At 72.4% G+C, this 176,555-nt stretch carries 117 protein-coding genes and 2 pseudogenes; 67 read left to right on the top strand and 52 right to left on the bottom strand.

The annotated features are described in order from the left end of the window. From ABT147_RS02605 to ABT147_RS02585, 5 genes are all read left to right on the top strand, one after another. Positions 1 to 2,544, top strand: a 2,544-nt coding sequence (locus ABT147_RS02605; RefSeq protein WP_351401909.1) for an SDR family NAD(P)-dependent oxidoreductase, incomplete at its 5' end; no start/stop codon positions are given. 9 nt (positions 2,545 to 2,553) lie between these two features. Next, complete coding sequence (locus ABT147_RS02600; protein ID WP_351401907.1) at positions 2,554 to 12,372, top strand: type I polyketide synthase; 9,819 nt, start codon at positions 2,554 to 2,556, stop codon at positions 12,370 to 12,372. A gap of 245 nt (positions 12,373 to 12,617) precedes the next feature. After that, positions 12,618 to 13,820, top strand: coding sequence for a cytochrome P450 (locus tag ABT147_RS02595; protein WP_351401905.1), 1,203 nt, complete (start codon positions 12,618 to 12,620; stop codon positions 13,818 to 13,820). Positions 13,821 to 13,964: 144 nt separating this feature from the next. Next, a complete protein-coding gene (locus ABT147_RS02590; RefSeq protein ID WP_351401903.1) occupies positions 13,965 to 23,129 on the top strand; it encodes a type I polyketide synthase in 9,165 nt (3,054 codons plus the stop codon). 110 nt (positions 23,130 to 23,239) lie between these two features. Beyond that, entirely contained in the window at positions 23,240 to 34,195 is a 10,956-nt protein-coding gene (locus ABT147_RS02585; protein ID WP_351401900.1) for an SDR family NAD(P)-dependent oxidoreductase, read from the top strand. A 128-nt stretch (positions 34,196 to 34,323) separates the two neighbouring features. Here ABT147_RS02585 and ABT147_RS02580 read toward each other — a convergent pair whose 3' ends face one another. Genes ABT147_RS02580 through ABT147_RS02570 form a run of 3 tightly spaced genes read right to left on the bottom strand, consistent with a single transcriptional unit; the run spans position 34,324 to position 37,840 of the window. Continuing rightward, complete coding sequence (locus ABT147_RS02580) at positions 34,324 to 35,340, bottom strand: Gfo/Idh/MocA family protein (RefSeq protein WP_351401898.1); 1,017 nt, start codon at positions 35,338 to 35,340, stop codon at positions 34,324 to 34,326. Then, positions 35,337 to 36,662, bottom strand: coding sequence for an NDP-hexose 2,3-dehydratase family protein (locus ABT147_RS02575; protein WP_351401896.1), 1,326 nt, complete (start codon positions 36,660 to 36,662; stop codon positions 35,337 to 35,339). The genes ABT147_RS02580 and ABT147_RS02575 overlap by 4 nt, the downstream gene beginning before the upstream one ends. Beyond that, positions 36,656 to 37,840: a cytochrome P450 gene (locus ABT147_RS02570; protein ID WP_351401894.1), complete on the bottom strand. Its 1,185-nt coding sequence runs from the start codon at positions 37,838 to 37,840 to the stop codon at positions 36,656 to 36,658. The genes ABT147_RS02575 and ABT147_RS02570 overlap by 7 nt, the downstream gene beginning before the upstream one ends. A 301-nt stretch (positions 37,841 to 38,141) precedes the next feature. On the opposite strand from ABT147_RS02570, the gene rfbA reads away from it, so the two are divergent. The 6 genes from rfbA to rfbH are packed head-to-tail and all read left to right on the top strand — an operon-like array spanning position 38,142 to position 43,967. Beyond that, positions 38,142 to 39,050: a glucose-1-phosphate thymidylyltransferase RfbA gene (rfbA, locus tag ABT147_RS02565; RefSeq protein ID WP_351401892.1), complete on the top strand. Its 909-nt coding sequence runs from the start codon at positions 38,142 to 38,144 to the stop codon at positions 39,048 to 39,050. Next, the gene (gene rfbB / locus ABT147_RS02560) at positions 39,047 to 40,015 is read left to right on the top strand and encodes a dTDP-glucose 4,6-dehydratase (protein ID WP_351401890.1); all 969 of its coding nucleotides are present in this window, start codon (positions 39,047 to 39,049) and stop codon (positions 40,013 to 40,015) included. The genes rfbA and rfbB overlap by 4 nt, the downstream gene beginning before the upstream one ends. A 2-nt stretch (positions 40,016 to 40,017) precedes the next feature. After that, the gene (locus tag ABT147_RS02555; RefSeq protein WP_351401887.1) at positions 40,018 to 40,635 is read left to right on the top strand and encodes a dTDP-4-dehydrorhamnose 3,5-epimerase family protein; all 618 of its coding nucleotides are present in this window, start codon (positions 40,018 to 40,020) and stop codon (positions 40,633 to 40,635) included. A 49-nt stretch (positions 40,636 to 40,684) separates the two neighbouring features. After that, complete coding sequence (locus ABT147_RS02550; RefSeq protein WP_351401886.1) at positions 40,685 to 41,440, top strand: class I SAM-dependent methyltransferase; 756 nt, start codon at positions 40,685 to 40,687, stop codon at positions 41,438 to 41,440. Further along, complete coding sequence (locus ABT147_RS02545; RefSeq protein WP_351401884.1) at positions 41,437 to 42,591, top strand: DegT/DnrJ/EryC1/StrS family aminotransferase; 1,155 nt, start codon at positions 41,437 to 41,439, stop codon at positions 42,589 to 42,591. Before ABT147_RS02550 ends, ABT147_RS02545 begins: the two co-directional genes overlap by 4 nt. A gap of 56 nt (positions 42,592 to 42,647) precedes the next feature. After that, positions 42,648 to 43,967, top strand: a complete 1,320-nt coding sequence (gene rfbH, locus ABT147_RS02540; protein WP_351401974.1) for a lipopolysaccharide biosynthesis protein RfbH — start codon at positions 42,648 to 42,650, stop codon at positions 43,965 to 43,967. A gap of 117 nt (positions 43,968 to 44,084) precedes the next feature. Here the strand turns inward: rfbH and ABT147_RS02535 are convergent, their stop codons facing one another. Continuing rightward, positions 44,085 to 45,329, bottom strand: a complete 1,245-nt coding sequence (locus ABT147_RS02535) for an activator-dependent family glycosyltransferase (protein ID WP_351401882.1) — start codon at positions 45,327 to 45,329, stop codon at positions 44,085 to 44,087. A gap of 268 nt (positions 45,330 to 45,597) precedes the next feature. Between ABT147_RS02535 and ABT147_RS02530 the strand changes: the two genes are divergently transcribed. After that, complete coding sequence (locus tag ABT147_RS02530) at positions 45,598 to 46,674, top strand: enoyl-CoA hydratase/isomerase family protein (protein WP_351401879.1); 1,077 nt, start codon at positions 45,598 to 45,600, stop codon at positions 46,672 to 46,674. Positions 46,675 to 46,802: 128 nt separating this feature from the next. Further along, positions 46,803 to 47,291 (top strand): GNAT family N-acetyltransferase, encoded by a 489-nt coding sequence (locus tag ABT147_RS02525; protein WP_351401972.1) that lies wholly within the window; start codon positions 46,803 to 46,805, stop codon positions 47,289 to 47,291. A 27-nt stretch (positions 47,292 to 47,318) separates the two neighbouring features. On the opposite strand, the gene hemC is transcribed toward ABT147_RS02525, so the two are convergent. From hemC to ABT147_RS02505, 4 genes are all read right to left on the bottom strand, one after another. Continuing rightward, positions 47,319 to 48,251 (bottom strand): hydroxymethylbilane synthase, encoded by a 933-nt coding sequence (gene hemC / locus ABT147_RS02520; protein WP_351401877.1) that lies wholly within the window; start codon positions 48,249 to 48,251, stop codon positions 47,319 to 47,321. A gap of 130 nt (positions 48,252 to 48,381) precedes the next feature. Continuing rightward, positions 48,382 to 50,712, bottom strand: coding sequence for a bifunctional serine/threonine-protein kinase/ABC transporter substrate-binding protein (locus ABT147_RS02515; protein ID WP_351401875.1), 2,331 nt, complete (start codon positions 50,710 to 50,712; stop codon positions 48,382 to 48,384). Further along, complete coding sequence (locus ABT147_RS02510; protein ID WP_351401872.1) at positions 50,712 to 53,030, bottom strand: bifunctional serine/threonine-protein kinase/ABC transporter substrate-binding protein; 2,319 nt, start codon at positions 53,028 to 53,030, stop codon at positions 50,712 to 50,714. The genes ABT147_RS02515 and ABT147_RS02510 overlap by 1 nt, the downstream gene beginning before the upstream one ends. Further along, positions 53,030 to 53,902: a hypothetical protein gene (locus ABT147_RS02505; RefSeq protein ID WP_351401870.1), complete on the bottom strand. Its 873-nt coding sequence runs from the start codon at positions 53,900 to 53,902 to the stop codon at positions 53,030 to 53,032. The genes ABT147_RS02510 and ABT147_RS02505 overlap by 1 nt, the downstream gene beginning before the upstream one ends. Positions 53,903 to 54,044: 142 nt before the next feature. On the opposite strand from ABT147_RS02505, the gene ABT147_RS02500 reads away from it, so the two are divergent. From ABT147_RS02500 to ABT147_RS02490, 3 genes are read left to right on the top strand one after another with little or no spacing between them, the layout of a single operon-like run. Further along, positions 54,045 to 55,622 (top strand): phytoene desaturase family protein, encoded by a 1,578-nt coding sequence (locus ABT147_RS02500; RefSeq protein ID WP_351401868.1) that lies wholly within the window; start codon positions 54,045 to 54,047, stop codon positions 55,620 to 55,622. Further along, the gene (locus ABT147_RS02495; RefSeq protein WP_351401866.1) at positions 55,619 to 56,545 is read left to right on the top strand and encodes a fatty acid desaturase family protein; all 927 of its coding nucleotides are present in this window, start codon (positions 55,619 to 55,621) and stop codon (positions 56,543 to 56,545) included. The genes ABT147_RS02500 and ABT147_RS02495 overlap by 4 nt, the downstream gene beginning before the upstream one ends. Beyond that, complete coding sequence (locus ABT147_RS02490; RefSeq protein ID WP_351401864.1) at positions 56,538 to 57,152, top strand: TetR/AcrR family transcriptional regulator; 615 nt, start codon at positions 56,538 to 56,540, stop codon at positions 57,150 to 57,152. Before ABT147_RS02495 ends, ABT147_RS02490 begins: the two co-directional genes overlap by 8 nt. 43 nt (positions 57,153 to 57,195) lie before the next feature. On the opposite strand, the gene ABT147_RS02485 is transcribed toward ABT147_RS02490, so the two are convergent. Continuing rightward, a complete protein-coding gene (locus tag ABT147_RS02485) occupies positions 57,196 to 57,576 on the bottom strand; it encodes a winged helix-turn-helix transcriptional regulator (protein ID WP_351401862.1) in 381 nt (126 codons plus the stop codon). An 82-nt stretch (positions 57,577 to 57,658) separates the two neighbouring features. Between ABT147_RS02485 and ABT147_RS02480 the strand changes: the two genes are divergently transcribed. Both ABT147_RS02480 and ABT147_RS02475 read left to right on the top strand, forming a co-directional pair. Further along, positions 57,659 to 58,567 carry an NAD(P)-dependent oxidoreductase gene (locus ABT147_RS02480; protein WP_351401860.1) on the top strand — a complete coding sequence of 303 codons (909 nt, stop codon included), beginning with the start codon at positions 57,659 to 57,661 and terminating at the stop codon, positions 58,565 to 58,567. A 231-nt stretch (positions 58,568 to 58,798) separates the two neighbouring features. Next, positions 58,799 to 59,779 (top strand): TerC family protein, encoded by a 981-nt coding sequence (locus ABT147_RS02475; protein WP_351401858.1) that lies wholly within the window; start codon positions 58,799 to 58,801, stop codon positions 59,777 to 59,779. A gap of 305 nt (positions 59,780 to 60,084) precedes the next feature. Here ABT147_RS02475 and ABT147_RS02470 read toward each other — a convergent pair whose 3' ends face one another. Both ABT147_RS02470 and ABT147_RS02465 read right to left on the bottom strand, forming a co-directional pair. After that, positions 60,085 to 61,449, bottom strand: a complete 1,365-nt coding sequence (locus ABT147_RS02470) for an MFS transporter (protein ID WP_351401856.1) — start codon at positions 61,447 to 61,449, stop codon at positions 60,085 to 60,087. Positions 61,450 to 61,576: 127 nt separating this feature from the next. Then, positions 61,577 to 63,721, bottom strand: coding sequence for a SpoIIE family protein phosphatase (locus ABT147_RS02465; RefSeq protein WP_351401854.1), 2,145 nt, complete (start codon positions 63,719 to 63,721; stop codon positions 61,577 to 61,579). A 352-nt stretch (positions 63,722 to 64,073) separates the two neighbouring features. Here ABT147_RS02465 and ABT147_RS02460 point away from each other — a divergent pair, with 352 nt between their 5' ends. The 3 genes from ABT147_RS02460 to ABT147_RS02450 are packed head-to-tail and all read left to right on the top strand — an operon-like array spanning position 64,074 to position 69,322. Beyond that, on the top strand, positions 64,074 to 64,943 hold the full coding sequence (locus ABT147_RS02460; protein ID WP_351401852.1) for a hypothetical protein: 870 nt from the start codon (positions 64,074 to 64,076) through the stop codon (positions 64,941 to 64,943). Continuing rightward, positions 64,940 to 67,147 (top strand): bifunctional serine/threonine-protein kinase/ABC transporter substrate-binding protein, encoded by a 2,208-nt coding sequence (locus ABT147_RS02455; protein WP_351401850.1) that lies wholly within the window; start codon positions 64,940 to 64,942, stop codon positions 67,145 to 67,147. The genes ABT147_RS02460 and ABT147_RS02455 overlap by 4 nt, the downstream gene beginning before the upstream one ends. A gap of 54 nt (positions 67,148 to 67,201) precedes the next feature. After that, positions 67,202 to 69,322, top strand: a complete 2,121-nt coding sequence (locus tag ABT147_RS02450; RefSeq protein ID WP_351401848.1) for a protein kinase domain-containing protein — start codon at positions 67,202 to 67,204, stop codon at positions 69,320 to 69,322. 59 nt (positions 69,323 to 69,381) lie between these two features. Here ABT147_RS02450 and ABT147_RS02445 read toward each other — a convergent pair whose 3' ends face one another. The 4 genes from ABT147_RS02445 to ABT147_RS02430 all read right to left on the bottom strand — a co-directional run bounded on the left by ABT147_RS02445 (position 69,382) and on the right by ABT147_RS02430 (position 72,925). Then, on the bottom strand, positions 69,382 to 69,723 hold the full coding sequence (locus ABT147_RS02445) for a VOC family protein (RefSeq protein ID WP_351401846.1): 342 nt from the start codon (positions 69,721 to 69,723) through the stop codon (positions 69,382 to 69,384). Between the two features lie 26 nt (positions 69,724 to 69,749). Beyond that, complete coding sequence (locus tag ABT147_RS02440) at positions 69,750 to 71,744, bottom strand: GDSL-type esterase/lipase family protein (RefSeq protein ID WP_351401844.1); 1,995 nt, start codon at positions 71,742 to 71,744, stop codon at positions 69,750 to 69,752. A gap of 142 nt (positions 71,745 to 71,886) precedes the next feature. Then, complete coding sequence (locus ABT147_RS02435) at positions 71,887 to 72,366, bottom strand: iron chaperone (RefSeq protein WP_351401842.1); 480 nt, start codon at positions 72,364 to 72,366, stop codon at positions 71,887 to 71,889. A gap of 97 nt (positions 72,367 to 72,463) precedes the next feature. Continuing rightward, entirely contained in the window at positions 72,464 to 72,925 is a 462-nt protein-coding gene (locus tag ABT147_RS02430; protein ID WP_351401840.1) for a pyridoxamine 5'-phosphate oxidase family protein, read from the bottom strand. Positions 72,926 to 73,124: 199 nt separating this feature from the next. On the opposite strand from ABT147_RS02430, the gene ABT147_RS02425 reads away from it, so the two are divergent. Beyond that, complete coding sequence (locus ABT147_RS02425; RefSeq protein WP_351401838.1) at positions 73,125 to 76,199, top strand: ATP-binding protein; 3,075 nt, start codon at positions 73,125 to 73,127, stop codon at positions 76,197 to 76,199. A gap of 84 nt (positions 76,200 to 76,283) precedes the next feature. Here the strand turns inward: ABT147_RS02425 and ABT147_RS02420 are convergent, their stop codons facing one another. The 5 genes from ABT147_RS02420 to ABT147_RS02400 all read right to left on the bottom strand — a co-directional run bounded on the left by ABT147_RS02420 (position 76,284) and on the right by ABT147_RS02400 (position 81,307). Further along, on the bottom strand, positions 76,284 to 77,657 hold the full coding sequence (locus ABT147_RS02420; RefSeq protein WP_351401836.1) for a DEAD/DEAH box helicase: 1,374 nt from the start codon (positions 77,655 to 77,657) through the stop codon (positions 76,284 to 76,286). Between the two features lie 174 nt (positions 77,658 to 77,831). Then, complete coding sequence (locus tag ABT147_RS02415; RefSeq protein ID WP_351401834.1) at positions 77,832 to 78,752, bottom strand: phosphatase domain-containing protein; 921 nt, start codon at positions 78,750 to 78,752, stop codon at positions 77,832 to 77,834. Positions 78,753 to 78,754: 2 nt separating this feature from the next. Beyond that, positions 78,755 to 79,963 carry an RNA ligase gene (locus ABT147_RS02410; protein ID WP_351401831.1) on the bottom strand — a complete coding sequence of 403 codons (1,209 nt, stop codon included), beginning with the start codon at positions 79,961 to 79,963 and terminating at the stop codon, positions 78,755 to 78,757. A 79-nt stretch (positions 79,964 to 80,042) separates the two neighbouring features. After that, positions 80,043 to 81,173 (bottom strand): serine hydrolase domain-containing protein, encoded by a 1,131-nt coding sequence (locus tag ABT147_RS02405; protein ID WP_351401829.1) that lies wholly within the window; start codon positions 81,171 to 81,173, stop codon positions 80,043 to 80,045. Beyond that, a complete protein-coding gene (locus ABT147_RS02400) occupies positions 81,173 to 81,307 on the bottom strand; it encodes a hypothetical protein (protein ID WP_351401828.1) in 135 nt (44 codons plus the stop codon). The genes ABT147_RS02405 and ABT147_RS02400 overlap by 1 nt, the downstream gene beginning before the upstream one ends. Before the next feature lie 332 nt (positions 81,308 to 81,639). Here ABT147_RS02400 and ABT147_RS02395 point away from each other — a divergent pair, with 332 nt between their 5' ends. From ABT147_RS02395 to ABT147_RS02370, 6 genes are all read left to right on the top strand, one after another. After that, a complete protein-coding gene (locus ABT147_RS02395; protein ID WP_351401826.1) occupies positions 81,640 to 82,425 on the top strand; it encodes an alpha/beta fold hydrolase in 786 nt (261 codons plus the stop codon). Between the two features lie 29 nt (positions 82,426 to 82,454). Continuing rightward, positions 82,455 to 82,871 (top strand): hypothetical protein, encoded by a 417-nt coding sequence (locus ABT147_RS02390; protein WP_351401823.1) that lies wholly within the window; start codon positions 82,455 to 82,457, stop codon positions 82,869 to 82,871. Between the two features lie 184 nt (positions 82,872 to 83,055). After that, positions 83,056 to 83,841 carry a carbonic anhydrase family protein gene (locus tag ABT147_RS02385; RefSeq protein ID WP_351401821.1) on the top strand — a complete coding sequence of 262 codons (786 nt, stop codon included), beginning with the start codon at positions 83,056 to 83,058 and terminating at the stop codon, positions 83,839 to 83,841. Between the two features lie 451 nt (positions 83,842 to 84,292). Next, on the top strand, positions 84,293 to 85,378 hold the full coding sequence (locus ABT147_RS02380) for a sugar ABC transporter substrate-binding protein (RefSeq protein ID WP_351401819.1): 1,086 nt from the start codon (positions 84,293 to 84,295) through the stop codon (positions 85,376 to 85,378). A 147-nt stretch (positions 85,379 to 85,525) separates the two neighbouring features. Beyond that, a complete protein-coding gene (locus ABT147_RS02375) occupies positions 85,526 to 86,590 on the top strand; it encodes an ABC transporter permease (RefSeq protein ID WP_351401818.1) in 1,065 nt (354 codons plus the stop codon). Between the two features lie 2 nt (positions 86,591 to 86,592). Then, a complete protein-coding gene (locus tag ABT147_RS02370; RefSeq protein ID WP_351401815.1) occupies positions 86,593 to 87,384 on the top strand; it encodes an ATP-binding cassette domain-containing protein in 792 nt (263 codons plus the stop codon). 197 nt (positions 87,385 to 87,581) lie between these two features. On the opposite strand, the pseudogene ABT147_RS02365 reads toward ABT147_RS02370, so the two are convergent. The 5 genes and pseudogenes from ABT147_RS02365 to ABT147_RS02345 form a co-directional block, all read right to left on the bottom strand. Further along, positions 87,582 to 87,846 (bottom strand): annotated as a pseudogene (locus ABT147_RS02365) (hypothetical protein); the annotation flags it as partial. A gap of 205 nt (positions 87,847 to 88,051) precedes the next feature. Next, positions 88,052 to 88,714, bottom strand: a complete 663-nt coding sequence (locus tag ABT147_RS02360) for a lysophospholipid acyltransferase family protein (protein ID WP_351401813.1) — start codon at positions 88,712 to 88,714, stop codon at positions 88,052 to 88,054. A 273-nt stretch (positions 88,715 to 88,987) separates the two neighbouring features. Continuing rightward, positions 88,988 to 89,713, bottom strand: a complete 726-nt coding sequence (locus ABT147_RS02355; protein WP_351401811.1) for a hypothetical protein — start codon at positions 89,711 to 89,713, stop codon at positions 88,988 to 88,990. 115 nt (positions 89,714 to 89,828) lie between these two features. Continuing rightward, positions 89,829 to 91,007 (bottom strand): DNA gyrase subunit B, encoded by a 1,179-nt coding sequence (locus tag ABT147_RS02350; RefSeq protein WP_351401809.1) that lies wholly within the window; start codon positions 91,005 to 91,007, stop codon positions 89,829 to 89,831. Between the two features lie 208 nt (positions 91,008 to 91,215). After that, on the bottom strand, positions 91,216 to 92,337 hold the full coding sequence (locus tag ABT147_RS02345) for an alkene reductase (protein WP_351401806.1): 1,122 nt from the start codon (positions 92,335 to 92,337) through the stop codon (positions 91,216 to 91,218). Between the two features lie 61 nt (positions 92,338 to 92,398). On the opposite strand from ABT147_RS02345, the gene ABT147_RS02340 reads away from it, so the two are divergent. From ABT147_RS02340 to ABT147_RS02310, 5 genes and pseudogenes are all read left to right on the top strand, one after another. Then, positions 92,399 to 92,803, top strand: coding sequence for a MerR family transcriptional regulator (locus ABT147_RS02340; protein WP_351401804.1), 405 nt, complete (start codon positions 92,399 to 92,401; stop codon positions 92,801 to 92,803). A 55-nt stretch (positions 92,804 to 92,858) separates the two neighbouring features. After that, complete coding sequence (tap, locus tag ABT147_RS02325) at positions 92,859 to 95,426, top strand: telomere-associated protein Tap (RefSeq protein ID WP_502983015.1); 2,568 nt, start codon at positions 92,859 to 92,861, stop codon at positions 95,424 to 95,426. A gap of 3 nt (positions 95,427 to 95,429) precedes the next feature. After that, positions 95,430 to 95,984, top strand: coding sequence for a telomere-protecting terminal protein Tpg (gene tpg, locus ABT147_RS02320; protein WP_351401802.1), 555 nt, complete (start codon positions 95,430 to 95,432; stop codon positions 95,982 to 95,984). A gap of 16 nt (positions 95,985 to 96,000) precedes the next feature. Next, positions 96,001 to 96,090 (top strand): annotated as a pseudogene (locus ABT147_RS47280) (helix-turn-helix domain-containing protein); the annotation flags it as partial. A gap of 53 nt (positions 96,091 to 96,143) precedes the next feature. Continuing rightward, entirely contained in the window at positions 96,144 to 96,647 is a 504-nt protein-coding gene (locus ABT147_RS02310; protein ID WP_351401797.1) for an HAD domain-containing protein, read from the top strand. Here the strand turns inward: ABT147_RS02310 and ABT147_RS02305 are convergent. The 7 genes from ABT147_RS02305 to ABT147_RS02275 all read right to left on the bottom strand — a co-directional run bounded on the left by ABT147_RS02305 (position 96,623) and on the right by ABT147_RS02275 (position 106,887). Then, positions 96,623 to 98,782, bottom strand: a complete 2,160-nt coding sequence (locus ABT147_RS02305; RefSeq protein ID WP_351401795.1) for a beta-galactosidase — start codon at positions 98,780 to 98,782, stop codon at positions 96,623 to 96,625. The two genes, ABT147_RS02310 and ABT147_RS02305, sit on opposite strands and share 25 nt — an antisense overlap. Positions 98,783 to 98,839: 57 nt before the next feature. Next, a complete protein-coding gene (locus ABT147_RS02300) occupies positions 98,840 to 99,658 on the bottom strand; it encodes a carbohydrate ABC transporter permease (RefSeq protein ID WP_351401968.1) in 819 nt (272 codons plus the stop codon). Between the two features lie 41 nt (positions 99,659 to 99,699). Next, a complete protein-coding gene (locus ABT147_RS02295) occupies positions 99,700 to 100,578 on the bottom strand; it encodes a carbohydrate ABC transporter permease (protein ID WP_351401793.1) in 879 nt (292 codons plus the stop codon). A 1-nt stretch (position 100,579) separates the two neighbouring features. After that, positions 100,580 to 101,983 (bottom strand): ABC transporter substrate-binding protein, encoded by a 1,404-nt coding sequence (locus ABT147_RS02290; protein WP_351401790.1) that lies wholly within the window; start codon positions 101,981 to 101,983, stop codon positions 100,580 to 100,582. Positions 101,984 to 102,350: 367 nt separating this feature from the next. After that, a complete protein-coding gene (locus ABT147_RS02285) occupies positions 102,351 to 103,496 on the bottom strand; it encodes a LacI family DNA-binding transcriptional regulator (RefSeq protein WP_351401788.1) in 1,146 nt (381 codons plus the stop codon). 172 nt (positions 103,497 to 103,668) lie between these two features. Next, on the bottom strand, positions 103,669 to 105,336 hold the full coding sequence (locus ABT147_RS02280; RefSeq protein WP_351401787.1) for an amidohydrolase: 1,668 nt from the start codon (positions 105,334 to 105,336) through the stop codon (positions 103,669 to 103,671). Between the two features lie 72 nt (positions 105,337 to 105,408). Beyond that, entirely contained in the window at positions 105,409 to 106,887 is a 1,479-nt protein-coding gene (locus ABT147_RS02275) for an APC family permease (protein ID WP_351401785.1), read from the bottom strand. Positions 106,888 to 107,048: 161 nt separating this feature from the next. On the opposite strand from ABT147_RS02275, the gene ABT147_RS02270 reads away from it, so the two are divergent. Further along, positions 107,049 to 107,741, top strand: a complete 693-nt coding sequence (locus tag ABT147_RS02270; RefSeq protein WP_351401783.1) for a TetR/AcrR family transcriptional regulator — start codon at positions 107,049 to 107,051, stop codon at positions 107,739 to 107,741. Positions 107,742 to 107,757: 16 nt separating this feature from the next. Here ABT147_RS02270 and ABT147_RS02265 read toward each other — a convergent pair whose 3' ends face one another. After that, complete coding sequence (locus tag ABT147_RS02265) at positions 107,758 to 108,153, bottom strand: ArsR/SmtB family transcription factor (RefSeq protein ID WP_351401781.1); 396 nt, start codon at positions 108,151 to 108,153, stop codon at positions 107,758 to 107,760. Between the two features lie 141 nt (positions 108,154 to 108,294). On the opposite strand from ABT147_RS02265, the gene ABT147_RS02260 reads away from it, so the two are divergent. Then, the gene (locus tag ABT147_RS02260; RefSeq protein ID WP_351401965.1) at positions 108,295 to 109,659 is read left to right on the top strand and encodes an FAD-dependent oxidoreductase; all 1,365 of its coding nucleotides are present in this window, start codon (positions 108,295 to 108,297) and stop codon (positions 109,657 to 109,659) included. 156 nt (positions 109,660 to 109,815) lie between these two features. On the opposite strand, the gene ABT147_RS02255 is transcribed toward ABT147_RS02260, so the two are convergent. Next, entirely contained in the window at positions 109,816 to 110,865 is a 1,050-nt protein-coding gene (locus ABT147_RS02255) for a LacI family DNA-binding transcriptional regulator (RefSeq protein WP_502983014.1), read from the bottom strand. Positions 110,866 to 111,085: 220 nt separating this feature from the next. On the opposite strand from ABT147_RS02255, the gene ABT147_RS02250 reads away from it, so the two are divergent. Then, positions 111,086 to 114,448 (top strand): alpha-L-rhamnosidase-related protein, encoded by a 3,363-nt coding sequence (locus ABT147_RS02250; protein ID WP_351401776.1) that lies wholly within the window; start codon positions 111,086 to 111,088, stop codon positions 114,446 to 114,448. 57 nt (positions 114,449 to 114,505) lie between these two features. On the opposite strand, the gene ABT147_RS02245 is transcribed toward ABT147_RS02250, so the two are convergent. Continuing rightward, the gene (locus ABT147_RS02245; protein ID WP_351401774.1) at positions 114,506 to 116,461 is read right to left on the bottom strand and encodes an APC family permease; all 1,956 of its coding nucleotides are present in this window, start codon (positions 116,459 to 116,461) and stop codon (positions 114,506 to 114,508) included. A gap of 374 nt (positions 116,462 to 116,835) precedes the next feature. On the opposite strand from ABT147_RS02245, the gene kdpF reads away from it, so the two are divergent. Genes kdpF through ABT147_RS02225 form a run of 4 tightly spaced genes read left to right on the top strand, consistent with a single transcriptional unit; the run spans position 116,836 to position 121,428 of the window. Next, positions 116,836 to 116,925, top strand: a complete 90-nt coding sequence (gene kdpF / locus ABT147_RS02240; RefSeq protein WP_037770757.1) for a K(+)-transporting ATPase subunit F — start codon at positions 116,836 to 116,838, stop codon at positions 116,923 to 116,925. A gap of 32 nt (positions 116,926 to 116,957) precedes the next feature. Beyond that, the gene (gene kdpA / locus ABT147_RS02235; protein ID WP_351401963.1) at positions 116,958 to 118,622 is read left to right on the top strand and encodes a potassium-transporting ATPase subunit KdpA; all 1,665 of its coding nucleotides are present in this window, start codon (positions 116,958 to 116,960) and stop codon (positions 118,620 to 118,622) included. Beyond that, positions 118,619 to 120,751, top strand: a complete 2,133-nt coding sequence (gene kdpB / locus ABT147_RS02230) for a potassium-transporting ATPase subunit KdpB (RefSeq protein WP_351401772.1) — start codon at positions 118,619 to 118,621, stop codon at positions 120,749 to 120,751. Before kdpA ends, kdpB begins: the two co-directional genes overlap by 4 nt. 5 nt (positions 120,752 to 120,756) lie before the next feature. Next, positions 120,757 to 121,428, top strand: coding sequence for a potassium-transporting ATPase subunit C (locus ABT147_RS02225; protein ID WP_351401770.1), 672 nt, complete (start codon positions 120,757 to 120,759; stop codon positions 121,426 to 121,428). Between the two features lie 85 nt (positions 121,429 to 121,513). Here the strand turns inward: ABT147_RS02225 and ABT147_RS02220 are convergent, their stop codons facing one another. After that, positions 121,514 to 122,245 carry a MerR family transcriptional regulator gene (locus ABT147_RS02220; protein WP_351401768.1) on the bottom strand — a complete coding sequence of 244 codons (732 nt, stop codon included), beginning with the start codon at positions 122,243 to 122,245 and terminating at the stop codon, positions 121,514 to 121,516. Between the two features lie 54 nt (positions 122,246 to 122,299). Here ABT147_RS02220 and ABT147_RS02215 point away from each other — a divergent pair, with 54 nt between their 5' ends. The 7 genes from ABT147_RS02215 to ABT147_RS02185 all read left to right on the top strand — a co-directional run bounded on the left by ABT147_RS02215 (position 122,300) and on the right by ABT147_RS02185 (position 128,347). Continuing rightward, entirely contained in the window at positions 122,300 to 122,605 is a 306-nt protein-coding gene (locus tag ABT147_RS02215; RefSeq protein WP_351401766.1) for a hypothetical protein, read from the top strand. A gap of 82 nt (positions 122,606 to 122,687) precedes the next feature. After that, positions 122,688 to 123,230, top strand: coding sequence for an RNA polymerase sigma factor (locus ABT147_RS02210; protein WP_351401961.1), 543 nt, complete (start codon positions 122,688 to 122,690; stop codon positions 123,228 to 123,230). Then, positions 123,227 to 124,048 carry a cupin domain-containing protein gene (locus ABT147_RS02205; RefSeq protein WP_351401764.1) on the top strand — a complete coding sequence of 274 codons (822 nt, stop codon included), beginning with the start codon at positions 123,227 to 123,229 and terminating at the stop codon, positions 124,046 to 124,048. Before ABT147_RS02210 ends, ABT147_RS02205 begins: the two co-directional genes overlap by 4 nt. Before the next feature lie 61 nt (positions 124,049 to 124,109). Further along, a complete protein-coding gene (locus ABT147_RS02200; RefSeq protein WP_351401762.1) occupies positions 124,110 to 124,994 on the top strand; it encodes an ABC transporter ATP-binding protein in 885 nt (294 codons plus the stop codon). Further along, positions 124,991 to 126,526, top strand: coding sequence for an ABC transporter permease (locus tag ABT147_RS02195; RefSeq protein ID WP_351401760.1), 1,536 nt, complete (start codon positions 124,991 to 124,993; stop codon positions 126,524 to 126,526). Before ABT147_RS02200 ends, ABT147_RS02195 begins: the two co-directional genes overlap by 4 nt. Continuing rightward, positions 126,523 to 127,233: an ABC transporter gene (locus tag ABT147_RS02190; protein ID WP_351401757.1), complete on the top strand. Its 711-nt coding sequence runs from the start codon at positions 126,523 to 126,525 to the stop codon at positions 127,231 to 127,233. Before ABT147_RS02195 ends, ABT147_RS02190 begins: the two co-directional genes overlap by 4 nt. Before the next feature lie 154 nt (positions 127,234 to 127,387). Continuing rightward, positions 127,388 to 128,347 (top strand): DUF6924 domain-containing protein, encoded by a 960-nt coding sequence (locus ABT147_RS02185; protein ID WP_351401755.1) that lies wholly within the window; start codon positions 127,388 to 127,390, stop codon positions 128,345 to 128,347. 52 nt (positions 128,348 to 128,399) lie between these two features. On the opposite strand, the gene ABT147_RS02180 is transcribed toward ABT147_RS02185, so the two are convergent. Both ABT147_RS02180 and ABT147_RS02175 read right to left on the bottom strand, forming a co-directional pair. Beyond that, on the bottom strand, positions 128,400 to 130,046 hold the full coding sequence (locus tag ABT147_RS02180) for a SpoIIE family protein phosphatase (protein ID WP_502983017.1): 1,647 nt from the start codon (positions 130,044 to 130,046) through the stop codon (positions 128,400 to 128,402). 227 nt (positions 130,047 to 130,273) lie between these two features. Continuing rightward, on the bottom strand, positions 130,274 to 130,918 hold the full coding sequence (locus tag ABT147_RS02175; protein WP_351401959.1) for a class I SAM-dependent DNA methyltransferase: 645 nt from the start codon (positions 130,916 to 130,918) through the stop codon (positions 130,274 to 130,276). 246 nt (positions 130,919 to 131,164) lie between these two features. On the opposite strand from ABT147_RS02175, the gene ABT147_RS02170 reads away from it, so the two are divergent. Continuing rightward, positions 131,165 to 131,479 (top strand): hypothetical protein, encoded by a 315-nt coding sequence (locus ABT147_RS02170; protein WP_351401751.1) that lies wholly within the window; start codon positions 131,165 to 131,167, stop codon positions 131,477 to 131,479. Here ABT147_RS02170 and ABT147_RS02165 read toward each other — a convergent pair whose 3' ends face one another. From ABT147_RS02165 to ABT147_RS02150, 4 genes are all read right to left on the bottom strand, one after another. Beyond that, positions 131,480 to 132,760: an alginate lyase family protein gene (locus ABT147_RS02165; RefSeq protein WP_351401749.1), complete on the bottom strand. Its 1,281-nt coding sequence runs from the start codon at positions 132,758 to 132,760 to the stop codon at positions 131,480 to 131,482. 49 nt (positions 132,761 to 132,809) lie between these two features. After that, positions 132,810 to 134,501: a glycosyl hydrolase family 28-related protein gene (locus ABT147_RS02160; protein ID WP_351401746.1), complete on the bottom strand. Its 1,692-nt coding sequence runs from the start codon at positions 134,499 to 134,501 to the stop codon at positions 132,810 to 132,812. 194 nt (positions 134,502 to 134,695) lie between these two features. After that, positions 134,696 to 137,047, bottom strand: a complete 2,352-nt coding sequence (locus ABT147_RS02155) for a glycosyl hydrolase family 95 catalytic domain-containing protein (protein ID WP_351401744.1) — start codon at positions 137,045 to 137,047, stop codon at positions 134,696 to 134,698. A gap of 141 nt (positions 137,048 to 137,188) precedes the next feature. After that, the gene (locus ABT147_RS02150; RefSeq protein WP_351401742.1) at positions 137,189 to 138,118 is read right to left on the bottom strand and encodes a PfkB family carbohydrate kinase; all 930 of its coding nucleotides are present in this window, start codon (positions 138,116 to 138,118) and stop codon (positions 137,189 to 137,191) included. Positions 138,119 to 138,446: 328 nt separating this feature from the next. On the opposite strand from ABT147_RS02150, the gene ABT147_RS02145 reads away from it, so the two are divergent. From ABT147_RS02145 to ABT147_RS02120, 6 genes are all read left to right on the top strand, one after another. Beyond that, positions 138,447 to 140,849, top strand: a complete 2,403-nt coding sequence (locus ABT147_RS02145) for a SpoIIE family protein phosphatase (RefSeq protein ID WP_351401741.1) — start codon at positions 138,447 to 138,449, stop codon at positions 140,847 to 140,849. A gap of 135 nt (positions 140,850 to 140,984) precedes the next feature. Next, complete coding sequence (locus ABT147_RS02140) at positions 140,985 to 142,070, top strand: S-(hydroxymethyl)mycothiol dehydrogenase (protein WP_351401739.1); 1,086 nt, start codon at positions 140,985 to 140,987, stop codon at positions 142,068 to 142,070. Continuing rightward, a complete protein-coding gene (locus ABT147_RS02135; protein WP_351401737.1) occupies positions 142,070 to 142,699 on the top strand; it encodes an MBL fold metallo-hydrolase in 630 nt (209 codons plus the stop codon). The genes ABT147_RS02140 and ABT147_RS02135 overlap by 1 nt, the downstream gene beginning before the upstream one ends. 197 nt (positions 142,700 to 142,896) lie before the next feature. Further along, positions 142,897 to 143,259, top strand: a complete 363-nt coding sequence (locus ABT147_RS02130; protein ID WP_351401735.1) for a bifunctional 3-phenylpropionate/cinnamic acid dioxygenase ferredoxin subunit — start codon at positions 142,897 to 142,899, stop codon at positions 143,257 to 143,259. Continuing rightward, positions 143,256 to 144,416 (top strand): NAD(P)/FAD-dependent oxidoreductase, encoded by a 1,161-nt coding sequence (locus ABT147_RS02125; protein WP_351401733.1) that lies wholly within the window; start codon positions 143,256 to 143,258, stop codon positions 144,414 to 144,416. The genes ABT147_RS02130 and ABT147_RS02125 overlap by 4 nt, the downstream gene beginning before the upstream one ends. Before the next feature lie 128 nt (positions 144,417 to 144,544). Beyond that, positions 144,545 to 145,675, top strand: a complete 1,131-nt coding sequence (locus tag ABT147_RS02120; protein ID WP_351401731.1) for an aromatic ring-hydroxylating oxygenase subunit alpha — start codon at positions 144,545 to 144,547, stop codon at positions 145,673 to 145,675. A 9-nt stretch (positions 145,676 to 145,684) separates the two neighbouring features. Here the strand turns inward: ABT147_RS02120 and ABT147_RS02115 are convergent, their stop codons facing one another. After that, positions 145,685 to 146,431 (bottom strand): IclR family transcriptional regulator, encoded by a 747-nt coding sequence (locus ABT147_RS02115; protein ID WP_351401957.1) that lies wholly within the window; start codon positions 146,429 to 146,431, stop codon positions 145,685 to 145,687. 200 nt (positions 146,432 to 146,631) lie between these two features. On the opposite strand from ABT147_RS02115, the gene betA reads away from it, so the two are divergent. Together betA and ABT147_RS02105 are read left to right on the top strand one after the other, a co-directional pair. Then, the gene (gene betA / locus ABT147_RS02110; RefSeq protein ID WP_351401729.1) at positions 146,632 to 148,305 is read left to right on the top strand and encodes a choline dehydrogenase; all 1,674 of its coding nucleotides are present in this window, start codon (positions 146,632 to 146,634) and stop codon (positions 148,303 to 148,305) included. A gap of 3 nt (positions 148,306 to 148,308) precedes the next feature. Then, positions 148,309 to 149,145 (top strand): methylenetetrahydrofolate reductase, encoded by an 837-nt coding sequence (locus ABT147_RS02105; RefSeq protein ID WP_351401726.1) that lies wholly within the window; start codon positions 148,309 to 148,311, stop codon positions 149,143 to 149,145. Between the two features lie 93 nt (positions 149,146 to 149,238). On the opposite strand, the gene purU is transcribed toward ABT147_RS02105, so the two are convergent. After that, a complete protein-coding gene (purU, locus tag ABT147_RS02100; protein ID WP_351401724.1) occupies positions 149,239 to 150,120 on the bottom strand; it encodes a formyltetrahydrofolate deformylase in 882 nt (293 codons plus the stop codon). A gap of 218 nt (positions 150,121 to 150,338) precedes the next feature. Here purU and ABT147_RS02095 point away from each other — a divergent pair, with 218 nt between their 5' ends. The 9 genes from ABT147_RS02095 (at position 150,339) to ABT147_RS02055 (ending at position 164,879) form a co-directional block, all read left to right on the top strand. Then, positions 150,339 to 151,808 (top strand): aldehyde dehydrogenase family protein, encoded by a 1,470-nt coding sequence (locus ABT147_RS02095; protein ID WP_351401722.1) that lies wholly within the window; start codon positions 150,339 to 150,341, stop codon positions 151,806 to 151,808. Positions 151,809 to 151,828: 20 nt separating this feature from the next. Continuing rightward, the gene (locus tag ABT147_RS02090) at positions 151,829 to 152,917 is read left to right on the top strand and encodes a quaternary amine ABC transporter ATP-binding protein (RefSeq protein WP_351401720.1); all 1,089 of its coding nucleotides are present in this window, start codon (positions 151,829 to 151,831) and stop codon (positions 152,915 to 152,917) included. Continuing rightward, positions 152,917 to 154,956, top strand: coding sequence for an ABC transporter permease (locus tag ABT147_RS02085; protein ID WP_351401718.1), 2,040 nt, complete (start codon positions 152,917 to 152,919; stop codon positions 154,954 to 154,956). The genes ABT147_RS02090 and ABT147_RS02085 overlap by 1 nt, the downstream gene beginning before the upstream one ends. A 12-nt stretch (positions 154,957 to 154,968) precedes the next feature. Continuing rightward, positions 154,969 to 155,946, top strand: coding sequence for an ABC transporter substrate-binding protein (locus ABT147_RS02080; RefSeq protein ID WP_351401716.1), 978 nt, complete (start codon positions 154,969 to 154,971; stop codon positions 155,944 to 155,946). A 368-nt stretch (positions 155,947 to 156,314) separates the two neighbouring features. Then, positions 156,315 to 158,753, top strand: coding sequence for a GcvT family protein (locus tag ABT147_RS02075; RefSeq protein ID WP_351401714.1), 2,439 nt, complete (start codon positions 156,315 to 156,317; stop codon positions 158,751 to 158,753). Between the two features lie 81 nt (positions 158,754 to 158,834). Then, positions 158,835 to 159,695: a bifunctional methylenetetrahydrofolate dehydrogenase/methenyltetrahydrofolate cyclohydrolase gene (locus tag ABT147_RS02070; protein WP_351401712.1), complete on the top strand. Its 861-nt coding sequence runs from the start codon at positions 158,835 to 158,837 to the stop codon at positions 159,693 to 159,695. Positions 159,696 to 159,726: 31 nt separating this feature from the next. Next, positions 159,727 to 160,959 (top strand): sarcosine oxidase subunit beta family protein, encoded by a 1,233-nt coding sequence (locus ABT147_RS02065; protein WP_351401710.1) that lies wholly within the window; start codon positions 159,727 to 159,729, stop codon positions 160,957 to 160,959. A gap of 28 nt (positions 160,960 to 160,987) precedes the next feature. Then, positions 160,988 to 164,284, top strand: coding sequence for a sarcosine oxidase subunit alpha family protein (locus ABT147_RS02060; RefSeq protein ID WP_351401708.1), 3,297 nt, complete (start codon positions 160,988 to 160,990; stop codon positions 164,282 to 164,284). Further along, positions 164,277 to 164,879, top strand: coding sequence for a sarcosine oxidase subunit gamma (locus ABT147_RS02055; protein ID WP_351401706.1), 603 nt, complete (start codon positions 164,277 to 164,279; stop codon positions 164,877 to 164,879). Before ABT147_RS02060 ends, ABT147_RS02055 begins: the two co-directional genes overlap by 8 nt. Positions 164,880 to 164,927: 48 nt before the next feature. On the opposite strand, the gene ABT147_RS02050 is transcribed toward ABT147_RS02055, so the two are convergent. The 4 genes from ABT147_RS02050 to ABT147_RS02035 form a co-directional block, all read right to left on the bottom strand. Further along, complete coding sequence (locus tag ABT147_RS02050; RefSeq protein ID WP_351401703.1) at positions 164,928 to 165,899, bottom strand: ABC transporter substrate-binding protein; 972 nt, start codon at positions 165,897 to 165,899, stop codon at positions 164,928 to 164,930. 44 nt (positions 165,900 to 165,943) lie between these two features. Then, complete coding sequence (locus ABT147_RS02045; protein ID WP_351401955.1) at positions 165,944 to 166,747, bottom strand: formylglycine-generating enzyme family protein; 804 nt, start codon at positions 166,745 to 166,747, stop codon at positions 165,944 to 165,946. An 86-nt stretch (positions 166,748 to 166,833) separates the two neighbouring features. Continuing rightward, complete coding sequence (locus ABT147_RS02040; RefSeq protein ID WP_351401701.1) at positions 166,834 to 169,203, bottom strand: arylsulfatase; 2,370 nt, start codon at positions 169,201 to 169,203, stop codon at positions 166,834 to 166,836. A 139-nt stretch (positions 169,204 to 169,342) separates the two neighbouring features. After that, a complete protein-coding gene (locus ABT147_RS02035) occupies positions 169,343 to 170,215 on the bottom strand; it encodes a LysR family transcriptional regulator (protein WP_351401699.1) in 873 nt (290 codons plus the stop codon). Between the two features lie 463 nt (positions 170,216 to 170,678). Between ABT147_RS02035 and ABT147_RS02030 the strand changes: the two genes are divergently transcribed. Further along, entirely contained in the window at positions 170,679 to 172,202 is a 1,524-nt protein-coding gene (locus tag ABT147_RS02030) for an ABC transporter substrate-binding protein (protein ID WP_351401697.1), read from the top strand. A 6-nt stretch (positions 172,203 to 172,208) separates the two neighbouring features. Further along, a complete protein-coding gene (locus ABT147_RS02025; RefSeq protein ID WP_351401695.1) occupies positions 172,209 to 173,999 on the top strand; it encodes an ABC transporter permease subunit in 1,791 nt (596 codons plus the stop codon). Between the two features lie 334 nt (positions 174,000 to 174,333). On the opposite strand, the gene ABT147_RS02020 is transcribed toward ABT147_RS02025, so the two are convergent. The 4 genes from ABT147_RS02020 to ABT147_RS02005 form a co-directional block, all read right to left on the bottom strand. Further along, positions 174,334 to 175,149, bottom strand: coding sequence for an SAM-dependent methyltransferase (locus tag ABT147_RS02020; protein WP_351401693.1), 816 nt, complete (start codon positions 175,147 to 175,149; stop codon positions 174,334 to 174,336). Positions 175,150 to 175,282: 133 nt separating this feature from the next. Then, a complete protein-coding gene (locus tag ABT147_RS02015; RefSeq protein WP_351401691.1) occupies positions 175,283 to 175,573 on the bottom strand; it encodes a hypothetical protein in 291 nt (96 codons plus the stop codon). A gap of 57 nt (positions 175,574 to 175,630) precedes the next feature. Continuing rightward, positions 175,631 to 176,296 (bottom strand): response regulator, encoded by a 666-nt coding sequence (locus tag ABT147_RS02010; RefSeq protein WP_351401953.1) that lies wholly within the window; start codon positions 176,294 to 176,296, stop codon positions 175,631 to 175,633. Continuing rightward, complete coding sequence (locus ABT147_RS02005; RefSeq protein ID WP_351401689.1) at positions 176,293 to 176,457, bottom strand: hypothetical protein; 165 nt, start codon at positions 176,455 to 176,457, stop codon at positions 176,293 to 176,295. Before ABT147_RS02005 ends, ABT147_RS02010 begins: the two co-directional genes overlap by 4 nt. Positions 176,458 to 176,555: the final 98 nt, after the last annotated feature.

The raw sequence follows: 176,555 nt of genomic DNA, 5'->3' as shown, positions 1-176,555 counted from the left end.
CGGCGGGTCAAGCGGCTGGCGGTCAGCCACGCTTTCCACTCCGCTCTGATGGAACCGATGCTGGACGATTTCGCCGAGGCGCTGGCGGGCGTGACGTTCCACGAGCCGTCCGTCCCCGTCGTGTCGAACGTGACCGGTGAGGTGGCGGGGGAGGAGTTGTCGACCCCCGGCTACTGGGTCCGGCACGTCCGCGCGACCGTCCGTTTCGCCGATGGTGTCCGTGCCCTCCGGGCGCAGGACGCGACCACGGTCCTGGAGGTCGGCCCCGACGGTTCCCTCGTCTCCCTGATCCAGGAGACCGCGCCGGAGGCTTCCGCGGTCGCCGCCCTGCGCAAGGGCCGGGGCGAGGTGCGCTCCCTCGTCACCACGCTCGGGCGGCTGCACGTACGGTCGGCCGGCGTGGACTGGCCCGCTTTCCTGGCCGGGACCGGGGCGCGCCGGGTGGACCTGCCGACGTACGCCTTCCAGCGCGCTGCCTACTGGCTGGAGACGACCCGGCAGGGCGCGGAGGACCACGCCGCCGCCGCGGAAGCCGACGCGGCTGAGGTGCAGGCGGCGGCGGGCAGCCTCTTCACCACGAACTGGCAGCCCGTGGACGGCGTCGCTCCGCCCGAGGAGGCGCGCTGGGCGGTTCTCGGGCAGCCGGACGGGCGGGCCGGGACCCTGGCCAAGGCCCTGGCGCTGCGTCCCGGGAACTCGGCCGATGTACACGCCCGCCTGGAGCCCGTGGGGGAGGCGGCGCAGTTCGTCGTACTCGCCCTCGACGCCGCGCCCGGCACCGACGGAGAGGGTGGCGAGCCCGAAGCCGTACGCCATTCCATGCACGACACGCTCGCCCGTGTTCAGGACCTGCTCGCCCAGGAGCGGTCGGCGGAGTCCCCTGTGGTGATCGTGACGGGCGGGGCGACGACCGGCGACCCGGCGGGGGCGGCGGTGTGGGGGCTGTTGCTGTCGCTGCAGGCCGAGTTCCCCGACCGGTTCGTTCTCGTCGATCTGGCCGACGACGGCACGGACGCGCCCGCCCTGGCGTCCGCCGTGGCCACCGCACTGGCCCGGGGTGAGTCCCAAGTCGCCGTCAGGGAAGGCGCGTTGCGGGTGCCCCGGCTCGTCCGCGCCGAGGCTGCGCCCGCCGGTCCGCCGACGACGCGCGAGCACGGCACCGTGCTCGTCACCGGCGGTACCGGTGAGCTGGGCGGGCTCGTCGCCCGGCACTTGGTCGCCGTCCATGGCGTACGCGACCTGCTGCTCGTCGGCAGGCGCGGGGGCGACGCCCCGGGTGCGGACGTGCTGGCAGCCGAGCTCGAACGGGCCGGTGCCCGGGCTGTGTTCGCCGCCTGCGACGTGTCCGACCGGGAGGCGCTCGCCTCGGTCCTCGCCTCGATTCCGGCGGACCGGCCGCTGACGGGGGTGGTGCACACCGCCGGAGTCGTCGACGACGGGGTGATCACGGCGCTCACCCCGGAACGCGTGGACACCGTCCTCGGGCCCAAGGCCGACGCCGCCCACCACCTCCACGCGCTGACCCGCGACGCGGACCTGTCGCACTTCGTGCTCTTCTCCTCCGCCGTCGGCACCCTCGGCGGCGCCGGACAGGCCAACTACGCCGCCGCCAACGCCTACTTGGACGCCCTGGCCCGCAGTCGCCGGGCGCGGGGGCTGCCCGCTACCTCGCTGGCCTGGGGGCTGTGGGGCACCGGCGGTGGCATGGGCGGTCGGCTCGCCGAGGTGGACCTGCGGCGGCTCGCGCGGGCGGGTGTGCTGCCGCTCGACGCGGAGCGGGGGCTCGCCCTGTTCGACCGGGCGTGGGCGGGCGACGAGGCCGTCCTCGTGCCGATGCGGACCGACCCTGCCGTCCTGCGCGACCGCGCCGCCGCCGGCACACTGCCCCCGGCCCTGCGCGACCTGGTCCCGCGGACCCTGACGGGCGACAGGGCGGCGACTCAAGCGAACCGGCAGCCCCAGGCCCTTGGCGCCGGGCCCCCGGACAACGCGTCCGCCTCCGCCGCCGACCACGCCGCGCGGCTGGCCGCGCTGCCCGCCGCCGAGCGCGCCCGCACACTGCTCGACCTGGTCAGGGCGCGGGCGGCGGCCGTGCTCGACTATCCGTCGCCCGACAGCCTCGACCCGCGCCGGTCGTTCCGCGAGGCCGGGTTCGACTCGCTGACGGCGGTGGAGCTGCGCAACAGCCTCGCCGCCGCCACGGGGCTGCCGCTGCCCGCCGCCCTCGTCTTCGACCACCCCAGCCCCGCTGCCCTGGCCGAACAGCTGGACCGGCGCCTCCTCGACCACGCCGGCCCGGCGGCCCCCGGGCACCGGCCCGCGCTCCCCGCCCTCCTCGACCAACTGGAAGCGGCAATCGCGGAGTTGGCCTTCGACGACCCCGAACGGCCGCGCGCCGCCGCCCGGTTGCGGACCCTGGCCGCCGTGGGCGCGGGCGAGGGCACCGGGGACGAGGGCGGTGGCGCCGACGTGGACACACGGCTCGCCACGGCCTCGGACGACGAGTTGCTGGACTTCATCCGCACGGAACTCGGCAAGGAGTGAACGGTTCACATGGCTGATGACAAGGAACTCCGCGACTATCTCAAGCAGGTCGCCGCGGAACTGCACCGGACGCGCAAGCGCCTGGGCGAACTGGAGTCGGCGGCCCGCGAACCGATCGCCGTCGTCGGCATGGCCTGCCGCTACCCGGGAGGCGTACGGTCACCGGAGGACCTGTGGCGGCTCGTCGCCGAGGGCCGCGACGCCATCGGTCCCTTCCCCGCCGACCGGGGCTGGGACCTGGGCGCCCTCTACGACCCCGACCCGTCGAAGGAGGGCACCTGCTACGTCCGGGAGGGCGGCTTCCTCGACGACATCGCCTCCTTCGACGCCGCGTTCTTCGGGATCTCCCCGCGCGAGGCGCACTCCGTGGACCCGCAGCAGCGGCTGCTCCTGGAATCCTCCTGGGAGGCGCTGGAGCGCGCCGGCATCGACACCCGGACGCTCAAGGGCAGCCGCACCGGTGTGTTCGCCGGCGTCTCCCAGCAGGACTACGCCACGCTCCTGACCACCACCGAGGGCCGTATCGACGGCCACGGGTCCACCGGGGTCTCCAACAGCGTGCTGTCCGGCCGGATCTCGTACGTCCTCGGCCTGGAGGGCCCCGCCCTCACCGTGGACACCGCCTGCTCGTCCTCCCTGGTCGCGCTGCATCTGGCCGTACGGGCGCTGCGGGCCGGCGAATGCGATCTGGCGCTGGCCGGCGGGGTCACCGTGATGGCCACGCCCGATGTGCACGTGATGCTCTCCCGGCAGGGCTCGCTCGCCCCCGACGGGCGCTGCAAGGCGTTCGGCGCGGGGGCCGACGGCGCCGGATGGAGCGAGGGCGCCGGTGTCGTCGTGGTGGAGCGGCTGTCGGACGCCCTGCGCAACGGCCACCCGGTGCTGGCAGTAGTCCGGGGCACGGCGGTGAACCAGGACGGCGCCTCCAACGGTCTGAGCGCCCCCAACGGGCCCTCCCAGCAGCGGGTCGTCCGGGACGCCCTCGCCGACGCCGGGCTCACCGCCGCCGACGTCGACGCCGTCGAGGCGCACGGCACCGGCACCCGGCTCGGCGACCCCATCGAGGCCGACGCGCTGCTCGCCACGTACGGCGCCGCCCGCCCCGACGGACGGCCGCTGTGGCTCGGCTCCCTGAAGTCCAACATCGGGCACACCCAGGCCGCCGCGGGCGTCGGCGGCATCATCAAGATGGTGCTCGCACTGCGGGAACGCGTGCTGCCGAAGACCCTGCACGCCGACGACCCGACCCCGTTCGTCGACTGGTCCTCCGGCACCGTACGCCTGCTCGACGAGCCCCGCCCCTGGCCGGACGGCGGCACCCCCGGCCGCGCCGCCGTCTCCTCCTTCGGGGTCAGCGGCACCAACGCCCACGTCATCCTCGAACAGGCCCCCGCCTCCGCCGCCGCAACCACCGAAGAACACCCGGCCCCGGACACCGTCCCCGCCGTCCCCCTCCCCGCCGTCCTCTCCGCCCACGGCACCGCCGCGCTCCGCGCCCAGGCCCGCCGACTCGCCGACCACCTCACCGACACCGGCCCCGACGCCAACCCCGATACGAATTGCGCAACGAACCCCGACACCGGCGCAGGCCGCTCCGAGTCCGAGCCCGAGTCCGAGCCCGCGCTCGCCGACGTCGCGTACTCCCTCGCCACCACCCGTACCCCCCTCGACCGGCGGGCCGCCGTGCTCGCCGCCGACCGCGACACCCTCCTCGCGGGCCTCACCGCGCTCGCCGAGGGCCGACCGCACGACACCCTCGCCGAGGGGACCGCCGTCACCGGCAGGACCGCGTTCGTACTGCCGGGGCAGGGCTCTCAGTGGCTCGGCATGGCCCGTGAACTCCTCGACACCGAGCCGGTGTTCGCCGAGAGCGCCCGTGAGTGCGCGGAAGCCGTGGGGCAACTCGTCGACTGGAACGTCCTCGACGTCCTGCGCGGCGAACCCGGTGACATCGACCCGGACCGTATCGACGTCGTCCAGCCCGTCCTGTTCACCGTGATGGTGTCGCTGGCGCGGACCTGGCGGGCGTACGGCGTCGAACCGGACGCGGTGACCGGCCACTCGCAGGGCGAGATCGCCGCCGCGCACATCGCCGGGGGCCTCACGCTCGAAGACGCGGTCCGGGTGGTCGTGCTGCGCAGCCGCGCCCTGCGCACCCTGACCGTGCGCGGCGGCATGGCCTCCGTACTGCTGCCCGAGGACCAGGTCCGGTCCCGGCTCGCCCCCTGGGCCGACCGGCTGTGGATCGCGGCCGTCAACGGCCCCGCCTCCGTCGCGCTCACCGGCGACCCCGACGCCTGCGACGCGTTCGTCGCCGCCTGCGCCGCCGACGGTGTGCAGGCCCGGCGGATCCCCGGCGCCGGCAGCCCCGGTCACTCGCCGCACGTCGAGGCGTTGCGGGAGCGGTTGACGGCCGACCTCGCGGTCCTGGAACCGCGCGGCGGCGAGGTGCCGTTCTATTCCACCGTCACCGGCGGCCCGTTCGACACCGCCGGGCTCGACGCCGCCTACTGGTGCCGCAACATGCGCGAACCCGTCCGCTTCGAACCGGCCGTCCGGGCCCTGCTCGCCGACGGCCACCGTCTGTTCGTGGAGCCCAGCCCGCACCCCGTCCTCGTCAGCTCCGTCCAGCAGTGCGCCGAGGCCGACGACCACGAGATCACCGCCACCGGCACCCTGCGCCGGGGCGACGGCGGCCCCGGCCGGCTGCGCACCGCCCTCGCCCAGGCCTGGACGGGCGGCGCCCCCGTCGAGTGGCCGCGCGTCTTCGCCGGCACCGGCGGCCACCGCGTCGACCTGCCCACCTACGCCTTCCAGCGCACCCGGCACTGGCCCGACGGCCCCCGCCGGGGCGCCGACGTCTCCTCGGCCGGTCTCGGCCCGCTGCGCCACCCCCTGCTGGGCGCGCTGGTGCGGCTCGCCGACGACGACGGTGCCGTCCTCACCGGGCGGATCTCCCCGCACGACCACCCCTGGCTCGCCGGCTACCGCATCGGCGACCGCGCGGTCCTGCCGGGCACGGCCTTCGTCGAACTCGCCGTCCTCGCCGGCGACCAGGTCGGCAGCGGCCGGATCGAGGAACTCACCCTGCACACCCCGCTGTCACTGCCCCCGGACGGCGCCGTCGGCCTCCAGATCAGGATCGGCGCCGACCGGCAGGGCCGCCGCACCCTCGCCGTCCACGCCTCCCCGGCCGACCCCGGCACGGACGGACCCTGGACCCTGCACGCCTCCGGCACCCTCGTCCCCGAAACCGGCCCCGCCGACAGCGCGGGCAACACCCCTGCCCCCGCCGCCCCCGCCCCGGCCCCGGAGTTGACGGCATGGCCACCGGCCGACGGCACGCCCGTACCGGTCGAGGGACTGTACGAGCGGCTCGCCGCCGACGGCTTCGACTACGGCCCCGAGCGCCGCCTGCTCAGCGCGCTGTGGCGCACCGACGACACGGTGTACGCGGAGGTGGCGCTGCCCGCCGGACAGCACACCGAGGCCACCCGCTTCGGCCTGCACCCCGCCCTCGCCGAAGCCGCGCTGCACGCCCTGTACGCGCTCGGGGACGACCAGGAGGTCGCCGTCCCGTTCTCCTGGTCCGGCGTCGAACTCCACGCCACCGGCGCCGCCCGGCTGCGGATCCGGCTGACCCGCACCGGCGAACGCACCGTCGCGCTGCTGCTCGCCGACGCCACCGGCGCCCCGGTGGCCGTCGCCGACTCCCTGCTGCTGCGCCCCGCCGACCCGGCCGGCCTGCTCGCGGCGCCGGCCGCCGAACGCCTCGACCGTGTCGACCCCGCCTCCGTGCCCGCCGCCCCCGCCCCTTCGACCCGACCCGCCCGCCCCCGCCGCGCGGTCGCCGCCGACACCTCCGCCGACGCCGACCCAGACTCGCTGCGGGCCCGGCTGACCCCGCTCACCGAGACCGAACGCACCCGCGTCCTGCTGCGGCTCGTCCGTGACACCGCCGCCGCGGCCCTCGGCCACCCGGACGCCGACACCGTCCAGGCGGGCCGGCCCTTCAAGGAACTCGGCTTCGACTCCCTCACCGCCGTCGACTTCCGCAACCGGCTCGCCACCGCCACCGGACTGCGGCTGCCCGTCTCCGTCGTCTTCGACCACCCCTCGCCCCGCCGCATGGTGCGGGCCCTGTACGCGGAACTGTTCGAGGACGCACCGACCGCCGCCCCGGCCACCACGGCAGCGACAGGGGCCACCGCCGACCGCCGACGCGCCGCCGCCGACGAACCCCTCGCGATCGTCGGCATGGCCTGCCGCTTCCCCGGCGGCGTCACCAGCCCCGACGAGCTGTGGCAGCTGCTCGCCGAAGGCCGCGACGGCATCACCGGGTTCCCCCGCGACCGCGGCTGGCGGATCCAGGACTCCGCGCGCGGCGGCTTCCTCGACGACGTCGCCGGCTTCGACCCCGGCTTCTTCGGGATCACCCCGCGCGAGGCCCTCACCATGGACCCGCAGCAGCGGCTGCTCCTGGAGACCTCCTGGGAGGCGATCGAACACGCGGGCATCGACCCGACGACCCTGCGCGGCACCCGCACCGGTGTGTACGTCGGCGCCGCCGGGCTCGGCTACTCGCTGCTCTTCCCGCCCGGCTCGGAGCAGTTGGCCGGGTACACCGTCACCGGCACCGCCACGAGCGTGATCTCCGGCCGGGTCTCGTACGTCCTCGGCCTTGAGGGCCCGGCCGTCACCGTCGACACCGCCTGCTCCTCCTCCCTGGTGGCCCTGCACTCCGCCGTCCAGGCGCTGCGCGGCGGCCAGTGCGACCTGGCGCTGGCCGGCGGTGTCTGCGTCATGCCCGACGCGTCACTCTTCGCCGATTTCGAACGCCAGGGCGGACTGGCGGCGGACGGCCGATGCAAGGCGTTCGCGGCGGCGGCCGACGGCACCGGCTGGTCGGAGGGCGTGGGCCTGCTGCTCGTGGAACGGCTCTCCGACGCCCGCCGCCACGGGCACCCCGTCCTGGCCGTCGTGCGCGGCACGGCGGTCAACCAGGACGGCGCGTCCAACGGCCTCACCGCCCCCAACGGACTGGCCCAGCAACGGGTGATCCGCGACGCGCTGGCCGACGCCGGCTGCCTGCCGTCGGACGTCGACGCCGTGGAGGCGCACGGCACCGGCACCCGGCTCGGCGACCCGATCGAGGCGCACGCGCTGCTCGCCACCTACGGCCAGGACCGTGAACGGCCCCTGTATCTCGGCTCGTTGAAGTCCAACATCGGGCACACCATGTCGGCGGCGGGTGTCGGCGGCATCATCAAGACGGTCCTGGCGATGCGGCACGGCACGCTGCCCAGGACGCTCCACGTCGACGAGCCGTCGCCGCGGATCGACTGGTCGACGGGGTCGGTGGAGGTGCTCGCGGAGTCCCGGCCGTGGCCCGAGACGGGCCGTCCACGCCGGGCGGGTGTCTCGTCGTTCGGCATCAGCGGCACCAACGCCCACGTCGTCCTCGAACAGGCGCCTGCCGAGGACGCCGTCGGGACACCGGTCACCATCTCTTCCCGCCCCTGGCCGCTCCTGGTCACCGCACACGACGAGAACGCGCTGCGCGACCAGGCGGCCCGCCTGCTCGACCGCCTGGAGACCGCCCCGGACCTGGACGTCGCCGACCTCGCCCGTTCGCTCGCCACCACCCGCGCCGCCCTGGACCACCGGGCCGCCGCCGTCGTACGCGACCGTGCCGGGGCGGGAGCCGCCCTCGCCGCCCTCGCCGCCGGCGAACTGCCGCCCGGCCTGCTGCGCGACACCGCCCGCGAGGGCACGCTGGCGGTGCTGTTCACCGGACAGGGCGCCCAGCGGTTCGGCATGGGCCGGGAGCTGTACGCCGACCACCCGGTGTTCGCCGAGACCTTCGACGCCGTCTGCGTGCACCTCGACCCCCAACTGCCGCGCCCCCTCGCCGAGATCGTGCTCGGCACCGGGACGGAGGACCCCGACCCGGAGGCCGTGCACCGCACCGAGTACACCCAGCCCGCGCTGTTCGCCTTCGAGACCGCCCTGTACCGGCTGCTGGAGAGCTGGGGGGTGCGCGCCGACTATCTGCTCGGGCACTCCGTCGGGGAGATCGCCGCCGCCCACATCGCCGGCGTACTGACCCTGCCCGACGCCTGCCGACTCATCGCCGCCCGGGGCCGGTTGATGCAACAACTCCCGCCAGGCGGTGCCATGTTGGCCGTCGCGGTTGACGAGAAGCAGGCCGCCGAGACGCTGGCGGACCACCCGGACGTCGTCGTGGCCGCCGTCAACGCCCCCGGCTCCGTCGTGCTCTCCGGCCCGGCCGAAGCGCTCGGCACCCTCCGCGACCACTTCACCGAACAGGACATACGGGCACGGTTCCTGACAGTAAGTCACGCCTTCCACTCACCCCTCATGGAGCCGATGCTCGACGACTTCGCCCAGGTCGTCGCCGAACTCGACCTCCACCCGCCCCGGATCCCCGTCGTCTCCGACGTCACCGGAGAACTCCTCACACCCGAGCAGGCCTGCTCGCCCGACTACTGGGTCCGGCACGTACGGGAGACGGTCCGCTTCGCCGACGGGGTGCGCACCCTGGTCGCCGAGGGCGTCACCGTCCTGCTGGAGGCCGGCCCCGACGGCGTCCTGACCGGCTCGGCGCACACCTGCCTGGACGCGGAAGCCGACCCCGACGCCGCCCCCGACCCCGACGCCGGTTTCGACCGTACGGTGTGCGTGGCCGCGCAGCGCAAGGACGCCCCGGAAGGGGAGAGCCTGCTCACCGCCGTCGCCCGCGCCCATCTGGCGGGCGCACCCGTCGACTGGACCGCCGTCTTCGCCGGCTCCGGCGCCCGCCGCGTCGACCTGCCCACCTACCCCTTCCAGCGCTCCCGCTACTGGCCCGAACCCCGCCCGGCAGGCACCACCGGCGACCTCACCGCGCTCGGCCTGCGCCCCACCGGGCACCCCCTGGTCGGCGCCCGCGTCACCTCGGCCGCCGACGGCACCACCCTGTTCACCGGCGAACTGTCCACGGCCGCCCACCCCTGGCTCACCGACCACGCCGTCCTCGACACCGCCCTCTTCCCCGGCACCGGATTCGTCGAACTCGCCCTGTGGGCGGGCCGCCGGCTCGACTGCCACCACCTCGACGAACTCACCCTGGCCGCACCCCTGTTGATCCCGGCCGACGCACCCGTGCAGCTCCAGGTCACCGTCGGCCCGCCCGACGACACCGGCCGGCGCGCCCTGACCGTCCACTCCCGCACGGAGCCCGAAGGCACCGGGCCCGACGGCATCGGGGCCGACGGCACCGCGCAGGACGACACAACCTGGACCCCGGACACCTGGACCGCCCACGCCGAAGGCACCCTGGCCCCGCAGGCACCCGGCTCACCCACCACCCCGCCCCTCACCGCCTGGCCCCCGCAGGACGCCGAACCCGTCGAACTGGCCACCTTCTACGACGACTTGGTCGACTACGGCTTCACCTACGGCCCGGCCTTCCGCGGCCTGACCGCGGCCTGGCGGCGCGGTGACGAGGTGTTCGCGGAGGTGCGGCTGCCCGAGGCGGCCGGGGGCGGCTTCGCCGTACACCCCGCCCTCCTCGACGCCGCCATGCACTCCCTCGCCTTCCGCCCCGCCGCGCCCGAGAGCGGCGGCCCCCTGCTGCCGTTCGCCTGGCGGGGAGTCACCGGCCACGCGCAGGGGGCGACCGCGCTGCGCGTACACGTCCGCGACGAGGCCGGGGACCGGGTGTCCGTGGAACTCACCGACCCCTCCGGGCGCCCCGTGGCCTCCGTCGCCGCCCTGCACATGCGGACCGCGTCCACCGAGGGCCTGGACACCACCCGCATCCGCCCCGAATGGCTGCTGCGCACCGAGTGGACCGCCCTCGACGCCGCCCCGGACGGGCGGCCGCCGCGCCGGTTCGCTGTCCTCGGCGACACCACGGCGTACGCGCACGCCGAACCGCTGCTGCGGACCGCCGGGGCCGTCGAGCACCACGCCGACCTGGACGCCCTGCGCGCCGGTGGCGACCCGCCCGACGTGGTCGTCGTACCGCTGCCGCCCGCCGCACCGACCTCGGCCGCCGCCCGCGACGCCGTGCACGCAGCCCTCACCCTGCTGCAGCGATGGACCGCCGACACCACCATGGCGGGCACCCAGCTTGTCCTGTGCACCTCCGGCGCCGTCCGCGCCTCGGACCACGAGACCGTGACCGCCCCGGCCGCCGCCGCCGTCTGGGGCCTGGCCCGCTCCGCCCAACTGGAGAACCCGGGCAGCGTCCTGCTCATCGACCACCTCCCCGACGCCACCACACCCCTGCCCCTGGCCGTCGCCCAGGCCCTGGCCGCCGGGGAACCCCAACTCGCCCTGCGCGCCGCCGAGATACGCGTCCCACGCCTGGGCCGCCTCAGCCCCGCCGGGCAGGCGACCGGCACGCCGGCGACCGGCACCCCCGCCGCCGACAGCCGCTCCACCCCTGAGCCCGCCCCGCCCCCAGCCCCCGTCTGGCCCACCACCGGCACCGTCTTCATCACCGGTGCCACCGGCACCCTGGGCCGCCTCGTGGCCCGGCATCTGGTCACCCGGCACGGGGTCCGGGATCTGTTGCTGGCCGCACGGCGGGGCGGTGACGCGCCCGGGATGGAGGAGTTGCTCGCCGAACTCGCCGGGCTCGGCGCCACGGTCCGGGCCGAGGCCTGTGACATCACCGACCGTGCCGCGCTGGCCGCGCTGCTGGAGACCGTCCCGGAGCTGAAGGCCGTCGTGCACACCGCCGGGACCGTCGACGACGCCACGCTCACCGCTCTCACCCCCGCCCAGGTCGACGCGGTGCTGCCGGTCAAGACGGCGGCCGTGGAGCATCTGCACGAGCTGACCGCCGACCGGGACCTGGACGCCTTCGTGGTGTTCTCCTCGCTGGCCGGCACGATGGGCGGCGCAGGACAGGCCAACTACGCGGCGGCCAACGCCTTCGCGGACGCCCTGTGCGTGCGCCGGGCCGCCGCCGGACTCCCCGCGCTGTCGCTCGCCTGGGGCCCCTGGCAGCGCGGCGAGGGCATGACGGCCGGTGTCGCCGACAGCGATCTGAAGCGCATCGCCCGCGTCGGGCTGCGCCAGCTCGACCCCCGTGAGGGCATGGCCCTGTTCGACGCGGCCCTCACCACCGGCGCGAGCGTCGCCGTCCCCGTACGCCTGGACACCTCGGCCCTCGACCCCGGCTCGCCCACGACACCCGTCCTGCTGCGCTCCCTGGCCGCCGGAACCCGCGCGGGCGGCGGAGGACCGGCCGGACCGGCGACGGCGGTGTCGGGCCTGCGGGAGCGGCTGCTGCCGCTGTCCGAGGCGGACCGCACCGCCGCCCTGGTGGAGCTGGTGCGGGCCGAGGCCGCGACCGCCGCCGGACTGCCCTCGGCGGACACCGTGCCCTCCGGCAAGCCCTTCCAGAGCCTGGGCTTCGACTCCCTCATGGCCGTGGACCTGCGCAACCGGCTCTCCGCCCTCACCGGCCTACGGCTGCCCGCCACCCTGGTCTTCGACCACCCCACCCCGAAGGACCTGGCCGAACTCCTCCACACCGGACTCGACCTGACCCCCGCTCAGGCCCCCGACCCGGCCCTGCTCGCCCTGGAGTCCCTGGAGACCTCCCTGCGCACCCCCGCCGACGACCCCGCCCGCCGCGCCTCCCTGGCCCTGCGTCTGCGTGTGCTCCTCACCAAACTCGAAGAGACCCCGGGCGGTACCCCCGGACCCACCGTCGACACCCCCCTCGACGACGACGCCGACAGCGACCTCAGCGCGGCGAGCACCGAGGAACTCCTCAGCCTCATCGGGGACGAGTTCGGCATCCGCTGACCCCCGGGACCGCCGCCACCCCTTCCCCGGGGCCCGCCGGGTTAGGGGGCGGCCACCCCGATTCTGGGGCTCCCAGGCCCGGCACGGCGCCGTAGCGTCACGATCACCGGCACCCCCACGTTCGAGACCGTTGCCCACGTTCCACACCGGCACCCCCATGTCCCACAGCGGCACCCCCACGTTCGACTCCGGCGCCCCCCGTTCGGCACAGCCACCTCGCGCTCGCTCACCCCCCAAGGAGACCGATGCCCCTCGACATCGAAACCCCGCTGCCCTACCAACGCGACGCCGTCTGCCCGTTCGACCCGGGCCCGCGGCTGCGCGAGGTGCAGGAGAAGGACCCGGTGCACAAGTGGCGCCTGCCGAACGGCCAGGACATCTGGATCGTCACCCGCTACGACGACGTACGGCAGATGTTCACCGACCCCCGCCTCAGCAGTGCCCTCACCCCGCTGACGCTCATGCTCCCCGGTATCGACGACGACCAACTGGAGGTGTCCCCGGGCAGCTTCGTCAACATGGACCCGCCGGAGCACACCCGGCTGCGCCGCACCGTCGCCTCCAGCTTCACCGCCCGCCGCATGCGCGAGCTCACCCCGCGCCTGGAGCGGATCGCCGAGAACTGCCTCGACGCCATGGAACACATGGGCCCGCCCGCCGACTTCATGACCGCGTTCGCGTTCCCCTTCCCGCTCTTCGCGATCTGCGAGCTGCTCGGCCTCAGCGACGAGGAGCGCGCCGAGTACGTCGCGCTCACCGCCAAGGCGGCGGCCGGTCTCGCCGCCACCGCCGAGGAGGTCAAGGACCTCGTCGGCGCCGCCCACCGCTTCATGCTGGACATCGTCACCGCCCAGCGCGCCGCCCCCAACGACGGCATGATCGGCATGCTGGTCCGCGAGCACGGCGACGAACTCGACGACGAGGAGATCGTCGGCATCAGCAACATGTTCCTGTCCGCCGGCTTCGACACCACCGCCAACACCCTCGGCCTCGGCCTCCTCGCCCTGTTCGAGAACCCCGCCCAACTCGCCCTGCTGCGCGACGACCCGGCCGTCCTCGACTCCGCCGTCGAGGAACTCATGCGCTACCTCAGCGTCATCTCCGCCACCAGCGGCCGCACCGCCACCGAGGACCTGGAGATCGGCGGCGTCACCATCAAGGCGGGCGAGTACGTCGTACCGGCCCTGGCCGTCGCCAACCGAGACCCGGCCCACTACACCGACCCCGACCGCCTCGACCTCACCCGCACCCCGGCCCAGCAGGTCGGCTTCGGCCACGGCATCCACCGCTGCACCGGCGCCACCATGACCCTGCTGGAGCTGAAGATCGCTTTCCCCGCCGTACTGCGCCGCTTCCCGGAGCTGCGCCTGGCGATCCCGCGCGAGGAACTCGCCTACCGCGGCTACAACATGGTGCACGGCGCCCTGAGCATCCCCGTCGTCTGGTGAGCCCCGCCCCCTGCACCCCCTAGGTGTCCCCGCACCTAGGTGTCCCCGCACCTCTAGGGGGACGGGCCCGGCCCCTTCCCGGGGCACCCCCGAACCGGCCCATAGCGTCCACCACCAGCGGCAGAACGAGTGGGAGCCCGAGGCATGAACACATCTCTCGACGAGGTCATCGACGCGCTGCGCGCCTCCCTCCTGGAGAACGAGAGGCTGCGCCGGCACAACCACCGGCTCACCTCCGCCGCCACGGAGCCCCTGGCGATCGTCGGCATCGGCTGCCGCTTCCCCGACGGCGTGAACCATCCGGATGATCTGTGGCGGCTGGTCGTCGAGGGCCGCGACGCCATGACTGGCCCGCCCACCGACCGGGGCTGGGAACACCACCCCACCTACGACCCCCGCCACCAGGGCGCGTTCCTCACCGCGGCCGGCGACTTCGACGCCGCCTTCTTCCGGATCTCGCCGCGCGAGGCCCTGGCGATGGACCCACAGCAGAGGCTGCTGCTGGAGGTCTCCTGGGAGGCCGTCGAACGCGCGGGCATCGACCCGCTGTCCCTGCGCTCGACCCGCACCGGCGTCTTCGTCGGCGGCGCGACCCAGGAGTACGGTCTCCTCCTCGGCGACTCCCCGGAGAACACCGACGGCTACGCCCTCACCGGCCTGCCCGCCAGCATCATGTCCGGCCGTATCGCGTATCTGCTCGGGCTCGAAGGCCCCGCCCTGACCGTCGACACCGCCTGCTCCTCCTCCCTCGTCGGCCTCCACCTGGCCGGTCAGTCCCTGCGCGCGGGCGAGTGCGACCTCGCGCTCGTCGGCGGTGTCCTCGTCATGACGACCCCCACCATCTACGGCGAGTTCGACAGCCAGGGCGGATCGGCCTCCGACGGCCGCTGCAAGGCGTTCGCGGACACGGCCGACGGCACCGGCTGGGGCGAGGGCGCGGGCGTCCTGGTCGTGGAGCGGCTGTCCGACGCCCGCCGCAACGGCCACCCCGTCCTGGCGGTCGTCCGGGGCTCGGCGGTGAACCAGGACGGCGCGTCCAACGGCCTTACGGCACCGAACGGTCCGTCCCAACAGCGCGTGATCCGGGACGCGTTGGCGAGCGCCGGCCTGTCGCCCGCCGACGTGGACGCCGTTGAGGCCCACGGCACTGGCACCCGGCTCGGCGACCCCATCGAGGCCCAGGCCCTGCTGGCGACCTACGGACAAGGACGCCCGGCGGACCGGCCGTTGTGGGTCGGCTCCGTGAAGTCGAACATCGGCCACACCCAGTTCGCCGCCGGAGTCGCCGGAGTCATCAAGACGGTGATGGCGATACGTCACGGGGTCCTGCCGCGCACCCTCCACGTGGACGAGCCGACCCGGCAGGTCGACTGGTCGGCGGGCGCGGTGCGGGTGCTGACGGAACAGCGGGAGTGGCCGGCCACGGACCGCCCGCGCCGGGCGGGGGTGTCGTCCTTCGGGATCAGCGGCACCAACGCTCACGTGATCATCGAACAGGCGGAAGGGGAGCCGGGAGATGGCACGGGCGGGGAGGAGCCTGGGACCGACGGAACCGGCCGGGTGGAACCGGGGTCCGACCGGGCCGGCCGGGAGCTGGGCCCGCCGCTGCCCGCCCTGCCCGTACTGCTGAGCGCCCAGAGCCAGGCCGCCCTGCGCGACCAGGCCGTACGCCTCCTCGCCCACCTCGACCGCGACCCCGCCCCACGGCTCCCCGACCTCGCCCACTCCCTGGCCACCACCCGTGGCCTCATGGAGCACCGCGCCGCCGTCACCGCCACCGGGATGCCCGCGCTGGCCGAGGGACTGCGCGCGCTCGTCGCGGGCGAGGACGCGCCCGGACTCGTACGGGGCGCCGCGTCGGACGGCGGGCTCGCGGTGGTGTTCTCCGGCCAGGGGTCCCAACGGGCCGGTATGGGACGGGGGTTGTACGAGACGTTCCCGGTGTTCGCCGCCGCGTTCGACGAGGTGTGCGGGGCCTTCGACGGGTTGTTGCCGGGGTCGTTGAAGGACGTCGTCCTCGACGGTCCGGCTGAGGTGCTGGAGTCCACCGGATGGGCCCAGCCCGCGTTGTTCGCGCTGGAAGTGGCGCAGTTCCGACTGACCGAGTCATGGGGAGTGAAGCCGGATGTGGTGCTCGGGCATTCTTTGGGCGAGATGGTCGCGGCTCATGTGGCAGGGATGTGGTCGCTTGCTGACGCGTGCCGGGTGGTCGCGGCGCGCGGGAGACTGATGGGGGCACTCCCGCCGGGCGGCGCGATGTGGGCCGTGCGGGCGGACGAGTCGGAGATTCCCCGCGACAGCGAAGTATCGGTGGCGGCCGTGAACGGCCCCTCGTCGCTCGTGCTGTCGGGCGCGGAGGAATCCGTGCGCGAGGTCGCCGACCGGTTCGCGGCCGAGGGGCGGCGGGTGAAGCGGCTCGCCGTCAGCCACGCCTTCCACTCCGCGCTGATGGAACCCATGCTGGACGACTTCGCCGAGGCCCTGGCCGACGTCCGCTTCGCCGAACCGGTGCTCCCGATCGTGTCCAACGTGACCGGCGAGATCGCGGGCGAGGAACTGCGCACCCCGGAGTACTGGGTGCGGCATGTGCGGGCGACCGTACGGTTCGCCGACGGGGTACGCGCGCTGCGGGCGCAGGGCGTGGGTACGGTGCTGGAGCTGGGCCCGGACGGCTCGCTGGTCTCCTCGGTGCGGGAGACCGAGCCGGAGCTGGTGGCTCTCGCGGCCCTGCGCCGGGACCGGGACGACGCGGTGACCCTGCTGTCCGCGCTGGCGGAGGCCCATGTGCACGGGGCGGCCGTGGACTGGGGGACGGTGTTCGCGGGCACGGGCGCACGCCGGGTGGGCCTGCCTACGTACGCCTTCCAGCACCGCCGCTACTGGCCCGACACCCGTGTGGCCGCGGGCCGGGGCCGCGTGGTGGACGACTGGCGCTACCGGGTCGTGTGGCGGCGCCGTGAACTGACCGACGCCCTTACCCTGACCGGCCGTTGGCTGGTGGTGGACGCGGGGGACGCCGTAGGGGAGCGGGTGGCGCGGGCCCTGCGGGCGGCCGGCGCCGAGGCGGAGGTCGCGCCCCGCGCCGTGGCCGGTGACTTCGCGGGGGTCGTGGCCCTGCCCGGCACGGTCGAGGACGCCGTGGCGCTGGTGCGGGAGCTGCGGTCCGCCGGGACGAGGGTGCCGCTGTGGTGGCTGACGGTGGACGCGGCCGGGGTCACGCCCGACGACACCGTACGGCCCGAGGCGGCGCGGCTGTGGGGCCTGGGCCAGGTCGTGAGCCTGGAGGAACCCACGTGGTGGGGCGGCCTCGTCGACCTGCCCGCCGTATGGGACGACGACACGGGCACGCTGCTCACGGCCGTCCTCGCGGACGCGGCGCAAGGGGAGGACCAGCTCGCCGTACGCGGACCGGAGGTGTTCGCCCGGCGCCTGGTGAGGGCACCGCTGGCCGCGTCGGCGAGGCCGGCCCGGGAGTGGAAGCCCCGGGGCACGGTCCTGGTCACCGGCGGTACGGGCGGCGTCGGCGCGCATGTCGCCCGGTGGCTGGCCCGGGAGGGCGCCGAGCGGCTGCTGCTGACCAGCCGTCGCGGCCCCGCAGCACCGGGCGCCGAGGCGCTCGCGACGGAACTGCGGTCCCTGGGCACGGAAGTGACCCTGGCCGCCTGCGACACGGCCGACCGCGACGCCCTGGCCTCGGTCCTGGCGGCCATACCGGCGGAGACCCCGCTGACCGCCGTCGTCCACGCCGCCGGCATCGTGCGCTACACCAAGGTGCGCGACCTGACCCCCGAGGAGATCGACGAGGTCGTCTCCGGCAAGGCGACCGGGGCCCGCCACCTCGACGAACTCACCGCCGGCCTGGACCTGGACGCCTTCGTCCTCTTCTCCTCGGGCGCCGCCTCCTGGGGCGGCGGCTCCCAGGGCGCCTACGCGGCCGCCAACGCCCATCTCGACGGCCTCGCCCAGGCCCGCCGCGCCCGAGGGCTGCCCGCCACCTCCCTGGCCTGGGGCACCTGGCGCTCCGACGGCATGGCGGCCGACCTGGACGAGGAGTCCCTGGCCCGGATGGGGCTGGCCCTCATGGACCCCGCGCTCGCGCTGTCCGTCATGAGGGAGGCGGTCGAACACGGTGAGACCTGCCTGACCGTCACCGACACGGAATGGTCCCGCTTCGCACCCATGTACGCGGGCGCCCGCCGCCGCCCCCTGATCGAGGACATCCCGGAGGCCGCCCGCGCCCTGCGGAACGACCCGGACACCCCCGACGACAGTGAGGGGACAGCGCACCCGGCCGGGGCGGGCGACGCTCTCCGGCGCCGGATCGACGCCCTCACCGAAGGCGAACGCCGGTCCGCACTGCTGGAGTTGGTGTGTTCGCGCGCCGCGTCCGTGCTGGGCCACTCCGACGCGACGGAGGTCGCCGCCCACCGCCCCTTCAAGGACCTCGGCTTCGACTCCCTGACCGCGACCGAACTCCGCAACCGCCTCGACGCGGCCACCGGCCTCCGGCTCCCCGCCACGCTCGTCTTCGACCACCCCACCCCCACCGCCCTCGCCGGGCACCTGGACCGCGAACTGCGCGGCGGCACCGACCCCGCCGCCGCCCGGACCATCGTCGTACGGCGGGCGGAGCACGACGAACCCCTGGCGATCGTCGGCATGGCCTGCCGCCTCCCCGGCGGGGTCACGGGCCCCGAGGACCTGTGGCGGCTCGTCACCGAGGGCCGCGACGAGATCACCGCCGTGCCCGACGACCGGGGCTGGGACGCCTGGGGAGCCTCGGGAAGCCAACAGGGCGGCTTCCTCACGGACATCGGAGGCTTCGACGCCGAGTTCTTCGGCATCTCACCGCGCGAGGCCCTGGCCATGGACCCGCAGCAGCGGCTCCTCCTTGAGGTGTCCTGGGAGGCGATCGAACGGTCCGGCATCGACCCGTCGTCACTGCGCGGCACCCGTACGGGCGTCTTCGTCGGCGGCTCACCCACCGGCTACGGCACCCTCCTCGGCGACGCGCCCGACGCTGGCGGCTATCTGCTCACCGGCAACAGCGGCAGCGTGATGTCCGGCCGGATCGCCTACGCCCTCGGCCTGGAGGGCCCGGCCCTCACCGTGGACACCGCCTGCTCCTCCTCCCTGGTCTCCCTGCACCTGGCGGGACAGGCCCTGCGCGGCGGCGAGTGCGACCTCGCCCTCACCGGCGGCGTCGCCGTCATGCCCACACCGGGCGCCTTCGACGAGTTCGCCCGGCAGGGCGGCCTGGCGTCGGACGGCCGCTGCAAGGCCTTCGCCGATGCCGCCGACGGCACCGGCTGGTCCGAGGGCGTCGCCTTCCTCGTCGTGGAACGCCTGTCGGACGCGCGCCGCAACGGTCACCCCGTGCTCGCCACGGTGCGCGGCTCGGCCGCGAACCAGGACGGCGCCTCCAACGGCCTCAGCGCCCCCAACGGCCCGGCCCAACAGCGCGTGATCCGCGCCGCCCTGGCCGACGCGGGACTCACCCCGTCCGAAGTGGACGCGGTCGAGGCCCACGGGACCGGGACCCGGCTGGGCGACCCGATCGAGGCGCAGGCCCTCCTCGCGACCTACGGCCAGAACCGTGAACGTCCCCTGTATCTAGGGTCGTTGAAGTCCAACATCGGGCACACCCAGGCGGTGTCCGGGGCGGCCGGTGTGATCAAGACGGTGCTGGCGCTGCGCCACGGGGTGCTGCCGAGGACCTTGCATGTGGACGAGCCGTCCAAGGAGGTCGACTGGTCGGCGGGCGCGGTGGAGTTGCTGACGGAACAGCGGGCGTGGCCGGAGACCGGGAGTCCACGACGGGCCGGCGTGTCCTCGTTCGGGATCAGCGGCACGAACGTGCACGTGGTCCTGGAGCAGGCGCCGGAGGCTGGCTTGACCACCGGGGCCGTGCCCGAGCTCGTGCCCGAGTCCTGGTCCGGTGGCCCTGTCCCCTGGGCGCTCTCCGGTCATACGGAGGCCGCGCTTCGCGCCCAAGCGACCCATCTGGCTGCTTATGTGACGCGACATCAGGAACTGCCCAGCGGCTCCGTCGCCCACTCACTGGCCCTGTCCCGGGCCGCTCTGGAGCATCGGGCGGTGGTGGTCGGTACCGGCCGTGAGGAGTTGCTGCGGGGTGTGGCCGCCGTCGCGGACGGACGGCCGGACGCGGCAGTGGTGCGGGGGCGTGCGGGTGGCGGCGGAGGTCCGGGGCCGGTGTTCGTGTTCCCGGGGCAGGGGTCGCAGTGGGCGGGTATGGCGGTGGAACTGCTGGGGTCCTCGCCGGTGTTCGCGGCGCGGATGGCCGAGTGTGAGCGGGCGTTGTCGTCGTTCGTGGACTGGTCGCTGACCGAAGTCCTGGCCACTGGCGGCGAGTTGACCCAAGTCGACGTGGTGCAGCCGGTGTTGTGGGCGGTGATGGTGTCGCTCGCGGAGGTGTGGCGCTCGTACGGCGTGGAGCCAGCGGCCGTAGTGGGCCACTCCCAGGGCGAGATCGCCGCAGCGGTCGTAGCGGGAGCGCTGTCGCTGGAGGACGGCGCCTGTGTGGTGGCCCTGCGTTCGCAGGCGATCCTCGCCCTGTCCGGCCGGGGCGGCATGGCCTCCGTGCAACTGCCGGTCGACGACGTGCGCGAGCTGTCGGCGCTGGTCGATGGTCGTGTGGAGGTGGCGGCGGTCAATGGTCCGTCGTCGGTGGTCGTGGCCGGTACTCCGGACGGGCTGGACGAGGTCATCGCCGACGCGGAGGCGCGCGGTGCCCGGGCCCGGCGCGTGGAGGTGGACTACGCCTCGCACTCCGCACAGGTCGAGCAACTCCGGGAGCGGATCCCGGAGTTGCTCGCGGACATCGGCCCTGTCACCGCCTCGGTCCCCTTCCACTCGACGGTCACCGCCCAACGGTTCGACACCACCGGCCTGGACGCGGAGTACTGGTACCGCAATCTCCGGTCCACCGTCCGCCTCGAAGACACGGTGACAGGGCTGGTCGAGGCCGGGCACCAGGTCTTCATCGAGGTCAGCCCCCATCCGGTGCTGGTCGGCGCGGTGCAGGCGACGGCGGAGGCGGCCGGGCGTGACGTCGCCGCCACGGGGACGCTGCGTCGCGGCGAGGGCGGCCCACAGCGGTTGCTGCTCTCGCTGGGGGAGGCGTACGCGCAGGGGGTGCCGGTCGACTGGCGGGCCTGCTTCAACGGGGCCGGGACCGGGACCGCGACCGGGACGGAGGGCGAGAGCCAGGGCGCGGGCGAGAACGGGCCCGAGACCGAACCCCGCCCCCGGCCCACCCCCGTGGACCTTCCCACCTACGCCTTCCAGCACAAGCGCTACTGGCCCGAGACCCTGTCGGCCGGCGGCGCCGTCGGCCGGGCCGTCGACGACTGGCGCTACCGGGTCGTCTGGCGCCGAGGCACCCTCGCCGAGGACACACGGCTGTCCGGACGGTGGCTGCTCCTCACCCCCGAGATGCCCGCCCCCGGCGGGCCGGACGACAGGGTCGCGGCGGCGCTGCGGGCGGCCGGAGCCGAGGTGACGGTCGCCACCGGCGCCGCCTCGGAGGCCGTCGCGGGCGACTACGCGGGCGTACTCGCGTCCCCCCGCTCCCTCGCCGACGCCGTGTCCCTGCTGCGCGACCTGCGCGCCGCCGGCGTGGGGGCGCCGCTGTGGTGGCTGACGGAGGGCGCGGCCATGGTCGCCGCGGGCGATGCCGTACGCCCGGAGGCGGCGCAGCTGTGGGGGCTCGGGCAGGTGGTGGGCCTGGAGCACCCCGACCGGTGGGGCGGGCTGATCGACCTGCCGACCCGCTGGACCGAGGACACCGGCAGGCGGTTGGCCGCCGTGCTGGCCGTGGCCGACGACGAGGCCGGGGCCGAGGACCAGGTCGCCGTACGGGAGTCCGGCGTGCACGTACGGCGGCTGGTGCGGGCCCTGGCGCCGGGGCGTGAACCCGCACACGCCTGGACGCCACGCGGGACCGTCCTGGTCACCGGCGGTGCGGGTGGTATCGGCGCCCATGTCGCCCGTTGGCTGGCCGCCGAGGGCGCCGCGCATCTGGTGCTGACGAGCCGTCGTGGCGGGCGGGCGCCGGGCGCCGCCGACCTGGGCCGCGAACTGGAGGCGCTGGGTGCACAGGTGACGTTCGCGGCGTGCGACGTCGCGGACCGCGACGCCCTGGCAGCCGTCCTGGCGGACATCCCGGAGGGGGAGCCGCTCACGGCGGTCGTGCACGCCGCCGGTGTGGCGACCTTCTCCGACGTCCTCGCCATCGAGCCGGACGAGCTCGTGGCGGGCATGTCGGCGAAGGTGGAGGGCGCCCGTCACCTCGACGAACTCACCGCCGGACTGGACCTGGACGCGTTCGTGCTCTTCTCGTCCGGCGCGGCCGTGTGGGGGAGCGCCGGCAACGGTACGTACGCGGCGGCCAACGCCTACCTCGACGGCCTCGCCCACGAGCGCCGGGCACGCGGCCTGACCGCCACCTCGCTGGCCTGGGGCGCCTGGGCGGGCGGTGGCATGCTCCAGGACTCGCAGGCCGTCGCCGGACAACTGGAGCGGATGGGCCTGCGGCAGATGCAGCCCGAGCTGGCGATCGGTGTCATGCGCGAGGCGGTCGGGCACGGCGAGACGACCCTCACCGTGAGCGACATGGACTGGGAACGGTTCGCCCCCGTCTACGCCCTGGCGCGCCGCCGCCCCCTGATCGAGGAGATCCCGGAGGCCGCCCGCGCCCTGCGCGGCCAGGACCCGGCCGGCGACGAGGGGACGGCCGACGCGAACGCCGCCGCCCGGCTGCGCGAGAGCCTCACCGGGCTCACCGACCTCGAACGGCAGGACACCCTGGTGGACCTGGTCCGCGAGCACGCCGCCGCCGTACTCGGCCACGCCTCACCGGACGCCCTCACCCCGGACCGCCCGTTCAAGGACCTCGGCTTCGACTCCCTGACCGCGACCGAACTGCGCAACCGCCTCAACGCGGCCACCGGCCTGCGGCTCCCCGCCACCCTCGTCTTCGACCACCCCACCCCCACCGCCCTCGCCGCCCTCCTGCGCGAGGAACTCCTCGGCGGCACACCGGACGGGCCCATGGACGCCCTGCGCGTCCAGCAGGAACTCGACCGTATGGAACAGGCCCTCCTCCCGGCGGTGTCCGCCCCCGACCTGGACCCCGGTGCCCGCGCCGACATAGCGCGACGGCTGCGCGACCTGGCCGCCCTGCTGAGCGCCGGCCCGGACGCGGCGACGCACACGGCGGACGCCCTGGAGTCCGCCACCGACGACGAGATCTTCGACCTCATCGACCGCGACCTGGGCGTCGGCTGACACCCCATCGCAGCCCCGCCCCAGCCCCCCCCCCGCAGCCCCCGCCGCCACCCGTCGGGCGTGGCCCGCGTCCCCGGCGCCCGCCCCACCACACCGATCTGGAGTCGACCATGACCGAGGACAAGCTCCGCACCTATCTGCGGCGGGTCACGGCGGAGTTGCAGCAGACCCGCGACCGGCTGCGCGAGTCCCAGGACAAGTGGCGCGAACCTCTCGCCGTCATCGGCATGGCCTGCCGACTGCCCGGCGGCGCCGACTCGCCGGAGAAACTGTGGCGGCTCGTCACCGACGGAGTGGACGCCGTCGACGGCCTCCCCACCGACCGGGGCTGGGACCTGGACGACCTGTACGACCCCGACCCCGACAAACCGGGCAAGACCTACACGCGCGACGGGGCGTTCCTCTACGACGCGGGCGACTTCGACCCGGCTCTCTTCGGGATCTCCCCGCGCGAGGCGCTGGCGATGGACCCCCAGCAACGGCTGCTCCTGGAGACCTCCTGGGAGGCCGTCGAACGCGCCCGCATAGACCCGCTGTCGCTGCGCGGCAGCCGCACCGGCGTCTTCGTCGGCGGCCTGCCCACCGGCTACGGCGCCCTGCTCATGGACTCCGCCGAGGACCAGGGGTACGCCCTGACCGGCGGCTCCGGCAGCGTGATGTCCGGCCGCGTCTCGTATGCCCTCGGGCTGCAGGGCCCGGCGGTCACCGTCGACACCGCCTGCTCCTCCTCCCTGGTCGCCCTGCACCTCGCGGCCCAGTCGCTGCGCCAGGGCGACTGCTCCCTCGCCCTGGCCGCCGGCGTCGGCATCCTCGCGACCCCGGCGGGCTTCGTCATCTTCGCCCGGCAGCGCGGCCTCTCCGCCGACGGCCGCTGCAAGGCCTTCGCGAACGCCGCCGACGGCATCGGCTGGGGCGAGGGAGCCGCAGTGGTCCTCCTCGAACGCCTCTCCGACGCCCGGCGCAACGGCCATCCCGTCCTGGCCGTGCTGCGGGGCTCGGCCGCCAACCAGGACGGCGCCTCCAACGGGCTGAGCGCCCCCAACGGCCCGGCCCAACAGCGCGTGATCCGGCAGGCGTTGACGAGCGCCGGGCTGTCGCCGTCCGACGTGGACGCGGTGGAGGCCCACGGCACGGGCACCCGGCTCGGCGACCCGATCGAGGCACAGGCACTGCTCGCCGCCTACGGTCAGAACCGTGAACGCCCGCTCTACGTGGGGTCGTTGAAGTCGAACATCGGGCACACCCAGGCGGTGTCCGGCGCGGCCGGTGTGATCAAGACCGTGATGGCCCTGCGCCACGGGATGCTGCCGAAGACCTTGCATGTGGACGAGCCGACCAAGGAGGTCGACTGGTCGGCCGGCGCGGTGGAGCTGCTGACGGAGGCCCGGGAGTGGCCGGAGGCGGGGCGCCCACGGCGGGCCGGCGTGTCGTCGTTCGGGATCAGCGGCACGAACGTGCACGTGGTCCTGGAACAGGCCCCGGACCCCGACACCGCCGACGGCCCCGAGCCCGACGGCAGTGAGGTCGGGCGGGTCGGCGGCGGGACCAGGCCGGACGGCAAGGAGACCGAGAAGGAGCCCGACCGGAAGGGCGAGTCGGCCCCTGCTCCCGCCTCCGCCCCCGGCCCCGTCCCCTGGACGCTCTCCGCCGCCACCGCCCCCGCCCTGCGTGCCCAGGCCCGCCGCCTCCTGGACCACCTCGCCGAGCACCCGGACGCCACCGCCGCCGACATCGGCCACTCCCTCGCCACCACCCGCGCCGCCCTCACCCACCGGGCCGTCGTCCTCGCCGACACCCGCGACGACCTCGCGGCCCACCTCCGGGCCCTGACCGAGGGCGACGACGCACCGGGCCTGGTGACGGGCGAGGGCGGCAAGGCCAAGACGGTGTTCGTGTTCCCGGGCCAGGGCTCGCAGTGGGCGGGCATGGCGGTGGAACTGCTGGAGTCCTCACCGGTGTTCGCGGCGCGGATGGCCGAGTGCGAGGAGGCCTTGTCGTCGTACGTCGACTGGTCGCTGACCGAAGTCCTCACCAGCGGCGGCGAGTTGACTCAAGTGGACGTGGTGCAGCCGGTGTTGTGGGCGGTGATGGTGTCGCTTGCGGAGGTGTGGCGCTCGTACGGCGTCGAGCCCGCGGCCGTGGTCGGCCACTCCCAGGGCGAGATCGCCGCAGCCGTCGTAGCGGGAGCACTGTCGCTCGAAGACGGCGCCCGCGTCGTGGCACTCCGCTCGCAGGCCATCCTCGCCCTCTCCGGCCGGGGCGGCATGGTCTCCGTGCAACTCCCCGCCGACGAGGTACGCGACGCACTCGCGCGCTGGGACGGCCGGATCGATCTCGCGGCGGTGAACGGCCCGGCCTCCGTGGTGGTCGCCGGAGACACCGGCGCGCTGGACGAACTGCTGGCCTGGGCGGGGGAGAACGGGGTGCGGGCCCGCCGTATCGCCGTGGACTACGCCTCGCACTCCGCCCATGTGGACGAGATCCGGGAGGAGTTGGCGGAGCTGCTGGGCCCGGTGGCGCCGACCACGTCCCAGGTGGCGTTCTACTCGTGTGTCACCGGCGGCCGGCTCGACACGGCAGGGCTGGACGGCGCGTACTGGTTCCGGAATCTGCGCCGGCCGGTGCGGTTCGAGGAGACCACCCGGGCGCTGCTGGAGCAGGGGCACAGCCTCTTCGTGGAGGTGAGCCCGCACGCCGTGCTGACGGGCGCGGTGCAGGACACAGCGGAGGCGGCCGAACGCCAGGTGGCCGTCACCGGCACGCTCCGTCGCGGCGAGGGCGGCCCGCACCGCATGCTGCTGTCGCTGGGCGAGGCGTACGTACGCGGGGCCCCGGTCGACTGGCGGCCGTGCTTCGCCGGAACCGGTGCCCGGACGGTCGACCTGCCCACGTACGCCTTCCAGCACCAGCGCTACTGGACCGAACTGCCCGCCCCCACCGGCACCACGGCCGGCCGGATCGTCGACACCTGGCGCTACCGGGTGGCCTGGCGGCGCATCAACCCGGCCGCCGCCGCCCCGCTGTCGGGCCGATGGCTGCTGGTCGGCGGGGGCGGTGACGCGGCAGAGGTGGCCGAGGCGCTGCGGACCGCCGCTGCCGAGGTCGAGGTCGAGACCGCCGAAGCTCCCCACCCCCACATCGACGGCGAATACACGGCCGTCGTCTCCCTCCTGGACTCCGCCGCCGACGCCCTCGCCCTCGTACGCCACTTGGACGCCGCCGGCGTACGGTCGCCGCTGTGGTGGCTGACGCGCGGCGGTGCCGCCGTGGCCACGAGCGATGCCGTACGCGGGGACGCGGCGCAGTTGTGGGGGCTCGGGCAGGTGGTGGGCCTGGAGCACCCGGAGCGGTGGGGCGGGCTGATCGACCTGCCGGCGACGTGGAGCGAGAGCACCCCCGCCCTGCTGGCCGCCCTGCTGTCGGGGTCGGCCGGGGACGAGAACCAGCTCGCCGTCCGTGGATCCGCCGTCTACGCGCGGCGGCTGGTACGCGCCCCGCTCACCGACCGGGGCCCCGTCCGGCCCTGGAAGCCGCGCGGCACGGTGCTCGTCACGGGCGGCACCGGCGGGATCGCCGCCCATCTCGCCCGCCGCCTGGCGGCCGAGGGCGCGGAGCATCTGCTGCTCCTCAGCCGTCGCGGCCCGGCGGCCCCCGGAACCGACGTGCTCGCGGAGGAACTGCGGTCCCTGGGCGCGGAGGTGACGTTCGCGGCCTGCGACGTGGCCGACCGCGATGCCCTGGCGGCGGTCCTGGCCGAGGTGCCGGAGCGGTGGCCGCTCACCGCAGTCCTGCACACCGCCAGTTCCACCAGCTACGGTCCGGTGCTCGACGTCGGGCCGCAGGAGTTCGCGGACGGTACGGCGGCCAAGGCGCGGGGAGCACGGAACCTGGACGACCTCACCGCCGGCCTCGACCTGGACGCGTTCGTGCTCTTCTCCTCCGGCGCGGCCGTGTGGGGGAGCGCCGGCAACGCCACGTACGCGGCGGCCAACGCCTACCTCGACGGGCTCGCCCACGAGCGCCGGGCACGCGGCCTGACCGCCACCTCGCTGGCCTGGGGCGGCTGGGCCGACGGCGGCATGCTGGCGGGCTTCCCCGCGCTCGCCGACCAGCTGGAGCGCATGGGAGTCCGGCAGATGCGGCCGGAGTCGGCCATCGACGTCCTGTGGGAGGCGGTCGAACAGGGCGAGACCACGCTGACGGTCAGCGACATGGACTGGGACCGCTTCGCCCCCGTCTACGCGCTCGCGCGCCGCCGCCCCCTGATCGAGGCGATCCCGGAGGCCGCCCGCGCCCTGCGCGGCGACCACCCCGACACCGACCGCACGGGCGGCGACGACGGCACCGCCGCCGGACGGCTGCGCGGCACCCTCACCGCCCTCAGCGAGCCCGAACAGCGCGCCACTCTGCTGGAGTTGGTGCGCTCACGCGCGGCGGCGGTACTGGGCCACTCCGAGGTGACGGAGGTGGCAGCCCACCGCCCGTTCAAGGACCTCGGCTTCGACTCGCTCACGGCCACCGAACTCCGCAACCGCCTCAACGCGGCCACCGGACTGCGGCTCCCCGCGACCCTCGTCTTCGACCACCCCACCCCCACCGCCCTCGCCGCCCTCCTGCGCGAGGAACTCCTCGGCGCCACCGGGGCGACGGCCGCCCCGCCGCCGCCCGTGCGGCAGGCACCGGTCGACGATCCGCTGGCCGTCGTCGGCATGGCGTGCCGTTACCCCGGCGGCGTCCGTGGCCCCGAGGACCTGTGGCGGCTCGTCACCGAAGGCCGCGACGAGATGGCGGACTTCCCGACCGACCGGGGCTGGGAGGCGCTGTCCCTGTACGACCCCGGACGGCAGACCGCCCTCGCCGGACAGGGCGCCTTCCTCTACGAGGCGGGCGACTTCGACGCCGAGTTCTTCGGGATCTCCCCGCGCGAGGCGCTCTCCATGGACCCGCAGCAGCGACTGCTCCTGGAGACCTCCTGGGAGGCGATCGAGCACACCGGCATCGACCCGCTCTCCCTGCGCGGCAGCCGGACCGGCGTGTTCGTCGGCGGCACACCCCAGGAGTACGGCGCCCTGCTGATGAACTCGCCCTCCCTGGCCGGCGGTTACGCGCTGACCAGTTCGTCCGGCAGCGTCATGTCGGGCCGTGTCTCCTATGTCCTCGGTCTTGAGGGCCCGGCGGTCACCGTCGACACCGCCTGCTCGTCCTCCCTGGTCGCGCTGCACCTCGCGGGCCAGGCGCTGCGGGCGGGGGAGTGCGACCTCGCGCTCGCGGGCGGCGTCACCGTGATGGCCACACCGGGGGCCTTCGCCGAGTTCGCGAACCAGGGCGGCCTCGCCTCCGACGGCCGCTGCAAGGCCTTCGCGGACGCCGCCGACGGCACCGGCTGGGGCGAGGGCGTCGGCATCGTCGTACTCGAACGCCTCTCCGACGCGCGACGCAACGGGCACCGCGTCCTGGGCCTCGTACGCGGCTCGGCGGTGAACCAGGACGGCGCCTCCAACGGCCTCACCGCCCCCAACGGCCCCTCCCAGCAGCGCGTGATCCAGGCGGCCCTGGCGGGCGCGGGCCTCGCCCCCTCCGAGGTCGACGCCGTCGAGGCCCACGGCACCGGCACCAGGCTCGGCGACCCCATCGAGGCCCAGGCACTGCTGGCGGCCTACGGCCGGGACCGGGACACCGACCGGCCCCTGTGGCTGGGCTCCGTCAAGTCGAACATCGGGCACACCCAGTACGCCGCGGGCGTCGCCGGGGTCATCAAGACACTCCTGGCCCTGCGGGAGGGCGTCCTGCCCCGCACCCTGCACGTCGACGAACCCACCCGCCAGGTCGACTGGTCCGCCGGCACGGTACGCCTCCTCACCGACAACCGGCCCTGGCCGGAGACCGGCCGCCCCCGCCGCGCGGCCGTGTCGTCCTTCGGCATCAGCGGCACCAACGCCCATCTGATCCTCGAACAGGCCCCGGAGGACACGCCCTCGGAGGTGGACGAGCAGGGCCCGCCCTCCGACCAGGCCACCTCCGCCGAGGCCGCAGCCGACCTGACCACCGACCAGGCGACCTCAACCGAGGCCGCCGCCGACGAGCGTGCGGCGACCCCGCACGAGCGTGCGACGCCTCCGCCCGTCGTCCCCTGGCTCCTCTCCGGCCACACCGAAACCGCCCTGCGCGACCAGGCCGCACGCCTCCTCGCCGACCTGCGCGACCGGCCCGGCGTCGCCCCCCTGGACATCGCCGCCTCGCTGGCCACCACCCGCAGCGCCCTCACCCACCGCGCGGCCGTCGTCGCCGGCACCCTGCCCGAGCTGCTCACCGGCCTTCGGTCGCTCGCCGAGGACACGCCGTCGGCCGCCGACGTCGTCCGGGGCGTCGTACGGGAGAGCCCGCTCGCGCTGGTCTTCCCCGGCCAGGGCTCCCAACGGCCCGGTATGGGCCGCGACCTGTACGAGCGGCACCCCGTGTTCGCGGCGGCCTTCGACGAGGTCTGCGCCGCGTTCGACCCGCTGCTCAGCCGCCCGCTGCGTGACGTCGTGTTCGCCACGGACCCGGAGCGGGCGGCGGACCTGGACCGGACCGAGTTCACACAGCCCGCCCTGTTCGCCGTGGAGACGGCGCTGTACCGGCTGCTGGAGAGCTGGGGCGTCCGCCCCGACGCGCTGATCGGCCACTCCGTCGGCGAACTCGTCGCCGCCCACCTCGCGGGAGTCTGGTCACTGCCCGACGCGTGCCGGGTGGTCGCCGCCCGCAGCCGGCTGATGCAGGCGCTGCCGGCCGGCGGCACCATGCTCGCGGTCGAGGCCGACGAGACCGAGGTCGTGGCGGTGCTCGCCGCCCACACGGACCGCAGTGTCGGTATCGCCGCCGTCAACGGCCCCACGTCGGTGGTCGTCTCCGGCCCCGAGAACGCCGTCCTGGACGCCGCGGCGGAGTTCGTCGGGCGCGGCTACCGCACCAGGATGCTCGCGGTCAGCCACGCGTTCCACTCCGCGCTCATGGAGCCCATGCTCGCGGACTTCGCCGCCGTCCTGGCACAGGTCGACTTCCACGACCCCGTCCTGCCCGTCATCTCCAATGTGACCGGCGCCCCGGCCGCCGCCCGTGATCTGCGCGCCCCCGGCTACTGGGTGCGCCACGTCCGGGACACCGTCCGGTTCGCGGGCGGTGTGCGCTCCCTGCTGGACCGGGGGGTGCGCACCTTCCTGGAGGTGGGCCCCGGCGGCGCCCTGACCGCGATGGCCGCCGGGACCGCCGCCGACCACACACGCGACACCGTGACCTGCCTGGCCGCCCTGCGCGGCGGCGACCGGGGCGAGGCCGACGCGCTCGTCACCGCCCTCACCGGGCTCGCCGTCCAGGGCACGGCCGTCGACTGGCGGGCGTACTTCGCGGGCGGCGACGCCCGCATCGTCCCGCTGCCCACCTACGCCTTCCAGCACCACCGGTACTGGCTGCGCGTCCTCGGGGCCGGTGCGGGCGGCGGCCGGGAGGCGTCGTCGGTGGGCCTGACCACGGCGGGCCATCCCCTGCTCGGCGCCGTCACCACGCTGCCCGGCACCGGCGGGCTGCTCCTCACCGGCCGGCTCGACGTCACCGACCACCCCTGGCTGGCCGAACACGCGCTGGGCGGCACACCGGTCCTGCCGGGCACCGCGCTCGTGGACCTGGCCCTGCACGCCGGCGGCCACGCGGGCTGCGACCGGCTCGACGAACTCGTCATCCACGCGCCCCTGCCCCTGCCGGACCCGGGCGGCGTCGCCCTCCACCTGTCCGTCGACGCCGAGGACACCGACGGACGACGGCCGTTCACGATCCACGCCCGGCCCGACGAGGCCCCCGGGGGCCCCTGGACCCACCACGCCACCGGCGTGCTCTCCCCGGCCCCGCCCACCACCGCGGCCCCCGACACCGCCCCCTGGCCGCCGCCCGGCGCACGGCTCGTCCCGCTGGACGACTTCTACGCCACGACCGCCGAAGCGGGCCTCGACTACGGCCCCACCTTCCAGGGCCTGGCCGAACTCTGGCAGACGGACGGCGGACTCCACGCCAGGGTCGCCCTGCCCGACGACCCCGAGCAGGACGCGGCCCCCGCCGAGAGCGGCGACGGCCACGCCCTCCACCCCGCGCTCCTCGACGCCGCCCTCCAGCCCCTCGCCCTCGGCATCCTGGGCACCGGCCGACCCGACGGTACGGCCGTCCCCGCAGGCCTGCCCTTCGCCTGGTCGGGCGTCCGGCTGCACGCGACCGGCGCGGCCGAACTCCACGTCCGGCTGACGCCCACGGGCGACGGCGCGGTCTCCGTACGGGCCACCACGCCCGACGGCCTGCCCGTCCTGGACATCGACACCCTCACCCTGCGCGCCCCCTCGCCCGTCCGTGCCGACACGCCGCGCACCGAGCCCCTGTACCGGCTGGAGTGGCCGACCGTGCCGCTCACCACCGCCGCCGCCACCGCCACCGTGAACGCCACCACCCTCGCGCCGGTTCCGGTCGGCTGGGGCATGCTCGGCCTCGACCCACGCGAACTGCGCCCCCGGCTGGCCCGCGCCATCGGCCAGGACGTCGTCCCGTACCTGGACCGGGGCGCCCTCACCGAGACGATCGACACCGGCGTTCCCGCTCCCGCCGCCGTGGTCGCCTTCTGCGACCCGCACGGTCACGACGACGCGGGCGCCGACGCCCACGCGGCCACCCGGCAGACCCTCGACCGCCTGCGCCCGTGGCTCGCCGACGCACGGCTGACCGACACCCGGCTGGTCCTCGTCACCCACGGCGCCGTCACGACCGGCCCGGACGACGCAGGACCACGGCCCGCCTCCGCCGCCGTCTGGGGCCTCGCCCGGGCCGCCCAGGCCGAACACCCGGGCCGCGTCGTCCTCGTCGACCTCGACGACCCCGACAACCCCGACGACGCGGACGCCTCCCTGGCCGCCCTGCCGCGCGCCCTGGCCACGGGCGAGCCACAACTCGCCCTGCGCCACGGCACGGCCCACGTACCCCGGCTCACGCCCCTGCCGCCCACCGAACCGGCGACCCACCGAGAACCCCCGAGCTCCTCCAGCTCCTCCAACCCCTCCAGTCCCTTCACGCCCGACGGCACCGTCCTCGTCACCGGCGCCACCGGGGCCCTGGGCAAGGTGCTGGCCCGTCACCTCGTGACCCGGCACGGCGTACGTCATCTGCTGCTGGCCGGCCGGCGCGGACCGGCGGCGCCCGGCGCGGACGAGACCGCCGCCGAACTCACCGAGGCCGGTGCCCGGGTCACCTTCGCCGCCTGCGATGTCGCCGACCGCGAGGCCCTGGTCCGGCTGCTGGCCGGCATCCCCGCCGAGCACCCTCTCACCGGTGTCGTCCACCTCGCCGGTGTCGTCGACGACGGCCTGGTCGGCGACCTGACCGCCGAACGGCTCGACGCGGTGCTGCGCCCCAAGGCGGACGCGGCCTGGCATCTGCACGAGCTGACGGCGGACCTCGGGCTCACCGCCTTCGTCCTGTTCTCGTCCGCCGCCGGCGTGCTCGGCAGCCCCGGCCAGGCCAACTACGCCGCCGCCAACGCCTTCCTCGACGCCCTGGCCCAGCACCGCCGCACGCTCGGCCTGCCCGGGCAGTCCCTCGCGTGGGGCCCCTGGCAGGGCACCGGCGGCATGGCCGACACGCTCGACGCCGCCGCCCGGGCCCGGCTGGAGGGCAGCGGACTACGGCCCTTCACCGCCGACTCCGGGCTGGCCGCACTCGACCGCGCCCTGGCGACACCGGACGACGCCCTGCTCGTACCGCTCCGCCTCACCCCCGGCGCCGCCGCCTACCCCGCCGACCGGATCCCGGCCGTCCTGCGCGCCCTCGTGCGCGGCACCGCCCCCCGCCGGACCGTCACCCGCCGCACCGACCGGACCGGCGCCACCGCCCTGGCCTCCCTCGACCCGGCCGCGCGCGAGGACGCGCTGCTGGACCTGGTGTGCGCGGAGGCCGCACGGGTCCTCGGCCACGCGGCCACGGACGGCTTCACCGCCGACCGGGCCTTCGGCGAGCTGGGCTTCGACTCGCTCACCTCCGTCGAACTCCGCAACCGGCTCGGCACCGCCACCGGCCTACGGCTCCAGCCCACCCTGGTCTTCGACCACCCCACCCCAGGGGACCTCGCCGCCGCCCTGAACCGGCAGTTCACTGCCCCGCCGACGGAACCCGCACACGCCGAGGCCCGATCCGCCCCGGACGACCCGACCGCGGCCGTCGCGCACGCCGTGGAGTCCCTCTACCGGCACGCGGTCACCGCCGGCCGCTACGACCAGGCCGGCAAGGTCCTGATGAACTCCGCAGGACTGCGCCCCGCCTTCGCCTCCGCCGACACGGTCGGCAAGGCACCGTCACTGGTCAAACTGGGCGACGGCGGCCCGCCGTACCCCGCCCTCGTCGGACTGCCGTCCACCTCCGTGTGGGCCAGCGACCAGGAGTTCGTCGCCCTGGCCCGGCCGCTGCGCGGGCTGCGCGACACCCACTCGCTGATGATGCCGGGCTTCGTCGCCGACGAACTGGTCGCGGGCAGCGTCGAGGCGGCGGTGGACCACACGGCCCGCACCCTCGCCCGCGCCCTCGACGGCGCCCCGTTCGCCCTCGCCGGCCGTTCCTCCGGCGGCTCGCTCGCCTACGCGGTGGCCGCCCGCCTCGAAGAACTCGGCACCCCCGCGACCGGTGTGGTCATGCTGGACACCTATGTGGCGGGCACCCCGCAGACCGACTACATCGTCCACGCCATGGAGTCGCGTTCCCTGGAACGCGAGACCGAGTTCGGCCGGATGACCGGCCTCCGGCTCACCGCGATGGCGTCGTACTTCGCCCTCTTCGAGACCTGGCGGCCACGGCCCCTCACCACCCCCGCGCTCCTGGTCCGCGCCTCCGAACCGATCGCCGTCGACCCGGACCACCCGAGGGAACGCCCCGAGGAGTGGCAGTCGACCTGGCCCGTTCCCCTGGACGTGGTGGACGTCCCCGGAGACCACCACTCCATGATCGAGGAACACGGGGACGTCACCGCGAGGACCGTCCACGACTGGCTGGCCGCCCACGGCGGCTGAACGACGACCGGCCGACGACCCGACGTCGGCCGGACGACGGCCCGACAACGGCCGGACGACGGCCGGGGCCCGGGGAGAGATCCTCCCCGGGCCCCGGCCGTGACAGCCTCCAGCCGCACACACGCCTTCTAGCGGATCACGCGAGCACACGCCCGCACCCGGTCCACCAGACCGGCCATACCGAGCAGTTCCTCCTCCCCGTCCCGGGGTGGCACACCGTCCAGCACGGCCGCCGCGAAGCTCCGTACGACGGCCGCGAACTGGTCCTCGGCCGGCAGAGTGAACTCCCTTACGAGGTCCTGCTGTTCCAGCCGTACGACGGGCCGCAGCGTCGGCGGCGGGGTGAAGGCGCGGTCGAGGACGATCCGGCCGGTGCCGCCCCACAGCGCGTAGGAGCAGCGGTAGGCGTGCTCGAACCCGAAGGACAGCTCGGCGGTGACCCCGGCCGGGGTGGTCAGCAGCACATGCCCCGCCACGTCCACGCCCAGTGCCGGGTCGATCCGCAACACCGCGCCGACCGGGTCGAGTTCGGGACCGAGCAGCAGTCGTGCCGCGCGCAGCGGGTACACGCCGACGTCGAGCAGCGAGCCCCCGCCGAGGTCGGCGCGGTGGCGGACGTTGCCGGCGGACAGCGGGGGGATGCCGAACGAGGCGCTGAAGGAACGGAGTTCGCCGATCTCGCCGGCCGCGACGAGCCGCCGTATCTCCTCGTGCTGGCCGTGGTGGAGGAACATGAGGTTCTCCATCAGACACCGGCCGGCCGTGCGGGCGGCGTCCAGCATCGCGGCCGCTTCCGCGCGGTCGGTCGCCATCGGCTTCTCCACCAGGACGTGCAGTCCGCGGCGCAGTGCCTCGACGGCCCACCGCGCGTGCAGGCCGGTGGGCAGCGGGATGTACACGGCGTCGAGGTCGGTCCGGTCGAGCAGCCGCTCGTACCCCTCGACCGGTTCGCCGCCGAAGCGGTCGGTGAACCGGCGTGCCTTCGCCGCGTCGCGGCCGGCCACCGCGACGAGCCGTGTCCTCGGCTCCGCGGCGATCGCGGGCAGCACCCGCCGCCAGGCGATGTCGGCGCAGCCGAGGACGCCGACACGGACCACGCGCTCCGGGCCGCTCCCCGCCGGACCGCCGCCGCTCGGGCCGGTCATCCGAGGGCCTCCGCGCAGGCCACGAGGGTGCGGGCCTCGATGTTGACGTAGTGGCTGTGCCGCAGCAGCTCCTTGAGCTGCCCCAGCGTCACCCAGCAGAACCGGTCCGGTACGTCCGTCGGGAAGTCCTCGTCCAGTTCCGCGATGACATACCGGTTCTCCGCCGCGAAGAACCGTCCGCCCTCCTCCGACTGGACACGGTCGTAGCGGATCCGGTCGGGGGAGAGGGAGTCGAGCACGTCGAGATACGGCGGACGCTCGTCCGGCGGCAGAGCCGCGCCCTCGTCCGGGACACAGTGCACGGTCGGCCCGATCTCCAGCTTGTCCAGACAGCCCTCCTGGACCTGCGCCTGGACCAGGAAGTGCGGCACACCGCCGATCCGGCGGTACAGCAGGGCCGCGAGCCCCCGGTCGCAGGGCGCCAGCATCGGCTGTGTCCACGACGGCACCTCACGGTGCGGCGCGGTGACGTCCACGGCGATGATGCGGAACCGTCCGCCCTCGTCGTACGCGATCTCCGTCGGTGTCCGGCGCCAGCCGGTGACCCCGGTGAGCGGCACGACGTCGGCGGTCAGCTCGCATCGCGCCTTGGCCTCGGTGAACCAGCTGGACAGCTCCGTCATGGAGTGCAGCGCGCCGCGCCCGTCGGCCGGCCTGTCCGGGGGCAGACAGGAGATGACCGTACGGGCGTCCATGTTGATCAGGTTGTCGCGGTGGAGCAGTGCTCTGATCTCGTCGAGGGTGAACCAGCGGAAGTCGTCCTGGACGGGTATGTCGTCGTCGACCTCCACGATCATGTTGCGGTTCCGCTTGCGCAGGAACCAGGCCCCCTGTTCGGACTGCAGGACATCGACCAGAACCCGGCCCCGGCCCCGGCCGTGACCCCGGCCCCGGCGGTCGGTGAAGTACTCCAGGTATCGGACGGACCCGCCCCGGTGCACCCGGGTGTAGTTGCTGCGGGTCGCCTGCACGGTCGGGGAGAGCTGGATCCCGTTGACGTTGCCGGGTTCCGCCTTCGCCTGGAGCAGGAAGTGCCGTACACCACCGAATGTCTTCGCGAGGATGCCGAGGACGCCGATCTCCGGCTGGTCGATGATCGGCTGCGACCACTCGCGCGGACCTTCGGGGCCACCGCCCCGTATGCGCAGTCCCCGCACGCTGAAGAACCGCCCCGTGCGGTGCCGCAGATCGCCGGTGTCCTCGTCGAAGTCCCAGCCGGACAGGGCGGAGAACGGGATCGTCTCCACCCGCTGGTCGTTGACCCGGGCGCGTTCGGCGAACCAGGTGGCGAAGTCCCCTTCGGCGCGCGGCCCGTTCACCATGTGACGGGCAGGCAGGCGGGGCCGCGCAGGACACCCCCGGCGAACGGGATGTCCGCCGGCGGGATCGCGAGCGCCAGCCGGGGGAAGCGCTCAAGCAGCGACCCCAGGGCGACCTGGAGTTCCACACGGGCGAGTTCGGCGCCGATGCAGCGGTGGGCGCCGTGGCCGAAGATGAGGTGCGGGTTCGGGGAGCGGTGGAAGTCCAGTGTGGTCGGGTCGTCGAAGACGGCGGGGTCGAGGTTGGCGGCCTGGGTGTCGATCACCACGGCCTCGCCCTTGCGGATCGTCCCGGTGCTGAGCGGGACGTCGTCGACCGCGATCCGTACGAACCCGCCCGTGATCGACAGCGGCGCGAAGCGCAGCATCTCCTCGACGGCCGACGGGACGAGCGAGGGCGTGGCGCGCAGCTCCGCGAGGTGTTCGGGGCTGCGCAGCACGAGTGCCGCGAAGTTGGCGATCTCGTGGGCGGTGTTCTCGAAGCCGCCGACCAGCAGGGCGAGGGCGAGGTTGACGAGTTCGGCCTCGCCGAGCCGGTCGTCGTGGTCGCGGGCCAGGACCAGCCTGCCGAGCAGATCGTCGGAGGGGGTCTGCCGGCGCTCGGCGACCAGCGCGGAGACCAGCGCCACCATCTCCCCGACCGCAGACTCGACTTCACTCTGCTCGGTGCCGGTGAACATGGTGTGCGCCAGGCCGCGGAAGGTGTCGCTCTGCGCGTCGGGCACGCCGAGCATGTCGCAGATGACGGTGAGGGGGAGCGGCCGGGCCAGCGCGGTCACCAGGTCGGCGGGAGGCCCCTGTTCCTCCATGGCGTCGAGCAGCGCTGCCACGGCCTTCTCCACGCGCGGCCGCATCGCCTCGACGCCGCGCATCGTGAACGCCTGTGCGACCAGCTTCCGCAGCCGGGAGTGCTCCGGCGGGTCCATGCTGAGGATCGATGTGTCGTGCAGCAGCACCGGCGTCGGCCGGGGGACGTCCGCACCCACGGTCGCGGCCCTGCTGAACCGGGGGTCGGACAGCACCGTCTTGACGTCGGCGTGCCGGGTGATCAGCCGTGCCTCCATGCCGTACGCCATGCGGATACGGGCCAGCGGCTCCTTCTCCTGGATCTCGCGGTAGCAGGGAGGATATTCGAAGCCCACGGGTTTGCCCATCGGGAACCGGTGAATATTCTCAGCCACGTCCATTTCCTGACTCCCTGTCATTCCGTCACTCCGTCATTCGCGTAGCGGGCGCGGTGAATGCGGTGCGAGGCTATACGGTGGCGGGCGGACGGGATCGGCTCCGCAGAATTTGTAGGGGTCGCGAGGTGGGCGGTTGCCGTGAAATAGGGGTCTGGATAAGGGGGAGTGCGAGTTTTTAAGGGTCCTCGAAGTCCCTTGCCTCTTCCCTTGTCTGCCCGCGTCGGAGAACAATCCTCTGCATGTCCGTTCTCGAAGAGGGAGTGACAGATTTGATTTCCCGACCGGTGTACGGAGCGCCATGAAAGGAATTGTCCTCGCGGGCGGGAACGGAACTCGGCTGTTGCCGCTGACGGCCGTCGGATCCAAACAGCTGGTGCCGGTCTACGACAAGCCGATGATCTATTACCCGCTCTCCATCCTCATGCTCACCGGCATCCGAGACGTCCTCGTCGTCACCCGCCCCGCGGAACTCGAACTGTTCCGCGCCCTGCTGGGCGACGGCCGGCACCTGGGCATGTCCATCGACTACGCCGTCCAGGACGAGCCGCGCGGCATCGCCGACGCACTCCTCGTCGGCGCCGACCACATCACCGGAGAGGAGTGCGCCCTCGTCCTGGGCGACAACCTCTTCCACGGCGCGAACCTGCCGTCCCTGCTGCGCCGCAGTGTGCGACGGCTGCGCGGCTGCGTGCTCTTCGGCCACCAGGTCGCCGACCCGGAACGGTACGGCGTCGCGGAGGTCGACGCACGGGGCCGCCTCCTGTCCATCGAGGAGAAACCCGCCCGCCCCCGGTCCCAACTGGCCGTCCCCGGCCTGTACTTCTTCGACGACGAGGTCGTGGACATCGCCAAGGGCCTCACCCCGTCCGCCCGCGGCGAGCTGGAGATCACCGACGTCCTGCGCGCCTACATGGAACGGGACCGGGCCGACCTCGTCTGGCTCGGCCGGGGCGTCACCTGGCTGGACACCGGCACCCACGAATCCCTGCTGGAGGCCGCCCAGTTCGTCCGCGACATCCAGCGCCGCCAGGGTGTACGCATCGGCTGCGTCGAGGAGATCGCCCTGTACCTGGGCTTCATCGACGCCGACGACTGCCACCGGCTGGGCGCCGCGATGAGCCAGTCCCCCTACGGCCGGTACGTCATGGAACGCGCCCGCGCGCACACCCCCGACGCATGGCCCCCGACCATCCCGGAGGAGCTGTGAACCTCCTGGTCACGGGCGGCGCCGGCTTCATCGGCTCCACCTACACACGGATGCTGCTGAACGCCGCCGCCCCGGACGTCTCCCGGGTGACGGTGCTGGACAGCCTCACCTACGCCGGCCGGCGGGAGAACCTCGACCTCACCGACCCCCGGCTGACCTTCGTGCACGGCGACATCTGCGACCCCGACACCGTCGCCGGGGCCATGGCCGGCGTGGACCAGGTGGTGCACTTCGCGGCCGAGTCCCATGTGGACCGCTCCATCGCCGACGCCCACGCGTTCGTCCGCACCAATGTCGTCGGCACCCAGACCCTGCTGGACCAGGCGCTGCGCCACGGAGTGCACCGCTTCGTGCACGTCTCCACCGACGAGGTGTACGGCTCCGTCGAGACCGGCGCCAGGTCCGAGACCGACCCCCTCGACCCCAACTCGCCCTACGCCGCGTCCAAGGCCTCCTCCGACCTGCTCGCCCTGTCCTTCCACCGCACCCACGGCCTCGACGTCCGCGTCACCCGCTGCAGCAACAACTACGGCCCCCGGCAGTACCCGGAGAAGGTCATCCCGCTGTTCGTGACCCGGCTGCTCACCGGCGGGACCGTCCCGCTGTACGGCGACGGACGCCACGTACGCGACTGGCTGCACGTCGACGACCACTGCCGAGGGGTGGAGGCCGTCCGGCTGAGGGGACGGCCGGGCGAGATCTACAACATCGGCGGCGGCACCGAGCTCACCAACCGCGAACTCACCGGCCGCCTGCTGACCGCCTGCGGACGTGACTGGAGCGCCGTGCGGCACGTGGCCGACCGCAAGGGCCACGACCTGCGCTACGCGATCCGCGACGACAAGGTGCGCACGGAATGCGGCTACCGGCCGCGGGCCGACTTCGAGTCCGGCCTCGTACGGACCGTGGACTGGTACCGCCGGCACCGGTCCTGGTGGGACCGCGTCACCCCCACGGAGAGCTGACCATGGAATATCGCGCACTGAAGGTCCGGGGCGCCTTCGCGTTCACCCCCGACACCTTCCCCGACGAGCGCGGCAGGTTCACCGCCCCCTTCCAGGAGTCCGTCTTCGCCGAAGCGGTCGGCCACCCGCTCCCCGCCGTACGGCAGGCGAGCTGCAGCACCTCGCGACGGCGGGTGCTCAGGGGCGTGCACTACACCCTCACCCCGCCCGGCACGGCCAAGTACGTGTACTGCGCCCACGGCGAGGTGCTGGACATGGTGGTGGACCTGCGTGTCGGATCGCCCACCTTCCTGGCCTGGGACGCGGTGACCATCGACGCGGAGCGACCGACCGCCGTGTACTTCCCCGTCGGGGTGGGCCACGCCTTCCTCGCCCTGCGCGACGGCACCGTCATGGCCTACCTCCACTCCGGCGAGTACGTCGGCGCCCACGAACTCGCCGTGTCGGCACTGGACCCCGCCCTGGGGCTGCCCGTCGGCGAGGAGAGCGAGCCCGTCGTCTCCGCCCGCGACCGGGAGGCCCCCACCGTCGCCGAGGCGCGCGCCCTCGGCCTGCTGCCCGACTACGAGACCTGTCTCCGGATCGAGAAGGACTTCGGGCCCGAGGCCCGCCCCCGGTGACCGCCCCCGGCGCGCCCACCCCCACGAAGGCACGAAGGAAGGGATCCCCTTGACCTCCGCCACCCCCCGACCGGTCACCGCCTACAGCGACGAACACGCCGGCGTCTACGACCTCATCCATGCCGCCCGCAGCAGGGACTGGGCAGCGGAGGCGGAGGCGCTCGCCGCCCTCGTCACCGCACGCCACCCGGAGGCGGACTCGCTCCTCGACGTCGCCTGCGGCACCGGCAAGCACCTGGAGAGCTTCGGCCGCCGCTTCCGGCACGTCGAGGGAGTGGAACTCTCCGACGGAATGCGCCGGATCGCCCGCGAGCGGCTGCCCGACACCACGGTCCACCACGGCGACATGCGCACCTTCGACCTCGGCCGCACCTACTCCGCCGTCACCTGTCTGTGCTTCTCGGCGGCCTATATGGCGAACGCCGACGAACTGGGCCAGGCCCTGACACGGATGGCGCGTCACCTCGAACCCGGGGGCGTCCTGGTCCTCGAACCGTGGTGGTTCCCCGAGAAGTTCCTCGACGGCTTCGTCTCGGGAGCCGTCGCCCAGGAGGAGGGCCGGGTCGTCAGCCGTCTCTCCCACTCCGTCCGCGACGGCAACGCCACCCGGATGACCGTGCGGTACACCGTGGCCGACAGCGCGACCGGGATCAGCGAGTTCACCTCGTACGAGATCCTCTCCCTTTTCGACTCCGCCACGTACGAGGCCGCGTTCCGGGGCGCCGGTCTCACCGTGGAGTACCTCCAGGGCGGCCCGAACGGCCGCGGTCTCTTCGTCGGTGTCTCCCCCCGGAGGGCCTCGTGATCCAGGTGTTCCAGCCCACGCTGGGCGAAGCGGAACTGGCCGCCGTGGCCGAGGTGTTCGAGAGCAACTGGATCGGCCACGGACCGCGCACCAAGGAGTTCGAGGCGCGGTTCGCCGAGCATCTGGGGGTGGAGCCGGACCGCCTCGTCTTCATCAACTGCGCGACGGCCGGACTGTTCCTGGCCACCGAACTGCTCGGGCTCGGCGAGGGCGACGACGTCGTCCTGCCCTCCCTCAGCTTCGTCGCCGCCGCGAACGCCGTCGCGGCCACCGGCGCCCGCCCGGTCTTCTGCGAGGTCGACCCGCGCACCCTCAACCCCACCGCGGCCGACATCGACCTCGCCCTCACCCCTCGCACGAAGGCCGTCATGGTCCTCCACTACGGCGGCTACCCGGGCGACATCGCGGCGATCGCCGACCTCTGCCGCGAACGGGGCATCCCCCTGATCGAGGACGCCGCCTGCGCCGTGGCCTCCCACATCGACGGCCAGGCCGTCGGCACCTTCGGCGACCTGTCCGTGTGGAGCTTCGACGCCATGAAGGTCCTCGTCTGCGGTGACGGCGGCATGCTGTACGTCCGCGACGCCGAGCAGGCCGCACGCGCCAGACGGCTCGCCTACCACGGACTCGCCCGCCCCAGCGGCTTCGGCCAGGCCGGGGCGGCGTCCGGCCGCTGGTGGGAGCTGGACGTTCCCGAGGTCGGCCGGCGCATCGTAGGCAACGACCTGACCGCGGCCGTCGGCACGGTACAACTGCGCCGCCTGCCCGGGTTCGTGGCCCGCCGCCGCGAGATCGCCGCGCTCTACGACCGCGAACTGGCCGACGTCCCGGGCCTGTCGCTGCCCCCGCCGCTGCCCGAGGGCCATCACTCCACGTACTACTTCTACTGGGTGCAGGTCGACCCCGGCATCCGGGACGAGGTCGCGGCCGAGCTGTACGCGGCGGGTATCTACACGACCTTCCGCTACCCCCCGCTGCACCGGGTCCCCGTCTACGGGGCCGGGGCCCAGCGGCTGCCGCGCTCCGAGGAGGCCGCGGAGCGCACCCTGTGCCTGCCGCTCCACCCCGGCCTGGACGACGCGGACGTGCGCGCGGTGACGACGGCGCTGCGCAAGGTCATGGACGCCCGTCGAGAAGAGAACCCGTCATGAACACCCACGGCAGTGACGCGCGCGGCATGAACACCCACGGCGGGAACGCACAGGGCATGGACACCCATGGCGGGACCGCGCACAAGGAACTCATCCTCGACGCGACGGCGAAGTTCCACATGGAGGCCCGGGAGCCGGGCCCCTTCGTGCCGGGCACCACCGAGATATGGCCCGCCGGTGCGGTCCTCGACGAGCGGGACCGGGCCGCGCTGGTCGAGGCCGCCCTGGAGATGCGGATCGCCGCGGGACCCAGCGCGCGCATGTTCGAATCCCGGTTCGCCCGCAAGCTCGGGCGCCGCAAGGCCCATCTGACCAATTCCGGTTCCTCCGCGAACCTCCTGGCCATGACCGCGTTCACCTCGCATCTGCTGGAGGACCGGCGGCTGCGGGCGGGCGACGAGGTGATCACGGTCGCCGCGGGCTTCCCCACCACGGTCAATCCGATCATCCAGAACGGGCTCCTGCCCGTCTTCGTCGACATCGACCTCGGCACCTACAACACGACGGCCGCCCGTGTCGCCGAGGCGATCGGCCCGCGCACCCGCGCCATCATGATCGCCCACGCGCTCGGCAACCCCTTCGAGGTCGCCGAGATCGCCCAACTCGCGGCGGAACACGACCTGTTCCTGATCGAGGACAACTGCGACGCGGTCGGCTCGACGTACGACGGTCAACTGACCGGCACCTTCGGCGACATCACGACCGTCAGCTTCTACCCCGCGCACCATCTGACCATGGGGGAGGGCGGCTGCGTACTGACGTCGAACCTGGCGCTGGCGCGGATCGTGGAGTCCCTGCGCGACTGGGGCCGCGACTGCTGGTGCGAGCCGGGCGAGACCAACAAGTGCCTCAAGCGCTTCGACTACCAGATGGGCACCCTGCCGGCGGGCTACGACCACAAGTACATCTTCTCGCACGTCGGTTACAACCTGAAGGCGACCGACATCCAGGCCGCCCTCGGCCTGACCCAGCTGGACAAGCTCGACGCGTTCTGCGAGGCCCGCCGCCGCAACTGGCGCCGACTGCGCGAGGGTCTGGAGGGCGTACCGCACCTGCTCCTCCCGAGGGCCACCGAGCGCAGCGACCCGAGCTGGTTCGGGTTCGCGCTGACCGTGGACACAGAAGCGCCTTTCACCCGGGCGGAGTTGGTGGACTTCCTGGAAGGCCGGAAGATCGGCACCCGGCGGCTGTTCGGCGGCAATCTGACCCGCCAGCCCGCCTACATCGACCAACCGCACCGGGTGGTCGGCGACCTCACCAACAGCGACATCGTCACGGAGCAGACCTTCTGGATCGGTGTGTATCCGGCGCTCACCGACGAGATGCTCGCCTATGTCGTGTCGTCGGTACGGGAGTTCGTGGGGAAGCACACCTGACCGGGCGGGCGGGACCGGGGACCGCTCCGCCCTCAGCCGCGAGGCACTTCAAGGCCCCGCGCACGCCGACGGAACCGGCGCGCGCGGGGCCTTGAGGCACCCATGACCGCCGTTCGCCTAGCGGCGGTGTTCGGCGGTCAACTTCTCCAGGACCGGCACCAGTTCACCCGGTGTGGGCTGCGACATGATCTGCTCGTCCCGCAGCCGGCGCGCGGATTCGCCGAACGACGGCTCGTCCAGCAGCCGTTCCAGCGCCGCACGCAACTCCTTCCGCTCGGACACGTACAGCCCCGCGCCGACACCTTCGAGATGCCGGCCCTTGTGCAGGGCGAACCAGGTGTTGGCGATCAGCACCTGCGGAACGCCCGCGCCCAGGGCCGTGTTCCAGGAGCCTCCCCCGCCGTAGTGGACGACCGCCGAACAGCTCGGCAGGAGCGCCAGCAGGGGCACGAAGTCGACGAGCCGCGTGTTGGCGGGCACGGCCTGTTCCTCGCCCGGTACCTGCTTCAGCGTGGCGATCAGCTCGATGTCCAGGCCCTCGAACATCCGCAGGTCACCGATGGGAAAGGCGTCGTGCCCCGCCTGGTCCCGCAGGGTCGTCCCGCCGGTCAGGCACACCCGGGGCCGGGTGGGCGGCGCGTGCAGCCAACCGGGCACCACGGCGGGCCCGTTGTAGGGCACGTACCGCATGGGGACCCGCCGCACGTCCAGCGGGAACCGGGCGTCGGACGGAACCGTGTCGATGGTCCACTGCCCCACCGCCATGTCCTGCGCGAACCCGCCCCCGCCGAACCGCTCCGACAGCGGCCCGAGCCAGGGCTCCAGCGGGTCGGTGCGCTGCTCCTCGGGCGCCCCGTCGCGCAGCCGCAGGAAGGTGCGCCGCATCTGCTGCAGCAGATCCGGGCTGAACACCAGCCGCGCGTGCGCCGCGCCCACGGCACGCGCGGCGACCGGCCCGGCGAAGGTGTACGGCTCCCAGACGACCAGGTCCGGCCGGAAGTGACGGGCGAAGTCGACCAGCCCCTCCACGAAGGCGTCGTTGTTGACGCCCCGCATGTAGAAGTCGATGAACGCCCGGTACAGCAGCCCCTGCCCCTCCCAGGTCTCCGGGGACTCGACACTGCCGTCCTGCCCGAACCCGCCCGAGTAGTCGGCCGTGCCGCCGGCCTGTTCGAGCTGCTGAAGGAACGTGTGGTCCGTACCGACCGGCACGGCCGTGAGACCCGCCCGTGTGATGTCCTCGGTCAGGGCCGGCTGCGACGCCACATACACCTCGTGCCCGGCGGTACGCAGTGCCCAGGCGAGCGGGATCATGCTGTAGAAGTGGGTTCTCTCGGCGTGGGTGGCGAAGAGCACGCGCATAGGACGGAATCCTTCCGTTCTGCGGACGAGGGGCGACGGCCGGTCCCGGGCAAGGCTGCTCCGCGCAGGTCCGCGGGCCAACCCCCTATCGCCCCCGCACTCTCATTCCGGGGGCCTGGGCCGTGGCGACCCCTATCCGCAGGCCACCGGGGGCAGGGGTACCACGGAAAGAGGGTCGGGTACGCTCGGCTGGCCCAGGGCGTCGACCGAGAGGAAGCGACGAGAACATGCACGTCAGCGTGGCCCGAGCCCTGACGGAGGCCTGCCGATGACCGGTGGCGAAGCGCCCGTCCTCCTGCACACCGCCGGCCGGGCCGCCCATCTCACCCTCAATCGCCCGAGAGCCCTCAACGCCCTCAACCACGCGATGGTCCGCCTCATCGACGAGGCTCTGACGGCCTGGGAACACGACCCGGCCGTCGAGACCGTCGTCATCACCGGCGCGGGGGAGCGCGGCCTGTGCGCGGGCGGCGACATCCGTGTCGTCCACGACGACGCCCGCGACGGCGACGGCACCGCCTCGGCCGCGTTCTGGCGGGACGAGTACCACCTCAACGCCCGCATCGCCCGCTACCCCAAGCCGTACGTCGCCGTCATGGACGGGATCGTGATGGGCGGCGGCGTCGGTGTCTCCGCGCACGGCAGCGTCCGGATCGTCACCGAACGGTCGAGGATCGCCATGCCCGAGACCGGCATCGGCTTCGTACCGGACGTCGGCGGCACCCATCTGCTGGCCCTGGCCCCGGGCGAACTGGGCACCCTCCTCGCCCTGACGGGCACCCAGATCGGCGCGGGCGACGCCCTGCTGTGCGGACTCGCCGACCACTACGTACCGTCCGGCTCGCTCCGGGACTTCGTCGACGACCTCGCCGACCTGCCCGTCGGTGCGGCCCTCGACCGGCATGTGCGGCCCGCGCCCGACGGGGAGTTGGCCGGGCGGCGGGAGTGGATCGACGCCTGCTTCGCCGCCGACACGGCCGAGGAGATCGTCCGGCGGCTCCTCGCCCACGGCGATCCGGCGGCGAATGAGACCGCCGAGACCCTGCTCGCCAAGTCGCCCACCGCCGTCAAGGTCACCCTCGCCGCCATGCGCCGCGCCCGGCGGCTCGGCTCCCTGGAGCGGGTGCTGGAGCAGGAGTACCGCGTCTCCTGCGCGGCCCTGGCCACCGCCGACCTGGTCGAGGGCGTCCGCGCCCAGGTCATCGACAAGGACCGCGACCCCCGCTGGTCCCCGCCCGCCCTCGCCGACGTCACCGACGCCGACGTGGAGCGCTTCTTCGCACCGCTGGGCGACCGCGAACTCGGCCTCGCCCAGCCCGACTTCAGGCAGGAGACGGCCTCGTGAGCGCGCCCGACCGCACACCGCCGCCCACCGAACGACACCCGGCGTCGCCGTCCACGGAACCACACCCGGCGTCCGCCGGTATACGGATCAGACCGGGCGGCCCGGCCGACGCCCCGGTCGTCCTCCGGATGCTCGACGGGGCCGTGGCCTGGATGAACGAGCGCGGCAACACCGTGCAGTGGGGCACCATCCCGTACTCGGAGCGGGCCGACGGACCGGCACGCGTCGAGCGGTACACCACCGAGAACACCCCGTACATCGCGGAGCTGGACGGCACACCCGTCGGCGCCCTGGTGCTGGACTCGGGCCCCAGCCCGCAGATGCCGATCGCACCGGCCGGGGAACCCGAGCGCTACGTCCGGCTGCTGGTCTCCGACCGCCACCACGCGGGCCTGGGCATCGGCGCGGCCCTCCTCACCCACGCCGCCGAGGAGACCCGCCGGGCCGGCGTAGGGCTCCTCCGCGTCGACTGCTGGGCGGGCGACGGCGGCCGTCTCGTCGCGTTCTACGAACGCAACGGCTTCACCCGCACCGCGAGCTTCCTCTCCGGCACCTGGCCGGGCCAGGTCCTGGCCCGCCGACTGCCGCCGGGGCGGCGGACGCCGTCACCCCGGTGACCGCCGGGGCACCCACCGGAGAGCAGGTCAGTGGGCGATGCCGTCGATGAGGTCACGGGCACCCTGGCGGAGCAGAGCGACCGCGACGGAGGTGCCGAGGGTCGCCGGGTCGAGGCGGCCGGCCCACTCGTGGGCGTGCAGGACCGTCTTGCCGTCGGGGGTGAACACGGAGGCGCGCAGGGAGAGTTCGCCGCTCCGGTCCGTGCGGGCGAACCCGGCGATGGGGCTGTTGCAGTGGCCCTGGAGGACATGCAGGAACATCCGCTCGGCGAGGGTCTCGCGGTGGGTGTCCGGGTCGCCGAGGCCGCTGACGGTGTCGATGGTGTCGGTGTCGTCCTCCCGGCACTGCAGCGCCAGGACACCCGCGCCGATCGGCGGCATCATCGTCTCCACGGACAGGATCTCGCTGATCACATCCGCGCGCCCGATCCGCTCCAGCCCGGACACGGCCAGCAGCAGCGCGTCCGCCTCACCGGCGGCGAGCTTCTCCAGCCGGCGGTTGGCGTTGCCGCGGAACGGCACACAGTCCAGGTGCGGGTGGGAAGCGGTGAGTTGCGCGGTACGCCGTACGGAGGAAGTGCCGATACGGGTCCCCGCGGGCAGCTCGTCCAGGGTGCGCCCGGCGGGGTCCACGAGCGCGTCACGGATGTCGTCCCGCTTCAGGAACGCGGCGAACATCGTGCCGGCCGGGAGCGGCCGGTCGGCGGGAATGTCCTTCACACAGTGCACGGCGAGATCCGCCTCGCCCGCGACGAGCGCGGCGTCGACCTCCTTGGTGAAGGCCCCCTTGCCCTCGACCTGGGAGAGATCGCCCATCCACTTGTCCCCGGTCGTCTTCACGGGGACCACTTCGGTGCGCAGCGCCGGGTGCAGCACGGCGAGTTCGGCGCGTACGCGCTCCACCTGGGCCAGAGCCATGGGCGAGTCTCGGGAAACGATACGAATCAGGTCCTGCGACATGAAGGCACGATAGCCCCTCGGACCGGGCCCCGATGACCACCCCCGACCCCTGTCCTGACCCCACCTTCTACGATCAGCCCACCGACCTGCGCGGACGACCGACCCCTACGTCCGGCGCCGGCGACCGGCCTCACACATCCGCCCGCCGGTACTGCCCGAGAAAGTCGAACTCCCCGTCGACCGCGCGGAACAGGAACAGCGCGTCGTGGTTGTAGCCGTTGGCCGAGGTGTACGCGATGTTCCGGCTGATGCCCTGGTAGGTCACCTCGTGCATCCGGCGGACGATCGCGCCGCGCTCCCTCAGGGGTGAGTCGCGGCTGTTCACACACGCCTCGGCCAGGAACAGCACCGCGTCGTACGCCTCCGCCGCGTACGGGCCGGGGCGCTCCCCGTACCGTGCCTCGTACGCCTCGGTGAAGGCGCGGGCCGCCGGGGTGGCCGTCGGATCGATGAACGTGGTGGCGAACACCCAGCCGTCGCCGGCCCGGCCCGCGCTCTTCAGGAACCGTGCGCCGAAGGCCCGTTGGGTCGCGACCCGGGCCCCGGAGAACCCGGCCCCGCCCAGCGCCGCCGCGAAGGCGCCCGCCCTCTCCTGGCCTCCGCTGAACACGACCGCGTCCGCCCGGGCCGCGACCACCTGCCCGGCGAGCGCGGTGTGGTCGAGCTTCCCGGCGGCGACACTCGTGACGTTCGCGTCCCTCCCGTCCCGGTCCAGTGCGCGCTGGATGTCGGCGCAGAGGGTCCAGGCGAAGTCGCCCTCGGACCGGTCCTCGACCAGGAACACCTTGCGGGCGTCGGCCCTGCCCGTGAGATAGGCGATGCAGGGGGCGGCGAGCAACTGGTCGGTCGGTGACAGTTGCGCATGCGAACGGAGTGTGGGCAGGTCGGCGTCCCCGGCCTGGGGTGAGCCCCCCACCGACACCGAGACGACGGGCATCACACCCTTCACGTACGTGGTCGCCGCCGCGAGGAAACAGCCGTCCGTGGTCGGGCCCAGCACCGCGAGGACCCGCTTATCCGCGGCCAGTTGCCCGGCCCGCTCCCGGCTCCGTCCGGGCTCGCCCCCGTCGTCGTACGCCCGCAGCTTCAATCGGAGCGGCCGGTCGGCGTCGGCGTTGACGTGCGCGACGGCCAGCCGGGCGCCGTTGAGCTGGGCGCGCCCGTCCTCGCCCGCCGCGCCGGACAGGTCGCCCTGGAAGGCCACGGAGAGTTCGGCGCGCGGGGCGGACGAGGACGAGGCACCCCCGCCGGCCCTCCGCTCGCCCCGGTTGCTCCACCACCAGGCTCCGCCCCCGGCCGCCAGCACCCCGGCCGCCCCCGTGGAGCCGAGCGCCAGGAACGCGCGGCGGGTCGTGGCCGGGCGGCCTGCCTGCGGCTCCTTGAGGGACGTCACCGTCACCTCACCGGAGTCCACCACCTCACCGGAGTCAACCGGCCCGGGCGCGACCGCGTCCGAGCCCGCAGCGACCGGGGCGGCGCCCGCAGACCCCCGCGCGACCGCGTCGGCGCCCGCCGAATCGTTCGCGACCGCGACCATGCCCGTCGGCGCGGACACCCGCGTCGGCTCGATCGCGCCCATGGCGAGCACCGCCGCCGACCGGTCCGCGATCAGCCGGGTCACCGGCTCCGGCAGCCACCGCTCCCGGTCGGCGGGTACGGCCGCCTCCAGCGCCGCACCGACCTCGACGGCGGTCGGCCGCCGCGCCGGATCCTTGTCCAGACACGCCCGTACGACCGGCTCCAGCGCCTCCGGGATGCCGGGCAGCTCCGGTTCGTCGTAGACCGTGCGCAACAGCATCCCGGCCGCCGCGCCGCCGCCGAACGGCCGTACGCCGGTGGCCGCGTAGGCCAGGACACAGCCCAGCGAGAAGACATCGCTGGGCGGCCCGATCCCGGCGCTCCGCGCCCGCGCCTGCTCGGGCGACAGGAAGCCGGGGGAGCCCACGATGACGCCGGTGGACGTCAGCGCCGTACCCTCCGGGGTGCGCGCGATACCGAAGTCGATGAGCCGGGGCCCGTCCGGGGCGAGCAGTACATTGCCCGGCTTGACGTCGCGGTGCACCAGCCCCGCCCGGTGCACCGCGTCCAGCGCTTCGGCGAGCCGCAGCCCCAGCACGCACACGGACGCGGGGGACCACGGCCCGTACCCCTCCAGGGTCTCCGCGAGCGAGGGGCCCGGTACGAACGCGGTCGCCAGCCACGGATCCTCCGCGTCGGCGTCCGCGCCCAGCAGCGGGACCACCCAGGGGCTGTCCACCTGCCGGGCGACCTCGATCTCCCGGCGGAACCTGGCCCGGAACCCCGCGTCGTCCGCATACGACGCCCGTACCACCTTGACCGCGGCGAAGGCCCCGCCCGGCGCGCGGGCCAGGAAGACGACGCCCATGCCGCCGACGCCGAGCCGTCGCAACAGGCGGTAGTCGCCCAGCCGCGACGGATCGGCGGTGCGCAGCGGCTCCATCAGGCCGTCAGCGGCGCGGGGCCGCCGTACACGAACGCTCCGTCCTCGACGCGCCAGAGGTAGCCGCCGGTGCCGTCGATGACCAGCTGACCGTTCTTCTGGAACCCGTACGTCCGGGTGATGCCCCGGTACTTGGCGGCCCGCAACGCGGCGAGCAGTTCCTCGCGGGTACGGCTCTTGGACGGGAGGTGCGCGAGGGACTTGAGCACCATCGAGGTCACGTCGTAGGCCTCGGCCGCGTACCGGGGCGGCGCCTTCTTCCACCGCTTCCGGTAGGCGTCCGTGAACGCCTTCGCCTCGGGGATGCCCGCCGGGTCGACGACCGGCGCGACGATCGTCCACCCCTCGGCGGCCTCCTTCGCCGCCGTGACGAAACGCGGGTCGAGCAGCGCCGGACCGGAGGCACGGGCACCGGAGAAACCGCGCTCGTGCAGGGTCCGGGCGAACGACGCGCCCCGGTCGGGCAGTCCGGCGAAGGCGAACGAGTCGGTGTCGGCGGCCAGCAGGTCGTCCACGGTGTCGGCGAAGCCGGACCGCATGGTGCTGACCACCCGGGGGACGTACGGCTGTCCGGCCGCCTTCAGTTGCAGGCTCAGATTGCTGCTGACCTCCCAGCCGTAGTTGTCGGCCGCCCGGTCCACGACGACACCGACCTTGCGCGGCCGGGTGCTCCGCAGGAACGGGTCCATGAAGAACGGCAGCAGCGAGTCGGGCAGCCGGGTGCTCAGGAACGAACGGAAGCCTTGCACGGAGAGTGCGATGGCACCGGGGGACACCCCGAGCACGGGCAACAGAACGGCGTCGTACGCCGCCAGCGCCGACTGGGCGGTCGCGTCCGTGGTCGGGCCGACCACGGCGAGTACGGAGGGGTCGTCGGCGAGTCGCTTGGCCAGCCGGGCGGCCTCGGCCGGGTCGCCGGCGTCGTCCACGGCCCGCACGTCCACCTGGAAGGGGGCGTCGCCCCGGGCGTTGAACTCCGCGACGGCCAGCCGCAGTCCGCGCTCCTGGGCCTTGCCGGTGGCGCTCCGGTCACCGCTGAGGTCGCCGTGCAGCGCGACGGTGTAGGCGGGGCGCCGGGAGGAGGCGGAGGCGGCCGGCTTCTTGTCACCGGAGCCGCCGTCCCGGCCCAGCGCCCACCAGGTCGCGCCGCCGCCCGCCGCGAGGAGCACGCCCGCGCCGGCGAGGAGGACGCGACGCCTCGCGGGGGCCTCGGGGGCGCCGGTCGCCGCCGTGGGCAGGGTGTCTCCGGTGGCGGACGCCGGGGACGCGGTGTCGTCGTCGGAAGGGGAGCGCCGCGGACCGGTCCCGCTCGGGGCGTCGCCGTCCGGGGCGGCGTCCTCGGGCGGGGCGGCGGCCGAGATCTCGGTGTGGTCGATGTCCGGCAGCGCGAGCGCCTCCGTCGAGCGCCGGGCGATCAGCCGGACGACCTCTTCGGGGAGCCAGGACGCGGGGGTACCGCCGGGCGGGTCGGCGGGGGTATCGGCAGGCGTGCCCGAACCCTCCGCCTCCTCCCCGGGCAGCAACTCCCGTACCAGTTCCTCCACTCCGGGCCGGCGGGCCGGGTCCTTCTCCAGGCAGCGGGACAGCAGCTCGCCCAGCGCGGCCGGGACGCCGTCGAGGTCGGCCGGATCGTGCACGGCCCGGTAGAGGAGGGCGTCGAGCGCACCCGCGCCGAACGGTGGGCGGCCCGTCGCCGCGAACGCCAGGACGCAGCCGAGGGAGAACACGTCGCTCGGTGCGCCGATGGTCCGGTCGCCGCGCCCATCGGCCTGCTCCGGCGAGAGATAGCCGGGCGTGCCGACGACGAGCCCCGTCGCGGTGAGCGTGGTGTCCTCGGGCGCCCTGGCGATACCGAAGTCGATGAGCCGGGGCCCGTCCGGAGCGAGCAGGACGTTGCCCGGCTTGAGGTCCCGGTGGACCAGCCCCGCCCGGTGGACCTCACCCAGCGCCAGCGCCAGCCGGCCGCCGAGGATCCGCAGCCCGTGCTCGGTCAGCGGCCCGTGCGCGGCCACCGCCTCGGCCAGCGAGGGACCGGGCACGTACGCCGTCGCCAGCCACGGCGCCGCCGCGTCCGCGTCGGCGTCCACCAGCGGCACCGCCCAGGGACTGCCGATACGCCGGGCGGCCTCGACCTCACGCCGGAACCGCTCCCGGAAACCCGCGTCCTCGGCGTACTCCGCCGCCAGCACCTTCAACGCCACCAGCGAACCGCCCGGCGTCCGCGCGAGGTACACCACACCCATGCCGCCGGCGCCGAGCCGCCCCAGCAGACGGTGGTCGGCGATCCGCGCCGGATCGGAAGAACGCAGCCGCTCCATCAGCCCTCGCCCCCGCCCAGCTCGTAGCCCAGCCGGTCGAGCATGGTGACCGTGCCACGCGTCACGTACGGCTCCAGTTCCCTGACGGTGTATCCCGCGGCGCCCTTCAACGACACCGACACGGTCACCTGGCCGAGCCGGGTGACCATCCACCGGTACATGACCTCGCCGCCCCCGGTCAGATAGGCGCCGTTCTCCAGGATCGAGTCGTCGGCGTAGTTGTTGTCGCGTATGCCGCGGGGGGTGCCCACGGACATCAGCTTCGCGATCCGCTCGTCGGCGCGTACCTGCTGCTCCGGGCAGCGCAGCGCCTCCTCCAGCGTCTCGGACAGCTGGTCGTCGGCGCCGAGCACCGTCGTGTGCACCGTCACCGTCGCCGTCACCTTGACCGTGCCGCGCTTCCCGGTGCCCGGCAGTTCGCTGTAGAGGGAGACCGAGGCGAGTACGTCGTCGGGGAGTGCCCGGCGCTGCCACCGGCACTGTTCGTCCAGGACGGCGTGGGTGCCGGGAGCGCTGCGGGCGAGTGACTGCGCCCGGAAGCCCGCGCCCCAGTCCCGCGGCCGCATCACGACCGCCTCCGCCAGCGCGGCGCCTTGCTTCCCGGAACGGGGTACGCGATCCGGGTCCGCCACGAACGGCGTCGCGGACGCCGTCGACGCCGCCTGTTCGTCCTCCGCCTGTTCGTCCTCCGCCGACCCCTGCGCGGACGCGGAAGCGGAAGGCGTCGGCGACCCCGAGGCCTTGGCACCGGGCTCGGCCGCCCGCTCCGACGCCCCGGCGCTGCAACCGCCGAGAAGCACCGCCACCGCGGCCCCCGACGCGGCGGCCCTCAGCCGCCAACCACCTCTTCGCCCAGCTGTTTTGTCGTCCATCGCCGCCCCCTCCACCGCGATATCCCGTGCGTGACCGGTGATCGTACAGAGGTACGCAATCCCGGCGGGAGCGGTTCCCACGAGTCTCTTCGCACATTTCCGGGCCATTGACGCGGAGTCGGAACTACCCCACTCTGAACACATGTTCAGAACACATGTTCAGAACGCGGACCGGAACGCGGGTCCGAACGCGGGCCGGAACACGACCGGTTGTGGGGACGGCCGCGCCGACGTGGTGGTGATCGGCGGCGGAATGGCCGGCATGGCGACGGCGCTGCGCCTCCAGACGGCGGGCCTGTCGACGATCGTGCTGGAGGCGCACGGCCACGCCGGGGGCTGCGCCGGCTACTACCGCAAGCGCGGCTTCTCCTTCGACGTGGGCGCGACCACCCTGGTCGACTTCGGCCCCGGAGGAGTCGGCGGCGAACTCCTCGACACCGTGGGCATCCCACCCTTGGACGCGGAAGAACTCCCGGGCTACCAGGCGTATCTGCCGGACCGTCGGATCGTGCTCCACCGCGACCAGGCCGCCTGGCACGCCGAACGGCTCCGCACGCTCGGCGACAGCGAGCGGCACCGCGCGTTCTGGGACCTGCTCGACCGGCTCGCGCACACGTTCTGGCGGGCCAGCCGGGCGGGCGTACGGCTGCCGATCCGCGGCCCCGGCGACGCCCTCCATGACCTGCGGGCGCTCGGCTGGTCCGGCCTCCCTTACGCCCGCCACCTGAACCGGACCCTGGGCGACGCGCTGCGCGAGCACGGACTGCGCGGGGACGCCGCCTTGACCGGGCTGCTCGCCATGCTGGTCGAGGACACCGTCCACACGGGTGTCGACGACGCGCCCCTCATCAACGCGGCACTCGGGGTGACCATCCGGGGCGCGGGCCTCAGCAGGCACCACGGCGGTATGCACGGCTTCTGGCGGGTCCTGGTCGGCCGCTACAGGGAGCTGGGCGGCTCACTTCGCACCGCCTGCCGCGTCACCCAGATCCAAGGCGCCTCTGGTGCCTATCAATTGACGACTCGTCAGGGCGTCCTCCACGCCCGCCGGATCGTCTGCGCGGTCCCCGCCGCCACCACGGCGTCGATCTGCGCGGGACTCCCCGTCGCCCGCAGACTCCGGACCTACCTGCGACGCGACGCGGACGCACTCGGCGGCGCGACCGTCGTCTTCCTGGGCGTCCCCGAATCCGAGGTCGCGGGAGAGAAGTTGACGCATCATCAGCTCCTGCAGTCCTACGACCGCCCCCTGGGCGACGGCAACAACATGTTCGTCTCCGTGTCCGCCCCCGGAGACACCCTCAGCGCACCGCCCGGCCACCGCGCCGTGATGATCTCCACCCACACCGACCTCGCCGACTGGCGCGACCTCGACCCGGCCGCGTACGGGCAACGCAAGAAGGAGGCCGGGGAACAACTCCTGGCCCACGCGCGGCGGGCGTACCCCCGGCTCGGGGAACGCGCCGTCTTCGCCCAGACCGGAACGCCCCGCAGCTACGAACGGTTCGGGTTCCGTCCGCAGGGCGCGGTCGGCGGCGTACGCCAGCGCCTGGCCAACACCAACCAGCACGCCGTACCGCACGACCTCGGCGGCCCCGGCCTGTGGCTCGTCGGCGACTCGACCTGGCCGGGCCTCGGCACGGTCGCCTGCGTGCTGGGCAGCCGCATCGTCGCCGAGGGACTGCTGAAGGAGCTGAAGGAGAGGAGACGCGCAGGATGACCGCAGCCGCCGAACCCGGACCCACGGAACCCGCAGACTCCACGGAACCCACAGGTTCCACGGAACCCACAGAACTCGCCGAACCCACAAGCCTCACAGGCCCCACAAGCCCTCCGACCCCTTCGAGCCCCCCGGCCCCCGGCCTCCCCACCCTGGCCGAACTCGGCGAGGACCTGCTCGTCACCACGCGCCGGCAGCGGATCGTCGCGCTGGTCCGGCCGGGCGCCGGAGTGCTGGTCTTCGCCGGTGTGGTGTGGCTCGGCTGGTGGTGGCTGACCCCCGTGATCGTGTTCGGGATCTTCGTCGCCGTCGTGACCGTCACCCACGACGTGGTGCACCGCACGCTCGGCCTGTCGCCACGGGCCACCGACTGGGCGCTGTTCGCGATGGGACTGGCCCTGCTGGAGAGCGGTCACGCCTACCGCGCCACCCACACCCAGCACCACCGGCTCTTCCCGCACCCCGACGACCCGGAGGGCCACCCCGCCGAACTGTCCCTCCTGGGCGCGATCTGCCACGGCCCCGTCTTCCTCGTACGCCTGTGGCTCTGGTCCTACCGGCGCGGCCGGGACCGCCGGTGGCTGCTGGTGGAGGCCTTGGCCCCGTTCGCCGCGCTCACCGGGGGAGTGCTGCTCCTGCCGTACACGCCGGGACCGCTCCTCTATACGGTGATGGCGATCGTCGGGAGCTGGGTGTACCCGCTGCTGACGGTGTATCTGCCGCACCACGACTACGGAGACACCCCGTTGACGCAGACCCGCACCCTGCGCGGGAGGATCATCCCCGCCGTCTTCCTGGAGCTCACGTACCACCTGGAGCACCATCTCTACCCCCGGGTGCCCAGTCACCACCTCCCTGAGCTGGCCCGCAGGCTCGAAGGCCACTTCGCCGCCCACGGAGTACGGCCGGTGCGCGTTGTCTGAGAGCCGAGGCACCCGCGACCGTGTCCTGGAGGCCGCCCTCGTCTGTCTGGTCCGCAACGGCTACGGCGGGACCACCGCGCGGGCGATAGCCCAGGCCGGAGGCTTCGCACCCGGAGTGATCTACTACCACTTCGCGGACCTGGACGATCTGCTGGTGGCGGCGCTGGAACGCACCAGCGGGGCCCGTATCGACCGCTACCGGGCCGAACTGTCCGGCATCGACCGCGCCGTGCCCGCCGTCGCACGGCTGCGCGAGCTGTACGACGAGGACACCGAGACCGGACACATCGCCGCCGTCCAGGAGCTGTACGCCGGGGCGCGGCCCGGGACACGGCTCGCCGCCCAGCTCACCCTGGAGACCAAGAAGTGGGAGGACCTGGCCGAGGCACAGCTCACGGTCCTCCTGCGCGGCAAACCGCTGGCGTCGGTCGTCCGGGTACGGGTCCTGGCCGGTGCGGCGGTGGCCTTCTACCTCGGCATGGAAACCCTCACCCACCTCGACGGCGACCGCTCCCGCCCGGCCACCCTCTTCACCCAAGCCGCCCGCCTCGCCGCGCTCTTCGACCGTGTACCCCGCATCAAGAGGCGGGCGCGCAGGGTGAGATGAGCTTGTTCCCCATGATCCGACCTGGTCACGGTGGCCGGGATGTCTAGCCGTGTGAGGTCTCGGCCACGTCGACCACGTCGACCACTTCGGAGCCTTCGCGACGCAGCCGTTCACTCCCCCAGGCGCCGAGCGGCCCGAGTGCTTGATTGAGCGTGCGCCCGTGCTCGGTGAGGGAGTACTCCACCCGTGGCGGTACCTCGGCATAGACCTTCCGGTGCACCAGTCCGTCTTCCTCCATCTCCCGCAGGTGCTGCGTCAGCATCTTCTCGCTCACTCCAGGCAGACCGCGACGGAGCTCGGCGAAGCGGCGTACGCGATGGGCGTCGAGTTCCCAGAGGATCAGGCCCTTCCACTTGCCGCTCACCACGTCGAGCGCGGCGTCGATACCGCAGATGTAAGGTCCGCGTCTCGGCGCCTTGGCCATCACTGTCCCCTTACTGAAAGGTAAGTACCGCAGAAAATAGTGGGTACTTCCGAGAGTAGTGGCGCTCTCCGAGCATGGAGGGGTGAACGAACAACAGCACCACACCACCAGGCAGGACAGCGCTGTCACCGTGATCGGTCTCGGCCCGATGGGCCAGGCGATGACACGCACCCTCCTCGCCGCCGGCCACCCGGTCACCGTCTGGAACCGCACCGCCGGCCGGGCCGACGGCGTCGTCGCCGACGGAGCGACGCTCGCGGCGACACCTGGCGAGGCGGTCGAGGCGAGTGACCTCGTGCTCCTCAGCCTCACCGACTACCAGGCGATGTACGACATCCTCGACAGCGCCACCGCGTCCCTCGCCGGCCGGACGCTGGTCAACCTGAGCTCCGACACCCCCGACCGCACACGCGAGGCGGCATCCTGGGCGGCGGGCCACGCCGCCGCCTTCCTCACCGGTGGTGTCATGGCCCCGGCGCCGATGGTCGGCACGGAGGAGGCCCATGTCTACTACAGCGGCCCCGACGAGGTGATGCAGAGCCACCGGGCGACATTGGCACTGCTCGGCACACCGAAGCACCTGGGCGAGGATCCGGGTCTCGCCCAACTGATGTACCAAGCCCAGCTGACGGTGTTCCTCTCCACTCTGTCCGCACTGATGCACGCCACCGCGATGCTGGGCACCGCGGGAATGAAGGCGGAGGAAACACTGCCTGAGCTGCTCTCCTCCGCCGACTCGATCGGCACCATCTTCAGGGCTGGTGAAGAGACCCCCGGCGCCGCGCTGGATGCCGGCGAGCATCCCGGCGACCTCAGCACGGTCACCATGATGGGCGCGACGTCCGACCACATCGTCGAGACCAGCACGTCACTCGGTCTCGACCCCGCGCTCCCCCTGGCCGTGCAGGCCCACTACCGGCGCGCGATCGAGAACGGACACGGCAGCGACAACTGGACCCGCATCATCGACAGCATCCGAAAGCCGCGCTGACCGAACGCGGGACTGACGAACACACTCCCAGCCGCGACTCCGTCCGGAGCTCACGCTGCCCGTGCATTCGGCTCGACCATCACGGAGCGTGGCGTCTGCCTCGCTCCGTGATGTGCGGTCGGGCCGCTCCCGCGGGTCGCCGGCCCGGCGTCCGGCCGAGCCGTCGGCGGGGCGATGCAGCAGAATCCTTGTATAGGGGCCGGCGCGGCGCCGGCCGTGGGAGTGACCGACGTGCTTGATGTCCCGCTCTGGCTGTGGGCAGCGTTCGCCGTGACGGTGGTGGTGTCGCTGACGGTGGACCTGCTGGCCCACCGCGGCGCGCACGTCATCGGTTTCAAGGAGGCCGCGGCCTGGAGCGGGGTGTGGGTCGGCCTCGCGCTGATCTTCGGCGCCGTCGTCTTCCTCGTCCTCGGCACGACCGCGGGAACCGAGTACACCACCGCCTGGCTGCTGGAGAAGAGCCTGTCGGTCGACAACCTGTTCGTCTTCGCCGTGATCTTCGCCTACTTCAAGGTCCCCCGCGCCTACCAGCACCGGGTCCTGTTCTTCGGCGTCATCGGCGCCCTGGTGTTCCGCGGCGTCTTCCTGTCCCTCGGCGTCGCCGTGGTCAGCCGCTTCACCGCAGTCCTGTTCGCCTTCGCCGCCGTCCTCTTCTACAGCACCTACAAACTCCTCAAAGAAGAAGAGGACACCTTCGACCCCGGAAGAAGCTTCGCCGTGCGGGCCCTCAGGAAGATCATCCCCGTACGGGACGAGTACGCCGGGGCGAAGTTCTTCGTCAAGGAGGCAGGCAAACGCGTCGCCACCCCCCTGCTCGCCGTGGTGGCCGCGATCGAGGCGGCCGACCTGATCTTCGCCGTCGACAGCGTCCCGGCCGTCCTCGCCGTCAGCGACGACGCCTTCATCGTCTACACCAGCAACGCCTTCGCCATCCTGGGCCTGCGTGCCCTGTACTTCATGCTCTCCGGCCTCCTGGACCGCTTCCACTACCTCAACACCGGCCTCGCGATCATCCTGTCCTTCATCGGCCTCAAGCTCATCCTCCAGGCGTCCCACAAGCTGATCAGCCCTGACATCCCGGAGATCCCCTCCCTGGTGAGCCTGGCCGTCATCGTCGTCGTCCTGGCCGCCTCCGTCATCCTCAGCATCCGCCGGCCCGTCACCCGCAAGCCTGACCCGCCAATGCCCCGAGAAACAGATAATCCTCCGTAATGAGGCGATATGGGCGAATGGGTGAGTATCGTTAAAGAATGGGCAAAAGTAGTCATGAGGCCAAGCGGCAGGCGGGGCTGATGTGCCCGGCCTGCAAGAACCGCGTAGACGCGATCATCACAGGGCGGCACAAGTCGCTCGGGATCTACGTACCGACGTGGGGCCCGGGCCCCTGCCACAACCCCGACTGCCCCGAGCATGTGGAGGTCCCGGAACACGCCAGAACTGAGGACCGTTCGTAGGGGGCGCCATGCCGTCCCCCGACCGCCGGCCGCCTGCGAGAGCGCTCTGACGCGTGGGCTCCGTCAGCGCGCGTCGTCCGTCGCCAACCTCCCCTGTGCGGTGGCGGGTTCACCGGAATCCGAGCCGAAGTCCGAGCCGGCCCCCGCCGCCACCCCGCTCCGGCGGATCAGCGCCACCCCCAGCACCGCGAGAAGCGACGCCGCCGACAGCGTGTACAGGCCCCCGTTCGTCGTGCCGGTCGTGTCCTTGAGGTAGCCGAAGAGGGTGGGGGAGACGAAACCGCCCAGGTTTCCGATGGAGTTGACGACCGCGAGCCCCGGGGCGGCGATCTTCAGGTCGAGCCCCGACTGGGCCATCGGCCAGAACAGGGTGGCCGCGCACTTGCCGCCGACCGCGGCCAGCGTGATGGCGGCGAGGCCGAACCAGGGGGAGCCCAGTGTGGCCAGGAAGGTGCCGGTCGCGGAGAGGGTCAGCGCGACGGCCAGGAATGGACGGCGGTCGGGGGCGCGGTCGGTGAAGCGGCTCATCGAGTACATGGCGATCACCGCGCAGATCCACGGGATCGCCGACAGCAGACCGACCTGGAACGGCGACAGCCCGCCGATCTCCTCGACCAGACTCGGCAGCCAGAAGGTGATCGCGTACCCGGTGAGGGCCATCGCGAAGAACACCGTGGTCAGCAGCGCGACCTGAGGGTGGATCAGCAGCTTCAGCCGCGACACCCGGGGGGCCCGGCTGCGCGCCTCCTCGTCCCGGGCGACCGCCGCGCTCAGCGCGTCCTTCTCCTCCCGGGTGAGCCAGGAGGCCTCCTGGATACGGGAGACCAGGAAGAACCCGGCGACGAAGCCGACGACGATCGACAGCAGCCCTTCGAGCGCGAACATCCAGCGCCAGCCGGCGAACCCGCCGACCCCGTGCAGCTCCAGCAGCGCCCCTGTGATCGGGCCGGTCACGATGTACGCGGTGGCCGAGCCGCCGAGGAAGATCGCGCTCGCCCGGCCCCGGCTGGAGTCCGGCAGCCACTGGGTGAAGTAGAGGAGGACACCGGGGAAGAAGCCGGCCTCCGCGACACCGAGCAGGAAGCGCAGCCCGTAGAACATCCAGACGTTGTGGATGAAGCACATCGCCACGATCACCAGACCCCAGGTGATCATGATGCGGGTCAGCCAGACGCGGGCGCCGAACCGCTCCAGGAGCATGTTGCTGGGCACCTCGAAGAGGGCGTACCCGATGAAGAAGAGACCCGCGCCCAGCCCGTACGCGGTCGCGCTCACCCCGACGTCGGCCCGCAACTCGTCCTGCACGAAGCCGACGTTCGTCCGGTCCATCTGGTTGATCAACAGCATCAGGACGAGGATCGGCAGCATCCGGCGCAGGAACTTGTTGACGGCACGCCGCTCGGCATCGGGTATCACGAGTTCTGACATCGTTGTCTCCCTCTGGTGATTCACATGTGTGAACCACCATCACGTACGTAGGAATGCGGGAACCATACGGAGGGCCCGCTTCCGGGTCAATGGGCTGGTTCCGAAATCATGTACGTGAACAAGAGGGTTACGGTGAGGGCGTCGGTGTGGCGGTCGGGTGGATGAGGAGCAGGGCGATGTCGTCGCTGCGCGGTGCGGAGCGGCGGGCGTGCTGGACGAGGGTGTCGGCGACGGCGTCCATGGCGTGCGGCCCCACCGGTTCGGCGCGGGCCAGTGCGCGGGCCAGGTCGTCGACCGCGTCGTCGATGTCGATGCCGGGGGCCTCGACGAGCCCGTCCGTGTAGAGGGCCAGTACGGAGCCGGGCGGCAGCGGGATCTCGGTGGACTCGTAGTCGGCGTCCGGGTCGATGCCGAGGAGCAGCCCGGGCGGGAGGTGGAGGGCTTCGGTGCGGCCGTCGGGGTGGCGCAGCAGCGGGGGCGGATGTCCGGCGGTGGCCAGACAGGCGGTGTGCGCGCTCAGGTCGAGGTGGACGTAGAGGCAGCTGGTGAACAGGTCGGGGTCGAGATCGGTGAGCAGGCGGTTGGTGCGGGCGAGGACCTCGTCGGGGGCCGCGCCGGCGGTGGCGTGGACGGCGGTGCGGACCTGTCCCATGAGGGCGGCGGCGTTGACGTTGTGGCCCTGCACATCGCCGATCGCCGCGGCGGCCGTGGTGGGGTCGAGGCGGATGAGGTCGTAGAAGTCGCCGCCGACGTCCATGCCCCGGGTGGCGGGGAGATAGCGGGCGGCCACGTCCAGTCCGGCGACATGGGGCAGGGTGTGGGGCAGCAGGCCGGCCTGGAGGTTGTGCGCGAGCTGCTGCTTGGTGTCGTACAGGCGGGCCCGGTCCAGGGCCTGGGCGATCAGTCCGGCGGTGGAGATGAGAACGGCGCGCTCCTCCGGGGCGAAGGGATGGGGCCGCTCGTAGGCAAGGAGGAGGGTGCCGACCGGGCGCCCCGAGGTGATCAGCGGGAGGAACGCCCAGGCGGCCATGGCGTCCTGGAGGACCGCCGGGGGGTAGGCGCGCTTGAGGTCGGCGAACGTGCCGAAGAAGGTCGGGACACCGGTGGCGAGGGCGCGTACGGCCGGGGTGTCCGAGGTGAGCGGGGCGGCGTCGAAGCGTTCCATCAGCTCGGCGGTGTAGCCGCGGTACCCGATGATCCGCAGCCGCCCCTCCTCCGCCGTCATCAGGGCGAGGGCCGCGGCGCCGAACGCGGGCAGGATCTGGTCGGCGACCTGGTCGACCACGTCGCGTACCCCGACGGCCTCGGTGAGCGTGGCGGCCAGATGCATCAGGTCGTACAGAAAGGCGGCCCGTCCGGGCGCGGCGGGCAACGACGCACCCGCCCGTGGCGGCGGTGTGACCGGAGTGTGGGCGTGGGCCGAGTGGGTGGGTGTGATGCGGACGCTGATGCCGGAGGCGTCCGGTACGAGACTGAAGGACAGCCAGCGGTCCGGGGGGCGCAGGGCGATGAAGGACACCGGTTCCCGGCTGAGCATGGCCGCCCGGTAGCTGTCCTCGGCGGCCGGGCCCGCCAGCCAGCGCAGCGCCTCCCACGGTTTGGCGCCGAGCAGATCCGGGATACCGGTGCCGAGCAGTTCGGCGGCCTTGGTGCTGAGGAAGGTGATCCGTCCGTCCACGTCGAGCGAGCAGCTGCCGCCGGGGAGGCGTTCGGCGAAGTCGACCGCGCCCTGTGCCTCGGCGGGCCCCGCGCTCCGGCGCCGCAGCATCGGCAGCATCAGCGGCTCGGCGGCCGGCCGTATCGGGTGGCCGCCGTCGGCCGCCTTCCGCAGGAGCTGCCCCAGCCGATGGCAGACGCCGGTGATCTCCTCCCGCTCCCGGGGGCTCGGCCGGGGCGGGTGCGAGGCCGGCCACTGCAGCACCAGGCCGCCCCAGGTGTCCGTGCCCGTGGCGATGGGAGCCGCGGCCAGTGTGAAGCGGTACGGCACGACCAGGGCCATCCGTGGATAGCGGCGCGCCAGCTCCTCCTGGCCGCTCACCCACACCAGCCGGCGTTCCCGCACGGCGTCGGACACCGGGGAGGACGACTTCAGCGCCACCCGCGCCCAGGGCATGGAGATCTCCCACGGCACCCCGCCCAGTACCGCCAGCTGCAGCACCGGCTCATCCGGCGGCAGCAGATACACCGCCGTCACCGACGTACCGCTCTCCCGGGCGGCCTCCACCAGCACGGACGCCAGCGCCTGCGGACCGACGACGCCAGGACCGGACACGCCCTCACCTGCCCCGAACCGGCCCGACGGACCGAGCGGACGGCCACCGAACGTCACCCATATGCGGACCATACGCCTCCGGCACGGCGACAGCATGCCGGTGGAGGCGCCCGCCGGGGGCGGGTGCCTGGGCGGGTGAGGGGAGGCGCCCGGCACGGCGGGGTTCGGTCGCCGAGGCGTCCGTGCCGTGCCGCAAGTCGACGTGCGGCCGTCGCACCGCCCCGGATCCATGGCCACAACTCCGCATTTCTGTAAGTAAGTTGGGGACCGGACGCCTCCCTGTGCGCCACACTGCCCATACGAACGCCACACCGTCCACCAGGGGGCGGGGGTGCACGGGCGGGAGTGCTGCATGGCCGGGCGGAGAGCAGCCCTGGTCGCGGCGGCGGTGGCGCTGCTGCTGGCCGGGTGTACCAGCGGACCGGACGACGAGAGCGACACGAAGGGCGAGCCGGGCGGGACCCCCACCGCGTCGCCCTCGCCCTCGGCCTCGACGACGCCCGTGAGCGGGCCGTACACGCTCGCCGAGGACCGGGCGCCGAAGACGCGGGCCGAGGCGGTCACGTTCGTCCGCGACCTCGACGTGCGCCCCGACTACTTCGGCGGCGGGTTCCGCAGACGCGAGCCGTACGAGAGCGATCCCGCGCGGTGGGCGGTGCTCGGGCAGGACTGCCAGTGGCGGCGCGAGGCGCTGCCGGACACCGTGCTGGCCAGTCTCACACGGGCGTTCGAACTACCGGAGCGGGACGGCAAGGGCCCGGTGCACGTGTCGGTGACCGTCACCGTGCACCGGGACATCGTGTCGGCGCGCCGCGACATGGCCGGGGCGCTGGAATCGGCGATGCGCTGCCCCGAGCAGCGGCTGAACGCCACCGACCGGGTGCGTGGCCTGTACTCCCAGATCGACGCGTACGGCGACGCGCGGTCCGCGATCTCCGAGGACGACCTGACCGAGAGCGGGGAGTGGCTGGCCGAGGGCGGGAAGGCGCATCCCTTCGACTGGTACAAGTTCCGGGTCGGACCGGTCACCGTCGCCGCGACCGCACGGCACGGCGCGGGCCGGAGCGAGGACGAGGACTCCGCCATCACCTCCGACCTGGCCAAGGGCGTGTCCTTCGTCGCCTCCGACGTCGACCGACAGGGCAGGACGGGAAAGACCGGCGAGACGGGGGGCACGGGAGCCACCGGCGAACCCACTGCGACGGAGGGTGCGGAACAGTGAGCGAACCGCTGCAGCCGTCCGACCCGTCCCGCATCGCCGGGTTCCGCCTGCTGAGGCGGCTCGGCGCGGGCGGCATGGGCGTCGTCTACCTCGGCCGCACCGACTCCGGCGCGCCGGCCGCCGTCAAGGTCATCCGGGGGGAGAGCACCGGCGACGACGACTTCCGGGCCCGCTTCGCCCGGGAGGTGGACCTGGCCCGCCGGGTGGACAGCCCCTGGGTGACGCCCGTCCTGGACGCGGACGCCGAGGCCCGCGACCCCTGGCTGGCCACCGCGTTCGTCCCCGGACCCTCCGTCGCCGAGGCTGTCGCCGCGCACGGTCCGCTGCCCCCGCGTGCCGTACGCGCCCTCGGCGGACTGCTCGCCGAGGCGCTGGACGCCGTGCACACGGCCGGGCTCGTCCACCGCGACGTCAAGCCGGGCAACGTCCTGCTCGCCGTGGACGGCCCCCGCCTGATCGACTTCGGTATCGCCCGCGCCGCCGACGACACGGCCCTGACCGCGTCCGGGCTGGTCATCGGCACCCCCGGCTTCCTCGCCCCGGAACAGGCACAAGGCAGCCCGGCCTCGTCCGCGAGCGACGTCTTCGCCCTGGGCTGCGTACTGGCGTACGCGTCCACCGGCGTCCCGCCCTTCGGCACCGGGACACCGGACGCCCTGATCTATCGCACGGTCCACGACGAGCCCCAACTCGGGGGAGTGGAAGGCGAGTCGCGGACCGTCGTCGAGCGGTGTCTTGCCAAGGACCCGGAGGCGCGGCCCACGACCGACGAACTGCGGCGACTGTTCGCCGAGGACGCCACGGACACCTTCGTGGACCGGCTACCCGACGCCGTGGCCCGGATGGTCGCCGCCCGCGCCGCCGAGGGCCTCGCCCTGCCCGACGTCGAACCCACCGTCGTGAACGAGGCGGACGGGACGGACGGACCGGCCGCCCCGGACACCCCTCCCACCCGGCACCCGGGACGCCGCCGTCTGCTGCTGGCCGGCGGCGCCCTGCTGCTCGCCGCCGGTGGCGCCGGAGCGGCGGTCTGGGCGGCGGACGACGACGAGGAGCCGGCCACGGGCACCGGGCGCCCCGTCTACGTCCTCGGCGTGCACACCTCCACAACGCCGGGTGACACCGCCGCCGGCCGGACCTGCGAACGCGCCGCCCGTCTCGCCGTCGCCCAGCACAACGCCTCGCCGAAGCAGGCCTACGACCTGAAGGTGAAGGTCCGCGCGGACCGGGGCGACGCGGACTCGGCCCGGGAGGTCGCCCGCGCCTTCACCGCGGACCGGGACGTCGTCGCCGTCCTCGGCCCCGTCGCCGAGACCCCGATGTGGAATGCCTCGGGCGTCTACGGCGAGGCCGGGCTGACCCATGTGTCCAGCACCACCGGCGAACACGGCTTCTCCCTCCTGTCGCCCAAGACCTCGTTCCAGAGCGGCACCGCCCACGCCGCCCTCGGCGGCTGGATCGCGCTGCACGCCCTGGTGGCCGGACAGGTACGGCCGGTCGGCATCCTGATCGACCGGGCCGGGGGCCCCGCCGCACAGAGCCAGGGCACCCTGCTGGTCAGGGACTGGCGCGACGCCCTCGGCGCCCGAGTCGTGCCCCGGGTCGTCGCCGAGAAGACGGACGACACCCCGAAGGCGGTCCGGGAGCTCCTCTCCGCCGGTGTCGAGGCCTTCGTCTACTTCGGCCCCCTCGACACCACCGTCCGCGTCGCCCGTGACCTGGCCGCCGCCGGCTTCACCGGGCCGCGCTGGATGGAACACCGGCTGTACGGCTCGGACTTCCCGCGCCGCGCGGGCGCCGCAGGAGAGGGCTGGTACGTGGTCACCTCGGCCGCGGACCCCTCCGTACTGGCGACGAAGAAGGCCAAGGCCTTCACCGCGGCGTGGCGCGCGCGGTACGGCGCCGCCCCCGAACCGTACGCCGATCAGGCGTACGACAGCGCGCGGCTGCTGCTCACCGAGTTCGCCCGCACGGTCCCGGCGAAGGCGGGCCGGCGACCGGCGCGGACGGCACTCGCCGAGCGGCTGGCGGAGGTGAAGTACGCGGGCATCGCCCGGACCTACACCTTCGACGACCAGCATCGCTTCGACAGCACCGTGGACGGCTGGACGGACGAGACATACGCCCACGAGGTCCGCGACGGGCGCTTCCGCCAGCTGGGTTCCCTCGGCGATCTGGACCGGGCCGCGCGGAGCGGGGCCTGAGACGCGCGGCGGGCGCCCTGCGGCCGGGCGCCGGGCGACGAGGGGGCGGCTGACATGGAACGGCTCCTTCCCGCCGACCCGTCCGTGATCGGCGGCCACCGGCTCGCGGGACGGCTCGGCGCGGGCGGCATGGGCGTCGTCTATCTGGCGCGCTCGCCGCACGGCGCCTGGTGCGCGCTGAAGGTGATCCGCGCCGAGTACGCGGGCGACCCCGGCTTCCGCGCCCGCTTCCGCCGCGAGGCCGAACTGGCGTCACGGCTCACGGGCCGCTGGACCGTCCCGGTCGTCGCGGCCGACGCCGACGCACGCTCCCCGTGGCTGGCCACCGCCTATGTGCCCGGTCCCTCCCTCGCCGACGCCGTCGCCCTGCACGGACCCTGGCCCGAGGCACAACTGCGCGGTCTTGGCGCCGCGTTGGCCGAGGCGCTGGACGGGGTGCACACGGCCGGCCTCGTCCACCGGGACGTCAAGCCCGCGAACGTCCTGCTGGCCGTGGACGGGCCACGCCTGATCGACTTCGGGATCGCGCGTGCCGTCGGCGCCACCGCGCTCACCACGGACGGCACCGTCGTCGGCTCGCCCGGCTACCTCTCGCCCGAGCAGGCCCGGGGCCGCACCGTCGGCCCGCCCAGCGACGTCTTCTCCCTCGGCTGCGTCCTCGCCCACACGGGCACCGGCAGACCCCCGTTCGGTACCGGCGGCGCGGCGGCCGTCCTGTACCGGACCGTGCACGAGCACCCCGACCTGGACGGCCTGCCGGAGGCCCTCGACAGCACCGTACGGCGATGTCTGGCCAAACAACCCGAGCGACGGCCGACCACGGGCGAACTCCGCGCGGTCTTCGGCGGGTTCACCTCCGACGGCTGGCTCCCCGAGGGGCTGCCCGCCCTGGTCGCCGCCCGCGCCGCACGCGTCCTCGACCTGCCGGTGCCCGACCCCACCGTGATCGTCGGACCTTCCCCCGTGAACGCCCCCGACGCCCCGCCCTCGCCCACCCGCCGGCGCCTGCTCGTCACGGGAGCCGCGCTCGGCGTCACGGGGGCGGCCGGGGCGGGCGCGTGGTGGCGGTGGGGCCAGGGCGGGGCCGAGGCGAACACCGGATCCACCCGGCGCTCCCGCCATGTGGTCGCCCTCCTCGGCAGCCCCGACGACCCCTTCCACACGGCACACGAACGCGGCGCCCGCCTCGCCGTCGAGGAGCACAACCAGGACGCCCGACGCACCGTCGACCTCGTACTGCGCACCGCCGACGACCACGGCACCCCGGCGGGCTCCACCGAGGCGGCGACCCGGCTCGCCGCCGACCCGGACGTGTCCGTGGTGATCGCCGCGGGCGGCGACGCCACCGTGCTCGCGGCGCTGCCCCCGTGCACCAAGGCCCGGCTGACCGTACTGGTCACCCGCGCCGACTCCGAGGAACTCAACACCACCAACCTCACCACCGCGCTCGTGCTGCGCTCCACCCTGACCCTCGGCCCGCACGCCGTGCTGCGCCATCTGAACCGGATCGTCAAACCCGCCCGCACGGTCGTCGTCCACGACCTGGCCACCGAGACCGAGAGCCTGCCCACGGTCCGTATCGCCACCGTGCACGCCAAGCTCGACAGCGAGACGGCCGTGGCGGAGGTCGCCGCCGACGAGGACTTCACCGCGGTCGCGCGCCGGATCGCCGCCCGGCCCCGCGACGCCGTCCTGTTCGCCGGAGTGAACCCCGACCGGGCCGCCGCCTGCGCCCGCGCGCTGCTCGACGCGGGCCACCGAGGCGCCCGGGTCGCGGGCGAACACGTCCTCGGCGCCCCCTTCCTCGCCGTCGCCGAGGACTGGCGCATCGGCACCGGCTACACCGACGCGAACGCGGACCCGCTGACCAAGGCCTTCGCCGCCGCGTTCCGTGCCCGCCACGCGGGAGCCGCGCCCGGCCCCTGGGCGGCCGAGGCGTACGACGCCGTCCGGTTCGCCGCCCAGGGCCTCGCCTCCGCCGGCGACGACGGCCGCTCCTCCCTGCGCTCCGAACTCCTGCGCCGCCCCTGGCAGGGCATCACCCGCCGGATGGGCTTCGACGCCGACTCGCAGTACTTCCAGATCGGCGACGACAGCGGTGGCTTTCTGTTCCGGGTGACCGGGGGAGCGGCCCGCTTCGTGACACGCTCCGACGACATCGGCAAGCGGGGGTGAAGCCCCGCCCGCCGCCTTAGCCACCCGGACAGGTCAGGCAGGTCAGCAGGTCGGACAGGTCAGACCGGGCCGCCGCCGAACCCGATCTCGTTCCCGTCGGGATCGTGGTACGTGACCTTGCGTACGCCGTTCGCGTAGGTCTCGCGCGTCCTGGGCTCCAGCCCCCGGCCCGAGATCCCGGCGACCCGGGCGTCCAGGTCGTCGACGAAGACGGTGTGCAGGGCATGGCCGCCGCGCCCGGGCCGGTGCTCGATGTACACATAGCGGTGCTCGGCCAGCTCCCACACCGCCTCCGTGTCGTTCGGGAAGAACGCCGGCGGGGAGCCGAACAGGCGCTCGTACCAGGAGAGCGCCGCTGTGTAGTCGTTCACGGGGACACCTGCGAAGAGAACGAGGGCCATGACCCCATGGTAGGTCCGGCGAAGCGTCAGGCGCCGATCCTGGCGGCGACGATCGGGGCGAGACGGTCGGTGACGACGCGATGTCCTCGGTCGTTCGGATGGACGGAATCGGTCAGATCGCCGGAGCCCAGCCAGCCCGTGGTGTCGACGAAGGACACCCGGGAGTCCCCGCCCGAGACCGCCCCCTGTACGGCGGCCTCGGTCTGCGGGACGAACCGTCCCCGGAAGGTCTCCAACGCGAAGATCCAGGCCTGCGGATGAGCGGCCCGGACCTTGCGCAGCAGACTGGAGTAGGCGGCCTGGAACTGCGCCGAACTCACCCCGTGGCCCACGTCGTTGGTGCCCAGGTTGATGACGACGGCGTCCGCCCGGTAGCGGGCCGGGTCCCAGTCGGGCGTCGCCGCGTTGGGGTTGAGCTTGGTGTACTGCCGTTCCAGGCCCACGCATCCGTCCGCGGCGGCGACCAGACAGGCTCCGCCCTGGGCGATCTGCGTGTGCTCGGTGCCGAGCCGCTCCCCGGTCAGCCAGCCGTACGCGGTACGGGCGTTCTGCGAGGTCGTCGTGCCCACGGTGATCGAGTCGCCCACGAACTCCACCAGCTTCCTCGGCGCGGACGGCGCGAAGGTCGTCGCGCCGCTGTCCAGGACCAGCCCCTGGAAGACGGCGTCACCGCGGTAAGAGCCCGCCACCACCTGGTAGTTGACCTGAAGGGTGTGGCGGCCCGCCGGCAGCGCCGCCGGGGTGAGATTCACCGTGCCCTTCACATCGTCGTAGAACTTCACTGGCCCGTCGTCGATCCGCGCCCAGAAGTCGATCGTGCCGCGCTGCCTCAGCTGGACGGTCCGCCCGGTGAAGCCGACCCGGTAGTAGGCACCGGCCCAGTAAGGCGTGTACGCCGTCGCGGAGGTCGTGGTGTCCCAGCGCCCGACGAACTTGATGTTCGGGTCGCCGGGCTGCCCGGGAGCGGCGGCCCGCACGGCGGTGGACGCCGTGCCGTTCAGGGCGGCGCTGATCACCGGGGCCAGCCGCCCCGCGAACTTGGTGTGGCCCGCCTCGTTGGGATGCCCGTTGCCGTCCTCGTAGTCCGCGCCGTCGGTGAGCCAGCCGCTCGTGTCGACGTAACGGACCCTGCTGTCACCGGCGTTGTTGCGCGCGCCGACGGCCGCCCTGGTCTCGGTGACGTACCGCTTCTTGAGGGTCTGCACCGCGAAGAGGAACGCGTCCGGGTACTTGGCGCGCACGTCCCGCAGAAAGGCGGTGTACGCCGCCTGGAACGCGGCGCCGGTCACCCCGTGCCCGATGTCGTTGGTGCCGAGGTTGATGACGACCGCGCTCGCCCGGTAGCGGGAGAAGTCCCAGCCCGTGGCGCCCGTACTGGCCGACTTGAAGAACTGGCCGCTCAGACCGGTGCAGCCGGACTGCGCGACCAGGCAGTAGCCGGCCCGCGCGATCCGTGTGTGCCGCATGCCCAGCCGCTCGCCGGTCTTCCAGGCGTACGAGTCGAGCGCCAGCCGGTCGGTGAGGGCCCCGGCGGTGATGGAGTCGCCGACGAACTCGATCAGCCCGGCCGACGAGCCCGGCGCGACCGTGCGGGCACCGGAGTCCAGGACCAGGCCCTGGAAGACGGTGTCCCCGGACCGGTAGGTGATCCGCAGGGTGTGCGTTCCCGGGGCGAGGGGGCGGGGGGTGAGGTTCACCGTGCCGCGTACGCCCGCGTGGAAGACGTCGGGGCCGCCGTCGACGCTGGCGTAGAAGTTGACCGCGTCCCTTGCCCTCACCTTCACCGTGGTGCCGGTGAAGGACGTCTGGACGTACGCGCCGGACCAGTTGGCGACGGCCGTCGTACCGGAACTCGTGTCCCAGCGGCCGACATAGGCGATATGGGGGTCGGAGACCGAGCCGTCGCCCGGCGCGGCGTGGGCCCGGGTGACGCCGGCCAGCGACAGCAGACAGCCGACGAGTACCGCCGTGAGGACGGCCGCGAGACCGCGTCCGCCGGACCTGTGGGGGGAGGTCTGCATGGGGATCCTTTCTCACCGGGTGTGGGAGCGTTCCCATGAACAGCCTCCCCACGGAACCAGCGAGGGGAATCGCGGTCAAGAGGGCCTGCTGTGAAGGAAGTTGGCCCAGAACCCTGCTGATGGATCTCCGCGGCTTCGCGCCCTACGCGGCAGCGGCCTTCCCGATCAGCTCGCCGAGCCGGGCCTCCGTGTCGGCGGTCAGCTCGGTCAGGGCGTAGGTCGTGGGCCACAGGGTGCCCTCGTCGAGCCGCGCCTGATCGCTGAAGCCGAGAGTGGCGTACCTCGTCCTGAACTTCTGCGCGCTCTGGAAGAAGCAGACGACCTTGCCGTTCCTGGCGTACGCGGGCATGCCGTACCAGAGCTTCGGCGAGAGGTCCGGGGCGGCGGTCGCGACGATCGCGTGCAGCCGCTCGGCGAGGACCCGGTCCGCGTCCGTCATGTCGGCGATCTTCGCGAGCACATCGCTCTCACCGTCCGCCCTGGCCGCGCGCGGACCGCGACGCGCGGACGTCTTCAGCTCCTGGGCGTGCTCCTTCATCGCCTCGCGTTCCTCGGCACTGAACCCGTCGAACTTCTTCTCGGCCGTTCCGCCGCTCCGGGTGGGCTTGCGGGTGTTCGTCATGGCAGGTTTCCCTTCTCGTACTGCTCTCGTACTGCTCTCGTGCCGATCTCGTACTGTCTGATGGTCCGGGTCGTTCCGGGCTACGGTGTCGTGGTGGTCAGCCGAGCCAGCGGCCGTCGCGCAGCAGCTCACGGCCCGTCAACTCGTCCGCCTCACGCCAGGCCTGGACACGGCGCGGGATGATACGGAACCAGCGGTACGCCGTGGCCGACACACGCGGGTCGAACCCGGTGCGCGCGGCGAACCGGTCCCCCCGCTCCCTCGGCAACGCGTCGATGCCGAGGACCTCCACCTCGCCCTCGATCATGGACACATCGCGGGTGGGGCCCAGCCCCAGCCGAGTGGTCCGGGTCGCGGCGAGGTTGCGGCCGGTCGGGCTGTCGGCCGGGGTCGCCACCAACAGCGTCTCGCCGTCCCAGTCGAAGGACAGCGGCACCAGATACGGCACACCGTCCCGCGAGGCACTGGCCACCCAGACATCGACGTCATGGGCGAGCCGGTGCTCCGTGTCCCGGCGACGCACCGTACGGGGGCGTGGTCCGGCGGACGAACCGGTCATGGTCACTCCTTGGTTCCTCGGCTCTGGGTGGTCGGGCCGCTATCCGCCCGGTGTGTCTCGGCCGGGTGCGATCGCCGTGGTCACAGCCTCTCTCCAGGGGGCCACGGCCCGCCTCCGTGGTGAGCACGGAATCCACCACGGAGACGCCACGGATCCCCGGACACGGATCACTTGACGCGCATCAACGGATAATGGGCCGGTGTCCACTCCAGCGGTCTCGGCCCGGGAAGCCGAAGTGCTCGCGCTCCTCGGGGAGCACCTCAGCAACGCGGAGATCTCCGCGCGGCTCTTCATCTCCGTACGCACGGTCGAGTCGCATGTCTCCGCCCTGCTGCGCAAGCTCGACGAACCGGACCGGCGGGCCCTCTCCCGGCGCGCCGCCGAACTCGCCCGCGCCGCCGAACTCGCCCGCGCCGACCGGCCGCGCCCGGCACCCGCGCTGCCCGAACCCCTCACCGCGTTCATCGGCCGGACACGGGAGCGCGCCGAACTGGCCGAGGCGGTGAAGACACGCCGCCAGGTGACCGCGGTCGGTCCGGGCGGCGTGGGCAAGACCCGGCTCGCCCTGGCGGTGGCGGCCGACGCCGCCGGTGACTTCCCCGACGGGGTGTGGTTCGTCGACCTGGCCCCGGTCACCGACCCCGGGCGGGTCGGGGCGGCGATCGCGACGGCCGTGGGGGTCGGCGAACAACCCGGGCGCGGTATCGACGAGTCGGTGCTCGCCGCCCTGGCGGACCGTCAGGCACTGCTGGTGCTGGACAACTGCGAGCAGATACGCGACGGGGTCGCCCCGTTCCTGGAACGGCTGCTGGTCGCCTGCCCGGGGCTCCGGGTCCTCGCGACGAGCCGGGCCCGGATGCTGGTGCCGTTCGAATGGGTCTTCCCGGTTCCACCGCTGTCCGGGGACGGCGGCGCCGAGTCGGAGGCCGTGACCCTGTTCCTGGAACGGGCGGCGGCGGTCGGCCCACCCCCGGAACCGGCCGTACGGGACCGGATCGCGGCCATCTGCGAACGGCTCGACGGCATGGCGCTCGCGATCGAACTCGCGGCGGCCCGGTGGCCCACCCTCGGCCTGGACGGTCTGACGGCCGGCCTCTCCGACCAGCTGCGCATCCTCGCCGGCGGCCCCCGCGCGGACGACCGGCACCGGTCGGTGCGCGCGGCGCTGGACTGGAGCCACGACCTGCTGGACCCGGCCGACCGGGCGCTGCTGCGGCGGATCTCGGTGTTCGTCGTGCCGTTCACCGCCGAGTCGGCCACGGCCGTGGCCGGGTTCGCCCCGCTGGACGCGGCCGAGATCGCCGACGGACTCGGCCGGCTAGCCGAACAGAGCCTGCTCACCGCGACCCCGTCCGCGACCGGCACCCGCTACCAGGCGCTGGAGACCATCCGCCAGTACGGGACCGAACGGCTCACCGACGCCACCGAGCTGACGGACGTCCGCTCCCGCCACCTGGACTGGTGCCTGACCGGCGCGAACGCCCTCACCGGAGCCGGGGGTACGGACTGGCGTGCCCGGTTCGACGCCCTGGCCGACGACCTCCGGGCGGCCCTCGCCTGGGCCGCCGACCGCCCGGACCGCCGCCCGGACGCCCACCGCCTCGCCCTCGCCCTGGCCGAACTGACCTTCACCCGCACCCTGCTCGGCGAGTCCCAGCAGCGGTACGAGCAGGCGGCGATGCTCGCGGTCGGTGCGGGGGTGGGTGCGGCGGTCGGTACGGCTGTGGGTGTGGCTGTCAGTGTGGCCGGTGACACGACCGGGGCCGCCGCCGCTGCCGTGGCGCTGCGGGAGGCCGCCGCGGTGGCCGGCTGCCGCAGGCTCGGCGACGACATGTACCGCCTGCACCGGGCCGCCGCCGAGGCCGCCCGCCGGGCCGGCGACAACGCCGGCGCGGCCTGCGACCTGGCTGCCGCCGCCACCGTCGCGTACCGCTTCTCCAGCGAGTTCACCGTGCTCCCGGCCGTGGACGAGGCGACCGCGCTGCTCGCGGAGGCGCGACGACAACTGGCCGATGACGAAGGCGAGGTCGAGGTCGAGGTCGAAGCCGATGCTGGCGTCGACGCTCTGACGGCCGACAGGCCGAACCACGCGCCGGCCGGTCCGTGGGCCGATGTGGCACCCGATCCGCTGATCGATCCCCCAACTGCCCCAACTGCCCCCACTGCCCCAACCGCCCCAAGCGGCACGGCAGCCACGGCCGCCGCCGCCCTCGCCCTCGCCGAAGCCGCAGTCGTCGCGGACGCCTTCGGCGCGGTCCAGGGAGACGTGGACAACACCGCGCAGGAGACGGTCGGTTACGCGGAACGAGCCGTCGCACTCGCCCGGCGGGCAGGCGACCCGGTGGCCGAGTCCGCCGCCCTCGACGCGCTCTCCGGCGCCCGGACCTGGGCCGGCGACCCCTTCGGCGCGGCGGCGGCCGCCCGGCGCCGTATCGAGATCCTGGCCCCGGTCCCGCACACCCCCGCCGCGACGAACGAGCGGATGGACGCCCTCGCCATGGCCGCCGGGACCGCCCTCGGCGTGGGCGACTTGCCACAGGCCCGCGGCTGGGGCAGGCAACTCGCCGATCATCCGCTGTTCGCCGAGGTGGAACACCACGCCACGTCCTGGCTCCTGGTCGCGGACGCGTTCGCGGGCAACGCCACCGACGTCCTCACCGGCGGCGAGCGGTTCCTCGACGCCTGGCGGCGGAGCGGCCGGCAGCGGTCGTTCTCGCTCGGCCCGGCCGCCGCGTCGGTCGCCATGATCCACGGCCTGCGCGGCGACCACGACGCACGGGCGGCCTGGCTCGCGATCGTCGACGAGGCGGGCACCGGGGCGGAGCACCACCACGGCTACGGCGCGGTCTTCGACGCCATGGTCCTCCTCCACCACGGCGACCCGGACGCGGCCCTGGAACGGGTCGCCCCCGAGCCGGAGCAGGTGTGGAAGTGGGTCTCCTGGATCTGGCTCCACTGGTACGTGGGCCTGCGGGCCGAGGCATCGGTCCTCACCGGCCACCCGGAGGCCCGGCAGCGGGTCGCCGCCGCCCGGAAGCTGGTCACCGGCAACCCGGTCGCCACCGCCCAACTCGACCGCGCGCAGGCGCTCTTGGACGGTGATCTGCCCCGCCAACTCGCCGCCGCGACGGCATTCGACACGGCGGGCTGCCCCTACCAATCGGCCCGCACGCTCCTCCTCGCCGGAGACGGAAACGGAACCGAGAACGGAGACGCCCACACCGCCACCGGCCTGGTAGCGCTCGCCGGCCTAGGTCTCGCACCTGGCACCTGAGCCCGATCCGGCGACCGAGGTCGGCCGGGGCCAGCGGGTGCCGACCGACGGAGGTCGGCCGGTGTCGGTCGGCGTCTGTCGCCCTCAGCGCCCCTTGCGCACCCGGGCCGCCGCGCGGGCCTCCGCCGCCTTGCGGGCCTCGGCGGTCTTGCGGGACTCCTTCGCGGGTCGGCCCGGACGGGTGCCGAGGCCGCGGAAGGGGGCGTTGCCCGTGGCGGTCCTGGTCCCGGCGGGAGGCCGCTTCGCCCCGGTGATCGCGGTCAACTGGGCCTCGCCGGACCGCACTTGGGTGACCGTGGGGCGGATCCCGGCGTCGGACATCATCCGGTTCACGTCGCGCCGCTGGTTGGGGGTGACCAGGGTGACCACCTTCCCGGACTCCCCGGCACGCGCCGTGCGCCCGCCCCGGTGCAGATAGTCCTTGGCGTCGGCGGGCGGGTCGACGTTGACGACGAGGTCGAGCGCGTCGATGTGAATGCCGCGCGCCGCGACATTGGTGGCCACAAGGACGGTGACCGCGCCGTCCTTGAACTGCCCGAGTGTGTGCGTGCGCTGCGGCTGCGACTTCCCGCTGTGCAGCGCGGCGGCCCGTACACCGCTGGCCCGCAGATGCCGGGTGAACTGGTCCACGCCGGCCTTGGTGTCCAGGAACATCAGGACCCGGCCGTCCCGCGCGGCGATCTCGGTCGCGGTCGCGTACTTGTCGGCGCCGTGGATGTTCAGCACATGGTGTTCCATCGTGGTGACCGAGCCCGCGACCCGGTCGACCGATGCGAGCACCGGGTCGTGCAGATGGTTCCGCACCAGCTGGTCCACGTCGCCGTCGAGCGTGGCGGAGAACAGCAGCCGCTGCCCGTCGGCGTGGACCTGGTCCAGGATCTCCGAGACCTGCGGCAGAAAGCCCAGGTCGCACATCTGGTCCGCCTCGTCCAGCACCGTGATCCGTACCTGATGCAGATGGCAGTCCCGGCGCGACACCAGGTCGGCCAGCCGCCCCGGCGTCGCGACGAGCACCTCGACGCCGGTCCGCAGCGCCGCCTGCTGCTTGTTGATCGACAGCCCGCCGACCACCGTCGCCAGCCGCACCTTCAGCGCCTGCGCGTACGGCGTCAGCGCGTCGCTGACCTGCTGCGCGAGCTCCCGGGTCGGGACCAGGACCAGCGCGAGCGGTCGCTTCGACTCTGCCCGTAGACCCGCCGTACGGGCGAGCAGCGCGAGGCCGAACGCCAGCGTCTTGCCCGAGCCGGTCCGCGCCCGGCCGAGGACATCGCGGCCGGCCAGCGCGTCGGGCAGCGTCGCCGCCTGGATCGGGAAGGGTTCCGTCACCCCGAGACCGGTCATGGTCCGCAGCAGCTCCGGCGGCAGCCCCAGCGCGTCGAAGGACCCGGCCGGCGACGCCGAGGCGTGCGGGGGCCGGCCGGCGGGCGCGGGCTCGGAGGGCGACGGCTTCGCGTTCATGGGGAACCTTTCCTGGTCTGGCGCCCGGAACGCCCCGGGGCCCGTACCCCTCGGTACGGGCCCCGGCGGTGTCGAAGCGTGCCCCCATTTTACCAGCGGGCGCCCACGGCCCGCCCGGCCCGCGCACCGGCCCCGCCCCGCCGACCGGAAGCCGCCGCGCCGGCAGCCGCCGTACTAGAAGCTGCCGTAGTTGACCTGCCAGGTCGGCAGACCCATCCGGCGCCACACGGCGACCACCCGGTCGCGGTCGTCCAGCGAGACCCGTACGGCGAAGCGATGCCGTACATGCCGGTCGAAGAGCTCCGCCTTCACCACGTCGTCACGACGCTGGTCCCCGGCGGCCCGCATCCACAGCTCGTCGTACGGCACCTCGTGCGCGCGCAGCCACGACTCCGTCCGCTCGCGGTGCTCCTCACCGCGCCCGGAGAGCAGGACGAGGACGTCACCGTCGGCGCTGCGGAATGCCCGCAGCGCCCCGCGTACCGACTCGTTGAGCAGATCCTCCCCGCAGCGCGTGAAGTCGTAGGCGCCCCGGTCGCCCCGGAGGGCGAGGGTGCCGTCGATGTCGCACATGACCGCCGAGGGCAGTGCCGGGTCGGCGATGTACGGCTCGACGGCGGGCTCGTCGTTCAGCCACTCCGCGGTGAGCCGCCAGCCGCCCTTGCGGGACTTCGCGTGCTTGTCCGCGAGGATCCGGATGATCTCCTCGCCGACCGGCCGCTCCCGCTCGGCGTCGCGCCGCAGGCACTCCTCCACCGGTACGTCGGTGAAGTCGTGCACCACGAAGGTGGCCAGCCCCGCCACCGCCGCCTTCAGCCGCTTCGGGATGTGCGGTGTCATGTGCGTGTTGTCCACCACGACGTCGAAACCGCCCTCGACGGCCGCCCGCACCGCCGCGTCCTGGATCGCCAGCACGGTCTGCTCGTGCGCGAACGACCGACGCTCGGCCCCCTCCGGCAGCGGGATGTCGAGCATCTGCCGCAGATCGTCGAGGTTGACGCGGCGCATCCGCCCCTCCGACTCCGCCTGCAGCTTGCGGGCTGCCGTCGTCTTCCCCGAGGCGGGAAGGCCCGTCATGACGTGTACCACGGGCACGGTCAGTTCTCCTCGTCGTTCTTGAAGGGGTCGGACGCCTCCGGCCGGGTGGAACGGTACGTCACGAGTTCGGTCGTTCGCCCGTCCAGGCGCTGGAACATGGCGGGCCGTACGGCCGCGTCCGGCAGCTCCCGCACCGCGCGGGCGAACGCCCCCCGGTCGCCGGCCAGATGCGCGAGGGACCGGAACGCCTCGTCGATCGCCCGCTCCCGGTCCTCCACCTGCTTCTCGATGCCCGCGACGACACCACGCACCCACGCGTCGAACTCGTCCGGCACCTGTTCGAGCAGCGCGTCCAGCGGCCGGCCGCCGGACGCGACGACGTCCTCGGCCGAGCAGTTCAGCGCCTGGGCGATCTGCTTGGCGGGCAGCCCCGCGAACCGCTGGATGCCATGACCGCGCCAGATGTCCCGCTCGGTCACACCGGTGAGCACCTTGTGCAGCCGTACGTACTCGGCGAACTTGGCCTTGGCCCGCACACCCGAGGCGAAGCGCAGCACGAAGCCCTCCGCGTCGGTGCCCGTGGCCGCCACACCGCCCGGCAGCCGGTTGCCCTCCGTCATCGCCAGCAGTTCGGCGAGTGGCAGCGCGGGCCGGACGGTGACCACCGAGCCGATGCCGTCCCAGCCCTTCGCGGCCTCCGCCAGGGCAATCTCCGTACCGTCCTTGGCGAACGCGGCCAGCAGCACCACATCACGCCGGTCGCCGTAGTCGACGACGATCCGGTTCTCCGGGTACAGGATCTCGGCGAGGTAGGTCACCCCGGGCACGAGACCGGAGGTGTCCTTCCCGTCGAGCAGCCGCTGCGCCCAGGTGGCCTGGACGCTGATGAACGACCCCTTGGACGCGACCCGCCACGCTCCGGCGTAGTGGAACACCACCGCCAGACTGCCGTCGACCTTGTCGTACACCTCGAACGGCTCGTCCGGGAGACTCGGAGCGTACGGCTGACCGGTCTCGTGCTCACCGACGTTGAAGAACTTCGGCAGCGGAAGCGCGACGATCTCCCCGGTGCCGTCCTCGGCCACGAGTCCGCGGCAGCGCGTGGTCACGCGGGTCCACACGCGCTCGTACTGGCATGTCCTCGTGTACGTGTAGATGGACAACGGCAGTTCCGGGTGCGACTTGCGCGTGACGTGTCCCGCTTCGAGCGCCGCCGCCAACTCGTCCGGCGGCAGCAGCTCGTGAAGAGTCAGGTGGGCCTGGCTCATGTGTTCCTCCCCTTGGTGGTCCCTGATTGTCACGTGGGGGAGGTCCTCGCGCACACTGGATTTCGGGGACCGTCGCAGCTCACCCGCCCGGCGCCACCGCCCGCGACACATCCGCCAGGAGCGTCTCGACGTCCGCGCCCCAGCGTGAGCCGACCACCAGGTCGCGCGCCGGGTCCACCCACAGCAGGTGGTTGCCGCCGTTGCCGCGGGCGCAGCGGCCGGTGGCGGGGGCCGAGGGCCATACCGTGCGGTCGTCGTTCAGCCACCAGGACAGGCCGTAGTTCGGCTTGACCCGGCAGGGCGTCCACAACTCCTCGATCCATCGCCGCGAGACGACCCGGCGCCCGCCCCACACCCCTTCGCGCAGGCAGAGTTGGCCGATGCGGGCCAGGTCGAGGGCGCTGATCCACAGGCCGCCGCCCCAGTGCGCGCCACCGGACACCACGGGCACGCGTACGCCGTCGATGTCGACGACGGAGGTGTCGTAGCCGTGCCACGACCACCCGTCGGAGGCGCCGATCGGCGTCATGATCCGGTCGCGCAGGACGTCCGGGAGGGCGCGGCCCAGGAGGACCGTGAGCGCGAGGGCGGTGAGGTTCACCCGTACGTCGTTGTAGGCCCAGCCCTCGCCGGGCGGCCCGCCCGCCGACTCCGTACCCTCACGGGTGCTCTGCGCGTCGACACGCGTCGGCTTGCCCCACAGCTCGCCCTCCCACTGGCTGGTCTGGTCGAGCAGGTGCCGCCAAGTGATCGCGCGCCCAGGGGAGTCGGTGAACTGTGGCAGACCGACGGAGTCGGACACCGGCTCGTCCAGCCGCAACAGCCCGTCGTCGAAGGCGACTCCGGCCACCAGCGACAGCACACTCTTGGTCGCGCTGTACGCCATCTCCGCACGCCCCGGCTCGCCCCACGAGGCGATGACCGCGCCCCGCCGCACCACGACACCACTGGCACCGCCCCCGTCGAGGAGCGGCCCCACCACCTCCCGATGCGAGATGTCCGCCACCTGCGCCGCGAGATACGACGCCATGTCGTCCACCCCGGCCACCGGCCGCGCCACCTGCTCCCGCACGGCCCGCGCCAACCGCTCCCGGTCCACCCCCTGCCACGGATCACCGAACGGGCTCCCGCCCTCCAGCACGTCCCCGACACCCTGCGGGATCTGCGCGATCTGTGGGATTCGCGAGATCTGCGAACTCCGCGAGGCCATTACTCGTCCCCTCTCTCCTGCCGAGCCTGTCGCTCCAGGAACTTGATCAGCCTGACGTCGTTCCGCACAAGGCGTTCCCGCTCGTCGTCCGGCAGCGAGGCCAGGGGATCGACGATGACCTGGGCGCGGGGCACATGGACCAGCGAGCCGCAGTAGATCCGGCAGCCGGTGCACCACGCGAGCCCGACGCACCGCTCGTAGGAGGCGGACTCGGGCGGGTGGAAGCGGTACTTGTACGAGCGGACGGGCGTCCCGCAGTCGGCGCAGATCCGCCGGTCCCCGTCGGCGACCGTGTCCCAGGTCGCGACCCTGCGCCAGATCAGCCGCTCGTTCCGTGCTCTTCAAGTCGTCATGCCGATCATCGTCCCCCACAACCGGGGCCTCACGGGAGCGAATTACGGGTGCTGACAGACTGTCCGCACACCGCGCCGACGCGCCCGCCCCGCGACGGGAAGGAAGTTCGCCGATGACCCCGATCCACGTGACGGTCTGGGACGAGACCGAACGCGGGGGGCCGCCCGCGGTCTTCGCGCACAACATCTTCACGTGGGGCAGCGACGAGACATACGGGTTCGCGGCGCAGCGACCGCTGGCCGACCGTCACCGCCTGCTGCTGGTGGACCGCCGGGGTTACGGCGACAGCCCCGACACCGACCGCAGCGACTTCGACACCGACGCCGACGACCTGGTGGAACTGCTGGCGGCCCAGGACGGCGGAGCGCATCTGGTCGGCCACGGCAACGGCGGTCTGGCCGCGATGCTGGCCGCCGCGCGCCGCCCCGACCTCGTACGCTCGCTGACCCTGATCCAGCCCTCCGCGTTCTCGGCGGCCGCCGGTCACCCGGTGATCGAGACCATGATGGAGCGGGTGCGGGACAGCGCCGGTGTGCCGGAGTCGGTGACACCGGAGGAGTACCTGCGCGCCTCCACGGAAGGCATCGGCATGCCCATGCCCGACCCCACTCCCCAGCGCCTCCGCGCCGTGGCCACCTCGATGCGCGAACGCCCGATCTGGGAGGCGACGGCGCCCCTGGAACCGCTGCGCGCCGCCCCCTGGCCGACGCTGGTGATCTGCGGGACCTGGCAGGACGCACCCGACCTGTACCGCACCTACGTGGGCGAGGCCCTGATCGCCTGCGCCGAGGCACTGTCCGACACGATCGGCGCCCGACTCCTCCGCGTCCCCGGCCACTACCCGCACACCCAACAGCCCGCCACCGTCAACGCGGCCCTGCGCGCGCTGTGGGCGTGAGGGGGCATGAGAGCGGGGGAGAAGTCCTGATGGGCTGGAGCCCGATGATCTTCAAGTTCGCCGACGGCGGCGAGGAGCCCGTGCCGCTGGACCCGGCGTCGATCCGGGCCGTCCTGGAACCGCACGAGGTGGGGGACCCCCGGCTCACGGCGGGCACGGGCAAGGACGGGGGTCTCGAATTCTGGGTCCGGGCTTCCGACGGCAGCGAGGCCGAGATCTTCGCCGACGCCCGGTGTATCGCGGTGCACCGCCCGCATGCCGGAGCCGTGTGGGACATCGTCGCCGAACTGGTCTCCCGGCTCGGGGCGGTCGTCTTCGACCCGAGCGGGGGCGGGGTCGTGTGCCGGGCGGAGGAACACGCCCACCTTCCGGCGTCCATGCGGGACGACGTGACGGTGATCGAGATGACGGGCGAGGCCCTGGAGGTCGCGCTCACCGGGTCATGACGACGGCGAGCTCTCCCGGGGGCATGACGCGCTCCGCCTCCCCGGCGGGGGCGCCTGCGTCGGTCGTCAAGGCCGTGCCGCCCGTTCAGTAGTCCAGGTGAGCTTGCGCGTTCCGTCGCGACCCCAGGGGGAGGTATGCGGTGAAAGCCGCCCAGAGCCCCGACCCAGCCGAAGGTGTCCGCCCATGTCCCAGACCGCGTCCGCGTCGTCCGCCCTCGGCACCCCGTCGAAGAATCCGCCGACGAAGCTGAGCCCGGTCGACATCCGGCCGCAGGACACCGACTCGTCCGCCCTGCCGCCCCTGCGGTTCCACCACCCGACGCGACTGGAACTGGACCTGCACTTCGACGATCCCGAGAAGGACGGGCACGACAGGGACCGGCCCGGGCGCCGTCCGGTCCAGGGCGGCCGCCCCGACTGCGTGCGCGACGACGAGGGCACCGTGAAGGCCGTACCGCGGCACGGCGAGGAGTGTCTGCTGCGGGTGGGCTCCGACCTCCACCGACTGGTCGACGTGCACTGGCACACACCGTCCGAACACACCGTCGGCGGGGTGGCGTTCCCGATGGAACAGCACATGAAGTACCAGCGTGTGACCGATGACGTCGGTACGGGCGGGGCGGCGGACAGCGGGTTCGCGGTCATCGGCGTCTTCGTCCACCCGGGGCAGGCCAACGACTCCCTGGACCGCCTGCTGACCTCGGCCCGCCGCTCCGACGAGCCCTGGACGGTCGACGAGGTGGAACTCGACGCCCTGCTGCCCTCCTGCACCGAGTCCTACCGCTACGTCGGCTCCACCACCACCTGCCCCTACCTCCCCGGAGTGCGCTGGAACCTGCTGACCCATCCCGTCCAGGCGTCCGCCACCGCGCTGGCGCACTACCGGAAGGTCTTCCCCAAAGGCAACGCCCTGGAGCCACAGCCCCTCGGCGACCGCCGCATCGCCTCCGACCGCCACCGGTGGTGGTAGCGGCACGGAAGCCGCTACGGGCGTCGTCGTCCGGACCGGGTGAACTCGGCCCGGGTGGCGCTCAGTTGACGCCGTCGGGCAAAGCTGAGGCGGTCACGTTTCTCTTCCTCCGGAAGGAGGCACACCTCGGTGACGAGCGGAGCCCGGCGCCCGGTCAGAGGTAGAGGACGTAACTCATACGACGAGCCTGACAACCCGCCGGAACGGACGGCCACCGAATAACGCGCTCTCCGGCGGGCCCGCATATGTACGAACAAACCCTTGACACGTCCCCGAAACAGAAGCATGCTCTGCGCACCGCTTAAAGCGCTTTAAGTCCGCCGGGCGCGGCCGCACCGGCCGTACGGCCGCAGGACCCTCCCCACTTCCCCGCACCCAGGGCCCCACTCTCAGGTCACGGGGAGATAAATGCTCATATAGCGATCCGAAGTACATGAAGGAGCACCCGCACATGGAACGCACTCAGATCGGACGGCCGCCCCGCGGCCGTCGCCTCTCCAGAAGAGTTCTGGCCGGGGCGAGCGTGCTCGCCGCGGCGGCGACCGCGCTGACCGGGTGCAGCAGCGGCAAGGCCACGGGCGACACGGCACAGGCCACGGCGAGCGAGGGCGGATCGGCCCCCGCCGCGAAGGGCGGCAAGAACGCCATCTACGTCATCGGCGGCAAGCCCGACGACCCGTTCTGGTCCGCGGTGAAGCGCGGCGGCGAGGACGCGGCCAAGCTGGTGAAGACCGGCGGCGGCTCGGTGACGTTCCTCGGCCCGAAGACGTACGACAACCTCGGTCCGGACGCCGCCAAGCTGACGCTCACCGCGCTGTCGCAGAACCCGTCGGCGATCGTCGTACCGGACTGGGTGCCCGAGAACCAGGACGACGCGATCAAGCAGGCCGTGAAGCAGGGCGTGCCGGTCTTCATCTACAACGCCGGCGGTGTCGACGCGGCCGAGAAGACCGGATCGCTCAAGTACATCGGATCGGACGACTACGAGGCCGGCAAGGCCGGTGGCGTCAAGTTCGCCGAAGAGGGCGCCAAGAACATCCTGTGCGTCAACACCGTACCCGGCGCGGCGAATTCGGAGGCCCGCTGCGACGGCATCGCCGACGGTGCCAAGACCAAGGGCGCCAAGTCCAAGCAACTGCCCCTGCCCTCCTCCAACTTCGGCAACCCGTCCGCGGTGACCCAGGCCATCAAGGGCGCCCTGCTGAAGGACGACAGCATCGACGCCCTGGTGACGATCGGCGTCCAGGACGCGGACAGCGCCGCCGCCGCGATCGAGCAGGCGAGCGCCGCCGACAAGGTCGAGCTGGGCACCTTCGACCTCTCGGACAGCCAGCTCAGCCGCGTCAAGGAGGGCAAGCAGCTGTTCGCCATCGACCAACAGCCGTACCTCCAGGGCTTCTACGCGGTGTCGATAGCCAACCAGTACCTGTCCTACGGAGTGCTCCCGCCGCAGAACCCGCTCCTGACCGGTCCGCTCCTGGTCACCGCCGACAACGTCGCCGAGGCGATCGCGGGCACGAAGGCCGGCGTCCGCTGACGCGTACGCCCAGCCCGTCGCTCCCTCCCATCCGCGTTCCGCGTCCCGCGTTCCACGCGGAGGTGCCGGGCCCCGGCCCGGACCCGGCACCTCCCCAGGCGCACACCGCGCCGCACATCCGAGATCCACAAAGGTGGTACCAGACCGATGACAACCTCCCTCCCGAAGACGACGGCAGGCCCGGAGACCGCCGTCATACCGGCGCAGCGGTCCGAGAGCCGGCTGGGGCAACTGCGACATCGCCCCGAGGCCGGGGCGCTCATCGGCACACTGAGCGTCTTCGTCTTCTTCGCGATCTTCGGCGGTGAGAAGTTCCTCGCCCAGGCGGGCGCGGCGAGCTGGCTGAACATCGCCGCCGAGCTGGGCATCATCGCCATCCCCGTCGGGCTGCTGATGATCGCCGGCGAACTCGACGTGTCCGTGGGCTCGGTACTCGCGGGCAGCTCGATGACGCTGGCCATCGTGTCCGGGCACTGGGGCGCGCCGATGATCGTCGGCATCGTGCTCGCCCTCGCCCTCGGACTGCTGACCGGCCTGCTCAACGGGATCCTGGTCACCAGGAGCAACGTCCCCTCCCTGGTCGTCACCCTGGCCACCCTCTTCGCACTCTCCGGGCTCACCCTCGGCCTGTCCCGGTTCACGACCGGCACCACCAGCGTCGCCATCGCCCCCGACCCCACCTCCAAGGCGATCTTCGGACAGCTGATCGGCGGCCAGTTCGAGGTCGCGATCTTCTGGTGGATCGCCGTGGCCGTCGCCGTCACCGTGCTGCTCCAGGCCATGCCGTACGGCAACTGGATCTTCGCCATCGGCGGTGACAAGGAGAGCGCCCGCGCCAACGGCATCCCGGTCGCCCGCGTGAAGATCTCCCTGTACATGGCCAGCGGGTTCTGCGCCGCCCTCGTCGGCGTGATCCAGACCATCCTGTACAACGGCGCCCAGGTCGCCAACGGTCAGTCCTTCGTCTTCAACTCGATCATCGCCGTGGTCATCGGCGGCGTACTGCTCCAGGGCGGCTACGGCTCGGTCGTCGGCGTCGTCCTCGGCACCCTGACCTTCGCCATCGTCAACCAGGGCATCTACTTCACCGGCTGGAACTCCGACTGGGCCGCCCTGATCCTCGGTGTCCTGATCCTCGCGGCGGTGCTGATGAACAACACGTTCCGTCGGCTCGCCCTGTCCCACAAGCCCCGCTCCGCGAAGAAGGCCTGACCATGACCGCACCCCTGCTGCGCCTGAACGGCATCAGCAAGTCCTTCCTCGGCACCCACGCGCTGCAGGACATCTCCCTGGAGGTGGACGCCGGGAAGGTGCTGTGTCTGCTGGGCGACAACGGCGCCGGCAAGTCGACCCTCATCAAGATCCTCTCCGGGTTCCACAAGCCGACCACCGGCACCATCGAGGTCAACGGCGCCCCGGCCGTCTTCGACAGCCCGCGTGACGCCAGCGCCCAGGGCATCGCCACCGTCCACCAGTTCGGCGGTACGTTCCCGCTGATGGGCGTCGGCCGCTGCTTCTTCGTGGGTGCCGAACCCACCAAGGGCTTCGGTCCGTTCAAGCTGTTCGACAAGAAACTGGCGGGCGAGATCGCCGTCCGCGAGATGCAGTCCCTCGGCATCACCCGCGTCACCGACGGCGCCCGCCTCGTCGGCAGCCTCTCCGGCGGCGAGCGCCAGGCCCTGGCCATCGCCCGCGCCGTCTACTTCGGCGCCAACGTCCTCATCCTCGACGAACCCACCGCCGCCCTCGGCGTCAAAGAGGCCGCCCACGTCCTGCGCATCATCATGCAGGCCCGCGCCAAGGGCGTCGCCGTCATCCTCGTCACCCACAACGTCCGCCACGCCATGATGGTCGGCGACCACTTCGCCGTCCTCATCCGCGGTCAGAAGGCCGACGACTTCCGCAAGGGCGAACGCACCCGCGAGGAGATCACCGACCTCATGGCCGGCGGCGAGGCCATGGCCGACCTGGAGGCCGAACTCGCGGAACTGCAGGCCGGCGCCTGATCCCCGCCGCCTGACCCCCGCTTCGGCCACCGGCTTCGCGTCCCTCCCCCCCCCGCGAGCCGGAGGCCGAGATACGCGGCGCGACCGGAAACGGCACGCGCTGCCCCCGGCCCGTACCGGGCGGAGCTCACTCTCCGCCCGGTACGGGCGCGTACGCGGGAAGCCGGGGTGGGTACGCAGGAAGCGGGGCCGCGTGCTCAGGCAGCCGGGCCGCGCCGCAGCACCTTGCCGTGGGTGTCCGCGTCGAGCGAGGCGCCGCCGTCGGGTCCGGTCACGGTGACGCGGATCGTGAGGGAGCCGGGGTGGGCGTCGGCGGTCAGCTGCCAGGTCCGGGGGAGAGCCGACCCCGAGCGTGGTCCTGGCCTCCCGGACCAGGGCGGGGACGCGGTCGTAGGGCAGGGAGTCGAGGTCGAACCGGGGAACGTCCGTACCGGCCGGCGCGAACACCACGGACAGCAGCCGTGAGGAACCCCCGCGCGAGGGCGACCGGCGTGTGGTGAGTGGGCGCCGGTGCCGTGGTGATCGTCATAGGGGCGGTTGTGCCGGGCCCAAGTGATCACAGGAAGACCTGTTGGCGTCCATTGACCGTCCCACCAGGCAAGTTGACCCCGCGCCCTCAGCTCGCAGGGAGACGGCCGCACCCCTGTGCCCCCTGTGCCCCCCCGCGTCACGCGGCGAGCGCGGCCGGTTCGCCGAGGTGGGCGGCCGCCGTGCGCCAGGCGGCCGTCACCGCGGCATGCGCCTGCCGGGTGCTCGCGGCGTGGCCGCCGGTGAGGGTGAGCGGTGCCCCGACGTGGACGTGCAGGTCCGGGCGGCGCAGGGGCGCGGTGACCAGGCCGGCGAGCTGCTTGGCCGTGTTCCCCGAGGTGACCCGGCGCGCCCCGGCCTGGCCGACCGGGACGACGGGCGCGCCGCTGCGTTCGGCGAGCCGGGTCAGACCGCTGCGGAACGGTTCGGGCGCGGCTTCGGCGGCGTCCTTGCGCGTCGGGATCCCGCCCTCGGCGTAGATGAGGATCGTCCGGCCCGCCGCCAGTGCCTCGGCGGCCAGGTCGAGCGCGTCGGCGGCGCGCGGGTCCCCGCGGTACACCGGGATGTGCCCTTCGCGTGCGAGCGCACGGCCCAGCACAGGGATCCGCCACAGGCCGGCGGCGCCCATGACGACAGGATGGACACCGAGACGGTGCAACGCGGCGAGAACGACGGCGGGATCGGCGAGCGAGGTGTGGTTCGCGGCGACGATACTGCCCGGCACCACGTCGGATCCGGCGTCGGCGGTCACCGTGAGACGTCCGAACACGGGCACCAGGACGTCGGCGAGGCGGCTGAACATGGGGTCTCCCGATCTCGGTGAGGATGACCCCCATCGTCGCCGCGCGCACCGCCCCGGACCTTGAGTGCGCGTACTCAACTTGTCCCGGCGCCGGTACCTAGACGCCGGGCAGCCGGGCAGCCGGACCGCGTCGTCGCGCATGCTCACGCGTGAGCCCGGGCTGTTCCAGTACCGAGGGATCCACGAACGCCGGGTCGCGGGGTGTGTCCGCGCGGCGACCGTTCCAGAGCCGACCGTCGAACATGTCGGCCGTAATCACCGGCCACGTCGGCCTCACCGGATCGGCGGCAGTCGCCACCACCAGGCTTCGAGGTCGTCGTGGTCGGCGAACTCCACGGGGGCCGCGTGGCGCGAGCGTTGGGCGATGGGCAGAGCGTCGGTGCGGTCGACGATGGCGCGCAGATCCCGTACGGCGGGCATCTCGGCGAGTTCGGCGACATCGAAGGGGCAGCCCGCCGGGCCGCCGAGAAGGGTTTCGCAGCCGAACGCGTACCACTCGCCGATGAGTTCGTGGTCGCGTTCCTTCTCGGCGGCGACGGCGATCTCGTGGACCACGTCGATCAGCGGGGTGCGGCGCGGCGCGGCCGCGTCGGAACCCTGGAGTTCGCCGACGGCGACCATGCGCCGCCACAGCGCGGTGCCGGCGTCGCAGTACAGGAACGGCGGCTCGACATAGCCGTCTTCGAGCCAGGAGCCGTAACCGTCGAAGTCGAGGGCGTCCTCGTCGAACGCGCGCAGTCCAGTGAACTCCGTGAGCGCGTCGAAGTACGCGGCGCGCGCGGCGTAGTCGGGGTGCCGCTCGACCGGAAAGCGGTACGTGTGCCCACGACGCAGCAGGATGTCCAGCACACGGAAGCGCGTGAACGAGCAGTCGTACCCGTCCTGGAAGGCGTACAGCGTCGCGAACCACTCCCGGACACGTGGGTCGCCCGGCTCGGAGCGGGCGTCCAGAAGGCGAATCGACTCCTCGACCAGATCCTCGATCCCATGCTCGGACATCGACATCTCCCTCCCGCACAGCGCGCCGCCGATGCCCGCATCCAACCAGCCCCCACAGCCCCACCACCCCGACGCGGCACCCCCACCCCACGATTACGTAGCCGCATACGCAACGCTACTGACGGCCTCCGGCAGCCCCAGAGCCCTGGAGCATCCGCCGGACGACGGCCGCGGCTTGTTCCGGGTGGGCCTCCAGCCATGAGTCGAGGTGTTCGCGGACGGCCTCCGCGACGCCGGTACGCACCGCGGTGTCGCCCAGTTGAGCCCTTGTGGCGCCGAGGAACTGGGGTTGGTCCAGCTTCACCGACACGACCGCCGTCAGGCCCTCGCCGATCCGGTCGGCGCCGAGATCGGGGTCCGTCGCGGTCAGCAGCCGGCGTCGGCGCGCGTACGCGTTGAGCGCGGCCGTCAGGCCGTCGCGGAAGCCCGCCACGTGCGTGCCGCCTCCGGGGGTGGGGCGGCTGTTCGCGAAGCTCTGGACCTGTTCCTCGTCGCCGGCGCACCACCGCAGGGCCACTTCCGCGGTGCCCGCCATCCGTGGGTCCTCCCGTTCGAAGCCGATGACGTCCGGGTGGACGGGTGGCCCTGAACGCGCGTCGAGGAAGGCGACGAAGTCCCGTGGTCCGCCCGGGAATCGGAACCGCAGCGACCGAATCTCGCCGGGGGAGCGCTCGTCGGTCAGTGTGATGTCCAGGTCCCGGTTCAGGAAGGCCAGTTCCCTGAAGCGTTGGGCCAGGGCGGCGAACGAGTACCGCACGGTCCGGAAGATGTCGGCGTCCGCCCGGAAGGCGATGGAGGTTCCGCTGTCGACGGCCGGGCCCACGGCGGTGGGGGCGGTGACCGCCAGGCCACGGCTGTACTCCTGGACCCACCGGACCCCGTCGCGCCGCACCTCGGCCGTCAGGCGGCTGGAGAGGGCGTTGGTGACGCAGGGGCCGACGCCGGCGAGACCCAGGTGCACGGAGCGGCGGTCGTCGGGTTCCGTCCGCGAGACCGTGCGGGTCAGCCGGGATTCGAGCCCGGGACCGCGGGTGTGACCGGCGGCCTCGACGGGGACGCCCGGCCCGTCGTCGCAGACCCGTACACCGCCGTCCGCCGTGAGGACGATGCCGACGGCTCCGGCCCGGCCGGCCAGGACCTCGGTCACCGCCAGGTCGGCGACCTCGAACACCAGCTGGTGCAGGCCGAATTCGCCCGTGGAGCCCACGTACATGCCGGGCCGCTTCCGAATGGCCTCCCGCCCCTCCAGCACCTCGATGTGGGCGGCGTCGTACCCGATGGCTTCGTCACTCACCAAGTCCCCCTCCGATGGACTCCGACAGAGGTCGTCAGCCTAGGTGAAATCCAAGAGAACACCAGGTCAGGGTGTATTTGTCGAGGGCGTGGACGGGTCGGTGAACGCCTCCCCGGAGGTCGTCGGCCCAGGGCCTGTGCATCGCGGTCAGAACGTGTCCATGGGCCCGCCGAAGGCGCGTACGCACCCGTTCCCGGCGGACCCGAAGTCACCGATTCGGTGTGCAGGGGACGGTGGGGGAGAGAGTGGGGTAGTCGGTGTAGCCGGTCTCGCCGCCGACGTACATCAGGTACTTGTCGCGGACGGGGTTGACGGGGGCGCCGATGCGCAGGCGTTCGACGAGGTCGGGGTTGGCGAGGAAGGGGCGGCCGAGGGCGATGAGGTCGGCTCCGGCCGACAGGAGGCGTTCGGCCGCTTGCCTGCCGCCGTCGGCGGGGATCCGGTCGGCGGGCAGGACGGGGTTGGCGACGAGGGTGCCGGGCCAGAGCCGGCGGAGGTGCTGGTAGACGGGCTTGTCCGGGTCGGCGAAGGTGAGGTGGAGGTAGGCCAGACCCTTGCCGGACACCTCATCGGTGAGTGCCGTGTACAGGGGGACGGCGGCGCCCTCGTCGATGCCGTTGACGGTGTTGCCGGGCGAGATCCGCAGGCCCACCCGCTCGGGGCCGATCGCCCGGGCGACCGCGTCGACGACCTCGGTGGTGAAGCGGACGCGGCGGGCTACGGAGCCGCCGTAGGCGTCGGTGCGGTGGTTGGTGTTGCGGGACAGGAACTGGTGCAGGAGATGGCCGTTGGCGCTGTGCACCTCGACCCCCTCGAAGCCCGCGTCGACGGCTTTGCGTGCCGCGGCGGCGAAGTCGTCGATCGTGGACCGGATGTCCTCGGCGGTCATCTCCCGGGGAACGACGGCGTCCTGGCGCCCGGTGGGCGTGTGGATCCGTTCCGGGAGCGGGATCGCGGACGGGGCGAGGGGCCACAGGCCACTGGTGTCGGGATGGCCGACACGACCGCCGTGCTGGAGCTGCAGGAACATCCGGCCGCCCGCCGCGCGTACGGCCTCGGTGACCCGCCGCCACCCGGCGACGTGCGCGGCGGTGTGGATGGCGGTGATGTTCGGATAGGTCTGCCCCACGGCGTTCGGCGTGGCGGCCTCCGCGATGATCAGGCCCGCGGAGGCCCGCTGCGCGTAGTAGCGGGCGACCAGCTCGGTGGGGACGCCTTCGGCGGTCGCGCGGTTGCGGGTCATCGGCGCGATGACCAGGCGGTTCGGCAGGTCGAGAGAACCCAGGCCGGTGGGTTCGAAGAGGCGTGAGGTGTTGCTCGTGGTGGACATGCCGACACCGTAGAATGTGACATCAGTGTCAGATTCAAGTCGACCGGACACGAGGTGGGCCTTGCGGATCGGTGAGCTGGCCCGGCGTACCGGGGTGAGCGAGCGGTCGCTGCGCTACTACGAGCAGCAGGGGCTCCTCACCGCCTCCCGCACCCCGGGCGGGCACCGCGAGTACGCCGGTCACGCCGTCGACCGGGTGATACGCATCCAGGAGCTCTACGCGGCGGGGCTGCGCAGCTCGAAGATCGCCCAACTGCTTCCGTGCATGCGGGACGCGGACGGAGGCCCCTCCGAGACCGCCGACGGCAAGCTGGTCGCCGACCTGACCGCGGAGCGGGACCGTATCGACCGGATGATCGGCGATCTGCTCCGCTCCCGCGCCCTGCTGGACGAGGTGATCGACACCGCCTCCGGCCGCGCCACGCCCTCCGACGACGATGGAGGCGACCTGTCGGCACAGGGATAAGAGTTAGGTGCAATCCAAGGTTAAGTACTGCTAGCGTGCGGGGCGGAGGTGGCGTGTGCAGCAGAAGCCGAGCCAGGAAGAGTTGTTCGCGGCGGTGGACGAACTGCTGGCGGGCGAACCCGAGTTGCCGCCGCCGGGGGAGCGGGCACGGCTGCGTGACGCGTCCGGCGTGAGCCAGGCCCGTCTGGCTCAGGTCCTGCGGACGACGAAGCAGACGGTGAAGAACTGGGAGAGCGGCCGGTCCGAGCCCCGCCCGCCCCAACGCCAGGCGTACCAGCGGCTGTTGGAGGGCTGGGCGGCGAAGTATCCGGCCGAGACGGTGAGTGAGACGGCCAACGGGACCGCGACCGAGTCGGTGACCGGGACCGCGACCGACACGGCGACCGAGTCGATGGCCGAGACCGCGAGCGAGTCGGCGACCGGGACGGTGAGCGAGTCGGCGACCGATCCGGAGGCGGGGGCTCCCACCGGGGACATTCCCCGACCGGGCGCCCCCGCCGGACTCGCTCCCCGAACGGACACCCCCACGAGGCGCGTTCCGGCGTCGGACGCTCTCGCCGGACCGGGACCGCACCCGCTCCCGGGGACCGCACCCGCGCCCGTTCCCGCACCGGCTGCCCCCGGAGGACCCGCCGGGCCCGACCACGCCCCCGGTTCCGTACCTCCCCCCGCACCCACCCACGACCACATCCCCCCGGCGCCCGGAACCTCCCCGAGCACCCACCGCCCCGCCCCTGCCCCTGCCGCCGTACCCCCATCGGTCAGGACTCCCAGCCCCGTACCCCCATCACGCCGGCCCTCCCGACCGCGAGCGGCGGCCTCCGCGGCCTCCGCAACCCCCGCCGCCCCCACCACCGACGCCCGCTTCCCGAACGGCCCCCTCGCCGTGCTGGACGGCGACGGCACCGCCTACTGCCTGGGTGGTGTGCTGCTGGAGTGCCCGGCCACCACCATTCCGCAGCTGGTGGACTGGGTGCTGCGGGAGTCCGGGGTCGGTGCGGCCCGGCTGCACCGGCACGGGAAGGACGCCGACCCGCTGATCGTGCTGACCGCCTCGGCCGCGGCACGGTTCGGTCTGCCGGAGCGGCTGGAGGACCGCCGGGGCCTGCGCCTGGCGGAGGACCACCCGGTGGTCAGGCAGATCGCCAAGGCCAAGTGGAAGCTCACCCAGCGCGGCTTCGGTCCGTGGCCGCGTGTCTACCGGCCCGCGCAGGGCGGCAGGCGGCAGTGCGTACAGCTGGCGATCCTGCCGTGGGAGGCCCTGGACAGCCGGGCCTGGGGCGGCGCCGACCGGCTGCACCCCGCTGATCTGGCCCGCGTCCTGGGTGTGTTCGCCTCCCGGGTGCTCACCCCGCGCGGCTCGACGGCCGTGACGGGGCTGGAGCTGATGACGGCGATGCGGCCACCGACCCGCCCGGTCAAGGACGAGGCCACCGGCGAGTGGGTCTCCGGCCCGAACCCGGGTGCGCTGGCCCGGCCGGTGGACCCGGCGCCGCCGGAGGCCCCGACGGAGCATCCGGTCGCGCGGGGCTGGGAGCGCGGCTTCCTCGACGAGGAGGCCTACCAATGGGTGCGGGACCCCGATCTGTTGTCGGACGAGGAGTGCCTGCTGCCCTGGGCCGTGGGCATCGACATCAACACCGCCTTCCTCGCCGCCGCCTCCCGTCTCCCCGTCGGCCTGTCCGAACCGGTCCACCACACCGCGCCCGTGTTCGACAAGAAGGCCCCGGGCACCTGGCTCGTGGACCTCTCCCACATCGAGCTGGACCCACGCCTGCCCAACCCCTTCACCCCCACCGGCCAACGCCCCGACGGACCGGGCTGGTACGCCACCCCGACCCTGGCGTACGCGGAGGAACTCGGCTGCGAGATCCGCCCGTTCGAGGCGTATCTGCGTCATGAGACGGGCGCCTACCTGGACCCGTGGCACGACCGGCTCAAGGACGCCTACCTCACCACCAGCACCGACATGGGCATCCCCATCGACAAGGACGCCGACCCGACGGCGTACCTGGACGCCATGGCGCTGCACAAGGCGTACGCGGCGGCCGACGAGACCCGCCTCGACGTGCTGCGCGCCGCGCTCGCCGAACTGCCCGCCGGTCGCGCCGACCTGAGCGACGACGAACTGGCGGCCCGGGTCCGCCGCCACCGGCAGGGCGCGATGGTGCTGTCGGCGATCAAGTCGACGGTCAAGGGCGGCATCGGCAAGCTCCGCGAACGCCCCCAGGGCCGCCACTACAAGGACGGCGAGCGCTGGCCCGCCCTGGAACGCCCCACCTGGAACCCGTACATCCGCGCGGCCGTCATCGCCAAGGCGCGGGTGAATCTGCACCGCAAGACGGCGAGGCTCGCCGCGCTGACGGGCCTCCATCCGCTGGCGGTCCTCTCGGACTGCGTCGTCTACGCCAGCCGCGGCCCCTCCCCGCTGCACTTCCTGCCCTCCAACGGCGACGGCACCCCCGTCTACGGCACCTTCCGGATCGGCGCGTCCCCCGGCTTCTGCAAGCTGGAAGGTGTGCAGGACATGGCCTGGGCGGTCGATCTGATGGAGCAGGGCTACAACCCCGCCCGTCACATCAAGGGCGACGGCCACGACGCTCAACTCGACGAAGGGGAGTAGCCCGTGGGCCACATCGACGACGCCCTCGAACGCGCCGACCAGGAGGCGTTCACCAAGGCACCGCCCAAGACCCTCAAGGGCCAGATCGGCTACCTGCTCAAGCAGTTGAAGACGGCCAGGGCCGTCGCGGCGGAGCTGGGCATCACCGCGGACTCCGTCAATCGCTACCGGCGCGGTGCCCGCAGGCATCCGCCCCGGCACATCCAGGACCGTATCGACGCCGCCGTACGGGCCCGCTGGCAGCCGCTGGTGCGCAGGCGGCGGCAGAAGCGGGCCGCCACCACCGGCGGGATCACCGTGGAGACACGCGCCCAGTTCGGCTACACCGCACCGATCGGCACGACCGACGACGCCCGCTTCCGCCGTCTGACGGTCCACCTTCCCCCGGAGTACGCGCGCCGCCTGTTCGACGCCCAGGCCCAGGGCGCCGACGACCGGCGGCTGCGCGACATCGTGGCGGAAGGACTGCAGGAGGTGTACTTCAAGGACGGCGGCCGCCGCGCGGGCGACCTCGAAGTCGCCCTCCAGGACATCGACTACTTCGATGTGTCCTTCTGACGGCCGAGGTGATCCGATGCCGATCGCCGTCGGCATCGACGTGATGCCGGCCAGGCGGAAGATGTCCGTGGGCGAACTCGCGGCACGCGTCGGGACCACCCCCGCCACGGGAGACCTGCCGCGCCGGGAGAACGGCGACCCCGAGGAGAACGACCGGCCATGACCGACCACGCGGGGCGCCCGCTGCTCTTCCTGGACGTCGACGGAACACTCCTGCCCTACGGCGGAGCGCGGCTCCCGTCGGCCGCCGAGGAGTGGGTCGACTGGCAGCACACGTCGAATCCCCAGCTGGCGAAGATCGACCTCGGCCACGGTCCGCGCCTGCTGGCCCTGCCCTGCGTCCTGATGTGGGCCACCGCCTGGATGCACGACGCCAACGAAGTGATCGCCCCGCTGCTCGGGCTGCCGGCGCTTCCGGTCGTGGACCTGCCCGAGGCGCCGGAGGAGGACGTCGCGGACCTGCTGCACTGGAAGACCCGGGCCCTCGTCCGGGCGGCTGCCGGACGCCCGTTCATCTGGGCCGACGACGAGATCACGGACCTCGATCGCGCCTGGGTGTCACGGCACCACCGAGGCCGGGCCCTCCTCCACCGCGTCGAAGCCGAGATCGGCCTCACCCCGACGGATTTCCTCGTGATTCAGCGGTGGTTGGGTGGCTCCTGACCAGCCGCCGCCTGAACGAGCACGCGCACGTCCCACGGCCCGAGTTCCAGCGGCGCGCCCACGGGCAGGGGCGCGCCGGTCAGCGCGTCGGACAGGAACACCGGCACGGAAACGCTCGCGGGCTCCCAGGCCCAGTTGTGGACGATATGGACGCGGCGCCCGTCGGGCGAGGTGCCGGTGGTGGCGGTCACGGACGGCGGGAGGTCGCGCCAGGCGTGGCGGGCGGCCGGTGCCAGCCACTCGGCCAGCGCCCGGCCGAGCTCACGGCCGGGGACCGTACCGACGTAGGTGACCTGGCCGGCGCCGTGGCGGCGGGTGGTGACGGCGGGCCAGCGGCCGAAGTGCGGGTGGTCGTAGGTGACGAGCGTGTCGGCGTCGGTGGGGGTCAGGCCGTCCGCCCAGCGGGTCGCCGTCGCGCCCTCGGGGAGGTGGAGCGGCCCGCCGGGCACTGCTCGCACCGGTATCTCGCGGACGAGGTTGCTGAACTCGTCGTAGCCGACACCCGCCGCCTCCGTGAGGCGCCCCGGGGCCCGTTCGGCGCGGGCGCGGGCCTCGTGGTCGGCGTATCCGGTGCGCGGCCCGAGGACGAGGTGGCCGCCCGCTTCCGCGTAGGCGGCGAGCCAGTCGAGGGTGGAGTCGGCCGCGAGGTACAACGCCGGGACGACCAGGACCGGGTGGCGGCGGACGGCCTCCTCGGGCGAGGGACCCTCCCGCTCTCCGCTCGGGTCGTGCAGTTGGCGGGCGTGGACGATACGGACCTGGCGGCCCGCGTCGAAGGCGCCCCGGTAGAAGGGGTCGAAGATCCGGTGGTAGGCGCTGGGGTCCGGCTCGCCGTCCGCGGTCGCGAGCGGCGGGTACTTCTCCATGAGCCATTTGCTGGGCGTGGAGTACACCATCGTGAGGTCGGCGTCCGGTTCGAGTCCGGCGACGAGGGGGCCCGCCGCCTCGAACTCCTCGCCGAGGCGGGCGAGTTCGGCGTACGTACGGCCGGGCTGCCCGGTGTGGGGGAGGATGCCGCCCCAGTAGGTCTCGGCGCCGAAGTGCAGGGTGTGCCAGTGCCAGTACTCGATCATGCGGGCGCCGCGTGAGACGAGCGCCCAGGCGGCCTGGCGCCACTGTCCGTCGTAGGCGGGGCGGTTGTCCCACGGCATGCCGATGGAGCCGGCGTTGGTCTCGGTGACGAGGAACGGTGCCTGGCGGGAGGAGAACATCCAGTCGGCGGTCTGGTACAGGGCCCACACGCCGGTGGTCTGCCAGATCTGCCGGTGGTCGTCGGGTGTGGGGTCGGGCAGCAGCAGACTGTCCTGCATGCCGTAGTACGGGTTGCCTGCGGCGATGTCGAGCCCGTCGGTCAGCTCGTCGTCCTCCACCCCTTGCCGGGTGTAGGAGATACAGGTGGTGACGAACTGCTCCGGTGTGGCGTACTCGCGGACGAGGTCGGCCTGCCGGCCGATGAACTCGGTGACCTGCCGGGCCTGGAACTCCCGCCAGGCGACGTCGTACTGGGGCTGCGCGTTGCCGTCCGGGGTCCACAGGTCGGCCCAGGTCGACAGCCGGTGGGACCAGTAGACCAGGCCCCATTCACGGTTCAGGGTCTCCACGTCGCCGTACTTGGCGCGCAGATGGTCCACGAAGCGCTGGAAGACACCGTGGTTGTGGAAGAGGTGCAGACCGGGTTCGTTGTCGACCTGGAAGCCGATGACGGCCGGGTGGCCGGCGTACCGGGCGACGACCTTGCGGATGATCCGCTCGGCGTGGAAGCGGAACGCGGGGTGGGTGAAGTCGACCTCCTGGCGGGCGCCCCAGCCGATGCGCTCGCCTGTGCGCCGCTCCCCGGTGATCTCCGGGTACTGGCGGGCCAGCCACGGCGGTACGGCGTACGTGGGGGTGCCGAGCACGACGGAGATGCCGCGCTCGTGGGCGCCGTCCAGGACGGGCTGGAGCCAGTCGAGATCGAACCGTCCGTTCTCCGGCTCCCAGGTCGACCACACCGACTCACCGACGCGGATCACGGAGACATGCGCGTCGGCCATCAGGTCCAGGTCGGTCTTGAGACGTTCGGCGGGCCGTTCGTACGGCTGGTACTCGTGGTAGTACGCGGCGCCGAAGAGGACGCGGTCGGGCAGAGCCGCCATGAAGGGAAACCTCCGAGAGAAAGGGTGGGGGGAAGGGGTACGAGGGCTGCGCGCGGGCTACTGCTTGACGCCGCCTGTGGCCAGGCCGCTCTGCCAGTAGCGCTGCAGCATCAGGAACGCCACGACGAGCGGGACGATCGAGATCAGTGAGCCGGTCACGACGAGCGCGAGCATGTCGCTGCTGGCTCCGGCCCCGCCGTTCTGGGCCTGGGCGGCCCAGGAGGCCAAGCCCACGGTGATCGGGTACAGGTCCGGGTCGTTCAGCATGATCAGCGGCAGGAAGTAGTTGTTCCAGGTCGCCACCAGCGTGAACAGCAGGACCGTCACCACCCCGGGGCCCATCAGCCGCAGCGCGATCCGGAAGAAGATCCGGGCCTCGCCGGCGCCGTCGATCCGGGCGGCCTCCAGGATGCTGTCGGGGACGGCGTCCTCGGCGTAGACGCGCATCAGGTACAGGCCGAACGGGTTGACGAGCGAGGGCAGGATGATCGCCCAGGGGGTGTTGACCAGGCCCGCCTGCGCGAACAGCAGATAGGTCGGGATGGCCAGTGCGGTGGTCGGGACCATGACGGCGCCGATGACCAGGTTGAAGGCGGCCCGGTCGCCACGGAAGCGGTACTTGGCGAAGCCGTACCCGGCCGTGGAGGCGAGCAGTGCGGCGCCGACCGCGCTGACCCCGGCGTACAGGACCGTGTTCAGCAGCCAGTGCACGAACACCCCGTCGTCCTGGGTGAAGGTCTCCTTGATGTTCGTCAGCGGCTGAGGGGCGCCGGAGAACCACAGGCCGAAGCTGTTGAACAGGTCCTGCGTGCTCTTGGTCGAGGCGACAAGGAGCCAGAACAGGGGCAGCAGGAAGTAGGCCAGGGCGGCCAGCATGGCGATCGTCAGCGGGGTGCTGCGGCGGGCGGTGGCCGTCGTCACGGGGTCCTCCTGCGGTTCGCGGTGAGCAGGACGCCGTAGGAGGCGATCACGATGACCAGGCCGAGGAGGAAGGACACCGTGGCCGCGTAGTTGACCTGCTGGCCGGTGAAGGCGAGGGAGTAGGCGTAGAGGTTGGCGGTGTAGGAGCTGGTGATCACGTCCGGGGCGATCTTCATCAGCAGGTTCGGTTCGTTGAACAGCTGGAAGCTGCCGATGACCGAGAAGAGCAGGGTGAGCAGCAACGCCGGGCGGAGCGCGGGGAGTTTGATCGACCAGGCGATGCGCCAGGCCCCGGCCCCGTCCATCGCCGCCGCCTCGTACAGCTCGTGCGGGACGGTGCGCAGGGCGGCGTACAGGATGATCATGTTGTAGCCGACGAACTCCCAGGTCACGATGTTCGCCAGACTGCCCAGCATCCAGCCTTCGCCGAGGAAGTCGGGGACCGGGAGGTCCAGGTTCCGGCTCAGCTGGGCGAACGGGCCGAAGTCCGGGCCGTACAGATAGCCCCACATGAGCGCGGCGACGACGCTGGGCACGGCGTACGGGACGAAGATGCCCAGCCGGATCACCCGGGCCAGGCGCAGCAGGCCGCTGTCGAGCGCGAGGGCGAACAGCAGCGCCAGCAGCAGCATCACCGGGACCTGGACCACGAAGAACAGCGCGACCCGGCCGACACCGTGCAGGAACTGCGGGTCGCCGAAGGCCTTGACGTAGTTGTCGAGGCCGACGAAGGCCGTCCCGCCGATCAGACGCTCCTGGAAGAGGCTGAGGTAGGCCGCGTAGCCGAGCGGGGCGAGGTAGAGGAGGAGGAACAGCACCAGGAAGGGTGCGACGAAGAGCGGTCCGGCCGAGCGGTGGCGGCGGGTGGTGGCCATGTCAGCCGCCCTTGACGGTGAAGCCCTGGTTCTTCGCGTACGCCGTCAGCCGTGACTGCCAGCTGCCGAGGGCCCTGACCGTGTCGGACCTGTCGGCGAGGGACTTGCCGACGGTCTCCGTCCAGTCGGTCGCCGCCTGGTCGAGGAACGGCGGCCACTGGAAGGACGGGTCCACACTGGCGCTGATGTCGGCGAAGACCTGGTTGACCTTCTGGCCACCGTAGAAGGACGGGGCGTCCGACACGAACTCCGCGTCCGTGAGCAGGGACTTGGTCGCCGGGAAGAAGAACTGCTCGGTGGCGAACATGCTGGCGCTGTCCGGGTCGCTGTTGAGGAACTGCGCGAACACCGCCGCCGCGATGGGGTTCTCGGTGGAGCGGAGGACGGCGGTGGTCGAGCCGCCCCAGTTGCCCGAGCTGGGCTTGGCCGCGTCCCACTGGGGGAGCGGGGCCGCGCGCCACTTGCCGGCGGTGGCCTTGGCCGAGCCCGAGAGGAAGGCCGGGCCCCAGGCGGCGGTGATCCAGGTGGCGTACCTGCCCTGGTTCAGCGCGGCGTACCAGCCGTCGGTGAAGTCCGGCTCGACGCTGATCACGCCCTCCTTCGCCAGCCCACCCCAGTACCCGCCGAGCTTCCGGGAGACGGCGTCGTCGACGCTGATGGTGATGTCGCTCCTGCCGGACACGGCGTACGGCTCGGCGCCCGCCTGCCACAGCAGTCCGTGCCAGGCGGCGGGCTGGTTGGCCGCGAGGTTGGTGAGAAAGACGTCGGGGTCGGCCTTGTGCAGCTTGCGTGCCGCCTCGGCGAACTCGTCCCAGGTGCCCGGCACTTCGATGCCGTGCTTGTCGAAGATGTCCTTGCGGTACAGCAGTCCCATCGGGCCGGTGTCCTGGGGGATCGCCCACACCTCGCCGTCGCCGCCGCTGACCTGGCCCCAGGTCCAGTCGACGAACCGGTCCTTCAACTCTGCGGCGCCGTACGGCCGCAGGTCCAGGAGACTGTCGGTGATGGTGAAGGTCGGGATGGCCTGGTACTCCATCTGCACCAGGTCCGGGGCGCCGCTGCCGGCCTTCAGCGCGGTGCGCAGCTTGGTGTACTGCGGGGTGCCCTGACCGGCGTTGACGACCTTGACCTTGACGGCCGGGTATTTCTTCTCGAAGAGCGCGATCTCCTTGGCGATGTTCGGGACCCACGTCCAGAACGTCAGCTCGGTCGGCGTCTTCATCGCCTTGTCGATGTCGGCCCGGGCGACCGGCTCGGCGGAGCCGGAGGAACTGCCGGAGCCACCGCCGCCGCAGGCGGTCAGGGCCGCGCCGAGCGACAGGGCACCCGTCGTGCCGAGGAACAGCCGACGGCTCATGGGGGAGGAGGCGGTGGAGGAGGCGGCTGTGCGCGCGTTTCTGGGCATGGTGAACTCCCGCCGGTGGCGAAGGGGTTGGCGGCACGCCCGGTTCAGGGCGCGCGGAGGTGTGTGGGGTGCTGAGGGTGTGCGGGTCGCGCAAGGGGCGGCACGACGACCGGGCTCGAACGCCGGCGTCGACGCCGGAGCACGGCCGGGATCGCGGCCGGGGAGAAAGGAGAAAGGGAGGGCGAGGGCGCCCGGACAGGTGCGGGGACCTGGCTCGGGGCATGTCGCCGGCTACGGGGGCGGCCCTACGGCGACCGCGTGAGGGGCGCGCCGGAAGTGGCGGGGGCGTGACGGGTACAGCGGCTCGATCCGGGGTCACGCGCCGGCCGTGCGTGGCGCCGATGCGGTCAGGGCGGGGAGGTGGTGGTCAGCGCTGGGTGGCGGCGCCTCCTCCGTGCGGGACGGGCGGGGCGGGGGCGTCCGCCGGAGTGCGGGAGGCCGTGCGCCGCCCGCGTGCCGGGGTCGTCCGGCTCGGCGGTGGCGCGGTCGAGGCGCGGACGACGAGGTCGACCGGTGGGTCGCTCGGCGGCAAGGGGTCCGCGTCGGGGTTCTCGATGAGGTGCACGAGACGCTTGAGCCCCTCCTGCGCCACGGCGTCGAACGGCTGCCGCACCGTGGTCAGCGGAGGAGTCACATAGGCGGCGACCGGGATGTCGTCGAAGCCGACGACACTGACGTCCTCCGGCACCCGGCGCCCGGCCTCCGTCAGCGCGCGGATCAGACCGATCGCCATGTCGTCGTTGGCGGCGAAGACCGCGGTGACGCCGTCGTCCTCGGCCAGTCGGTGTCCGGCCGCGTACCCGGAGGCCGCCGACCAGTCGCCCCGGACGACCTCGGGCACGTCCTTCCCGTGGGCCGTGAGCGTCGCCCGCCATCCCTCCAGACGGTCCCGGGCGGCGTACCAGCGCTGCGGGCCCGCCAGATGATGGACCGTCGTGTGGCCCAGCCTCAGCAGGTGCTCGGTGGCGGTACGCGCCATCAGGTCGGCGCCGTCACCCGCGTTCAGCACCGCGGGCGCGGTGACGAACGGCGGCGCGCCGATGACCAGCACCGGCACGGCGACACGCAGCGTCATGTCGCCGCCCTCGCCCGCCTCGTCGATCGGCTCGGAGATGACGATGCCGTCCACGCCCTGGTCGAGGAGCGAGTCCACGGCCCCCGCGACACCCGCCGGGTCGCCCTCCACGGTGTTGACCACCCGGAGCGCGTAGCCCGTGTCCCGGACGACCCGCTCGACCCCCATGAGCAGCGAGGCCGGGCCGTACAGAGCCGTCCCCAGCGTCACCACCCCGATGGAGCGGGTCCGTCCCGAGGCCAGCGCCCGGGCGGCGTTGTTGCGCCGGTAACCGAGCTGCTCCGCGGCCTCCGTGACCCGTCTGCGGACCTCGGCGGAGACGTACGGCTCGTCGTTGAAGACCCTCGACACGGTCTTCTGGGAGACACCGGCCAGCCGCGCCACGTCCGTACTGCTCGGCGCCCCGGGGCTCCCGCCCCGCCCTGTACCTCGCGTCATGATGCCTCCCGGTGACCGCCGCGAACCAGACCGATGATGTCAGACATCACCTTCCTGACCGCGCTGTCATGTCTGCGTAGTCATGTCTACGCAGTCAGGCGACTGTCGTCAAGGGGTCGGAACGCACCGGTCCTGCCGGCTCGCCCGCGCCGGGATGCGCGGGCCACGGGTGTCAGGCGTCGGGAGCCGTGTGGACGCGTTCCCCTTCCACGAAGGTCTGCAGGACGCGGGTGGCCGCGATGTCCTCGGGCGGGCCCGTGAACGGGTCGCGGTCCAGGACGACCAGGTCGGCCGCCTTGCCGACGGTGATGCTGCCGGTGAAGGTGTCGAGGCGGTTCACGTAGGCACTGCCGGCCGTGTACGCGGCGAGGGCGGCTCCGAGGTCGAGGCGCTGTTCGGGCAGGAACTCGGGGGTGCCCTCGGGGGCGTCCGGGGAGCGCCGGTTGACGGCCACATGGATGGCCTGGAGCGGGTCGGGGCTGCTGACCGGCCAGTCGCTGCCCGCCGCGAGCGTCACCCCGGCGCGCAGCAGATCGCCGAACGGGTACTGCCGGGCGCCGCGTTCGGGGCCGAGGAACGGCAGGGTGAGTTCGTCCATCTGCGGTTCGTGGGCGGCCCACAGCATCTGGAGGTTGGCGGTGGCGCCGAGGGCCCGGAAGCGCCGTACGTCGTCGGGGTGGACGACCTGGAGGTGCGCCAGGTGGTGGCGGGAGTCGCGGTGCCCGTTGGCGGCGCGGGCGGCCTCGACGGCGTCGAGGGCCTCGCGGACCGCGCGGTCGCCGAGGGCGTGGAAGTGCACCTGGAAACCGAGCGCGTCGAGTTCGGTGACGTACTTCTTCAGCTCGCCCGGTTCGACGAAGCTGATGCCGCTGCCGTCCGAGGGGCAGCCGCAGCCGGTGAGATAGGGGTCGAGCATGGCGGCCGTGTGGTTCTCGGCGATGCCGTCCTGCATGATCTTCACCGTGCCGGCACGGAACCGGCCCCCGCTCAACTCCGCGCGCCGAGCGGCGAGTTCGGGGATCTGCTCGGCGCCGCGCTCACGGTCCCACCACAGGGCGCCGACGACGCGGGCGGTGAGGAGCCCCCGGTCCATGGCCGCCCGGTACGAGGGCGCCGGGTCCGTCATGTTGGCGTACGCGCCCACGATGGCGTCCTGCCAGGCGGTGACCCCGTGGGAGTGCAGCACGGCCTGGGCGCGCAGCAGGGCGGTCAGCTGTTCCTCGGGGGTGGGGTCGGGCACCAGGCGGCCCACCAGGTGGACGGCGCCCTCCTGGAGCATGCCGGTCGGCCGGCCGTCGGCGTCGCGTTCGATACGGCCGTCGGCGGGGTCGGGGGTACGGGCGTCGATGCCGGCCCGCTCCAGGGCCCGGGTGTTGACCCAGGCGCCGTGGTGGTCGCGGTTGGGCAGGAAGACGGGCCGGTCGGGGACGATCGCGTCGAGGGCGGCGGCGGTGGGGGCGCCGCCGGGGAAGGCCTCCAGGGACCAGCCGCCGCCGGTGATCCACTCGGCGTCCGGGTGCTCGTCGGCGTACGCCCGGATCCGCCGCAGATACTCGGCGGGGTCGACCGTGTCGGCGAGATGGCACAGGCCCAGCTCCAGGCCCGCGCCCTGCGGGTGCACATGGGCGTCCTGGAAGCCGGGCAGCAGCAGCTTTCCGGCGAGGTCGACGACCTCGGTGCCCGGCCCGATGAGGGCGTGCACCTCGTCGTGGCCGACGGCCGTGATCCGTCCGTCGTGCACGGCCACGGCGGTGGCACGGCTGCGGGCCGGATCGACGGTGTGGACGGGCCCGCCGGTGAGGACGAGATCGGCGGGACCCGTGACGGGGGACTGGGGCATGGGGGTGGACTCCAGGAGGGGGGTGGTGGGTCGGGGGCGTGGTCGAACCGCTGTCGGTGCGCGGCCCGGGGCTCAGACGGCCGTGCGGTCCATCGGGAGCGCGATGGCCTCGGCGTCGGTGCCGCGTCCGGTGGCGAAGTACGGCGACCGGCGGACGTACTTGGCGATCGCGGCCATCCCGAGGCCCAGCAGGACGATGACGGCGGGCAGGGAGAACATGAACCACCCGTTGTCGGGGCTCAGTTCGATGTGGTCGGTCATGGTCAGATACGAGTAGCCGAGGTAGCCGCCGAGGCCCAGCAGCACCAGCCCCGACACGGCGGGCACCCCCACGGCGAGCACCGCCGTCCCGGGTCCCTCACGGAGCGTGGACCGGAAGCGGACGGCGCAGGCGAGCGCGGTGAGGCCGTAGTAGAGGGCGACGAGCAGGCCGATGGCGTTGACGGCGGCCAGCAGCATGTCGCTCAGCCGGGGGAGGGCGACGGCCAGCAGGGCGACCGTGGCGGCGATGGAGAGCACGACGACCGTTCCCGCGGCGGGGGTGCCGTAACGCGGGTGCACCCGGGTCCACACCGGGCCCATGGTGCGGTCCCGGCCCATCGCGAGCAGTCCGCGTGCCGTGGGGATCAGCGTGGACTGCACGGAGGCCGCGGCGGAGAACATCAGGGCGACCAGGGGCAGCGTGGCCCAGGGTTCCGCGGCCAGCTTCTGCCCGAGGTACGGCAGGGCCTGCGGGCCGTTCTCGACGAGTTCGGCGAGGCTCATCTCGCGCTGGAAGGCGACCGAGGCGAAGAGGAACAGGCCCAGCATGGCGAAGAGCGCGATCAGGCCGCCGCGGGCCGCGTCGCCCGGTTTCCTGGTCTCCTCGGTGACACTGAACGCCGCGTCCCAGCCCCAGAAGAAGAACACCGCGAGGACCATGCCCTGGGCGAACGTGGTGCCGTCGGCGATCTCGAAGGGGTTGAACCACGAGAAGGAGAAGGCGTGATCGCCGGTGAGGAGCGCCCAGCCGCAGAACCCGATCAGCACGGCGTACTCGAAGACCAGCAGCGCGAACTGGAAGCGGGTCGTGGCACGCGTACCGGTGATGGCCAGGGCGGTGAGGCCGAGCAGGAGCACCAGCCCGACGGCCGTGCTGACGCCGGTGGACCCCGGATCGAGAGTGACGCCCGCCAGGGTGGTCAGTCCGGCCTTGTTGGCGAAGACCAGGACGACCGAGCCCATGACGGCGCTGGTGTAGGCGCAGAAGATGACCGAGCCGACGACGGTGACCCAGCCGGTCAGGAAGCCGGGCCAGGGGCCGAGGGTCTTGCCCACCCAGGTGTAGCCGTTGCCGCAGTTGGGCTCCGAGCGGTTGAGCCGGGCGTAGGCGGTGGCGATGCCCAGCACCGGCAGGAAGGCGAGGAGCAGGAGCGCCGGGCCCTGCAGACCCACGATGGTCGCGATCGTGCCCATGCCGATGGCGATGCTGGTGGTGGCGGCCGTGCTGGAGGCGGCGATGGCGACGCCGTCGACCACACCGAGGGAGCGGCGCAGTTGCGTGGATGACATGGAGGCTCCTCGTGGAGAGGGGACGAGGGTGGAGCCGCGCGGGACTGTGATGGAACACCTGGCGTTCGTCTTGCGTCAATGCTGTTGACATAAGGGGGCCCGGACCCTTCACTGCCGGTACGCGGTCCCGGCCGACAGGCGTCAGCGACAGGAGCCCCACCATGTCCACCCGTGTCCCGCAGGAACGCAGACGGCGCCGACCCACCCGCTCGGGTGTCGTGCTGTCGGAGGAGCTGATCGTGGAGACCGCGCTGCGGCTGATCGGCGAGCACGGCCCGGAGGCGCTCAGCGTGCGCCGGCTCGGCACCGCCCTGGGCTGCGACCCCAGCGCCCTCTACCGCTACTTCGAGAACACCGACGACCTGGTGCTCGCCATCGCCGACCGCATCATCGGCGACGCCATGGCGGGCTTCGACCCCGGGGACGACTGGGTGGCCGCCCTGCGCGAGATGGCCCTGCGCGTCCGCGCCGGATACCTCGCCCACCCCCGCGCCGCCGCCTTCGCCTCGTACCGGGTGACCCGGCGCCCGAACGAGATCCGCGCCGTCGACACCGGTATCGGCCTGCTGCTCGCCGCGGGTTTCGGACCGGCCGACGCGCCCCGCCTGTATCTGGCGTTCATCGACACCGTGCTCAGCCACGCGGCCATGGACGCCGCGTTCCAGGCACTCCCGCGCGGCCGGCGCGAGGCCGACGCCCGGGCGTGGCAGGACGTCTACCAGGGCCTGGACCCGGCGTCGTACCCGGCCCTGACCGCCGTACGCCAGGAGCTGCGGACCGTGGCGGACAGTTCCTTCGAGGAGGCGGTCGACCTGCTGCTGGAGGCGTTGGCGGCCCGGGCGCCGGCGAGGTGAACTCAGTCGAAGGTCCTCAGCCGAAGGTGCCGAGCATCGCGCCCATCGCGGCCACCACCGACGGCTCCACCCGGTAGTAGACCCAGGTGCCACGCCGTTCGGAGGTGAGCAGACCGGCCTCCTTGAGCTTCTTCAGGTGGTGCGAGACCGTCGGCTGGGAGACGCCGACGTCGGAGATGTCGCACACGCAGGCCTCGCCGCCCGCGTGCGAGGCGACGAGCGAGAACAGCCGCAGCCTGACCGGGTCGCCCAGCGCCTTGAACATCGCGGCGGTCCGCTCGGCCTCCTCGGCCGTCAACGGTCGCTCGGTGAGCGGCGGACAGCACGGCGCGACGGCCTCTGCGGCGACCTCGGGCTCCAGCAGCGGCAGCGCTCGCGCCAGCACCTGTGGCGGCACCTTGGGGTTCGACATATGTCTATGTTGCCATGCGGGGGCCGCTAATTCGATGACTCTCTATATTGATATTCATCGATGAAAGTGCCACGATGGCCATGCAAGAGATCGACGAACATCGAAACAAAGGGGAACCCGGTGACTGCGTCCCACAACAGCGTGCTCGCCCCGGACCAGCTGCCCGTCGTGGTCATCGGCGCGGGCCCCATCGGTCTGGCCGCCGCCGCCCACCTCGTCGAGCGCGGTCTCGACACCCTGGTCCTGGAGGCCGGCCCGGTCGCCGGGCACGCCGTACGCGAGTGGGCCCATGTCCGGCTGTTCTCGACCTGGGGCGAGCTCATCGACCCGGCCGCCGAGAAGCTCCTGGCCCCGACCGGGTGGGTCCGCCCCGACGCCTCCGCCTACCCGACCGGCGGCGACTGGGCCGAGCGCTACCTCCAGCCCCTCGCCGACATCCTCGGCGACCAGGTCCGTTACGGCGCCACGGTGACCGGCGTCGCCCGCGCCGGCCGGGACCGCGTGGTCGACTCCGGCCGCGACGAGCAGCCCTTCACCGTGCACCTGAGGTCCGCCGACGGGCGTGAGGAGCGGATCGCCGCCCGCGCCGTCGTCGACGCCTCCGGCACCTGGTCCGTCCCGAGCCCGATGGGCGCCGACGGCCTGCCCGCCCTCGGCGAGAAGACGGCCGCCGACCGCGTCTCCTACCGCGTGCCCGACCTCGACGACCCCGCCGTACGCGCCCGTTACGCGGGCCGGCGGACCGCCGTCGTCGGCTCCGGCGCCTCCGCGTTCACCGCCCTCGCCCTCCTCGCCGACCTGGCGAAGGAGGAGGGAGGCGGCACGCACGCGGTGTGGGTCCTGCGGCGCGGCATCGGCGCGCACACCTACGGCGGCGGCGAGGCCGACCAGCTCCCCGCCCGGGGTGCGCTGGGCCTGCGAGCCAAGGCAGCCGTCGAGGCCGGCCACGCGTCCGCCGTCACCGGCTTCCGTACCGAGGCGGTCGAACGCGCCGCCGACGACCGGCTCGTCCTGGTCGCACAGGACGGCCGCCGTCTCGACCCGGTCGACGAGGTCATCGTCCTCACCGGCCTCCGCCCCGACCTGTCCTTCCTCGCCGAACTCCGCCTCGGCCTCGACGAACGCCTCCAGGCCCCGACCGCCCTCGCCCCGCTCATCGACCCCAACGTCCACTCCTGCGGCACGGTCTACCCGCACGGCGTCAACGAGCTCTCCCACCCCGAGCAGGGCGTCTACCTGGTCGGCATGAAGTCCTACGGCCGCGCCCCCACCTTCCTCGCCATGACCGGCTACGAGCAGGTCCGCTCCGTCGCCGCCGCCCTCGCCGGGGACCAGGAGGCCGCCGAGCGCGTCGAACTCACCCTCCCGGAGACGGGCGTGTGCGGCGGCGCGGGCCTCTTCGACGAGCCGGACAACCCCGAACAGTCCGACGGCGGTTGCTGCGCCGCCCCCGCCACCCTCCAGATCGGAACCGGCAACCCGGGCACGGCCTCCGGCGGCTGCTGAGGGATCAGTCGACGAGGACGGCGAACAGCCCGGCCCGCACACATGCTCCGTCCGGCTCGCGTCCCCGTGGAACGTTCCACGTTTGAATCGACTCAACAACGAGCGAAGGTACCCCCGGCTCCCGTACGCCGGAACGCGCGCGGGAGCCGGGGCGAGTCAGGTGCGGGGCGGGGCGGTACTGCCGCGTGGCACCAGGTGGGGGGTCGACGCGATGACGACCGCGCGGTCGCGTCGCTTCTCGATCCGCTCCAGCAGCAGCCGGGCGGCGGTCTCGCCCATCATGGCGCCCGCCTGGTCGACGCTGGTCAGGCTCACCGGCGCGAGCGCGGCGACCGAGGTGTTGTTGTATCCGGCGAGCGAGAGATCGTCGGGGATGCGCAGGCCCAGCTCGGCGGCGGCCCGGAAGACGCCGGTCGCGGCGACGTCCGCGCCGGCGAAGATCGCGGTGGGTGGGCGCGAGGAGGTGAGCAGTTCCATGGCCCCCTGGTGGCCGCCCTCGTCCGAGTACCCGGAGTGCACGATCCGGGCCAGGTCCGCCAAACCGTGCCGGGCCATCGCCGCGCGGTAGGCGGCCCGGACATGGTGCTCGGGCCGCTGCTCCCACCGGGTGCCGCGCACCGTCGGATGCGACAGGTGGGCGATGTCCCGGTGCCCGAGGGCGACCAGGTGGTCGACGACCAGGTCGACACCGGCCCCGTCCTGGTTGACCACGCAGTCGTACGCCGGGGAGGGGTCGTGGTGGCCGATCACGACCGTCGGCACGTCGGCCGCGAGGCGGACCACCTCCGGGCGGGGGACGGCGGGCGCGATCAGGATCAGACCGTCCATCTGCCGGTCCACCATCGCGTGGATCAGCCTGGTCTGCTCCTCCTTCTCGCTGGAGTCGCCGGAGCCGCTGGAGCCGAGGAACAGCGCGTACTCGGTGCCCCGCAGGGCCGTGTTCACGCCGTCCAGGAGATCGGCGTAGAACGCGTTGCGGATATTCGCGAGGAGGACGCCGAGCGTGTACGTGCGGCCCCGCATGCCCCGGGCGGCGGCGTGCGGACGGTAGCCCAGCTCGGCCATGGCCGCCCGGACCCGTTCACCCATCGCCGGGCTCACCCCGTAGGCGTTGTTGAGGACCTTCGACACCGCCGAGGTGGACACGCCGGCGCTCCGCGCGACATCGCCGATCGTGACTCGCCTCGAACTGCCCGTTGATCGCACGGGGGGTCCCCACCTCCGTCGTCCTCCACCGCCCCGGACCGCTCTGCCGCGTCCGGCGATTCGGGAACGTTACTCGCCGACGGCTTGACGGCTCGCTCCTCTTCGCCTCAACCTTTGGGAGCCCTCTGTGGAACGTTACACGAAAGTGGAGAGCGTCGGCCGGGCCCCGTCGGGTCGTCCGGAGCCTCGGGGGACAGTCGACCGCAAGAGGAGAGCCGCCATGCCCGACATCACCCGTCGGTCCACCCTGCGCTCGGCCATAGCCGTCGCCCTCGCGCCCACCCTGGGGTCCCTGATGCTGCCCCGGCTCGCGTCCGAGGCGTCCGCCGCGGTCGCCTGGACCGCGAAATGGATCTGGGCTCCGACCAGTTCGACGAACCAGTGGGTGGCGTTCCGCAGATCGTTCACCCTGGGTGCCGCGCCGGCCAAGGCCATGACCCGGATCGCGGTGGACTCGAAGTACTGGCTGTGGGTCAACGGCACACTGGTCGTCTTCGAGGGCGGACTCAAGCGCGGCCCGAACCGCACGGACACCTACTACGACGAGATCGACCTCGCCCCATACCTGAGAAGCGGCGGCAACACGGTGGCGCTGCTGGTGTGGTACTTCGGCAAGCAGGGCTTCTCGCACAGCAGCAGCGGCAAGGGCGGGCTGTTGTTCCAGTCCGACATCGAGAGCGGTTCGACCACGACCCGGCTGGTCAGCGACACCGCATGGAAGTACAAGGTCCACCCGGGCTACTCGAACAACACCAGTGGTACCCAGGTCAACTTCCGGCTGCCGGAATCGAACGTCTACTACGACGCCCGCAACGCCACCGCGACGGCAGACTGGGAGTCCTCCGGTTTCGACGACAGCTCCTGGAGCGCGCCCACCGACTTCGGCGCCGCCGGCGCCGCTCCCTGGAACGGCCTTGTCGAGCGGCCGATCCCGCGGTTCCGGTACTCCGGCCTGAAGTCCTACACCAACGCCTCCTCGCTCCCGGCCACCGGCCAGGGTTCCACCGCCATCTGGGCCACCCTGCCCTCCAACATCCAGGTCACGCCGTACCTGAAGGTGGACGCTCCGGCCGGCGCGGTGATCGGCATCCAGACCGACCACTACGACGACGGCGCGGGCCTGACCGGTATCGAGCCCGGCACCGCCTACAACATGCGCGCCACCTACATCTGCGAGGGCGGGGCGCAGGAGTTCGAGGCACCGGCGTGGATGAGCGGTACGGCGGTGAAGTACACGATCCCCTCCAACGTGACGATCCTGGAGCTGAAGTACCGGGAGTCGGGCTACGACACGGACTTCGCCGGCTCGTTCAGCAGCGGTGACGCCTTCCTGGACACCCTGTGGACCAAGGCCGCCCGCACGATGTACGTCAACATGCGGGACAACTACATGGACTGTCCCACGCGGGAACGCGCCCAGTGGTGGGGCGACGTGGTCAACCAGCTCAAGGAGGGCTTCTACACCTTCGACACCAGGTCCCACGCACTCGGCAAGAAGGCCATCGCCCAGCTCGCCGCCTGGCAGAAGCCGGGCGGAGCCCTGTACTCCCCGGTCCCCTCGACGATCTGGACCGCCGAACTGCCCGTGCAGATGCTCGCCTCGGCGTGGTCGTTCTGGACGTACTACCTCTACACGGGCGACGCGGACGCCGTCACCGGCGCCTACCCGGCGGTGAAGAAGTACCTGGACCTGTGGACCCTGGACGGCGACGGACTCGTCAACCACCGTGCCGGGGACTGGGACTGGGAGGACTGGGGCTCCGACATCGACGCCCGTGTCCTGGACAACTGCTGGTACTACCTCGCCCTGGACACCGCCGCCAAGCTCGCCGACCTCAGCGGGAACGGCGGCGACGTGGCCGGGTGGAAGTCCAGGCGCGACAGCATCAAGGCCAACTTCGACCGCGTCCTGTGGAACGCCTCGAAGAACGAGTACCGCTCGCCCGGCTACACCCGTGACACCGACGACCGTGCCAACGGCCTGGCCGTCGTCGCGGGCCTGGTCCCCGCCTCCCGCCACCGGGCGGTGACGGAGGTGCTGCGCACCCACCTCAACGCCAGCCCCTACATGGAGTTCTACGTCCTGGAGGCGCTGTACATGATGGGCGCGGCCACGGTCGCCGAGGAGCGGATGCGCAACCGCTTCGCGGCCCAGGTCGCCGACCCCGCCTGCCACACCCTGTGGGAGGTGTGGGTCAAGGCGGAAGGCACGGACAACCACGCCTGGAACGGCGGCCCGCTGTACGCCCTGTCCGCCTACGCCGCGGGCGTCCGCCCCACCGAGCCCGGCTGGGAGACGTACGAGGTCATCCCGCAGACCGGCACCCTCACGAAGATCAACACCGTGGTGCCCACCGTCGAGGGCGACATCCGCTTCGGCATCGCCCGCGACGGAACCAAGGTCACACTGACCCTCACCTCGCCCGACGGCACGACGGCCCGCGTCGGTGTGCCCACGTACGGCGGTTCCCAGCCCGTCGTCAAGGCAGGGGACACCACCGTCTTCAGCGGTGGCTCCGCCACCGGGAGCGTCAGCGGGCTGCGCTACGACGGCAAGGACGCCTCGTACGTCTACTTCGTGCTCCAGCCGGGCAGCTGGGCCTTCACGGTCACCGGCGCGGGCCGGCTCGACGATCTCGCGCTCGGGCGGCCGGTCACCAGCAACAACAGCCTGGAGAACGGCAACTGGGGCAGGAACCGGCTCACCGACGGCAGGCTGACGAGTGTGAGCGGTGCTCGGGGCTACACGAGCAACGAGTTCGCCTCCGCAGATGTCGCCGCGAACCCTGTCTGGGTGGAGATCGACCTCGGAGCCGACACCGACCTGGACGCCGTACGCCTCTTCCCCCGGACGGACATCGGGGGAGCCGGCGGCGGTACGGCGGGCTTCCCCGTCGACTTCACGATCCAGACCCGTCTCGACGGCGCCACCTCGAACACCACCGTCCGTACCGTCACGGGGCAGGCCGACCCCGGCGCCCGGGTCCAGACGTACGGCTTCCGGACGACCACCGCCCGGTACGTCCGGCTCCAGGTCACGCGGCTCGGCACCCCCGCTGCCGACGAGGCCGCCAAGTACCGCCTCCAGCTCGCCGAACTCACCGTCCCCACCGCCGCGACCACCGTCACCGCCAACTACACGCTGGAGAACGGTGATTGGGGCAAGACCCGAGTGCTGGACGGCACCCTCACCAGTGTGACCGGCGCCAAGGGCTTCACCAGCGTCGACTTCCCCTCCGCCGACGTCGGCGACACACCCGTGTGGATCGAGGTCGATCTCGGTGCCGACCGGCCCATCGGCTCCGTCACGCTCCATCCCCGGACCGACACCGGGGGAGCGGGCGGCGGTACGGCGGGCTTCCCCGTCGACTTCACGATCCAGACCCGTCTCGACGGCGCCACCTCCTACACCATTGCCCGCACCGTCACCGGCGAACCGAACCCCGACGGGGCCGCCCGGACCTACCCGCTCACCTCCGCCACCGGCCGCCATGTGCGCCTGAACGTCACGAAGCTCGGCAGGCCCGCCTCGGACGAGGCCACCAAGTACCGGCTCCAGCTCGCCGAGTTCCGCATCGGCTGACAGGCCCGCCGCCGAGGTCGTCCACGGCCTGTACGACCTCGGCGGCGGTCCGAGCGGTCAGCCCACGTGCACCCGGGGGCGCCGGCTCCGGTCTCGTTCCGCCTCGCGCAGGACCTCTCGGGTGACCGGGGCGACCTCGCCCTGGCCGAAGAGGAAGAAGCGGAGGAAGTTGGCGAAGGGGCCGCCCTCGGTCCACTCGAAGTAGATGTGCGGTATCGCGCCGGTGGAGTCGCGGACGTGCAGGAGCAGGGCGGCCAGGGCGTTGGGGATCGAGGAGGATTCCAGGGTCAGTACGCGGTAGCGGCCGTGCATCACCTCGCCCCGGACGGCCAGGCCCGCCTCGAACTCCGAGGGGTCCGTCACCGTCACCTCCACGAAGACGAAGTCCTCGGCGGTGGGGACGTCGTTGTCGTGGCGGATCTGTTCGATCTTCTCGCGGTACTCGGTGAGGTCGCGGTTGTCGGGCTCGTTGGCGATGAAGCGGATCTTGCGGTGGGCGATGTCCCGTACGAAGCGTTCCGCCATGTCGTCCAACTCCACGCTCGTCACGCGCAGTTCGAAGGCGCGGGCCAGACGGGAGAGGAGGGAGACGAGGATGATGCCCGCGATGAAGCAGGCGCCGATCTTCACACCGTCGGGGCGTTCGACGACGTTCAGGACGGTGGTGTAGAGGAAGACGGCGGAGATGACGCCGAAGGCGATGGTCCAGTTGCGCTGGCCGGCCTTGCGGGCGGCGATCGTCACCGCGATGGCCGCCGAGGAGATCAGGACCAGCACGCCCGTCGCATAGGCGCCACCCTGGGCGTCCACGTCGGCGTCGAAGATCCAGGTGACGAGGAAGCCGACGAGGGTGAAGACGATGACCATGGGGCGGACCGCGCGGGCCCAGTGCGGGGCCATGCCGTAGCGGGGGAGGTAGCGCGGCATCAGGTTGAGCAGGCCCGCCATGGCGGAGGCGCCGGCGAACCAGAGGATGGCGATCGTGGAGACGTCGTAGACCGTGCCGAAGGCGCTGCCCAGATAGTCGTGCGCGAGGTAGGCGAGGGCGCGCCCGTTGGCGTCGCCGCCCGGCTCGAACTCCTTCTCCGGGATGAGGAGGGTGGTGATGAAGCTGGTGCAGATCAGGAAGACGCTCATGATCACGGCGGCCGCCGTGAGGAGTTTCTTCGTGTCCCGGATACGGCCCTTCGGGTTCGCCTCCGTGTCGCCGGGGTCGCCCTTCACATGGGGCATGACGGCCACGCCGGTCTCGAAGCCGGAGAGGCCGAGCGCGAGCTTGGGGAAGACGATCAGGGCCACGCCGATCATGACGAAGACGTTGCCGTGTTCGGCGGTCAGGGCGGTCGACCAGTCGGTGACGACATGGCCCTCGGTGGCGATGTGCCACAGGCCGGTCACCACGACCACGACGTTCAGCGCGAGGTAGAGGCCCACCAGGGCCACCGCCACGCCGATGGCCTCCAGGAAGCCCTTGAGGAACACCGCGCCGAGCAGGGCGATGAGGACGAGGGTGATCAGGAGCTGCTTGTCGTGCAGGGTGTCGGTCAGGTGGGGGTTCTCGATCAGGTGCGTGGAGGCGTCCGCCGCCGAGAGGGTGATCGTGATCAGGAAGTCGGTCGCCGCGAAACCCAGCAGGGTGAGGACGAAGAGCTTGCCCTTCCAGAAGGTCAGCAGGCGTTCCAGCATCGCGATCGAGCCCTCGCCCCGGGGGCTCTCCTCGGCCACGCGACGGTAGACGGGGAGCGCTCCCGCGAGGGTGACGATCACCAGGACGATGGTCGCCACGGGGGAGAGGAGGCCGGCGGCGAGGGCGGCGATGCCGGGCTGGTAGCCGAGGGTGGAGAAGTAGTCGACGCCGGTCAGGCACATCACCCGCCACCAGGGCTGTCCCTGGTGCGCGGGCTCCGGGACGGCGTGCGGTCCGGTGTGGCCGCCGCCCTTGCCCATGTCGGACAGGCCCTCCAGCATCCAGGCCCGCATACGGCTGCCGCGGGTGCCCTCCGTGGTGGCCATGAACACTCCAGACGTGCGGTGCTACGAACAGTTCCGGCCATCGGAAGACCGCCGCATCAGCGTAAGCAAGGAGTGATGCCTGGGCCATGGGAAACGGGGCCGGGCGGCGTCAAGACCTCGTTAAGGTCCGCGCAGGTCATGGTGGGCCGGAGGCCGCGGGCCGCCGTCGCGTATGAGGTCTGTCAAAGGCGGTGCCGCCGCCGTTAGGGACGTGTCAAGGACGAACGGTTCCGGCCAGTGAAGAGGTTCCCTTCAATCGTCCGATTGTCTTCGAACCTCTCCTAGGAGTTCGCGATGGCCGATGTGGCCTTCGTCGTCGTCACGGTCGCGGTGTTCGCGCTGGTGGCTCTGGTCGCCAAGGGGGTGACCCGGCTGTGACCGTCGAGAACGTCGTCGGCCTCGTCGTGGCCGTCGCCCTGCTGGGCTATCTGGTCCTCGCCCTGATCTTCCCGGAGAGGTTCTGACCGTGACATCAGCCGCTGCCGCAGCGGGCGCCATGGGTCCCGTACCCGCCGGCGTCCTCCAACTGCTCGCCCTGATGGCGGCGCTGGCGCTCGCCTACCGTCCCCTCGGCGACCACATGGCCGGCGTCTACTCCTCCGACCGGCACTGGCGGGTCGAGAAGTGGCTCTACAAGGGCATCGGCGCCAACCCCGACACCGAGATGCGCTGGCCCGCGTATCTGCGCGGAGTCCTCGCCTTCTCGGCCGTCGGTGTCCTCTTCCTCTACCTCCTCCAGCGGCTCCAGGGCGTGCTGCCCGGCTCGCTCGGCTTCGCCTCCATCGACCCGGACCAGGCGTTCAACACCGCCGCGTCCTTCGTGACCAACACGAACTGGCAGTCGTACTACGGCGAGCAGTCCATGGGCCATGTCGTGCAGGTCGCCGGACTGGCCGTGCAGAACTTCGTGTCGGCGGCCGTCGGCATGGCGGTGGCCGTCGCCCTCGTCCGGGGCTTCGCCCGGTCCCGCAGCGGTGAACTCGGCAACTTCTGGGCCGACCTGGTGCGCGGCGTCATCCGTGTCCTGCTGCCGCTGTCGGTGATCGCGGCCGTCGTGCTCGTCGCCTGCGGCGCCATCCAGAACTTCTCCGGCATCCATGAGGTCGGCCAGTTCATGGGTGGTTCACAGCAGTGGAACGGCGGCGCCGTCGCCTCCACCGAGGCCATCAAGGAGATCGGCACGAACGGCGGCGGCGTCTTCAACGCCAACTCCGCCCACCCGTTCGAGAACCCGACCCCCTTCACCAACCTCTTCGAGATCTTCCTGCTGCTGGTGATCCCCTTCGCGCTGACCCGGACCTTCGGGATCATGGTCGGCTCGGTCAGGCAGGGTTACGCGATCCTCGCCACCATGGCGGCCATCTGGATCGGGTTCGTGGCGCTGATGATGTGGACCGAGTTCGCGCACCACGGTCCGGCGCTCGACCTCGCCGGCGGGGCGATGGAGGGCAAGGAGGTCCGGTTCGGGGTCGGCGGTTCGTCGATCTTCGCCGTCTCGACGACACTCACCTCCACCGGCGCGGTGAACTCCTTCCACTCCTCCTTCACCGGGCTCGGCGGCGGCATCACCCTGCTCGGCATGATGCTGGGCGAGATCGCGCCCGGCGGCACCGGCTCCGGGCTGTACGGCATGCTGATCATGGCGGTCATCGCGGTGTTCATCGCCGGACTGATGGTCGGCCGTACGCCCGAGTATCTGGGCAAGAAGATCGGCACCCGCGAGATCAAGTTCGCCGCCTGCTACCTCCTGGTCACCCCCACGCTCGTCCTCGTCCTCACGGCGGCGGCCATGGCACTGCCGACGCCGGGCCACTCGATGACGAACTCCGGCGCGCACGGCTTCTCCGAGATCCTGTACGCCTATACGTCCGCCTCGAACAACAACGGCTCCGCCTTCGCCGGGCTGAACGCCGACACCCAGTGGTTCAACAGCACGCTCGGCATCGCGATGCTGCTCGGCCGGTTCCTGCCGATGATCTTCGTCCTCGCCCTCGCCGGTTCGCTCGCAGAGCAGCGACCGGTGCCGGTCACGGCGGGCACACTGCGAACCGAAAAGCCCCTGTTCGCGGGGTTGCTGGTGGGCGCGATCCTGATCATCACCGGGCTGACCTACTTCCCGGCGCTCGCGCTGGGCCCGCTCGCCGAAGGGCTGGCGTCATGACCACCGACACGACGAAGCACGAGGACACGATGTCCACAGCCACTCCCGCCCGGGCGCCGCACAGCGACATACCCACCGGGCACAAGGCCGCCGAAGGACGGGGCGGCGCGGGGCTGTTCGACCCCGGACAACTGCTCAGGTCGTTGCCGGACGCCCTCCGCAAGCTCGACCCACGGGTGATGATCAAGTCGCCGGTGATGTTCGTGGTGCTGGTCGGGTCCGTGCTGACCACTCTCTTCTCGTTCAAGGATCCGACCGACTGGTTCGGCTGGACCGTCAGCGCCTGGCTCTGGCTGACCGTCGTCTTCGCCAATCTCGCGGAGGCGGTCGCCGAGGGCCGGGGCAAGGCGCAGGCCGACACCCTCCGCAGGGCCAAGACGGACACGGTCGCGCGCCGGATCACGGGGGACTCCGAAGAACGCGTCCCCGGCACCGGGTTGCGGATCGGTGACCTGGTCGTCTGCGAGGCCGGCGACATCATCCCCGGCGACGGTGATGTCGTCGAGGGCGTCGCGTCGGTCGACGAGTCGGCGATCACCGGTGAGTCCGCGCCCGTCATCCGGGAGTCCGGCGGTGACCGGTCCGCCGTCACCGGCGGTACGAAGGTCCTCTCCGACCGCGTCGTCATCAAGATCACCACCAGGCCCGGTGAGACCTTCATCGACCGGATGATCAGCCTGGTCGAGGGCGCGGCCCGGCAGAAGACGCCGAACGAGATCGCGCTGAACATCCTGCTGGCATCGCTGACCATCGTGTTCCTGCTGGCGGTGGCGACCCTGCCCCCGTTCGCGGACTACGCGGGCACCCACCTCACGATGGTCGTGCTGGTGGCGCTGCTGGTCTGTCTCATCCCGACCACGATCGGCGCGCTCCTCTCCGCCATCGGGATCGCGGGCATGGACCGGCTCGTCCAGCGCAACGTCCTCGCGATGTCCGGCCGCGCCGTCGAGGCCGCCGGAGACGTGTCGACGCTCCTGCTCGACAAGACGGGCACCATCACCCTCGGCAACCGGCAGGCCGCCGAGTTCGTGCCGGTGGACGGCACCACCGAGTCCGAGGTCGCAGACGCCGCCCAGCTCTCCTCGCTGGCCGACGAGACGCCCGAGGGCCGTTCCATCGTCGTCCTGGCGAAGGAGAGGTACGGGCTGCGCGAGCGCCTCCGGGGCGAGCTGTCCGGCGCCGAGTGGATCGCCTTCACCGCCCAGACCCGTATGTCGGGCGTGGACGTCGACGGGCGCAAGGTCCGCAAGGGTGCGGCCGGTTCGGTCGTCGCCTGGGTGCGGGAGCGGGGCGGCACGGTCGCCGGGGACGCGGACGGGATCGCCGGCCGGATCGCCCAGGCAGGCGGCACACCACTGCTCGTCGCGGTCGAAGACGCCGACGGGGCAAGGGTGTTGGGCGTCATCCACCTCAAGGACGTCGTCAAGGAGGGCATGCGGGAGCGGTTCGAGGAACTGCGCCGCATGGGCATCAAGACCGTCATGATCACGGGCGACAACCCGCTGACCGCCAGGGCCATCGCCGAGGAGGCGGGTGTCGACGACTTCCTCGCCGAGGCCACCCCCGAGGACAAGATGGCCCTCATCAAGCGCGAGCAGGCCGGCGGCAAGCTCGTCGCGATGACCGGCGACGGCACGAACGACGCCCCGGCCCTCGCCCAGGCGGACGTCGGCGTCGCGATGAACACGGGCACGTCGGCCGCCAAGGAGGCCGGCAACATGGTCGACCTCGACTCCAACCCCACCAAGCTCATCGAGATCGTCGAGATCGGCAAGCAACTCCTCATCACCCGGGGCGCGTTGACGACGTTCTCCATCGCCAACGACGTCGCGAAGTACTTCGCGATCATCCCGGCGCTGTTCGCGGCCGTGTACCCGGGCCTGGACAAGCTCAACATCATGCGGTTGTCCTCGCCCGACTCCGCGATCCTGTCCGCCGTCGTCTTCAACGCGCTCATCATCATCGCGCTGGTGCCGCTGTCCTTGCGGGGCGTGCGCTACCGGCCGGTCAGCGCCGACCGGATGCTCCGCCGCAACCTCGCCGTCTACGGACTCGGCGGTCTCGTCGCCCCGTTCATCGGCATCAAGATCATCGACGTATTCATCTCGCTCATCCCCGGGATCGGGTGAAGGACATGAACACCTCTCTCACGAACACCGCCCGCTTGCTGGGAGCGGGCCTGCGCGCCCTGCTCGTGCTGACACTCGTCACCGGGGTCGTCTACCCGCTGGCCGTCACCGGCTTCGCCCAGGCCCTCTTCCACGACAAGGCCAACGGGTCGGAGATCAAGGACCACTCCGGCCGCGTCGTCGGCTCCTCGCTCATCGGGCAGTCGTACGACCTGCCGCTGAAGAAGGGCCAGGAGACCCCGGAGGCCGACCTGAAGTGGTTCCAGGGCCGCCCGGCCAACGGGCTCGGCACCAACAGCGTCAACACCCGGTACAAGCTCATCCTCTCCGGTGCCACCAACCGCTCCGCCGACAACGCGGAACTCATCCAGTGGGTGAAGGACGCCAAGGCCGCCGTCGTCAAGGACAACTCGGTGGCCGGCTACACGGTCGACCCCTCCGACGTCCCCGCCGACGCGGTCACCTCCTCAGGCTCCGGCCTCGACCCGGACATCTCCCCGGCCTACGCCGACCTCCAGGTCCACCGGGTGGCGCGGAAGAACGGCCTGTCCGTCGGCCAGGTACGGAAGCTCGTCGACGAACACACCGAGAACCGCACCCTCGGCTTCATCGGTGAGCCCCGGGTGAACGTCCTCGAACTCAACATCGCGCTCAGGGCGCTCGTGGCGAGGAGCTGACGCCGGCTCGTACACCCCCGCCGCCCCGTACGCCGCCCTCGCCTGTACGCACCGCACTCGTGCTCGACCTCCGCGCCCGCCGGTGTCATACGTCCAGGCGGGCGCGGATGAGTGTGTCGAGGCGCCGCCATGCCGGGGACGAGGCGTTGACCGTGCCCTGGATGAGGGCGGGGATCTCGGAGGCCGTGTCCAGGTCGGGCAGTTCGCCGGGGCCGTAGCGTTCCAGGGTCGCCTCGACGATCCGGTGGGCCAGGTCGTCGAGGCGCGGATCGTCGGCGTCGAGGCCGTACGCGTGATCGTAGTCGAGGAAGAGCCGCCGTAGCGCCGGGTCGGCGAGGATCTCGGCCTGGTCGTCGAACAGGGTGCTCGCGTGGTCCGGGTGGGTGGCGAACACCAGGATCCACAGGTCGCGTTGGAGGTCCACCCACCGAGGGGTGAACCCCCAGTCCGCCAGGTGCTCCAGATGGGCATCGACCTCGGCGGGCAGGGACGTCGGGGGCCCGGCGGCGAGCCGGCGCAGACGGCCTCGCGTCGCCCGCAGCTCACGGATGCGGGCGGTGAGGCCGTCGTCGATCTCGCGGAGCGCCTGCTGGAACTCCTCGTCGCTCGCCGATCTCAGGTCCCGGATGCGGGCCAGGGGGACACCGGCCTCCGCGAGCGTCCGGATCTTGATCAGGTCGATGACGTCGTGCGCGCCGTACCGCCGGTAGCCGGACGCGTCGCGGTCGGGCTCGGGGAGCAGCCCCTTGGCGTGGTAGACGCGGATGGTCTTGACGGACACTCCCACGTGTCCGGCCAGCTGACCGATGGTGATCACCCGGCCATCGTCCCACTTGACCCCGCCCCTGGGGCAGGGCCGCAGCATGGCGTCATGACGAACGCGAACACGGACACGAGCGCCGACAAGAACCCGAACGTCGACCGGGACACCCTGCGCGAGCTGGCCGACGAGGGCAACGAGACCGCCCTGGACCGGCTGGCCGACCTCGCCGACGCGGCCGGCGACCTCGGGGAGCTGAGCGAGCTGCTGGACGAGGGATCCACGCACGCCGGGTTCCTGCTCACCCGACGCGCGGTCGCGGCGGGCGACCCGCGCGAGCTGCAACGGATCTCCGACGCCGGATACGACGAGGCCGGGAACGAGCTGGAACGGCTGCTGAACGCACCGGCCGAATGAGGACCTCATGGTTCCCGCCCTCTCCCCGGCGCTCGGAGTGAACCGTTGGGGGTGTCTCGTCCGATGAGGGGGTGTGAGCGAAATGAAACGGGGGAGTCCGGGCGACGCCGAGCTGTTGCGGGCGGTCGCGGACGGGGACCGTCGGGCCTTCGAAGAGCTGTACCGGCGGTACGCGCCGTGGCTCGTGCTACGGCTGCGCGGACGGTGCGCCGACCCGGTGCTCGTCGACGACGTCGTACAGGAGACGTTCCTCGACGTGTGGCGGGGAGCCGCCCGCTATCGGCGTGAAGGTGACGTGGCGGGCTGGCTGTGGCGGATCGGATCGCGCCGGCTGGTGGACGCGCTGCGCGGCGACGGGGCCCGTGGCCGGCTGCGCCAGGCGCTCGCCCGGCTGCGGCAGCGCGACGAGGCGTCGGCCGAGGAACAGGTGCTGGCCCGGGTGCAGCACGGCGACCTGGCGGGATCGCTGGCCGGGCTCTCGCCGGAGCTGCGGGCGGTGCTGCAGGCCACGGTGATCGACGGCCTGACGACACGTGAGGCGGCGGTCCTGCTCGGCATCCCACCGGGCACGGTCAAGACCCGGGCCATGCGCGCCCGGCAGCAACTGCGGGAAGGCCTGACATGAGCTGGCACGCCGATGACGGGGACCTGCGCGAGTACGCCCACGGAACGCTGGCGGTCCCCCGGCTGTGGTCCGTCGAGACACACCTCGCGGCCTGCGCCGACTGCCGGGCCGCGCTCTCGGCCCATGTCCCGGCCGCCGAGACCGACGCGGGCTGGGCCCGGCTGGACGCCGAACTGGACGCCCCGAGGCCCGGCTTCGCCGAGTCGCTCCTGATCCGGGCGGGGGTCGCCGACCACACCGCGCGGCTGCTCGCGGCCACTCCGGTGCTGCGCCGCTCCTGGCTCGGCGCGGTGGCGCTCACCCTGCTGCTCGCGGTCGGTGTGGGGCTGGCCGCGTCGCCGCTGATGCTCCTGGCGACGGCGCCGCTGCTGCCGTTGGCGGGGGTGGCGGTGTCATTCGGGCCGAGGCTCGACCCGACCCACGAGATGGCCGTGGTCGCGCCGATGCACACCTTCCGGCTGCTGATGGTGCGGACGGTCGCCGTGCTGTCGACGACGACGCTGCTGAGCGGGCTGGCGAGTCTGGCGCTGCCGGAGTACGGCCTGGCGGCACTCGGCTGGCTGCTGCCGGCGCTCGCGCTGACCTCGACGGGGGTCGCGCTGACGGCCCGGCTGGGGCCCGTGCTCGCCCCGGCGCTGGTCGGTGCCGGCTGGACGGTTCTGGTGGCGTTGAGCGGTCTGCTGGCGTCCGGTACACCGCTGCCCTTCACGGCCGAGGGGCAGGGTGCGGCGGCGGCGGTCGCGGCGGTGGCGACGGCGCTGGTGGTGGCGGCGCGGGACCGCTTCGACAGCGGCCGCCCGCTCGGCCCCTCCTTCTGATGGCTCCTCTCCCATGGCTCTTCTTTCCCTCATCCCTTTGATTCGCAGCCAGGAGGCTGTCATGACAGGACCCACGGTCTCGACACGACCCACGGTGTCGGCCGCCGGGCTGAACCTGAGTTATCGCGGCACACGGGCGGTGGACGAGGTGACGCTGCGCCTCTCCGAGGGCGTCACGGGCCTGCTCGGGCCGAACGGCGCGGGCAAGACGACACTGCTGCGGATCCTGGCGACGGCGACGCCGCCGGACAACGGCGCCTTCACCGTCCTCGGAAACGACCCGAGCACGGTCCGGGGCAGGCAGGACGTCCGCAGGGCCCTGGGGTATCTGCCGCAGAACCCGGGATTCCATCCGGACTTCACCGCCTTCGAGTTCATCGACTACGTGGCGATCCTCAAGGAGCTGACGGACCGGCGGGCCCGGCACGACGAGGCCCGCCGGGTCCTGGACGCGGTCGGTCTCGCGGAGGTGCGGGGCAAGCGGATACGGCGGCTCTCCGGCGGGATGCGGCAGCGCGTGGCACTGGCGGCGGCCCTGGTCGGCGACCCCGGGTTCCTGGTCCTGGACGAGCCCACGGTTGGACTCGACCCCGAACAGCGCATGCGGTTCCGGGAGTTGATCGCGGAGGCCGGCGAGGGCCGGACGGTGCTGCTGTCCACGCATCAGACGGAGGACGTGGCGATGCTCTGTCACCGGGTGGTGGTGATGGACAAGGGCCGGATCCGGTTCGACGGCACGACGGCGGACCTGACGGCGGTGGCGGACGGCCGGGTGTGGAACAGCGAGGAGCGGCAGCCGGGCGCCCGAGCCGGATGGCGCACCGGGACGGGCGAGTTCCGCAATGTCGGGGACCCGCCCGCGGGCGCCCGGCTCGTCGCACCGACGCTGGAGGACGGCTATCTCCTGGCCCTCGGCGGCGACCCGGCGGCGGAGGTGGCGGCATGACGGCCACGACCGAGACCCCGGTCGCGGCGCCCAGACCCACGCCCGCCCCGGACGGCCGACGGGTGCGAAGGGCGGTGCTCGCGCTGGCCCGGGTGGAGGCGCGGCGCCTGCTGCTGCACCCCTTGGTGCTGGCCGCGTCGGCGGCGTATCTGGCGCTCCTGCTGTGGCCGGGCGGTGAGCCGGAGGACGCCTATCCGGTCCTGCAGGACATCGACCGTGAGACACAGCTGGGACAGTGGCTGCTGGGTCTCGCGGTGCTGGTCGCCGTGAACATGGCGGTGCTGCGCTCGCACCGGCGGGGCACGGACACCTCGTTCGGGGTGCTGGTCCTGCCGCCGTGGTGGCGCACGCTCGCGCATGTGCTGTCGGTGCTGCCGACCGTGCTGGTGGGCGCGCTGATCGTGGCCGGGCAGTTCACCGTCGCGGCACTGAAGCCCGGGGCCGTGGGCCATGGGTCGGTGTCCGAGCTGGCGACCGGACCCCTGCTGATCCTCCTGCCCGGAACCGTGGGAGTACTGCTCGGCCGGATCGTCCGGTCGGCGTTCGTGGCACCGCTGGCCGTGGTCGCCTACCTCGCGGTCACCATGGTGTTCGTCGCCGACGCGGACAACGCGGCCTGGCTGCGCGGGATGGCACCCCTGCTGTTCGACGAGGGCCCGCGCCCGATGCCGTCCGACCTGCTGGGGCGGCCCGCGGCCTGGCACGCGCTGTATCTGCTGGCACTCGCGGCGCTGGCGGCGGCGGGCGCGGTGCTGCGGAGCGGCGGCCGGACCCGGGCCGTACGGGTCACCGCCCTGGCCGCGCTCGGCGCGGTCGTGACCGCGGTGGTCCTCCAGGGCATGGCACCGACGGACGCGGTACGCGAGGCACGGGAGGTGGCGACCCGTGATCCGGCGGCGGTCCAGGACTGCGAGCGGCACGGGGCGACGACGTACTGCGCCTTCCCCGAGTTCACGCCCTGGATCGACGAATGGGCCCGGGTGACGGACGAGATGCGGTCGCTGGCCGGCGAACCGGACGCGACGCGGGCACTGACCGTACGGCAGAAGGTCGCCGCGATCGACGGACCGTCGGCCATGGCGGAGATCTCACCCGCCGCGCCCGGCGAGCTGACGGCGGACACGGCGTGGGGCGGCGAACGCGAACTGGAGTTCGCCGCGAGTGTCGCCAGGGGACTGGTCGTGGGGCACGAGCGCTACGGGGGTGCGCATTGTGACGCGCGGGGAGTCCTGATGGTCTGGCTGGCGGTCCGCGCGACCCGGGACGGCGAGGCCATGTTCGAGAAGACCGGGGAGAACTACAACAGTCCCGGCGTGATCCAGGCCCCGGTCAGCGCGATCAGCCTGCGGGGCCGTGAACTCGCCGTGGTCCAGGGGCTGTTGGCCGAACCCCAGGGAGAGGTGGACCGCAGGGTGAAGGAGTCCTGGGCGGAGCTGTCCGCCTCCGGTACGACCACCGACCGCGCGGCGGCCCTGCTGGGCGTGACCGCCCCGGCCGAGACCGCTGACGACCGGGAGTACCTGTGCGTGTGAGCCGGCGGCTCCTGGTGGCCGCGGCCCTGGTGCGGCCCACGGCGCGGTCGCTGCCGTGGGCCCGGTTCGCCGCCGGCTGGGCGCTGGGGCTGGCCATCGCGGCCGTGCCGGTGCTGTTCTCCTCGCACCTCCCGGCGGCGGTGCTCGTCAACCTGCTGCGGCTGGCCGCGTTGTGCGGGGCGGTGGGGATGGCGTTCGTCCTGGACGATCCGGCCCGGCACACCACCGGTGTCCCTCCCGTGCCGCGTCCGCTGCGGCAGGCGCTGCGCGCGGCCGTCGTCCTGCCGGCGGTCGTGGCCTGGTGGGCGGCGCTGCTGGCCCTCCTGTGGGCGGGCGTCGGCCCCGGGCAATGGGCCGCGCTGCCGTCGGGGGCGATGACGGTCGAGGCCGGCGCACTGTCCGGGCTGGCCCTCGCCCTGGCCGCCGTGTCGGTGCGGTTCAGCGCGCTCCGTGTCCCCGGTCCGGCCGTGGCGGGCGCGGTACTGGCGCTGCCGCTCATGGCCGGAGCACTCCTCCCGCCCCGCTTCGCGCTCTTCGTACCGCTGAGTGACCCACGCTGGGACGATGCCCACACGCTCTGGGCCGCCGTCCTGGCCGCCGTGCTCACCGTCTGGCTGGTGTGCGCCCCGGAGCCCCGCCGCCGCTTCGGCGGCCTGCGCCCACGACGCGGCGGGGCGGTGGACGACCGACTCGGCGCGGGCGGTTGAGGCACCCCGCACCGGTCCAGGCACGCGGTACGGCCGATGCGGACGGGCACACGGTTCCGTCCCGGACACCCGGGGCGGAACCGAAGCCGTGCGCGGGCCCCGGAACCCCTCGACTAATGTCCTGGTCGCCGCGCCACCCCGCCGAAGGAGAGTCATGCCGTTCCCCGAGCTTCCCCGGTCCGCGCCTGGTGAAGTGCCGTTGGTCTGTACGTGTTACGAGGGCGACGAAGCCTCGTGGGGCGGGCTCCTCGACGAACTCGGTGAACTCGGCGAACTCGGCGGCCGAAGGGACGGCGATGTGCTCACCCTCGGGGACGGCGGGGTACGGCTCCGCCTCGTCGAGGGGACCGGATGGGAGAACCTGCTCGGCGGCAACGTACCGGCGCTCGTCCCCGGCGGCGGCCTCGTGCCACCGGTCGTCGTCCTGGCGGACATCCCCGTCGCCTACGGCGGGGACGGGCCGTTGCTGGTGGACCTGGCGGCGATACCCGGCCGGGGCGTCCGGGTGCCGTCGTCCCGGCTCGGCGACATTCTGGCCGCGCTGCGGGGCGGCACGCTCACCTTCGACGACCTGGTACGCGACATGGACGCGCGCGGCATGTACGAGGGCGACACGGGCCGACCGGCCTTCCCCACACCGACGGTGCCCTCGCCCCGCGCCTTCCCGGCGCTGCCCTCCACCGCCCAGGCCCTGCTGGTCCGCACCGACTTCGACGACGAGAAGGGCTGGCGCGCCCTGCTCGACGAACTCGGCGGCACCGACGAGGACGGCCTGCTCGGTACGCACCTGGACCCGGACGAGATCGACGTCGAGCACTACCCGCTGGAGGCGCTGGTGGTCGACGACCGGGCCTTCGAGGACCTCCGGCCGGGCCAGGTGCCCGCGCTGGTCCCGCCCGGGGAGGACACCACACTGGTCGCGCTCGCCGACGCCAGGACCTTCGCCGACCCCGGCCGGCCGCTGACCGTCGTCGACCTGTACGACACCCCGGGGCAGGCCACGCTCCTGCCGTGCGGTGAGGTCGGGTCGCTGGTGTGCAACCTGGAGATCGGCAACATGGACTTCCACGAGTTCGTCGCCGTGGAGGGGGCGCGGCCGTGGTGGGAGGAATGAGTGGGACGCGCGGGGCTCGGCTGAGCCGGGCGGAGTGCGGCGGCCGGACCGGTCAGTCGGGTTCCTGGTCGCCGGGCAGTGACTGCTCGAACCAGACCAGCTTGCCCGTGCTCACCCGGGTCGCGCCCCAGCGCTGGGCCAGCTGGTCCACCAGGAAGAGCCCCCGGCCGCCCTCGTCATGCGGCCGGGCGTGCCGCATCCTCGGCACCAGTGGGGAGTCGTCGCCCACCTCGCAGCGCAGCACGTCCGTGCGCAGCAGCCGCAGGGTGATCGGCCGGGAGGCGAAACGTACGGCGTTCGCGACGATCTCGCTGACCATGAGTTCGGCGGACTCCACCAGGGAGTCGAGCCCCCAGTCGCGCAGTGTCCTGCGGGTCAGCCGACGGGCCTGTCGCGCGGTCTGCGGACGGGGAGCCATGTACCAGTAGGCGACGGTCTCCGGCGGGATGCCCTCCAGCCGGGCGGCGAGCAGCGCGATGTCGTCGTCCCGGACCCCCGCGCCCAGCGTGCCGAGCGACGCGTCGCACAGCTCCTCCAGCGTCGGGGGCCCGAGCCCGGAGGCGGCTTCCCGCAGCCGGGCGCGCAGCCGGTCCACGCCGGTCAGTACGTCCGAGTCGCGGGACTCGACCAGGCCGTCGGTGTACAGCAGCAGGGTCGCTCCGGGCGGGGCGTGCAACTCGGTGGACTCGAATCCGCCGCCGCCCACACCGATCGGCGCCCCGGGCGGGACCGGCAGCACCTCCGTACGGCCGTCGGGGTGCAGGAGCACCGGCGGCAGATGGCCGGCGTTGGACACCAGCAGCCGGTGCAGCACGGGGTCGTACATGGCGTACAGACAGGTCGCCGTGTGCTCGCTGCCCAGCCGCTCCGCCTGCTCGTCGAGATGGTGCAGGACCTCGTCCGGCGGCAGGTCGAGCCCGGCCAGGGTCTGTACGACGGTGCGCAGCTGGCCCATGATCGCGGCCGAGGTCAGGGAGTGGCCCATCACGTCGCCGATGACCAGCGCGACACGGTTGCCGGGCAGCGGGATCGCGTCGTACCAGTCGCCGCCCACCTGCGCGGTCCGCGAGGACGGCAGATAGCGGCTGGCCAGCAGCACTCCGGCCGGCTCCGGCAGCGAGGGCGGGAGCATCGTGCGCTGGAGGGTGTCCGCGGCGGACGCCTCGCGCGCGTACAGCACCGCCTTGTGGATCCCGACAGCGGTGTGGGTGGCGAGCTGGGAGGCGACGAGCAGGTCGTCGCCGGTGAAGTCCGCCCGGCCGGGGCCGCGCACGAGGACGATGCTGCCGATGGCGTGGCGGCGGCCGTGCAGCGGAGCGAGGATCAGCCGTCGCCCGGGCGGCAGCGCGCCGGGAGTGTTCGCGACGCCCAGCAGTTCGGCCACAACGGAACGGATGCCCGGCAGGTCCCCGAACACCGGCCGCCCGGCCCGCAGCAGCCGGGCGAGCGGACCGGTGGCGGCCAGGTGCACGACCTGCGCCGCCTGGACGGGGTCGGCGTCCGACGGGGCCGGCCCGGAACCGAGGGCCCCAGGGGGTGGTGCGCGGTCCGCGCTGTGCAGGCGCAGGACGTGGACGCCCGAGGAGTCGGCGGGATCGTCGGCGACCGGCAGCGGGGCGTACAGATGGACGAGCGCGACATCGGCGAACGCCGGGACGGCGGCCCGGCACAGTTCGCGCAGCGTCTCGTCGAGGTTCATGCCGTGGGCGATCTGCCGGGTCGCCGCGTCGAGGTAGCGGAGCCTGTCGGTCTGCGGCCCGGCGGCCCCGGGCCGGGCACCCCACGGCGGCCCGGCGGGAGTGTCCGCGGCCGTCCTGTGGACGCCGGGAGCGTGCCCGCCGGTGCCTTTGCCGGCTCCGGGGTGCTTCGTCACGCGTGTCCTTCCCGCCGTGCGGGCCCGCGCCGGGGCGGGCGGATCAAGGGACGTCAGGCGCGCCGCCCGCAGCGCAGGAAGATCTGCACCTCGGGCGGGACGTCCGCGGTCGCCGGAGCGTACGAGTACGAGGACTCCTCGACGATGTCGAAGCCCGCCGCCTCGACGACCTCACGCAGTTCCTCCCTCAGATAGCCGGACACCCGGATGGTCGTGCCGATGAACGGGATCGAGAAGTCGTCCACATCGGCCTCCACCATCGACAGCGCGAACAGGCCGCCCGGCCGCAGCACCCGGTGGATGGTCCGCAGCGCGAGGGGAATCTCGGCGCGCGGCAGCATGAGCAGGGAGAAGAAGGCCGTCACCGCGTCGAAGCGGCCGAGGTCCCGGGGGCCTCCGGGCCGCAGATCCGCGATGTCCGCCTGGTGGAACACCCCGGTGGGCACATGCTCCCGCGCGAGCGCGACCATCGCACCCGACAGATCGACACCGACGACCCCCAGGCCCGCCTCCGCGAACTGGCGGGCGGTGGGGATGCCGGTGCCGCAGCCCAGGTCCAGTACCCGGGACGCGGGCGGCAGGGACTTGATGAGCCACTCGGCGGCCGCGACCTGCCCTTCCTTGTGCGGGAACGCCTGGTCGTAGCGGTGGCCGATGGCGTCGAAGGCCTCCGCCTGGCCGGTGCGGTCGAACCCCATGCTTCCGTAGCCGAACTCGTCGGCACGCTCACTCACAGGTTTCTCCTTCTGTCCTGTGCGTAATTTTTTCACAGTTATACAGACTTGGGCGGGTGCCGGAGTGCGGATCCCGACCGGCCGGACACCCGGCCCCCCCCCGAGCGTCGTTCACATTCATGAACATGGATCACGTGGGTGTGCACCGTCGAGTCGCTGTGTCACGCTCGGTCAACTCCTTTCTCCTGCTGCTCAGTTGGAGGCGTGGACATGAGTGCTTCCCGACGCGCTGTGCTGACCACGGCTGCCGGGGCCGCGATCGTGGGTGCGTCCCCGACGCCGGCGACGGGCGCGGCCGACGACCGGACACCGGCCCCCGATCTGCGCACCCTCCGCGAGGCCGCCGACTACGCCGTCGAGAAGATCCGCACCGTCGCGCCGAGCGTGACGGACTTCCCGGTGTGGGACTACCGCGCGCCCCAGCAGCCCCATGACATCAAGGACGCGTCGGCGGGCGCGATCACGGCCTGCGGACTGCTCGACCTGTCCACGGTCCGGCGGCCGCCGCGCGACGCGAGCCGCTGATCAGCCCGCGAGGGAGTCCAGTTGTTCCGCCGCCGGACGCAGCACCCACAGGTCGCCGCCCGGCGGCGCCTCCAGCGACGGGACCGCCCGCCGCGCCCGCGCGTCACCGGCGTCGGCGGCGGCGTGGACGACATCGGTCGCCGCGTACCGGAGGAACCCCAGCTCCGGGTGCGGCCACGCGGCGGTGGCCGTCGCGGCGGGCAGCAGATAGTCCACCGCCTTGAACAGGCTCTGCCCGTCCGGCCCCCGGTACGCCCACAGGTTCACGCCGACGTGCCGGCCGATGGCCGCGAGCCGGGTGTGGGCGACCAGGGCGAAGGTCGAGTAGTGCCAGCTCCTGGTCCGCGTCAGCTCCTGCGGCTGGCTGCCGGCGGCCGCGATCTGCCGCGCGACACGGGTGCTCCGGACGTTCAGGACCGTGCGCCGAGCCAGGTCCCTGTCGCCGGTCGCGTAGGCGAGGGCGGCGAGCTGCATGTCGTAGAAGGTGCCGTGGTTGTTGGTCGCGGCGGCCTCCTCCTTGCCGAAGTCGCTGTTCCTGAGCCGGCCGAGGAAGTCGCTGTTCCACCGCGCCATACCGGCGCCGTCCGCCCTCGTCCAGCCCGGAGCGCCGGTGTCGAGCAGGGCGAGGGCGTCGAGGACGCTCGTGAAGGACTGCGAGAAGTCGATGATGCCGATGGCACGGCCGTCGTACCGGCAGGGGATGAACTGCGCGTGGTCCAGGTTCGGGTTCATCCTCGTCGCCGGGTCGAGGAACCAGGTGCGCAGGACCTGCCCGGCCTTCTCGGCGTACCGCTTCCGGCCGGTGTAGTACCAGGCGAGCGAGAGGTCGTAGGCGGCGTCGAAGGTCTTCTCCACGTCCTGCCGGTCGGTGCCGGAGTCGACCTCGGGGTTGCGCTCGCCGTCGCGCCGCACATACGGGCAGCCCCAGGGGTTGTCGGCGGTCGGGGGCTCGGTGGGCCACCAGTACGGGGCCTGGCTGAGGTAGTCGTGGACATCGCCGCCGGGCGCGGGGCGTGGCTTGTCGACGACCGTCCAGGGGCCCTGGCTCAGCCATCGGTCGGCGCGGGTCGTCAACGCCCTTACGGCTCGCCTCAGTCGAGGGTCACCGCGATCGAGGCGGAGCCTGGTCTGCTGGAGGCGGGTGCCGTCCAGTACGGCGGTGCGCGGGACCTCGGTCATGACAGGCGTCGCCGGTGTCCGCGCGGAGGCCGTGGGGACGGCGCCGGCGGCGAACGCGGCGAGAGCCACCAGGAGGACGCCCAGGCGTGACAGTGCGCTCATGGATCCACTCCGTTCAGGTGGGTGAACGTACGGGGTGGTGCTCCGTGCGCTACAGGTCGCGCTGCGCCGTGTGCAGATTCCGCGGCCGTACCGCGTGCGGGCTGCCGTACAGCTCCAGACGCGTATGCAGATCGCCCGTGAAGTCGGGGACGTCGATCTGCCCGAACTCCCTGACCTCGTCGATGCCGACGGTCGCCGAGTACGGCGCCAGGCCGTCGATCCTGACCAGTCCCGCGCGGGCGTTGGTGACGCGGATGTTCCAGTGGGTGAAGCGGGCCCCGAACAGCGGACCCGCGCTCGCGTCACCGCCGTGGCGGCCGTTGTTGTTCAGGGTGATGTCGGTGCGCACATTGGCGAAGGGCAGGCCGCGATGGCTGTCGAACGTGCCCATCCGCATGTCGCCGCGGGACCAGACGTTGTACGAGGACAGCCCCTCGACGTTGATGCCGTGCAGCTGGGTGTTCGCGGGCGTGGGGCCGGTGCGCTCCTCGATCGTGAAGTCCTCGACGAGGTTGTCGTGCGAGCCCTCGCGGCAGAAGTAGGGATGGTGGGAACCGCGGCCGGTGACACGTGTCCGTCGTAGGGTGCAAGCGGAGGCGGACACGAGACCGAAGCCGTTGTCGACGTGGCGGACGGTCACGTCGTCCACCCAGCAGTCGTACGCGCACTGCAGAACGACCCCGTTGTGCCCCTTGTCCAGCAGATGCGGCTGCTGCGGGGTCTCCGCCGCCTCAAGGGTGAGGCCCTCCACACCCGAACCCGTCAACTCCGTTACATGTGTGGTGAGTTGTGGGTTCCACTCCGGGCGTACGTCGAGCGGGAGGGGACGTTCGAGGGTGACCTTTCGGCCGCGCACCCGGGCGATCCGCACGGGCCATTCGTAGGGGACGTACGACGTCAGTTTCGTCTTGTCGACCCAGGAGTAGGCCTCCGGGCCCGGGCCGCCGCCGCACATGTGCTCAAGCAGGGTGTGGTCCGTGTCGTCGGCCAGTCGGAGGAGGACCAGCGCGCCGGGGCGCAGCGACGACGGGTCCGTCACCGTGACCGTCCAGGAGCCCCGCCGGGCCGGGGCGACCCCCGTGAGCGGGCGCCACTCGTCGCGCCGGTTGCCCGTCCAGCCCTCGAAGGGCCAGGCCTTCGCCCTGATCGCGGCGACGAGGGAGGTCCAACGGGCCCGGGGCGCCAGCCAGATCAGGCCGCCCGCCCAGGACCAGCCCGACTTGTCGCCGCCGTAGCGGGAGCCGTACACCCCGATCAGTTCGGTGAGGTTCTTCGTCGCGTACAGCGTCGTACGGCCGCTGCCGGCGCCCTTGAGGATCACGTTCGACCGGTCCACGCGGATCACGTCGTCGATCCGGAACGTGCCCGGCGGGATGGTGACCGTGCCACCGCCGGCCCTTCCGGCGGCGGCGATGGCACGGTTGATCGCGGGGGCGGAGTCGGTCGCGCCGTCCGCCACGGCGCCGAAGTCACGGACGTCGGCGACCGTGGGGCGGCGGGGGAGGCGGACCGCCCCGCCGTGGCAGCCCGCCCGTCCGATGTACGGGATCTGCGGGTGGGTGAAGGGGGTGCGTGTGAACTCCCGCCACAGGCGCGGGGTGCCGGCCGGCCGGGTTCCCGGGCCGGCCGCCGCCGCGACACCGGAACCGGCCGCTACGGCGATGGCGCTCCCCAGCAGGGAGCGTCTAGTCATGCTCATGACATTCAGCTGGCCGATGGCGGCCTCGTGTGCGTCTCTCATGCCCGTTCGCCCTTCCCATGCTCTTTCATGGATGTGAACGACGTTCAGATGTGCGCTGAGCGGTGAGCATGCCACGGCACACCGAAGGGTGAAAGGGCTAGTGCAGCCTTTATTGGTGTGGACCTTTAAAGGGAGGGGCCTCCTCGCCGGATCAGATGAGTGAACCGGCGAGGAGGCCCCTCCCTCCGCGTAGATCAGTTGCCTGGCAGCCCCCAGCGGGGAGCGTCCTCGTTCGGGCGTACGGGCCTGACAGTCAGGTCGGGCCGGTCGCCCCTGGCGGTGATCAGTGCCGACTCGCCCTTGCGCAGGGGGATCCGGATCGCGCCGTCACCGGCGGGGGAGTACCGCAGCGGGCGGCCCCGCCCGTCCCGGACGTCGACCGGTCCCGCGATCCCGTGCCGTACGACGCAGGGGGCGCCCGCCTCGCTGGCCAGCCGCACCCAGCGGGTGGTGCCCCCTTGACGGCGCGCGCCGAGCAGGAAGGCGCCCTGGGTGCGGAAGTCGTGCACCGCCAGGTCGGCCCAGGCGGCGGGCAGGGCGGGGAACACCCGGATGACGCCGCCCCACGACTGGCACACCATGTCGTGCAGTGACTGCGCGGCGGACAGAGGGGTCTCGATGACCGGCCCCGACTCCTGGTACATGGTGTTGGGCTTGATGAACCGGGTCATCAGCTCGCCGAGATACCGCAACGCGTCCTCGCCCTCGCCGAGCAGCGCGGAGATCGAGGCGGCGCCGGTGAAGGTGTAGCCCTGGAGGGCGCCCTCGAAGCCCACCCAGTGCGCCAGCGACCTCTCGATGAGGGCGCGTTCCTCGGCGGAGTCACCGGTCAGCTCGTACAGCGGGTAGACCGCGAGCAGATGGGAGTAGTGGCGATGGGACTTCGCGAAGGGGATGTCCGCGCCGATCATGAACCCGTTCGCGTCCGTCGGGTACGGCGCCCGCTTCCTCAGCACCTCCCGCCACCGAGGGGCCAACGGGTCGTCGACGCCCAGGAGTTCCGCGGATTCGAGGAGGGTGCGACAGCCCCAGGTCAGGAGCATCAGGTCGTAGTTGCAGTCGCGTGAGTTGCCGCCGTACTCGGGGGAGAAGGTGGCGGGCAGATGCAGTCTGCCGTCCGGGCCGGGCTCCAGGAAGTGCAGGTAGTAGTTGACCGCCCCGCGCAGCAGCGGGAACAGGACGTCCCGGAGGATCGACTTGTCCATGGTGTGCCGGTAGCTGAGCCAGACGTTGTGCAACGCCCAGGTCAGATTGCCGACCTCGGGCGTCGGCGGGTCCTGGCCGGGGATGCCGACGCCGTAGCCCATCAGGGCGCTGGCCGCGCCGTTGACGAGGCTCGGATCGGTGGTGCGGGGGATACCGAGCGAGTCGGCGCGGTACGGGGCCGGCACCTCCTTGGCGAGGTTGTCCCGGTACTCGCTCAACGCCCGTGTGATCGCGTCGAGTTCGAGGTGGTTGGAGCCGTGGACGAGCCAGTACTCCAGCTGCGCGTTCAGGTTCCACCAGGTGTTCGGCCACGGCGTGGGTTCCAGCCAGGGGCCGCAGGTCGCCATCACCGGGGCGTCGCGGCGGGCGGCGGAGGCGGTCTTGTAGAGCTGAATCCAGTAGAAGCGCTGGATACGGGCGTCCGGGACGGACAGGAAGCTCTTGCGGTAGTAGGCGTGCCACCACGCGCGATGGGGTGCGGCCAGGGCGGAGTAGGGCAGTCGGCCGGCGGCGCGGACCGCCGCGAGGGCGCGGCCCAGGGCCGTGGTCCGGGGGTACGAGTGGGCGACATGGACGTACAGCGTCCGCGTCCGGCCCCGGGTCCGCTCCCGCCACGCGGTGACGTGCTGCCCGCCCGCCAGCAGCGGCTGTACGGCGGCCGTCACACCGTCGTGGTCGGCGACCTCGGCGGGCGGGTTGCCCCGGTAGCCGTCCGGCAGCGGCTTGAACGCGGCCCGTGGGCTGATCGCGTCCGCCGGGTGGAACGCCCAGCGGAAGTCGTGCTCGCCCTCGCTCGGCGTCACCTCCACGGCGAGGACCGAACGGTCGTTGTGGACGAGAGCCCGCAGCGACAGCGTGCCCCTGTCCGTGGTGAGCGTGCCGGTCAACTCGGCGTCCCGCAGGGACAGTCGCCAGTCCACGCCGGTGATCGCGCCCACCGGCTCCAGTGTGAAGTGGCCGATCGGCAGCCGGGCCAGACCGAACAGCGAGCCGAACTCCGGCCGGTGGTCCCGCACTTCGGAGTGCTGGACGTTGAAGCGCACCGCCGTCGGCGCGGCGCCCGGCGCGCCACCCGGCTCGGCGTAGATCCCGGAGCCGAGGAAGCCGTTGCCGAGGAACGGGCCCTCGTACCAGGTCGTCGGTATCCGCCGCCACACCAGGTCGGCGTCGTCGAGGACGGTGCGCCAGGGGTCGGCGGCGGTCGCGGCGGCCCCGGTCTCCCGCTGGTCGGCGGTCGCGGTCTGCGCGGGCAGACCCGAGGTCAGCAGGACACCACCGAGGGCGGATCCGGTGGCGAGAACGGTACGTCTGGACGGATCGGGCGCGGAGTGAGAGGTCATGGTGCCTCCAAAACAGGCTCACGCGAATCATCGGAGCTATACCGCGATGAAACATAGGGACAGGGGCGAGCATGCGTCAATGAGGCGGCAATGAGGTGATGACGGGAACGGATAGCTCCGATGTATAGCGGGCGCGTCGGCTCACTCTTCCCGCATCCACGCCCGCGTTCCGAACGAGGCGCACGCCCGTGAGGCCACCGCCGCCGCTCCGCGCAGGGCCCCGACGAAGCCCCGTGACGTCAAGTCGCCCTGAACCGCGAGCTGTTGGGTGAGCGCCCCGTGCAGCACATCACCCGCGCCCAGCGTGTCCGCCACCCGTACGGCCGGCACGTCCACCGTGCCCCCACCGTCCGGGCCCGCCCACACGAGGGGCCGCCCGCCCCGGCTGACCGCCGACCAGGCGACCCCCTGATCCCGCAGGAACCGCAGGGTGTCCGCCGGTGTGCCCGTCTGCGCGATCGTGCCCGGCGGGTGGAAGTCGGCGGAGCAGACGGCCACGTCGACCGACGGCAGCAGCCTCTCCGTGCCGGGCTTCCAACTGCCCCCGTCCAGGACGGTCCGGCGGCCGGCGGCACGCGCGGCGCGGGCGGCGGCCACGGCCAACTCCATGTGGTGGCCGTCGAATTCGACGATGTCGCAGGCCGCCACGAGCGCGTCGAGACCGTCGGGCGGTGCGAGCCGGTGCCCCGCCGCATTGGTCGAGGCGACGGCACGGTCCCCGCTGGACGCGGTCACCAGGACGGACGACACGGCGGGCGGCTCGACCGATTCGGCCGCCAGGTCCACCACGGTCACCCCCAGCCGCTCCAGGTCCGCCGCGACGGCGACGCCCAGCGGATGGCGGCCGATCGCGGTGAGCAGCGTGGCCGCACCGCCCAGGTGGGCGAAGGCGACGGCCGCGCCCGCCGCCGGGCCGCCCGCGGCCACGACCTGCTCACGGGCCGTCAGTTTCTCGTTCGCGCCCGGCACATGGTCGACGAGTTGAACGACATCCAAGGTGCACAGCCCGACGAACAGCCCCCGAGGCCGCCCCCGCCCCGCCACCGCCCGCCCGTGCCCCGACTCCGCCACGCTGTCCCCGTACTCTCCCGCCGCCCGGCCGGCCCGGCGACGCGCTCCACGGCCTCAACTCCCACAGGGCGGACGGTACGTCCACCGGGGCGGTACCGCTGCCGTTCGGCGCGGGTGATCCCGGCATTCCCGCCGCGATCGCCGCACAGCCGCTTGTGAAACCGGGCGCCGGTGAGGCGGTGACGTGGCAGGGTATAGGGGCTCGGGTGTTCGGGTGGTCGTACGCCATGCGTGGCGTGTCCGGAGCACAATGAACCCTGAGAGCAGTGCTTGCCGTCGATCTGTGAGCCCATGGACGACGGCTCCGGTCGTACGGAGAGAAGGAACGATGGGCGAGCACGGTGTCGCCTCGGCCGCGGTCGACGCCAGGGGGCTGATCGTCGCGTGGAGTGCGGGCGCCCGACGGGTGCTGGGATACGGCCCCGGGGAGGTGATCGGCCGGCGGGCGGCCGACCTGCTGGCCGACGCCCTCCCCGCCTCCGCCCGGAGCCGTCTGGCCGAGCCGGGCGACTGGCGCGGCCCCGTGCACGCGCGGCACCGGGACGGTCACGGTGTGGAACTGGAGCTGGAGGCCCATCCGCTCGTGGACGCGGCGGGGGAGAGCCAGTGGTTTCTGACGGCCACGGTGCCGGAGCCCGCCGTGCGGCTGCGGCGCTGGGCCCTGGACCAGCTCCCCGTGCCGATCGCGCTCTTCGACCAGGACGGACTCGCGGTGTCCGCGAACTCCGCGATGGAAGGGGTGATGGGCAGGCCGCAGAAGGACCTGCTCGGCCGCCGGGTGGGGGAGTCGGCCGACGGACGGCGACGGCTCCCGGGCTTCGAGGGACTCGACGACGCGGTGCGGCGCGTCCTGCGCACGGGCGAGCCGATGCCGTACGAGGCCTGGCTGCGCGCGCCGGGCGAGAGCGGTGAGCACGCGTGGCTGGTCTCCCTCAGCCCGTTGAAGGACGCCACCGGCGAGGTCCGGGGCATGTGCCTGGCGGCGATCGACAGCACCGAGCAGTTCCTCGCCCGCCGGCGGCTGAGCATGCTCAACGAGTCCGGCGACCGGATCGGCTCCACCCTGGACGTGACGCGCACCGCCGAGGAACTCGCCGAGGTGTGCACGGACCATCTGGCCGACTTCGTCGTCGTGGACCTGCTGGACTCCGTACTGGCCGGTGAGGAGGCCGGTGAGGAGGCCGCGCACTCGCCCGGTGCCGACCCCCTCGTCTTCCGCCGCTCCGCGCAGCGGTCCGTGCTGGAGGGCTGCCCGGAGGCCGTGATCCCGGTCGGGAGCAGACACACCTACGTCGAGGGGTCGCCGCCGGGCCGCGCGCTGACCACCGGCAGCGCCCTGCTCTACGCGGTCGACGACGTCATCGGCCGGCTGTGGGCCGCGGGCTCCCAGGAGCGTGCCCGCAGCATCGAGGTCCATGGCATCCACTCGATGATGGCCGTGCCGCTGCGCGCCCGGGGCATCACCCTCGGCCTGTCGATCCTCTCCCGCCACCGCACCGCCGAGCCCTTCGGCGAGGACGATCTGCTGCTGGCCGAGGAACTCGCCGCCCGCGCCGCCGTCTGCGTCGACAACGCCCGCCGCTACACCCGCGAACGCGCCATCGCCCTCGAACTGCAACGCAGCCTCCTGCCCCACCGCGCGCCCCGGCAGGCCGCCGTCGAGGTCGCCTCCCGCTACCAGCCGGCCAGCACCCGCGCCGGGATCGGCGGCGACTGGTTCGACGTCATCCCCCTGTCCGGGGCCCGGGTGGGACTGGTCGTGGGCGATGTCGTCGGCCACGGTGTGCAGGCGTCCGCCACCATGGGCCGGCTCCGCACCGCCGTCCGCACCCTCGCCGACGTGGACCTGGCCCCGGACGAGCTGCTCACCCAGCTCGACGACATCGTCCTGCGCCTGGACTCCGAGCGGACGGCGGACGAGGCCGAGGACGCGGAGAGCCCCGGCGAGATCGGGGCCACCTGTCTGTACGCCGTCTACGACCCGGTCTCGCGCCGCTGCTCCATGGCGCGAGCCGGCCACCCGCCACCGGCCCTGATCTCCCCCGACGGCGACGCCGAATTCCTCGACCTGCCCATCGGGCCGCCGCTCGGCGTGGGCGGTCTGCCCTTCGAGACCGCCGAGTTCGACGTCCCCGAGAACAGCGTGTTCGCCTTCTACACCGACGGTCTGGTCCAGGCGGCCGACCGCGACCTGGACGACGGACTCGCGCGGCTGCGCCAGGCGCTGTGCGGCACCGGCCGCCCCCTGGAGGAGACCTGCGACGGAGTCCTGCGGAGCCTGCTGACGGACCGGCCCGTCGACGACGTCGCCCTGCTCCTGGCCCGGACCCGGGCGCTGGACGCCGACCGGGTCGCCACCTGGGACGTGCCCGCCGACCCCGCGTTCGTCGGCCACGCCCGCAAGCTGGCCTGCGACCAGCTCGCCGCCTGGCGGCTGGAGGAGGTCTCCTTCGTCACCGAGCTGGTCGTCAGCGAGCTGGTCACCAACGCCATCCGGTACGGCGGGTCCCCCATTCAGCTGCGTCTGATCCGTGAGACCACGCTGATCTGCGAAGTCTCGGACTCCAGCAGTACCGCTCCGCACATGCGCCGGGCCCGCGCCTTCGACGAGGGCGGCCGGGGCCTCCTGCTCGTCGCCCAGCTCACCCAGCGCTGGGGCAGCCGCCACACCCGCACCGGCAAGACCATCTGGGCCGAGCAGGCGCTCCCCGACGAGGAGCGGAACGCGTAGATCCGCGGCGGCGCCGATGACCGTGGGACTCCTTGACCCCCGGTCGGCGCTCCACGATGCTGTGTTGCGTTGCTTGAGATGCGTGCCGCAATGAGCAACATCAGACTCGGGTCTCACATCAGTCGAGGAGTGGCCATGGCTCACCAGGTCCGTGCTGTCGTCGCGCGGGGCAAGGGCGCCCCTGTCAGCCTGGAAACGATCATCGTGCCCGACCCCGGCCCGGGCGAGGCCCTGGTGAAGATCGAGGCCTGCGGGGTCTGCCACACCGACCTGCACTACCGCGAGGGCGGCATCAACGACGAGTTCCCCTTCCTGCTCGGCCATGAGGCCGCGGGCGTCGTGGAGTCGGTCGGGGAGGGGGTCACCGACGTCGCCCCCGGTGACTTCGTGATCCTCAACTGGCGCGCGGTGTGCGGACAGTGCCGGGCCTGTCTGCGCGGACGCCCCTGGTACTGCTTCAGCACCCACAACGCGAAGCAGAAGATGACCCTGCTCGACGGCACCGAACTCTCGCCCGCGCTGGGCATCGGCGCCTTCGCGGAGAAGACCCTGGTGGCGGCGGGCCAGTGCACGAAGGTCGACCGGGCCGCCTCGGCGGCCGCCGCAGGTCTGCTGGGCTGCGGGGTGATGGCCGGCATCGGCGCGGCCATCAACACCGGCAATGTCGGACGCGGCGACAGCGTGGCGGTCATCGGCTGCGGCGGTGTCGGCGCGGCGGCGGTCGTCGGGTCGAACCTGGCGGGCGCGGCGAGGATCATCGCGGTGGACATCGACGACGCCAAGCTGGACACCGCCAGGAAGCTGGGCGCGACCCACACGGTCAACTCCAGGGACACCGACGCGGTCGAGGCGATCCGCGAGCTGACCGGCGGCTTCGGCGCCGACGTCGTCATCGAGGCGGTCGGCCGCCCCGAGACGTACAAGCAGGCCTTCTACGCCCGCGACCTGGCCGGCACGGTCGTCCTCGTCGGCGTCCCCACCCCGGAGATGAAGCTCGAACTCCCCCTCCTCGACGTCTTCGGCCGCGGCGGCGCCCTGAAGTCCTCCTGGTACGGCGACTGCCTGCCCTCCCGCGACTTCCCGATGCTCATCGACCTGTACCTCCAGGGCCGGCTGGACCTGGACGCCTTCGTCACGGAGACCATCGCCCTGGACGACGTGGAGAAGGCCTTCGAGCGGATGCACCGGGGCGACGTCCTGCGCTCGGTGGTGGTCCTCTGATGGCCGCCCGCATCGAACACCTCGTCACCTCGGGCACGTTCTCGCTGGACGGCGGCACCTGGGACGTCGACAACAACGTCTGGATCGTCGGCGACGACCACGAGGTGATCGTCATCGACGCCGCCCACGACGCCGACGCCATCGCCGAGGCCGTGGGCGACCGCACCCTGCGGGCCATCGTGTGCACCCACGCCCACAACGACCACATCGACGCCGCCCCGGCGCTCGCCGAGCGCACGGGGGCGCCGATCTGGCTGCACCCGGACGACCTGCCGCTGTGGAAGCAGACCCATCCCGACCGGGCGCCCGACGGCGAACTCGCCGACGGCCAGGTCCTCACCGTGGCGGGTGTCGACCTGACCGTGCTGCACACCCCCGGCCACGCTCCCGGGGCGGTCTGTCTCCACGCGCCGGGCCTGACGGCGCTGTTCAGCGGTGACACTCTGTTCGCCGGCGGGCCGGGGGCGACTGGACGGTCCTACAGCCACTTCCCGACGATCGTCGACTCCATCCGCGACCGGCTGCTGACCCTGCCCGGCGACACCGTCGTCCACACCGGCCACGGGGACACGACCACCGTCGCCGCCGAGGCCCCGCACCTCCAGGAGTGGATCGACCGGGGCTTCTGACCACCCGCACAACGACCTCCGCACGGCGCCCGTACCCCCTGTTTCCGCAGGTGGTACGGGCGTTTCGGGCTGCCTTGACGACCGCCCGGTGCCCCGTCCGAAGCGGGCCCTTCGACGCCTTGACAAGGATTCTGGGCGAGCCCCAGACTGTTGTTGCGCTTACCGCAATCCGTTTCGCTATACGCACCCGAGGTGTCATGATGATTCCCGCGTGCCGTCTCGCGGATCTCCCGCGAGGCGAGGCCTTCCGGCTCGACGTCGATCCTCCGGTCTCGGTGTTCCACACCGATGACGGCGAGGTGTTCGCCATCGACGACACCTGCACCCACCAGGACGCCTCGCTCGCCGACGGCTGGCTGGAGGGCTGCGAGGTGGAATGCCCGCTGCATGCTTCGAAGTTCGACCTGAGGACCGGTGCCGTCGACGCCCCGCCCGCCAAGCTCCCGGTGCGGACCCACGAGGTCCTCGTCGAGGACGGCATGATCTACGTCCAGGTGTCCACGGACGCCCCCAACCTGCCGCCCTGCGTGGCGGCCCGGCTCGCCGGAGGCCCCGCGTGAGGACCGTGGCCGTGGTGGGTGCCTCGCTGGCCGGTCTGTCGGCGGCGCGCTCGCTGCGGAAGCAGGGCTACGACGGGCGGCTGGTCGTCATCGGCGACGAGACCCACCGCCCGTACGACAGGCCCCCGCTGTCCAAGGAGTTCCTGGCCGGCGACCTCGGTGAGGCCGACCTCGCCCTGGAGACGGACGGCGAGGACCTGGGGGCGGAGTGGCTGCTCGGCGCCCGCGCCACCGGCCTGGACCGCACCACGCGCGCGGTCCGGCTCGCCGACGGCAGGGAGATCCGGGCCGACGGCCTGGTCATCGCGACCGGCGCCGCCGCACGCCGGCTGCCCGGCTCCGACGGCCTGGCCGGAGTCCATGTCCTGCGCACCCTGGACGACGCCCGCGCCCTGCGGGACGAACTGGCCGGGGGCGGACGGCTGGTCGTGATCGGCGGCGGCTTCGTCGGCGCCGAGGTCGCCTCCACCGCGTACGCCCTCGGGCTGGAGGTCACGGTCGTCGAAGCGGCACCGACCCCGCTCGCCGGTCCGCTCGGCCGGGAAATGGGGAGCATCGTCTCCGCCCTGCATCTGGACCACGGCGTACGGCTGTTGTGCGGCGTCGGCGTCAAGGGCCTGAGCGGCGAGCGCAAGGTCGAGTCCGTCCTGCTGGAGGACGGCCGCGGCATCCCCGCCGACATCGTCGTCGTGGGCGTGGGCGCCCTCCCGTGCGTCGAGTGGCTGGAAGGCTCCGGCGTCACCCTCGACAACGGCGTGAAGTGCGGCGCCGACGGCCGCACCAGCCTGGCCGGTGTGGTCGCGGTCGGCGACTGCGCCTCCTGGTACGACCCCCGCGCGGGCCACCACCGTCGCGTCGAACACTGGACCGGCGCACAGGAACGCCCGGCGGCGGCCGTCGCCACCCTGCTGGCCGGCGGCGCGGTGGAGCCGGGTGTGCCCCGGCCGCCGTACTTCTGGTCGGACCAGTACGGCGTGAAGATCCAGTTCGCCGGCCACGCGGCCGGCGCCGACAGCGTGACGGTCGAGGAAGGCGCACCCGACGACCGCAACGTCCTGGCGGTCTACCGGCGTGCCGGTCTCCCGGTCGCCGTGCTCGGGATGAACCAGCCCCGGCTGTTCACCCGCTGGCGCAAGCAGCTCGCCGCCGCGGCCTGACACCGCGCGGGCTCTCCCACGCTGCGCTTTCCCCTGGCGCGCAGCGTCGCTCCACACCCAACGCCGTCCGGAGTCGCTCTTCCCGGCGCGTGACCGCCCGATCCACGACGTCCCCGAGGAGTGCACCCGTGACCTCGACCAGCCTGCCGGACAGCCTGATCGCCACCCTCCCCGGCTCCTCCTACACGGATCCGGGGATCTTCGCCCAGGAGCAGGAGCACATATTCGAGACCATGTGGTTCTGCGTCGCCCGCTCCTCCGACCTGGCGAAGCCCGGCGCCTTCCGCACCGTCGACGTGGGCCGCGAGAGCATCCTCGTCACCCGCGCCCGGGACCACTCGATCCGCGCCCACTTCAACGTCTGCCGGCACCGCGGCGCCAAGCTCTGCACCGAGGAGAGCGGCGAGGTCAAGCGCGCCTTCCAATGCCCGTACCACGCCTGGACCTACGGCCTGGACGGCAAACTCGTCGCGGCGCCCAACCTCACCAAGATGCCCGACGTCGGCCGCACCGAATACGGCCTGGTGAGCGTGGCCGTCCGTGAATGGCTCGGCTATGTCTGGGTCTGTCTGGCGGAGAACCCGCCCTCCTTCGAGGAGGACGTCATCGCCGATGTCGTCGGCCGCCTCGGCGACGTCGAGTCCATCGAGCACTACGGCATCGAGGACCTCGCGGTCGGCAAACGGATCGTCTACGACGTCAAGGCGAACTGGAAACTCATCATCGAGAACTTCATGGAGTGCTACCACTGCGCCACCATCCACCCCGAACTCACCGAGGTGCTCCCCGAGTTCGCCGACGGCTACGCCGCCCAGTACTACGTGGGCCACGGCGCCGAGTTCGGTGCGGAGGTCCAGGGCTTCACCATCGACGGCTCCGAGGGCCTCGACCGCATCCCCGGCGTCTCCGAGGAGCAGGACCGCCGCTACTACGCGATCACCGTCCGTCCGCAGGTCTTCATCAACCTCGTCCCCGACCATGTGATCTTCCACCGGATGTACCCGGTGGCCGTCGACCGCACGATCGTCGAGTGCGACTGGCTCTACCTCCCGCACGTCGTCGAGAGCGGCAAGGACGTCAGCCGGTCCGTGGAACTCTTCGACCGGGTCAACCGGCAGGACTTCGAGGCGTGCGAGCGGACACAACCCGGAATGCACTCACGGCTGTATGCCAAGGGCGGTGTACTGGTGCCCAGCGAGCACCACATAGGCGCCTTCCACGACTGGGTGACCGAGCGCCTGGGCGGTGGCTCCCGGTAGCCGGGCGGATCAGCCCAGGTAGCCCATGCGGTGGCTGATCTCCTCGGCGCCCTTGATCAGGACGGGGGCCAGCTCGCGCATCCGCTCCTCGGTGAACCGGTACGAGGGGCCGGAGGCGGTGAGCGCCGCGATGACCTCGCCCTCCCGGTCGAGCACCGGCGCGGCCATGGCGTGCAGGCCGATCTCAAGCTCCTCCTGGGTCCAGGCGTAACCGGCCTCCCGTACCTCGACGAGGTGCTTCTCCAGCTTCGTCTTCGAGGTGATGGTGTGCGGTGTGACCTTCTTGAGGCCGGCCTCGGCGAGCAGTGCGGCGCGCTGCTTGGCGGGCAGATAGGCCAGCAGGACCTTGCCGCTCGACGTCGCGTGCAACGGGGTGAGCTGGCCGACCCAGTTGTGCGCGGTGACCGCTCCGGGACCGCGCACCTGGTAGAGGTTGACCGCGTAGTGCTCCTGCAGCACCGCGATGTTGACGGTCTCGCCGATCTCCTCGGCCAGGCTCTCGCAGACCGGGCGGCCCTGCTGGGTGATGTCGATACGGCCCGTCACCGCACCGGCCAGACGCACGATGCCGAACCCGAGGCGGTACTTGCCCCGCTCGCCCGCCTGCTCCACCAGGCCGCGCGCCTCGAGGGCGCCGAGAAGGCGAAAGGCGGTGGACTTGTGTACATCGATTTCCGCGGCCACTTCGCTGACGCCCGCCTCGCCCCGCTTGGCCAGGATCTCCAGAACACTGATGGCGCGGTCCACGGACTGCACTCCGCCGGCCTGCGAGTTCGAGGTTTCCGTGTCGTTGCTGTAGTTGCTCACAGTGAAACTATACGCGCAGTAAACAACACCATTGCAAGTAACGACGGCGAAACATTGACCTTGCAAGTTGCGTCGTTCGCAACCTAGTGCGTATAGCGATACTCGACTAGCATGCTCGCGTATCTACGGCGCGAGCGAGACGAGGCACCATGGCTCCCTTGCAATACGACTTCGTCATCGTCGGCGGCGGATCAGCCGGCTGTGCATTGGCGAACAGACTCTCCGCGGACCCGGCGAACCGGGTGCTGGTGCTGGAGGCCGGCCGGTCCGACTACCCGTGGGACGTCTTCATCCACATGCCCGCGGCGCTGACCTATCCGATCGGCAGCCGGTTCTACGACTGGAAGTACGAGTCCGAACCCGAACCCCATATGGGCGGCAGACGCGTCTACCACGCCCGCGGCAAGGTGCTCGGCGGCTCCAGCAGCATCAACGGCATGATCTTCCAGCGCGGCAACCCCATGGACTACGAACGCTGGGCGGCCGACGCCGGTATGGAGAAGTGGGACTACGCGCACTGTCTGCCGTACTTCCGCCGCATGGAGAACTGTCTCGCGGCCGACCCGGACGACGAGTTCCGCGGCCACGACGGCCCCCTCGTCCTCGAACGCGGCCCCGCGACCAACCCGCTCTTCGGCGCCTTCCTCAAGGCCACCGAGGAGGCGGGCTACGCGCCCACGGACGATGTCAACGGCTACCGGCAGGAAGGTTTCGCCAAGTTCGACCGCAACGTCCACCGCGGACGCCGGCTCTCGGCCTCGAAGGCGTACCTCAAGCCCGCCACCAAGCGCCCCAACCTCACCGTGCGGACCCGCGCCCTCGTCACCCGCGTCCTCTTCGAGGGCAAGAAGGCGGTCGGCGTCGAGTACCGGCGCGGCAAGGGCGCCCCCCAGCAGGTCCGCGCCAGGGAGGTCATCCTCAGCGGCGGCGCCATCAACTCCCCGCAGCTGCTGCAACTCTCCGGCGTCGGCAACGCCGAGGAACTGAGCGCCCTCGGTATCGACGTCGTCCACGACCTCCCGGGCGTCGGCGAGAACATGCAGGACCACCTGGAGGTCTACGTCCAGTACGCCTGCAAGCAGCCCGTCTCCATGCAGCCGTACATGGCGAAGTGGCGCGCCCCCTTCATCGGACTGCAGTGGCTCTTCCGCAAGGGCCCGGCCGCCACCAACCACTTCGAGGCAGGCGGGTTCGCCCGCAGCAACGAGGACGTCGAGTACCCCAACCTGATGTTCCACTTCCTGCCGATCGCCGTCCGCTACGACGGCTCCTCCCCGGCGGGCGGCCACGGCTACCAGGTGCATGTGGGTCCGATGTACTCCGACGCCATCGGCTCGGTGAAGATCAAGAGCAAGGACCCGCGCGAGCACCCGGCGCTGCGGTTCAACTACCTGTCCACCGAGCAGGACCGCCGCGAATGGGTCGAGGCGATCCGCGTGGCCCGCAAGCTCCTCAACCAGCCCGCGATGGCCCCCTACAACGACGGGGAGGTCTCGCCCGGTCCGAAGGTGGAGTCGGACGAGGAGATCCTCGCCTGGGTCGCGAAGGAGGGCGAGACCGCCCTGCACCCGTCCTGCACCTGCAAGATGGGCCCCTCCACCGACGAGATGGCCGTCGTCGACCCGGACAGCATGCGGGTGCACGGCGTCGAGGGGCTGCGTGTGGTGGACGCGTCGGTGATGCCGTACGTCACCAACGGCAACATCTACGCCCCGGTGATGATGATCGCCGAGAAGGCCGCCGACCTGATCCTCGGCAAGGAGCCGCTCGCGCCGTCCAAGGCCGCGTACTACCGCCACCGCGACGCCCGGCAGGCGGGGTAGGGGTTGAGCGCCGCAGGGCTCCGGGCGCTGCTGAGCGGTGTCCGCTACGAGGTGCTGCCCGCGAAGGCGACCGAGGACAAGGTCCTCGCCCATGTTCCGCGCGACGTCGTGGTCACCGTGACGGCGTCGCCGGTCAAGGGCCTGGAACCGACCCTCCACCTGACCACCCGGCTCGCGGCGCACGGCTACCGCGTCGTCCCGCATGTGCCCGCGCGGCTGCTGCGGGACGACGCGCACCTGAAGGACGTCGTCGACCGGCTCCGCGCGGCGGGCGTGGACGACGTCTTCGTGCCGGCGGGCGACGCCGATCCGCCGGCCGGGGAGTACGAGGGTGCGCTGCCGGTGCTCCGCGGGCTCAGCGAGCTGGGCGGGCCCTTCGCGCATGTCGGGGTCACCGGATATCCCGAGAGCCATCCGCTCATCCATGACGATGTCACCGTCCAGGCGATGTGGGACAAGCGGGAGCACGCCACGTATGTCGTGAGCAACCTGTGCTTCGATCCGCGGGTGCTGGGGGAGTGGATCGGCCGGATACGGGGCCGGGGGATCGGTCTGCCCGTGTACGTCGGTGTCGCCGGGCCGGTGCATCGGGCGAAGCTGCTGGCCATGGCGACGAAGATCGGTGTGGGGGAGTCGACGCGGTTCCTGACGAGGCACCCGTCGTGGTTCCTGCGGTTCGCGGCGCCCGGGGGGTATACGCCGGAGCGGCTGTTGGCGCGGGCCGAGGGGGTGCTTGCCGCGCCCTCCTCGGGGGTGGCGGGGCTGCACCTGTTCACCTTCAACCAGGTCGCCGAGACGGAGGCGTGGCGCCTTGCCGTGCTGGAGCGGCTCGGGGGCTGAGGCCTGGACGTGCCGGCCCCTCGAAAGTGCGAGGGACGTATACGAACGCGGGGCGGGACCGGAATCCGGTCCCGCCCCGTCCTCACCTGCCGCTCAGCGGAAGACCACCGTGCGGTTGCCGTCCACCATGACGCGGCTTTCGCTGTGCCACTTCACCGCGTGGGCGAGGACCTGGGCCTCGACGTCGCGGCCCACGGTGACCAGGTCGCCGGGGTCGAGGGAGTGGTCGACCCGGACCACGTCCTGTTCGATGATCTGGCCCTCGTCCAGGTCCGGTGTCACATAGTGCGCGGTGGCGCCGACGAGCTTCACCCCGCGGTCGTAGGCCTGGTCGTACGGCTTCGCGCCCTTGAAGCTGGGGAGGAAGGAGTGGTGGATGTTGATGGCACGGCCCTCGAACTGCTTGCACAGGTCGTCGGAGAGGATCTGCATGTACCGGGCCAGCACCACCAGGTCGATGTCCAGGTCGCGGACCAGCTCCAGCAGACGCGCCTCCGCCGCGTCCTTGGTGTCCCTGGTGACGGGGATGTGGTGGAAGGGGATGCCGTAGGTCTCCGCCAGCCCCTCGAAGTCCCGGTGGTTGGAGACGATGGCGGGGATCTCGATGTTGAGGGCGCCGGTGCGCTGACGGAAGAGCAGGTCGTTCAGGCAGTGGCCGAACCGGGAGACCATGATGAGCGTCCGGGTCGGGGTCGACGCCTCGCTCAGGGTCCAGGAGATGCGGTACGCCTCGGCCACGGGACCGAATCGGTAACGCAGAGTTTTCATGTTCGCGTCCGGGTCGGAGACGTCGAAGTGGACCCTCATGAAGAAACGGCCCTGGAGACGATCATCGAATTGCTGGCTCTCCAGGATGTTGCCGGAGTTCCTGACCAGGAAGCCGCTCACCGCGTGGACCAGTCCGGCGCTGTCGGGACAGGAGAGGGTGAGGACGAACTCACGGCCAGGTTGCGGTCGAGGGAACCTAACAGACACGGCGGCCTCCGTCGGTGCGTATTGCACAACAAGGTGAGCGATACGCAACATGGTCGGCTCGGTGCCGCCCGCGGTCAAGAGTGGTCGGGGAAGTGCTCCCATGGTGAAATCGTCATCAGCCAACCCCTTGACGTACATCTACGGCGTTCGCAAAGGTGTTCCACCACAAGCAATTGAATGCACGATGCGCAACGCATTTCGGCTGAAGGGCTTGGCGCGTGGCAGACCTGTATGTGGCTGGGGAATGGCGGGATCCGGTGGCCGGAGGGCGCCGGGAGATCCGCTGTCCCGCTGACGGCACGCTCACCGCGACCGTTTCGGAAGGGACACGTCCCGACACCGAGGCGGCCATCGCCGCGGCCCGCGTCGCCTTCGACGAGGGCCCCTGGCCGCACACCCCCGAGCGGGAGCGCGGCGCCCTGCTGCTGCGCACCGCCGACCTCATCGAGCGCGACGCCAAGGAGTTCGCCCGCGCCGAGTCGCTGGACTCCGGCAAGCGGCTGGTGGAGAGCGAGTACGACATCGCCGACGTCGTCTCCTGCTTCCGCTACTACGGCGGCCTCGGCGGCACCGACGCCGGCCGGGTGATCGACACCGGACGCGACGACGCCGTCAGCCGCGTGATCTACGAGCCCATCGGCGTCTGCGGGCTCATCACCCCGTGGAACTACCCCCTGCTGCAGGCCAGTTGGAAGGTCGCCCCGGCCCTCCTCGCCGGCAACACCATCGTCCTCAAGCCCAGCGAACTGACCCCCTCCACCTCGATCCTGCTGATGAAGGCGCTGGAGGAGGCCGGGCTTCCGGCCGGCGCCGCCAACCTCGTCCTGGGCACCGGGCCCGAGGTCGGCGCCCTGCTCTCCGAGGACCCGCGCGTCGACATGGTCTCCTTCACCGGCGGACTGGACACCGGCAGACGGATCATGGCCACCGCCGCGGCGACCGTGAAGAAGGTGGCCCTGGAACTCGGCGGCAAGAACCCCAACGTGATCTTCGCCGACGCCGACTTCGAGACGGCCGTGGACTTCGCGCTCACCGCCGTCTTCCTGCACTCGGGCCAGGTCTGCTCGGCCGGCGCCCGGCTGATCGTCGAGGACTCGCTCCACGACCGCCTCGTCGACGAGGTCGTGCGCCGCGCCCGGCAGATCCGGCTCGGCGGCCCCTTCGACCCCGAGGCGGAGACCGGGGCGCTGATCTCCGCCCAGCACCGGGATAAGGTCGAGGCCTACGTCGCGGCGGGGATCGCCGAGGGCGCCGTGCTGCGCTGCGGCGGCGCCCGGCCCGACGACCCGGCCCTCGCGGACGGCCACTACTACCCGCCGACGGTGCTCGACGAGTGCCGACAGGACATGCGCGTGGTGCACGAGGAGTCCTTCGGGCCCGTCCTCACCGTGGAGCGCTTCACCGACGAGGACGACGCCGTACGCATCGCCAACGACACCGAGTACGGCCTCGCCGGAGCCGTCTGGACGCAGGACGCGGGCAAGGCCCAGCGGGTCGCCCGGCGGCTGCGCCACGGCACGGTGTGGATCAACGACTACCACCCCTATGTGCCGCAGGCGGAATGGGGTGGCTTCGGGCATTCGGGCGTGGGCCGGGAGTTGGGACCGACCGGCCTGAACGAGTACCGAGAGCCCAAACACATCTGGCAGAACATCCAACCCCGGCCGCAACACTGGTTCCGCGGCTGAATGCCGAGAAGAGGTCGATCGTGACCCCAACACAGACCGAGGCGCCGGAGCGGCGCAGCACCCCCGAGGACTCGGACGGTACTCCGGTCATATCCGTGCGCCGGCTGTGGAAGGTGTTCGGGCCGAAGGCAGACCGGGTGCCGGAGTCCGAGGAACTGTGCGGGCTCACCCGCCGTGAGCTGATGGACCGTACGGGATGCACCGCCGCCGTACGCGATGTGAACTTCGACGTCCGCAAGGGCGAGGTCTTCGTCGTCATGGGGCTGTCCGGCTCCGGCAAGTCCACGCTGGTGCGATGTCTGACCCGGCTGATCGAACCCACCGCCGGGGAGATCGTCTTCGAGGGCGAGGACATCCGCGAGGCGGACCCCAGACGCCTGCGCGACCTCAGGCGCCGTAAGTTCTCCATGGTCTTCCAGCACTTCGGGCTGCTGCCCCACCGCCGCGTCGTCGACAACGTGGCCTTCGGCCTGGAGATCCGCGGCCTGAGCAGGGCCGAGCGCACCCGGCGGGCCCTGGAGGTCGTCGAACTGGTCGGTCTCTCCGGCTACGAGAACTCCTACCCCGACCAGCTCTCCGGCGGTATGCAGCAGCGCGTCGGCCTCGCCCGGGCCCTGGCCGGCGACCCGGACGTCCTCTTCTTCGACGAGCCCTTCTCGGCCCTCGACCCGCTGATCCGCCGTGACATGCAGAACGAGGTCATCCGGCTGCACCACGAGGTCGGCAAGACCATGGTGTTCATCACCCACGACCTCTCCGAGGCCCTCAAGCTCGGCGACCGCATCCTCATCATGCGCGACGGCAAGATGGTCCAGTGCGGCACCGGCGACGAACTGGTCGGGGCCCCGGCCGACGACTACGTCCGCGAGTTCGTCAAGGACGTCCCCCGCGCCGACGTGCTCACCCTGCGCTGGATCATGCGCCCGCTGAACGACGGCGACGCCCTGGACGGCCCCGAACTCGGCCCGGACGTCGTGGTGCGGGAGGCCACCCGGGCGGTCCTCGCGGCCGACAAGCCGGTCAAGGTCGTCGAGAACGGCGAACTGCTCGGCATCGTCGGCGACGAGGAGATCCTCGCGGTGGTCGCCGGGCAGGAAGGCGGCGTGTGATGACCGTCGCCGTGGAGAAACCGGAACAGCCGGAACCACCCCAGAAGCCGGAACAGCCCGCCAAGGCCGACTCCGCGCCGCCGGCCGCCTCGCCCGCCGCCCGGGTGCGCAAGGTCGGACGGGGCACGGTGGTCGCCGTGATCCTGGTCGCCTGGCTGGTGCTCTTCGCCGTACTGCGCGGCAAGCACACCCTCACCCTGGCCGCCGCCGACCTCACGGACCTGCACCGCTGGATCAACGACCTCAACGATTCCGTCGGCGCCAACCGCAACTCCAACCCGCTCTTCCTGTACTTCTTCAACGAGATCCGGCTGGTCATCGACACCCTGGTGACCTTCGTCCAGGAACTGATCTCCCAGCCCTCCGCCGACCGTCCCCTCCCGCAGATCGGCTGGCTCGGCGTCGTCGGTATCGCGGGCTATGTCTCCTGGGCCGTGGGCAACTGGCGGGTCGCCCTCCTGGCCGTGGCCGGCTTCACCTTCTTCGGGCTGCAGGGCCTGTGGCAGGAGAGCATGGACACCCTGGCGCTCACCGTCTCCGCGGTGTTCGTGGCGCTGCTGTTCGCGATCCCGCTGGGCGTGTGGGCGGGCCTGTCCGAGCGGTTCAACCGGGTCGTGACACCGTTCCTGGACTTCATGCAGACGATGCCGACCTTCGTCTACCTCGCCCCGCTCACCCTGTTCTTCCTCATCGGCGGCGCCTCCGCCACGATCGCCACCGTGATCTACGCGGCGCCGCCCGCGATCCGTATCACCGCGCACGCCATCCGCTCGGTGCCCGAGACCACCGTCGAGGCGGGCGACTCGCTGGGCGCGACCCGATGGCAGTCGTTGCTGAAGATCCTGCTGCCGATGTCCAAGCGGACCGTGGTGATGGGCGTCAACCAGTCGATCATGGCCGCCCTGGCGATGGTGACCATCGCGGCCCTGATCGACGCGCCCGGACTCGGCCACACCGTCCTGCAGGCCCTGCAGTCGCTCGACGTGGGCACGGCCTTCAACGCGGGCCTCGCCATCGTCGTCATGGCGATCGTCCTCGACCGGGTCACCACCGCCGCCAGCGCACGCCAGGAGACGGCCCGCCGCTCGGACGGCCGGTTCGCCGGCTGGCGACGACCGCTGCTGGCCGTGGGCGGTGTGGTCACGGTCGTCCTCGTCTATATGTCACACACCTATGTGTGGGCCGCCGAGTTCCCCGGCGAGGGCGGCGTCGGCTCCTCCATCGCGAAAGCGGCGGACACCACGACCACCTGGGTGCAGGACAGCCTCTCCGGTCTCACCAACGCCTTCCGTGACGCCCTCACCAACGGGCTGCTCAACCCGTTCCAGTCGCTGCTCACCGACTCCCCGTGGTGGCTCGTCGCCGCGGTGCTCATCGCATTGGGCACGGTGGTCGGAGGATGGCGCGCGGGAGTCACCGCCGCCGTCTGCGTGGGGCTGCTGCTCGGCACGGGCCTGTGGTCGGACAGCATGACCACCCTGGCGTCGACCCTCGTCGCGACGGTCCTGGTGATGCTGCTCGGCATGGCCTTCGGCGTGTGGATGGGCCGCAGCGCGGTCGTCGACCGGGTCCTGCGGCCCACACTGGACGCGGCGCAGGTCATGCCGCCGTTCGTCTATCTGGTGCCGTTCCTCGCCCTGTTCGGTGCGACCCGCTTCACGGCCATCGTCGCCGCGATCGTCTACGCCGCACCGGTCGCCATCAAGATCATCGCGGACGGGGTACGGGCCGTGCCCGCGGCCACGGTCGAGGCGGCCACCTCCGCCGGGTGCAACACCTGGCAGATCATCACCAAGGTTCAGCTGCCGATGTCACGCAGTGCCCTGACGCTCGCCACCAACCAGGGCCTGATCTACGTGCTGTCGATGGTTGTGGTGGGCGGCCTGGTGGGAGCCGGCGCCCTCGGCTACGACGTCGTGGCCGGATTCTCGCAGGGGCAGTTGTACGGGAAGGGACTCGCGGCGGGACTCGCCATCGTCCTTCTCGGAGTCATGTTCGACCGAATCACTCAGGCAGCGGCGCGACGCGTCAGCGCATAAGGAGCACCGACCATGGCAACACGGATACGACAGTGGAGAGCCGGCGTGGCCGGACTGGCCGTTCTCGGTCTCGCCCTCACCGCGTGCGGTGGCGCGAAGGTCGGCGACGACTCCTCGGGCTCGGAGGGCTCGGGCGACTCCGGCAAGTGCGGCACCTTCAACCTGGCCGTCAACCCCTGGGTGGGCTACGAGGCGAACGCGGCGGTCGTCGCGTACGTCGCGGAAACCGACCTCGGCTGCAAGGTCACCAAGAAGGACCTCAAGGAGGAGATCGCCTGGCAGGGCTTCGGGACGGGCGAGGTCGACGCCGTCATCGAGAACTGGGGCCACGACGACCTCAAGAAGAAGTACATCACCGACCAGAAGACCGCCGTCGAGGCCGGCCAGACCGGCAACAAGGGTCTGATCGGCTGGTACGTGCCGCCGTGGCTGGCGAAGGAACACCCCGACATCACCGACTGGAACAACCTCGACAAGTACGCCGACAAGTTCAAGACCTCCGAGTCGGGCGGCAAGGGCCAGCTCCTCGACGGCGACCCGTCGTTCGTCACCAACGACGAGGCCCTCGTGAAGAACCTGAAGCTGGACTTCAAGGTGGTGTACGCGGGCAGCGAGACCGCGCTCATCCAGGCCTTCCGGGACGCCGAGAAGAACAAGAAGTGGGTGATCGGCTACTTCTACGAGCCGCAGTGGTTCATGGCCGAGGTGCCGCTGGTGAAGGTCAAGCTGCCGGAGTACAAGGCGGGTTGCGACGCCGACACGGAGAAGGTCGCCTGCGACTATCCCGTCTACGACCTCGACAAGATCGTCAGCACGAAGTTCGCCAAGTCCGGCAGCCCCGCCTATGACCTGGTCAAGAACTTCACCTGGACGAACGAGGACCAGAACACCGTGGCCAAGTACATCGCCGTGGAAAAGATGACGCCCGAGGCGGCGGCCAAGAAGTGGGTCGACGCGAACCGGGCGAAGGTCGACGCCTGGATCAAGTAGCGCCTGAGGTCGGGTCGAGCATGGCTGCCCGGTGGGCGGCGCGCGTACGCGTGCGCCGCCTGCCGGGCATCGGTGTGTTCCCACCCCCGCCGCGGCTGGATGGTGCCGGGCCGGGGCATTTCAGCCCGTCCGGCGTTTGAGGACGAGCGCCTTCAGCGCGAAAGGGGGGCCTGGGGGCGCGGCCCCCGGATGGGACGGGCAGGGGCGGCGGGGGCGAGAAAAACGGCAGTGGCCGGGCCCCTTTCCGGCCTCCCGGACCCTCTTGACACCCCCTCCCCGAGGCAGGCACATTGAGTTGCGCAACCTGAACCACGTTGCGCAGCAAGCAACTGAACCGGCTGGACGAGTCTTCAATCGGAGGTGCGGCGATGGCGGGACCCCGAGTGGTCATCATCGGAGCGGGCGTCGTGGGCGCGGCACTCGCGGACGAGATCTCCGCGCGCGGCTGGACCGAAGTGACCGTGGTCGACCAAGGCCCCCTCCCCGCCACCGGGGGCTCCTCGTCACACGCCCCGGGCCTGGTCTTCCAGACCAACCCCTCCAAGACCATGACCGAGCTGGCGCGCTACACCGTCGAGAAGTTCTGCTCCCTCGACGTCGACGGCCAGCCCTGTTTTCTCCAGGTCGGCGGCCTCGAAGTGGCCACCACCCCCGAGCGCCTCACCGAACTGCACCGCCGCCACGGCTGGATCACCGCCTGGGGCATCGAGTCCCGCCTGCTGACCGCCGACGAATGCGTGGAGCAGCACCCGCTGGTCAACCGCGACCGGGTCCTCGGCGGCCTCCTGGTCCCCACCGACGGCCTCGCCAAGGCCGTCCTCGCCGTCGAGGCCCAGATCCGCCGCGCCACCGAACGCGGCGTGACCTTCCTGGCCCGCCACGAGGTCCTCGACGTGCTCCACACCGACGGCGAGATCACCGGCGTCCGCACCGACCAGGGCGATCTGGACGCCGACATCGTCGTGTGCTGCGCCGGCATCTGGGGTCCGAAGATCGCCCGCATGGTCGGCATGAACCTGCCGCTCACCCCGCTCGCCCACCAGCTCGCCTGGACCGGTCCGGTCCCGGCGCTGGCCGGCCAGACCGAGGAGGCGGTGCGGCCGATCCTGCGCCACCAGGACGCCGACCTCTACTACCGCGACCGCTTCGACGCCCTCGGCATCGGCTACTACGGCCACCGCCCGATGCCCATCACCGCCGACGAGATCCTCTCCGTGGACGAGGCCGACGCGATGCCGTCGGTCCTGAAGTTCACCGAGGAGGACTTCGCCGACGCCTGGACCGAGACCCAGTCCCTCCTCCCGGCCACGGCCGAGGCCAAGGTCGAGGAGGGCATCAACGGTCTGTTCTCCTTCACCACCGACGGCTACCCGCTCCTCGGCGAGTCCCCGGACGTCAAGGGCTTCTGGGTCGCCGAGGCCGTCTGGGTCACCCACTCCGCCGGTGTCGGCCGGGCCGTCGCCGAATGGCTGGTCGACGGCCACTGCTCCTCCTTCGACCTGCACGAGTGCGACGTCAACCGCTTCGAGCCGCACCAGCTGTCCCCGGAGTACGTCCTCGCCCGCGACTGCCAGAACTTCGTCGAGGTCTACGACATCCTCCACCCCCTCCAGCCCTCGGGCGATCCCCGGCCGATCCGCCGGAGCCCCTTCCACGCCCGCCAGCAGGAACACGGCGCGGTCTTCCTGGAGGCGAACGGCTGGGAGCGCCCGCAGTGGTACGAGGCCAACGCCGGGCTGGTCGAGGGCCGCAACATCCCGACCCCCAACGACTGGGCGGCGCGCTACTGGTCGCCCATCGTCGGCGCCGAGGCCCAGGCCACCCGCGAGACCGTCGCCATGTACGACATGACGGCCCTCAAGCGCCTTGAGGTCACCGGCCCCGGTGCCGCCGCGTTCCTGGAGCGCCTGGTCACCGGCAAGGTCGCCAAGTCCGTCGGCTCGGTGACGTACACCCTGCTGCTGGACCACGACGGCGGCATCCGCAGCGACATCACGGTCGCCCGCCTCGGCCGCGACCTGTTCCAGGTCGGCGCCAACGGCAACCTGGACCTCGACTGGTTCACCCGCCACCTCCCCGCCGACGGCACGGTCCAGGTCCGCGACATCACCCCCGGCACCTGCTGCGTCGGCCTGTGGGGGCCCCTCGCCCGCAAGGTCCTCCAGCCCCTCACGGACGAGGACTTCACCAACGACGGCCTGAAGTACTTCCGCGCCAAGCGCGCCCACATCGGCTCCGTCCCGGTCACGGCCATGCGGCTGTCGTACGTCGGCGAACTCGGCTGGGAGCTGTACACCACAGCCGACCTCGGCCAGAAGCTGTGGGACACCCTGTGGGCCGCCGCCCAGCCCCTCGGCGGCGTCATCGCCGGGCGCGGCGCCTTCAACAGCCTCCGCCTGGAGAAGGGCTACCGCTCCTTCGGCACCGACATGACGTACGAGCACGACCCCTACGAGGCCGGCGTCGCCTTCGCCGTCAAGCTCGACAAGGACGACTTCGTCGGCAAGGCGGCGCTGGAGCGGCGGGCCGCCGACGTACGGCGGAAGCTGACGTGTCTCACGATCGAGGACCCGCGGGCGGTCGTCATGGGCAAGGAGCCGGTGTACGACGGCGAGCGGGCCGTCGGGTACGTCACGAGCGCGGCGTACGGCTACACCATCGGGAAGGGGATCGCGTACGCGTGGCTGCCGGCGGAGGTGGCGGTGCCGGGGGCCACGGTGCACATCGGGTACTTCGATCAGCGCGTCGAGGCGGTTGTGGGCGAGGAGCCGTTGTTCGATCCGTCGATGTCCCGGTTGCGTGGGTGAAGGGTTTGAAGGGGGTGCCTCGCCGGGTTCTTCCCTTCGGGGGGCGCCCCCACTTCAGGATTGTCGGAAGGAGTGCCGTCGGTGAGTGCGCAACTGCTTGATGGGAAGGCCACGGCCGCCCTTGTTCGCCGTGAACTCGCCGAGCGGGTCGCCAAGTTGACCGCCGGCGGTGGGCGTCCGCCCGGGCTCGGTACCGTTCTCGTCGGTGATGATCCCGGCAGCCGTGCGTACGTCGGCGGCAAGCATCGGGACTGTGCCGAGGTGGGGATCGCCTCGATCCGGCGTGAACTGCCCGCCGATGCCACCCAGCGGCAGGTCGAGGACGTCATCGACGAGCTGAACGCCGACCCGGCCTGTACCGGGTACATCGTGCAGCTCCCGCTGCCGCGCCATCTGGACGCCAACGCCGTACTGGAGCGGATGGACCCGGCCAAGGACGCCGACGGGCTGCATCCCGTCAGCCTCGGGCGGCTCACCCTCGGGGTCGAGGCGCCGCTGCCGTGCACCCCGCGCGGCATCGTCGAACTGCTCCGCCGGTACGAGGTGCCGCTCGACGGTGCGCGGGTGTGTGTGATCGGCCGGGGCATCACGGTCGGCCGCCCCCTCGGGCTCCTCCTCACCCGCCGCTCCGAGAACGCCACCGTGACCCTGTGCCACACCGGAACCAAGGGCCTGGCCTGGCATGTCCGCGAGGCCGACATCGTCGTCGCGGCGGCCGGCTCGCCCGGACTGATCACCGCCGACATGCTCCGCCCGGGCGCGACGGTCCTGGACGTCGGTATCACCCGCACGGACAGCGGACTGGTCGGCGATGTGCACCCCGGCGCACGGCAGGTGGCCGGCCGGGTCGCGCCGATGCCCGGCGGGGTCGGCCCCATGACCCGGGCGATGCTCCTCGCGAACGTCGTCGAGGCCGCCGAGAGGAACGCGAACGCCGTATGAACCTGTCCCTTCCCGAGGACGGAGCCCTCCGATGAGCCCCCGCACCCCCGGCGCCGAACTCCCCGAACACCCCGACTGGCTCTGGCGCACACCCGAGCCGAAGCGCTCGTACGACGTGATCGTCGTGGGCGGCGGCGGACACGGTCTCGCGACCGCCCACTACCTCGCGAAGAACCATGGCATCACCGACGTCGCCGTGCTGGAGAAGGGCTGGCTGGCGGGCGGCAACATGGCCCGCAACACCACCATCATCCGCTCCAACTACCTGTGGGACGAGAGCGCAGGCATCTACGAGCACGCCCTCAAACTGTGGGAGGGCCTGGCGGAGGAGCTCGACTACCCGATCCTCTTCTCCCAGCGCGGTGTGCTGAACCTGGCGCACAGCCTCCAGGACGTACGGGACAGTGTGCGCCGGGTGGAGGCGAACCGCCTGAACGGCGTCGACGCGGAATGGCTGGACGCCGAGCGGGTCAAGGAAGTCTGCCCGATCGTCAACATCTCCCCGGACGTGCGCTACCCGGTCCTGGGCGGCACCTACCAGCCACGCGCGGGCATCGCCAAGCACGACCACGTCGCCTGGGGCCTGGCCCGCTCGGCGGACGCGGCGGGCGTCGACATCATCCAGAACTGCGAGGTCACGGGAGTCGACGTGGTCGGCGGCCGGGTGGTCGGCGTGCAGACGACGCTCGGCCCGATCGCGGCGGGCAAGGTCGCGCTCTGCTCGGCGGGCCACACCTCGGTGCTGGCCGCGATGGCGGGCATCGAACTCCCGCTCCAGAGCCACCCGTTGCAGGCCCTGGTGTCGGAACTGCTGGAGCCGGTCCACCCGACCGTGGTCATGTCCAACGCGGTCCATGTGTACGTCAGCCAGGCCCACAAGGGCGAACTGGTGATGGGCGCGGGCATCGACTCGTACAACTCCTACACCCAGCGCGGCGCCTTCCACATCATCGAGGAGCAGATGTCGGCGGCCCTGGAACTGTTCCCGGTCTTCGCCCGCGCCCATGTCCTGCGCACCTGGGGCGGCATCGTCGACGTCAGCCCCGACGCCTCCCCGATCGTCGGCCTCAGCCCCGTCGACAACCTCTACCTCAACTGCGGCTGGGGAACGGGCGGTTTCAAGGCCACCCCGGGCGTCGGCTCGGTCTACGCCCACACCATCGCCCACGACACGCCCCACCCCCTCAACGCCCCCTTCTCGCTCGACCGTTTCACCACCGGCGCGCTCGTCGACGAGCACGGCGCGGCCGCGGTCGCCCACTAGGACCACAGGAAGCTCTGGGAGCCGAACCATGCTGCTCATCACCTGCCCCTGGTGCGGGCCCCGCGACGAGGCCGAGTTCCACTACGGCGGCCAGGCACACGTGCCCTACCCCGAGACCCCGTCGGCCCTCACCGACGAGGAGTGGTCCCGCTACCTCTTCTTCCGCGCCAACCCGAAGGGCCCCTTCGCCGAACGCTGGACCCACACGGCAGGCTGCCGCCAGTGGTTCAACGCGGTCCGCGACACATCGACGAACGAGATCCTGGCGGTGTACCGGGCGGGGGAGCCGCGTCCGGGGGAGGGGGAAGTGGGACGTGGGGTGAGCTTCGAGGCTCGCGCGGCAGTTCCACATCCGTCGGCCACCTCTGAGCCGAGCCAGGCACCACCAGCCCGTCCGGCGTTCGAGGACGAGGCCGTTCAGGCCGAAGGGGGGTCTGGGGGCGAAGCCCCCAGGGACGGGACGGGTAGGGGCGGCGGGGGCGAAGAAACCACCAGCGGCGCCACGGGCCAACCCTTCCGCCACCCCACCCGAGGCCGAGTGGACCGCGACACCCCCCTCACCTTCACCTTCGACGGCACCGCCTACCAGGGCTACCAGGGCGACACCCTCGCCTCCGCCCTCCTCGCCAACGGCATCATCCAGACCGGCACGAGCATCAAACTCAGCCGCCCCCGAGGCATCTTCTCGGCCGGCCCGGAGGAACCCAACGCGGTGGTCCAGATCGAGGCCCCGTTCCCCGAGCCGATGCTCCCCGCGACCACCGTCGAGCTGTACGACGGCCTGGTCGCGAGCAGCCTCCCCGGCCAGGGCCGCCTGGCCACCGAGCCCGACCCCGCCCGCTACGACGCCGTACACGCCCACTGCGACCTGCTGATCGTCGGCGCGGGCCCGGCCGGCCTCGCCGCGGCGGCGGCCGCGGCGCACAGCGGCGCCCGAGTCATCCTCGCCGACGACCAGCCACACCCGGGCGGCAGCCTCCTGGGCACGGGCGAACACCTCGACTGGGCCGAGGAGACCGCCGCACGACTCGCCACCGCCCCCGAGGTCCGCCTCCTGCCCCGCACCACCGTCTTCGGCTACTACGACGACAACCACCTCCTCGCCGTGGAACGCCGCACCAACCACCTGGGCGCGAACGCCCCCGAGAACGTCTCCCGCGAACGCGTGTGGCGCATCCGCGCCCGCCGGGTCGTCCTCGCCACGGGCGCCCACGAACGTTCCCTCGCCTTCCCGGACAACGACCGCCCCGGCGTGATGCTGGCGGCCTCGGCCCGCACCTACGTCCACCGCCACGGAGTCCTGCCCGGCCGTCACGCGGTCGTCCTCACCACCAACGACAGCGCCTACGCGGCGGCCCTGGACCTCGCCGGGGCGGGCGTGGCCATCGCGGCGATCGTCGACACCCGCCCCGAACCGGGGGAGTGGGCGAGCCGCGCCCGCGAGGCGGGCATCGAGGTGCTGACGGGCCACGCCGTCACCGGCACGGAAGGCGACCCGCGCCTGACGGCGGTGACCGTCGCCCCGTACGGAGAGCCCGCAGGACACCGCCGCTTCGCCGCCGACCTCCTGCTGGTCTCCGGCGGCTGGAACCCGGTCGCGCACCTCTTCAGCCAGGCGGGCGGCCGACTGCGCCACGACGAGACGCTGGGCACCTTCGTCCCCGACACCTGCCGTCAGGCGGTCGAGCCGGCGGGCGGCGCGAGCGGTGTGTTCGACCTCGCCGGGGCCCTCGCCCAGGGCGCGGCGGCCGGCGCCCGCGCGATCGAGGCCGAGGGCTACACCTCGCGGTCCCCCCGCCTCCCGGCCGTGGCCGCACAGCCCCGGCCGACGCCACCCATGCACGTGTACGCCGTCCCGGACGCCTCCGGCGCCCCCCGCTTCGTCGACCTCCAGCGCGATGTCACCGTCGACGACCTGACCCGCGCGACCGGCGCCGGCATGCGCTCCGTCGAGCACACCAAGCGCTACACCACGGCCGGCACCGCCAACGACCAGGGCAAGACGTCCGGTGTCCTGGCGAGCGGAGTGGTCGCCGAACTGCTCGGCGTGGACATCTCCGCGCTCGGCACGACCACGTTCCGTCCCCCGTACACCCCCGTCTCCTTCGCCACGCTCGCGGGCCGCGACCGGGGCGCGCTGCACGACCCGGTCCGTACGACGGCCCTGCACTCCTGGCACGTCGAGCACGGCGCCCTGTTCGAGAACGTCGGCCAGTGGAAGCGCCCCTGGTACTACCCCCGGGACGGCGAGGACATGGAGACCGCCGTGCTGCGCGAGTGCGCCGCCGCCCGGGACGGGGTCGCCTTCATGGACGCCTCCACCCTCGGCAAGATCGATGTGCAGGGCCCGGACGCCGCCGTCTTCCTGGACCGGCTCTACACCAACATGATGAGCACCCTGAAGGTCGGCATGATCCGCTACGGCGTCATGTGCCGCCTGGACGGCATGCTCTTCGACGACGGCACGGTCATCCGCCTCGCCCAGGACCGCTTCCTGGTCACCACGACGACCGGCAACGCGGCGGCCGTACTGGACTGGATGGAGGAGTGGCTGCAGACCGAGTGGCCCGAGCTGAGGGTCCACTGCACGTCCGTGACCGAACAGTGGGCCACCGTCGCCCTGGTCGGCCCCCGCTCCCGAGACGTCCTCGGCGGGCTCGCCCCTCAACTGGCCGTCTCCAACGACGACTTCCCCTTCATGGCCTGGCGCGATACGACCGTCGCCGGCGTCGAGGCCCGGGTCTGCCGCATCAGTTTCTCCGGCGAACTCGCCTACGAGATCAATGTGTCACCGTGGCAGGCCCTCACCCTCTGGCAGGCGCTGTACGAGGCCGGGGCCCCGTACGGCATCACCCCGTACGGCACCGAGACCATGCACGTCCTGCGCGCGGAGAAGGGCTACCCCATCGTCGGCCAGGACACCGACGGCACCGTCACCCCCCAGGACCTCGGTATGAACTGGGTGGTCTCGAAGAAGAAGCCCGACTTCATCGGCAAACGCTCCCACGCCCGCGCCGACACCCTCCGCCCCGACCGCAAGCACCTCGTCGGCCTGCTGCCGGAGGACCCGGGCGCGTTCCTCCCCGAGGGCACCCACCTGGTCGCCGACAGCGTGCTGCCCGCCCCGCCCGTCCCGATGCTCGGCCATGTCACCTCCAGCTACCGCAGCGCCGCACTCGGCCGGACCTTCGCGCTCGCCCTGATCAAGGGCGGCCGGGACCGTATCGGCGAGCGGCTGTACGCCCCCGTGGGCGACCGGCTGGTCCCGGTGACCGTCGCCAGCCCTGTCCTCTACGACCCCGAGGGAGCCCGCCGCGATGGCTGACACCGCGCTCACCGCCCCGCCCCGCAGCCCCCTGTCCCACGCCGCCGCCCGGCTGGCCGCCGCCACCCGCACCTCCGGGGGCGCGGTCCGCCTGGCCGAACTGCCCTTCCTGACCCAGCTCGACATCCGCCTCGACGCCAAGGGAGCGGCGGCCGACGCCATCGGCCTCGCGCTGGACCTCCGGCTGCCTCTGGAACCCAACACGGTCGTCCGCGCGGGGCAGTTGACCGCGCTGTGGCTGGGCCCGGACGAATGGCTGCTGGTGGCCCCGCCCGGCAGCGAGCGGGACCTGGAGAGCCGGATCCGTGCGGCCGCCGGCGACGAGCCCGTGTCCGTCACCGACGTCTCCGCCCAGCGCACCACCCTCCTCGTCGCGGGCCCCCGCGCCCGAGACCTCCTCGCCCACGGCTGCGCGCTGGACCTGCACCCCCGCGCCTTCACCACCGGCCGCTGCGCCCAGACCACTCTCGGCCGCACCCAGGTCGTCCTCATCGCCCGCGACGAACCCGCCAGCGGCTTCTGGATCCTGGTCCGCTCGTCCTTCGCCGGCTATCTGACGGACTGGCTGCTGGACGCGGCGACGGAGTACCTCTGAACGACCCCGGCCCCGCCGTCCGGCTCGGGTGGCCGCCCCGGACGGTGTTCAGGAGAGCCAGGCCTTGACCTTGTCGGGGTTGGCCGCGATCCACTTCTTCGCCGCCGCCTCCGGGGTCATCTTGTCGAGCGCGATGTACTTGGCGACGGTGTTCTGGTCGGCGTTGGTCCACTTGAAGTTCTTGACCAGGTCGTAGGCCGGGCTGCCGGACTTCGCGAACCGGGTGCTGACTATCTTGTCGAGGTCGAACACGGGGTAGTCGCAGGCGACCTTCGCCGGGTCCGCGTCACAGCCCTCCGTGTGCTCGGGCAGCTCGATGTGGACCAACGGCACCTCCGAGAAGAACCACTGCGGCTCGTAGAAGTAGCCGATCACCCACTTCTTGTTCTTCTCGGCGTCCCGGAAGGCCTGGATGAGCGCGGTCTCGCTGCCCGCGTACACCACCTTGAAGTCCAGCTTCAGATTCTTCACCAGGGCCTCGTCGTTGGTCTGGTACGACGGGTCGCCGTCGAGGAGCTGGCCCTTGTCGCCCGACTCGGAGGTCCTGAAGTTCGAGGCGTACTTGTCGAGGTTCTTCCAGTCGGTGATGTCCGGGTGCTTCTTCGCGATCCACGGCGGGACGTACCAGCCGATGATCCCCTTGTTGCCGGTCGAGCCGAGGCTGACGGCGGTCTTCTGCTCGGTGATGTACTTCTTCCGCAGGTCGTCGTGGCCCCAGTTCTCCACGATCGCGTCGACCTCGCCCGTCTCGAAACCCTGCCAGCCGATCTCCGCCTTGAGGTCCTTCTTGACGACCTCGCAGCCGAGTTCCGTCTCCGCGATCCGGGCGACGACCGCCGCGTCGGCCTCGTAGCCCACCCACGGGTTGACCGCGAGGTTGAAGGTGCCGCACTTGCCCGAACCGCCGCTGCCGGCGGCGGAGTCGTCGCCGACCTTCGCCCCGCCGCAGGCGGTCAGGGCGAGTCCGAGGACGGCCGTCCCCGCCACGCCGGAACGCCACCGTCTTGCTTGCTGTGCCATGGTCCTGCTCCTTGCGCGGAGTTGAGGTCGGGGGTGATGAGAGGTCACGTCATGTCCAGGGCGCACCGGAACCCCACGTTCCCGGTCGCCGAGTCCGGGTACAGGCCCTGCCGCGCGGCGACCCGGTAGCGGCGGCAGTAGGACGCGTGGCACAGGTAGGACCCGCCCTTGGTGACGTGCCGCTGTTCGCCGCGCGCCGGGGAGAAGGGGTCCTCGCACCATTCCCAGACGTTGCCGGTGGCGTTGTACAGGCCGAAGCCGTTCGGCTCGAACGCGTCGACCGGACAGGTGCCGTACCAGCCGTCGGCCGTCGGGTGCCGGTCCGGGAAGTCGCCCTGCCACACGTTCATCCGGGGGCGGCCTCCCGGCTCGAACTCGTCGCCCCAGGGGAACACCTTGGCGTGCAGCCCTCCCCGGGCGGCGCGTTCCCATTCCGCCTCGGTGGGGAGCCGGGTGCCGGCCCAGGCGCAGTAGGCGAGGGCGTCCTCCCGGTCGATGTGCACGACCGGATGGTCCGCCCGGTCCTCCCAGGTGGAGTGCGGTCCGTCGGGCCGGCGCCAGTCGGCGCCCTCCACCTGCCGCCACCAGGGCGCGCCCACCACGCCCCGGGTCGGCGGGAAGTCGTCCGGGAGCAGCCCGGCGAACACGAACGACCAGCCGATCCGCTCGGCCGAGGTGCGGTATCCGGTGTCGGCGGCGAACGACGCGAACCGCGCGTTGGACACCGTGCGGGCGTCCATCCAGAACGCGTCCACGCGCACCGTGCGCACCGGGCCTTCCCCGTCGGCCCGGTAGGCGAACGGGTCCTCACTGCCCATCAGGAACTCGCCGCCGGGGACGGCCACCATGCCCTCGGTGTCCGCCGGGAGGACGGCGGACCGCCGGACCTCCGGCCCCCGGTCCGAGGCCCGGCCGCCGGACGGTGTGCAGCAGCTCACTGGGCCCCCATGACACGCCGGTGCAGTCCGCCGTCGAACGCGGACGACTCGGCGCTCCGGTCGTCCAGGTCGATGCGCACCGTGTGGATGGTCCCGGTGAACCCGTTGTCCAGGACGGGATAGTCGTCCGTCACCGGGGTGCTCAGGTCCACCCCGACGTCGAGCGTCTCGTCGAAGGAGAAGTAGTACGGGATGGTCCGTTCGACCCGTCCGGCCGCGTGCTTCTCCCCGTCCACCAGGAGCACGGCCGTCCCGCCCTTACCGAGGCCGCCGCCGTCGTAGTCGAAGTCGAGCCGGATCTCGTGCCGTCCCGGTGCCAGCCGCTCGCCGCCGCGCACCGTGTACAGGCTCATACCGAAGTAGTTGTACGCGTAGGCCGGTCTGCCGCCGGTGACGTACAGGGACCAGCCGCCGAACCGGCCGCCCTGCGCGATGATCACGCCCTCGGCCGCCGCATCCGGGTCCTCGGGCAGTTCGATGTCCGCCGTGATGCTGTGCGAGCGGTTCTTGACGTTGGGTGTGGTCTCCTCGGTGAACCGCCGCATGCCCGCGCGGTAGGTGACGGAGGTCCGGTCGCCGATCAGATCGATACGGCCGGCCACCGCCGGGTTCTCCCGCTCGGTGACCCGGTCGTCCAGGGGGAAGACCTGGTACTTCGCCGCCTCGATCAGGAACAGGTCCTGCAACCGCCGCAGCCGCTCGGGGTGTTCGGCGGCGAGGTCGTGGGCCTGACTCCAGTCGTGGCCGAGGTCGTAGAGCTCCCAGACGTCGTCGGCGAACCTCCGGTTCCCCTCCGGCACCATCTCCCAGGGGATGCCGTGCCGGGTGACCGCCATCCAGCCGTCGTGGTAGATACCCCGGTTGCCGCACATCTCGAAGTACTGGGTACGGCGGTGCTCGGGCGCCCGGGGGTCGGTGAGCGTGCGCCGCATGCTGACCCCCTCCATGGGCTGCTGCGGCACCCCGTCCACGCTGAACGGTGCCGGGACGCCCACGCAGTCGAGGATCGTCGGCAGGACGTCGATCACATGGGAGAACTGGTGACGCAGCCCGCCGCGCTCGGCGACCCCGCGCGGCCAGTGCAGGATCATGCCGTCCCGGATGCCGCCGAAGTGCGAGGCGACCTGCTTGGTCCACTGGTACGGCGTGTTGAGCGCCAGCGCCCAGCCCGCCGGGGCGATCGGATAGCTGAGCGGGCCGCCGATCTCGTCGAGGTGGTCGATCATCTCGTCCGGGTCGTCCACGATGCCGTGCCCGAGGCGGTGTTCGACGATCGTCCCCTCGACACCGCCCTCGCCCGAGGCGCCGTTGTCGCCCAGGATGTACAGGACGATCGTGTCGTCCAGGACGCCGAGTTCCTCCAGGGCGTCCACGAACCTGCCGACCTGGACATCGGCGTGTTCGGTGAACCCGGCGAACGTCTCCATGAACCTGGCCGCCAACCGGCTCTGGTTGTCGGTGAGTTCGTCCCAGTGCGGGACACCCTCCGCCCAGGGCGCGAGTTCCGTGTCCTCGGGCACCACGCCGAGTTCCTTCTGCCGCTCCAGGGTGAGTTCGCGCTGCCGGTCCCAGCCGTGGTCGAACCGGCCCCGGTACTTCTCCCGCCACTCGGGGCCGACATGCAGCGGAGCGTGCGCGGCACCCAGCGCGAGGTAGGTGAAGAACGGGCGGTCCGGGGTGAGCGTGCGCTGGGTGCGCACCCAGTCGATCGCGTGGTCGACGAGGTCCTCGGAGAGGTGATAGCCGTCCTCGGGGCGGCGGTCCGGCTCGACGGGGGTGGTGCCCTGGTACAGCAGCGGGTACCAGTGGTTCATCTCGGCGCCCATGAACCCGTAGAAGGTGTCGAAGCCCTCCCCGGTGGGCCAGCGGTCGAACGGCCCGACCGCGCTGATCTCCCGGGGCGGGGTCTGGTGCCATTTGCCGAAGGCGGCCGTGCTGTAGCCGTTGCCCTGGAGGATCTGGGCCATGGTCGCCGCGCTGCGCGGCCGGAACCCGTTGTAGCCGGGGGCCGCGGTGGTCATCTCGGTGGTGCCGCCCATACCGACCGAGTGGTGGTTGCGCCCGGTCAGCAGGGCCTGCCGGGTCGGTGAGCACAGGGCCGTGACGTGAAAGCGGGTGTAGCGCAGCCCGTTGTCCGCGAGGCGTTCCGCGGCCGGCATCTCGCACGGCCCGCCGAACGCGCTGGAGGTGCCGAAGCCGAGGTCGTCGACGAGCACGATCACCACGTTCGGCGCGCCCTCGGGCGGCGGGACCGGCCCGATGGGGGTGAAGGCGGTCTCCTGGTCGTGCACATCCATCGCGGTCGTCAGCGGGCGGCGGGTGTCGGGGCGCGGAAGGACATGCCGTCCGGCGTCGAAATCAGTCATTCATTTCTCCGATTCGCTGCTCCGGAATACGCCGGCCTGCGCTGCGGCAAAAGTCTCAGCCGCTGGTCAGGCCGGTCAACAAGGTGCATTGAATTCCCGCGAACCGGTTTTGAATGCAGGCAATAGAAAACGTCTATACCTACTGGACGGAGGCCAGGTCCACGAATGCCTGGGCGGCGGGGGACAGCGGGCCCGACCGCCACACCAGCCGGCCGTGGCGCAGCAGCCGCGGCCGATGGGACAGCATCCGGGCCCCGCGCAGGGCGGCGTCCCGGGCCATGGAGGCGGGCAGCAGGGCGGCGCCGACGCCGGCGAGGACCAGCGGCACGATCATCGCGCGGTGCGCGGTCTCCACCGCGATCCGCGGGGCGACACCCAGCGCGGTGCACACGTCGTCCACGGCGGCCCGGGTCTCGGTGCCCGGCGGTGTCACGATCAGGTCCAGCGCCGCCAGTTCCCGCGAGGTGATGGTGTCGCCCGCCGGATGCGGATGGTCGGCGGGCAGGACGATATGCATCTCCTGCTCCGGGAGATCGATCCCACGGAGGTCCGTCGTGGGCACCGAGGCGTCCACCAGCCCGAGTTCGCACTGTCCCGCCGCGACCATCTGGGCCACGGCCGGCCCCCGCTCCGGGTCGACCACGCGCACGGAGACCTTCGGGTGCGCGCGATGGAAGTGGCCCAGCATGCCGGCCAGCGGGTCGACCGACAGGGTCGTCTGCGACACGATGTCGAGCCGGCCGCCGTTGAGCCCGAGCACCTCCCGCACGAGGGAACTGGCCGTGGACAGGTCGCGCAGCACCTGCCGGGCGGGCCGCACCAGCGCCTCGCCCGCCGCCGTGAGGACGACGCCGTGCGGCAGCCGGTGGAAGAGCTCGCCGCCGAACTCCCGCTCCAGCGCCCGGATCGCGTGCGACAGCGAGGGCTGGGCGACATGCAGCGCACCGGCCGCGGCGGTGAATCCGCCGTACTCGGCGACGGCGACGAAGTATTCGAGCTGGCGTCGTTCCATCGGGTCTCCGTCACTCCACCGCGCGTCCCACGGGCCGCCGCCACCGCCCACCCCGAACGGACGAGCGACGGAACCAGTGTCTCCCGCCCCGTCCGGCTGACTGATCACCGCCTGCCGGACGGCCTCGCGGCCCCTTCACCAGGGCGTCACCGGGTGACGGTGCCGTGCCGACCGCCGGCCGTCGACCGCCGACCGCCTGCCGTCGACCGCCCGACCGTCGGCGTTCGCTCACCAGTCGCGGGCCGCCCGCTGGAGGAGGCCGAGGACGCGGAGTTCGTCGGGGTTGGTCTCGGCGCCTGGGCGTTGGACGGGGCCGTCGTAGCCATCGGCGTCTCGATGGTTGAGACTTCACCGACCCGATGAAAATTTGGTAAGGCAAGCCTTATATCCTCTCATCGAGGCCCCCGGATGCGCTCGTCGCGTACCGGGGGTCCGAACTGCCCGCCGTAAGACAGGACCGACCATGCGCACCCCTTCCCGCCGCCTCCTCGCGGCTCTGACTCTCACCCCGCTGCTGGCCGGCTGTTTCGCCTCCGGCGAGGAGGGCTCGGGAGCGAGTGACGGGTCGGGAGCCTCCGGCCGCCTGCGCATCGCCCTCGCCGTACCGCCGGTGCAGGCACTGTCGCCGTACAGCAACGACGCCACCGTGCTCAGCAAGCTCTCCGTGGCCGAGGGCCTCACCGCCCTCGACAAGGACGGCGCCGCCGCCCCCGCCCTGGCGAAGTCCTGGACCCGGAAGAACGACACGACCTGGGTCTTCGAGCTGCGCGAGGCCACCTTCCAGGACGGCACCGAGGTCACCGCCGAGGCGGTCGTGGGCGCGCTCGACCACGCCGACAAGGCCGAGACCAAGCCGCGTGTCCTCAGCGATGTGACGCTGACCGCCAAGGCCGACGACGCCGACACCGTCACCCTCACCACCAAGACCGCCGACCCGGTCCTCCCGATGCGGCTCGCCAGCCCGGCTCTCGGCATCCTCTCCGAGAAGGCGTACGCCGCCGACGGCACCGTCAGCCCCGTCGGCACCGGCACCGGCCCCTTCGAGATCACCAGGCTCACCGGCAAGACCAAGGCCACGCTCGCCCGTTACGACGGCTACTGGGGCGGCAAGGCCAAGGCGTCCGGCATCGATGTCACCTGGATCGCCGACGGCACCGCCCGCGCCAACGCCCTGCGCGGGGGCGACGTCGACATCGCCGAGTGGATCCCCACCGCCCAGGCGAAGCTCCTCGACGAGAAGACCCGCCACGAGGTGCCCTCCGTGCGCACCGACAGCCTGATCCTCAACACCGGCAGCGGCCTCTTCGCCGACGCCGGTCTGCGCGCCGCCGCCCGGGAGGCCGTGGACGGCGGTGTCCTCGTCGACTCCGTCTTCGGCGGCTACGCCGACCCCGCGCAGGGCCTGTTCGGACCGGCCGTCCCCTGGGCCGCCGACCGGCGCGTCGAGGTGACCGGCCGGGCGAAGGCCGCGACCCCCGCACAGCTGAAGACGGAGACGAAGGGCAAGACCCTCCGCCTGGCCACCTACACCAACCGCGCCGAACTCCCCGAGGCCGCCACCGTCCTCCAGCAGCAGCTGGAGAAGGCCGGGTTCACCGTGAAGCAGGACGTACGCGAGTACACGCAGATGGAGGCCGACCTCCTCGCGGGCAAGTACGACGCCCTCGTCTTCTCCCGGGTCACGCTCCTCGACACCGGTGACGCGGTCGGCTACCTCGCCAGCGACTACACCGCCGACGGTGTCTACAACATCGCGGGCCTGAAGGACGCGAAGGTCGACCAGGCCATCAAGTCCGCCGCCGGGGAAGGCGACACCACCGAGCGGCAGAAGAAGATCATGCGGGCCGAGGCGGAGATCCTGCGCACCGACGCCGTCGTCCCGCTGGTCCACGAGAAGGTCGTCCAGGGCATCGCCGACGATGTCGAGGGCGTCATCCTCGACCCCCGCGAACGCGCCCTCGTCGACGTCGACACCCGCCTGAAGTAACCGCCGATGAGCATCACGCGGCCCGCCGGTGCCCAGGACCGCCCGAGCCGGTGGCGTGCGGGCGCCGGCCGGGTCGCGGCGGGCACCGCGCTGCTGGCGGCCGTCGCCTTCCTGCCCTGGCTGTCCGGTGTCGACCCCGCCCTGACCGTCCTGCGCGCCCGCTCCGCCGACCAGGACCCGACCCCGGCCCAGTTGTCCGCCGTACGCGAGCAACTGGGCTTGGACCAGGGGCCGTTCGCCCATCTCGCGCAGTGGCTGGGTGGGCTGCCGCGCGGGGACGCGGGCACGTCCTGGGTGTCCGGCGAGCCGGTGCTGCCCCAGGTGATGACGGCCCTCGCGGTCTCCGTCACGCTCATGCTCGGCGCGCTGGCGGTCACCACGGCGGTGGCCGCGCTGGTCTGCGCCCGCACCCTCCACCTCGGCTCCCGGCGCCGACTGCGGCGGACACGGGCGGGCACCTCGGCCGCCGTCCTCGCCGCGTTGCCCAAGTTCCTGCTCGCCTCCCTCCTCGCGACGGTGTGCGGGGTGTGGCTGGGCTGGTTCCCCTCACAGGGCTGGGAGGGGCCGAAGTCGATGGTGCTGCCCGCGCTCGCCCTGGGCGTGCCCTCCGGGGCGATGATCGGCGGACTGCTCGACCAGTCCCTGCCCGCCGCCTTCAACGAACCGTGGGCACGGACCTGGCGCGCCTACGGATATCCGGGCACCCGCATCGCCCGCACCGCCCTGCGCCGCGCCCTCGCAGGAGTGCTCCCGCAGCTCCTGCCGACCGTCGTCGCCCTGGTCGGCGGCGCGGTCGCGGTCGAGAAGATCTTCAACATCCCGGGCCTCGGCCGCCTCGCGCTCGAAGCGGCCACCGCCCAGGACATGCCGCCGCTGCAGACCGCGACCCTGGCCCTGGTCCTGCTCGGCGTCTGCGCCGGCTTCCTGATCCAGGCGGTACGGCACGTCCTGCTCGGCCCGGCCCTGCGCGACGGCGCCCTGCCCGCCCTGCACCCGCCCACGCTCGTCCGGACGCGGTCGCTGCCCTGGCTCATCGGCTTCTGCGCCACCGCCCTGCTCGCCCTCGTCGTGGCCGGCCTCCTCCGCGACCCCCTGCACGTGGAGACGACCGCCCGGCTGCTGCCGCCCTCCTTCGCACACCCCCTCGGCACCGACCCGCTCGGCCGTGACCTGCTGGCCCGGCTGGGCCACGGCGCCCTGCGCACGGTCGGTGCCGCCCTCGCGGTGACCGTGGTCAGCGCCCTCGCCGGACTGGTGATCGGTACGGCGGCACAACTGGGCGCGGGCCTGACCGAAGTGGTGTCGACGGTGCCGGCCGTCCTCGCCGGACTCCTCACGACCGCGGTGACCGGACCGTCGGTCTGGGGCGCCGCCTGCGCGGTGTGCCTGGTGGCCTGGACCCCGTACGCCGCACAGTCCGCCGCCCTGCTCGAACAGGAACGGGCCAGCGGCCACCTGCTCGCGTCGCTCTCCTTCGGCGCCGGCCCCGCCTACCTCCTGCGCCACCATCTGCTGCCCGCGGTCCTGCCCTCCCTGGTACGCAACGCCCTGCTGCGCCTGCCCACCACGGTCCTCGTCCTGGCCTCCCTCGGCTTCCTCGGCCTGGGCGAACAGCCGCCCACCCCGGAATGGGGCCGCCTGCTCTCGGAGAACCAGCCCTACGCGGAACTGGCCCCCTGGACCGTCCTCGGCCCGGCCGCCGCCCTCGTCCTGCTCTCCGTCCTCGCCGTCTCCGCCACAGCCTGGGGCGGTCGCACCCGGACCCGGCGCGCCGCCACGGGACCCGCTTCCGCCTGATCCGGGTTCCGGCGGCCGGGCCGGGTCGTTCGGGTGGTTCACCGGCGGGGCGCACCGGCTGTCCGGGGACGGACCGGCCCGTCTGCCCCGCCCCGGTAGTGCGTGGATGCGGGCCGCCCTGCCGTCCCTGCTCGCCTTCGCCGCGCCCGGACACGTCCTGTACGGCAGCGACTTCCCCATCTCCCCGAGCAGTGGGCCACCGGCTTCGACAGCGGAACGGACGACTACGCGCACTGGCGGCCCGGGGAACTGCACGCCGTCAACCGGGGCAACGCCGAACTTCTCTTACCCCGGCTCGCCCGGTCCTAGGAGGCGCGGCCGGGCAGGGACGGGGTCAGGGTTTGCGTGCCACGGCGCCCAACTGGGGTACGACCGTGGGCTCGTCGCCCGGATCGGGGCGCCAGAGCGAGCAGGAGACGAGGCCCGGTTCCAGGAGGGTGAGGCCGTCGAAGTACCGGCCGACGTCCTCGGCGCCGCGCGCGGTGACCGGCGGCTCGGCGTGGGCGTTCCAGAACTCCATCGCCTCCAGCTGGAGTTCGCCGCCGAGTTCGGGCTCGGTGGTGGGGTGGGTCAGCACGAGGAAGCTGCCGGGGGCGAGCGGTTCCAGGAGCCGGCGGGTGATGGCCTGTGCCTCGGTGTCGTCGAGGACGAAGTTGAGGATGCCGAGCAGCATCAGGGCGACGGGCTGGGTGAAGTCGAGGGTCCGGCCGGCGTTGCGCAGGATCGTGTCCGGGTCGTGCGCGTCGGCGTCGAGGTAGACGGCGGCGCCCTCGTCGGTACCGGTCAGCCGGGTGCGGGCGTACTCGAGGACGAGGGGGTCGTTGTCGACGTACACGATTCTCGACGCGGGTGCGACGCGCTGGGCGATCTCGTGGGTGTTCTCCAGGGCGGGCAGGCCGGTGCCGATGTCGAGGAACTGGCGTATCCCCTGCTCCTCGGCCAGATGCCGCACGGCGCGGACGAGGAACCGCCGGTCGGCGGAGGCGATGTCACGGATGACGGGAATCAGGCCGGCGACCTGGTCACCGACCTGCCGGTCGACCTCGTAGTTGTCCGTGCCGCCCTGCCAGTAGTTCCAGACGCGGGCGTTGTGCGCGGTACCGGTGTCGGGGCGCCGGGACGGGATGTCGTCGGTCTGGCTCTCGCTCACGTCTTCCTCTCCTCGCACGCCCAAGGATCCGATGGGGACGGGCAGTTGGGGCCCGCCGTGGCGTGACGTGGCGTCATTGTGCCGCTGCTGTCCCCCTCGACGCGCGGGGAACAGCACCTCGCCGGCCGGACGCTCAGGACTGGGCGGTGACTTCGGCGCCCTCGCCGGTGCCCGCCGCTTCGTCCTGTGCCATGCGCAGGAAGCGCCCGATCGCTTCGACCGACATGTCGAGCGCCTCGGACGCGGCCTGCTCGTCACCGAACATCTGCACGGCCTCGGTGACGGCCACGGCCAGTTCGGCCTCCGCCTTGCGGACCTTCACCTCGGCCTTGTCCACGGTGTCGACGACCGCCAACTGCCGGCGCTGCTTCTCCTGAAGTCGCTGTTTACGGGAAAGGGTCTTCTCGGCGTTCTGCACAGTCATGACCCAAGATCATAAGTGGTCGGCCCGGGTCGGTCGTGCCAACAGCAGGAGGGCCGCTCAGCTCCGCTCGGTCCCGCTGTTGCGCCACACCCAGGCCGCGATGCCGACGCGATTGCGTACGCCGAGTTTGCGCTGGATGTTGGCGACATGGGTCTTGGCGGTGCCGGCGGTGATGAACAGCGCGGTGCCGATCTCCGCGTTGGTGCCTCCCTGGGCCACGAGCTCGGCGACCTCGGCCTCCCGGTCGGTCAGTGGTTCCGTCGGGCCCGGGTGATGGTCCCTGGCGCGGGGGGCGAGGTGGCGCAGCAGCCGTACGGTGATCGACGGGCTGATGAGGACGTCGCCCGCCACGGCGGCGCGGACCGCTTCGGTGAGCAGGGCGGGTCCGGAGCGCTTGAGCAGGAAGCCGCAGGCGCCGTTGGCCAGGGCCGTGTGCACATACTCGTCGAGGTCGAAGGTGGTGACGACGATGACCTTGGTCGGCTCCACCGCGTCGGGCCCGGCCAGCACCCGGGTGACCTCCAGACCGTCCGGTCCGGGCATCCGGATGTCGGCCAGGACCACGTCGGGACGCAGTTGGCGGGCACGGTCGATGGCGGTGGCACCGTCGGCGGCCTCGCCCACGGTGCGCATGTCGGGTTGCGCGTCCAGGATCATCCGGAACCCGATCCGGATGTCGGGCTGGTCGTCGGCCACCAGGATCCGGATCGGTGCCGTGGTCATCGTGTCCGGGCCGGCCATGGTTCCTCCGGTGTCGTCGTCGTCGCCGACGTCGTCGTATGCGTGGGCGGCCGTACCGGGGCGGGCATCGGCAGGACGGCCGTGACCTGCCAGGTGCCCGGGGCGGTGGGGCCCGCCGTGAGGGTGCCGCCGAGCGCCTCCACGCGTTCGGCGAGGCTGATGAGACCGAGGCCGTGGCGGGGGGGGGGCCCCCCGCCCGGGGGGGGCGGGGGCCGCCCCCGGCCGCCCCCCCCCCCCCCCC

Origin of the sequence: Streptomyces sp. NPDC001868, assembly GCF_040297125.1 — a bacterium.
Lineage (GTDB): Bacteria > Actinomycetota > Actinomycetes > Streptomycetales > Streptomycetaceae > Streptomyces.
The sequence above is the reverse complement of the archived record's forward strand: the minus strand, read 5'-3'. Positions and strand labels throughout refer to the sequence as shown.

Bases quoted from the DNA above. Each gene is read 5' to 3' on its own strand.
- ABT147_RS02285 (WP_351401788.1), bottom strand. From the start codon at position 103,496: ATGACGCGAGGTACAGGGCGGGGCGGGAGCCCCGGGGCGCCGAGCAGT.
- ABT147_RS02035 (WP_351401699.1), bottom strand. From the start codon at position 170,215: ATGGAACGACGCCAGCTCGAATACTTCGTCGCCGTCGCCGAGTACGGC.
- ABT147_RS02510 (WP_351401872.1), bottom strand. From the start codon at position 53,030: ATGGAGCGGCTGCGTTCTTCCGATCCGGCGCGGATCGCCGACCACCGT.
- ABT147_RS02525 (WP_351401972.1), top strand. From the start codon at position 46,803: ATGCTCGACGGGGCCGTGGCCTGGATGAACGAGCGCGGCAACACCGTG.
- ABT147_RS02580 (WP_351401898.1), bottom strand. From the start codon at position 35,340: ATGACCGGCCCGAGCGGCGGCGGTCCGGCGGGGAGCGGCCCGGAGCGC.
- hemC (WP_351401877.1), bottom strand. From the start codon at position 48,251: ATGTCGCAGGACCTGATTCGTATCGTTTCCCGAGACTCGCCCATGGCT.
- ABT147_RS02055 (WP_351401706.1), top strand. From the start codon at position 164,277: ATGGCTGACACCGCGCTCACCGCCCCGCCCCGCAGCCCCCTGTCCCAC.
- ABT147_RS02160 (WP_351401746.1), bottom strand. From the start codon at position 134,501: ATGAGAGACGCACACGAGGCCGCCATCGGCCAGCTGAATGTCATGAGC.
- ABT147_RS02500 (WP_351401868.1), top strand. From the start codon at position 54,045: ATGTTCAGAACACATGTTCAGAACGCGGACCGGAACGCGGGTCCGAAC.
- ABT147_RS02450 (WP_351401848.1), top strand. From the start codon at position 67,202: ATGGAACGGCTCCTTCCCGCCGACCCGTCCGTGATCGGCGGCCACCGG.
- ABT147_RS02135 (WP_351401737.1), top strand. From the start codon at position 142,070: ATGGCCGCCCGCATCGAACACCTCGTCACCTCGGGCACGTTCTCGCTG.
- ABT147_RS02430 (WP_351401840.1), bottom strand. From the start codon at position 72,925: ATGACCGGTTCGTCCGCCGGACCACGCCCCCGTACGGTGCGTCGCCGG.
- ABT147_RS02025 (WP_351401695.1), top strand. From the start codon at position 172,209: ATGAGCATCACGCGGCCCGCCGGTGCCCAGGACCGCCCGAGCCGGTGG.
- ABT147_RS02575 (WP_351401896.1), bottom strand. From the start codon at position 36,662: ATGGTGAACGGGCCGCGCGCCGAAGGGGACTTCGCCACCTGGTTCGCC.
- ABT147_RS02265 (WP_351401781.1), bottom strand. From the start codon at position 108,153: ATGTCGAACCCCAAGGTGCCGCCACAGGTGCTGGCGCGAGCGCTGCCG.
- ABT147_RS02345 (WP_351401806.1), bottom strand. From the start codon at position 92,337: ATGTCCACCACGAGCAACACCTCACGCCTCTTCGAACCCACCGGCCTG.
- ABT147_RS02470 (WP_351401856.1), bottom strand. From the start codon at position 61,449: ATGTCAGAACTCGTGATACCCGATGCCGAGCGGCGTGCCGTCAACAAG.
- ABT147_RS02305 (WP_351401795.1), bottom strand. From the start codon at position 98,782: ATGGCGGCTCTGCCCGACCGCGTCCTCTTCGGCGCCGCGTACTACCAC.
- ABT147_RS02170 (WP_351401751.1), top strand. From the start codon at position 131,165: ATGAGTGCTTCCCGACGCGCTGTGCTGACCACGGCTGCCGGGGCCGCG.
- ABT147_RS02270 (WP_351401783.1), top strand. From the start codon at position 107,049: ATGTCCACCCGTGTCCCGCAGGAACGCAGACGGCGCCGACCCACCCGC.
- ABT147_RS02300 (WP_351401968.1), bottom strand. From the start codon at position 99,658: ATGCTGGCCGCCCTGGCCTACTTCCTGCTGCCCCTGTTCTGGCTCCTT.
- rfbH (WP_351401974.1), top strand. From the start codon at position 42,648: ATGGACACCCATGGCGGGACCGCGCACAAGGAACTCATCCTCGACGCG.
- ABT147_RS02145 (WP_351401741.1), top strand. From the start codon at position 138,447: ATGGGCGAGCACGGTGTCGCCTCGGCCGCGGTCGACGCCAGGGGGCTG.
- ABT147_RS02375 (WP_351401818.1), top strand. From the start codon at position 85,526: ATGACAACCTCCCTCCCGAAGACGACGGCAGGCCCGGAGACCGCCGTC.
- ABT147_RS02245 (WP_351401774.1), bottom strand. From the start codon at position 116,461: ATGGCCACCACGGAGGGCACCCGCGGCAGCCGTATGCGGGCCTGGATG.
- ABT147_RS02535 (WP_351401882.1), bottom strand. From the start codon at position 45,329: ATGCGCGTGCTCTTCGCCACCCACGCCGAGAGAACCCACTTCTACAGC.
- kdpA (WP_351401963.1), top strand. From the start codon at position 116,958: ATGGGTCCCGTACCCGCCGGCGTCCTCCAACTGCTCGCCCTGATGGCG.
- ABT147_RS02250 (WP_351401776.1), top strand. From the start codon at position 111,086: ATGCCCGACATCACCCGTCGGTCCACCCTGCGCTCGGCCATAGCCGTC.
- ABT147_RS02225 (WP_351401770.1), top strand. From the start codon at position 120,757: ATGAACACCTCTCTCACGAACACCGCCCGCTTGCTGGGAGCGGGCCTG.
- ABT147_RS02405 (WP_351401829.1), bottom strand. From the start codon at position 81,173: ATGGCCTCGCGGAGTTCGCAGATCTCGCGAATCCCACAGATCGCGCAG.
- ABT147_RS02395 (WP_351401826.1), top strand. From the start codon at position 81,640: ATGACCCCGATCCACGTGACGGTCTGGGACGAGACCGAACGCGGGGGG.
- ABT147_RS02165 (WP_351401749.1), bottom strand. From the start codon at position 132,760: ATGAGCGCACTGTCACGCCTGGGCGTCCTCCTGGTGGCTCTCGCCGCG.
- ABT147_RS02185 (WP_351401755.1), top strand. From the start codon at position 127,388: ATGCCGTTCCCCGAGCTTCCCCGGTCCGCGCCTGGTGAAGTGCCGTTG.
- kdpB (WP_351401772.1), top strand. From the start codon at position 118,619: ATGACCACCGACACGACGAAGCACGAGGACACGATGTCCACAGCCACT.
- ABT147_RS02200 (WP_351401762.1), top strand. From the start codon at position 124,110: ATGACAGGACCCACGGTCTCGACACGACCCACGGTGTCGGCCGCCGGG.
- ABT147_RS02140 (WP_351401739.1), top strand. From the start codon at position 140,985: ATGGCTCACCAGGTCCGTGCTGTCGTCGCGCGGGGCAAGGGCGCCCCT.
- ABT147_RS02445 (WP_351401846.1), bottom strand. From the start codon at position 69,723: ATGGCCCTCGTTCTCTTCGCAGGTGTCCCCGTGAACGACTACACAGCG.
- ABT147_RS02390 (WP_351401823.1), top strand. From the start codon at position 82,455: ATGGGCTGGAGCCCGATGATCTTCAAGTTCGCCGACGGCGGCGAGGAG.
- ABT147_RS02370 (WP_351401815.1), top strand. From the start codon at position 86,593: ATGACCGCACCCCTGCTGCGCCTGAACGGCATCAGCAAGTCCTTCCTC.
- ABT147_RS02280 (WP_351401787.1), bottom strand. From the start codon at position 105,336: ATGCCCCAGTCCCCCGTCACGGGTCCCGCCGATCTCGTCCTCACCGGC.
- ABT147_RS02385 (WP_351401821.1), top strand. From the start codon at position 83,056: ATGTCCCAGACCGCGTCCGCGTCGTCCGCCCTCGGCACCCCGTCGAAG.
- ABT147_RS02355 (WP_351401811.1), bottom strand. From the start codon at position 89,713: ATGTCCGAGCATGGGATCGAGGATCTGGTCGAGGAGTCGATTCGCCTT.
- ABT147_RS02595 (WP_351401905.1), top strand. From the start codon at position 12,618: ATGCCCCTCGACATCGAAACCCCGCTGCCCTACCAACGCGACGCCGTC.
- ABT147_RS02210 (WP_351401961.1), top strand. From the start codon at position 122,688: ATGAAACGGGGGAGTCCGGGCGACGCCGAGCTGTTGCGGGCGGTCGCG.
- ABT147_RS02485 (WP_351401862.1), bottom strand. From the start codon at position 57,576: ATGGCCAAGGCGCCGAGACGCGGACCTTACATCTGCGGTATCGACGCC.
- ABT147_RS02050 (WP_351401703.1), bottom strand. From the start codon at position 165,899: ATGGCACAGCAAGCAAGACGGTGGCGTTCCGGCGTGGCGGGGACGGCC.
- ABT147_RS02130 (WP_351401735.1), top strand. From the start codon at position 142,897: ATGATGATTCCCGCGTGCCGTCTCGCGGATCTCCCGCGAGGCGAGGCC.
- ABT147_RS02495 (WP_351401866.1), top strand. From the start codon at position 55,619: ATGACCGCAGCCGCCGAACCCGGACCCACGGAACCCGCAGACTCCACG.
- ABT147_RS02515 (WP_351401875.1), bottom strand. From the start codon at position 50,712: ATGGAGCCGCTGCGCACCGCCGATCCGTCGCGGCTGGGCGACTACCGC.
- rfbA (WP_351401892.1), top strand. From the start codon at position 38,142: ATGAAAGGAATTGTCCTCGCGGGCGGGAACGGAACTCGGCTGTTGCCG.
- ABT147_RS02045 (WP_351401955.1), bottom strand. From the start codon at position 166,747: ATGGTGGCCGTCCCCGGCGGCGAGTTCCTGATGGGCAGTGAGGACCCG.
- ABT147_RS02080 (WP_351401716.1), top strand. From the start codon at position 154,969: ATGGCAACACGGATACGACAGTGGAGAGCCGGCGTGGCCGGACTGGCC.
- ABT147_RS02290 (WP_351401790.1), bottom strand. From the start codon at position 101,983: ATGCCCAGAAACGCGCGCACAGCCGCCTCCTCCACCGCCTCCTCCCCC.
- ABT147_RS02585 (WP_351401900.1), top strand. From the start codon at position 23,240: ATGACCGAGGACAAGCTCCGCACCTATCTGCGGCGGGTCACGGCGGAG.
- ABT147_RS02435 (WP_351401842.1), bottom strand. From the start codon at position 72,366: ATGACGAACACCCGCAAGCCCACCCGGAGCGGCGGAACGGCCGAGAAG.
- ABT147_RS02295 (WP_351401793.1), bottom strand. From the start codon at position 100,578: ATGGCCACCACCCGCCGCCACCGCTCGGCCGGACCGCTCTTCGTCGCA.
- ABT147_RS02195 (WP_351401760.1), top strand. From the start codon at position 124,991: ATGACGGCCACGACCGAGACCCCGGTCGCGGCGCCCAGACCCACGCCC.
- ABT147_RS02420 (WP_351401836.1), bottom strand. From the start codon at position 77,657: ATGAACGCGAAGCCGTCGCCCTCCGAGCCCGCGCCCGCCGGCCGGCCC.
- ABT147_RS02175 (WP_351401959.1), bottom strand. From the start codon at position 130,918: ATGGGGTTCGACCGCACCGGCCAGGCGGAGGCCTTCGACGCCATCGGC.
- ABT147_RS02030 (WP_351401697.1), top strand. From the start codon at position 170,679: ATGCGCACCCCTTCCCGCCGCCTCCTCGCGGCTCTGACTCTCACCCCG.
- ABT147_RS02410 (WP_351401831.1), bottom strand. From the start codon at position 79,963: ATGAGCCAGGCCCACCTGACTCTTCACGAGCTGCTGCCGCCGGACGAG.
- ABT147_RS02215 (WP_351401766.1), top strand. From the start codon at position 122,300: ATGACGAACGCGAACACGGACACGAGCGCCGACAAGAACCCGAACGTC.
- ABT147_RS02440 (WP_351401844.1), bottom strand. From the start codon at position 71,744: ATGCAGACCTCCCCCCACAGGTCCGGCGGACGCGGTCTCGCGGCCGTC.
- ABT147_RS02310 (WP_351401797.1), top strand. From the start codon at position 96,144: ATGACCGACCACGCGGGGCGCCCGCTGCTCTTCCTGGACGTCGACGGA.
- ABT147_RS02065 (WP_351401710.1), top strand. From the start codon at position 159,727: ATGAGCCCCCGCACCCCCGGCGCCGAACTCCCCGAACACCCCGACTGG.
- betA (WP_351401729.1), top strand. From the start codon at position 146,632: ATGGCTCCCTTGCAATACGACTTCGTCATCGTCGGCGGCGGATCAGCC.
- ABT147_RS02085 (WP_351401718.1), top strand. From the start codon at position 152,917: ATGACCGTCGCCGTGGAGAAACCGGAACAGCCGGAACCACCCCAGAAG.
- ABT147_RS02275 (WP_351401785.1), bottom strand. From the start codon at position 106,887: ATGTCATCCACGCAACTGCGCCGCTCCCTCGGTGTGGTCGACGGCGTC.
- ABT147_RS02555 (WP_351401887.1), top strand. From the start codon at position 40,018: ATGGAATATCGCGCACTGAAGGTCCGGGGCGCCTTCGCGTTCACCCCC.
- ABT147_RS02205 (WP_351401764.1), top strand. From the start codon at position 123,227: ATGAGCTGGCACGCCGATGACGGGGACCTGCGCGAGTACGCCCACGGA.
- ABT147_RS02075 (WP_351401714.1), top strand. From the start codon at position 156,315: ATGGCGGGACCCCGAGTGGTCATCATCGGAGCGGGCGTCGTGGGCGCG.
- ABT147_RS02180 (WP_502983017.1), bottom strand. From the start codon at position 130,046: ATGAACCTCGACGAGACGCTGCGCGAACTGTGCCGGGCCGCCGTCCCG.
- ABT147_RS02010 (WP_351401953.1), bottom strand. From the start codon at position 176,296: ATGACCACGGCACCGATCCGGATCCTGGTGGCCGACGACCAGCCCGAC.
- ABT147_RS02600 (WP_351401907.1), top strand. From the start codon at position 2,554: ATGGCTGATGACAAGGAACTCCGCGACTATCTCAAGCAGGTCGCCGCG.
- ABT147_RS02060 (WP_351401708.1), top strand. From the start codon at position 160,988: ATGCTGCTCATCACCTGCCCCTGGTGCGGGCCCCGCGACGAGGCCGAG.
- ABT147_RS02015 (WP_351401691.1), bottom strand. From the start codon at position 175,573: ATGACTGTGCAGAACGCCGAGAAGACCCTTTCCCGTAAACAGCGACTT.
- ABT147_RS02460 (WP_351401852.1), top strand. From the start codon at position 64,074: ATGGCCGGGCGGAGAGCAGCCCTGGTCGCGGCGGCGGTGGCGCTGCTG.
- ABT147_RS02530 (WP_351401879.1), top strand. From the start codon at position 45,598: ATGACCGGTGGCGAAGCGCCCGTCCTCCTGCACACCGCCGGCCGGGCC.
- ABT147_RS02155 (WP_351401744.1), bottom strand. From the start codon at position 137,047: ATGACCTCTCACTCCGCGCCCGATCCGTCCAGACGTACCGTTCTCGCC.
- ABT147_RS02380 (WP_351401819.1), top strand. From the start codon at position 84,293: ATGGAACGCACTCAGATCGGACGGCCGCCCCGCGGCCGTCGCCTCTCC.
- ABT147_RS02505 (WP_351401870.1), bottom strand. From the start codon at position 53,902: ATGGACGACAAAACAGCTGGGCGAAGAGGTGGTTGGCGGCTGAGGGCC.
- ABT147_RS02040 (WP_351401701.1), bottom strand. From the start codon at position 169,203: ATGACTGATTTCGACGCCGGACGGCATGTCCTTCCGCGCCCCGACACC.
- ABT147_RS02360 (WP_351401813.1), bottom strand. From the start codon at position 88,714: ATGTTCAGCCGCCTCGCCGACGTCCTGGTGCCCGTGTTCGGACGTCTC.
- ABT147_RS02590 (WP_351401903.1), top strand. From the start codon at position 13,965: ATGAACACATCTCTCGACGAGGTCATCGACGCGCTGCGCGCCTCCCTC.